Source organism: Streptomyces subrutilus (assembly GCF_008704535.1).
Taxonomy (GTDB): domain Bacteria; phylum Actinomycetota; class Actinomycetes; order Streptomycetales; family Streptomycetaceae; genus Streptomyces; species Streptomyces subrutilus.
Genome location: NZ_CP023701.1, coordinates 2,847,996 through 3,076,253 on the forward strand (window position 1 = coordinate 2,847,996; position 228,258 = coordinate 3,076,253).

Sequence of the window (228,258 nt, forward strand, 5' to 3'; positions counted from 1 at the left end):
TTCGCGGCCGGGATCCTGACCCGGTCCATCAGCTCGACGGCCCTGGCGCGGGAGTCCTTGCGGGACATGCCGCGGTGGACCTCGAACATCTCGCCGAGCTGGGCGCCCACGCTCAGCACGGGGTTGAGGGAGGACAGGGCGTCCTGGAAGATCATGGCCATCTCGGCGCCGCGGATCTTCCGGCGCTCCTCCTCCTTCATCTTCAGGAGGTCCTTGCCCTTGAAGAGGATCTCGCCGCCCGCGATGCGGCCGGGCGGCACGTCGAGGATGCCCATCACGGCCTGCGCGGTGACCGACTTGCCCGAGCCGGACTCGCCGAGCACGGCGAGGGTCTCGCCCTCGTCCACCGAGTAGTCGACGCCGTTGACCGCTTTGGCCACTCCGTCGCGCGTCGTGAATTCCACGTGCAGGTCGCGGACTTCGAGCAGCATGTGCGGGGCTCCTCAGCGCAGCTTGGGGTCGAGGGCGTCGCGCACCGCGTCGCCGAGCATGATGAAGGCGAGCACGGTCAGGCTGAGCGCACCGGCCGGGTAGAGCAGCATGTGCGGGGCGTTGCGGATCTGCGAGGCGGCGTTGGAGATGTCGATGCCCCAGGAGACGGTGGGCGGGCGCAGGCCGACGCCGAGGAAGGACAGGGTGGCCTCCAGGGCGATGTACGTGCCCAGGGCGATGGTGGCCACGACGATGACGGGGGCGACGGCGTTGGGCGCGACGTGCCGCAGCAGCAGGCGGCCGTTGCCGGCGCCCAGGGCGCGGGCGGCCTGGACGTAGTCGTGCTGTTTGGCGGTGATGACCGAACCGCGGGCGATGCGGGCGACCTGCGGCCAGCCGAGCAGCACGATGAAGCCGACGACGGGCCAGACGGTGTCGCTGGTGACGACGGACAGGAAGACCAGGCCGCCGAGGATGACGGGGATGCCGAAGAAGATGTCCGCGACCCGGGACAGCAGCGCGTCCCCCCAGCTGCCGAAGAACCCGGCGAGCCCGCCGAGCGCCGAGCCGAGCAGGGCGGCCCCGAGGGTGGCGCAGATGCCGACGGTGATGGAGGCGCGCGCGCCGTAGACGGTACGGGTGTACACGTCGCAGCCCTGGGTGTCGTAGCCGAAGGGGTGTCCGGGCGACGAGCCGTCCTGGGACTTGGACAGGTCGCACTGGAGCGGGTCGCCGCTCGCGATGAGCTGGGGCCAGATGGAGATGACGACCAGGAAGAGGATCACCAGGGAGGAGATGAGGAAGACGGGGTTGCGGCGCAGTTGGTGCCAGGCGTCGGACCACAGGGAGCGGGCCTTCTGCTGCGCTCCGGTGCCGGCCGCCGGCCCCGGGCCCGGGCCCTTGTCCAGGCTTTCGGCCTCTTCCAGGGCCAGGTCCATCGCGCCGCCCTGTCCGGTCGGGGAGATCGCCTCGCGGGGCCGGGGGCCGACCGGGTCGTAGGCGCCGTGGTCCTCGCGCTCGGGCTCAGGCATAACGGATCCTCGGGTCCAGGACCGCGTAGAGCAGGTCGACGAGCAGGTTCGCCAGCAGGAAGACGATGACGAGGATGGTGACGAAGCCGACGACGGTGGGGGCGTTGTTGCGCAGGATGCCCTGGTACAGCTGGTAGCCGACGCCGTGGATGTTGAAGATGCGCTCGGTGACGATGGCCCCGCCCATCAGGGCGCCGATGTCGGTGCCGATGAAGGTGACCACGGGGATCAGGGAGTTGCGCAGCAGGTGGCGGGTGGTGACCCGGCGGCGCGGCAGGCCCTTGGCCACGGCCGTGCGCACGTAGTCCGCCCTGACGTTCTCGGCGATCGAGGTGCGCGAGAGCCGGGTGACGTAGGCGAGCGAGACCAGGGCCAGCACGATGCCGGGGAGGATCAGCTCGTCGAAGGGGGCCTCCGGGGAGACGGTGGGGCGGACCCAGCCCCATTTGACGCCGAAGAGGTACTGGAGCAGGTAGCCGGTCACGAAGGTCGGCACCGAGATGACGATCAGGGTGAGGACCAGCACGCCGCTGTCGACGGCCTTGCCGCGGCGCAGCCCGCTGACGACGCCGAGGGTGATGCCGACGACGATCTCGATGACGATCGCGATGGCCGTCAGCCGCAGGGTGACGGGGAAGGCCGAGGCCATCAGCGAGGTGACGCTCTGGCCGTTGAAGGCGGTGCCGAAGTCGCCCTGGAAGATCTGGCCCATGTAGTGCAGGTACTGCTTCCACAGGGGCTGGTCGAGGTACAGGTCCTTGCGGATGCGCGCGGCGGTGGCGGGGTCGGGGGCCTTGTCTCCGAAGAGGGCCGCGACCGGGTCGCCGAGTGCGTACACCATGAAGAAGATCAGGAACGTGCTGCCGATGAACACCGGGATCATCTGGAGCAGCCGCCGGATCACATAACGTCCCATGGACTGCTCCAGGATCGATCCGTCGGGAGGTCAGCTGACCTTGATCTGGTCGTAGACCGGGACGCTGAACTGGTTGAGGGCCACGTCGGTGAGCCGCTCGGAGTAGCCGGCGCTGCCGTTCTGGTACCAGAGCGGGATGGACGGCATCTGCTCGGCGAGGATCTTCTCGGCGTCGCGGAAGGTCGCGGTCGCCTTGGCCGCGTCGGACTCCTGGTTGGCCTGGTCGACGAGCTTGTCGAACTCCGGGTTGCTGAACTTGCCGTAGTTCGAGGAGGCGCCCGTGTAGTACAGCGGCTCCAGGAAGTTCTGGATCAGCGGGTAGTCGGCCTGCCAGCCGGAGCGGAAGGGGCCGGTCAGCTTGAAGGCGCTCTGCTGGTTGCGGAAGTCGGCGAAGGTGCCGATGGGGTTGACCGTGCAGACCGGGCCCTCGCCGAGGGCGTTGTTGACGCTGTTGCAGACGGCGTCCATCCACTCGCGGTGCGAGCCGGTGTCCACGTTGGAGGTCAGGGTGACCTTGCCGCCGGGCAGTCCGCCGCCCTCCTGGACCAGCTTCTTGGCCTCGGCCGGGTCGAAGGCGCAGGCCTCGCCGCAGACGGTGGCGGAGAAGCCGCCCTTGTCGCCGAGGGCGGGCGAGGTCCAGTCCTTGGCGGGGGTGCGGGTGTCGCGGAAGATCTGCTTGGTGATCTCGTCGCGGTTGATGGCGCGCGAGATGCCCTGGCGGACCTTCTCCATGCCCGCCTTGCTCCACTGCGGGTCGTAGAGCGGGAAGGTGAGGGTCTGGATGATCAGGGCCGGCTGGTTGATGTAGCGGTCGCCGAGGTCGTTCTGGACGTTCTTCAGCTGCTGCGCCGGCACGTCGTCGACGAGGTCGAGGTTGCCGGAGATCAGGTCGGTGTAGGCGGTGTTGTTGTCGGTGTAGACCTTGAGGTCCACGCCGCCGTTCTGCGCCTTGTCCGCGCCGGGGTACCCGTCCCACTTGCGCAGCTTCATCCCGGTGCCCTTGGTGTAGGAGTCCACCGTGTACGGGCCGTTGCCGACGGGCTTGTTCAGCCAGCCGGAGTGGTCGGTGAAGAAGCTCTTGGGCAGGGGGGAGAAGGCCTGGTAGCCGAGGGTCTCGGGCCAGGTGGAGAACTTCCCCTTGAGGGCCACCGTGAAGGTCTTGGCGTCCTTGACGACCAGGCCGCTCATCGTCTTCGTCCTGGGGTCGCCGGTCTTGGGGTGCAGGGCGTCGTAGCCGACGATGTCCGAGAAGAACGGCGCGTTGTTCTGCTTGTTGCGGACGTCCGCCCCGTAGTTCCAGGCGTCCACGAAGGACTGGGCGGTGACGGGCTCGTCGTTGCTGAACTTCCAGCCGTCCTTCAGCGTGATCGTGAAGTTCTGGCTGTCCGTCGTCTCGATCTTCTCGGCGAGCATGTTGTTCGCCGCGCCGGTCTTCGGGTCGTAGCGCTTCAGACCGCGGAAGAGCATGTCGAGGACCTTGCCGCCCTGCACCTCGTTGGTGTTGGCCGGCTCCAGCGGGTTCTGCGGGTCGCCCCACGAGGAGCTGATGACGCCCGCGCCCTCGCCGCCGCCTCCGCCGCCGTCGCCGCCGCCGCAGGCCGTCGCCGCGAGGGCGACGGCCATCGCACATGCGGCCCACTTGGCGTGGGTGGCTCCGCGCATGGAGTGCCTCCTCTGGGTCCCGAAACTCGTTCAGGGGCCTATGTCACCCCATGAGCCGCCCGGCACACTCCCCGTTGGACCGATTGCACCCCCGCGTCACGCCCCTGTCACCCCTGCGGGTGCAAAGGCAGCTCCCAGGTGTCCACCGCGTAGTGCAGGCCCATGCCGTGCGCCTCGTAGAGCGCCAGCGCGCCGGTTTCGTTGCGGGTGTCCACGCCGAGGCCGACCGTGTCCCGGCCGCGGGCCGCGTGGACGGCGAAACCGTGGCGGAGCAGGAAGCCCCCGATGCCGCGGCCGCGCAGCCGCTCCCGCACGCCGAGGTGGCTGACCCAGGCCATGCTCGTACGGTCGTCCCGGGTGAGCAGCACGGCGGCGTCCCCCTCCCCCGGCAGGCTCGCGATCCACACGAGGGACCAGTCGAGCGCCCGGGCGTCCAGGTGGTCGAGCCAGGGCCCGTACGCGCGCTGTACGTGCCCGAAGTGCCCCGCGAAGGTCTCCTCCACCAGGGCGTGGGCGCGGCGGCGGTCGGCCTCGTCGCCGCCGCAGTGGCGCAGGACGAGGCCGGCGGGCGGGGCGGGCGGCAGGTCGACGGTCGGGGACAGGGCGCGGGTCATGACCTGGTGGCGGCGGACGGGCCGGTAGCCGCGCCCGGTGAGGAGGGCCGGGTCCAGGATGGGGACCACGTTGAGCTGGAGCCGCAGCGTGCCGCCCGGCGCCCCGGCGGCCAGCTTGCGGGCCCGCGCCTCCATGCGCTCCATCAGCAGCCGGGCGGCCGCGGGCCGGCCGGGCAGCACGTAGTGGTCCCCGTCGACGCGGCCGGGCCCGGAGTCGGCCCAGACCAGGGCGTACCCGATCAGCCGGCCCCCCTCGAAGGCGAGCCAGGTGTCGGTGGCGAGGTCGACGTCGGGGTGGCGCAGATCGGCCTCGACGGTGCCGAGGTCGGTCTCCGGGCGGCCGATCTCGATCATGTCGACGGCGTTGAGCAGGGCGCAGATGTCGGACGCGTCCCCGGGTCCGGCGGGCCGGACGGTCAGCATGGCGGTCATCGGCCCACTCTCGGCCCGGCCGCCCGGCGGGTGCAACCGCCCCGCCCGTACGGGGCGTACGCCGAAGCGCCCGGCACCGGAGGATTCCGGTACCGGGCGCCAGGGGTGCGTACGCCTGCGGGTCAGACGGCCAGGACGGCCCGCTCCTCCGCGAAGTGGCACGCGGACTCGTGCGCGGCGAAGGTGTCCTCGCCCTTGAAGCGCTCCGGGATCGCCAGCAGCGGCTCCTCGGTGGAGCACTTGTCCTGGGCCTTCCAGCAGCGGGTGCGGAAGCGGCAGCCCGACGGCGGGTTGGCCGGGGACGGGACGTCGCCGGTGAGGATGATCCGGTCGCGGTGCTCGCGGGCCTCGGGGTCCGGGACGGGGACCGCCGACAGCAGCGCCTGGGTGTAGGGGTGCGTCGGGTGGTCGTAGATCTGCTCGTCGGTGCCGATCTCGGCCATCTTGCCGAGGTACATGACGCCGACGCGGTCCGAGATGTGCCGGACGATCGACAGGTCGTGCGCGATGAAGATGTAGGAGAGGTTGAACTCGTCCTGGAGCTTCTCCATCAGGTTGATGACCTGCGCCTGCACCGACACGTCGAGCGCGGAGACCGGCTCGTCGCAGATGATGATCTCCGGGTTGAGCGCGAGGCCGCGGGCGATGCCGATGCGCTGGCGCTGGCCGCCGGAGAACTGGTGCGGGTAGCGGTTGATGTACTCGGGGTTGAGGCCCACGACGTCCAGGAGCTCCTGGACCTTCCGCCGCCGGTCGCCCTTGGGGGCCACCTCGGGGTGGATGTCGTACGTCTCGCCGATGATGTCGCCGACCGTCATGCGCGGGTTCAGCGAGGTGTACGGGTCCTGGAAGACCATCTGGATGTTGCGGCGGACGGCCTTCAGGGCGCGGCCGGACAGCTTGGTGATGTCCTGGCCCTTGTAGAAGACCTCGCCGGCGGTGGCCCGCTCCAGGTTCATCAGCAGCTTGGCGACGGTGGACTTGCCGCAGCCTGACTCGCCGACGATGCCCAGGGTCTCGCCCTGGTACAGGTCGAAGCTGATGCCGTCCACGGCCTTGACCGCGCCGACCTGCTTCTTGAACAGGATGCCCTGGGTCAGCGGGAAGTGCTTGACCAGGTTGCGGACCTGGAGGATCGGCTCGCGCTCGGGGGTGCTGTTCTTGGTGAGCTCAGCCATGGATCTGCTCCTTCCAGAAGTGGCACGCGCTGTGGCGGCCCGGCAGCTCGCTGCCGTCCTGCTCGCTGACCGCCTGGAGCACGGGGATCTCGGACCGGCAGATGTCCTGGGCCGCGATGCAGCGCGGGTTGAACGAACAGCCGTTCGGGAGCCGCAGGAGGTTGGGCGGCAGGCCCTTGATGGCGAAGAGCTCCTGGCCCTTCTGGTCGAGGCGCGGGATCGAGTCCAGCAGACCCCGCGTGTACGGGTGCGCCGGACGCTTGTAGATCTCGTGCACCGGGGCCGTCTCGACGATCCGGCCGGCGTACATGACCGCGATCTTGTCCGCGACGTCGGCGACGACGCCGAGGTCGTGGGTGATCAGGATCAGGCCCATGTTCAGCTCGCGCTGGAGCTCGGCCAGCAGGTCCATGACCTGGGCCTGGACCGTCACGTCGAGGGCCGTGGTCGGCTCGTCGGCGATGATCAGGTCCGGCTCCAGCGCGATCGCCATGGCGATCATGATGCGCTGGCGCATGCCGCCGGAGAAGTGGTGGGGGTAGTCGTCCACGCGCTGTGCGGCAGCGGGGATCTTCACCTTGTCCATCAGCTCGATGGACTTGAGCCGGGCTTCCTTCTTCGACGCGCCCTGGTGGACGCGGAACATCTCGCCCAGCTGGTAGCCGACGGTGAGCACGGGGTTCAGCGAGGACAGCGCGTCCTGGAAGATCATGGCGATCTTCCGGCCGCGCAGCTGCCGCCGCTCCTCGAAGCTCATCTTGAGCATGTCCTGGCCGCGGAAGAGGATCTCGCCCTGCGGGATCTTGCCGGGGGGCATGTCGAGGATGCCCATGATGGCCTGCGCCGTCACGGACTTGCCGGAGCCCGACTCGCCGAGCACGGCGAGGGTCTCGCCGGCGCTCACGCTGTAGTTGACGCCGTTGACGGCCTTGGCCACGCCGTCGCGGGTGTGGAACTCCACGTGCAGGTCACGCACTTCGAGGAGCGGCACCTGGGGGTCCCCGTCACGCGGGGAGGGAACACTGCTGGTCTTGTCCATGGTGATCACTTACGCCCTCCTCAGCGCAGCTTCGGGTCGAGGGCGTTGCGGACCGCTTCGCCGAGCATGATGAACGCGAGGACGGTGAGGCTGAGCATGATCGAGGGGTAGAACAGGATGTGCTCGGCCACCCGGATCTGCGCCGCACCGGCGGAGATGTCCACGCCCCACGAGATGGTCGGGGACGCGAGGCCCAGGCCCAGGTAGGACAGGGTCGCCTCGGCCGACACGTAGCCGCCCAGCGCGATCGTGGAGACCACGATCACCGGTGCCATGGCGTTCGGCAGGATGTGCCGGAACAGGATCCTCGGGGTGCCGGCGCCCAGCGCCTTCGCGGCGTGCACGTAGTCGGCCTGCTTCACGGTGATGACCGCGCCGCGCATGACGCGGTTGATCTGCGTCCAGCCGAGGAAGGCCAGGGCGAAGACGACCGTCCACACCGTGCGCTTGGTGAAGGCCTGGAGGACGACCATCGAGCCGAGCAGGAACGGGATGCCGAAGAAGATGTCCGTGAGGCGGGACATGATCGCGTCGGTGACGCCGCCGAAGTAGCCGGCGATCATGCCCGTGAGCGAGCCGATCACCGTGACGATCAGGGTCACGCAGACGGCGACGATGATCGAGGCGCGGGTGCCGTAGATGAGGCGGGCGTAGACGCTGCGCCCCTGGCCGTCGTAGCCGAGCCACTCGGGCGAACCGACCTTGGCCAGTTCCGGCTTGCTGAGGAAGTGGTTGACCAGGTCGCCCTTGGTGGGGTCGACGCTGGTGAACAGGCTCGGGAAGGCCGAGATCGTCAGCAGGATGAGGATCAGCACCGAGGAGACGACGAAGTACGGATTGCGCCGCAGGTCGGCCCAGGCGTCGCCCCAGAGGCTGCGCGCCTTCTCGGCGTTCTTCGGGTCCACCGGGGCGGCGGGCGCCACGGGGGCCTCGGCCGCCGGGGTTTCGGTCTTGGTCATGTCAGGCATACCGGATCCTCGGGTCCATGACCGCGTAGAGGAGGTCGACGAGCAGGCTGGCTATCAGGTAGACGACGACCAGGACGGTGACGACACCGACGACGGTCAGGCCTTCGCGACGGATGATCGATTCGTAGATCAGACCACCGACGCCCTTGACGTTGAAGATGCCCTCGGTGACGACGGCGCCGCCCATGAGGGCGCCGATGTCGGTGCCCAGGAAGGTCACGACGGGGATCATCGAGTTGCGCATGAGGTGCACGCCGATGACGCGGCGCTTGGGCAGGCCCTTGGCGACGGCGGTGCGCACGTAGTCGGCGCGCAGGTTCTCGGCCATCGAGGTACGGGTCAGGCGCGCCACGTAGGCGAGGGACAGCGACCCCAGCACGATGGCGGGTGCGATCAGTTCGCCCCATGTCTCGTCGTTGCTGACGTTGGGCGCGATCCAGCCGAGCTGGAAGGCGAACACCGTCTTGACGATGAAGCCGAGGACGAAGACCGGCACCGAGATGATCAGCAGGGTCAGGACCAGGATCAGGTTGTCGGCGAGCTTGCCGGCCTTCAGGCCGGCGACGATGCCGAGGGCCAGGCCCAGGACGATCTCGATGGTGAACGCCAGCAGGGCCAGCCGGAGCGTGACCGGGAAGGCGCTGCCGAGCACATCGGTGATCTCACGTCCGCTTCGGATCTGCTGGCCGAAGTCGAAGTGGAACAGGATGTTCGAGATGTAGTTCCAGTACTGCTGAAGGATCGGCAGGTCCAGCCCGTACTCGTGCCGGAGCTTGGCCAGCGTGGCAGGGTCGGTGCCCTTGTCACCGAAGAGTCCGGCCACGGGGTCGCCGGGCAGGCTGTAGACCATCATGAAGATGAGCAGGGTCGTCCCGAAGAAGACCGGGATCATCTGGAGCAGTCGTCGTGCGACATAGCGCCCCATCATGCCTCCGTAGAAGATGCGGCAGGCGCAGCCGGACGGGCCCTTTCGCCACGCACGCACGTGACGGTCTCGTCACTGCGTCGCGAAAGGGCCCCCCGGGCGCTGCGTATAGGCCCGGATGCGGGCCGGCTCCCCGCCGGCCCACACCCGTTTCGAGCGGAATTACGCGGTGGGACTTACTTCTTGACCTCGACACCTTCGATGATCGGGTCGCCGTCCTGGGCGTACTTCACGTTCTGGACCTTCTCCGAGTAGCCCGCGTTGACCTTGTAGTACCAGAGCGGGATGGAGGGCATGTAGTTGACCAGGTCCTTCTCGACGGCCTGGTACGCCTTCACGGACTCGTCCAGGGTCGCCGCGGTGTCGGCCGCGGCGATCTTGGCGTCGAGCTCGGGGCTGGAGAAGCCGCCCTGGTTGCCGCCGGCGCCCGTGCGGAACAGGTCGCTGATGAAGTTGGCGTTCACCGGGTAGTCGAGGACCCAGCCGGAGCGGTAGATCGACTTGACCTGCTTGGACTTGCGGGCCTGGAGGTCGGCCTGGAAGTCGGGCTTGGCGTCACCGGTGCACTTGACCGCGGTGGCCTGCGTGATGCTGTTGCAGACCGCCTCGACCCACTCCTTGTGACCGCCGTCCGAGTTGAACTGGATGGAGATCTCGTTGTTCGGAACGCCGCCGCCCTCGGCGATGAGCGCCTTGGCCTTCGCGGGGTCGTACTTGGTGACGTCACCGGTGGCGTTCGGCGTGTAGCCGAGGACGCCCTTGGCGACCCAGCCGGTGGCGGGCTCGCGGGTGCCCTGGAGCACGGTCTTGGTGATGGTGTCGCGGTCGATCGCCATCGACAGGCCCTGGATGACCTTCGGGTCGACCGGCTTCGGGGTCTTCCACTGGTCGGCGTAGAACGCGATGGCCAGCGTCTGGATCGCGGAGTACGCCTGGTCCACGGCGCGGTCGCCGAGGTCGTTGCGGTAGACCGGGAGGTCCTTCGGGCCGATCGTGCGGAGCACGTCGACGTTGCCCGACTTCAGGTCCTCGTAGGCGGTCTCGACGGTGGAGTAGTTCTTGAGGACCACACCGCCGTTCTTCGCCTTGTTCTCGCCCTTGTAGTCGTCGAAGCGGGTCAGCTCGATCTGCTTCTTGTGCTCCCAGGACTTGAACTTGTACGGGCCGTTGCCGACCGGCTTCTCACCGGCGGCCGCGGGGTCCTTGTAGAAGGACTCGGGCAGCGGGGAGAAGACCTCGTAGCCGAGCTTGTACGCGAAGTACGGCACCGCGTTGGCGAGCTCGATGGTGAAGGTGTTGTCGTCGACGACCTTCAGGCCTTCGAGCTCCGTGCCGGTGGGCTTGGCGCCCTCCGCCGCGGGGTGCAGGGCCTCGAAGCCCTTGATGTCGGCGAACCAGGACGCGTTGCCCTGCTTGTTGTCGATGTTCGCGGCCCAGTTCCACGCCTTGACGTAGGACTGCGCGTTGACGGTGGTGCCGTCGTGGAAGGTCCAGCCCGGCTTGAGCTTGACCGTCCAGAGCTTGCTGTCCTTGGACTCGACCGACTCGGCGTTGACCATGGTCAGCTTGCCGTCGGCGTCGTAGTCGACCAGCTGCGAGAACAGACCGGACAGGACGATCGAGCCGTTGGACTCCATCGTGTCGGCCGGCTGGAGGAGCTTCTCCGGCTCGCCCACCTCGATCGAGTAGATACCGTTCGGGTCAACCTCACCCTTGGCGGCATCGCCCTTGTCGCCACCGCCGCAGGCGGTCGCTGCCAGGGCGACGACAATCGCGCCCGCTACCCACTTGGCGCTCTTGGCACCGCGCATGGGTTTCCTCCTCATGAGTCCACTGTCTGATGTGAGGGGCACAGGTGTGTTTCGCCGACACCCCTGACGGCGAAAGGGACAGTGCCCCGAGTGTGCTCGTGAGTCGACGCTCCCCACGGCGTATGACCCATTGACCCGAGCTCAATGGAGCCATCCTCAAGGACGGTCAGGCCGTAAACCACACTTAAGTGGTCTCGTTTTCGCAACATCATCACATGGCGAAAACCCGAAATCCGGACAAACGGATAGGAGACAGACACGTGCGAAACGGACGGTTAGCTCATCTTCCGGAGTGTCACGGTCGGTATGCGGACATCAGAACGCAACAATCCGTTTGACAGACGCGAACAGCCCCTCCGATCACGGAGTCCGTGACGGGAGGGGCTGTAGGGTTTTGCGGGTGTTTCGCCCGCCCCCGGGACCGCTCGCGCGGCCCCGGTGCGACGCGGGTACTACTTCGCGGACTTGGCGCGCGACGCGGTGCGCGAGCGGTCCTTCTGGTCCAGGACGACCTTGCGGATGCGGACGGCCTCCGGGGTCACCTCGACGCACTCGTCGTCGCGGCAGAACTCCAGGGACTGCTCCAGGGAGAGCCTGCGCGGCGGCACCACGTTCTCGGTGTTGTCCGCGGAAGCCGCACGCATGTTGGTGAGCTTCTTCTCCTTGGTGATGTTCACGTCCATGTCGTCGGAGCGCGAGTTCTCGCCGACGATCATGCCCTCGTACACCTCGGTGCCGGGCTCGGTGAACAGGACGCCGCGCTCCTGGAGGTTGATCATCGCGAACGGCGTGACCGAACCCGCGCGGTCCGCGACCAGCGAGCCGTTGTTGCGGGTGACCAGCGGGCCGAACCACGGCTCCAGGCCCTCGTGGATGGAGTGCGCGATGCCGGTGCCGCGCGTACCGGTGAGGAACTCGGTGCGGAAGCCGATGAGGCCGCGCGACGGGACGACGAACTCCATGCGGACCCAGCCGGAGCCGTGGTTCGACATGTTGTCCATGCGGCCCTTGCGGACGCCCATGAGCTGCGTGACCGCGCCCATGTGCTCCTCGGGGACGTCGACCGTCATGCGCTCGACCGGCTCGTGCACCTTGCCGTCGATCTCCTGCGTGACCACCTGCGGCTTGCCGATGGTCAGCTCGAAGCCCTCGCGGCGCATCTGCTCGACCAGGATGGCGAGCGCGAGCTCACCGCGGCCCTGGACCTCCCAGGCGTCGGGGCGCTCGGTGTCCAGGACGCGGAGCGAGACGTTGCCGACGAGCTCGCGGTCGAGGCGGTCCTTGACCTGGCGGGCGGTGACCTTGCGGTCCTTGACCGCGGACTTGGCGTCCGCGCCCTTGCCGCTGCCGCCGCGGCCGACCATCGGGGAGGTGTTCGTGCCGATGGTCATGGAGATCGCCGGCTCGTCGACCGAGATCAGCGGCAGCGCGATCGGGTTCTCCGGGTCGGCCAGGGTCTCGCCGATCATGATGTCGGGGAAACCGGCGACCGCGCAGATGTCACCCGGGCCCGCCACCTCGGCCGGCTTGCGGGTGAGCGCCTCGGTCATCATCAGCTCGGTGATGCGGACGTTGGAGATGGTGCCGTCGCGCTTGATCCACGCGACGGTCTGGCCCTTGCGCAGCTCGCCCTGCTCGACGCGGACGAGCGCGATGCGGCCGAGGAAGTTGTCGGCGTCCAGGTTGGTGACGTGGGCCTGGAGGGGGGCCTCCTCGTCGAAGACCGGGGCCGGGACGTGCTCCAGGATGGTGGAGAAGAACGGCTCCAGGCTGTCGCTGTCCGCGGGGACCGTGCCGTCCTCCGGCTTGGTCAGCGAGGCGACGCCGTCACGGCCGCAGGCGTAGACGATCGGGAACTCGATCTGGTCCTCGTCCGCGTCCAGGTCGAGGAAGAGGTCGTACGTCTCGTTGACGACCTCGTCGATCCGGGAGTCCGGGCGGTCGGTCTTGTTGATGCACAGGATGACCGGCATCTTCGCCTGCAGGGCCTTGCGCAGGACGAACCGGGTCTGGGGCAGCGGACCCTCGGAGGCGTCCACCAGCAGCACGACCGCGTCCACCATCGACAGACCGCGCTCGACCTCACCACCGAAGTCGGCGTGGCCGGGGGTGTCGATGATGTTGATCGTGATGGGCGCCCCGCCGTCCTTGGGGTGGTACTTCACCGCCGTGTTCTTGGCGAGGATCGTGATGCCCTTCTCACGCTCCAGGTCGTTCGAGTCCATCATGCGGTCGTCGAGGTGCTGGTGGGCGGCGAAGGCACCGGCCTGCTTGAGCATGGCATCGACGATGGTCGTCTTGCCATGGTCGACGTGGGCGACGATGGCGACGTTACGGATGTCGTGGCGCGTGGGCACTTCGGCGCTTCTCCCGGGATCGTGGATGGCGTCGCGTACGGCCTGGCACGCGCGCCTCGACCGGGCGAAAACCTGCCACGGCCTTACCCCATGGTACGTCGCGCGGCGGGAACCGGCTGCCGGGGGGTCTGTCAAGAGGCCGGATGCATGAGGAGGACCGAGTGCGGGGTGGGGAGCCTCGGCCGCCGGTCCGGCCTGTGTTCCTGCGGGTCAACGGGTAGGAACGACCTTGCCCGCCGGAGATCCGGCGGGCAAGGGACTTGAGTCACATCTGAGCTAGCGGGGCCGCCGGTCCACCTCTCGGCAACCGGTTTGTCACCACTTCTTCTCCCTCTTCCGGCCCACGTCCCGGGCGCGTCGGGCGGGGTCCGGGCTACTTGTTCTTCTTGTCCTTGGCGGTCGGCGGCTTCTTCCAGCCGATGTCCTGGTACCGGGGGGCGCCGAGGCCGAAGGCTCCCGCGTTGGCCAGGCTCGGCTTGGTCGCCACCAGCTCGGGGCGCTGGTAGAGCGGGATGGAGCCGGCGGCGGCCCAGATCCGGGCGTCCGCCTTGCGCACGAGCTCGCGCGACTGCTTCTCGTCGAGCTCGCCCAGCGCCTGGTCGAACAGCTGGTCGATGTGGTCGGTGCCGACCCGGGTGTAGTTCTGTTCGACGAGGAGCGAGCCGTCGGCGGCCGGCTCCGGCTTGACGAAGATCGGCCGGGCGTCGGTCGCCGGGTAGGCGGTGGCCGGCCAGGAGTACAGGGCCAGGTCGTACAGGCCCGAGGCGACGTGGTCCTTGAAGAAGCTGTCGTCGGCCACCTTGGTGATCTCGGTGCTCACCCCGATCGTCCGCAGCATGCCGGAGATCCGCTCGCCGACCGCGCGCAGGGCCTCCGAGCCGGGTCCGGAGGGCAGGACGAACCGCAGGGCCAGCGGCTTGCCGTCCTTGGCGAGCATGGCGCCGGAGGTGCGCGCGGCCTGCTTGGCCGGGGAGGGGGAGGCCTTGTCGCCGTCGGCCGCGTCGTCGCGGGCCGGGCCGCGCTTGCCGTCGTCCTCCGCGCGGGCGGCGGCGGCGGCCGCACGGGCCGCGGCGGCCTGGGCCAGGAGCGAGGCGTGCTGGCCGGCCGCGAAGGGCTCGGGGGCCAGGACCGGGGAGGGCCGCTCGGGTCCGCCCCGCGCGAGGGCGCCGGCCTCGGCGTCCGCCGCGTCGGGGCCCCGGTCCGGGTCGTCGGCCAGGGCGCCGTCGCCGCTGTGGCCCTCGGCGTCCTCGGGGCGGCCGTCGGGGCCGTCCTCGTGCCCGTCCTCGTGGTCGTACGGGGCGCTGCCCGGGCGGTGCCCGCCGCCCCGGCCGTCGTCCTGGCCGACGATGTAGAGGCCGTCGTCGCCCGTGCCCGGGCCCGCCTGGGGCCGGGCGGCGGGGGTCTGAGCCGCCGGGGTCCGGCTCGACGGGGTCTTGGAGTCGTCCTGCTTGTCGCTCTCGGCGCCCGCCTTGGCGCCGGCCGGCTCGGTGATCCTGCCGCCCTTGCGCCAGCCGGCGTCGGCGAGCAGGGCCTGGGCCGCCCGGGTGTCCTGGCCGCCGAGGGCGCCGCTGTTGTCGGCGTAGGCCTGCTGCCCGGCCAGGGCGACGTGGCTGCCGACCGGCTCCGCGGGCAGGCCCAGCGGCTTCAGCACGACCTCGGCCAGGGCCTTGCGGTCCAGGGCGCGGGCCACGGCCCGGCGCACCCGCTCGTCCGCCAGCGGGCCGGAGGCGCCGTTCATCGCGAGCTGCGTGTAGACCGGCTCCAGGGACTTGCGGACGGTGAAGCCGCGCAGGGCCGTCTGCTCGGCCGCGTAGGTGCCGACCGCTTCGACGTGCTTCTGGCGGCGCTCCTGCTCCTCGGCCGCCTTGCCCTCGTCCGGGCCGTGGGCGACGGCCCACGACAGGGTGGCCTGGGCGGGGGTCAGGGAGGCGCCCGGGCCGTGGGCCGGGGCGCCGCCGGCGCCCGCCGCCGGGCCGCCCTTGCCGTCCCGGTGGGCCAGGGCGATGCGCTCGGCGCCGGCCCGGTCCACGTCGGCGAGGTCGACCTTCCCGGCGGCCAGCGCGGACGGGCGCTCGGCCCGCGGCACGGCCGTGAGCACCAGCGTGTCCAGCTTGGCGGGCTGTCCCCACCAGCGCGGGTTGCGGGTCAGGGCGACGGTGCCGGTCTTCTTGTCGACGGCGCCGAGGGCGAAGGGGCCCGCGGTGACCTTGAGCGCGCTGCGGGCGCCCTCGTTGAAGGCGTCCGGGGTGCCGGTGACCTGCTTGGGGTAGAGCGGGCTGAACAGGGAGCGCCAGTCGGTGTACGGCTTGGCGAAGGTGACCTTGACCTCCAGGTCGGTCTTGCCCCGCTCGATCTTCTCGATGCGGTCGTAGCCCGCGTTGCGGGCCGTCCAGTACGCGGTGTCCTTGCCGCTCAGCGCCCGCCACTGCGCGAGGAAGTCGGCGGCGCCGATCTCGCGGCCGTCGCTCCACACCGCCTGCTGGTTGAGCTTGTACAGGACCACCTGCTTCGGCTCGCGCTCGACGACCTCGGCCTTCTCCAGGTAGTCGGGATTGGCCACCGGCCGCCCCTTGCCGTCCAGGACGAACAGCTGGGGCAGCACGGCCCCGGCGATCCGGTTGGTGGCGGCGTCCGCGTCGGCCTGGAAGGTGTTCAGGGTCTCCGGGAGGGCGTCCACCGCCCAGCGCAGCACACCCCCGTCGGCGACCTTGTCACGGGCGGTCGTGGCGATGTCCTGGCCTGCGGCGGCCTGGCCGCCCTCGTCGTCACCCGCGCCGCAGCCCGTGAGCAGCGGCAGTGCGAGGACTCCCGAGGTCAGGAGCGCCAAGGACCTGCGCCTTCTCTGGGACATGGGTGGTACCTCCGGGGCGGGGCGTGGGGGGAAGCATGATCACGTTCGGCGGTATATGGAGCTGATCACACCGGTTGCCGAAACCCACTGAAATCGACCACCCCCCACGCCCCTCGCAGCCGCCCCGCGCCACGCCGCGAACCCCACCCGTGCGGACCAATCCGGCTTGCGGGCCGCGCGCCCGTTCCCCCGCCCGAGGGAGGGCGGAGGCTCACGGAAGGGGCGTGCGGTTACCGGCCGTGCGCCGGGCAATCGCTGCACGTGCCTTCACAACCGGGGACGGGAGGCGCGACACTCGCAGCCGCACCACGAGCGTCGCCACCGCACCCCTGCGGAAGTGAGGGCACATCATGTCCCTGCACGACGATCTGACGGCCGTACGACGCGACCTGGACCAGCTGACGCGCACGGTCGAGCGGCTGGAGCGGCAGGCCGGGCGGCCCCGCCCGGCGGCCCCGGCCGCCGAGTCCGACCCCTCACGGATGGTGGGCGTTCCGGACACCCCGTACGACAGCACGCTGTGGACGGACTCCGACGACGAGGGCCTGGGCGCCCGCGACCGCCGCGCCCCCTGACGTCCCGCGTCCGCAGCCTCCCGCCCCAGCCGACCCCTCACTCCACCCGGAGTCCCCCTTGGCCACAGGCACGGAACCACCCCGACAGCGGCCCTCCGGCGTCCACGGCGCCTCCCGGGCGGCGATGGCGGCCCGGCACCTGCGGACCGACCGGTGGTGGCTGGCGCCCGCCGGCACCGCGGCCGGGCTGTTCGCCTTCGTCGTCTACTCGACCTGGCGGGCCTTCGCCGGCGCCGACTACTACGCGGCCCCCTACGTCTCGCCGTTCTACTCGCCGTGCCTCGCGGAGAACTGCCGCGAGATGCGCGGCGGCCCCAACTGGGACCTGTTCGGCAGCTGGTGGGGCCTGTCCCCCGCCCTGCTGGTCCTGGTCTTCCCGCTCGGTTTCCGGCTGACCTGCTACTACTACCGCAAGGCCTACTACCGGGGCTTCTGGGCCTCCCCGCCCGCCTGCGCCGTCGCCGAGCCCCACGCGCGCTACACCGGCGAGACCCGCTTCCCGCTGGTCCTGCAGAACGCGCACCGGTACTTCTTCTACGCGGCCGTCCCCGTCGCCGGCATCCTCACGTACGACACCGTGCTGACCTTCCGCGACGCCCAGTACGCCTGGGGCCACATGGGCCTGGGGACGCTCCTGTTCCTCGTCAACATCACCCTGATCTGGGCGTACACCCTCTCGTGCCACTCCTGCCGGCACGTCATGGGCGGCCGGCTGCGGCATTTCTCCCGGCACCCCGTGCGCTACCGGCTGTGGGGCTGGGTCAGCCGTCTCAACGCCCGCCACATGCAGCTGGCCTGGGCCTCCCTGATCAGCGTCGCCGCCTGCGACTTCTACGTGTACCTGCTGGCCGGCGGCGCCTTCACCGACCCGAGGATCTTCTGAGATGGCTCACGTGGAACGGCAGCAGTGGGACGTGGTCGTGGTCGGCGCGGGCGGCGCCGGGCTGCGCGCCGCGATCGAGGCCCGCGAGCAGGGCGCCCGGACGGCGGTGATCTGCAAGTCGCTCTTCGGCAAGGCCCACACGGTGATGGCCGAAGGCGGGATCGCCGCCTCCCTGGGCAACGTCAACGAGGGCGACAACTGGCAGGTGCACTTCCGCGACACGATGCGCGGCGGCAAGTTCCTCAACCAGTGGCGGATGGCCGAGCTGCACGCCAAGGAGGCCCCGGACCGGGTCTGGGAGCTGGAGACCTGGGGCGCGCTCTTCGACCGGACGCCGGACGGACGGATATCCCAGCGCAACTTCGGCGGCCACGAGTACCCGCGCCTCGCCCACGTCGGGGACCGTACGGGCCTGGAGCTGATCCGCACCCTCCAGCAGAAGGTGGTCGCCCTCCAGCAGGAGGACTTCGCGCGGTACGGGGACCACGAGGCCCGGCTCAGGGTCTTCCAGGAGTGCACGGTCACCCGCGTGCTGAAGGACCGCGGCCCGGCGGGCGGGCAGCGGGTCTCGGGGACCTTCTGCTACGAGCGCGAGACCGGCCGCTTCTTCGTCCTGGAGGCCCCGGCGGTGGTGCTGGCCACGGGCGGGATCGGCAAGTCCTTCAAGACCACCTCCAACTCCTGGGAGTACACCGGCGACGGGCACGCGCTGGCCCTGCTCGCGGGCGCGCCGCTGCTCAACATGGAGTTCGTGCAGTTCCACCCGACCGGCATGGTCTGGCCGCCGTCGGTCAAGGGCATCCTCGTCACCGAGTCGGTGCGCGGGGACGGCGGGGTGCTGCGCAACAGCGAGGGCCGGCGGTTCATGTTCGACTACGTGCCGGACGTGTTCAAGGAGAAGTACGCCGAGTCCCAGGAGGAGGGCGACCGCTGGTACGAGGATCCCGACCACAACCGGCGCCCGCCCGAGCTGCTCCCCCGCGACGAGGTGGCGCGGGCCATCAACGCGGAGGTCAAGGCGGGCCGCGGCTCCCCGCACGGCGGGGTCTTCCTGGACGTGTCGACGCGGATGCCGGCGGAGCGGATCAGGCGGCGGCTGCCGTCCATGTACCACCAGTTCAAGGAGCTGGCGGACGTGGACATCACGGCGGAGCCGATGGAGGTCGGCCCGACCTGCCACTACGTGATGGGCGGCATCGCGGTGGACTCGGAGACCGCCGCCGCGGTCGGGGTGCCGGGGCTCTTCGCGGCCGGGGAGGTCGCCGGCGGGATGCACGGCTCGAACCGGCTCGGCGGGAACTCCCTGTCCGACCTGCTGGTCTTCGGCCGCCGGGCCGGTCTGCACGCGGCGCGGCACGCCGCCGCCCCCGGGACCCGCCCGGCGGTCTCCGGGCGGGAGGTGGACGCGGCTGCCGCGGAGGCGCTGGCCCCGTTCCACGCCGCCGAGGGCGCGGAGAACCCGTACACGCTCCACCAGGAGCTCCAGACGGCCATGAACGACCTGGTCGGCATCATCCGCCGCGGGGCCGAGATGGCCGAGGCGCTGGAGCGGCTCGCGGCGCTGCGCGTACGGGCCTCGCGGGCCGGGGTCGAGGGGCACCGCCAGTTCAACCCGGGCTGGCACCTGGCGCTGGACCTGCGCAACATGCTGCTGGTCGCCGAGTGCGTGGCCCGCGCGGCCCTGGAGCGCACCGAGAGCCGCGGCGGCCACACCCGCGAGGACTGCCCGGCGATGGAGCGCGACTGGCGGCCGGTGAACCTGCTGTGCCGGCCGGTGGACCCGGCGCCGGCCGATCCGGGCGCGGCCCGGATCGCCCTGGAACGCATCCGCACCGAACCCATCCGGCCCGACCTGCTCGCGCTGTTCGAGAAGGAAGAGCTGGCCAAGTACCTCGCCGAAGAGGAGCTCCACGGGTGACTGGCTACGACGCACGCTTCCGGATCTGGCGGGGCGACGCCGAGGGCGGCGAACTGCGGGACTTCACCGTCGAGGTGAACGAGGGCGAGGTGGTCCTCGACGTCGTGCACCGGATCCAGGCGACCCAGGCCGCGGACCTCGCGGTGCGCTGGAACTGCAAGGCGGGCAAGTGCGGCTCGTGCAGCGCGGAGGTCGACGGCCGGCCGCGGCTGATGTGCATGACGCGGATGTCCGTCTTCGACCCCCGGGAGACGGTGACGATCACCCCGCTGCGCGCGTTCCCCGTCATCCGCGACCTGGTGACGGACGTGTCCTTCAACTACGCGAAGGCGCGCGAGGTGCCCGCCTTCGTGCCGCCCGAGGGGGTGGCTCCGGGCGCGTACCGGATGCAGCAGGTGGACGTGGAGCGCTCGCAGGAGTTCCGCAAGTGCATCGAGTGCTTCCTGTGCCAGGACACCTGCCACGTGGTGCGCGACCACGAGGAGAACAAGGCCGCCTTCGCCGGTCCCCGGTTCCTGATGCGGGTGGCGGAGCTGGACATGCACCCGCTGGACGCGGCACGGGAGGCGGGGCTGGACCGCGGGCGGGCGGCGCAGGAGGAGCACGGGCTCGGGTACTGCAACATCACCAAGTGCTGCACCGAGGTCTGCCCCGAGGGCATCAGGATCACCGACAACGCGCTGATCCCGCTGAAGGAGCGGGTGGCGGACCGCAAGTACGACCCGCTGGTCTGGCTGGGCAGCCGGATCGGCCGGCGCTCGGGCGGCTCGTAGGACGGGACGTACGGCGGCTCCTGCCTCCGCATGCGGAGGCAGGAAACCGCCCATACCCTCCCAAGTGTGAACGCGCCGAGAAGCAGGAAGCACAGACGCACCACCGCGGGCACACCCCTGCGGGCCGCACTGGCCCTGGCCGCCGCCCTCCTGGCGGCCGGCGGCTGGACCGTGGCCGGCGCCCCGCCCGCGCGGGCGGACGATCCCGTCGCCCTCGCGCGGCAGGGGCAGATCACCGACCGGGTGGGCGCGCTGGGCGACCGCGGGGCGTCGGTCACGGCCGCGCTCGACCGGCTCTACGCCGACCGGCGGATCCAGCTCTTCGTGGCGTACGTGCGCGACTTCTCCGGGCGCTCCGCGCAGAGCTGGGCCGACGCGACGGCGGAGAAGAACGGCCTCGGCCAGGACGACGTCCTGCTGGCCGTCGCGACCGGCGCCCGGCAGTACGCCTATTCGGCCGACGCGCAGTCCGGTTTCACCCCGGAGCAGCTGGCGTCCGTGGCCCGCACCGCCATCGAGCCGGCCCTGAGGCAGAACGACTGGGCGGGCGCGGCGATCGGCGCGGCCGACGGCTACGACGCCGTCCTCGGCGGGCTGCCCGTCCCGGCGCCCTCGATCACCCCCGGCCCGGCCGATCCCGGCGGCGCGGCGGACGGCGGGGACGGGGCCGGGGACTACGTCCTCCCGGTGGTCGCGGTCGGCGCGGCCGGCGCCCTCGGGGCGTACGCGTACACCCGCCGCAGGCGCCGGGGCGGCGCCCCCGGGCGGGGCACGGCCGTCGGGCCGCGGTGGGGCGGCGGCGGCCCGGCGCCGCTCCCGCTGCCGGAACTGGACGCCAGGGCCAAGGCGCTGCTGGTGGAGACGGACGACGCGGTCCGCACCAGCACCGAGGAACTCGGCTTCGCCACCGCCCAGTTCGGCGACGAGGCGGTGGTGCCCTTCACGCAGGCCCTGGCGGACGCGAAGGCGGAGCTGACCCGCGCCTTCCGGCTGCGCCAGCAGGTGGACGACGCCTACCCGGAGGACGACGCGACCCGGCGCCGCATGCTGGAGGAGATCGTCGCCCGGTGCACCGGGGCCGGCCGGCGGCTGGACGCCGAGTCGGCCGGCTTCGACCGGCTGCGGGACCTGGAGAGGAACGCCCCGCAGGCCCTCGCCGCGGTGGAGGAGCGCTTCCGGGCGCTGAACGGACGCACCACGACGGCCACCGCGACGCTGACGGCGCTGGCGGGCCGGTACGCGGACTCCGCGTCGGCCCCGGTCGCCGCCAACCCGGAGCAGGCCGAGGACCGGCTGGTGTTCGCGACGACCCACCTGGAGGAGGCGCGCGGCGCGGTCGGTGCGGGCGACAACGGCCGGGCGGCCGTGCACGTGCGGGCGGCCGAGGGGGCGGTGGACCAGGCCGCGACCCTGGTGGACGCGGTGGAGCGGCGGGCGCAGGAACTGGCGGAGGCGGCCGGGAAGCTGCCGGGGGCCCTGACCGAGACGGACACGGACCTCGCGGACGCCCGCGGGCTGCTGACGGGTACGGCCGAGGGCACGTCGACGGCGGACCTGCGGGGCCGGATCGAGCGGGCGGCCGCGGTGCTGGCCGCCGTACGGCAGGAGGTGGCGGCGGGCCGCCACGACCCGATCGACTGCCTGCGCCGGGTGGAGGAGGCCGACGCGGCGCTGGACGAGGCGCTGGCCGGGACCCGCGAGCGGGAGTCGGGCCGGCAGCGGGCGGCGGCCCTGCTCGACCAGGCGATGCTGTCGGCCCGCAGCGCGATCGGCGCGGCCACGGACTACGTCACCACCAGCCGCGGCGCGGTCGGCAGCGGGGCCCGCACCCGGCTGGCGGAGGCCGGCCGGCACCTGGAGCGGGCGGCGGCGCTGGCGGCGCCGGACCCGGCGGGCGCGCTGGCCGAGGCCCAGCGCGCGGACGGGCTGGCCCGGCAGGCGCAGCAGCTCGCGGAGCAGGACGTACGGGGCTACCGGGACCCGTACGGCGGGCGCGGCGCGGGCGGCGGCCGGGGCGGTGCGGTGCTCGGCGGGATCATCCTCGGCGAGATCCTGCGCGGCGGGGGCGGCGGCTTCGGGGGCGGGGGCGGCGGGGGCTTCGGGGGCGGCGGCGGCCCGGGCTCCTTCGGCGGCGGCGGGACCCGCGGCCGGATGGGCGGCGGCGGCCGCTTCTGAACGTACGGCGCGCACGGACTGACCCCTCACCAGGAGAGACCCATGAGCAAGCAGACCATCCTCGGCCGCGTCACCCAGCTCGCGAAGGCCAACGTCAACGCCCTGCTGGACCAGGCCGAGGACCCGCAGAAGATGCTGGACCAGCTGATCCGCGACTACGGCAACAACATCTCGGAGGCCGAGCAGGCGGTCGCGACGACCATCGGCAACCTGCGGATGCTGGAGGCGGACCACGCGGAGGACGTGTCGGCGGCCGGCGAGTGGGGCGGCAAGGCCCTCGCGGCGAGCCGGAAGGCGGACGAGCTGCGGGCGGCCGGTTCGGCGGCGGACGCGGACACCTTCGACAACCTCGCGAAGGTGGCGCTGGGCCGCCAGCTCCGGTCGGAGAAGGAGGCGCGGACCGCGGAGCCGACGATCGCCGCGCAGACGGACGTGGTCGACAAGCTCACGTCGGGCCTGGCCTCGATGAAGGACAAGCTGACGGAGCTCCAGGCCAGGCGCGACGAGCTGGTGGCCCGGTCCAGGACCGCGCAGGCGCAGAACACGATGATGGACGCGGTGAAGGACATCGACGTCATGGACCCGACGAGCGACCTGCACCGCTTCGAGGAGAAGGTGCGGCGCCAGGAGGCCATGGCACTGGGCAGGCAGGAGCTGGCGGCGTCCTCCCTGGACGCCCAGTTCGAGTCCCTGGACGACCTGGGCAGGACCTCGGAGGTCGAGGCCCGCCTGGCCGCCCTGAAGGCGGGCGGGACGGCCTGACGCCGGGCCGGGCGGCCGCTGCGGGGCGCGGCCCGCGGCTGCGCCCGGTTCAGCCGTACATGTCCAGCAGTTGCTCCGCCGAGAGCTCGGTCGCGCCCTCGGACGCCGCGCCCGGCAGGGGCAGTTCGAACCACACGGTCTTGCCCCGGTGGGTGCGGCGGGTGCCCCAGCCGGCGGAGAGCAGGCCCACCAGCTGCAGGCCCCGCCCGCCCTCGTCGGTGTCGCGCGCCCGGCGCCGCCGGGGCTGGACCAGGTTTCCGTCCCAGACCTCGCACACGAGGGTGCGGTCGAGCAGCAGGCGCAGCCGGATCTCTCCTTCGCCGTACCGCAGGGCATTGGTGACCAGCTCGCTGACCAGCAGCTCCGTGGTGTCCAGCAGGCCTTCCAGGCCCCAGGCGGGCAGCTTGGCCCGGGCCAGTTCCCGGGCGCGACCCACCGAGCGGGCCTCGCGCGGCAGCTGCCAGTCCCCGACCGCGTCCAGGGGCAGGCCCTGGACCCGTGCCATCAGCAGGGCGATGTCGTCCTCCCCGTGCCGGGTGTCCAGCGTGTTCAGCACGTGGTCGCAGACGTCCTCCAGCGGCCGCACCGGGTCGGCCAGCGCCTCGCGCAGGCCGCGCAGCCCCTCCTCCAGCGGGTGGTCGCGGGACTCCACCAGCCCGTCGGTGTACAGCGCCAGCAGCGCACCCTCGGGCAGGTCGACCTCGACCTCCTCGAAGGGCTCCCCGCCCACGCCCAGCGGCATCCCCGGCGGCACCTCCAGCAACAGGGCGGGGCGCGCCGCGCCCTCCTCGTCGGGCGGCTCGACCAGCACGGGCGGCATGTGTCCGGCGTTGGCGATGGTGCAGCGCCGGGTGACCGGGTCGTAGACCGCGTAGACGCAGGTGGCCAGGTAGACCTCGGAGCGGTCGGCGTCGCGCGAGTGCAGGGCCGCCCGCGAGGCCTGCTGCGAGCCGCCGGGGGCGCCGAGCCCGCGGGCGACCTCGTCGAGGGCGGTGAGCACCTCGGCCGGTTCGAGGTCCAGCAGGGCCAGGGTGCGGACGGCGGTGCGCAGCTCGCCCATGGCGACGGCGGCCCGCAGCCCGCGGCCCATCACGTCGCCCACGACCAGGGCGGTGCGGTGGCCGGGCAGTTCGATGACGTCGAACCAGTCCCCGCCGACCTCGGTCGCCGCATTGCCCGGCAGGTACCGGCAGGCGATGTCCAGGCCGGCGGCCTCCGGGTCGCCGGGGGGCAGCAGGCTGCGCTGGAGGATCAGGGCCCGCTCGTGCTCGCGCCGGTAGAGGCGCGCGTTGTCGATGCAGACGGCGGCCCGGGCGGCGAGTTCCACGGCGACCGCCCGGTCGCGTTCGCCGAAGGGCTCGCTGCCCTTCGTACGGGAGAACTGGGCGAGCCCGACCACCGTGTCGTGGGCAACCATCGGCACGAGCAGCGTCGACTGGACCAGGTCCTCGGGTCCGCCGCCCTCGATCAGCCGCGTCCGCGCCGTCCGCAGGGCGAGGGCGCCCGGGGAGGCCGCCGGATAGCGGTGGATCTCCCCGACGGACACGGGTGCGCCGGGGCCGGAGAGCGGGGCGTCCGAGACCGCCGAGGCGAACGCCACCCGCCGCAGCGGCGCGGACGGGAGACGGGCGGTCCCCTGCCCGGGCAGCAGCGGCAGGCCGGGGCCCTGCGGCCGGGCGGGGCGGTCGTCGTCGCCGAGCAGCAGCCCCTGGTAGAGGTCGACGGCGGCCAGGTCGCAGAAGCCGGGGACGGTGACGTCGAGGAGTTCGCGGGCGGTGGTCTCCAGGTCGAGGGAGTTGCCGATGCGGTGCCCGGCCTCGTTGAGGAGGGCCAGGTTGCGGCGGACCCCGGCGGCCTCGCGGGCGGCGAGGTGGCGGCGGGTGACGTCGATGCCGATGCCGGCGACCCCGATGGGCAGGCCGGTGCCCCCGTGCACCCGGTAGAGGTTGACGGACCAGTGGCGCTTCTCCCGGCTGCCGGGGGCGGCGCCGGTCATCCGCAGGTCGGTGACCGAGGTGCCGGTGTCCAGCACCCGGCGCAGCGCGTCGGTCATCCGGTCGGCCTCGTGGGCCGGCAGGTAGTCGTGGACGGTCCTGCCGCGGTGCTCGTCGGCGCCGCCGCCGAAGACGGTGGCGAAGCGGCGGTTGGCCCGCTGCACCGTGAGGTCCGTACCGAAGAGCAGGAACCCGAAGGGGGATTGGCCGAATATCGCCTGCGAGGCGGCCAGATCGGATTCGATCCGGCGCAGCGCGCGCACGTCGACGACGACGCACAGCGCGGCGCGCTCGGCCCCGACCGTCTGGGTGGGCATCACGTAGATCTCGGCCACGCCGTGCGCGCCGTCCCCGCCGGGGATGCGGAACGGGATCAGGCCCGTCCACTCCTTGCCGTCGAGGATCTCCGCGACCCGGCGGTGTGCGTCCGCACGCAGATCGGCCGGCATGAACGCGTCGACCGGATCGCGCCCCACGGCCTGGGAGGCCGTCAGCCCGAACAGCTCCTCGGCGCGCAGGCTCCACTGGTCGATGAGGCCGTCGGGCCCGATCGAGAAGGAGGCGACCTTTATGTAGTCATATATCGAGCCAGGCGGACTGCTGTGCCACAGGGAGTCGTGCCACGTCTCCCGGGGCGCGCCGGACTCATGTGCCTGCGCAGGTATCTCGCTCACGCGACCGTCCCCTCCAGCTCACGCAACCGGACCGGCCTTGACCGAAGTATTCAGCACCACGGCCCCTCACGGCACGGCGTTCACGATCACAAAAAGGTCCCGTTGCTTTTGAGCCACGTGGTGTGATCGTCGGTCACCCTTCACCTTGTTACTCACCAGGAAGAGCCAACTCGAACCACACCGTCTTGCCCGACTTCCCGTGCCGGGTCCCCCAGCGCTGCGCCGAGACGGCGACCAGGTGCAGTCCCCGACCGCCCTCGTCGTCCGGTGTGGCGACCCTCTCACGGGGCGGATCCGGAAGCGGATCGGAAACTTCCACGAGGAGCGCGGAGCCGCCGCCGGCGTCCTCGACGGCTGGATGACGCCGTTCCAGCCGGACCCCGATGGGGCCCGACGCGTACCGCAGGGAGTTGGTGACGAGCTCACTGACCAGCAGGACGGTCACGTCGCCCACGGCGTCCAGGCCCCAGGCGAGCAGGGTGCCGCGCACGGCGTGGCGGGCGGTGCGGACGGCGCCGGGCTCGGCGGGGAAGGCCCACTCGGCGCACTCGCCGTCTGTGTCGATCACGCCGATCACTTCCCGGGCCAGCAGCGACCCCAGTCCGGTTCGTCGGGGGGACGAAAGGGGGACGAGATAGGGATTAATAGCGACATACCCGATATTCAGGGCGTCGTACCACTCGAATCCCACGCACCGGCGCACCGTGGCGCAGACGGCCTACAGCGTGCGCGTCACGCGCCCCCGCCAGCGCCCCCGGCCCGGGCGGGCGGCGCCGCCGGATCCCACCCCGCGCTCGGCCCCGTCCGCCTCGGCGCTCGGCCACGTCCGCCTCGGCGCTCCGGTACTCAGCCGATGCTCAGCCGGCGGCCGGCCTCGGCGACGGCCGGCCGGTCCTGGTCGAGCCAGTCCACCGAGTCCAGTTCCCCGGGCCCCAGCCAGCGCAGCTCGTCGTGGTCCTCCAGCGGGGCGGGCACGCCGGAGAGCAGCCGGGCGGTCCACACGTGCAGGACGAGGCCGGGCTTCAGGGGCCACTCCCCCGGGATGCGTTCGAGCGCCTCGGTCTCGACGCCGAGCTCCTCGCGCAGTTCGCGGACGAGGGCGTCGGGCACGGATTCACCCGGCTCGGTCTTCCCGCCGGGCAGCTCCCAGCGGCCGGCCAGCTCGGGCGGGGCACTGCGGCGGGCGGCCAGCAGGCGCCCCTCATGACAAAGGGCTCCGCCCACGACCACGCGTACCGTCATGGGGCGGAGCCTATGCCGGCGTCGCGGCCTGCCGCGACGCCGCTCAGTTCATCGTGGCGGTCTGACCGATCCGCTCGACCCAGTAGATCTGCTTGTGCCCCCGGTCGTCGAGACTGTCGGCGACCTTCTGGGCCTCGGCCCGGGTGGGATACCGGCCCACCCGGTAGCGGTTGCCGTTGTCGTCCTGCCGTATGACCAGCCACGGGAGCAGGGCACCGCTGTCGTTCATCGCGTTTCACCCTCCGCCGACGCACCCGCCCGGGAAACCGCATTGCGCATATGCCCGAGCTTACGCCCGACCTTCACTCAGCGGATACGGTTTTTCACGAAGAGGTACCTCACAGGCGTATGCATCCGGCCATGCGTACGAACGCGCCGTGCGCGCCGGCTCAAACGGCGCGCACGGAGGGCATCGGGAGAACGACCGCACCCTTGTGCGCCCCCTTGCGGCAGGCGTCCCCGCAGGTCGCGTCGAGGGAGCAGCAGAGCGAGCAGATCGGTCCGGACTGGACGGGACAGTCGGCGATGTCGGGCAGTTCGTACGCCGTTGCGCAGACCGAGCAGACGTGTGTGGCGGTGGTGTCCGCGACGGCGGCGCCGGGTCCGTTCACCTCGTTCGGCCGGGCCAGGTAGTACTTCCCCCTGGTCACCCAGGCGATCAACGGGCACAGCAACAGGGCCAGTCCGGCCGCGATGAAGGTGGAGAAGGCCTCCGCGTAGGTTCCGAAGAGCCCGGAGAAGGCGAGGATCGAGACGGTGGAGGCGATCACCATCGCGCCGAAACCCGCCGGGTTGACGGCGTGGAGGTAGGCGCGCTTGAACTCGATGTACGGCGGACTGAGTCCGAGCCGCTTGTTGATCACGAGGTCGGCGGCGACCGCGGCGATCCAGGCGATGCCGACGTTGGAGTAGAAGCCGAGCAGCGTGCCGAGCATGGCGAACATGTTCAGCTCCATCAGCGTCAGCGCGATGGCGAGGTTGAGGAAGATGTACCAGACCCGCCCGGGGTGCCGGTGGGTGAGGCGGGAGAAGAAGTTCGACCAGGACAGCGAGCCGCTGTACGCGTTGGTGACGTTGATCTTGACCTGCGAGACGATCACGAAGAGCGCGGCGGCGGGCAGCGCGAGACCGCCGAGCCACGGCCGCAGGGCCTCGATCTGCGGGGCGATCGGCTCCAGGGCGTGGGTGGTGCCCACCGCCTCCAGGGCCACGAACGCGAGGAAGGCGCCGCCGAGCTGCTTGGCCGCGCCGATGACCACCCAGCCGGGACCGGCCGCGAGCACGGCCAGGTTCCACCTCCGGCTGTTGGCCGGGGTCCTGGCGGGCATGAACCGCAGGTAGTCGGCCTGCTCGCCGATCTGCGCGATGAGCGAGAGGGCGATGCCCGTACCGAAGCCGAAGCCGATCCACGAGAAGCCGGAGCCGGCCCCCTCGGTGCCGCCGAACGAGGCGAACGCACCCCAGGACCCGGGCGCCTCGAAGGCCAGCACCAGGAAGGGCAGCACCAGCCCGATCAGCCACACGGGCTGGGTCCAGGCCTGCACCTTGGCCAGCGCCCCCATGCCCCGGAAGACGACGGGGATCACGATGAGGGTGGTGACCAGGTAGCCGATCTCGACCGGCAGGCCGAAGGCCTGGTGCATGGCCTGGGCCATGATCGAGCCTTCGAGGGCGAAGAAGATGAAGGTGAAGGACGCGTAGATCAGCGAGGTCAGCGTCGAGCCGAAGTAGCCGAAGCCGGCTCCCCGGGTGACCAGGTCCATGTCCAGGCCGTACGTGGCGCACGCGCGGGCGATGGGGATGCCGGTCAGGAAGATGATCACGGCGGCGGCGAGGATCGCGGCCGCGCCGCTGGTGAACCCGTAGGCGAAGACGATGGAGGCGCCGATGGCGAAGTCGGCGAGGTAGGCGATCCCGCCGAGGGCGGTGCCGGCGACGGTGCCGGGGCTCCAGCGGCGGAAGGAGTGGGGTGCGTAGCGCAGCGAGTAGTCCTCGCGGCTCTCGTCGGCGGCGAGCTCGGCGTAGCGGCGGGGTTCCGCCGGGGACGCGGGTGCGGTGGTGGCGGTGTCGGTCATAGAGCCGGAAGGTAGGCCCGGCTTGTGACGCGCCGTCACCCTGCGGCGTTGCCCGGCGGTTACGCCCCCGCCCGGCGCGTCACCACGGCGTTACGCCCCCCGCGCCGCCGCGTCCGCTCACCGGTACGGGCCCGGGCGGGTCCGGCGTCGGGGGCCGGGGCCGCAGGCCCGCCGCCGCATCCGTCACGGCGCCGCTCACCGCATCCGTCACCGCGCCGGTCACCGCACCGGCAGGTGGTAGGCCAGCCGGTAGCGGTCCGCCGGGACCACCACGTCGGCCGTCTCCACGGCACGGCCCGAGGCGAAGTAGGTGCGGCCGATCACCAGCACCACGTGCCCCGGGACCCCGCCGAGCAGCATGATCTCCTCCGCCAGGCCGGGGCGGGCCCCGACCTCCTCCACCACGTTGTCCACGACCACGTCGATCGCCGCCATCCGGTCCACCACCCCGGACCCGCCCAGCGGGCCCTCCTCGGGCAGCATCACCGGGGTCCGGCCGGTCACCGCGAGCGGTTCCCAGGAGGTCGACAGCATCATCGCCTCTCCCGCGTCCCGGAACACGTACCGCGTCCGCATCACCCGCTCGCCCGGCTCGATGCCGAGCCGCTTCGCGATCTCGGCGGGTGCGCCCGTCTGCTCGCTGCTCGACTCCCACGTGCCGCGCGCGCCCGCGTCCGCCTGCTCCTGGCGGAAGGGGGTGGACGTGCCGCCCGTGCGGTAGCCGGCGCGCGCGACGCGCCGCGGCACGGGCTGCTCCCGTACGTACGTGCCCGAACCGGACCGGCCCTCCACCAGGCCCTCGGCCATGAGGACCTTGCGCGCTTCCAGCGCCACGGTGTCGGAGACCCCGTACTCCTCACGGATGCGGGCCTGCGAGGGGAGCCGGGCGTGCGGGGGCAGGGAACCGTCGACGATCTTGCGTCGGAGATCCCCGGCCACGCGCAGGTAGGCCGGCTGCTCACCGAAGGTCACTGGCCACTCCCATCAGGTTGACAGACAGCAACACCCTGGCAACCGACGGTTGTACCCCGCAAGCAAAGGCCAAAGTTTCACCCGATGTGATGACGCCAGCTCACTCAAACCCGTTACCGCGCGTTACCCCGGCTGCCCGCGGCGCGCGCGTTCATGCCGACTCGCGCCCGGGTCCGCGCCCGGAACCCGAGCCGCCGGAGCCGGAGCTCCCGTCGCTGTCCTCCCCGCCCCCGTCGCCCGGCGCCTCCAGCCACTGCGGGACCCGCGTCGACAGCCCGTACGCGCCGCGCAGGGCCCGCTCGCCCTCGCGGGACAGGGCGGCCAGCGCCGCGTCCCACTGCCGCTCGAACTCCGCGGCCGTCCTCGCCCGGGCGGCGCGCTGCCAGGCCTCCCGGGCCCGCTGCAGCTCCCCCACCCAGGCCGCGACCGAGGGGCCCCGGCCGGGGTCGGCCCCCTGCCTCGCCAGGACCTCGGCCTCCCGGCCCAGCGCGCCGTGCACCTCGCGGGCCCACTCCTGGTACTCCGCCAGCGCCTGCCCGACGGGGGCGTCGGGGCCCCGGCCGATCGCGGCGTCCCGGGCGTTGGCCGCCTCCAGGAACTCGGCCTGGACGGCGGTCAGGGTGCTCCGGTCCCGGCGCAGGCTGCCGCGCCGCTCCTCCGGCACCGTGCCGAGCACGCACAGCAGCTCGCGGTCCCCGGCCGCCCAGGACCCGCGCGTGGGCGCGTAGTAGTACATCTCCGCGTCCGCGGGCAGGGCCCAGGTGTCCATCGCGTACGCGTCCTGCGCCCGCCAGCACTCGTCCTCGGCCTGCCGGTCCGCGGCGTCCGAACCGGCTCCGCCGGCCGGCGCGAACGGGGCGGCCGCGGTGACCTCCCCGAGGTGGGCCTCGGCGCAGTCCACCCGGTACATCGACGGCCGGCCGAACAGTTCGCCGGACGGCGTGGTGAAGCAGTCCCCGGGCGCCAGGTCGGCCGGGTCGGTGAGCTCGCCCTCCACGTCGCCGCCGATCTCGTGGAACGCGCCGAGCCGGTCGCCGACGGCCGTCACCACGCGCTCGGCCGCGACGGCCAGCAGTACGGTCATCACCACCGACGCGGCGAGACCGGCGAGCGCGAGCGGCCGGCCCCGCTGGCGCCCCCGCGCGATCTGCACGAGGGCCACGGCCCCGAAGACGATGCCGAGCGGCGGGAAGCACAGCAGCCCGACGAGGAGCGAGGCGAGCGCGAAGCCGTTGAGCGGCGGCGGGCCCGCGGCCCCGGGCGGCGGCCCCCAGGCCTGCGGCGGGGGCGGCGGGGGCCAGGTGTGACCCGGTCCGGGGGGCGGGCTCGGCGGGGTGCTCACGGGTCGGGTGGCTCCATCGGGCGGGGAGCGGTCGCGGCGCGGGCGCGACCGGGGCGGGGGCGGTCACGGCACGGGGCGCGGGACCGGGGCACGAACGGATGCGCGAATACTAAGCGGCGGGGGCGACCGCCCTGTGGTCGCCCCCGCCTGTTCATCGCGGCTCGTTCACCGCCCGTTCCCCGGGGTCCCTCAGAACTGCAGGGCCCAGGAGTCGATCTTGCCCGTGTCGGCGCTCGCGAGGTCGGCGACGCGGAGCTTCCAGACGCCGTTGGCCACCTCGGACGAGGCGTTCACGGTGAAGGTCTGGATGATGTTGTCCGCGCTGCCGCCGGTGCGGTTGCGCAGGTTGTAGACGGTGCCGTCGGGCGCGACCAGGTCGACCTTCAGGTCGCCGACGTACGTGTGCTTGATGTCGACCGGCACGCTCAGCGCGGCCGGGGCGTTGCCGGAGATCCCGCTGACGGTGATCGGCGACTCGACGGTGGCGTTGTCGGCGACGGCGTAGTCGGCCGGGTTCTCGAAGCGCGTGCCCGGGTTCGGCGGCGTGGTGCCGGCGCCGATGTAGAGCAGCCGGTTCGGGGAGCCGGTGCCGGGGCTGGTCACCACGTTCGGGGTGGCGGCGGCGACCAGGCCCGCGGAGACCTGGGCGGGGGTGCTGCCCGGGTTCTGCGCGAGGTAGACGGCGGCCGCGCCCGCGACGTGCGGCGAGGCCATCGACGTACCGGAGATGGTGTTGGTGGCGGTGTCGCCCGTGCCCCACGAGGAGGTGATCGAGGAGCCCGGCGCGAAGAGGTCCAGGATGGAACCGAAGTTCGAGTAGCTGGCCTTCGCGTCGGTGTTGGTGGTGGCGCCGACGGTGATGGCCTCGGCGACGCGCGCCGGGGACTTGGTGGAGGCGTCGGCCGTCTCGTTGCCCGCCGCGACCGCGTAGGTGATGCCGGAGGCGATGGAGTTGCGGACGGCGGTGTCGAGCGCGGGGTCCGCCCCGCCGCCGAGCGACATGTTGGCCACGGCCGGCTTGACGGCGTTCTGCGTCACCCAGTCGATGCCGGCGACGACCTGGGCCGTGGTGCCCGAGCCCTGGTTGTTGAGCACGCGGACGCCGACGATCTTGGCCTTCTTGGCCACGCCGTACGCCGTGCCGCCCACCGTGCCGGCGACGTGGGTGCCGTGGCCGTGGCCGTCCTGGGCGGTGTTGTCGTTGTCGATGGCGTCGTAGCCGTAGGAGGCCCGGCCGCCGAAGTCCTGGTGCGTGATCCGGACACCGGTGTCGATGACGTAGGCGGTGACGCCCTCGCCGGCCTGGTCCGGGTAGGTGTAGCTCTGGTTCAGCGGGAGCGCCCGCTGGTCGATGCGGTCCAGGCCCCAGGACGGCGGGTTGGGCTGGGTGGCGTCGACGGTGAAGGTCCGGTTCTGCACGACCGAGGCCACCGCGGGGTCGGCGGCGAGCTTTCTGGCCTGCGCCTCGGAGACCTCGACGGAGTAGCCGTTGAGGGCCGCGCTGTAGGTCCGGTCGATCTTCGCGCCGTACCGCTTGGCGACGGCCCTGCCGCTGTCCGCGGTGGAGCGGGCGGCGGAGTCCTTCAGGGTCACGATGTAGCTGCCGGGGACGGACCCGGCGGCGCCCGCGTTCTGGATGACGCCCTGCGCGCCGCCGTCGGCGGCCGAGGCGGGCAGGGCGGCGGCCGCTCCGAGCGCGAGGGCCGCGACGGCCATCGCGCTGATGCCGGTGATCTTCCGGCGGGTGTGACGCATCACGGACATGTGAGGTGGTCCTCCTGGTCGGTGGCGCATTGCGGGGGGTGGGGCGGAGCCGGGTGGGTGTTCCGCGGACGGGCAAGACCGGTAAAAGACATGCCCATGTCAAAGCAAACGGCCCAACGGGCTTCTGCCACCGAAAGGTTGACCCACCCCCGCGCCATCCCACAAGAGGCCCTCGAACGCGTAACATCCGTGCCATACGACGGCCATGATTGAGCAAAGGCTCTCCGCACATGACGCACGCACTGCCCGGCTACGTCTGCCCCGAGGACGGGACCCGCGCGGACGTGCGGACCGCGCCCTGGTGCTGCCCGGTGTGCGCCGGCCCGTGGGACCTCGATTTCGCGCCGGACCCGCAGGCCCCGCTGGAGCCGGCGTCCGGCCCGAACTCGCTCTGGCGGTACGCCTCCGCACTGCCGCTGCCGGGGGCGTTCTCCGTATCGCTGGCGGAGGGGCACACTCCGCTGGTGCCGCTGGCCGAACGGGTTCACGCCAAGCTGGACTTCCTGATGCCGACCCTGTCGTTCAAGGACCGGGGCGCCGTGATGCTCGCCGAACTGGCCCGGCGGCTGGCTCCGCAGCGGGTCGTGGCGGACAGCAGCGGCAACGCGGGGACGGCCTTCGCCGCCTACTGCGCGCGGGCCGGGCTGCAATGTGAAGTTTTCGTGCCCGCGGGCACCTCGCCGGGGAAGACGGACCGGATGCGGGCGCACGGAGCGGCCGTACGGGTGGTCCCGGGCGGCCGGGAGGCGGCCGCGGCGGCGGCCCGGGAGGCCGCGGACCTGCCGGGGGTGTTCTACGCGAGCCACGTCTTCAACCCCTACTTCCTGCACGGGACGAAGACGTACGCGTACGAGGTGTGGGAGGAGCTCGGCGGCCGGCTGCCGGAGGTCCTGGTCCTCCCCGTGGGCAACGGCACCCTGCTGCTGGGCGCGGCGCTCGCGGTGCGGGAACTGGCCCGGCGCGGGGTGCGGACGCCCGCGCTGATCGCCGTACAGGCGGAGGCGGTGGCCCCGTTGGCTGCGGCCTTCGCGGCGGGCGCGCGGGACGCGGCCCCGGTGCCGCAGCGGGCCACGTCGGCGGAGGGGATCGCGATCCCGGCGCCACCGCGCGCCCGCCAGGTCCTGGCGGCGGTGCGCGCGTCGGGCGGCACCTTCCTGACGGTGTCGGACGCCCGCCTGCACGAGGCCCGGCGCGACCTGGCCCGGCGCGGCCTCTTCGTGGAGCCGACCGCGGCGGCCTGCTGGGCGGCGGTCGGCCCGGGCGCCCCCGGCGACCCGCTGGCGGGCCGCACGGCGGTCCTGCCCCTCTGCGGCGCGGGCGCGCCGTCGGGCCCGACGGCGTAGGGCGGGCGCGCGGCACGCGTCCGGACGGGCCGCGAGGACGGTGCGGACGGTTCGCGGCGGAGCGGGCGGGCACTCCCGGCCCGCGGCCCCGGCCCGGCCGGCCGCGGGCACGGGCAGGGCCGACCCTGCGGACGCGGACACCCCGGCCCGGTCCCGGGCCCCGGCTCCGCGGGGGTGATGTCGGAAACCCGCGCGCCCCGCGGCGGCCGGTCTGGTGGAGTGGGCGCATGACCACGCACACCGAACTCGCCTCCCGCGCCGCCGCCTTCGCGGCCCTGCACACCCCCGCCGCCCCGCTCGCCCTCGCCAACGTCTGGGACGTGGCCGGGGCCCGGCTCGTCGAGGCCGCCGGCGCCGCGGCCGTCGCCACCACCAGCGCGGGCGTCGCCTGGTCCCTCGGCTCGCCCGACGGCGACGCGCTCGCCCGCGACCGGGCCCTGGACCTCGTCGCCCGCGTGGCCGCCGCCGTCTCGGTGCCCGTCACCGCCGACATCGAGGGCGGCTTCGGCGCCGATGCCGCCGCCGTCGGCGAGACCGTCGGCGGGGTGCTGGCCGCGGGTGCGGTCGGCATCAACATCGAGGACGGCCACCGCGCCCCCGCCGAGCACGCGGAGCGCCTGGCCGCCGCCCGCGCCGCCGCCGACTCCGTCGGGGTCCCGCTGTACGTCAACGCCCGCATCGACACGTTCCTCTTCGGGCTCGGCGACCCCGCGACCCGCCTCGACGAGACCCTGGCCCGCGCCGCCGCCTACCTGCGCGCCGGGGCCTCCGGCATCTTCGTGCCCGGCGTGGTCGATCCGGCCACCGTCGCGGAACTCGCACGGGGCATCGACGGCCCGCTCAACGTGCTCGTCGGCCCCGGCGCGCCCTCCGTGGCCGAGTTCGGCGCCCTCGGCGCGGCCCGGGTGAGCCTCGGCTCCCTGGTCGCCGAAGCCGCGTACGCGGTCGTCCGCCGGGCCGCCGAGGAACTGCTCGCCACCGGCACGTACGGCTCGCTCCGCGCCGCCCTGCCGTACGGGGAGCTGAACGCGCTGCTCAAGGGCTGAGAAATCCGCGGGCCGGCGGCCCCCGCCCGGGCCTACGATCCGCGCATGCGCACCTCGAAGCCGGCCGCCGGCGCCCCGGCCGCGGCCCCCGCGGGCACCCTGCGGCAGGCTCGGTGCTGTGGTCGCCGGGCTCGTTCTCGGCGTCGAAGCTGCGCCTGCCGGCCAACCCCTTCACCGGCAGCGCGTACCAGATGCCGGCGGGCGGGGCGGGCGGGATCGTCGTCGGCCCGGTGCGCGGCGAGCACCGCGGCCTCGACCCGGCGGCCTTCTCGGCGGCGTCGTGGGCGGCCCTCGGCTACCTGGTCCTCTTCGGCTCGCTGGTCGGGTTCACGACGTACGTGTGGCTGCTCCGGGCGGCGCCGCTGTCGCTGGTCTCCACGTACGCCTACGTCAATGAGGTGGTGGCGGTCGCACTCGGCTCGCTGATCCTCGGGGAGGCCCTGACCTGGCCGATCGTCCTCGGCGGGGTGATCGTGGTGGCGGCGGTGGGCGTGATCGTGAGCACCGAGCGCCGCCCGTAGCCGGGCCGCCGTCGGCCGAGCGGCCGGGCCCGGCCGGAGCCCCGCGCCTCCATGCCGCACGGCCCGGCCGGAGCCCCGCGCCCCCGTGCCGCACGGCCCGGCCGGCCGCGGGTCAGCCGCGCGCGGCGCGGTCGTACAGGGCCTTGGCCCGCTCGTCGAAGAGCGCGGCCGTGGAGTCGACGTCCGTGTTCCCGCCGCTCAGCACGCCGATCAGCCGTCCCGGATGACCGGGGCCGCCCCGGTCGGCGATCCAGGGGCTGCCGCTGGTGCCCGTCCAGAATCCGGCGCAGCTGATGTACAGCATGTCGGGGTCGTCCTCGTCGTGGCGGGTCTGCGTGGTGCAGGAGACGGGCTTGTTCTGCGGGTTGTGCTCGGACTCCGGATAGCCGATGACGGTGACGTCCCGGTCGTACCCGGAGGTCCAGTCGGGCAGCGGGGCCTCGCCGCGGCCCCCGACGGCCTGCTGGACGCTGCGGCCGTCGGAGTCCGGGGCGATGGTGAGGAAGGCGAAGTCGGCGGTGTCGTCGCCCCACTTCGTCCAGCGTTCGTCCACGTGCACGGAGCGGACCTTCCACACCCCCAGCGGCTGCGTCCCGGAGCCCTCTCCGGAGAAGGCGGGGGCGAAGGCGAGCTCGCCGATGGCGAGGCCGTCGTGGGCGACCTCGCCGGGCTGTCCGTCCTTGCCGGCCGGGGCGACGCAGTGCGCGGCGGTGGCGACGACGTTGCCCTCGGGGCTGTCGACGACGCTCGCCGTGCACCAGTGCTCCCCGTTGGCCATGAGCACGCCGACAGTGGGGAAGGCGTGCACCGGCGGGTCGCCCGGAACCTCCAGGAACGCGACGGCGAAGACCGCCGCGATCCCGGCCGCGGCGGCCACCGAGGCCCCCTTGGCCACGGTGCTCATCGCACGGCGGGGTCGGGTGTCGGTCCCGTCATCACCTTGCTGATCCACTCCAGGGAACCCTCCCTCATGCCGCGTACGTACGACTTTCCGTTGTGCTCACCATCCTGGATCACCTGGAGCGAGGTGTGCACGGGGCCCCTCCCGAACTCCTTCATGAACTTCTCGGCCTTGTCGCGGCCGGTCTCGGCCGTCCCGATCTGGAAATTGACGTACACGTCCGGCCCGCCCGCCGCGATCAGCTTCGCGGCGAGCTTCTCGGGGTTGTTCTCGTCCATGGCCTGCGTGTTCCCCTTCCACAGCGGGGAATCGGGGACGATGTCGACCCCGCTCGCGATGACGGCCTTGAACCGGTCGGGGTACTTCAGGACGTGCTTGAGGCCGCCGAAGCCGCCCGCCGAGGACCCCATGAAGGCCCAGCCGTCGCGGGAGGTGAAGGTGCGGAAATTGGCCTTCGCGAAATCCGGGATGTCATCGGCCATCCAGGTGCCCATCTTCGGCTCTCCGGGGATGTCCGACCCGTCGAAGTGGTGCTTGGTGTCGGCGTTGTGCACCGGCATGACGAGGATGAACGGCAGGCTGGTGCCGGCCTTCGCCCCGTCGCTCACGGCCTTCTGCAGGCCGAGGCCGGGCCCGGTGCCCCAGTAGTTCGTGGGGTAGCCGCGCCCGCCGGGCAGGGAGATCAGGACCGGGAAGGCGCTCTTGGCGTACTTCGGGTCGTCGTACTCCTTCGGCACCCACACCCACACGTCCCCCGTGAATCCGGACTTCGCGCCGGTCAGCGTGGTGCGGCCGATCTGGGTGCCGTCCGGCAGCCGGCTGGTGCGGACGAACGCGGCCTTCGGCCCGGTGGGCATCCGCACGCCGGGCCGCTCGTCGGCGGCCACGGTGCCGGTGGAGGCGGTCTGCTGCACCTTCTCGAAGGAGACCGGGTCCCCTATGTCCGAGAAGAGGCCGTACTTGTACGCCGCCGCGCCACCGGCGGCGAGGGTGAGCGCGAGCCCACCGCTGATCAGAAGCAGGCGCGAGCGCCTGGGGCGACGGCCGCCCCCGGTCGTGGGGCTGCCGTCGCCTTGCTGGTCATGCTGCACGGATTTGTCCCGTTCCTTCTCCGGCGCCCCTGCGGAGCGCGGGTCGGACCGATCGGTCCCCCCTTACACCCTTTACAGAGGTATGAACGACCGGATGGGTTGCCTGGGACGGCCGTGGCGCGGCGAGCACCATCCGGGCCCGCCGCGAGACCCGGCCCGCCGTGCGGGGAGGGTCAGCCGGCGGTGTCGGGCTTGGGCGCCTTGAGCACCTTGCTGATCCACTCCAGGGAGCCCTCCTTCATGCCCCGCACGTAGTGCCAGCCGTTGTGCTCGCCGTTCTGGATGTCGCGGACGGTCGTCTTGACCGGCCCCTTGCCGAACTGCTGCTGGAAGCGCACCATGCGGTCCTTGCCGCTCTCCTTGGTGCCGACCTGGAAGTTGATGTAGACCTCGGGGCCGCCGGAGCCGATCAGCTTCTGGGCGAGCTTCTCCGGGTTGTTGGCGTCCATCTCCGCCTGGTGGCCCTTCCAGAGCGGGGAGTCCGGGACGATCTCGCCGCCGCTGGCGATCACGGCCTTGAACTTGTCCGGGTGCTGGAGCACGGTCTTCATCCCGACGAAGGCGCCGGAGGACGAGCCCATGAAGGCCCAGCCGTCACGGGACTTGTAGGTGCGGAAGTTGGCCCGGGTGAAGTCGGGGACGTCCTCGGCGATCCAGGTGCCCATCTTGGCCTGGCCGGGGATGTCGGAGCCGTCGTAGTAGTACGTGTTGTCCGGGTTGAGCACCGGCATGATCACGATGAAGGGCAGGCTGGTGCCGGCCTGGACGCCCTCGGCGATGGCCTTCTGCAGGCCGAGGCTGCGGTCGGACCAGTAGTTGGACGGGAAGCCGTTGCCGCCGGGGAGCGCGATGAGCACCGGGAAGCCGCTCTTGGCGTACTTCGGGTCGTCGTACTCCTTCGGCGCCCACACCCACACGTCGCCCTCGAAGCCGGACTTGGCCCCCGCGAGGCGGGTCTTGGCGATGACCGTGCCGTCGTCCAACTTGGTGGTCTGCTTGAACCCGGACCGCGGGCCCGTCGGCATGAGCACGTCCGGGTCGCCGGAGGGCGCGGGCGGGGGCGTCGCCGGCGCGCCCGGGTCCGTCTTCCCCTCGGCGGGGGGCACCGGGTTCTTGCCGAAGCTCACGGCCTCGCCGTTGCCGGAGAACCAGTCGAGCTTCCGGGCCGCGAACCCGCCGCCGCCGAGCACGAGCGCGAGCACCACCACGGCACCGATCCACACCCCGCGCCGCCGGGGCCGCGGGGGCGGGGGCGTCCCGCCGTCCGGGGCTCCGCCGGGCGGCCCGTCTCCGTACGGGCCGCTGCCGTACGGGCCGCTGCCGTAGGGCCCGCTGCCGTAGGGCCCGCTGCCGTACGGGCCGTTCCCGGGCGGGGGCGGGTACCCCTGGTCAGGGCGGTCCCGGAGGTCCTGGTACCCGGGGCCGCCGCCGCGGGTCGGGTACTCCTCGTACGGCGGCCGGCCCTCGGGCCGCGGGCGCTGCGGGTACTCGTGCACGAACTTCGCTCCGAACGGTCATGGCTGCCCCCGAGGGCAGAGCGGCGGTACATCCCTCTAGTCCTGATGTACGAATCCCCCGCGCAGTTCCAAATCCGAGCAAAAAGATGAGGGGTGGCGCGACCCCGCTCAGCCCTGTCGGGCGGCGGCAACGGCATCCGAATCGTCGGAAGAAACAGGGGCGGGAACCGGGACGGAGCCGGGGACCGCCAGGCGGAGCTGCTCCTCCTCGACGATCCGGCGGGCCATGGCCGTGTCCGAGACGTCGACCGCGTCCGGCGTCGCCTCGGCGACCTCGCTGCGCCGGGCGTACGCGTCGAACAGCCGGTCCTTGTTCTCCAGCCGCGCCACCATCCGCTCGTCGACCACGCCGGTGGACAGCAGCCGGTGCACCCGGACCGGACGGACCTGCCCCATCCGGTGGGCCCGCGCCACCGCCTGGTGCTCGGCCGTCGGCTTGAGCTGCGGCTCGCAGATGACCACGACGGAGGCGGCCTGCAGGTTGAGCCCGACCCCCGCGGCCTCGATCTGCGCCACCAGCACCGCGTGTCCGGGCGCCGCCGCGAACCCGTCCACCAGCTGCTGCCTGCGCACGGGCGGCACGCTCCCGGACACCGGCCCGAAGACCGGCCCGAACACCGGGCCGGAGCCGTGCGCCCCCTCCAGTGACTCCTTCACGACCGCGAGGACGTCCCGGAAACCGGAGAACACCACCACCTTCAGCCCGTTCTCGGCGGCGTCCTGGACGATCTCGCGCAGCCGGCCGAGCTTGGCCGACTCGCCTGGGTGGGCGTAGGCCGCCCTGCGCATCGCCATGAAGTTGCCCGCGCGCACCGCCTCCCGGTAGGCGCTCTCGTCGGCCGCGCTCAGCTGCTCCCACTCGTCGGTGTGCTGGAGCGCGGGCAGTTCGGTCAGCACGTCCCGCTGGTTGCGCCGCAGGTAGACCGGTGCGACGGCCTTCCGGAAGGCCCGGGACCCGGCCGGCCCGGCCGGACCGCCGGCCCCGGCCGGACCGGCCGTGTCGCCCAGCTCGGCCGCCTCCGCGATCTCCGGCCGCAGGATCCGCACCAGGCTGCGGAACTCGGCGACCCGGTTCTCCATGGGCGTGCCGGTCATGAAGAGCACGTGCGCGCAGCGGCCCGCCCACGCGGTCACGGCCCGCGCGCGCAGGGTGCCGGGGTTCTTCACGTAGTGCGCCTCGTCCACCACCAGCATCCCGAGCTCGCCGTCGGCGGGCACCGGAAAACCGCGCAGGGCGTCGAAGGTGGTCACCGCGACGCCGCCCCGCTCCCGCCAGTCCGCGTACGCCTCCTGCCGGTCGGGGCCGTGCAGGGGCGCCGCCCGCAGCGTGCTGCGGGCGGCGATCTCGCGCGTCCAGTTGACCAGGACGCTGGCCGGGCAGACGACCATGAAACGGGTCTGCCCCTCGGCCGCGAGGTGGGCCATGGCCGCGACCGCCTGGATGGTCTTGCCCAGGCCCATCTCGTCCCCGAGGAGCGCCCTGCGCTGCGCCAGCGCGAAGCGCGCGCCGAAGGCCTGGTAGCCGCGCAGCGACACCCTGCGGTACGTGTCGTCCAGCGCCTGGCCGCGCACCCGCTCGGCGACCTCGTCGGGCAGGAACCCCTCGGCGGCCGCCCCGCCCGGGCCGCCGCCGGAGACCTCCGCCAGGAGGCCGTGGTACTCGGCGGACCGCAGCTCGAAGTCGACCCAGGCCGCCGCCTCGGACGCCGGCCCGCGCAGCAGGTCGACCGAGGCCTGGGCGAGCAGTTCCGGCACGCCGTCCCGCCCGGCCTCATCCGTCAGCCCGCGGACCTCGGCGACGGCCCCGAAAGCCCGCTCGCGCCCCTCCCGCCCCGCGAACACCATCCGCAGCCGCGCCCCGGCCGGCCGCGCCTCGGCCAGCAGCGGACCGAGCCGCTCCACGAGCACGCGGGCCACGTCGACGGCCCGCCGCGCCTCGGGGCCCGCTTCCACGAGGACGTGCAGGGCGGTGACGAGCGCGGTGGTCCGGGGCTCGGGGCGGTCCACCTCGATGAGGACGGCGACGGTCTCCCGCACCGCCTCGGCGATCTGCCGCGCCGCCCCGATGATCTGCTCGGCGGTCCGCTGCCCGATGCCGGGCACCTGCCGCAGCCGGTAGGCCCCGGCGTCGAGCACCTGCCGCACCGACCCCAGCCCGCTCTTCTCGACCTCGCCGAGCCGCAGCCGACCCTCGGTGACCTCCTGCAACCGCGCCACGGGAATCGCGTCGAGCGCCTCCCGCGACGCCGCCCCGAGGATCGGCTCCAGCGCCTCCCGCACCGCCCCGACGGCCCTCTCGTGGTCCGCGACCACCGCGAGCGCCGCCTCGTACAGCCGCACGCCCCCGTCCACGACCTCCCGCTCCCTGCGCCCCATCCCCGCCCCCCGCATCCGGTGTCCCCGCATCCTGCCACCGCCCACCCACAACCGGACCGCCGATCCCAACGGCCGGGGCCCCGCCGCTCGTCGAGCTCGGCCTCCGTGAACGAGGCCGGTCGCCCATGAGGCGTGGTCCCGGTCCCGACGGGCGTCGCCGTCGCGTCGCGGCCCGGAACGCGGCCGTCGTCGAGCAGACGAAAGCCGCCACGGAGACGACAGGCCGACCCGGACCGACGGTTCGCTCATGTCCGGTCACGGCACGGCACGTCGCGGAACATCCCCGGACCGGTGCCTGGACCTCGACAGGCCGACGCCGCCCCGAAGCCGCTGAACGGCCGCCACCACGTCGGCACGGCGGGAACGCGGAAGGGGTCGGACTCCTCGGAGTCCGACCCCTTCCGCGCTGCGCGCGCGACGAACCGGGCACGCGCAGCGATCAGGCGACCACACATCGAATCGGAACGCTCAACGCAGGGCTCCGAGCTGCGGAAACACGGCTCTGGAAGTGGGTATCCAGCACCCACCCAGCACGGTGCGACTTCATCCAGCACTTCGAGCATCTTGTGTACACATGGCACACTCGGTACGCTTGAGCGCATGACGCAGCCGCTGCCCATAGAGTCCATCCGCGACGTGCGCGCCCACCTGGCGGAAGTCGTGGAGCGTGCGGACCGCGACGACGTACCAACGGTCATCACCCGCCGGGGCAAGGAAGTCGCCGCCGTCGTCTCCATCGAGGTGCTGCGCAAGTACCAGGAGTGGGAAGAGCGCGAGATCAACCGGATCATCGACGAGCGCATGGCCAACCCGGCACCGGGCATCCCGATCGAGGACATCATGAGGGAGACGCTGGCGCGCGGTGAGTGAGTACCGAACCGCCTTCCGCCCCGAGGCGCAGGCCGAGCTTCGGAAGATCCCTCGCGACATGGCACTGCGCATCCTGGCCAAGCTGACCGAGCTGGAGACCGACCCCCTCGGCTTCAACACCACCGCACTCGTGTCCCAGCCCGAGCGGCGCCGTCTGCGCGTCGGCGACTACCGCGTCGTCTACACGATCGACAACGGGGAGCTGGTGGTCTGGGTCGTTCATGTGGGACACCGGTCCACCGGTTATGAGACCTGATCGCCACTGACCCACCGTCAGATTATCCAGCACCCATCCAGCACGGTGGCGACGAAGGGGGCTGACTCGAACAGAGTCCGCCCCCTCCTGACCTGCATGTTTGCCACGTCAGCGACGTGGTGTCACTTCATCCGCTCAGACGTTGAAGCGGAATTCGACCACGTCGCCGTCCTGCATGACGTACTCCTTGCCCTCCATGCGGGCCTTGCCCTTCGCGCGGGCTTCCGTGACCGATCCGCAGGCCACCAGGTCGGCGAAGGAGATGACCTCCGCCTTGATGAAGCCGCGCTGGAAGTCGGTGTGGATGACGCCGGCGGCCTCGGGGGCGGTGGCGCCCTTCTTGATGGTCCAGGCGCGGGTTTCCTTCGGGCCGGCCGTCAGGTAGGTCTGCAGGCCCAGGGTGGTGAAGCCGACGCGGCCCAGCGTGGCCATGCCCGGCTCTTCCTGGCCGACCGACTGGAGGAGTTCGAGGGCCTCCTCGTCGTCGAGCTCGATCAGCTCGGCCTCCAGCTTGGCGTTCAGGAAGATCGCCTCGGCCGGGGCGACCAGGGCGCTCTGCTCCGCCTTGAAGGCGTCGTCCGTCAGTTCGTCCTCGTCGACGTTGAAGACGTAGAGGAAGGGCTTGACGGTGAGCAGGTGCAGTTCGTGGAGGAGGTCGCCCTGCTCCGTGCCCTTGGCGATGCCCTGCGAGAAGAGGGTGTGGCCCTCTTCGAGGATCTTCTGCGCCTTCTCCACCGCGGCCAGGACCGCGACCTTCTCCTTCTGGAGGCGGGACTCCTTGGTCAGGCGCGGCACCGCCTTCTCGATCGACTGGAGGTCGGCGAGGATCAGCTCGGTGTTGATCGTCTCGATGTCGTCCTTGGGCGAGACCTTGCCGTCGACGTGGACGACGTTCTCGTCCTTGAAGGCGCGGATGACCTGGCAGATGGCGTCCGACTCGCGGATGTTCGCGAGGAACTTGTTGCCGAGGCCCTCGCCCTCCGAGGCGCCGCGCACGATGCCGGCGATGTCGACGAAGTCGACGGTGGCCGGCAGGACCTTCTGCGAGCCGAAGATGCCCGCGAGGACGGCCAGGCGCGGGTCCGGGACGCCGACGACGCCGACGTTCGGCTCGATCGTGGCGAACGGGTAGTTGGCCGCCAGCACGTCGTTCTTGGTCAGGGCGTTGAACAGGGTCGACTTGCCGACATTCGGCAGGCCGACGATTCCGATCGTGAGCGACACGTTGGCGACTTCCCGTAGCTGGAGGGGCGGCGGCCCGGGTGCGGGCCGTCCGACAGTTTACTTTCAGATGAGTGGCGGTGGATGTACGCGTGTCCGGGGCCCCTTAGGAGGGGCCTCCCGCCTAGTTTGGTGGGGTGGAGCAACACAGGACGCGACCGGCCCCTCACCCGCAGCGACCCCCGGCCCAGCGCCGGCGGCCGGGTGCCGCCGTGCCGCCGCCCGCCGTGCAGGGGCGGGGCCGGCCGGCGCTCGCGGCCGCGCGCCGGCTGCCGCGGCCCCGGCTGACCGGGCTGGGCGGCGGGCTGTTCGCGTGCGCCGCGATGGTGCTGCTGGCCGGGGTCGACTGGCTGCTCTTCGGCGCTTCCCTCTTCGTCTACGGGCTGCTCTTCCTGCCCGTGGCGGCAGCGACCGCCCTCTGGGTGCGCCCCGCCGACCTGATCACCGCGCCGGTCACCGCGCCCATCGCCTTCGCGGTCGGCGTGTGGCCCATCTCGGGGGGCTCCGGCGGCATCGGCGGCCAGCTGATGGGCCTGGTGTCCGCGCTGTCCCTGCACGCCGGCTGGCTGTACGCGGGCACGCTCGTGGCCGCGCTGGTCGTCGTCGTGCGCAAGGCCGTGCTGATCAGCAGGCGCCGGCTCCCCCGCAAGGACGCCTAGGTCGTCTCTTTCGGATCTTGCCGGCCGAGCCCGCGGCGTCTGGTGCCGTGCCTGGCCGCACTGCCGGGGCGCTCGCGTACTGGACGTACGTGGTCGCCTCGGCAGTGCGGCCAGGCACGGTGCCAGACGTCGCGGGCCCGGCAAGATCCGAAAGAGACGGCCTAGCCGGCCCGGACGCCCCGCCTGGGCCGGCGTCGGCGTCGGGCGTCGGGGTCAGTGCTTCGCCGCCATCGCCGCCCCGACGATGCCCGCGTTGTTCTGCAGCTTGGCCGGGACGATCTCGGCCCGCACGCCCTCGATCAGCGGCAGGAACTTCTCCGGCTTGCGGCTGACGCCGCCGCCCAGGATGAAGAGGTCCGGGGAGAAGAGCATCTCCACGTGGTGCAGGTACTTCTGCAGCCGCCGCGCCCAGTGCTCCCAGCTGAGGTCGCCGTCCTCCTTGGCCTTGACCGACGCCCGCGTCTCCGCGTCGTGCCCGTGGAGCTCCAGGTGGCCCAGCTCCGAGTTGGGGACCAGCCGGCCGTCCGTGAAGAGGGCGCTGCCGATGCCCGTACCGAGGGTGAGCAGGATGACCGTGCCGCCCCGCCCGCGCCCGGCCCCGTACGTCATCTCGGCGACGCCCGCCGCGTCCGCGTCGTTGAGGACCGTGACCGGCAGGCCGCCCAGCTCGCGCGAGAGGAGGGCCGCCGCGTCCACGCCCACCCAGGCCTTGTCCACGTTGGCCGCCGAGCGGGTGATGCCGTTGGTGACCACGCCCGGGAAGGTGACGCCCACCGGGCCCGTCCAGGAGAACGCGCGGACCACCTCCGCGACGCAGCCGGCCACCCCGTCGGGGGTCGCCGGCTGCGGGGTCAGTACCTTGTGGCGCTCCTGCGCCAGATCGCCGCGGTCCAGGTCCACGGGAGCACCCTTGATCCCGGAACCGCCGATGTCCACACCCATGATCTGCATGGACATACCGTACGAAACGATCTACTGGTCTGCGACCAGTTCCGCCGCTTCGGCGCGCAGGTCGCGGCGCAGCTCCTTCGGCAGCGAGAAGACGATCGACTCCTCGGCCGTCTTGACGATCTCCACGTCCGCGTAGCCGCGGGCGGTCAGCCACTCCAGGACCTCTTCGACGAGGACCTCGGGCACGGAGGCGCCCGAGGTCAGGCCGACCGTGGTGACGCCCTCCAGCCAGGCTTCGTCGATCTCGCTGGCGAAGTCGACGAGGTGCGCGGCGCGCGCGCCGGCGTCCAGGGCGACCTCGACGAGCCGGATGGAGTTCGAGGAGTTCTTGGAGCCGACCACGATGACCAGGTCGGAGTCGGCGCCCATCACCTTGACGGCGGCCTGCCGGTTCGAGGTGGCGTAGCAGATGTCGTCGCTCGGCGGCGAGACGAGGAGCGGGAACCGGGTCTTCAGCGCGTCGACCGTCTCCATCGTCTCGTCGACGGACAGCGTGGTCTGCGACAGCCAGACGACCTTCGACTCGTCGCGCACGTCCACGTTGGCCACGTCCTCGGGGCCGTCCACGATCGTGATGTGGTCCGGGGCCTCGCCCGAGGTGCCGATGACCTCCTCGTGGCCCTCGTGGCCGATGAGGAGGATGTCGAAGTCCTCGTTCGCGTAGCGGATCGCTTCCTTGTGCACCTTGGTGACCAGCGGGCAGGTCGCGTCGATCGTCGCGAGCTTGCCGCGCGCGGCCTCCTCGTGGACCACGGGCGCGACGCCGTGCGCCGAGAACATCACGATGGAGCCCTCGGGGACCTCCTCCGTCCGCTCGACGAAGATGGCGCCCTTCTTCTCCAGCGTCTGGACCACGTACTTGTTGTGGACGATCTCGTGGCGGACGTAGACCGGCGCACCGTACTGCTCAAGGGCTTTCTCGACGGCGATCACGGCTCGGTCGACGCCCGCGCAGTAGCCGCGGGGCGCGGCGAGCAGGACACGGCGGGAAGCGGCGGCGGGGGCGGGAGCAGTCATGTGCTCCATCGTACGGGGGTCTTCAGAAGGCCGTACGTCGCCCGTTCGGCAGAGACTGGACCGAAAGCGTGTCCCGCCTATCACCCGGAGGACGGATGGCGTCCGTTGCGGATCCCAGCAGGACGGCGCCGACCGCGCTGCGCCGGAGCCTCGGCTTCCGGGACCTGGTCGTGTACGGGCTGCTGTTCATCGCCCCGATGGCGCCGGTGGGCGTCTTCGGGACGCTGGACGCGAAGTCGCACGGCGCCGTGGCCCTCGTGTACCTGGTGGCGACCGTCGCGATGGCCTTCACGGCCTTCAGCTACGCGCAGATGGTGCGGGTCGCGCCGCAGGCCGGCTCGGTGTTCACGTACGCCCGCAAGGGCCTGGGCGAGGGGCCGGGGCTGATCGCGGGGTGGATGGCGATGCTCGACTACCTGCTGATCCCGGCGGTCGCGTACCTGTTCTCCGGCATCGCGATGAACGCGTTGGTCCCGGAGGTGTCGCGGTGGGTGTGGACGGCCCTGGCGGTGGTCGTCACCACCCTGCTGAACCTGTGGGGGGTACGGGCGGCGGCCCGGGTCGGTTTCGCGGTGCTGGCCCTGGAGATCGTCGTGCTGCTGGTCTTCCTGGTCGCGGCGGTCACCGCGCTGGTGGGGGGCGGGGCGCGGCGGGGCTGGCTGTCCCCGCTGACCGGGGACGGCTCGCTCGGCTTCTCGCTCGCGGCGGTGCTCGGCGCGGTGTCGGTGGCGGTCCTGTCGTACCTGGGCTTCGACGCCATCGCCTCGTTCGCCGAGGAGGTGACGGGCGGCAGCGCGAAGGTGGCGCGGGCGGTGCTGTTCTGCCTGGCGCTGACGGGGGTGCTGTTCGTGGCCCAGACGTACCTGGCCGCGCTGCTGACGCCGGTGTCCTCGGCGGAGCTGGCGGCGCGGCCGGCCGAGCAGGGGCCGGCGTTCTACGACACGGTGGAGTCGGCGACGGGGCCCTGGCTGCACGACCTGGTGGCGGCGAGCAAGGCGATCGGGGCGGCCTTCGCGGCGCTGGCCGGGCAGGCGGCGGCGGGTCGGCTGCTGTTCGCGATGGCCCGGGAGGGCCGGTTGCCGCGGGCGCTGGCCCGGACCTCGGGCGGCACGCCGCGGCCGGCGCTGCTGGTGGCGGCGGTGGTGACGCTGGTCGCGGCGGTGTGGGCGGCCCGCCGCGACGACGGGTTGGACCACCTGGTCTCGGTGGTGGACGTGGGGGCGCTGGTGGCGTTCACCCTGCTGCACGCGTCGGTGGTGGGCTGGTTCGTGGTCCGGCGGCGGGAGGGCGAGCCGAACTGGTTCAAGCACCTGGTGGTGCCGGTGCTGGGCGCGGCGGTGACGGTGACGGTGATCGTCGAGGCCTCGTGGGAGGCGCAGGTGGTCGGGGCGGTGTGGCTGGCGGTGGGCCTGTGCGTCCTGGTCGCCCAGCGCGGCCGCCGCGGCGGCCCCCCGGCCCCGGACCCGGGCCCGTACACCACGGCAGGACCGGGCGACGCCCCGGCGGCCCGTACGCCCTGACGGCCCGGTCCGGCCTTGCCCGGCCCGTACGGGCCGGGCCGGGCGAAACGGCCGTACGGGCCGGGACCCCTACGGCCGGAACCCGGGAACGGGCCGGAGAAGCCGGGGCGCCGTGTCACCGGGGCCGGATAGCCTGCGTGCATGGGTCTGAATACGTCGGCCGAGGCGCCGCTGCCGGTAGGCCAGGTGTCCCGGCTCATCGGGGGCTGGATCGACAAGCTCGGCCAGGTGTGGGTGGAGGGGCAGATCACGCAGCTCTCGCGTCGGCCGGGGGCGGGGGTGGTCTTCCTGACGCTGCGCGATCCCTCGCACGACGTCTCCGTCAGCGTGACCTGCTTCCGGCAGGTCTACGACGAGGTCGCGGACGCCGTCTCGGAGGGCGCGCGGGTCGTGGTGCTGGCCAAGCCCGAGTGGTACGCCCCGCGCGGGCAGCTGTCCCTGCGGGCGACGGAGATACGGCCGGTCGGCATCGGCGAACTGCTGGCGCGGCTGGAGCGGCTCAAGCGGTCCCTGGCGGCCGAGGGGCTGTTCGCGCTCGACCGCAAGAAGCCGCTCCCGTTCCTGCCCCAGCTGATCGGGCTGGTGGTCGGCCGGGCCTCGGCGGCCGAGCGGGACGTCCTGGAGAACGCCCGGCGCCGCTGGCCCGCGGTCCGCTTCGAGGTGCGCAACGTGGCCGTCCAGGGGGTGCACGCGGTCCCGCAGGTCATCGAGGCGGTGCGGGAGCTCGACGCCCTGCCCGGGGTGGACGTGATCATCGTGGCCCGGGGCGGCGGCAGCGTGGAGGACCTGCTGCCCTTCTCCGACGAGGAGGTCGTACGGACGGTCGCCGCGGCCCGCACCCCGGTGGTGTCGGCCATCGGCCACGAGCCGGACTCCCCGCTGCTGGACCTGGTCGCGGACCTGCGGGCCTCCACGCCCACGGACGCGGCGAAGAAGGTGGTCCCGGACGTGGGCGAGGAGCTGGAGCGGGTGCGCCAGCTCCAGGACCGCGCGCTGCGCGCCGTCCGCGGGCTGCTCGACCGGGAGGAGCGGGGCCTGGCGCACGCGCTCGCCCGTCCCGTCTTCGTCCATCCGCAGCGGATGACCGAGACCCGCCGGGACGAGCTCGACGCCCTGCTGGCGCGCAGCCGCCGCACCCTCGGCCACCTGCTGGACCGGGCCGATTCCGAGCTGTCGCACACGCTGGCCCGGGTGGTGGCGCTGTCGCCCGCGGCGACCCTGGAACGGGGCTACGCCGTACTGCAACGGGCCGACGGGCACGTGGTGCGCTCGCCGGAGGGGCTCGGGCCGGACGAGGTGCTGCGCGCGCGGGTCGCCGAGGGCGCCTTCTCGGTACGGGTCGCCGAATGACCGCACCTCGCCGAATGACCGCACCCGCCGCCCCGCCGACCGGACCCGAGCGGTCCGCACCCGGGCGGGCACCGCACGAGCGGGCCGGGCGCGCACCGACCGATGACATGCACACCGACGGCACGCACGCCGACTACACACAGGGTGGACACGGGAATGGCTGAGGCCGAAACGGCATTGGGGTACGAGCAGGCCCGCGACGAGCTCATCGAGGTCGTGCGCAAGCTGGAGGCGGGCGGCACCTCGCTGGAGGACTCGCTCGCGCTCTGGGAGCGCGGCGAGGAGCTGGCGGCGGTGTGCCGGCACTGGCTGGAGGGGGCCCGGGCCCGGCTGGACTCGGCGCTGGCGGCCCGCGAGGCGGCCGGCGGGGAGTGAGCCGCGGCCGGTCCGCCGCGGCGACCCGCCGGGCGGGCCGGGTGATCCCGGTCACTCGACGGCGGATTTAGTTGAAGCTTCACCTAATCTGGTCGTACAGTCGGGGCATCGCTTCACCACCGTATGGAAGTAGGCTTTCCGATGTCTCTCGTTCTTGACTCCGCCGCGCAGGACCTGCTCTTCCGCGAGGCCCGCACGGCCAACTCGTTCTCCGACGAGCCGGTCACCGAGGAGCAGGTCCAGGCGATCTACGACCTGGTGAAGTACGGCCCCACCGCCTTCAACCAGACGCCGCTGCGCATCACCCTGGTCCGCTCCCCCGAGGCCCGCGAGCGCCTCGTGAAGCTCATGGCCGAGGGCAACCAGGCCAAGACCGCCGCCGCGCCGCTGGTCGCGATCCTCTCCGCCGACAACGAGTTCCACGAGGAACTCCCGGCGCTGCTCCCGCACTTCCCGCAGGCCAAGGACCTCTTCTTCGCCGAGCGTCCGGTCCGCGAGCAGTCCGCGCTGGTCAACGCCTCGCTGCAGGCCGCCTACTTCATCGTCGGCGTCCGCGCCGCCGGCCTGGCCGCCGGCCCGATGACCGGCCTGGACTTCGCCGGTGTCCAGAAGGAGTTCCTGGACGCCGACCACACCCCGCTGATGGTCGTCAACATCGGCAAGCCGGGCGAGGACGCCGCCTTCGCGCGCTCCCCGCGCCTGGAGTTCGACCAGGTCGTCACCACCGTCTGAGCCGCCGGCCGGGCCGCCGTACGGGCTTCGGCCCGATGACCGGAGCCCGACGCGCACGCGAGACGGCGAAAGGGCCGCCGCCCCGGAATTCCGGGGCGTCGGCCCTTTTCCGCGTCCGGGGACGCGGCGCCGTCGGCCGCCCCGCGAAGGGACCGGTCGGTCACCCCGCGAGGGGCCCGCCGACCGCCCCCGCGAAGGGGCCCGCCGGGGCGGTCACCCCTGCGGGGTGTCCGCGCCCTGCTTGAACTCCAGGGCCTGGACCATGGCGCCGAGCTGCTCGAAGGAGGCCGTACCGGTCACCACCGTGACGTAGCCCTGCTCACGGCGGACCAGGGCGTCGTACTTCTCGCCGTCCCAGCGCTCCCAGGACGCGTCGCCCACCTGCTGCGCCTGCCCGGTCGACTTCGCCTGCCGGGTGACCCGGGCGACGTACTTGTCGGTGGTGTCGGTGGACTGCTCCACCGCCACGTACTCCTGTTTCGGGTCCAGGAAGCCCAGGTGCCACGCGCTCCCGTTCTTGCGCTCGTAGGTCACCGAGGTCGCGCGCCACTGCTCGGGCAGCCCCACCGGGACCGCGACCGGGTACGGCGCCGCGCGGCGGGCCGTGATCGTCTCCACCCGGTAGTCCACCGTCCGCGTCGGGTCGGCGTCCTCGTCGTGCGGGATGAAGAAATAGATCCCCGCGACCACGATGCCGATCACCGCCAGCGACCGGACCATGTCCCATACCGTCTGCTTGCCTTTCATACCTGCCACGGGACCATCGTCCCGCATCGCCGGGGGCGATCGGCGCCGGGGTGCCCCGCACCGGCGGCGCGGCGGCCGGGGCGGCGCCGCAAGACGACCGGTCAGGCCAATCGACTGACCGGTATGCCGCTCAAACGTGCCCCGCCCTGCTCAATATGTCGACGTGGGGATAGAGTTCCAGCACCCTCACATCCCGGCCGTCGTCGTACAGAAAGGTGCGCTCCGATGACCGAGCACAACCTGCCGCCCCAGCTCGAAGTCTCTCCCGAAGCCCCCGACCGCAACCTCGCCCTGGAGCTCGTCCGGGTCACCGAGGCCGCAGCCATGGCCGCGGGCCGGTGGGTCGGCCGCGGTGACAAGCTCGGCGCGGACGGCGCCGCGGTCAACGCCATGCGGACCCTGATCTCCACCGTCTCGATGAACGGCGTCGTCGTCATCGGCGAGGGGGAGAAGGACGAAGCCCCCATGCTCTTCAACGGCGAACGGGTCGGCGACGGCACCGGCGCCGAGGTCGACATCGCCGTCGACCCGATCGACGGCACCACCCTGAACGCCAAGGGCATGCCGAACGCCATCGCGGTCCTCGCCGCCGCCGACCGCGGGACCATGTTCGACCCGTCGGCCGTCTTCTACATGGAGAAGCTGGTCACGGGCCCGGAGGCGGCCGACTTCGTCGACATCAACGCCCCCGCCTCGGTCAACATCCGGCGCGTCGCCAAGGCCAAGAACATGGCCGTGGAGGACGTGACCGTCGTCATCCTGGACCGCCCCCGCCACGAGGGCATCGTCAAGGAGATCCGCGAGACCGGCGCGCGGATCAAGTTCATCTCGGACGGCGACGTCGCGGGCTCGGTCATGGCGGTGCGCGAGGGCACCGGCGTGGACCTGCTCCTCGGCATCGGCGGTACGCCCGAGGGCATCATCTCGGCCTGCGCCATAAAGTGCCTCGGCGGCACGATCCAGGGCAAGCTGTGGCCCAAGGACGAGGCCGAGCGGCAGAAGGCCATCGACGCGGGCCACGACCTGGACCGGGTCCTGCACACGGACGACCTGGTGTCCGGCGAGAACGTCTTCTTCGTCGCCACCGGCATCACCGACGGCGAGCTGCTGCGCGGCGTCCACTACCGCTCGGAGACCGCGACCACCTCGTCGCTGGTCATGCGCTCGAAGTCGGGCACGATCCGGCAGATCGACTCGACGCACCGGCTGTCCAAGCTGCGCGCGTACAGCGCGATCGACTTCGACCGGGCCAAGTAGGCCGGCCCGCCGGAAGCGGCACGGCGAGAGGGGCGGTCACCGCGTGCGGCGGTGACCGCCCCTCTCGGCGCGTACGGACGGATGCGCGCGCCGTGCGCGGCGGTCGGGAGCGCACGCGGGCGCGCGGCTCGCGCGGAGCCTGGATGCTGCGCGCTGCGCGGTGTGGGTGGCGTACGCGGTGTGGGTGGCGTACGCGGTGTGCGCGGTGTGGGTGGCGTACGCGCTTCAGCCGGCGGCGGCGATCGGGCCGGCCCCGGGGGCCTGGCGCAGTTCGGCGGAGCGGCGCCGCATCCGGGCCAGCACCACCCGGCGCTCGGCGGCGGTGAGGCCGCCCCAGACGCCGTACGGCTCGGGCTGGAGCAGGGCGTGCTCGCGGCAGGCGACCATCACGGGGCAGCGGGCGCAGACGCGCTTGGCCGCCTCCTCGCGGGAGAGCCGGGTCGCGGTCGGCTCCTTGGACGGGGCGAAGAACAGTCCCGCCTCGTCGCGGCGGCACACCGCGTCCGCGTGCCAGGGGCCGTCCTCCGCCGCCCTGGCCGGCACCCGCGGCTTCGGCACGGCGGCCGGACGCCCGTGCAGCGACTGGGCGGCGGCTACCTGCAGGGACTGATGCGGCGGATGCGGCACGGTCTACTCCTGACGACGTATACGCGAGCGAGAGACGATGCACCAGTCCCTACCCGCTGCACGCTGCCCTAAGCCCCGCGCGCCCCCGGCCGGCGGAGGTTCGTCCGAAACGCGATCCCGTCCAACACGGCCCGCGCACGGGCGTGTCGGAGCGCGACGGCGCGGCCGTCCGCGCCCGCGCCGCCCTGCCGCGCCGGGCGCCCGCGGGAGCTCCGGGCGCGCACGGCGCCGGTCCGCGCCCGGGGCGACCGGAGGCCGCGCGGCCGGATCTCGCCCCCGTGCACCGGGTACGACGGTCAGCCCTCCAGCCGCTTGCGGAACGCGGCCGCGAGGTCGACCAGGCGGGCGCCGCGCTTGGGGCGGGCCTCGATGTTGCCGAGGAGCGCGAAGCCCCGGACGATCACCACGGGCGCCTGCGGGTCGGTGGCTCCGCGGCCCTCTCCGCGCACCTCGAAGTTGCCGAGGACGCCGCTGCCGTAGCCGCGCAGCGTGACGTTCTCGGGGACCTTGACCTCCACGTTGCCCAGGATGCACGTCACGTTGATCTCGGTGACCTGCTGTTCGAAGACGGCCTGGGTGAGGTCGATGGAGATGTCGCCCATGATCGAGATCGCCCGGGTGTGCGCGCCGGGACGCCAGCGTCCCTTGCGCGCGGAGCTGCTGCACACGGCGACGACGGTCTCGTCGGCCGAACCGGGGGGCAGGGCGGGGGCCGCGGCCGCCGGAGCGCCGCCGGGCGCGGGCAGGTCGCGGACGAGTACGTCCAGCTCCCCCACCGTCTTGACGGCGTAGAGGGTGTCCAGGCGCTCGGCGTGCTCGTCGGCGGTGAGCCGGCCCTCGGCCACGGCGTCGCCGAGGATGTGCGCGATCCGGTCCCGGTCGGCGTCGGAGGCCCGCAGGCCTCCCGGCCCGGCCGACGCGGACGCGGAGACGGTCGGGGCGGCGGGCGCGGGTGCCGGAGCAGGTGCGGGTGCGGGTGCGGGTGCGGGGGCGTCGGAGTGCTTTTCCAGGTCCACGCCGATCAGCATAGCGAGACACGATAGATCGCGATACTGGCGAGTGAGCCCTACCTCACAAGCACGGGGCGGACGCGAGGTCCTACGCTGGAGGACTGCGCTGCCAATTGGTCGTCAGCGCTGTCTGCCGAGTGAGGAATGGCCCCCATGCCGGAGTTCGCGTACACCGACCTGCTGCCCTTGGGCGAGGACACCACCCCGTACCGGCTGGTGACCGCCGAGGGCGTGTCCACCTTCGAGGCGGACGGGCGTACGTTCCTCAGGGTCGAGCCGGAGGCGCTGCGCAAGCTCGCCGAAGAGGCCGTCCACGACATCCAGCACTTCCTGCGGCCCGCGCACCTCGCGCAGCTGCGCCGGATCATCGACGACCCGGAGGCGAGCGCGAACGACAAGTTCGTGGCGCTGGACCTGCTGAAGAACGCGAACATCGCCGCGGCCGGCGTGCTGCCGATGTGCCAGGACACCGGTACGGCGATCGTGATGGGCAAGCGCGGCCAGAACGTGCTGACCGAGGGCGGCGACGAGGAGGCGCTCTCGCGCGGCATCTTCGACGCGTACACCCGCCTGAACCTGCGCTACTCGCAGATGGCCCCGCTCACCATGTGGGAGGAGAAGAACACCGGCTCGAACCTGCCCGCGCAGATCGAGCTGTACGCGACGGACGGCGGCGCGTACAAGTTCCTCTTCATGGCCAAGGGCGGCGGCAGCGCGAACAAGTCCTTCCTCTACCAGGAGACCAAGGCCGTCCTGAACGAGGCCTCCATGATGAAGTTCCTGGAGGAGAAGATCCGCTCGCTCGGCACGGCGGCCTGCCCGCCCTACCACCTGGCGATCGTGGTGGGCGGCACCTCGGCCGAGCACGCGCTGAAGACCGCCAAGTACGCCTCCGCCCACTACCTGGACGAGCTGCCGCGCGAGGGCTCGCCGCTGGGCCACGGCTTCCGCGACGAGGCGCTGGAGCAGCAGGTCTTCGAGCTGACGCAGCGGATCGGCATCGGCGCGCAGTTCGGCGGCAAGTACTTCTGCCACGACGTGCGCGTGGTGCGGCTGCCGCGCCACGGCGCCTCGCTGCCGGTGGCCATCGCCGTGTCCTGCTCGGCCGACCGCCAGGCCACCGCGAAGATCACCGCCGAGGGCGTCTTCCTGGAGCGGCTGGAGACGGATCCGGCGCGGTTCCTGCCCGAGACCACCGACGAGCACCTGGCGGAGGAGGACTCGGCGGACGTGGTGTCGATCGACCTGAACCGGCCGATGGACGAGATCCTGGCGACGCTGACCCGCCACCCGGTCAAGACGCGCCTGTCGCTGACCGGCCCGCTGGTCGTGGCGCGCGACATCGCGCACGCCAAGATCAAGGAACTGCTGGACACGGGCGCCCCGATGCCGCAGTACCTGAAGGACCACCCGGTCTACTACGCCGGCCCGGCCAAGACCCCCGAGGGCTACGCGTCCGGTTCGTTCGGCCCGACCACGGCCGGCCGGATGGACAGCTACGTCGAGCAGTTCCAGGCGGCGGGCGGCTCCAAGGTCATGCTGGCCAAGGGCAACCGCTCGCAGCAGGTGACGGACGCGTGCGGCGCGCACGGCGGCTTCTACCTGGGTTCGATCGGCGGCCCGGCGGCGCGGCTCGCACAGGACTGCATCAAGAAGGTCGAGGTCCTGGAGTACGAGGAGCTCGGCATGGAGGCGGTCTGGCGGATCGAGGTGGAGGACTTCCCGGCCTTCATCGTCGTGGACGACAAGGGCAACGACTTCTTCCAGAACCCGGCCCCGGAGCCCACGTTCACCCACATCCCGGTCCGCGGCCCCGGCCTCTAGCCCCGCCGCTCCCCCGGTCCCGAGGGGCCCCGCCGCCGTCCGGCGCGGGGCCCCTCGGGCGCGGTGCGAGCGCCGGGACGGGCGGGCGGGCGGACGGCGGGTTAACGTCGGGGACACGGCGGCGCAGCTGCCCGTTCACCCCGGTTTGCAAGGATTTCCGTATGACTGCGATCCGCACCGCCCGCGCCGTCCGGGTGGTCGCCCACCGCGGGGCCTCGCACGAGCACCCCGAGCACACCCTGGCCGCCTACCGGCAGGCCGTGGCGGACGGGGCCGACGCGCTGGAGTGCGACGTGCGGCTGACCGCCGACCGGCGGCTGGTGTGCGTGCACGACCGGCGCGTGGAGCGGACCTCCGACGGGCGGGGCGCGGTGTCGGCGATGACCTACGAGGAGCTCGCGGCGCTGGACTTCGGCGCCTGGAAGGGCGCCGGGCACGCCGGGAGCCGGGTGCTGCTCTTCGAGGACCTGCTCCGGGAGGCGCTGGCCGCGCCCCGGCCGGTCGGGCTGGCCGTCGAGACCAAGCACCCGACGCGCGCCGGCGGGCTGCTGGAGTCCGAGCTGGTGCGGCTGCTGGCGCGGTACGGGCTGGCCGACGGCGGCAGCGGGCGGGTCGAGGTGATGAGCTTCTCCCGCACCGCGCTGACCCGGCTGCACCGGCTCGCGCCGGGCCTGCCCGCCGTGTACCTGATGGAGCGGCGGCTGCGCCCGCCCCGCCCCCCGTACGCGACCCACGCGGGTCCGGGGATCGAGCTCGTCCGGCGGGATCCGGGGCTGGTGGGGCGGCTGAAGGCCAAGGGGCTGACGGTGCGGGTGTGGACGGTCGACCAGCCGGCCGACGTGGAGCTGTGCGTACGGCTCGGCGTGGACACCCTCATCACCAACCGGCCGCGGGACGTGCGCAAGCTGCTGCGGGACCTGTGACACCCGGCCGGGGTGCGCCGGCCGGGTGGGGGGACGGGAGCGGGCGTGCGGTGCCCCGTCGCCGTGGTGCGGACGCGCCCTACGCGAAGCGCTGGGCCGCCGAGCCGTTGCAGGTCTGCAGGCGCAGCGGGTCGTGGCCGGCGGCCACGGTCAGGCACAGGTTCGCGGCGGCGGCGGGGCGCAGGGTGGCGCCGTCGCGGACGAACTGCTGGTTGGCGCCGCCGTGGCAGTTCCACAGCACCAGGCCGGTGCCCGCGGCGTACTTGGCCCCGGGGACGTCGAGGCAGCGGTCGTGGGTGAGTTCGGTGTGGAGGGACGTGCGGGCGGTGTCGTACCACCAGCCCTGGTTGCGGCCGCCGTGGCAGTCCCAGCCGACCACCTTGGTGTCGTTGGCGCTGGAACCGCCGAAGACGTCGAGGCAGTTGCCGGTCGCCTCGTTCCTCAGGGGCCGGTAGACGTCGTCCCAGGCGCCCGCCTGGAGGACGGGGGTGCCGGTGCTGGCCGGGTCGGCGCAGGAGGCCTCGCGCAGGCCGGAGGCGTAGAGCTGGGTGAGGCAGGACGCGAACGCGCCGTGGCCCTTGTAGTTGGGGTGGAAGGACTGGCGGGCGGTGTTCTCGTCCCACGGGAAGTGGTCGCCGAGGTCCAGGTAGAGGCCGCGGGCCCAGGTGTCCTCCATGCACACCTCGTGGCCGTGGAAGAGCCGGGAGTTGTCGAGGTAGACGGCGCCGGAGGCGCGGGCGGCCTCGCGCATGCCCTTCTCGAAGGCGGGCACGGCCTGGTTGCGGCCCCAGGCGGCGTCGGAGTCGTAGCCGGCGCAGCCGCCGGGGAGCTTGCCGGGGAAGTTCGGGTTGTCGTTGAAGTCGGGGCCGATGGGGCTGGGGTAGCCCATCACGACGAGCTTGTAGTCGCCGTCGGCGTAGCCGGCGTCGCGCATGACGGTCTTGAGGTCCCCGACCGTGGCCTCGACCTTGGGCCGCAGTCCGTCGACTCGGGCCTGCCAGCCCGGGGCGTACTTGGGCTCGCAGGTGCCCTGGCTGAGCACCCAGCGGGTGACGCAGTCGGTCATGACCGGGCCGAACTGGAGGTCGTCGTTGGCGCCGGCGACCAGCAGGACCATCTTGATGCGGGTGTTGCGTGCTTTGATGGCCAGGCTGTCGCTCTGCACCAGCTCGTCGGCGTACTGCTTGCTGCCGCCGATCCTGATGTTGCCGGTGTAGCCGCCGGAGCAGGCGACGTTGAAGGTGAGGTCGGCCGGGATGCCGGTGCGGTGGATCGCCGAGTCGGGCGAGCGGTGGCACTGGTTGTTCGGCGTGTTCGTGGCGGGGTCGTAGTTTCCGACGCCCTCGCCCGAGATCTCGCTGTCGCCCAGCGAGATCAGACCGGTCTTGCGCTCGGCCAGGGGGCGGACGGCCGCGTCGCCGTAGATCTTGACGGCCTCGGCGGCCCGGATCGCCTCCAGCTCGGGCGGCAGGGGGGTGGCCGCGGCGGCCGGAGCGGCCTGGGCGGCGGGGGCGGCCGCCTGGGCCAGGGGGGTGACGGCTGTCACGCCCCCGAGGGCGGCCGCGAGCACCGCGACTGCGACGACGGTAGATCTGAGCCTGGCTTTCGTACCTGCACGTGCCATGAACGCCTCCCCGGAAGTCAGTGTTACCCACGGTATTTACTGGCCGGTAGGGGAGTTGGGAACACTTCGAACAAGACAATTGCTCAACTTTCTGAGGAGGCCCCGAACATGACCGAAGACCAGCAGGCCGAAGCGTTCCGGACCGAGCACGACTCCATGGGCGACGTCCAGGTGCCCCGGGACGCCAAATGGCGGGCCCAGACGCAGCGCGCGGTGGAGAACTTCCCCATCTCGGGCCAACGGCTGGAGCCGTCCCACATCGAGGCGCTCGCCCGGATCAAGGCCGCGGCCGCCGTGGTGAACGCCCGGCTCGGCGTGGTGGACGGGGAGATCGCGGAGGCGATCCGGTCCGCCGCCGAGGAGGTCGCCGAAGGCCGGTGGAACGACGAGTTCCCCGTGGACGTCTTCCAGACCGGCTCCGGCACCTCGTCCAACATGAACGCGAACGAGGTGATCGCCACCCTGGCCACCGAGCGGCTCGGCCGCGAGGTCCACCCCAACGACCACGTCAACGCCTCCCAGAGCTCGAACGACGTCTTCCCCTCCTCCCTCCACATCGCCGCCACCGCCGCCGTCACCGGCGTGCTGATCCCGGCCCTGGAGCACCTCGCCGCCGCGATGGAGCGCAAGGCCGCCGAGTTCGAACAAGTCGTCAAGGCCGGGCGCACCCACCTGATGGACGCCACCCCCGTCACCCTGGGCCAGGAGTTCGGCGGGTACGCGACCCAGATCCGCTACGGCGTCGAACGGCTCTACGCGGCCCTGCCCCGCCTGGCCGAGCTGCCCCTGGGCGGCACCGCGGTGGGCACCGGGATCAACACCCCGCCCGGCTTCTCGGCCGCCGTGATCGCCGAGGTGGCCGCGGCCACCGGGCTGCCGCTGACCGAGGCCCGCAACCACTTCGAGGCCCAGGGGGCGCGGGACGCGCTGGTGGAGACCTCGGGGATGCTCCGCACGATCGCGGTCTCGCTCACCAAGATCTCCAACGACCTGCGCTGGATGGCTTCCGGGCCGCGCACCGGATTGGCCGAAATCAATCTCCCGGATCTCCAGCCCGGCTCCTCGATCATGCCCGGGAAGGTCAATCCGGTCGTACCGGAGGCCGTCCTGATGGTCGCCGCCCAGGTGATGGGGAACGACGCCGCCGTCGCCGTGGCGGGCGCGGCCGGCAACTTCGAGCTCAACGTGATGCTCCCGGTGATGGCCCGCAACCTCCTCGAATCGATCCGCCTGCTCGGCAGCGCGAGCCGCCTGCTGGCCGACCGCACCATCGACGGGATCACCGCCAACACCGCCCGGGCCAGGGAGTACGCCGAGTCCTCGCCCTCCGTGGTGACCCCGCTCAACCGCTACATCGGCTACGAGGAGGCCGCCAAGGTGGCGAAGAAGGCCCTCGCGGAGCGCAGGACGATCCGCGAGGTCGTCCTGGAGTCCGGGTACGTGGAGCGGGGCCTGCTCACCCTGGAGCAGTTGGACGAGGCGCTCGACGTGCTGCGCATGACCCGCCCCTGATCCGCCCCGGCACCCCGCACCGCCCCCGCGCCGAGGGTCCGGATCCGGTCGATTCCCTTCCTCGATCACCTCCGTGACCTGCACCGCAGCGGGGGCCCGGGGTGCCGCCCTAAGATCTGCGCATGACAGGTACTTTCCGCCCGGGAGGCGGTGCGGCCCGCGACGGCTCGCTCCCCGCGCGCTGGGCGCCCGGGGAGCAGATCCTCTGGCGCTACCGCGACAACGCCCCGGGGCGGGGCGGCGGGGTGCACATCTGCCGCCCCGTCACCGTGGTGCGGGACACCGACGAGCTGCTGGCCGTCTGGATGGCCCCCGGCACCGAATGCGTCAAGCCGGTCCTCGCCGACGGCACCGCCGTGCACGCGGAGCCCCTCGCCACCCGCTACACCGCGCCGCGCACCACCGTGCGGTCGCGCTGGTTCGGCACCGGCGTGCTGAAGCTGGCCCGGCCGCGGGACCCGTGGTCGGTGTGGCTGTTCTGGGAGCGCGGCTGGCGGTTCAAGAACTGGTACGTGAACCTGGAGGAGCCCCGCGCCCGGTGGGCCGGCGGGGTCGACTCCGAGGACCACTTCCTCGACATCGCCGTGCACCCGGACCGCAGCTGGACGTGGCTGGACGAGGACGAGTTCGCGCAGGCCCAGCGGGCCGGGCTGATGGACCGTGAGCAGGCCCGGCGGGTGCGCGCGGCCGGGCGGGCCGCGGTGGAGCTGATCGCGGCCTGGGGGCCGCCGTTCTCGGAGGGCTGGCAGGACTGGCGTCCGGATCCCGCCTGGACGGTGCCGGCGCTGCCGGAGGACTGGGACCGCACTCCGGCGCACATGAGCTCATGAGACCCTTGATGCGCCCCCGGAGCACAACCGTAGGATCGTCCTCCGCAAGGTCGCGCGGACGGGCCGGCCGGACCGGGGCGCGGGTCCGCGAGTACCGTTCCGTACACGGAAGTTGACCGGAGGCCGGGGCAGGGCGAGAGCGAGCGACGACGGAGCGGGGTCCCACCGGACGCAGGGTGCCGGGGGTCCCCCCGGACGAAGTCTGGGGGAGGATGTCCGGGGCGATGGTGCCCCGGCCGCTGAGCGGGTATACCGCGACTGACCGAGTTGAGTGCAGCGCACATCCAGCGCAAACGGACGGAATTCCACGCGTGACGGAGTACCCCACCTCTCAGGAGGGCCCGCAGCCTGCCGCGGCCACCGCGACACCGGTCCCGGGCGGCTCCGCCGTGCCCTTCGCCTCCGGCGCGGCGGCGGTCCCCGCGCCCGGCGCACCCGCCGGGGCCGGCCCCGACCAGCCCGGCCGCCGCGCGGTCCCGGTGGCCGCGCCGCTGGTCGCCGCCGCCGCCACCGGCGGCGGGACCGACGAGCCCGGCCACGGCAAGGCCGCCGTACCGGCCGTGGAGGCCACCCGCCCCGGCATCCCGCCGGCCCGTGACCCGGACGGCGGCGCCGCGCGCAACGCCGCCGGCGCGGCGGACACGGCCGCGGGCCCGGGTGCCTTCCCCGCCGCCATGCCGGACCCGTACGGGACCGCGGGCTCCGCGGGCGACGGCGGGCCGGCGGGCGGGCAGCCGGCCGGGGACACCGCGGCCCGCCGCGAGGGCGACCGGCTGCGGTTCGTCGGCGCCGCCACCCGGCGCATCGCCCGCGGCATCGACCTCGACGAGATCGTGCTGGGCCTGTGCCGCGCGACCGTGCCGACCTTCTCCGACGCCATCCTGGTGTACCTGCGCGACCCGCTGCCGGTCGGCGACGAGCGGCCCGTGGGGCCCGTCGTCCTGAGGCTGCGGCGCACCGACCGGCTCCGGCCGATCGACGACCTCACGGACCTGGGCACGATCGGGGCGGGAATGGACCTCGCCGGGGCCGCGGGGGCCACCGGCGAGCTCGACTTCAGCCAGCTGCCGCTGCTCGGTCCGCAGGGCGACCTGCCCGCGGCGGAGCTGTGCGAGATCCGGCCCGGCGGCGCGCTCGCGGAGGTGCTGCGCGGCGTACGGCCGGTCTTCGGGTCCTCCGCCGCCGCCAAGGCCGCGCTGCCGGAGCTGCTCGGGGTGGACCATCCGCTGCCGCGCGGCAACCGGGCCGTGCTCGCGCCGCTGCGCGGCCGCCGCCGGGTGATCGGCGCCGCGGTGTTCCTGCGCAGCCCCGAGCGTCCCGCGTTCGAGCAGAACGACCTGCTGGTCGCCGCGCAGCTGGCCACCCACACGGCCCTCGGCATCGACAAGGCGGTGCTGTACGGCCGCGAGGCGTACATCGCCGACGAGCTCCAGCGCACGATGCTGCCCGACAGCCTGCCCCAGCCCACCGGGGTGCGACTCGCCTCGCGCTACCTGCCGGCCGCCGAGACGGCCCGGGTCGGCGGCGACTGGTACGACGCCATACCGCTGCCCGGGAGCCGGGTCGCGCTGGTCGTCGGCGACGTCATGGGGCACTCCATGACCTCCGCCGCGATCATGGGCCAGCTGCGCACCACCGCGCAGACCCTGGCCCAGCTCGACCTGCCGCCCGCCGAGGTCCTCCACCATCTGGACGAGCAGGCCCAGCGGCTCGGCTCGGACCGGATGGCCACCTGCCTGTACGCGGTCTACGACCCCGTCTCGCACCGGATCACCATCGCCAACGCCGGCCACCCGCCGCCCGTCCTGCTGCACCTGGGCGGCCGGGCCGAGGTGCTGCGCGTACCGCCCGGCGCCCCGATCGGGGTGGGCGGCGTGGACTTCGAGGCCGTGGAGCTGGACGCGCCCGCCGGGGCCACCCTGCTGCTGTACACCGACGGCCTGGTGGAGTCCCGGCTGCGGGACGTGTGGACGGGTATCGAACAGTTGCGCGAGCGGCTCGCGACGACCGCCCAACTGACCGGCCTGGACCACCCGCCGCCGCTGGAGGCCCTGTGCGACGACGTCCTGGACATGCTCGGGCCGGGCGACCGGGACGACGACATCGCGCTGCTCGCCGCCCGCTTCGACGGGATCGCGCCCAGTGACGTGGCGTACTGGTTCCTGGACCCGGAGGAGACCGCTCCGGGCCGGGCCCGTCGGTTCGCCCGCCGCGCCCTCACCCGTTGGGGCCTGGAGGAGCTGAGCGATTCGCTGGAGCTGCTGGTCAGCGAGGTGGTCACCAATGCCGTGCGGTACGCCGAGCGGCCGGTGACCCTGCGCCTGCTGCGGACGGACGTGCTGCGGTGCGAGGTGGGCGACGACTCGCCGCAGCTGCCCCGCCAGCGCCGGGCGCGGGACACCGACGAGGGCGGCCGCGGCCTGTTCCTGGTCAACCGGTTGACCCGCCGCTGGGGTGCCACCCGGCTGAGCAGCGGAAAGGTGGTCTGGTTCGAGCTCGCGTTGCCGGGTGCGCATGAGCGGCGTTGACTGGGCAGGCGGGGGGGTACCCCAGTGTTGGGCTGGGGCAGGAGATCCACCCCTACCGGAGGACACTCGTGAGCCAGGACGCGCAGAAGGTCCCGTACACCACCAACAACGCCGGGATCCCGGTGGAGAGCGACGAGCACTCGCTCACCGTGAGTCCGGACGGCCCGATCCTGCTCCAGGACCACTACCTGATCGAGAAGATGGCCCAGTTCAACCGGGAGCGGGTCCCCGAACGGGTGGTGCACGCCAAGGGAGCGGGCGCCTACGGCGTCTTCCAGGTGACGAACGACGTCAGCCAGTTCACCAAGGCCGACCTCTTCCAGCCGGGCCGCCGGACCGAGATGCTGGCCCGCTTCTCGACGGTCGCCGGTGAGCAGGGCTCCCCGGACACCTGGCGGGACCCGCGCGGTTTCGCCCTGAAGTTCTACACCGAGCACGGCAACTACGACATGGTCGGCAACAACACCCCGGTCTTCTTCGTCCGGGACCCGATCAAGTTCCAGGACTTCATCCGCTCGCAGAAGCGCCGCCTGGACAACGGGCTGCGCGACCACGACATGCAGTGGGACTTCTGGACGCTCTCCCCCGAGTCCGCGCACCAGGTGACCATCCTGATGGGCGACCGCGGCATCCCGAAGAACTACCGCACGATGGACGGCTTCAGCTCGCACACCTACCTGTGGGTGAACGCGGGCGGGGAGCGGTTCTGGGTGAAGTACCACTTCAAGACGGACCAGGGCAACGCGTTCCTGACGCAGGAGGAGGCGGACCGGATCGCGGGCGAGGACCCGGACTACCACCGGCGCGACCTGTTCGACGCGATCGCGGGCGGTCAGGCGCCGACCTGGACGATGCACGTCCAGGTGATGCCGTTCGATGACGCCCCGGACTACCGGTTCAACCCGTTCGACCTGACGAAGGTGTGGCCGCACGCGGACTACCCGCTGATCGAGGTCGGTCGGATGACGCTGGACAAGAACCCGGAGGACTACTTCATCCACATCGAGCAGGCCGCCTTCGAGCCGTCGAACCTGGTGCCGGGCATCGGCCCGTCGCCGGACAAGATGCTGCTCGGCCGGCTGTTCTCGTATCCGGACACGCACCGCTACCGGATCGGGGCGAACTACGCCCAGCTCCCGCCGAACCGCTCCCGCTCGCTGGTCTCCTCGTACGCGAAGGACGGCGCGATGCGTTTCGACGCGGCGGCCGTGGCCCGGCCGTACGCCCCCAACTCGTACGGCGGGCCGGCGGCGGACACGGCGCGCTTCGGCGAGCCGGCCGGCTGGGCGAGCTCGGGCGAGATGGTGCGCGAGGCGTACACGCTGCGCAGCCAGGACGACGACTGGGGCCAGCCGGGCACGATGGTCCGCGAGGTCTTCGACGACGCCGCGCGCGAGCGGCTGGTGTCGAACGTGGCGGGTCACCTGAAGGACGGGGTCAGCGCCCCGGTGCTGGCGCGCGCCCTCCAGTACTGGCGCAACGTGGACAAGGCGGTGGGCGACCGGATCGCCTCCGCCGTCTCGGGCGGCTGAGGGCGGGCCCCGGGCTGCCGGGGCCCCCGGACGGCACGACGCCGCCCCGCAGCCTTCGGGCTGCGGGGCGGCGTCGTGGTCTCACCGTTCGTTCGACTGCGGGAACAGCGGCGGGTCCGGGGGCTTCTGCGTCGGGTCGGGCGACTTGGTGGTGCTCTTCGTCGGATCCGGCGACTTGGTGGTGCTCTTGGTCGGGTCGGGCGACTTGGTGGTGCTCTTCGTCGGGTCCGGGCTGTTCGGCGGCGGGCCGCTGGTGGTCGCCGGGGGCGGGGCCGAGGACGTGGTGGGCGGGGGCGTCGGGGAGGTGGTGCGGGACGGCGCCTGGGAGGCACCCATCTCCGCGTCCGAGGTGTCGAACTCGGCGGTGTCCACGCCCTTGAGCGCGGCCAGGGTGTACGTCTTCCAGATCTCGGCGGGGAAGCTGGAGCCGCCCGCGCGGCCGCCGCCGGCGGTGCCGGTGAGGGTGACCTGGCGGTGGCTGCCGGGCTCCTCGCCGAACATGGCGACGACGGTGACGAGCTCCGGGGTGTAGCCGGTGAACCAGCCCGCGACGTTGGACTCGGTGGTGCCGGTCTTGCCGGCCGCCTCGTAGGCGGAGCTCTTGACCTTGCTGCCGGAGCCGTCGTTGACGACGCCGGTGAGCACCTTGGTCACGGTGTCGGCGGTCTGCCGGCTGATGGCCTGGCTGCCGACGGCCGGTTCGGGCGCGTACTCGCGGTCCTTGTGCTCGGCGCTCTTGACGATGGTCGGCGTGACCTTCTTGCCGTGGTTGTCGAGGGTGGCGTAGACGGCGGCCATCTCGACGGTGTTCGCGCTCATGGTGCCGAGCGACATGGCCGGCTTGTCCTCGGGCCAGCCGTCGCGGTCCTTCATGCCGAGGGCGAGCGCCGTCTTCTTCACGTTCTGCGGTTTGACGTCCACGATCATCTGCGCGTAGACGGAGTTCACCGAGTAGTTGGTGGCCTCCTGGACGGTGATCTCCTTGCCGAAGTCCTTGTCGTCCTGGTTCTGCGGGTTGAACGGGATCTTGCTGCCGACCACGGGGCGCTTGCTGGTGCCGTCGTAGAGGGCGTTCGGGGTGATCGGCTTGCCGCCCTGGGTGGTGGCGCCGGTCTCCAGTGCGGAGGCGAGCACGATCGGCTTGAAGGTCGAGCCCGGCTGGTAGTCGGTGCGCAGGGCGTTGCTCGCGGCCTTCTCGGCCAGGCCCTGGCCGCCGTACATCGCGACGATCTGGCCGGTCTTGGCGTCCACGGAGGTGGCGCCGGCCTGCACGCTCTGGTCCTGGGGGCGTTCCTTGGTGTTCTTGCGGTCGAGCTTGGACTCCAGCTCGTCCTGGACGGCCTGCTCCAGCGCCGCCTGCTTCTTCTTGTCGATGTTGAGCGTGATGTCCCAGCCGCCGGCCGCGATCTCGGCGTCCGTGACGTGCTGCCGGTTCATCTCGTCGTTGGCGGCCTGGACGAGGTAGCCCTTCTGGCCGTCCATGCCGGGGGTCGGCTTGGGCTTGACGGGCTCCTCGAACTTCAGTTCCTTGCGCTTGGCCGCGTCCAGCTTGCCCATCTCGACCATGTTGTCGAGGACGGCGTTGAAGCGGACCATGACCAGCGCCTTGCCGTTGGGGCCGGCGGTCGCCCAGTCGTACTGGCTGGGGGCCTGGATGACGGCGGCCAGGTAGGCGCCCTGCACCAGGGTCAGCTTGTCGGCGTCGACGCCGTAGTAGGCCTGGGCGGCGGCCTGGATGCCGTAGGCGTTGCGGCCGTAGAAGTTCGTGTTCAGGTAGCCGGCGAGGATGTCGTTCTTCTCCATGCGCTGGTCGACCTTGAGGGAGATGACGAGCTCCCGGATCTTGCGCGTCGGCGACTGGTCCTGCGTCAGGTAGTAGTTCTTGACGTACTGCTGGGTGATGGTCGATCCGCCGGCGGTGCCCTTGCCGCGCACCGTGTTGAACAGGCCGCGGGCCACGCCGACCACGTCGATGCCGCGGTCCTTGTAGAACGACTTGTTCTCGATGGCGATGAACGCGGTCCGGACGTCCTCGGGGATCTTGTCGATCGGCACGATGGACCGGTTCGTCTCGCCGACGCGGGCCATGACGGTGCCGTCGGACCACTTGTAGGTGTTGCTCTGCTGCGTGGCCAGCTTGTTGGGGTCGGAGGGCTCGTCCACGGAGAAGTAGAGAACGACCGCGGCGGCCATCAGGAGCAGGATCCCCCCGAGGAACGTGCCCAGGACCTTCTTCCAGGTGAAGAAGCGGCGTATGCCGGTGCGCTTGCCGGCGCCGCCCCCCTTGCCCTTGGCGCGTCCGCTCGGCGCCCGCCGCGCACCGCGCTGCTGCTGCGCCTTACGCGCTTCTGCTCGGCCCATCGCTCCCGCTCCGCTCGATTACCCCCCCGACGTCAGCTCAGAAAGCTAACACCGCAGGCTGTGACAAAGGTTGGCCAACCATGGCCAATACCGGCCAATTCGGACGTGAGAATCAGCACCCGCGTCAGTGGAACCGACGCGCGTGAGGCCGGAAGGGTTGCCGTGCGCAGAAAAAGTGATATCACTTTGCTAAGCAGCCCGACGGGCCGCCATCCAACGAAACGGGGCAGACCATGACGAAGACGGACGCCGCACCAGCCGACGTACGCGAATTCCCCGCGCACAGCGTGGGCGGCGGGCTGGCCCTGCTGCTCGGTCTGGCGGGCACGGCCGCGGGTACGAGCGCCATCGCGATCGGGGCCGTGACGGACCCGGGGGCCCTCAAGGGCGCGCTGATAGCCGCCGGCGTCCTGCTGGTCGTGGTCGCGTTCATCGGCACGCTGGGGCTGAACACGGTGGCCCCGGGCGAGGCCCGGGTGGTCCAGCTCTTCGGCCGCTACCGCGGCACGATCCGCACGGACGGCCTGCGCTGGGTCAACCCGTTCACCTCCCGCCGGAAGATCTCCACCCGGGCGCGCAACCACGAGACGGCCGTCCTGAAGGTCAACGACGCCTACGGCAACCCGATCGAGCTCGCGGCGGTCGTGGTGTGGCGCGTGCAGGACACCGCGCGGGCCGTCTTCGAGGTCGACGACTTCACCGAGTTCGTCGAGACGCAGACCGAGGCCGCCGTCCGGCACATCGCGATCGAGTACCCGTACGACGCCCACGAGGAGGGCGGCCTGTCGCTGCGCGGGAACGCCGAGGAGATCACCGAGAAGCTGGCGGTGGAACTGCACGCCCGGGTCGACGCGGCCGGTGTGCAGATCATCGAGTCCCGCTTCACCCACCTCGCGTACGCTCCGGAGATCGCCTCGGCGATGCTCCAGCGCCAGCAGGCGGGGGCCGTGGTGGCCGCGCGCAAGCAGATCGTCGAAGGCGCGGTGGGCATGGTCGAGCTCGCCCTGACCCGCCTCCAGGAGGAGGACATCGTGGACCTGGACCCGGAACGCAAGGCCGCCATGGTCTCGAACCTGATGGTCGTCCTGTGCGGGGACCGCGCCGCCCAGCCGGTGCTCAACACGGGCACCCTCTACCAGTGACCCCGCCCGGCAGCACGCCGCCACCGGCCGGCCCGGTCCCCGGGCCCGGCTCCGACCCGGGGCCCGACCCGGGACCCGAGCCGGGACGGCCGCCCGCGGGCCGGCAGGCGCGCAAGCAGGTGCTGCTGCGCCTCGACCCCCAGGTGTACGAGGCGCTGGCCCGCTGGGCCGGCGACGAACTGCGCAGCGCGAACGCCCAGATCGAGTTCCTGCTGCGCCGCGCCCTCGCCGAGAGCGGCCGGCTGCCCCCGGCGCCCGCCCCCATCGCGCGCCGCGGCAGGCCGCCGAAACCGGCGGAGTGACGGCCGCCCCCGGTCCCCGGGGGCGGCCGCCGTGCGTCGCGCCGAGCTCCGTTCGGAATCGTGACAACCCGCTCCGGCCTGCGGAAAGGGGCGCCACGGAGCTCGGTATACACCCTGCGTATACAGCGAGGGTATACACCCGGTGTACAGTCCTCGGCATGTCCATCGGTCACACTCTGCTCGGCCTCCTGGAGGCCGGCCCGCGCCACGGCTACGACCTCAAGCGCGCCTTCGACGAGAAGTTCGGCCACGACCGGCCCCTCGCCTACGGACAGGTCTACTCGACCATGTCCCGCCTCCTGAAGAACGGCTTCGTGGAGGTCGAGGGCATAGAGAGCGGCGGCGGCCCGGACCGCAAGCGGTACGCCATCACCGACGCCGGCGTCACCGACGTCGACACGTGGCTCTCGCAGCCCGAGAAGCCCGAGCCGTACCTCCACTCGACCCTCTACACCAAGGTCGTCCTCGCCCTGCTCACCGGCCGCGGCGCGGCCGAGCTGCTGGACACCCAGCGCGCCGAGCACCTGCGCCTGATGCGCCTGCTCACCCAGCGCAAGCGCAAGGGCGACCTCGCCGACCAGCTCGTCTGCGACCACGCCCTGTTCCACCTCGAAGCGGACCTGCGGTGGCTCGAACTCACCGCCGCCCGCCTCGACCAGCTCGCCCGGGAGGTACGCCGATGACCCCCGCCGGCACCCTGCTCGCCGCCACCGACCTGCGCAAGGCGTACGGGCCCACCAGCGCCCTCGACGGCGCGGAGTTCTCCATCCACCCCGGCGAGGTCGTCGCCGTCATGGGCCCCTCCGGCTCGGGCAAGTCCACCCTGCTGCACTGCCTCGCCGGCATCGTCCCGCCCGACTCCGGCACCATCACGTACGCGGGCCGCGAACTGTCCGCGATGAACGACGCCCAGCGCAGCGCGCTGCGCCGCGGCGAGTTCGGCTTCGTCTTCCAGTTCGGCCAGCTCGTACCGGAGCTGACCTGCGTGGAGAACGTCGCCCTCCCGCTGCGCCTGGCCGGCGTCAAGCGCAAGGAGGCCGAGCGGACCGCGCTGGAGTGGATGGAGCGGCTGCGGGTCGAGGACCTCGGCCGCAAGCGCCCGGGCGAGATATCCGGCGGCCAGGGCCAGCGCGTGGCCATCGCCCGCGCCCTCGTCACCCGGCCCCGGGTCGTCTTCGCCGACGAGCCCACCGGAGCCCTGGACTCCCTCAACGGCGAACTCGTGATGCAACTGCTCACCGAGGCCGCCCGCTCCACCAACGCGGCCGTCGTGCTGGTCACCCACGAGACCCGCGTGGCCGCCTACTCCGACCGCGAGATCGTCGTGCGCGACGGCAGGTCCCGCGACATGGAGCGGATCGTATGAGCGCCCTGCGCACCTGGGCCCGCGACCTCGCCATGGGTGCCCGCTTCGCCTTCGGCGGCGGCCGCGAGGGCTGGACCCGCACCGTGCTCACCGGCGTCGGCGTCGGCCTCGGCGTCGCCCTGCTGCTGATCAGCACCGCGGTCCCCGGCGCCCTCGCCGCCCGCAACGAGCGCGGCGAGGCCCGCCTCCCGGTGACCGCGGAGGGCGACACGGGCCCCGGGCGCGACACGCTGCTCGTCGCCGACGCCAACCAGACGTACAAGAAGCGGGACGTCGACGGCAGGTTCCTGCGGGCCGAGGGCCCCGACGCGCCCGTGCCGCCCGGCCTGACCTCCGTCCCCGCCCCCGGGGAGATGGCCCTCTCCCCCGCCCTGAAGCGGCTGCTCGACTCCGAGGACGGCGCCCTGCTGCGCGAGCGGCTCGACGCGTGGAAGCCGACCCAGACCATCGGCGACTCCGGCCTGACCGGCCCCGGCGACCTCTACTTCTACGCCGGCAAGGGCGACCTCGCGCTCACCGGCCCCGGGGAGTACCGGGTCCAGCGCGTCACCGCGTTCGACCGGGCCGTCGAGCCTTCCCGGCTCGATCCGGTCCTCATGCTCCTGGTCGTGCTGACCTTCGTGGCGCTCCTGACGCCCGTCGCCGTCTTCATCGCCGCCGCCGTCCGCTTCGGCGGGGAGCGGCGCGACCGCCGGCTCGCCGCGCTGCGCCTGGTCGGCGCCGACGGCCGCATGGTCCGCCGGATCGCGGCCGGTGAGGCACTGGGCGGCTCCCTGGTCGGCCTCGCGCTGGGCGTCGGCTTCTTCTTCGGCGGCCGCGCGCTGGTCGGCGGCCTCACCCTCCAGCAGCGCAGCGTCTTCCCCGCGGACCTCAACCCCTCCGTGGCGCTGGCCGTCCTGGTGGCCCTCGCGGTGCCCGCCGCGGCGGTGGCCGTGACCCTGTTCGCGCTCCGCGGCGTCGTCATCGAACCGCTGGGCGTCGTACGCCAGAGCCGGCCGCGCAAGCGCCGCGTCTGGTGGCGGCTGCTGCTGCCGCTCGGCGGACTCGGGCTGCTCGCCCCCATGGCGGGCCGGGGCACGGAGCACGGTTACTTCAACCAGTGGCAGGTCAGCGCCGGCGTGGTGCTGCTGCTGGTCGGGATCACGGCGCTGCTGCCCTGGCTGCTGGAGCGCTTCGTCGGCCGGATGTCGGGCGGTCCGGTCTCCTGGCAGCTCGCCGTGCGCCGCCTCCAGGTCAACAGCGGCGCCGCCGCCCGTCTGGTCAACGGCATCGCGGTCGCGGTCGCCGGGGCCATCGCCCTCCAGATGCTCTTCGCGGGCATCGAGGGCGTCTACAGCAAGGACACGGGTCAGGACCCGGGCCGCGCCGGTGTCTCGATCCTGCTGCCCACCGGCACCGAGTCCCGGGTGGACGCCCTGGCCCGCGAGATCTCCGGCGGCAAGGGCATCTCCAAGACCGTCCCCCTCGCATCCGCCGACGCCTCCCCGCAGCCCTCCGCGGACGGCGAGTCGGTGCTGCTGACCATCGGCACCTGCGACGCGCTGCGCGAGGTCGCGGTCCTGCCCTCCTGCACGGAGGGCGACGCCTTCGTGCTCGCCGACGGCCCCGTCACCGCCAACACCGCCTACGGGGCCACGGCCGAGGCCGGCCAGCGGCTCTTCGTCGGCGACGTCCACGCCGCCGCGCGCGGGACGGTCACCGAGAAGCCCGTCCCGTGGACCGTTCCGGCGTCCGCCCGCACCGTCCCCGCCCGCCCCGACCCCACCGGCAACCTGCGCAACGGCCTGCTGCTCACCCCCTCGGCCACCCCCGCGGGCCTGGGCGAGGCCCGGTCCGCGCAGATCTACGTCCAGCTCGACGACACGGTGCCGGAGGCGATGGACCGGGTGCGCACGGCCGCCTTCAAGGCCGACCCGTTCGCCACCGCGATGACCCTGAAGGCCACCACCCGGGACTCCGGCCTCTCCTCGATCCGCACCGGCCTGTTCTTCGGCGCCACCGCCGTCCTGCTCCTGATCGGCGGGAGCCTGCTGGTCTCCCAGCTGGAGCAGCTGCGCGAGCGCAGGAAGCTGCTGTCGGCGCTGGTCGCCTTCGGGACCAGGCGGTCCACGCTCAGCATGTCGGTGCTGTGGCAGACGGCCCTGCCGATCGGCCTGGGTCTGGGCCTCGCGGCCGTCATCGGCATCGCCCTCGGCTCGGTCCTGCTGCGGCTGAGCGCGCGCCCCGTCCGGATCGACTGGACCTCGGTCGCCGCGATGACCGGCATCGGCGCGGGCGTGGTCGCCGTGGTGACCCTGCTCAGCCTGCCGCCGCTGCTGCGGCTGATGCGTCCGGACGGCCTGCGCACGGAGTGACCCCGCGCGCCGCGCGCACCCGTACGCCCGCTCACCCGGTGCGCCCGCTCAGTCGGTCGGCCAGACGGGGAGCGGGCGCACGGCTTCGCGCAGCGCGGCGGCGATGGTCCGGAACTCCTCCTGCCGTGCGGTCCCGGTCCGCATGGCCAGCGCGATCCGCCGCGAGGGCGCGGGCTCGGCGAAGTATCCGGTGGCCAGGTACTCGTTGCGGGCGGTCTCCAGCCGCAGCGCGGTCCGCGGCAACAGCGTCACGCCCAGTCCCCCGGCGACCAGCTGTACGAGGGTGGACAGTCCGGCGGCGGTGGTCGTGACGTCCGCGCCCGCCGTGCGGCCCGCCTCGCGGCAGATGTCCAGGGCCTGGTCGCGCAGGCAGTGGCCTTCGTCGAGCAACAGCAGCTGGAGGCCGCGCAGTTCCTCGCGCGGGATGTCGCGGCGCCCGGCCAGCGGGTGTTCGCGGGGGGCGAGGAGGACGAAGTCCTCGTCGAAGAGCGGCAGTTCGGTGACTCCGGGCACCCCGAGCGGCACCGCCAGCAGCAGCAGGTCGAGCCGCCCCCCGGCCAGCCCCTCCAGCAGCGGGGCGGTCTGCTCCTCGTGGACCTGGAGGTCCATGCCCGGGTAGCGCCGGTGGAAGAGCCCGAGCACGGTCGGCAGCAGGTAGGGGGCCACGGTCGGGATCACCCCGAGCCGCAGCACCCCGGTGAAGGGGGCCCGTACCGCCTCGGCCTCCTCCAGCAGCCCGCCCACCGCGTCGAGGACCGCGCCGGCCCGGGCCGCGATGCGCTCGCCGGCCGGGGAGAGCAGCACCTTGCGGGTGGTGCGCTCCAGCAGCCGCACGCCGAGGGCCTCCTCCAGCGCGGAGACGGCGCCGGACAGCGCGGGCTGACTCATGCCGATGGCCGCGGCGGCGTCCCGGAAGTGCAGGTGCTCGGCCACGGCCGCGAAGGCGCGCAGCTGCGCCAGGGTGGGCTGCTTCAGTCCCCTGTTACCGACAGCCACTGATAGGCACCTCCGATCACTCGACACAAGAGTAGCTATTTCCGTAATCAATGCAGCTGTGCCAGCATGTGAGATCCGTCCAAGCCCCTCGGAAAGCGCCCAAAAGGCTCACTTTCCCGTCCGCAAGGAGAGCACGTGCTCACTGTCGGCGACAAGTTCCCCACCTACGATCTGACCGCTTGCGTCTCGCTCGAAGCCGGCAGCGAGTTCGCCCAGATCGACCACAAGACCTACGAGGGCAAGTGGCGCGTGGTGTTCTTCTGGCCGAAGGACTTCACCTTCGTCTGCCCGACCGAGATCGCCGCGTTCGGCAAGCTGAACGAGGAGTTCCAGGACCGCGACGCCCAGGTCCTCGGCGTCTCCGGCGACTCCGAGTTCGTCCACCACGCCTGGCGCAAGGACCACGCCGACCTGCGTGACCTGCCCTTCCCGATGCTGGCCGACTCCAAGCACGAGCTCATGCAGGCCTGTGGCGTGCAGGGCGAGGACGGGTTCGCGCAGCGCGCGGTCTTCATCGTCGACCAGAACAACGAGATCCAGTTCACGATGGTGACCGCCGGGTCCGTGGGCCGCAACCCCAAGGAGGTCCTGCGGGTCCTCGACGCCCTGCAGACCGACGAGCTCTGCCCCTGCAACTGGAACAAGGGCGAGGGCACCCTGGACGCCGGCTCGCTGCTGGCCGGTGAGTGACGGATGTCCCTCGACTCCCTCAAGTCCGCCGTTCCGGACTTCGCCAAGGACCTGAAGCTGAACCTCGGTTCGGTCATCGGCAACAGCGGCCTGCCGCAGCAGCAGCTGTGGGGCACCGTCCTCGCCTGCGCGATCGCCGCCCGCTCCCCGCGCGTCCTGCGCGAGCTGGAGCCGGAGGCGAAGGAGAACCTGTCGGCCGAGGCCTACACCGCCGCCAAGTCCGCCGCCGCGATCATGGCGATGAACAACGTCTTCTACCGGACGCGCCACCTGCTCTCCGACCCGGAGTACGGCACCCTGCGCGCGGGCCTGCGGATGAACGTCATCGGCAACCCGGGCGTGGAGAAGGTCGACTTCGAGCTGTGGTCGCTCGCCGTCTCCGCGATCAACGGCTGCGGCCAGTGCCTGGACTCGCACGAGCAGGTGCTGCGCAAGGCCGGCGTCGACCGCGAGACGGTCCAGGAGGCCTTCAAGATCGCCTCGGTGATCCAGGCCGTCGCCGTCACCCTCGACGCCGAGGCCGCCCTGGCCACCGCCGCCGAGTAACGGCGCCTCTCGTACGCGTGCGGGGCCCCGCGGCCGGTTTTCCGGCCGCGGGGCCCCGCGCGCTAGCGCTTGAGCGCGGCCATCACCGCGCGCAGGTCCTCGACCGCCGCCGCCTTGAGGGCCGCCTCGTCGGCCTCGGTCTCCTCGTCGCCGCCGAACCACCGGACGGTGAGCGTGAAGACCGTGCCGCCGTCGAGCACCTGCAGCCGCGGACTGCCCACCCGGCCGTCGAACCGGGCCCGTCGGCCCAGTCCCGGGATCGGCTCCGGTTCGCCCGCCACGAGCATGTCCGAGTCCAGCCCCGGCCCGGCGCCGAACTCCGGCCCGGGGTCGGTGCGCTTGTGCCGTTCGACCAGCAGCTGGGCCTCGTAGGAGATCCGGCCCTCGGTCCAGTCCGTGCCGTACACGCAGAACGACCAGTCCAGCGCCGGGCCTTCGCGGTGCCGGGGCATGCCCGGCTCGAACCCTCCGGTCAGCGAGCCGAGCGCCCGCAGCGGCGCCTCCTCGCAGAGGTTCTCCGCCTGCCGGTACGCGTTCTGCGGCGACCCGCCGAACCGGTCCTGCACGGCCAGGGCGCCGCCCCACACCGCCGAGGCGAGCACGGCTCCGCCCAGCGCCCACCACCACGGCCCGCGGGGCGCGCGCGCCCCGCCGGTCCGCTCCGGTGTGCGCACCTCCTCGGGCGGCCCGGCCGCCTCCCAGGCCCCGTCGAGCTCCGGTTCGCCGATCATGCCCCGCCCCCCTCGCGCCGGTTACGCCGTGCCGGACCCCGCGCCCCGCCCCGTCCCGCCGTCCGCAGGGTCCTGCGGTCCGGCGCCCAGGGCCGTCGCCCCGTGCGGGGCCGGCCCGACCGTGGCCGCGCCGGGGTGCAGCTGCTCGCGCGAGTACGCCTTCAGGTATCCGACCACGGTGTTGGTGACCGCGACCAGGGGTACGGCCACCACCGCGCCGCCGATCCCCGCGACCATCCCGCCGGCGGCCACCGAGAGCACCACGGCGAGCGGGTGGACGCGCACGGCCCGGCCCAGGATGAACGGCTGGAGCACGTGCCCCTCGATCTGCTGCACCGCCAGCACCACGAGCAGCACCATCAGCGCGGTGAACACCCCCTGCGTCACCAGGGCCACGACCACCGCGAGGGCTCCCGAGACCACCGCGCCGACCAGCGGGATGAAGGCGAACAGGAAGATGAAGACGGCGAGCGGCACGGCCATGGTGACGTCGAGGAAGTACAGGCCGAGGCCGATGAAGAGGGCGTCGATGAGCGCCACGAGGACCGTGCCCCGCACGTACGCGGTCAGCGTGCGCCACGCGCGCGGTCCGGCTCCCGCCACCCCGGGGCGGGCGGCGGCGGGCACCAGGCCGAGGGTCCAGGTCCAGATGCGCTTGCCGTCGTAGAGCAGGAAGAGCGTCGAGAACATCGCGAGGAGCATGCCCGTCAGGACCTCGACGAGGACGGTGACGCCCTGGAGTCCGGCGGAGGTGATCTGCTCGGTGTTGGTGCCGATGGTCTCGCTGAGGTTCTTGGCGATGTCGTTGATCTGCTTCTCGGTCACGTGGAACGGACTGTCCAGTGCCCACAGCTTCAGCTCGTTGATGCCGTCGCGGACCCGGTCGGAGAGGTCGTCGAGGTTCTCCATGACCTGCCAGACCACGAACCAGCCGACGAGCCCGATGACCACGAAGCCGAGGATCGCGGTGACGGCGGTGGCCGGGCCGCGCGGCATGCCCAGTCGGCGCAGCCGGACGACGAAGGGCTGCAGCAGCGCGGTCACCAGCAGGGCGGCGGCGAAGGCGAGGACCACCAGGCGGACTTCGCTGATCACCTTCATCAGCACCCAGAGCATTCCGGCGAGCAGCAGCAGCCGCCAGCTGACCTCCGCGGCGACCCGCATGCCCCACGGGACGACGCTCACCGGGTCGGGGCGCACGCGCGCGGGCCGGACGGCGGTGCGGGCGGCGCCGGTCTCGGGGTCCGGGCCCCGCTCGGGCGCGGCGGGCCGCGCCAGGTCGTCGCCCCGGCCTTCGGCCTCGACTTCGGCGCGGCGCTCGTGGAGCCGCTCCTCCATCCGGTTCAGTCCGCTGCCGAGCCGGCCCAGCCAGCCTGCACTCTTCGCCATGTCGTTCCCTTACCCCGCCCCACCGGTCGATCCTCGCAAGACCGTACACGCGCAAAGCCCCGCACCGGAGGACGGTGCGGGGCTCCCGGCGGTCGAGCGGGTGCGGCGGGCTAGTACCAGCCGTTGGCCTGGTGGAAGCTCCAGGCTCCGCACGGGCTGCCGTACCGGTCTTCCATGTAGTTCAGGCCCCACTTGATCTGCGTGGCGGGGTTGGTGCGCCAGTCGGCTCCGGCGGAGGCCATCTTCGAGCCCGGGAGCGCCTGGACCAGACCGTAGGCTCCCGAGGAGGAGTTGACGGCCTTGTAGTTCCAGGTGGATTCCTGGTTGATGATCTTCGAGAAGCACTGGAACTGGCCGGCCGGGACCATCTGCTGCGCGATGGCCTTGACCTGGGCGACGGTGTAGGAGCCCTGGACCTCGAAGTCCCCGGCGTCGCGGGCGGCGGAGCGGCTGGCGACCTGCTCCTTCTCCTCGCGTTCCTTCTTGGCCTTGGCATCGGCCTCGGCCTTCTTGTCGGCCTCCGCCTTCTCCGCTTCGGCCTTCTTGGCCTTCGCGGTCTCGGCGGCCTGGAGGCGGGCCGACTCCTCGGCCGTGCGCTTGGCGTCGGCGTCGGCGGCGTGGACGATGGCGTCGGCCTGCTGCGTCAGGGACGCGCTCTGAACCTGCGCCTGGTCGCCGACCGGGATGTCAGTGAGGAGAGTCGCACCGGACGCGGTGGTCTCGATATCGTTCGAGGAGGGGTCGCCGGCGGCGACTCCGACGACTGCGCCGACGGTGGTGACCGCGGTGGCCGAAGCCACTGCGAACCCCCGGACCGAAATCCGGCTCACACGGTGTCCTTCCAGCAGCGTCCGCAGTGACCGGGCGGGCGCACGAGTGCCCCTCGACACTGGTCTCCGTGGTACGGCGGTCGCTGGAGACGCGGGCCCGTGGGCAACTCCCTCGCGGGGGCTGCCTCGTGAAGATCCGGGCGGCATACGGCCATCGGTTGTGGAGTTGTGGTGCTGCGCGTACCTCACGGGAGGTACAGGTGTGCCGTATGCGGGGCCTGACGGAAAACAGACTCTGCCGGACCTGGACGCCGCAAGGCAATTATCCGTTGCGTGGGAAAGGTCACACCGGCCGCGTCCCCGCCTGTTTCGGCAAAGGGCTGTGCGGCACGGCGCCGCCCGGCTAGGCTCCTGGGCCCTGCCGGGCGGCGCCAACTCGCCTTCCCGCTACGGGGTTCTCGACCTCTTCGGTCTTCCTTCCGGGGTCAGATGGTCTCCAGCATCTCGGTGACCAGGGCCGCGATCGGGGAGCGCTCCGAGCGCGTCAGCGTGATGTGCGCGAAGAGCGGATGCCCCTTCAGCTTCTCGACCACGGCGACCACTCCGTCGTACCGGCCGACCCTGAGGTTGTCCCGCTGGGCGACGTCGTGGGTGAGGACCACCCGCGAGTTGGCCCCGATCCGGGACAGGACGGTCAGCAGGACGTTGCGCTCCAGCGACTGCGCCTCGTCCACGATCACGAAGGCGTCGTGCAGCGAGCGGCCGCGGATGTGCGTGAGCGGCAGGACCTCCAGCATCCCGCGGTTGAGCACCTCCTCGATGACCTCGCGCCCGGCGACCGCCGAGAGGGTGTCGAAGACCGCCTGCGCCCAGGGGCTCATCTTCTCGGAGGCGTCCCCGGGCAGGTAGCCGAGCTCCTGGCCGCCCACCGCGTACAGCGGCCGGAAGACCATCACCTTCTGGTGCTGGCGCCGCTCCAGTACGGCTTCCAGGCCCGCGCACAGGGCGAGCGCGGACTTTCCGGTGCCGGCCCGGCCGCCCATCGAGAGGATGCCGATCTCCGGGTCCAGCAGGAGGTCGAGCGCGATGCGCTGCTCGGCGCTGCGGCCGTGCAGCCCGAAGGCCTCGCGGTCGCCGCGCACGAGCTTCACGTTGCCGTCCGCCGTGACCCGGCCCAGGGCCTTGCCGCGCTCGGACTGGAGCACCAGCCCGGTGTGCACGGGCAGTTCGGCGGCCTCCGGGACGTAGAGGCGCTCCTCGGAGAAGAGGAGGTCCACCTGCTCCCCGGAGAGGGCGATCTCGCTCATGCCGGTCCAGCCGGCATCGGTGATGGCGAGTTCCGCGCGGTACTCCTCGGCGATGAGGCCCACGGAGGAGGCCTTGATGCGCAGCGGGAGGTCCTTCGACACGACCGTGACGTCGAACCCCTCGGCCTGGAGGTTGCGGGCGACGGCGAGGATGCGCGAGTCGTTGTCCCCCAACCGGAAGCCGGCGGGCAGGACGCTGGGGTCGGAGTGGTTGAGTTCGACGCGCAGCGTGCCACCCAGATCGCCCAGCGGGATGGGGGCGTCGAGACGTCCGTACCGGACCCGGAAGTCGTCGAGCAGGCGCAGGGCCTGGCGCGCGAAGTAGCCGAGTTCGGGATGGTGCCTCTTTGCCTCCAGCTCGGTGATCACCACGATCGGGAGCACGACCTCGTGCTCGTCGAAGCGGGAGATCGCGTTGGGGTCTGCCAGCAGGACGCTGGTGTCGAGGACGTAGGTCCGCCTGTCGGGCAGGCGGCGCTTTGTGCTGGTCACCACGGAAGGACGTACCCCCTCGGAAGAGGTCGGGCCATGAAGACCGGACCGGTCATCGGCACCCATGCCAGGGCCGACTTCCGGCCCTCCACTCCGTCCGTGCGAACCGCACGTGCGTCCTGGTGCAAAGGGCCTCCCGGGCGGACGACCCCATGCCGTCCGCTGAGACTCGACACCCGTGGATCGGGCATCGACCTGAAAGTGATATTCCCCGATCAGGCCAGGCCATGCCATGGCATATGACGGACGCTCGGTGAATCCCTGGTGAAGGGTTCCCCGGGAGGGCGCGTCGCTGCGGGGGCGCGCCGCGAAAGCGTGCTGCGCCCCCCGCGCGGAATCAGCTGCCGTACCGCCGGTGACGTGCGGCGTAGTCGCGCAGGGCGCGCAGGAAGTCGACCTTGCGGAAGGCCGGCCAGAAGACCTCGCAGAAGTAGTACTCCGAATGGGCGCTCTGCCAGAGCATGAATCCGGACAGCCGCTGTTCGCCGCTGGTGCGGATCACGAGGTCGGGGTCGGGCTGGCCGCGCGTGTAGAGGTGCTCGGCGATGTGGTCGATGTCCAGGATCTCGGCGAGCTCCTCGAAGGAGGTGCCCTTGCGGGCGTGCTCCAGCAGCAGCGAGCGGACCGCGTCGGCGATCTCCTGGCGGCCCCCGTAGCCGACGGCGACGTTGACCAGTATCCCGTCGACGTCGTGGGTGGCCTCCTCGGCCTCCTTGAGCACCGTCTGCGTGCCGGCGGGCAGGATGTCGAGGTTGCCGACGTGGTGGACGCGCCAGCGGCCGTCCGCGGCGAGCCCCCGCACGGTGTTCTCGATGATGTTGAGCAGCGGCCGGAGCTCGACCTCCGGCCGGTCCAGGTTGTCCGTGGAGAGCATCCACAGGGTGACGACCTCGACGTCCGTCTCCGTGCACCAGCCCAGCATCTCGGAGATCTTGTCGGCCCCGGCCTGGTGGCCCTGCTCCGTCGTGCCTCCGGACGCCTTCGCCCAGCGCCTGTTCCCGTCCAGGATGACGCCGATGTGCTTCGGCGCCGCGTCGTGGTCGAGTCGGCCTTCCACCCGGCGTGCGTAGAGCCTGTACACCAGGTCGCGCAGCTTCACGATCTTCCAGCCCCTCCGTGCAATGCCCCCGTGCGAATTGCGGTCCCCCGAGTCGGCCACATTACTGCGCACGGGGAGGGGGGACCCAACTCGGTCTGTCACAACTCCGTGATAGGGAGGACAACGTGACTGATACCAATCCCTATCGGGCAGAGCCCTCGCGCTACGACTCCATGGAGTACCGGCGCACCGGCGACAGCGGCCTCAAGCTCCCCGCCATCTCCCTCGGACTGTGGCACAACTTCGGCGACGACACCTCCCTGGAGTCCCAGCGCGCGATCCTGCGCCGGGCCTTCGACCTCGGCGTCACCCACTTCGACCTGGCGAACAACTACGGCCCGCCCCCCGGCTCGGCCGAGCTGAACTTCGGCAAGCTCTTCGCCCAGGACTTCGCCACCCACCGCGAGGAGCTGGTCCTCTCCACCAAGGCCGGCTACTTCATGCATCCGGGTCCGTACGGGGAGTGGGGCAGCCGCAAGTACCTGCTCGGCTCGCTCGACGCCTCGCTGAAGCGGATGGGCGTGGACTACGTCGACATCTTCTACTCGCACCGCTTCGACCCGCACACCCCGCTGGAGGAGACCATGGGCGCCCTCGCGTCCGCGGTGCAGCAGGGCAAGGCGCTGTACGTCGGCGTCTCCTCCTACACCGCGGAGCAGACGGCCGAGGCCGCCCGCATCCTGCGCGGGATGGGGGTGCGGCCGCTGATCCACCAGCCCTCGTACTCCATGATCAACCGTTGGACGGAGGAGGACGGGCTGCTGGACACCCTGGCCGCGGCCGGCATGGGCTGCATCTCCTTCGCCCCGCTCGCCCAGGGGCTGCTGACCGGCAAGTACCTCAAGGGGATCCCGGAGGGCTCGCGCGCCTCCCAGGGCAAGTCCCTCGACCCGGGGCTGCTGTCGGACGACGTGCTCCGCCGGCTGAAGGGGCTGAACGAGGTCGCCGCGCGGCGCGGCCAGTCGCTGGCGCAGCTGGCGCTGACGTGGGTGCTGCGCGACGAGCGGATGACGTCGGCGCTGATCGGCGCCTCCAGCGTGAAGCAGCTGGAGGAGAACGTCGCCGCGCTGGCCGGAACACCGCTCTCGGAGGCCGAGCTGAAGGAGATCGACGCCCTCGCGGTCTCGACCCCCGGCACCAACATCTGGGCCCAGCGGGGCTGACCTGCACCTTTGCCGCGGACCGGGGGCCGCGGCGGGGAGAACGAAAAACGGGCCGGTCCGTGGGGGGGATACGGACCGGCCCGAGGGGGGGGTTCCACCATAACCCTTCGTAAAGCAGGAAGCGTGCACGGGCGCGCCGCGATTACGCTCCGAAACCGCCCAGCAGCACTCCGGTGAAGGCTCCGGCCGCCATGAAGGGGCCGAAGGCGAACCCCTGGTCACGGGTGGCGGAGCCGCGCAGGACCAGCGCGAGGCCGTACAGGGCCCCGTAGAGGAGGCCCAGGAAGGCTCCCGTGACCCATACCCCCCACCCGTACCACCCAAGAGCGACCCCCAGCGAGAGCGCCAGCTTGACGTCGCCGAAGCCCATGCCCGCCGGGTTGACGAGGTGGAGCACCAGGTACGCCCCGCCGAGCGCGGCCCCGCCGAGCAGGGCGAGCCGCCAGGAGCCCGCGGCGCCGGGCGCGAGGGCGGCGGCGCCGAGCAGGGCGCAGGCGGCCGCGGCGAGCGGCAGGGTCAGCGGGTCGGGCAGCCGGTGCACGGCCCGGTCGACGAGGGCGAGCAGGACGAGCACCGGGGCGAGCCCCACGTACGCGACGGCCTCGGGCCGCGCCCCGGCGGCCGCCCCGAGCGCACCGCAGACGGCGCCGGTCAGCAGGGCCGGCGGCAGCGCGCGCCGCCCGTACGCGTGCGGGACCGGACCCGTCCGGCAGCGGGCCGGCCCGAGCGGTGCGCCCAGCGGGTGCCCCTGCGGACAGCGCGCGCGCCAGGGCTCGCCCGGCTCGACGGAGAACCGGTACGCGGCGGCCGGCAGCAGCACCCCGGCGGCCACCCCGTACAGGGCGGCGAGCCCGCTCACGACCACGAAGACCCCCACCCCCCGCACGCTAGGCCCCCACCCCCACTCCCCACCACCCCCACCCGCCCACGCCCGCCGACGCCCGAGGCCCGCGCCCGCCCCCGCCCGCGCCGAGCCGCACCCCGTCCGGCCCCGCCGGCGCGTGAGGCGCGGGGGTCCGGGGGCGGGCCCCCGGCAGCGGCGCCGCGCGCACCGGCTCGGGCGCGGCCCGCGGGGGTCCGGGGGCGGGACGGCCCGTCGGGGGACGGCCTAGGGTGGCCGCATGGCGACTTGGCACGACGGCCCGGCCACCCTGACGATCGGCCCGCTGGCGGTCCCCCTGGAGATCGCCGCCTCCTACCGCGCCCGCACCCGCGGCCTGCTCGGGCGGGACGGGATCCGGGGGGCGCTGCTGCTGACCCCGGCGGGGAGCGTGCACACGTTCCGGATGCGGTTCGCGATCGACGTGGCCTACCTCGACCGCCGGCTGCGGGTCCTGACGGTCGTCACGATGGCCCCGGGCCGCCTCGGCCTCCCCCGGCCTCGTTCGCGGCACGTGCTGGAGGCGGAGGCGGGTGCGATGGCGGGCTGGGGGCTGGTGGCCGGTACCGCCGTGGAGGTGGACGTACCCGGGCGTCTCACGCGCGGCTAGGCGAGGCTCCGCCCCGGGGGTAGGTTGGGGCGGTTGAGCTGGGGCGTAGGGGAGCGGCATGACGGAGAACGCGCGCATCAAGGCGCTGGAGCAGATCATGCCGGCGACGCACGGCGCCGACGAGGACATCGACTGGCGGGCGGCCGAGACGACCTGGGGGACCGGGTTCCCGGCCGACTTCGTCGCCTTCATGGGCCGTTTCGGTGCGGGTTCCATCAACGGCGAGGCCAGCATCCTGCTGCCGCTGCCCAAGCCCGGGCTCCAGTGGGACCCGGCACAGATGTCCGAGGAGACCGCCAACGCGCGGCAGGCGTGGCAGGCGCAGGGCGGCCGGTCGGCCTTCGACGTGGATCCGGAGGCCATCATCGCCTGGGGCGTCACCGGCGGCTCCGACATCCTGTGCTGGCTCACCTCCGACCCCGATCCGGACCGCTGGCCCGTTCTGGTGTGCGGGCGGCACACGGCCGACGCCTTCGCCGTGTACCCGTACGGCATGGCCGAGTTCCTCTACCGGCTGTGCTCCGACGAGTTCGACGTGAGTCCGGTCAGCATCACCTTCTGGGACGGCGGCCACCTGAGCTTCGTGCACTGGCGCAAGGCCCAGCGGCGCTGGCAGGAGGGCCGCAACCCGGAGACGGGCGAGCCCGACCCGTACGCGGGCGAGTTCGCCGACTGACGGCACGTCGACCCGCGCCACCCCGCCGAGCCCGCCGAGCCCGCTCCGTTGCCGGAGACGGGCTCTTCGGCATGTCCGGGGGTCTACGCGCGTCGGAATTGTTGATCACATATCGGAAAACACCATCCGGAAAACCCGCAGTTGGAGCATTGCCCACAACTACACCCCCAAGGGAATCAACCACCCCTCTTACAGGAGAGAATTCCGGCCAACGGGCCAAGGAGGGGCACCCCGGCTCGGAGCGACCCATGAGCACTATCCGTATGCAAAAGAAATTCAGGGGAACACACCCGTGCGACGAAGAATATTCGGCGCGGCCGCCACCACGGTCGTACTCGGACTGCTGATGCCACTCGCCGGATGCGGCAGCTCCGGCGACGACGCGGGCGGGGACGGCACGCTGCACCTCGTGGCGGCCGAATACGGCGACACTCCGGCCACCAGCTCCAAGGCCTTCTGGGACAAGGTGACGGCCGATTTCACGGCCGCCCACCCCGGCATCGAGGTCGACGTGAAGCTCCTGCCGTGGAGCGACGTCGACCGCGAGGTCTCCCGCATGGTGAAGGAGGGCAAGGCCCCCGACATGGCCCTGATGGGCTCGTACTCGGACTTCGCGGCCCAGGGCAGGCTGTACGCGGCCGACGAGCTCCTGTCGGTCACCGCCGAGGCCAACTTCCTCCAGCCGCTCGCCGAGGCCGGCTCGGTCGGCAGCACCCTCTACGGGCTGCCGTTCGTGGCCAGCAGCCGCCTGCTCTTCTACAACGAGGCGCTCTTCACCAAGGCCGGCGTCAGCGCACCCAAGACCTGGTCCGACCTCAAGTCCGCGGCCAAGGCGCTGAAGGACAAGGGCGTGAAGTACCCGTACGCGCTGCCCCTCGGGCCCGAGGAGGCGCACGCGGAGGCGATGATCTGGGAGTTGAGCAACGGCGGCGGCTACGCCGACAACAGCGGCAACTACAGCCTGGCCTCCGACCTGAACATCCAGACCTGGCGCTGGGTCAAGGACAACCTGGTGACGCCCGGCCTGGTCGGTCCCACTCCGCCCGCGCAGCTCAACCGCGCCGACGCCTTCGCCGCCTTCCTGCGGGGCGAGGTCGGCATGGTCAACGGCTACCCGTCGCTCGCCTACGAGGCCCGCGACAAGGGCATCGGCGTCGGCACCGTCCCGATGCCGGTCTCGGACACCCTGGGCGCCGGCGAGAGCACCCCGGCCGTGGGCGTCGCGGACTGGATGACGGCGTTCAAGCAGAACGGCCACCGGGCGGAGATCGGTGCCTTCCTGGACTTCCTCTACCAGGACAAGAACCTGTCGGACTTCGCCGGCCGCTACCACCTGCTGCCGTCCACCGTCTCCGCGTCCCGCACCCCGGCCGGCGGCGGGCTGGACAAGAAGGACGAGCAGTTCCTCACCGCCCTGCGCGGGGCGCAGCTCTACCCGGTGAACGACCCGTCCTGGGTGACGGTCAGCGACATCATCAAGCGGAACATCGGGCGGGCCGTCGAGCCGAACGGCGACCCCAAGGCCGTCCTGGAGGAGATCGCCGCCCAGGCGAAAGAGGCGGACAAGAAGCACTGAACGGCCCGCCGGACGGGGACTTCCGGCCCGTGCCGCACTCCGACCCCGTGCGGCAGGACGGTGGGTGCGGCACTCGATCCGAGACCGCCCGCCGTCGCCCGCCGCACCCACGAGGTGCGCGGGGCGACCGGCCCCGCCGCGCACGGCGGCCGGCCCGGCCCCTCCCGGCCGCCCCGTGGCCGCCCCGTGGCCGCCCCGTGGCCGCCGGGCCGTCGTCGGGACCGGCCTCAGCCCTGCTTGCCGTGGTCGACGGAGAACGCCGTACGGTGCTGCTCGCAGCTGGAGTTCCAGCGCAGCGAGCCCTTGAGCGTCCCGTAGTGCGTGCGGGTGACCGACCACTCCACCGTGTACTCGCCGGTGTCGCACGCGATCCGCTTGCCGCCCGCGATCTTCTCCCGGCCCGTCGCCGGCTTCCCCGTCAGCTCCCGGTGCACCTCGGCGGCCTTGGCGCCCTTGGGGGTGCGCAGGACGGCGTGCACGACGATCGGGTGCGTGCCCTCCTTGGTCGTGATGGCCTTCTTCACCAGCGTCGAGTCGGACACGGACCAGGCGAACTCGTACGACGGCTCCCAGGCGAGCGTGTTCGGGTCCGGCGCCTCGCGCTCGAACTCCGGCGCCGCGGGCGGGCCGGGACGGGTGACCGTCTCGTACCGGATGCCGGGGTGGAAGCGGAACTGCGCCTCCACCTTGTGCATGTCGTCCTTGGTCCACATCGACTTCATGGTCTTGTCGCCACCGGCCGGGTCCTGGAGGAAGGCCCCTCCCCCCTCCGCTGCGGTGGCCGCCTGGCCGAGGGCGGGGGCGAGGGCCGCGGTGGCGGCGGCGAGGGCGAGAGCGGCGATGCGGGTGCGCTTCATGCCCGGCCCAACGGGCCCGCGCGGCGGGCCGGAACGACGCCGCGCCCGCTTTCACCCGTACGGGAGCGCCGCGCACGGCGCCGTGGACGGCCGCGCGGAGCGGCCCGGACGGCCTGCCGACGGCCCGTCGGGACGGGCGGGCGAGCGGGGCGGGGGCGGGGCGCGGGCGGGGCGCGGGCGGGGTCGTCGGCTCAGGCCTGGCCGGTCTCGAAGCGGCCGATCTGCCCGTCGGGGGTGACGGTGAACCGCCAGGCAGTGCGCATCTGCCCCCAGGTGTCGTTGCGGTAGTCGACGACGAGGGCTCGGCCGTCGTCGGACTGCGACGCGACGGCCATGTGGCCGCCGGAGGAGAAGATCTCCGCGTCGGCCCACCGGGCCGTGTCGCGCTCGGTGCCGTCGTCGGACATGGTGGCGCCGGGCGCGAGGACCGCGCCGAAGGCGTCCCGGTCGCCCGCGTTGACGGCGGTGACGAAGGCACGGACGGCGGGGTCGGCGAGCTGGTCCGGATCGATCACGGGGGCCTCCTGGGGCGGGCGCGGGCGGTGCGGCGGTCGGGTGCGCGACCAGGGAACACCGGGCGGCCCACGGGGGTGGAGACCGTCACCCGTTCGCCCGCCGACGGCGTGTCAGGAGGCTCCGGCCGGGGCGCCGGGCTCGGCGTGCGCGGCGGCGCCGGCCGCTTCGGGGGCGGTGCGGACGGGGAAGCCGGTGGGGCGGCCCTGGTCGCGCAGCCAGGCCAGGACCCGGCCGAGGGCGTCGACGGTCTGGGCGCGGTTGCCGCCGCCGTCGTGGAAGAGGACGGTCGGGCCGTTGCCGAGCCCGCGCTTGACGGCGTCGGCGATGGCGGCGGCGCCCGGCTTGTCGAAGTCCTTCGTGTCGACGTTCCAGCCGAGCGGGCGCATGCCCTGCGCGGCGGCGATGCGTCGGCTGTCGGGGGTGAACGCGCCGCCGGGGGCCCGGTAGTACTCCACCTTCGCGCCGCCGGCGGCGTCCTCGATCAGCTTCTTCGCGTCCAGGATCTGGCGTTCCTGGTAGGCGGCGGGCTTCTTGTCCATGGCGGTGTCGTGGTCCATCGTGTGGTCGCAGAGCCGGTGCCCTTCCGCGACGACCCGCTTGACGAGGTCCGGGTGGGCCTTGGCCTGCGGCCCGATCATGCAGAAGGTCGCCTTCACGTCGTACCGCTCCAGTACGTCGAGCACCTTCGGGGTCCAGCGGGGGTCGGGGCCGTCGTCGATGGTGATGTTGACGGCGTTCGCGCCGCCCTCCGACGCGTGGGCTATGCCCTCGGGTATGCCGGACGCCCCCTTGCCGTCACCGCCCGGGTGCGCGGGGCCGCCCGACTCGTGCGACGCGCTGCGGGCGGGCGTGTGGCCCGGGTCGACGAGGACGGTCACCCCCCAGACGGTCGCGGCCACCGCGAGCGCGGAGGCCGCGACGGCGGCCCGCGCTCCGAGACCGCGTCCCGGGCCGCGTCCCGGGCCGTGTGCCGGGCCGTGTGCCGGGCCGTGTGCCGGGCCGTGTGCCGTGCGGTGCCCTGCCGTTCGCGCCTTGAAGCCCATGTGCCGTCCACTCCCCATCCGCCGTGTGAGCGTTCTGTGGATCAGGACGTACGCCGCCGAGGAGGGGTTCCAGGTGATTGCCCCTTACGTGATGCGTCGGGAGGTTTACGGGACGTTGGTCCTTGATCGTCCCGAATTCCTGCCCAGGTGAAACCGGGCGAAACGGTGACCGAGCCCACCCTGTGGCGCGGGGCGGGGTGCGGGCACGGGAACGGCCCGGCCCCGGTGGACCGTTCGTCCACCGGGGCCGGGCCGTGCTGTCCGTAGTCGTTTCCTACGGTGTTGTACCGCGTGCTGCGTGGGGTGGGGTGTGCGGGTCGCTCAGTGCACGGGAGCGGTCTGCAGGGCCGCCGCCTCGTCGTCCGAGCCGGAGGCCGCCGCGGCGGGTCCGGCGCCGCGCAGCGGCACCTCCTTGACGAACCAGGCCGCGGCGAAGCCCAGTACGGCGATGACCGCGCCGAGCAGGAACGCCGAGTGCGTGCCGGCGGCCACCGCGTGCTGGTACGCGTCGCGCACCGCCTCCGGCAGCTTGGCCAGACTCGCGGCGTCGAGCTGGGCGGAGCCGGCGGCCGTCGCGGCGTCGGGGCCCAGTCGCTCGGACATGGTGTCGGTGACCCGGCTGGTGAAGAGGGAGCCCATCAGGGCCACGCCGAAGGAGCCGCCGAGCGTACGGAAGAGGGTGGCCGAGGAGGACGCGACGCCCATGTCCTTCATGTCGACGCTGTTCTGCGCGACCAGCATGGTGATCTGCATCAGGAAGCCGAGGCCGGCGCCGAGGACGGCCATGTAGACGCCGGACATCAGGCGGGTGGTGCCGGTGTCCATCGTCGCGAGCAGGAAGAGCCCGACGACCATCAGGGCGCCGCCGACGATCGGGAAGACCTTGTACTTGCCGCTGTTGGTGGTGATGCGGCCCGCGATCAGCGAGACGACCATCATCGAGAGCAGCATGGGCAGGAGCAGCAGGCCGGAGTTGGTGGCGGAGGCGCCCTGGACCGACTGCTGGAAGAGCGGGAGGTAGAGGACGCCGCCGAACATCGCGAAGCCGACCAGGAAGCCGATCACCGACATGAGGGTGAAGTTGCGGCTGCGGAAGATGTGCAGCGGCATGACGGGCTCGGCGGCCTTGGTCTCGGCGTAGAGGAACGCGGCGATGGAGACGACGCCGACGGCGATCAGGCCGATGATCTCGGCGGAGCCCCAGGCGTACTCGGTGCCGCCCCAGGTCGTGACGAGCACGGTGGAGGTGATCGCGACGGTCAGCAGGGCCGCGCCGAGGTAGTCGATCTTGGGCCGGGTGCCCTGTCCGGTCTTCTTGGGCAGGTGCAGCACGGCGGTGACCATGGCGAGGGCCACGGCGCCGAGCGGCAGGTTGATGTAGAAGGACCAGCGCCAGCCCATGTGGTCGGTGATGGTGCCGCCGACCAGCGGGCCGCCGATCATGGCGAGGGCCATGACGCCGGCCATCATGCCCTGGTACTTGCCGCGCTCACGGGGCGGGATCAGGTCGCCGATGATCGCCATGACGCCGACCATCAGGCCGCCGGCGCCGAGGCCCTGGATGGCCCGGAAGCCGATGAGCTGGCCCATGTCCTGGGCCATGCCGCTGAGGGCGGAACCGATCAGGAAGATGACGATCGAGACGAGGAAGGAGCCCTTCCGCCCGTACATGTCGCCGATCTTGCCCCAGATGGGGGTGGAGGCCGCGGTGGCCAGGGTGTAGGCGGTGACCACCCAGGACAGGTGCTCCAGGCCGCCGAGCTCGCCGACGATCGTGGGCATCGCGGTCCCGATGATCATGTTGTCGAGCATGGCCAGCAGCATCGCGATCATGAGCGCCATCAGGACGACCCGTACGCTGCGCGGTTTCACCTCCTTCGAGGTGTCCGCCGTCTTGACCGTCTCGCCGCTCATGTCCACTCCCCAGCACTTCTTGCCGCACCGGGAACTTACTTGTCGCCCGGCTAGTTCACTACACTGGTGAAGGTAGACCGGCCACTAGCCGGGCGTCAAGTAAGTAAATCGTCACGAGGAGAGCCATGCCCACCAGCTCCAGCAGCGGTCCGCAGCACCGGCGCGGGAACACGCGCCAGCGCATCCAGGACATCGCACTGGAGCTCTTCGCCGAACAGGGATACGAGAAGACCTCCCTGCGCGAGATCGCGGAGCGGCTCGACGTCACGAAGGCGGCGCTGTACTACCACTTCAAGACCAAGGAAGACATCATCATCAGCCTCTTCGAGGACGTGACCCGTCCCATAGACGAGCTGATCGCCTGGGCCGACGCCCAGCCCCGCACCCTGGAGACCAAGCGGGAGGTGCTGCGCCGCTACAGCGAGGCGATGGCGGCGGGCGCGCCGCTGTACCGCTTCATGCAGGAGAACCAGGCGACGACGCGCGAGCTGAGCATCGGCCACACGGTCAAGACGCGGCTGTTCCACCTGGTGGAACTGCTCCGCACGCAGGACGGGGCACTGGCGGACCAGGTGCGCTGCGTCAGCGCGCTGTTCACGCTGCACGCCGGGATGATGTTCCTCCAGCACATCGACGGCGACCCGGAGGAGACCCGCAGGGCCGCCCTGGAAGTGGCGACGGACCTGATCACGCAGGCGCACCACGACGCGTGAGGGGGCGGCGGGGGCGGACCGGGGTGCGGGCCACAGGGCCCGGGCCGGGGACCCAGGGCCTGGGGGCTCAGGGCTCGGGCCGGGGACCCAGGGCTCGGGGCTCAGGGCTCAGGGCTCGGGCCGGACCCGGCCGCCGGCGCCTCCCGTCCCGGGCCGCTCCCCGTCCCTAGCCGCTGCTGCGCGGGAAGGTGATCTCGACGCGGCGGTTCTTCTTGCGGCCTTCCTCGGTGCCGTTGTCGGCGATCGGATAGTCCTCGCTGTACCCGCGCACGTCGAAGACGACGTTCGGATCGGTCACGGTCTTGCCGAGCTCCGCCTGGACGGCGTCCGCGCGCTTCTTGGACAGCTCCTTGCCGTGCTCGTAGCTGCCCTGGTCGTCGGTGAAGCCGAAGACGCGGATGCGGGTGGCCTTCTGCTGGTTGATCTCGTTGCCGATGGCCTGGATGCGGGCGGCGGCCTGCGCGTTGAAGACGGCGCTGTCCTCGGGGAAGAGCACCTCGGACTGGAGCGCCATCATGACGGTCTGATTGGTCTCCTGCCGCCGCTGCTCCCCCCCGAGGTCCTCGACGACCTCGACCATGTCGAGCACCTTGGGCGCCGCGAGCGTCCCGCCTTGCGGCAGCTTGAGTCCGGAGGCGGAGGAGTCGATCGTCACGGGTGCCGATGCGGAGGGCTCGGTGCCCGGCGGCACGGAGGGCACGACGTCGTCGGCGTGGGCACTGGTCGCTCCGATCACCTGCGCGCCGGCCATGGCGAGGCCGGCGGCGAGGGTCGCGGCGTAGAGGCGGCGGTGTGTGGTCATGGCGTCACCCGGAAATCTTCAACGTGACCGAGGCGAAGGTGGGGAAGCTGAACTCCACCTCGCTGGTGGTCGCCGGTGGTGCGGGGAACTGGGCGAAGAACGGAACCGACTGGCCTGCTTCGATGATGACGACACCCGTGGTGCACAGGCACCTGCCGTCCGTGTCCCGAAGGACGTAGTACCGCTTCTTACCGGCCTTGTCGACCAGCGTGACGCCCGCCATGGAGACGCCGCTCGCCTTGAGTTCGTTCCCACGCCATGGCGCCGTGTTGCCGAACGGCTTGTCCCCGGTGTTCTTGATCTGGCCGCTCACCGTGACGAATCCCGCGGTGTCCCTGGCGGTGGAGTAGACGTCCAGGACGATGCCCGCTTCGCCCTTGCTGGTGGCGACCACCGTGGGCGGCTCGGACGACTGGGCACCGGACGGCTTGGGCTGAGCGGAGGGCGCGCTCGACGCTCCGTTCTTCGCGGCCGGAGTGCTCGGGGAGGACTTGGGGGTGCCGGCGTCGCCGCATCCGGTCAAGGCGACGAGCAACGCCGCCGACATCACAACGACCGCTCCCCCACGCAGTTTCACCTTGTACCGCACGCCCATCGAAGTCGCTTCCTTATCTCTCAGCATGGTCAGCCGGCCAAACGCACGTCGAAGAGGCTCCGTGCCAGCGTTCTCCAGCGACCCGGATCCAGGGGGTCGAACCTCACCGTCTCGCCACGGCAGTCGATGACCACGGGTCCGGGCGGGGGCGAGGGGCCGGGTGAGGGTGTTCCGGTCGGTGCACCCGAAGGCGTCGGAAGCGAGCCCAGCGTGCAGCGCGGAATGATCTCCGCCACGGCCTTGGCCCGGGCGTGCATGCCCCCGGTCCCGGGGACGACCGAGTCGCCGACCGTGCGGTCGGTCGTCGCCTCCACCGTGAAGCGGAGCGCCGCACGCGTGCAGGCCGCACCGGCATCGTTCCGCCGCGCGAACTCCTCGGCGGCCGCGCAGGCCCTCGGCCAGTCGAAGGACCGGCCCTCCAGGATCGCCTCCCAATCCCGGGGCTGAAGTTCGGCGAGATCCAGGGCCGGGTTCAGGTGGTCCCGGGCCTCACGCGCGGCCGCCAAGGCCGCGGCGTCCGCCGCGCCCTGGGCGTCGCTGCGCACCACTGCCGCCTGCCCGAAGACGAAGAAGGCGAGCACGGCGAACACCATGCCGACCACGACGACCGCGTACAGCGGAAAGACCTGTCCCCTGTCGTCGGGCTCGCCCGGCGTCACGAACCGGCAGTGAGGCTTGCGATCGCAGTCTGGATGCGGCCCACGATCGCCGTTCCGATGCCTGTGCCCACCATGGCCCCGATGATCACGACGATGACCAGGATGATCCCGAGGTATTCGAACGCGGTCTGGCCTCGGTCCTTCGCGCGGTGGGTGACGTACCACGCCGACATCCTCGCCAGGGTCTTCTGCAGCATGAGGGGTCCCTCCCGGGCCGGTACCGCTGTTGGTTTGCGGACCGTACGCTGCGTCACCGCGAATAACCAAGGGTCCCGGGGCCCAATTACGGACCCACTGCGCACTCCGTCTACCCATGGCCGGTCACTCCTGGACGGGCGGTTCCCAGCCAGAGGGCCATGGCTTCGCTGCGCGTGGTGATGCGGAGCTTGGCGAAGATGCGGTTGATGTGGTTCTTGACCGTCTTCTCGCTGATGAAGCAGGCGGCCGCGATCTGCTGGTTGCTCATCCCGGACGCGATCAAATCCATGATCTCCACCTCCCGGGAACTCAGCCCGAAGACAACGGAATTGGATACCCGCTCACCAGACTGTGCCACATTTCGTTGCGGATGCGAAGAGGCTCGGAGTTCCGCCAGGAGCGCGCTCGCCGCCGTCGTCGTGAACTGCGGGCGGCCCTCGCGGACGTCGCGGACGGCTCGGACCAGGTCGTCGGCCGTGAACTCGCCGTGGACCAGGTAGCCGCCCGCACCCAGCAGCAGCGCCTCCCGCACGATGTCGGCTTCCCGGCTGTACGTCAGCATCAGCACCGGGGCCATCCGCACCAGGTGCGGCAGCGCCGAGATGCCGTCCACCCCCGGCATGCGCACGTCCAGCAGCACCACGTCGGGTCCGTGACGGCGGGTCAGGCTCAGGGCCTCGCGGCCGTCCGCCGCCTGGGCGGTGGTCTCGATGTCCCCGGCGGTGGCCAGGAGCGCGGCGAGGCCGGCCCGGACGACGGGGTTGTCGTCGGCTATCAGGACGCGGATCGGGGCCGCGCTCACGGGGTCGCCTCCGGAACGGTGCCGAGGGTCGTCAGCGGCAGTTCCAGGCGGACCCGGGTGCCCGGGCCCGAGGGGCGGGCGCCGACCTCCAGGCGGGCGCCGACGGCCGCCGCGCGCTCCGCCATGCCGAGAAGGCCGAAGCGGCCCCGGCCGCTCAGCGCCGGGAGGTCGACGGGGGCCGCGAGGCCCCGGCCGTCGTCGTCGACGGTGAGGGTGAGGCGGGAGTCGTCGGCGGCGGCCTCGACCCGTACGCGCCCGGCGTGCGCGTGGCGCCGGGTGTTCTCCAGCGCCTCCGCGGCCACCGCCGCGAGCTGCCGGGCCACGGCGTGCGGCAGCGCCGGCAGGGGCGCGGCGAGGCGGAGCTCGGTGCCGGCCGGTGCCACCCGGCGCAGTGCGTCCGCCAGCGCGTCCGCCAGCGCGTCCGTCGGCGGGACTGCCGGCGGCAACGGGTCCCCCGGTCCGTCCGCGGCGCCCCGCAGGCCGGTCAGCAGGTCGCGGCACTCGGCTTCCGCGCGGCGCGCCGCGGTGGCGAGGAGGTCGGCCTGCCGGTGGAGCTCGGCCGGGTCCGTGGTCCGGGAGAGGGCGTCCGCGGTGAGGGCCAGTCCGTGCAGGGTCTTCGCGACAGAGTCGTGCATCTCCCGTGCCAGTCGGTCCCGTTCGCCGCGGACCGCCCCGGCCGCGGCCCGCCGGACCGCGGCCCGCGTCACGGTCCGGCCCGCCGCACCGACGCGGTGGAGCAGGTCGCGCAGGCAGGCACCGGCGGCTCCCGCCAGGAGGCAGAGCGCGGCCAGGGCCGGGGAGCCCGTCGCGAGGGCCGCGACGGCCGCTTGGAGAGCCGCGTAGGCCGCCGCCCCGCGCACGCCGTGCACCAGCCCGGCCAGCAGCGGGGTGAAGGCGCAGACGAGCCAGAGCGGGAGCAGGAGCGGCGACGCGGTCGTCGGCGTGGCCGTGGCCGTGGCCGCGAGCAGCAGGAGCGAGCCGAGGGCCAGGTCCGGTGCCAACAGCAGGCGGTGGCGCGGCAGCAGCGGCCCGAACCGCCCGCCGTCCCGGAAGAGTGCGCAGGACAGGAGCAGGGCGAGCAGGGCGGCCCCGGCGAGGAGGTACGCCTCACCTCCCGGCGCGGTCCGCCACAGCGCGAACGGCGTGCCAGCGGCGATCAGCGCCATGCGGACCGCGAGCACCCGCCGGCACAGCGCGCGCAGCGCGTTGACCGACAGCACGTCGCCCGACAGCGCGTCGGCCCGCGGCGCGTCGGCCCGCGGCCGGTTGCCCGGCCCGGCGTCGCCGTCGGGTGGCGCGGCCCGCGGCCCGTCACCCGCGTGCGTCCCGGCCGCCGGACCCTCGCTCCGGAGCGTGCCGGCATGCGGCGCCTCGGTCGTCGCCGGGGCCCCGCCCCGCGGTGCGGCGGGCGCGTTGCGTGCGGTTCGTCCGGCCGGCGTCATCATCCGCCCCCGAACAGCGCGTCGAAGTCGACGTTCGCCCCGTAGACGAAGCCGCAGACCAGGAGGATCAGGGTGCCCGGCAGCATGAACATGGTCACCGCGAAGGTGGCCTTGGGGACGGCGCGGGCCGCCCTGCGCCGGGCGTTCTGCGCGTCCGTGCGGCGCATGTCCTCGGCGATGGCGATGAGCGTGTCGACGATCGGTGAGCCGAGTTCCTCGCCCTGCTGGAGCGCCGTGACGAACTGGGCGACCTGCTCGGAGTCGTTGCGCCGGCGCAGTTCGTCGAAGGCGTGGCGGCGGCTCACTCCCATGTCCATCTGCTGGAGGGTGATGCGGATCTCGTCGGACCACGGCCCCTCGTATTTGCCCGCCACCCGCTCCAGGGCCTGCCGGAAGCCGAGGCCGGCGCTCACGACGACGGCGAGGACGTCGAGGAAGTCCGGCAGGGTGCGTTCGATGTGGTCGCGACGGACCCGGATCGCCGACCAGAGGCCCACCTCGATCCAGAACAGGCCGAAGGCCACCATCAGCAGGGCCGGTACGAGTTGGCCGTTGAGCAGCATGGAGAAGGCGCCGAGCGCGCCGAGGAGGCCGTAGACGGCGCGGCGCGCCGCGTAGCGGTCGATGGTCAGGCCGGCCGGATTGCCCGCGAGGTCGATCTGGCGGCGCTTGCGGGCCACCCGCTGGGGGCCCATCAGGCGCAGGACGAGCGGCGCCCAGCGGATGCCCATGCGGTCGACGGCCGAGCCGACCGCCGTGGTGCGGGTGGCGCCGACCTCCAGGGCCAGGGCCAGGTCGGTCGGCAGTTTGGTGTCGGCGCGGTAGAGGCGGATGCCGTGGAAGACGCCGAAGACGGAGATGCCCACGAGCACGGCCAGGAGCAGAGCGGTCACGACGGCCCCCTCATACGTCGATCTTGGACAGGCGGCGGATGAGGACGAAGCCGAGCGTGAAGAGGCCGAGGGAGACGAGGACGGCCGTCTGCCCCAGCAGCGCGCCCGTCATCCGGTCCAGTGCCCCGGGCATCATCATGTCGACCAGCAGCAGTGATCCGAGGCCGATCGCGGGGACCAGGTACGCGGTCACCGTCACCTGGGAGAGCTGGGTGCGGATCTCGCGCCGGGTCTCCTTGCGCTGCTCCAGGGTCACCGTCAGGTTGCGCAGGCTGTCGACGATCGCGCCGCCGGCCCGGGCCGACAGGACCAGGGTGGAGACCAGGACGACCAGTTCCCGCGAGGGGAGGCGCTCGGTGAGCTCGCCGAGGGACTCCTCGATGGAGTGCCCCACGGCGAGCCGGTCGGCGACGCGGCCGAGCTCCTCGCCGGCCGGCGCCTCCAGCTCCTCGGCCGCCATGCCGATGGCCGTGCGCAGGGCGAGGCCGGCCTGGGTGGCGTTGGCGAGGATGCGGGCCAGGTCCGGGAGCTGGCCGACGAACCGTTCCGTGCGCCGGGCCCGGTGCCAGTTGAGGAAGGCGTTGGCGGCCCAGAGGCCGATCAGGCCGACGACGGGGCCGAAGAAGGGTGCCAGGAAGCTCGCGGCGACGAGCCAGAGCCCCGCCACGCAGACGAACCCGTACGCGACGAACTCGCCCGGTGTGATCTCCAGGCCGGTGGTGGCCAGCTTCTGTTCGATCCGCCGTCCCGTCCGCGTCCGCCGCAGCCTGCGGTCCAGCCGGCGGAAGCGGCGCCCGCGGCCCGCCGGGGCGGGGGCGCCGGTGGCGGAGAGCCGCTCGATGAGCGCGGCGCGCTGGGCGCGGCCCGCGGCGTAGGTGTGCACGCCCCAGACGACGAGTACGGCGGCCAGCAGGGTGGCGCCGAGGGTGAGGGTGATCAGTGGGTTCACGGGGCGGTCCGGGTGACGCGTGCGGTGAGGGGGTCGTCGGGCAGGGCGACGCCGAAGGCCTGCGGGATCGGCTGGTTGCTCATGTACAGGCGGTCGGCGACGGCCCGCGGCAGCGGGTGGTACGCGAAGTAGCCGTGGACACGGCCGTCGCCGCCCATGGGCTGGGCCGCGAACCGGCACACGGTGGTGATCCGGAAGGGTTCGCGGCCGTGTGATTCCAGGACGGAGATCTCGGTGATGCGGCGCGAGCCGTCGCCGAAGCGGGTGAGCTGGACGACCACGTTGACGGCGCTGTTGATCTGGTCCTGGAGGGCCTCGAAGGGGATCTCCACCTCCGACATGGAGGCGAGGGTCTGCAGGCGCATCAGGGCGTCGGTGGAGCTGTTGGCGTGCACGGTGGCCAGGGAGCCGTCGTGGCCGGTGGACATGGCCTGGAGCATGTCGAGGGTCTCGCCGCCGCGGACCTCGCCGACGATGATGCGGTCGGGCCGCATGCGCAGGGAGTTGCGGACGAGGTCGCGGATGGTGATCTGGCCCTTGCCCTCGACGTTGGCCGGGCGGGATTCGAGGCGGATGACGTGGGCCTGCTGGAGCTGGAGTTCGGCCGAGTCCTCGATGGTGATGATGCGCTCGCCCTCGGGGATCAGGCCGGAGAGGGCGTTGAGCAGGGTGGTCTTGCCGGTGCCGGTGGCGCCCGAGACGATGACGTTCATCTTGGCCTGGACGAGGCCGGACAGGAGCAGCAGCATCTGCTCGTCCAGCGACCCCAGCGCGATCATCTCGTGGAGGGTGAAGGCGCGCGGGAAGCGGCGGATGGTGAGGGTGGCGCCGGTGAGGGAGAGCGGCGGGATGATGACGTTGACGCGCTCGCCGCTGGGCAGGCGGGCGTCGACCATCGGGTTGGCCTCGTCCACGCGCCGGTTGACGGTGGAGACGATGCGCTCGATGGTCTGCATGAGCTGTTCGTGCGAGGCGAAGCGCAGCGGGAGCTGCTCCACGCGGCCGGCCCGCTCGACGAAGATCTGGTCGGGGCCGTTGACCATGATCTCGGAGATGGAGGGGTCTTCGAGGAGCGGTTCGAGCACGCCGAGGCCGAGGGCCTCGTCGACGACCCGGCGGATCAGCTGGGCGCGTTCGACGGTGGACAGGACCGGGCCCTCGCGGCTGATGATGTGGCCCAGTACGCGTTCCAGGCGGGCCCGGCGCTCGGCGGGTGCGAGCGCCGACATCTCGGCGAGGTCGATCTCCTCCAGCAGTTTGGCCCGGTAGGACGAGACCAGCCGGCCGTCCTCGCGGGGGCCCTGCCGGTCGTCGGGGGTGTTGACCCGGGAACGCAGGCTCATGGTCCGGACACCTCGGGGTCGTCGTTGGGCATGACGGCGGTGGCCACCGCGTCTTCGAGGCTGAGCCCCGGCACGATGGAGTTGATCTTTATGCGGGCCACCGCGGTCACGGCGTCGGTGTCCTTGGTGACGTCGATCCGGGCGCCGAGGCCGGAGCCGACGGCCGCGGCGCCCGCCGCCGCGCCGCCGCTGCCCTTGCGGGCCTCGACGCGGGCGGCCGTACGGGCGGCCGTGTCGGCCTGCTCGTGGACGTAGGCGACCCAGCCGAGCTGGATGCCGCACAGGGCGACGAACAGCAGGATCGGCACGAAGCCGAGGTATTCGATGGCCACTTGGCCCCGGTCGCGGTGCACGCGCCGTTCCACGTCACTCGACCCCCTTCTCCATGGCCGCGCCGCCGGTGCCGGTGATCGCACCGAAGTTGAGCGAGGGGTGCAGGACGGGGATGCGGAGCGTGACGGTGACCTTGTAGATGTCGCCGGACCGGCCGCACGCCGTGCTGACGCCCCAGGCCCCCCCGATGTGCTCCCGCGCCGCCGCGTCGCACGACGCCGCGTCCCCGTGGACCGCTCCCGCGCGGGCCGCCTCGTCGGCCGCGTTGCCCGCCAGGGAGAACGCGTACCCGATCAGGACGCACTCCCACACCGCCGCGACGAGCAGCAGGATCAGCGGCACCGTGCCGAGGAACTCGATCGCCACCTGGCCCCGGTCCCGGACCCGCCCCCGGTGCACGACCCCGGCGGCGCCCCGGACCCGGCCGCGGTCGCTCCCGGTCCCCGCGCCGGCCCGCCCCCGGCGCCCGAGCCCGTGCCGGTGCGCGCGGTCCGTGTGTCCGTCCCCGGCCATTCCTCAGCCCTCCCGCCCGCGCCGCAGCCGGGCCACCGGGCCCGTGCCGCGGACCGCCAGGGCGGCGCCCGGGGGGGTGGGGGCGGCCGGGTCGTCGGGGGTGGCGAGGAGGCCGAGTTCGCCGGCCAGGGTCCACAGGGCCTGCTTGACGGTGGAGCGGTTGTCGAGGTCCTGGACGCGGCCGGCGTCCACCACCGCCTGGAGTTCCTTGAAGGCCGCCGGGACCGGGGTGCGGGTGGCGCGGGTCTTGGTGATCTTGCAGATGAGGGCGGGCTGGATCTCGGTGTGCCGGGTCCAGCGGTTGACGACGAGGGCGGTGTCCTCGGCCTTGCGCACCTGGAGCCGCTCCCACATCCGCACCATCCGCTTGGCGGCCCGTACGGCGACCACGTCCGGGGTGGTGACCAGGACCGCCACGTCCGCGCTCTCCACGGCGGCGGCGTTGGCGCCCGTGACCTGGGTCCCGCAGTCGATGACGACGAGCTCGTAGCGGCCGCGCAGGGCGGCGATGACGTGCCGGGCGGCCCGTTCGTCGACCTCCTCGCCGCGTTCGCCGTCGGCCGGGGCCAGCAGCAGCGCGAGGCCGGTGCGGTCCTCGTAGACGGCGTCCTGGAGCACTCGGGGCGAGATGTCCTGGATGCCGGCCAGGTCGGCGATGGAGCGGCGGAACTGCACGTCGAGGTACGAGCCCACGTCCCCGGCCTGGAGGTCCAGGTCGACCAGGGCCGTGCGGCGCCCCGACGCGGCCGCCGCCAGGGCGAACTGCACGGCGGTGAAGGTGGCGCCGACGCCGCCCTTGGCGCCGGTGACGGTGACCACCCGTCCGCCGGGTCCGGTCGGGGTGTCGGGGCCCCGGCCCAGGTGGCGGCGTACGCCCACGGACCACTGGGCGGCGGCCTGGACGCGGGCGGCGAGTTCCTCGTAGGCGAGCGGCAGTCCGGCCAGGCCCCGCGCACCGGAGTCCATGGCGGCGGAGAAGAGGCCGGGGCCGGTGTCGGAGGAGATCAGGACGACGCCCACCGCGGGGAAGCGCAGGGCGACGTCGCGGATGAGCTCCAGGGCGGGCTGCGGGCCGATCCGCTCGTGGACGAGGACGACCTCGGGCAGTTCGTCGATGGACTCGGCGGCGAGCCGGGCCAGGGTGTCCAGGAGGGTGGTGGAGTCGGGGACGGGGGCGGCCGGCTCGGCGGCGGGGAGCTGGCCGAGCAGGGTGGCGACGGCGCGCGCGGCGTCCGGGTCGCCGACCGCGGGGAGGATTCGGGTGGTCATCCGGGCCTCACTTGTCCCCGTCGAGGGTGTACGTGCGGTCGCCGGCGCTCGGCGCGGAGTCGGTGCCGGGGGCCACCAGGGCCAGGCGGACGTGTTCCGCGAAGGACTCGGCGTACGCGACGCGCTGGGTGTCCTTGGTGTTGAGGGCGAAGGTGATCGGGACGGCCTCGGCCGGACCCCGTTTGTCGCTGTCCTTGTCCAGGGCGGTCAGCTTGCCGACGCCCAGCACGCGGGCGTTGGCGACGATGATGACCGAGCGGGACGGGTCGGTGTCCTTGGCGCCCTTGAAGGTGGCGATGATGTTGACCTTCGCGCCCGAGGTGATCTTGCCGGCGACGCCGGTGGCCGCGTCGATCATGATGGCGATCTCCTGCTCGCCGGGCTGGAGCTGGGGCCGGTCGACGAACATGTCGGACTGGAGCAGCGAGCCCTTCTTCAGGGTGGTGAGCGCGATCTTGTTGTCGAGGGCGCCGAGGTCGGTGACGGCGGTCGCCGAGAGCCACCGCTTCGGGATGCTGACCTGTTCGAACTGGCCTGCGGTCAGCGGGCTGTACGGCGCTATGTCGCCCTTGGCGCGGTAGGCGACGACCTCGGCCCCGACCTTGGAGTTGACGTCGCCGATGACGACGAGGACCCCGGCGAAGGCCCCCAGCGCGCAGAGGACCGACAGGAGCAGCAGGATGACGCCGCGGCGCTGGCGTGAGTTCATGGGCCGTACTACCTCGCCGTTCTTCGTTCGTTCGTGTGGTCGGGTCGGTCAGCGTCTGGAACGGGCGGTGCTCGCCGGGCCGGCCTGCGGCGGCGGTGCGGTGAGCGGGGCGGCGCAGAAGCCGCACCGGTCGCCGATGAGTTCGAGGCCGCACCAGCGGCACTCCTCGCGGCGGACCGAGGCGACCAGTTGGTAGAGGACGGAGACGTCGGGGATGCCGGCGGCGAACTCGACCAGTTTGGGGGTGCCCCACCAGCCCGCCGAGTCGGCCGGCAGCGGGTTCTCCAGGACGCCCTGCACCTGCCAGGCGGGGGCCAGTTCGGCGGCGACCCAGTCGGAGGCGAGCTGGCCGCGGGCGAAGGTGAGGTGGGTGGCGAACTCGGGGCCGGGCGGCAGGTCGCCCGGGGTGCCCGCGCCCTTGGAGTGGCCGCCGCGGGAGCCGGAGCGGCCCCCGCCCGACGCGGTGGCGCCGAGCCGGGCCAGGTGCGGGGCGGGGTGGGCGAGGACGGCGAACTGGGCGCCGGGGGACCAGGAGCGGGCGTGCGCCTTGAGGCCGACGGGGACCCGGTCGAGCTTGGCCACGGAGCCGAGGAGGGCGCCCGCGTAGACGTAGTGGGAGAGCAGCCGGGCGGCGGAGGCGATGACTCCGGGGCTGAAGTCGCAGACGGTGAGCTGACGGAGCTGACGGACCAGCAGGGCGGTGGCCAGCGGGGGCAGGTCGGTGTCGAGCAGGGCGATCCGGTCGGTTTCCAGGATGGCCCGTACGGTGTGCAGCCGCTGGACGGTGGTGCGGGGCAGCCAGGACGGCACGACGGCCACGAGGTGGCCGTGGCGCTCCAGCAGGGCGCCGGTCTCGGCGACGGCGTCGTCCAGGCCGAGGGTCTGGGGCGGGTGGAGCAGCGCGGCCCCGGGCGTGTGCCGGTCGGGGGCCGGGAGCACCAGATCGGCGCTGGTGACAGCGATGGCGGTCGGCACGCGAATCCCCCTGTTCACCCCGTGCTGCGCGGACGTTCCCGCGTCCGTCGCGCGCGCGGGTCCCGCTCGTGGCCCGTGCGCTCGCCCTGCGCGACCGCGAACGATCGCCGGGCTTCCCCCTTGCCCCAGCACCATATCCGCGTCACCGCTGGCGGGGCAGGGCCTTGGGGATTCCCGTGGTCGGGCCGCGGGTGACAGGTGGCCGGATATCCGGACAACAGGGATCGTCGGGCCGTCCGTTTCAAGCCAGTCGGTGCAGACCCTTGACACGAGGATTGGTCTGGACCAACTTGGCTCCGCGGGCCCTCAGTTGCTCCTCCCCCACCGGGCCCGCACCCGCCCCACCCCATTCCTCCCCCCACCGGAGCCCTCGTGAACCGCATACGCTCCCTCGCCCTGCTGGGCGCCGCCACGCTCACCGTGGGCGGCCTGACCGCCCTCGCCACCGGAACCGCGCAAGCCGCGGACATCAACGTCGCCCGCAACGGGGGCTTCGAGTCCGGCCTCGCCAACTGGACCTGTGCCGGCGGCAGCGGCGCCGTCGTCTCCTCCCCGGTGTACGCCGGGGCCGGCGCGCTGAAGGCCACTCCGGCCGGGTCGGACAACGCCCGCTGCAGCCAGACCGTCACGGTCAAGCCGAACTCGACGTACACGCTGAGCACCCAGGTCCAGGGCAGCTACGTCTACCTCGGCGCGACCGGCACCGGCACCCAGGACGTCTCCACCTGGACCCCCGGCTCGGGCAGCGGCTGGCAGAAGCTCTCCACCACCTTCTCCACCGGCCCGAACACCACCCAGGTCACCGTGTACACGCACGGCTGGTACGGCCAGCCCGGCTACGTCGTCGACGAGTTCAGCGTCTTCGGCCCGGACGGCGGCGGCGGCACCGACCCGGGTCCGGGCATCCCGGGCGCGCCGGCCGGTACGGCCGTTTCCGGACAGAGCGCGAGCGGTCTCACCCTCGCGTGGAACGCGGTGGGCTCGGCCACCGGCTACTACGTCTACCAGGACGGGGTCCGCGTCCGCACCGTGACCGCCCCCAGCGCCCAGATCACCGGCCTGGCCGCCGGCACCTCGTACGCCTTCCAGGTGAGCGCCTACAACGCGGCGGGCGAGGGCCCGAAGTCGGCCCCGGTCACCGGCACCACCACGGGCGGCGACGGCCCGGGCCCCGGCCCGAACCCCGCGGTGCCCAAGCACGCGCTGACCGGCTACTGGCAGAACTTCAACAACGGCGCGACCGTCCAGAAGATCTCCGACGTCTCGGCGCAGTACGACATCATCGCCGTCTCCTTCGCCGACGCCACGACCACGCCCGGCGCCATCACCTTCAACCTGGACTCGGCCGGCCTGAACGGCTACACCGTCGCCCAGTTCAAGGCGGACATCGCCGCGAAGAAGGCGGCCGGGAAGTCGGTCATCCTCTCGATCGGCGGCGAGAAGGGCACCATCTCGGTCAACGACTCGGCCTCCGCGACCAACCTGGCGAACTCGGCCTGGGCACTGATGCAGGAGTACGGCTTCACCGGCATCGACATCGACCTGGAGAACGGGCTCAACCCGACCTACATGACGCAGGCGCTGCGCTCGCTGTCGCAGAAGGCCGGCCCCTCGCTCGTGCTCACCATGGCCCCGCAGACCATCGACATGCAGTCGACGCAGGGCGGCTACTTCAAGACGGCGCTGAACGTGAAGGACATCCTCACGGTCGTCAACATGCAGTACTACAACAGCGGCGCGATGAACGGCTGCGACGGCAAGGTCTACTCCCAGGGTTCGGTCGACTTCCTCACCGCGCTCGCCTGCATCCAGCTGGAGGGCGGGCTCGACCCCTCCCAGGTGGGCATCGGCGTCCCGGCCTCGCCGAGCGGCGCGGGCAGCGGCTACGTCTCCCCGACCGTCGTGAACAACGCCCTGGACTGCCTGGCCCGGGGCACGAACTGCGGGTCGTTCAAGCCGTCGAAGACCTACCCGGGGCTGCGCGGCGCGATGACCTGGTCCACCAACTGGGACGCCAAGGCCGGGAGCGCCTGGTCCAACGCGGTGGGTCCCAAGGTCCACGCCCTGCCGTAGGCGGTAGGTGTGGGGGTGGCCGGTTCGGGCCGCCGGACGCGAGGGCGTTCTTGACCCGGACATGCCAGCAGAGGACGCTGTGCGCGTCCGCACGGCTACCCCCACACTCCCCACCCAGGAGAACGCATGCGGCTCCACACCCGCCGGAGGGCCGCCGTCACGGCGGCCCTGCTGGCGCTCGCGCTCGGCGCACCCGCCTACGGCATGAGCGCCACGGCGTCCCCACCGCCCACCCCGTCCACCGCCACCCGGGACGAGGCGGTCACCCAGTACGAGATCCACGGCCCGTCCACGCCCGCCGACCGGACCGCCCTGCTGCGCACCGGGGTCTCGATCGACGAGGCGGACGAGCACGCGGTCGTCGTCAGCGCCGACCCGGACCAGGCCGAGGCGCTGCGCAGGAGCGGCTACCGGCTCACCCCCCTGCCCGGGCCGCCCGACCGCTCGCTGCCGGGGATCGCGGCCGGCACGATGGACTTCCCGTCGGCGGACTCGCGCTACCACAACTACGCCGAGGCCACCGCGGAGATCGACCAGCGCATCGCCCAGTACCCGTCGATCATGAGCAAGCGGGTCATCGGCAAGTCCTACGAGGGCCGCGACCTCTTCGCCATCAAGATCAGCGACAACGTCGGGACCGACGAGGCCGAGCCCGAGGTGCTCTTCACCGCGCACCAGCACGCCCGCGAGCACCTGACCGTCGAGATGGCCCTGTACCTGCTCAAGGAGCTCGGCTCGAAGTACGGCTCCGAGTCGCGGGTGACCAACGCGGTCGACGGCCGCGAGATCTGGATCATCCCGGACCTGAACCCGGACGGCGGCGAGTACGACATCGCCTCCGGCTCCTACCGGTCCTGGCGCAAGAACCGCCAGCCCAACGCCGGCTCCTCGTACGTCGGCACCGACCTGAACCGGAACTGGGACTACAAGTGGGGCTGCTGCGGCGGCTCCAGCACCAGCAAGAGCTCCGAGACCTACCGGGGCGCCTCCGCCGCGTCCGCGCCCGAGGTGAAGGTGGTCTCCGACTTCGTCCGCAGCCGGGTGGTCGGCGGCAAGCAGCAGATCAAGGCGTCCATCGACTTCCACACCTACAGCCAGCTGGTGCTCTGGCCCTTCGGCTGGACGTACAACGACACCGCTCCCGGTCTGACCGCCGACGACCTCGCCGTGTTCAAGAAGATCGGCACGAGCATGGCCGCGAGCAACGGCTACACGCCGGAGCAGTCGAGCGACCTGTACATCACGGACGGGACGATCGACGACTGGCTGTGGGGCAGCCAGAAGGTCTTCGCGTACACCTTCGAGATGTACCCCTCCAGCGCGGGCGCGGGCGGTTTCTACCCGCCCGACGAGGTGATCGACCGCGAGACCTCCCGCAACAAGGAGGCCGTGCTCCAGCTGCTGGAGAACGCGGACTGCATGTACCGCTCGATCGGCAAGGAGGCGCAGTACTGCGCCTAGGCCGCGCACGCCGCCGGGGGCGCCCCACCGCCAGGGGGGCGCCCCCGGCCCGTCGCGTACCGGGCCCGTCGCGGGCCGCCGGGTTCAGCCCAGGACGGCCAGCGCGTCGATCTCGATCAGCAGCCCGGCCGGCAGGCCCACGTAGACCGTGGTGCGGGCGGCGGGGGCCTCCTTCAGGCCCTGCTCGTCGAAGTAGGCGTTGTACAGCTCGTTCATCTCGGCGAAGTGGCCGGTGTCCGTCAGGTAGACGCGGATCATCAGCACGTCGTCCCAGCCCGCCCCGCCCGCCTCCAGGACCGAGCGGACGTTCTCCAGCGTCTGCAGGGTCTGCTCGCGCAGCGTGGGCCCGGCCGGGGTCGGCGCCTGCCCCTCCACGTGCGGGAGGAAGCCGACCTGGCCGGCGACCTGGAGGATGTTGCCCTTGCGCACGCCGTGCGAGAAGCGGGCGGGCGGGGTGGTGTGGGTGGCGGGGGTGACGGCGGTCTTCTCGGTCATGGAGCGTCCTTACTCTGCGGGGCCGGTGCCGGAGCCTGAGTACTCGCGGCTGATGGTGTCGGCGGTACGGAGGACCAGGGGCAGCAGTTCGAGGAGCCCCTCGGCGGCGACGACCACACCGGGCGCGGAGACCGACAGCGCGGCGACGACCCGCCCGCCCGGCCCGTGCACGGGCGCGCCCAGGCAGTTGATGGCCTCCTCGTGGCCCCCGAGGTCGGTGGCCCAGCCCTGTTCCCGTACGAGGTCCAGTTCGCGCAGGAAGGCCTGCGCGTCGGGGGTGGAGCGGGCGGTGTAGCGGGGGTACTCGATCCGGTGGGCCAGGGCCCGGCGCTCGGCCTCGGGGAGGTCGGCGAGGAGCAGCTTGGCCACGGCGGCGACGGTGAGGGCGACGGGCTTGCCGATGCGCGAGTACATCCGGACCGGGTAGCGGCTGTCGACCTTGTCGATGTAGACCACCTCGTCGTCCTGGTGCAGGGCGAGGTGGACGGTGTGCCCGGTGGCCCGGTTCAGCTCGACCAGGTGGGGGTGGGCGATCTCGCGGACGTCCACGTTCTCGATGGCCTCGGCGGCGAGCGCGAAGAGCTGGGCGCCGAGGCGGTAGCGCCCGTCGGGCTGGCGGTAGACGAAGCCGCCCTCGTGCAGGGTGCGCAGCAGCCGCAGCGCGGTGCTCTTGTGCACGGACAGGGCCTCGGCCACCGTGCCCAGCCCCGCGGGGCCGCGGGCGAGCAGGGGCAGGATCGCCAGTGCCCGTTCCACCGACTGGCTCATCCGGTCTCCCTGGGTGTCGTCCTGCGTGCGGTCGTCGGGTGCGTTTCGCCGGGTGCGGTGGCCGTATCCGGTCGCCGTGTGCGGGGCCCCGGCCGGGCGGCCGGACGTTGACCCGTCGTCATGCGGGATGTTAGACAGCATGCAGCGGTATCCGCAACGACAGTTGCGTCCGATGCAACACGACCCGGGAGGCATCCGCATGGCCAGCGCCAGCGACCCCGTCAAGGACCTCGCCGACGAGCCGGTGGACCACCGGTTCAAGGGCCTGCCCCCGGACGCCCAGGCCGCGGGCCTCACCGTGGGCGCGCTCGCCGCGCAGCGCCGCGACCTGTACTCGGGCGGTTTCACCACCCCGGTCCTGACCCTCGACGCCGGGGCGCTGGAGCACAACCTCGCCGCGCTCGGCGCCTACGCGGCGCGGCACGGCCTGGCCTTCGCGCCCCACGGCAAGACCTGCATGTCCCCGCAGCTCTTCCGCCGCCAGCTGGAGCACGGCGCCTGGGGCATCACCGCGGCCGTCCCGCACCAGGCCCGCGTCTACCGCGCCTTCGGCATCGGGCGGATCTTCCTCGCCAACGAGCTCGTCGACCCGGCCGCGCTGCGCTGGGTCGCCGCCGAGCTCGCCGCCGACCCCGGCTTCCGCTTCGTCTGCTACGTCGACTCGGTGCGCGGGGTCCGGCTGATGGACCGCGCGCTGCGGGACCAGCCGGCCGTGGTCGACGTGGTCGTGGAGCTCGGCGCGGGCGAGGGGGCCCGTACCGGCGCCCGGACCGAGGAGGAGTGCCGCGCCGTCGCCGACGCGGTGGCGGCCGCCGGCACCCTGCGGCTCGTCGGCGTCGCCGGCTACGAGGCCGAGGTCCCGGACGCCGACACCGCCTCCGTCACCGCCTACCTGCGCCGCCTCACCGGGCTGGCGGCCGAGTTCGACGCCGCCGGCCGCTTCCCGGCCGGCCTCGACGAGATCGTGGTCAGCGCCGGCGGCTCGGCCTGGTTCGACGCCGTCGCCGAGGTCTTCGCCGAGCTCCCCGAGCTCTCCCGGCCCGCCCTGCGGCTGCTGCGCTCCGGCGCCTACGTCTCGCACGACCACGGCTGGTACACCCGGCTGACCCCCTTCAACCGGCATCCGGACGAGGGCGGCCTGCGGCCCGCGTTCCGGCTGTGGACGCAGGTGGTCTCCCGGCCCTCCCCCACCCAGGCCTTCGTCAACGCGGGCAAGCGCGACGCCGCCTACGACCTGGGCCTGCCCGAGGCCGAGCTGGTCCGCGACGCCCTCGACGGCACCGAGCGGCCCGCCACCGGGGTCCGCGTGGTCAAGCTGTCCGACCAGCACGCCTGGCTGGAGACCGACGGGGCCGGCGACCTGGACGTGGGCGACTGGGTGGCCCTGGGCATGTCCCACCCGTGCACGATCTTCGAGAAGTGGCCGCTGATCCCGGTGGTGGAGGCGGACGGCGCCGTCACCGACTACGTCCGCACCTTCTTCTAAGCCGCGGCCCGATGGACCTGGTCATCCGCGGGGCCCGCGTCGTCGACGGCTCGGGCGGGCCCTCGTACACCGCCGACGTCGCCGTCCGCGACGGCCGGATCGCCGAGATCGCCACCCGGATCGCGGGCGGCGGCCGGCGGGTCCTGGACGCGGGGGGCCTCGCCCTGGCGCCCGGCTTCGTCGACATGCACGCCCACAGCGACCTCGCGCTGCTCCGCGACCCGGACCACGGCGCGAAGGCCGCCCAGGGCGTGACCCTCGAAGTCCTGGGCCAGGACGGCCTGTCCTACGCGCCCGCCGACGACCACACCCTGACCGCGGTCCGCTCCGCCATCGCCGGCTGGAACGGGCCGGGGGACGACGTCGACATCGACTGGCGCACCGTCGGCGGCTACCTGGACCGGCTCGACGGCGCCCACGGCGGCCGGGGCATCGCCGTCAACGCCGCCTACCTCGTGCCCCAGGGCACGGTGCGCGCCCACGCCGTCGGCTGGGACGACCGCCCCGCCACCCCCGCCGAGCTGGAGCGGATGCGGCGGCTGGTCGCGCAGGGGCTCGCGGAGGGCGCGGTCGGCATGTCCTCCGGGCTGACCTACACCCCCGGCATGTACGCCTCCGGCGCCGAACTGACCGAGCTGTGCCGGGTGGTGGCCCGCTACGGCGGCTACTACTGCCCGCACCACCGAAGTTACGGCCGCGACGCGCTCGGCGCCTACGCCGAGATGATCGCCCTGACCCGGGAGGCCGGCTGCGCGCTGCACCTCGCGCACGCCACCATGAACTTCGGCGAGAACCAGGGCCGGGCCCCCGAACTGCTGGCCCTCCTCGACCGGGCCCTGGCCGACGGCTGCGACATCACGCTCGACAGCTACCCGTACACCCCCGGCTGCACCACCCTGGCGGCCCTGCTGCCGAGCTGGGCGAACGAGGGCGGCCCGGAGGCGGTCCTGGCCCGGCTGCGCGACGACGCGACCGCCGAACGCGTCCGCCACGCCCTGGAGGTGGAGGGGGCGGACGGCTGCCACGGGGTGCCGGTCGACTGGTCGACGATCGAGGTCTCCGGGGTCGGCGACCCCGCCCTCGCGGCGCACGTCGGCACCCGCGTCGACGGCTGGGAGAGCGCCCGGCGGCTGCTGCTGGCCGACCGGCTCGCGCCGACGATCCTCCAGCACGTGGGCCACGAGGAGAACGTCCGGGCGATCATGCGCCACCGCGTGCACACGGGCGGCTCCGACGGCATCCTCCAGGGCGCGAAGCCGCACCCGCGCGCCTACGGCACCTTCCCGCACTACCTCGGCCGCTACGTCCGCGAGCTCGGCGTCCTGTCCCTGGAGGAGTGCGTCGCGCACCTCTCCGGCCGCCCCGCGGCCCGGCTGCGCCTGCCCGACCGCGGCCTGGTCCGCCCGGGCTTCCGCGCCGACCTGGTGCTCTTCGACCCGGGGACGGTCGCGGCCGGGTCCACGTACGAGCGGCCGCGCGCGCTGCCGACGGGCATCCCGTACGTCCTGATCGACGGCCGGTTCGTGATCCGCGACGGGGTGCGCACGGACGTCCTGGCGGGCCGGTCGGTGCGCCGCACCCCGCACGGCGCCGCGGGGCCCCGGCCGCGGGCGCGCTGAGCGGCCGGTCCGGAGGCGCGCGGGCGGCCGGTCCGGGGCCGCGGGCGGTCCGGGAGGCGGCCGCGGCTCCGTACGATGGCCGGTATGGCCGCCTTCGCCCTCACCGCCGTGCTGTTCGCGGCCTTCTGTCTCAGTGCCCGCAACGACCGCCGCCGGTTCCGCAACGCCGTCCTGCTCGGTCTGACCCTGATCTCCTTCTCGGGCGCCCTGCTCGTGCAGGCGGACCGGCTGCCCGGCTGGGCGGTCCCGTTCGTGCTGCTCGTCGTCTTCGGCCTGCCCGCCCTCGGCGTCCTGGCGATCGGGGTGTTCCTCGTCGCCAACGGCGTGACCATGGTCCGCCGGGAGGGCGCCTACCTCCCCAACCTGCTCTCGCTGCTGGCGGGGCTGGGGATCTTCGCGGTGATCGCGCTGGTGGTCGCGGCGGGGACGTTCGACTCGACGGCCGTCACGGGCGTCGCGGCGACGGTGACCGCGGTGGTCACCTACGTCTCGTTCATCTTCCTGTGCTTCCTCGGCTACGCCTTCCTCTACGGCCGGATCAAGGTCCGCGGGGACGTCGACCACGTGGTGATGCTCGGCTCGGGCCTGGTGGGCGGGGACCAGGTGCCGCCGCTGCTGGCCTCGCGGCTGCGCAAGGGCCAGCAGATCTACGCGGCCCAGGTGGCGCGCGGCGGGCGGCCGCCGGTGCTGCTGACCTCGGGCGGCAAGGGCACCGACGAGAAGGTGGCCGAGGCCCGGGCGATGGCGGACTGGCTGATCGCGCGGGGCGTCCCGGCGGAGCACGTGCGGGTGGAGGACCGGTCGACGACGACCGAGGAGAACATGCTGTTCAGCAAGGAGATCATGCGGGCGGACGATCCCGGCTACCGGTGCGTGGTCGTCACCAACAACTTCCACGCGTTCCGGGCCGCGATGATGGCCCGCAAGGCCGGGGTGAACGGACAGGTGGTGGGCTCGCCCACGGCGAAGTACTTCTGGCCGAGCGCGACCCTGCGCGAGTTCGTCGCCGTCTTCTGGGAGCACCGCACCGTGAACCTGGGGATCTGCGGGCTGCTCGCCGCCCTCGGGGTGGCGGCGGCGTTCGTCGGCTGACCCGGGAGCGGGGCGGGCGGTCGCGGGCGGGGACGCCGTGACTCCCCCCTTGGCAGTCACGGCGCCCCCTGTCCCCGGGCCGTCGGCGCGGGCGGGCCCGCGCACCGGTGTCAGAGGCGCTGCCAGAGCGCCGGCACGTTCGGCGGCTCCCAGCCCGGCTGGGCCTGGTGGCCCTGGAGGCAGCGGTAGTTCGCGCCGCCGTACGTCGCGGTGGCGCCGGCCGCGTAGACCGTGCCGGCCCGCCAGGTGCCGCCCGGCTCGGGCTCGCCGGGGCCCGGGCCGGGTCCCGGGTCGCCGCCGGTGGTCTTGAGGGTGAGTCCGTACGCGGACAGGATCGGGTTCAGCGGCTGGAAGAAGGTGGTGCCGCCGGCCGAGCAGTTGCCGGAGCCGCCCGAGGTGACGCCCTGCGCCTGGCTGCCGGAGAGGTAGGAGCCGCCCGAGTCTCCGGGCTCGGCGCAGACCGTCGTGCGGGTCACGCCCGAGATGGTGCCCTCGGGGTAGGTGACGCTGGTGTCGTGCTGCTGGATCGTCCCGCAGTGCCAGCCGGTGGTCGATCCGGAACGGCACACCGAGGCCCCGACGGGTTGCAACACCGAGCCGGTGACCTGCACGTTCGCCCCGCCGCTGCCCTTGACGTACGGGGTGGAGGCCCACTGCGCGTTCGCGGCGACCCAGGCCATGTCGTTGCCGGGGAAGACGGAGGCCTGGAAGGTGCCCTGGGCGACCTGGTTGAAGCCGCTGGTGGTGGTCCCGGCGCGGCCGCAGTGGCCGGCGGTGGCGAAGCCCTGGGTGGCGCCCCGGGTCACGGGGAAGCCGACCGAGCAGCGGCCGCCGTTCATGTAGTACGCGTCCCCGCCGCGCAGGTCGTACAGCGGGCGCGGGGCCTCGGCGGTGCGGACCACCCGGACGAGCGCCGGGTCGGTGCGGGTGGCGGCCAGCAGCCGGGCGGCCGCGCCCGGCGCCGTCTCCTCGACGACCACGGCATTGGTGCGCGGGTCGGCGTACCGGACGGGGGTGGTGGAGTCGGCCGCCCGGTCCAGGGCGGCCCGGGCGGTCTCCAGGCCGGCCAGGGTCCGGGGGACGACGGCGGCCCGGGCCCCGGCGCCGCGGATCGCGGCGGCGTCGGCGGGCCGGGTGGTGGCCACGGTGAGGGTGGCGGAGTCGGCTCCGTCCACCCAGGCCCCGGCGAAGGCGGCCCCGAGCCGGTCCCGCAGCCGGGCTGCGGTGGCCCCGGCCTCCGCTTCGTGGGCGAGACGCGCTTCGGCCTGCGTGGGGGTCAGGCCGAGGTCGCGGCCCAGGGCGGCGAGCAGCTCGGGGGGTGCGTCGGCGGTGCGCAGGGTGGCGGCGGCGGAGGGCGGCGGTGCGGCCGTCGCGGGGGCGCCGGCGGCGCCGCCCGCGACGGCCAGCAGCAGCCCGGCGGCCGCCAGGGCGGTACAGGCCGCGCGGGCCTGTCGCTGGAGCATGGGGGGTCTCCTCGGTTCGGTGGGGGTGAGCGACACCGTAGGAAGCCGAACCGCCGTGCGGGAGAGCCCGGTTGGCCCCTCCCCCGGCGTTATGCCCGCGCCCGGGGGCGGGCGCGGGGCGGGCCGGGGGCGGCGGCGGGGCCGCCCGAGGTGCGTTCACGGGGCGGGCACCGGAGGATGGGGGCCAGGGGGCATCGGAGGAGGTACGCGATGGACAGTGAATCGGACCAGCGGCCCACCCGGCCGGACCGGCTCTTCACGGGCGGTGAACGGCCGTACGACCCCGAGGACCTCGTGATGGCGACCGGCCACGACCCGACTCCGGAGCGGATCGAGCGGGCCCGCGCGCTCATGGAGGAGGAGGGCCCCCAGGTCATCGAGCGCTACCTCCCGTAGCCCCGCCCGCACCCCGGCCCCGGGCCGTCCCGCCCGGGGCGCCCCCTGAGGGCCTACGCCGGCTCCACCGCGGGCGCGGCCCCCTCCGGCCGCCCGTCCCGTGCGGCCGCGCGGGACGCCGACGCGGCCTGGGCCCGGGCGTGGGCGGTGCGGGCGTGCTCCAGCACCTCGGCGGCCCGGTCCGCGGCCGGGGCGGCCGGGTGCCAGCCCAGCAGGTGGCGCCAGACCAGCGGGGCCGCGGCCAGCGGCCGGACGGCCACCCCCGGGGTCACCGGGAAGGTGGCCCGGCACAGGCCGACGGCCCGCCCCACCTGCACCAGGTGCACGCAGGAGGCGGTGTCGGTCTCGTAGACGCAGGCGGGCGTGAACCCGGCCCGCACGCACGCCGCGGCGAAGCAGTCCCCGAAGCAGCCGTCGCCCGGCACGTCCGTCCAGGCCTCGGCGGCCAGCGCCGCCAGCTCGACCTCCCGGCGGCCGACCAGCGGATGGTCCTCGGCGAGCATCACGCACACCGGGTCGCGGGCCACCTCGCTCCAGGCGAGGCGCCCCGGTCCGGGCGGGGCGCTCTCCCCGCAGACCCCGACGAGCGCGAAGTCCAGCCGCCCGTCGGCGACGCCCGCGGCGATCTCGCGCTCGGACCAGGAGGTGTGGGTGGTCACCGGCACCCCCGGCTCCCGGCGGGCGAGGCGGTCCACGAGAGCGCCGAGCAGCGGCCCGTGCGTCCCGCCGAGCCGGTAGCCCTCCGCACCCTGCCGGGCGAACCGCACGGCCTCCTCCTGGAGTTCGCAGACGGCGGGCAGCAGCACGCGGGCCCGGTCCAGCACCAGTTCGCCGAGCGCCGTGGCCCGCACGCCCTCGCGGCCCCGGACGAACAGCGCCCCGCCGAGCGCCCGCTCGATCCGTTTCAGCTGGGCACTGAGGGCGGGCTGCGCGAGCCCGAGCGCGGTCGCGGCCCGGGTCAGGCTGCCGGCGTCCGCCACGGCCCTGACGATCTTGAGGTGCCTCAGCTCCAGGTCCATGCGACGAGCTTGGTCCAGACCTCCGCCGTGCGCTACGGGTCGGCCGCAACCAGAATTCTTAACGCTCGTTAACCTCCCGGGGGCCGCGACCCTAAGGACTGGTGAATGCACGCACTCGACGTCGACTGGGACCACCCCGCGGACCCGGGGCCCGGCCCCCGGCTGGACCACGTCCGCGCGTACGTCGCCTCCGCCGGCGTCGACGGGCACCTCTGGCACGGGGTCCGCACCCTCCTGCTGACCACGGTGGACCGCGCCACCGGCCGCACCGTCCGCACCCCGCTGATCTACGGCGAGGACGCGGACCGCGTGCTCCTGGTGGCCTCCGGCCACGGCGCCCCGGAGCACCCCCGCTGGTACCGCAACCTCACGACCCACCCCGAGGTCCGCTTCCAGGCGGGCGCCGCCGTCCACAAGGCCGCGGCCCGGACGGCCACACCGCAGGAGCGGGACGCGTACTGGCCCCTGATGACCGCCCTGTGGCCGCCGTACGACGACGACCAGGCGGGCACGGACCGGGAGATCCCCCTGGTCGTCCTGGAGCCCTGACGGCGGGTGGGCGACGGTCCCGGACGGCCGCGGCCTACGCGGCCGGCCGCCACTCCCGGGCGAGGAGGCCGAGCAGCACCTCGTCGAGGAACTCGCCCATCACCCAGGCCGAGGAGCGCAGCACGCCCTCGCGGACGAAGCCGTTGCGCTCGGCGGCGCGCAGCATGGCGGCGTTGTCCGACAGCGTCTCGATCTGCAGCCGGTGCAGGCCGCGCACCACGAACCCGTAGTGGCACAGGGTGGCCACCACGTCACCGGCGTAGCCCTTGCCGCGGGCGGCGGGCAGCAGGCCGAGCCCGATGTGCGCGGACCGGCTGTGGTCGTCGATGCCCCACAGCGTCGCGGTGCCGACCAGCGTGCCGCCGTCCAGCTCCACCACGGAGAACGGGACGTGGCCCTGCTCGGCGTCGTCCACCGCGAACTGCGATTGCTTCGAGCCGGGCGTGAGCGGCCGCCACGGCCGGCCCTGGGCCCGCGACGCGGTGACCACGTCGCCGTGCAGCTCGTCCTCCAGGATCGGTATGTCGTCCTCGTGCCGGGCCCTGAGCCCGACCAATGCGCCTCTCATCATGCGGGCTTCCTATCCGACCCGGCCCGCAGCGGGCAAACCGTTGTGGGCGCCCGCACGCGCCGCCCGGCACGGGTCCGGGGCGGCGCGCGCACCTCTACCGCGGGCGAGGGCGGCCCGGTCCGGGACTAGCCGCGGTCGGTGTGGAACCGCACCGAGCGGACCTGGAGGTCGTCACGGGCCGGCTTGCCCTTGGCCCGCAGCGTCCACTCGGGGCCCGAGCAGCCGACGCCGAGGTAGACCGTGACGGCGGCGTCGGTGTCGTTGTGCGGGCCGTAGCCGGGCTCTTCGTCGTCGTCGCCGACGCCGTACAGGTTGATGCACTTGCCGCTGTGCGGGTCGTGCAGGGTGATGTGCTGCTCCTGTCCGAAGCCGTCCACGAACTTGTAGTGGAAGTAGCCCTGGGCGGCGAAGGCCGAGGCGGGCAGCGACAGGACGAGCGCGAAGGCCGCGAGGGCGGCGCCGGCGGTGTTGCGGAGCTTCATGAGCGGGGTGGTTCCCTTCCGGGGGCGGGCGGGTGTGCGGAACCGACCCTAGGAAGGCCCCGGCGGGCGAATCGATCCTCCGGAATCGGTCGGCGTGGCGAGCTCGAACCAGACCGCCTTCCCGATCCCGCACTCCCGCGGGTACGCCCCCCAGCTCCCCGCCAGCGCCGCCACGATCGCCAGCCCCCGCCCCGACTCGGCCAGCGGCCGAGGCTCCCGCACGACGGGCATCTCGCGCCCGGCGTCGAGCACCTCCACCCGCAGCCGCTCCCCGTCGAGCAGGCACCGCACCCACACCTCCCGGCCGGGGACCCGGACGTGCCGGCAGGCGTTGGCCATGAGCTCGCCGAGCAGCAGTACCGCGGTCTCGGCGGTGTCCTCGGGCAGCTTCCACGCGCGGGCCTGCGCGGCGAGTCGTGCACGGGCGCGGGGGACGCTGATGGGCGCGCGGGGGTAGCGCCACTCGATGGGGTGATCCATGGTCCCCACGGTGGCGCGCGGGGTAGGGGCCGGGCGAGTAACAGCGCGTAGACGGGGATCGTTTGTACACGCGCGGTATCCGGACGGGGAGGGAGGGAGCACCGATGACGGAGGCATGGCGGTACGGCGGCAACCAGGTCAGGTTGTGGCGTACGGAGGCCGGGAAGTCCCGGGAGGAGCTCGGGGCCGAGTCGAACTACGACGCGGAGACGGTCAAGTCGATGGAACTGGGCCGCAGACGGCCCACGATGCAGTTGCTGCGGGCGGCGGACCAGATGTTCGGGGCGGCCGGGAAACTGCTGGCGGTGGCCGAGTACATGAAGCCGGAGCCGTTCCCGAAGCGGTCGGAGGAGTTCATGGCGGCGGAGGCGGAGTGCGTCGCCTTCAACAACTACGAGCCGCTGTTGATCCCGGGGCTGCTCCAGAGCCAGGAGTACATGGAGGCTCTGATGGGCGACAGCTCGCCTCCGGTGGACGCGGAGACGATCGCGGAACGCGTGGGAAGGCGCCTTACGCGCCAGGAAGCCATGGAGCGCCGAATCAAGACGGTCTACAGCTTCATCATCGGTGAAGCCGCCATGCGTACGGAGGTGGGAGGCAAAGAGGTCATGCGACGGCAGTTGCACCACCTCCTGAAACTCAGCGGTCTACGCAACGTCTTCATCCAAATTCTGCCCACCGGGCGAGCATGTGGCGCGGCTCTACGAGGGCCCCTCGTCCTCATGGAGACACCCGATCACCAACTGTGGGCCTGGGCGGATGGACAGAAGACGACGGCCATGTACTCGCACCGAGACAAGGTCAGCTCGCTCACCCAGACGCATGGCATGATCCGGATGAACGCCCTCGGCGCTGCGGAGTCGGCGGAATTCATCAAGAGGCTCGCGGAGGAGCTATGAGCAGCCGTCTTACCTGGTTCAAGTCCAGTTACAGCGACGCACAAGGCAGCGACTGCATCGAAGTCGCCCTGGACTGGCGGAAGTCCACGTACAGCGACGACGAAGGTGCCAACTGCGTCGAGGTGGCCGCGTGCCCCGACACCGTGCACGTCCGGGACTCCAAGCTCGGGGAGGCCGGGCCGCGGTTCTCCGTCCCGGCGGGGGTCTGGGGCGTGTTCCTCGGCGGGGTCGCCGCCCGTTGCGCCGACTGACCGTTCAGGCCGCCGCACCCCCGCTCGCGGCGGGGGCGGCGACGGCGGTGTAGGTGCGGCCGGCGGCCTCGTAGTCGCCGAGCGGGGTCATGCCGAAGGCGTCGACGTGCACGCGCCGCGACGGCTCGTTGCCCGCTTCGATGAAGGCGACCAGGGCCTCCGCGCGCCCCGCCGCCTCCGCGACGGCCCTCGCGTACAGCCCGCGGGCCACCCCGTGCCCGCGGAAGGCGGCGTCCACGACCACGGGCCCGTACAGCAGCCAGCGCACGTCCCTGAGCGGACGGCCCCGCCAGTGCAGAGCGTCCTGGGCGGCGAGGAGCGCGCGGACCGGCGGGGGCGGGTGCGGGAGGTCCGCGGCCACCGAGAGGGCGAGGAGGCCGGCGAGCCTCGACCCGTCCTCGGCGAGCAGCAGTTCACCGCCGTCCGCCATCGCGCGCAGCGCGTCCTCGCCGAAGGCGCCCTGGACGAACCCCTGCGCCCGGCGCCGGTCCGGGGTGAGGGCGTCGTGGTGGTTGGCGGCGAAGAGTGCGGCCATGGCGGGGGCGTCGGCCCCGGTCGCGTAGCGGTAGCGCATGGGGGCATCCTGCCCTCCCCACCTGATGTGCTGAAACGTCACACCGCACACTCCGGCCCACCGGCTCGGCTCTTCGACCGGCCCGTCCGCGTCCACAACGGCTTCTCGGGCCGCCCGGCCGGGGCGTCCTCAGGCGTGGTCGTAGACGGTGACCTGTACGTCCCGCGCGCCGAGCGCATCGTCGATCAGCGGCTCGACGCGCGTCCACGTGCCGCCGGCCAGCCCGGTGCCTATGCGCGGCATGTGCACGGTGGCGCCGAGCTCCAGGGCCCGGTCGCCCAGTGCGGCCAGGCAGTCGGCCAGGGCCTCGTAGCGGATCGGCGGGCCCGCGCTGCCGGTCCGCATGCCGCGCTGGCCGATCATGTTGGCCACCCACACGTCGGGCCGCACCCGCACCACTTGGACGGCGCCGAGCCCGAAGTCGTTGCCGCTGCGGCCGCGGTGCCAGGCGCGGTAGGCGGCCTCCGGTTCGGGCCAGCGGCGCGAGACGGCGACGACGAATCCCTTGCCCCAGCCGCCGAGGTCGTTGCAGACGTGCGCGATGACTTTGGGCCCTTCGGCCCGGGGGCTCGTCGCGTCCCCCGGGATGATCCTGATCGGCTTCACCCCGCCACGCTAAAGCGTCCCTCCGACAGCCCCGGGGTGACGAGCGCAACACCCGGCGCGGCCCGCTCCCCCCGCCCCACCCATTCCGCAGGCCCCGGCAGCGGCAGGGCCCCGGTTTCCAAGGGTGGGGCGCGCCGCGACCCACGCATTGCCCGAAACGGTACATTTCACCCGCCGGACTTCCGCTCGAATGCCCGGGACAGGGCCGCCGGGGGCCCGTAAGCTCCCGTCATGCAGGTGATCCAGTCAACGAAACTCGCCAATGTCTGCTACGAGATCCGCGGACCCGTCCTCGAAGAGGCGATGCGGCTCGAAGCGGCAGGTCATCGCATCCTCAAGCTCAACACCGGCAACCCCGCGGCCTTCGGCTTCGAGTGCCCGCCGGAGATCCTTGAGGACATGCTCCGCAACCTGGGCACGGCCCACGGGTACGGGGACGCGAAGGGGCTGCTCTCCGCGCGCCGCGCGGTCATGCAGCACTACCAGACCAAGGGCATCGCACTGGACGTCGAGGACATCTACCTCGGCAACGGCGTCTCCGAGCTGATCCAGATGTCGATGCAGGCGCTGCTCGACGACGGCGACGAGGTGCTGGTCCCGGCGCCGGACTACCCGCTGTGGACGGCCTCGGTCAGCCTGGCCGGCGGCACCGCCGTGCACTACCGCTGCGACGAGCAGTCCGACTGGATGCCGGACCTCGCGGACGTCGAGCGCAAGATCACCGACCGCACCCGCGCGATCGTGATCATCAATCCGAACAACCCCACCGGCGCCGTCTACGACGACGAGATGCTGCGCGGGCTGACGGACATCGCCCGGCGCCACGACCTGATCGTCTGCTCGGACGAGATCTACGACCGCATCCTGTACGACGGCGCCACGCACACCAACACCGCCGTCATCGCGCCGGACCTGCTGACGCTGACCTTCAACGGGCTCTCGAAGAACTACCGCGTCGCGGGCTACCGGGCCGGCTGGATGGCGGTCTGCGGCCCCAAGAAGCACGCCTCCTCCTACATCGAGGGGCTGACGATCCTGGCGAACATGCGGCTGTGCGCGAACATGCCGTCGCAGCACGCGGTGGCCACCGCGCTCGGCGGGCGGCAGTCGATCGAGGACCTTGTCCTGCCGGGCGGGCGCATCCTGGAGCAGCGCAACGTCGCCTACGACCTGCTGACCCGCATCCCCGGCGTCACCTGCGTGAAGCCCAAGGGCGCGCTGTACGCCTTCCCGCGCCTCGACCCGTCCGTCTACAAGATCAAGGACGACCGGCAGATGGTCCTGGACCTGCTGCGCGCCGAGAAGATCATGGTCGTGCACGGGACGGGCTTCAACTGGCCCGAGCCCGACCACTTCCGGATCGTGACGCTGCCGAACGCCAAGGACCTGGCCGACGCGGTGACCCGGATCGGGAACTTCCTGGAGGGCTACGGCCAGCACTGACAACGGGCCCGCGGGGGCGCCGGCCGGACCCGCTCGAAGAAGAATCGATCCAGCTCAACTTTAGACGCATTCCAATGTAAGATGGTCTCCTGACCCCGCAGGAGGCCACCTCATGTACGAGCCGAGCCGCAGCAAGTCGGTCGTCCACCGGACGGGCGGCCACCCGGACGACTACCCCCACAGCAGCCGTGCCGAGGCGCTGGACATCCAGCTCGCCGGGCACCTGTCCGCACTGCTCGCCGTGACCGACGAGCTCGGGCTGGCCGACGCGGCCACCGGGATCGCCGTCCAGGTGACGCGGCTGCGCGGAGCCGCGCCCGTACGGGCCGCTCAGGGCGGGCCCGGCGCCGACGGGGCCGCCCCGCTGCACCAGCGGGCGCACGACCTCGCCGCCCGCGCGCTGCTCGTCGCCGCGTCCCGCGCCGACACCACCGTCGCGATCCTCGCCGCCGAGCGCATGGACGCCCACGCCGCCGCCCTGGACTCCCTGGACCTGGCCGGCGCCCACTGACGGCCCCGGTCCGGGGCCGCGGAGGCTCCGGACCGGGCGCCACACTCCCCCGCGCGGGCGCGGGCCCCTCTCGCCCCTGCCCCCGGCGGTCCTCAGCGCCGCGGCTGCGGCGAGAGCGGCGTGAACGCCGCCGCCTCGGCCCCGCACCACGGGACCGTCGCCACCGGCCACACCGGACCCAGCGCCTCGGCCGACTCGGTCACCCCCACCGCCACCCCGGGGATGCGGACCAGCGACTGGGCGGTGCGCCCGCCCGGCTCCGCCCGCGCGGAGTCGCGGAACTCCACCGTCACCACGTAGGCGCCCGGCCCCTCGGGCCGCCCCGCCGCCTCCACCGTGGCCACCACCCGCCTGCTCGCCGGATCGATCCGGCACCCGGTGACCCGTACGCCCTCCAGCGCCGGCCGCGGCGCCGCAGCCGCGTCGGCGCCCCCGGCGCCGCCGCTGGCCCACACGTACAGCCCCAGCGGGGCGAACACCAGCAGGCCGGCCAGCGCCACCAGCCCGACCACCCAGCCCCGCCACTTCAACGCGCTCACGCCCATCCCCCGATCCTCCCCGGCCGCCGCTCCCGTCACCAGCACCAGCGGGCCCACACAGCATTTCGAAGTGGGACCGGCCGGACACCCGGCGTTCACGCGACTCCGCGCGGAATGTGGGTTTCCGCGAGCACGCTGCACCCGTGAGACGCATCCTGGGCATCCTCCTGGGCCTCCTCCTGATCGGCGGCGCGGCAGCCGTCGTCCTCCTCGGGGGGCAGAGCCCGCACACCACGGCAACGAAGACCGTGCGCGGCGTCATCGGTTCGGAGAAGTACGAGTTCTTCCGGGACCCCGACGTCGTCAAAGCCCTCGCCACGCGGGGCTACACCGTGAAGGCCGAGACGTCGGGCTCCTGGGCGATGGACCGACTCGCCCTGAAGGACTACGACTTCGCCTTTCCCGGCAGCAGCGAACCGGCCAAGGAGATCGAGGCCGCGGCCGGGGTGAAGGGCGCGCAGGAGACCAGGCCCTTCTACTCGCCGCTCGTCGTCATCGCCCGGACCAACGCCGCCGAGGTGCTCGCCGCCAACGGCCTCGCGAAGAAGGGCGGACCGCACACCGGAACCCTCCTCATGGGCCCGTTCCTGAAGGCCGCCGCCGACGACCGCACCTGGCAGCAGCTGTCCGGCGCGGCCGCGCACGGCGAACTGACCGGCACCGTGTTCGTCAAGACCACCGACCCGGCGACCTCCAACTCCGGCGCCCTCTTCCTGGCCGCCGCCTCCAACGTGGCGAACGGCGGCACGGTCGTCGCCGACGACGCCGCCCTCGCCCGCACCGCGCCCCTGATGCGCAAGCTCATCTCCGTCCAGGGCGCCCTGGAGCCCAGCAGCGACGACCCGTTCCGGGCGTTCATCAGCGGCGGCGGCGAACCGCTCATCCTGGTCTACGAGTCCCAGGTGGCCTCCCTCCTGCTCCAGCAGCAGGGCGGCGGCGACCTCGACAACATGGTGGTGCTCTACCCGGACACCACCGTCAACACCGCTCACACCTTCGTGCCGCTCACCGACGGGGCCCGGGAGCTCGGCACCCTCCTCGCCACCGACCCCGTCCTGCGCGACCTCGTCCTGCGGCACGGCTTCCGCCCGCAGGACGGCGTGCCCGCGTTCACCGCCGCCACCGCCCCGCACTCCGCCTACCTCAACCCGGCGCTGGCCGGCATCCGCCAGGTCGGCACGCCGACCGTCAAGAACCTGATGGCGCTGGCCGCCCGCGCCAAGGGCCAGGGGGACACACCGTGACACCGACACCTCCCGGGGACGACACCTTCGTCCTCACCGCACCCGAACCCGTCCCCCCGGTCCGCCGGGACCGGGCCGCGGGCCTCGTACCGCTCCAGGACGGCGTCCGCGACGAGATGGCCCGCCGGGCCGCCGAGTACGTCGGCTCGCTCGCCGGGACCGACGCCCGCTCCCCCGAGTTCGCCCGGCGCATCGACGAGATCACCGGGCTCGGCGCGGCCGACGTCCGCTCCGCCGCCCAGCAGTCCAACCGCATGCTGGAGCGGGCCGTACGGTCCCTCGGCGCGGACGGCGGCGGAGCGGCCCAGGCCCGGGTGGCCGGCTCCCTGGTCGAACTGCGGCGGACCGTACGGGACCTCGACCCCCGGGACACGCCCGCCCGCGGCGCCCGCAGGCTGCTCTCGCGGCTGCCGGGCGGCAACCGGCTGCGCGACCACGTGGCCCGCTACGCCTCCGCGCAGGCGACGCTCGACTCCCTCGTGGGCGCGCTCCGCGGCGGCCAGGACGAACTGCGCCGCGACAACGCCGCCCTGCACACCGAACGGGCCGGGCTGTGGGAGACCATGGGCCGGCTCCAGGAACACGCGGTCCTCACCGAGGCCCTGGACGCGGCCGTCGGACAGCGCGTCGCCGAGACGGAGGGCGCCGACCCGCGGCAGGCCGACGCCCTGCGCGCGGACGTGCTCTTCCCCGTCCGGCAGAAGCACCAGGACCTGCTGACCCAGCTGGCCGTCTGCGCCCAGGGCTACCTGGCGATGGACGTGGTCCGGCGCACCAACGACGAGCTGATCAAGGGCGTCGACCGGGCGGCCAGCACCACCGTCTCGGCGCTGCGGATCGCCGTGATGCTGGCCTCGGCCCTCGACCACCAGCGCCGGGTCGTCGCGCAGGTCGACGCCCTCAAGGGCACCACCGAGGAGCTGATCCGGGGCAACGCGCAGATGCTGGGCACGCAGAGCGGCGAGATCCAACGGCTCGCCGCCGACCCGGCGGTCGGCACGGAGACGCTGCGCACGGCCTTCGAGCAGATCCACCGCACCCTCGACGCGATCGACACGTTCAAGGCGCGGGCCACCGAGAACATGGCGGCCACCGTGGAGTCCCTGAGCGGCGAACTGCGCACCGCCTCGGCCTACCTGGAGCGCACCCGCACCGCCGGCGCGCCCGACGGGGAGACCCGGTGAGCGCGGCCCGCCGCACCCCGCGACCCGACGCGCCCGACGCGCCCGCGCGCTCGCGGGGGACGCGCCGCACCCCGCTCGCCGTGCTCGCCCTGTGCCTCGGCGTGCTGGCCGCGGCCACCGCCTGCACCGGCTCCTCCGCCGCCCCGGACCCGGCGAAGCCCACCGCCTACCGGGAGGGCACCCTGCGCGTCCTGGCCTCCAGCGAGCTCGCCGACATGGAGCCGGTGCTGGAGGCCGCCCGGGCCGCGACCGGGGTCACGGTGCGACTGACCTGGACCGGCACCCTCGACGCCGCCGAGCAGGTCGCCTCCGGGAAGGCGGACGGGGCGTACGACGCGATCTGGCTCTCCTCCGACGACTACCTGCGGCTGCGGCCCGGGGCGGCCGCGAAGCTCGCCGACGCGACCCCCGTGATGTCCTCTCCGGTCGCCCTCGGCGTACGGCCGCAGGCCCTGGCGCGGCTCGGCTGGAAGCCCGATGAGGTGACCTGGTCGGCGGTGCACGAGGCGGTGGCCGGCGGCCGGCTGACGTACGGGATGACCGATCCGGTGCGTTCCAACTCCGGTTTCTCCGCGCTGGTCTCGGTGGCCTCGGGGCTGTCGGGCGCGCAGTCGGCGCTCACCGACGCGGACGTGCGGACGGCGGCGCCCCGGCTGAAGGAGTTCTTCGCCGGGCAGAAGCTGACCTCGGGCTCCTCGGGCTGGCTGGCCGACGCGTACGCCCAGCGCGGGGACGTGGACGCGCTGGTCAACTACGAGTCCGTCCTGCTGTCGATGAACCGGGACGCGAAGAGCGGCCTGACGGTGGTCCGGCCGCGCGACGGCGTGGTGACGGCCCACTACCCGCTGACCCTGCTGACCTCGGCTCCGGCCGGGGCCCGCGAGTCGGGGCGCGTGCTGACCGACTGGCTGCGCGGCCCGGAGGCGCAGCGGTCGATCACCGAACGGACCTTCCGGCGGCCGGTCGCGGCCGGGGTCGCGCCGGCGGCCGGGCTGGAGGCCACGGTCCGCCGCGAGCTGCCCTTCCCGGGGTCGCTGTCGGTGGCCGACGGGCTGCTGGCCTCGTACGAGAACGAGCTGCGCAGGCCCTCGCGGACGGTGTACGTCCTGGACACCTCGGGCTCGATGGGCGAGGAGGACCGCATCGGACGGCTCAAGTCCGCGCTCACCGACCTCACGGGCAGCGGGGGTTCGGGCACCGGACGGCGCTTCCGCGACCGCGAGGAGGTGACGCTGCTGCCCTTCGGCGACCGGGTGAAGAAGGTGCTGACGCACGTGGTCGATCCGGGCGCCCCGGGGCCGGCCCTCGACGCGATCCGGCGGGACGTGGGCGCGCTGGAGCCGGCCGGGGGCACGGCCGTGTACGGCAGTCTGAAGGCGGCCTACCAGCACCTCGGGCGGGGTGGCGCGGACGCGTTCACGTCGATCGTGCTGATGACGGACGGACAGAGCGGGGACAAGGTGCAGGACTTCGACTCCTTCTACGCGGCGCTGCCGGAGGGTCAGCGGCACACCCCGGTCTTCGCGGTGCTGTTCGGCGACTCGGACCGCAGGGAGCTCACCCACATCACCGAACTGACCGGCGGACGGCTCTTCGACGCCACCGGCGGCAGCGGTGCGCTCGACGGGGCGTTCGAGGAGATCCGTGGCTACCAGTAGGGTCCTCGGCTACCTGGAGTCGAAGAAGAACCTGGCCGGCTCGGCCTGCGGGGTGGCCGGGGTGGCCCTCGCCCTGGCCGGGTCGGCGGGCCCGTACTGGCCGGCGGTGGTGGCCGGGCTGTACGGCGCGGGCGCGCTGATCGCCCCGCCGGAGCGGGTGGCGCCGCCGCGCTACCCGGACGCCGCCGAGCGGCTGGGCGCCGTACGGGAGGACCTCGGCCGGCTGCGCGCGTACGTGGCCCGGGCCGAGCTGCCGCCGACGGCGGCCGGGACGCTGGCCGGGCTGCTGGAGCGGTACGCGGCGCTGCTCGATCCGGGGTGGGCGGCCGACGTGCTGGGCGCCGAACCGGAGGCGGTGCACGTGCTGTCGCGGGCGATCCGCGCGGACGTGCCGGAGTGCGTGGACGCCTACCACCGGACGCGCTGGTGGACCCGGATCACCCCGGGCGGCGCATCGCCGGAACGCGAACTGGAGCGGCAGTTGGCGGCGCTGTACGAGGAGGCGGAGGGGGTGGCGGCGGCGCTGCGCGAGGCGGAGGCGCGCCGGCAGCGGACGCACACGACGTACCTGGAGGACCGGGGCCGCTCCTGACCGCGGCCCTGCTGCCGCGAAGGCACGGGGCCGCGGACCCGGCCGCGGCTCCGGCTGCCGCTTCGGCTTCGGAAGTGCCCGATGGCGGGCTCCCGTTCGCGCGGGGGCCCGCCATCGGCGGTCGCACGCGGTCCGTCCGGCGGGCGAGGACGCGCCTGCCGGGGGACCGGTGCTGCGGTGGGAACCGCTTGGTCGGGGGCTCCCACGTTCTCGGGCCCCGGTGACCGGGGCGGGCGGGTCAGCCCAGGCGCTCGACGAGCGCGTGGTACTGGTCCCACAGTTCCTTGGGCGTGTGGTCGCCGTAGGTGTTCAGGTGCTCGGGGACCAGGGCGGCCTCCTCGCGCCAGACCTCCTTGTCGACGGTGAGGAGGAAGTCGAGGTCGGCGGCGGACAGGTCCAGGCCGTCGGTGTCGAGGGACTCCGCGGTCGGCAGGACGCCGATGGGGGTCTCGACGCCGTCGGCGGTGCCGTCGAGGCGGCCGACGACCCACTTCAGGACGCGGCTGTTCTCGCCGAAGCCGGGCCACACGAACGCGCCCGCGTCGTTCTTGCGGAACCAGTTCACGTAGTAGATCTTCGGGAGCCTGGACTGGTCCTTGCCCTTGGCCACGTCGACCCAGTGGCCCATGTAGTCGCCCATGTTGTAGCCGCAGAACGGCAGCATGGCGAACGGGTCGCGGCGCAGCTCGCCGACCTTGCCCTCGGCGGCGGCGGTCTTCTCGGAGGCGATGTTCGAGCCGATGAAGACGCCGTGGTTCCAGTCGAAGGACTCGGTGACCAGGGGCACGGCGGAGGCGCGGCGGCCGCCGAAGAGGATCGCGGAGATCGGGACGCCCTCGGGGTCCTCCCACTCGGGGGCGATCGTCGGGCACTGCGAGGCCGGGACGGCGAAGCGGGCGTTCGGGTGGGCGGCCGGGGTGCCGGACTCCGGCGTCCAGTCGTTGCCCTTCCAGTCGGTGAGGTGGGCGGGCGACTGCTCGGTCATGCCCTCCCACCACACGTCGCCGTCGTCGGTGAGCGCGACGTTGGTGAAGACGGTGTTCGCGTACATCGTCTTCATGGCGTTGGCGTTGGTGTGCTCGCCGGTGCCGGGGGCGACGCCGAAGAAGCCGGCCTCGGGGTTGATCGCGTAGAGGCGGCCGTCCTCGCCGAAGCGCATCCAGGCGATGTCGTCACCGACGGTCTCGACGGTCCAGCCGGGGATGGTGGGCTCCAGCATCGCCAGGTTGGTCTTGCCGCAGGCGCTCGGGAACGCGGCGGCGATGTACCGGGCCTCGCCGGTGGGCGGGGTGAGCTTGAGGATCAGCATGTGCTCGGCGAGCCAGCCCTCGTCGCGGGCCATGACGGACGCGATGCGCAGGGCGTAGCACTTCTTGCCGAGCAGGGCGTTGCCGCCGTAGCCGGAACCGTAGGACCAGATCTCGCGGGTCTCGGGGAAGTGCGAGATGTACTTGGTGGTGTTGCAGGGCCACGGGACGTCGGCCTGGCCGTCGGCGAGCGGGGCGCCGAGGGTGTGGACGGCCTTGACGAAGAACCCGTCGGTGCCGAGTTCGTCGAGGACGGCCTTGCCCATGCGGGTCATGGTGCGCATGGCGACGGCGACGTAGGCGGAGTCGGTGATCTCGACGCCGATCGCGGAGAGCTCGGAGCCGAGGGGGCCCATGCAGAAGGGGACGACGTACATCGTCCGGCCCTTCATGGAGCCGCGGAAGATGCCGCCCTCCGCGCCCTTGCCGGCGAAGAGCTCCTTCATCTCGGCCGGGGCCTTCCAGTGGTTGGTCGGGCCCGCGTCCTCCTCCTTCTCGGAGCAGATGAAGGTCCGGTCCTCGACGCGCGCGACGTCGGAGGGGTCGGAGGCGGCGTAGTACGAGTTCGGGCGCTTGGTCTCGTCGAGCTTCCTGAACGTGCCCTGGGTGACGAGCTCCTCGCACAGGCGCTCGTACTCGGCCTCGGATCCGTCGCACCAGACGACGCGGTCGGGCTGGGTCAGGGCGGCGATCTCGTCCACCCAGGTGATCAGTTCCCGGTGGGTCGTCGGAATGGTGGGAGCCGCGTTGTCGCGCGCCACGATTGCTCCTTGTTGAGGGGTTTGTTTGGTGTTTGCCCCGTGGGGGCTGCGACCCGGACGCTTCGCGCTCCGCTCATCCGGTGCCGACCGCACTCATCTGATCATCCGGTGGATGTGCGCATATGTCCAGAGGGCCTCTCACGTGAGCATCGCCACGTCCGTCAATCTTCCGTAAAGAGGACTGACGGAAACCTACGGACCCGTAGGTAGCATGTGGGCCATGACTTCAGACGCTGCCGCCCGGGCCTCCGCGGCCGCCGAATCGGTCGCCGGGTCGGTGGCCCGGCCCGTCGCCGAGGCGGCGGAGGCCGTCGAGTCCGCTTTGGAGGCCAAACCGCTCCTGCGCGGCTGGCTCCACCTCGGCATGTTCCCGGCCGTGCTCGTCGCGGGCCTGGTCCTCATGGCCTTCACCGACTCGACCCGGGCGCGCGTGGCCTGCGGGGTCTACATCCTCACGGCCTGCCTGCTCTTCGGCGTGAGCGCGGTCTACCACCGCGGCACCTGGGGCCCGCGCGGCGAGGCCGTGCTGCGGCGGCTCGACCACGCCAACATCTTCCTGATCATCGCGGGCACGTACACCCCGCTGACCGTCCTGCTGCTCCCGCCGTCCACCGGGCGCACCCTGCTGTGGGCGGTGTGGATCGCCGCCGGGGCCGGCATCGCCTTCCGCGTCTTCTGGGTCGGCGCGCCGCGCTGGCTCTACACCCCCTGCTACATCGCCATGGGCTGGGCGGCGGTCTTCTTCCTGCCCGACTTCCTGCGCGCGGGCGGCATCGCCGTCCTCGTCCTGGTCGTCGTCGGCGGACTGCTCTACAGCGTGGGCGGGGTCGTCTACGGCATGAAGCGGCCCAACCCCTCCCCCCGCTTCTTCGGCTTCCACGAGGTCTTCCACTCGCTGACGCTGGCGGCCTTCGTGGCCCACTACGTCGGCATCTCGCTGGCCGCCTACTCCCACTGACCCCGGCCCGGCAGACCCGGGCCGAGAGAGCGCGGGCCTGCCGGGCGGGAGCTGCGCGGGCCCGGGTCGTCAGGGCCGGGGCCGGGCGGTCAAAGCTCGGGCCGCCGGGCGGGAGCTGCGCGGGCCCGGGTCGTCAGGGCCGGGGCCGGGCGGTCAAAGCTCGGGCCGCCGGGCGGGAGCTGTGCGGGCCCGGGTCGTCAGGGCCGGGTCGTCAGGCTCGGGTCGTGCCCACCTGCTCCGCCAGCTCGGCCGGGTCCGTCGTGGGCCGCGCGCACACGAAGTGCCGGCACACGTACGCCGTCGCCGCCCCGTCCACGAGCGTCCGCCCGGCCAGCAGCGGGAACTCGCCGCCGCTGCCGTCCTCGGCGCGCGGCATCCCCGCCGCGACCACCGCCCCGGGAGCCGTCCCGAGCAGCGCCACCCGGTGCAGCGCCGCCAGCTCCGGATCCTGCGGCGCGCCGACCACCGCGACCTCGCGCGGCCCGTCGAGCAGCGCCTCGGCCGCCGCCAGCCCGTGCCCGATGAACCGCGGGGCGCGCGGCCCCAGCGCCTGCACCACGCCGAGCGCCCGCTCCGCCGCCGTCCGGTGCGCCTCCGAGCCGGTGTGCGCCGCGTACGACAGCAGCGCTCCGGCCGCGGCCGTCCAGCCGGACGGCGCCGCCGTGTCGGTGGGGTCCTGCGGCCGCCTGATCAGCTGCTCCGCATCGTGCGCGGTGTCGTACAGGGAGCCGTCCGGTGCGGCGAACCGGTCCAGGACCAGGTCCAGGAGGAAGCCGGCGAACTCCAGCCAGACGCCCTCGCCCGTCACGGACGCCAGCGCGAGGAAGCCCTCCGCGACGTCGCCGTAGTCCTCCAACACCCCGGCGTTCGCGCCGACCTGCCCGTCCCGGCTGGTCCGCGCCAGGCGGGCCCGCCCGTCCATGTGCACCCGTACCAGCAAGTCCGCGGCCTCGGTCGCCCGTTCCACCAGGTCGGGGCGGTCGAAGTACGCCCCGCACTCGGCGAGCGCGGCGACGGCCAGCCCGTTCCAGGCCGCCACGACCTTGTCGTCCCGCCCGGGCGCGGGCCGTTCGGCGCGCGCGGCGAGCAGCCGCTCCCGGACGGACGCGATCCGTGCGGCGTCCGCCGCCGGCCCCTCCTGGGGCAGCTGGAGCACGGACTTCCCGTGCTCGAAGGTCCCCTCCTCGGTCACCCCGAAGTAGGCGACGGCCAGGTCTCCGTCCTCGTCCCCCAGCACCTCCCGCAGCTGCGCCGGGGTCCACGCGTAGTACGCGCCCTCCACGTGCGCGCCGGTGTCCGGGTCCGCGCTGTCGGCGTCGAGCGCGGAGGCGAAGCCGCCCTGGTCGGTGCGCAGTTCGCGGACGATGAAGTCGGCGGTCTCCAAGGCCACCCGGCGGGCGAGGTCGGAGCCGGTGGCCCGCCACAGGTGCGCGTAGACCCGGCAGAGCAGCGCGTTGTCGTACAGCATCTTCTCGAAGTGCGGGACCACCCAGGCGCGGTCCACGGCGTACCGGGCGAACCCGCCGCCGAGCTGGTCGTAGATGCCGCCGCGCGCCATGGCCTCGCAGGTGTCGGCGGCCATCTGCAGGGCGCCCTCGGAGCCGGTGCGCGCGTGGTGGCGCAGCAGGAACTCCAGCACCATGGACGGCGGGAACTTGGGCGCGCCGCCGAACCCGCCGTGCACGGAGTCGTACTCGCGGGTCAGCCCCAGCAGCGCCTGCGCCAGCTCCTCGGCGCCGGGCTCGCCGGCCTTGCCGTAGTCGAGCGTCCGCCCGGACAGGTCCCGTACGATCCGCCGCGCGACCTCGGCGACCTCCTCGGGACGGCCCACCCAGGCGGTCCGCACGCCTTCGAGGACCTGCATGAAGGAGGGCATGCCGTGCCGGGGCTCGGGCGGGAAGTAGGTCCCGAAGTAGAACGGCTCGGCCTCGGCGTTCAGGAACACCGTCATCGGCCAGCCGCCCTGGCCGGTGGCGGCCTGCACGGCCTCCATGTAGACGGCGTCGACGTCGGGCCTCTCCTCGCGGTCCACCTTGATGTTGACGAAGTGCTCGTTCATGTAGGCGGCGCACAGCTCGTCCTCGAAGGACTCGTGCGCCATCACGTGGCACCAGTGGCACGCCGAGTAGCCGACCGACAGCAGCACGGGCACCTTGCGCCGCCGCGCCTCCTCGAAGGCCTCCGGCGACCAGGGCCACCAGTCGACGGGGTTGTCGGCGTGCTGCTGGAGGTACGGGGAGGTCTCGTTCACAAGGCGGTTCGGCATGGGCCCATCCTCGCGCACGAGGGCGACGGGGCCCGCCTACGGCACAGACGAGCCGGTCCGGGCAGGACCGGGACCGCCCAGGAAGGCCGTCCCCCTCATTCCCCGGCGCCACGGGAGGATCTCTGTGATGATCGGACCCTTCTGGGGTGGGAACGGTTTGGAGGGGGAGCCATCAATGACGGATTCCACGGTGGACGACGGTGCGGAGGATTCCTCCGGGCGGGCCTCCTACTTGTTCGGGGGACGACGGGTACGGATCTCGGACCTGATCGACGCGGGACTGCTGGCACCAGAGTCTCCGCTCATCTTCCGGCGCAAGCGGTCGGGGCATCAACATCACGCCCGGGTGACTGCGGACGGCAGGATTGCACTGAGCAACGGGCGACAGTTCAGGACCCCTTCCCAGGCTGCCGCCGCGGCAACGGGACGGGGACCCTTCGACGGGTGGACCGCCTGGGAATTGGCCGACGGCACCCCGCTGGACGAGTTGCGCCAGAACCTGCTGGACACGGTCGCGGAGCAGCCGTCCTCCGGCGACTCGACGGCGGACGCCTCGGCTGGTCGGCACGACCGCCTGAAGGACGCTCGGAGGCAGGCCGACGCGGGCACTCCAGTCACCGTCACCGTTCGTGACCTGTTGGGCTGGTGGGGAGCGGCCAGGCGCGGCTACTTGGTCAGTGCGCGGGTCGCTGCCGAGCTGGCCAACCACGGTCTCTCGACGCTGCCCGACTTCGCGGACGTGGGTTTCGACGATCGGGTGACCCTGACTGGGCCGACCGTGGACGCCGAGGAAGAGCAGGGGGCGCCCACCGAGCCAGAGCCGGAGAGCGCGCAAGAAGCAGCGACGCGGGAACCGGAGGGCTCGTTGCCCACCGAGATGCGACTGACCGGCGCACCGCCGCCTGTCCTCGACGGCGAAGGGGACGAGGAAGAGGACGAGGACGACGAGCCGGTCCAGCGGCAGACGGTGGGCAATCTGCCCTCGGCACTCAAGGGGGTGGAGTCGCTCACCTCCTCGGCGAGCTTCGAAGAGGCATTCACCAAGATGCAGCTCAACGGGTTCTCCCAACTGCCGGTGCTGGATGGGCCGCGTAATCTCCGCGGGGCCGTCACCTGGGAGTCCATCGCGCTTGCCCGCCACACCGATCCCCACGCCCCCTTCTCGAAGGCCGTCGTCAAAGCGCACGCCGTCAGCTATGCCGACCACCTGATCGACGCCCTGCCCTTGCTCGAACAGTTCGGGTTTCTCCTGGTCAAGGATCAGACGAACAAGATCGCTGGAATCATCACCGTCGCCGACGTTGCCGCCGAATACGGTGCCACGGCCAGGCCGTTCCTCCTCATCGGCGATCTCGACCGGCAGCTGCGTCGGATCATCGCGCGGGAGCTGAACCTGGCAGAGGTGATCGCTCTCTGTGACCCGGACGGACGACGCAAGCTCACCTCCTACGACCAACTGGGTTACGGCGACTACCAGACGGTGCTGAGCAATCAGCAGCAGTGGGACCGGCTGGGCTGGCCGCTCGACCGCAAGTCCTTCGCGGCCCACCTCAACGGACTCCGCGAGATCCGCAACGAACTGATGCACTTCAACGACAAGGACAAGGCCGGCGACGCGGCGATACCGCTGATCCGCAACATGGTGGACCTGCTGCGCCAGTACGGAAGCTGAGTACGGGAGAGCCACGGCCCGGCGGTGCCGAGGGAGGGCGCTCTCCGGGCCTCCGGACCGACCGGCTGCCCGGTGAACTGCTCCCGCCTGCCACGGAGCCCCCGCTCGTGGAAGCCGCGTCACTGCGGCGTCTACCCTGCACACAGGCAGTCCACGACCCGTGTCACGGCCAGCAGCACGGCGCGCTCACATAGCAGGGGATCGACGCCAGTCGTCGGGAACTGCTCGGAGAAAGAGAACGCCCTGTACACCGAACGGGACTCTGTCGAAAGGAACAGCCGGTCCGCTCCTGGTGCTCGACTTCCCCGTGATCTACCTGATCCTGGCCTGGACCTACCTGGTCAACGACGAGAAGATCTCGTCGATCGGCTGCTACGTTCGCGACCAACTGGGACCACGCCTGGGGGAACTCGTCTGGATCCACAGCATGGTGGTCTCCTGGGAGGTCTGCCAGCGCAACGTCCCGGGCCGCACCATGCGCAAGCAGCTCCGGACCACGGTGGACCTGATCACGTACCTGGTTCTGCCAATGGTCGGCACGACCGCGTCCTGGTGCTCTCCGACCGTTCAGTCCCTGTTCGCGCTTGCCTCTCTGACACAGACGCTAGCCCTGGGCGTACTGAGCTGGCAGTTCCTGCGCCATGCGGGGCGTGGGGAACCCGCCGGAGCCGTTCCACGCGCGTAAGACGCCTTCGATGAGCCGAGGCACGTGCCGGGCTCAGCTATTCGGTCAGCGGACGTCCGTCTCAGGCCGGGGCAGCTCGTCCAGGTCGAGGGTGTAGGTCCGCCCGTCGGCCAGCTCGACGGGAAGCTTGCCCGAGCCGTACTTGTGCGTATGGGCGGCGATGTAGCCGGAGCCGGTGGGCTGGGTGTGGACGACGACCTCAGCGGCGTATGGGTCGACCACCACGTAGACCGGGATGCCGTAGCGGCCGTACTTCGCGGTGCAGTCGTCGTAGTCCTTGCGCGCGGAGGAAACCGACACCACCTCAGCGATCAACAGCACGTCCTCGAAGCCGTAGCGCTTGCCCTGCCGCTGCGCGTCCTCCCGCAGGATCGCGAAGTCCGGGGCCGAGTTCTCGTCGGCCGGGAAGTCCAGCTACACCTCAGAGGCAGTCTTCGCATGTCGGCCGAGCGAGAGCGAGTCGATCTGCATCGACTTGATCGTGCTGGAGTGCTCAAAGCTCTGCGGAGTCATGATCACCTTTCGGTCAGTACCGAAGAAGACCACGTACCCGGCGGGGAACTCGGTGTGCATGACCGCATCGACGCTCATCAACGGCTCCTTCCTGTCGCATCTCAGGATATGGGCCACGGTCCCGCACGGGCCCACTGCGAGAGTGCCGACTCGGCAAATGCGGCGGGGGGTGCACTGATCTTCGGTCCCAGCGTTGACGCCTTGCCCGGCCGTACACCATACGCATCCACGTCAGTGCTCTCCGGAAAAACCCCAGGTCAGGACTGTCTGGTTGTGTTAAGTCATTGGCACCAGTGGCACGCCGAGTGGCCGACCGACAGCAGCACGGGCACCTCGCGCCGCCGCGCCTCCTCGAAGGCCTCCGGCGACCGGGGCCACCAGTCGACGGGGTTGTCGGCATGCTGAAGCAGATACGGCGAGGTCACACCAGCCAACCGGTTCGTGCGGCCCAGCCTCTCACAGCGTCCGGCGCGACCGGCGGAACCTCACAGGGCCGCCGCTCGACTGAACCGCCCGTGCGGGCCCGCACGTGGTGGGGGCCCTTCTCCGAAGAGTTGGCATCACCCCCTTCCCGACGCTTCCGCGGGGTCGGGCGGCCCCGCACCTCTAAACAGTAGGCTGGGCCCAGCAGCGCCGGACCTGCCGATGCCTCTCGAAGGAGGTACACCATGACCGCCGAGATGGTGGCGCCCGCGTGGATGCATGCGCAGATCAGCGCGGAGCAGTACGACTCCTGGTCCGAGGAGCAGTGCGCCGGCATCGAGATCGTGGACGGGATGGTCGTCGTGAGCCCGAGTGCCTCCAAGCGGCACAACCGGCTGGCTCGGCTCTTGGCCAACGCCCTGGACGCCGCTGCGGGCCCGGACTGGAACGCCGACACGGACTTCGACGTCCGCCTGCAGGACCTTCCGCTCACCAACCGCCGTCCGGACGTCACCGTCTACCGGGCGGAGACCATCGACCTCACGCCCACCCGTCCCGAGCACGTGCTCCTGGTCGTCGAGGTCGTGTCGCCCGGTTCGGAGACCACGGACCGGATCGTGAAGGTGGACCAGTACGCCAAGGCCGGCATCGCCTTCTACTGGCGGGTCGAGCAGGCCGCCACCGGTGTCCCGATCGTCTACACCCACGTCCTCGACCCCGCCACCAGGGCCTACCGGGACGGCGAGACGTTCACCGGCACGGTGAAGGCCGTCGCGCCCTTCTCCGTCACGGTGGACCTCGGGGTCCTGTAGGGACCTGAGAAGTCACCCCGCCGGGCGGCCTTCGGCAAGCACGGCCGCGGCCGCGGCGCCGGCCGGACCGGGGCGGAGCCGTGGTTCCGGGGGTGCTCAGCGGCGGAGCAGCGGGGTCATGGCCTGGGTCCAGGTCGTGCGGGTGTGGGTCCAGGCGGCCGTGCAGGGGGCGCGGGACGGGGTCGCGAGGTCGGGGTGGCGGTCGGGAGCGGCGGCGAGGACCGCGCAGCGGTGGGCTTCGGCCCGGGCGGCGGGCGGGGCGTGCTCGTCGGCGGGGTCGGGGGCGCCGTCCTCGGCGGCGGTCAGTTCGTGGGCGCGGGCCGCCGTCAGGAGGGCGGCCTCGCCCCGGGGGCCGGCGCGGAGCAGCATGAGCCGGGCGAAGTCGTCGGCGGAGTCCTCCTCGGCGCGGTCGCCCCCGGCCGGGAGGCCCAGGGCGTCGAGGAGGGCGTGGCCGGCTTCGTGGTGGACCGTTTCGCCGACCACGTCGGCGAGCGCGCCGTCCGGGTCCGGATGGCCGGTGCGGACGAACGGGTCGCGTTCCTCGGGGAGGTCGTCGTAGCAGAGCTCGATGCGGCGGGTCCGCGGGTCGTAGCCGCTGCCTTCGCCGGCGCAGGAGCGGGCGACGACGGCGACCTCGTACGGGAGGGAGAGGAGGGCGTCGAGTTCGGCGAGGGCGTGTTCGGCGGTCCGCCGGTCGCGCAGGAAGCGGTGGCTCGCGCGGTCGGGGGCGGCGGGCCGCTCGTAGCGCAGGGTGAACCCGGCGGCCGGCCGCGGGACCGGTGCGGTGCACGCGGTCAGTGCCGCGGCGGTCGTCGCGACCAGGGTCGCGATCAGTGCCGCGACCAGCGGTGCGGCCCGTGCCGCGGCGCGCGGCGTGGCGGCCGGAGCGGAGGGCGCCTGCGGTCGGCTCATGGGGGCAGCCTAGGTCGTCTCTTTCGGATCTTGTCGGCCGAGCCCGCGGCGTCTGGTGCCGTGGCTGGGCGTGCTGCCGGGGCGCTCGCGTACTGCACGTACGTGATCGCCTCGGCAGTGCGGCCAGGCACGGTGCCAGGCGTCGCGGGCCCGGCACGATCCGAAAGAGACGGCCTAGGCGTCGGGTGGTCGGGCGGCGCGGCCAACGGGCTTGGTGCGGGGTCCGGTTGGCTCTGAACTTGCTCAGATTTCGCGCGTCTGTGTTCCGTGCGCACGACACGGGGAATCCACTCCACCGGAACTCTCTGAGGGGGACACCGATGCGGGACAGCCATCGTGTGGAAGCCGAAAGGCTGTGGGAGCGGGCCGTGGACGAGGAGGTCCGGCGGGGCTCGGGGTCGGCGGGCGGGGCGCCGGCCGACCGGGCGGCCCTGCTGGCGCGGGGCCGGGAGGCGCTGGACGGGCTGGCCGCGAGCGCGGCGGCGGAGTACGGGGCGTACGTACGGGCGTTGGACGAGGCGGCGGCCGGGGGCGAGTCGCTGGGCGAGGCCTTCCGCCGGGGCAACACGTCGACGGCGCTGCTGGTGACGGCGGTCGGGGCGGCGGCGGCGCTGGGAGCGGACCTGGCGCTCGGGGTCGCGGCCGGTACGGCGCTGGCCGCGGGAGCGGTGGTGGGGGTCGCGGGCGCCGCGACGACGGTGGCGAAGGTGACGGCGCTGCACCTGCCGGCCGCGAACCGGCGGGCGGGCGAGCTGGGCCGGCCGGGCGGTGTGGAGCAGCTGCGGTTGCAGTGGCTGACGGCGCTGGAGGTGCGCGGGGTACGCCCTTACCTGGAGCAGCAGCGCGCCGTGGCCGCGGCGGCCCGGGCGGCGCGGCCCGCGGCCCGGCCGGTGGCGGCGCCGCTGCGCGGGACGGACCGCAGCGCGGAGGCCCGGCGGCGCAGTGTGCTGGAGCAGTCCTTCGGGCAACTCCCGGAATCGGGCGGCTTCTTCACCGGGCGGCAGGCGGAGCTGACGCGGGTCGCCCGGTGGGTGCGGGCGGCGCGGGCCAGCACGGAGACCCGCCCGGTGGTCGTGGTGCTGCACGGCGAGCCGGGGGTGGGGCGTACGGCGCTGGCGCTGCGGGCGGCGCACGCGCTGCGGGACCAGTTCCGGGGCGCGTGCGTGGTGGACCTGCGGGGCGGGGGCGCGGGGGCTCCGCTGTCGACGCGGGAGGCGCTGCTGCACCTGCTGAACCGGCTGGGCGCTCCGCGCGAGCAGTTGCTGTTCCGCGAGGGGGCCTCGGCCGAGCAGCAGGTACGGCGGCTCGGCGAGCTGTACCACCAGCACCTGCGGGGGCTGCCGGTGACGGTGGTGCTGGACGACGCGGTGGACCCGGAGCAGGTGCGGCTGCTGGTGCCGGAGCGGTCGGACAGCCTGGTCCTGGTGACGGCGCGCGGGCCGCTGGAGCTGCCGGAGCCGTCGGCGGCCTGGGTGTACCAGTTGCCGGTGGAGCCGCTGGCGGACGCGGAGGCGGCGGAACTCCTGCGCCGGGCCGCTCCCGCGCAGCCGCAGCCCCCGGGCACGGCGGGTACGGCCGGGTCGGCGGGTACGGCCCGTACGACCCACGCGGCCGACCCGGCCGACCCGGCCTCGGCCGCCGCCGCGGTCCGGCTGGGCGGCGGTCTGCCGCTGGCCCTGCGCATGCTGGCCCCCCTGGCCCGCGCGGGCGCGGTCCCGCCCGACGGGGCGTACGGCCCCGGCCCCGGCCGGGACCCGGGCGACGGCCCGGGCACGGCCCCGACCCCGGAAACCGCGACGGGCACGGGGCCGGACCGTACGGCGGGCACGAGCGCCGGGTCGCGCCACACGGCGGGCACGGGCACGGAGCCCGATCCCACGACGGGCACGGGCCCGGAGCCCGGCCGCGCGGTCGGCACCGGCGGTCCGGACCGCACGACGGGCACCGGCACCGGCACAGACACAGGCGCGGGCACCGGCACCGGCACGGACACAGGCGCGGGCACCGGCACCGGCACCGGCACCGGCACGACCACGGACACAAGCACCGGCACCCGCACCGGACGCCCGGTGGGCGGCGGCGGGCCGGGTGGCGGGCATGCCGTGGAGCGGGCGGTGCGGGCCGCCGAGGCGGGGCTCGCGGAGCCGGCCCGGGAGTTGCTGCGGCTGCTGCCGCTGGCCGGGCGGGCCTCGCTCGGCGGGGCCGCGGCGGCGGCGCTGGCGGACGTACCGGAGCAGGCGGCGCTGCGCACGCTGGAGGAGCTGTGGGAGGCGGGGCTCGTGGAGCGGGTGCGCGGGCAGCGGTTCCGGATGCACGACGCGGTGCGCGCCCACCAGGCGTCCCGGCCCGCGTCGGAGGAGGACCGGGCGCGGGCCGCGGCCGCGCAGGAGCGGCTGATCCGCGACTACGCGCAGCTCGCGGACGCGGTGATCCGCATGGTCGACGGGAAGATGTCCACCCGGGCGAACCACTTCGGCGGCCACGGCTTCACCTCGCTGGACGCGGCCCTGCGCTGGCTGGACGACGAGTCGAGCGTGATCACGGCCGCGCTGCGGCACACGGAGGGCGTGGACCAGCGGGCGGTGCTGGACCTGCTGGGCGCGCTGTGCGACTTCTGCCTGCTGCGCGGTGACCTCTACCGGCTCGGGGAGATCGACGAGCTGTCCCGGGCGGTGGCGGCCCGGCAGCCGGGGGACGGCGGGGGCCAGCCGGGGCGGCTGGTGCGGTCGGTGCAGTGGCGCACCGGTATCGCGGCCCGCCAGCTGGGCGAGCTCGACAGGGCGCGGACCACGCTGACCTCGGTGGTGGACCAGTACATGGAGGCCCGGCAGGAGGCGGGCGCGGCGATGGCGCTGGTCTCGCTCGGGATCACCCTGCACCACCAGGGGAACCTGCCGGAGGCGGCGGTGCGGCTGCGGGAGGCGCTGGTGCTCCAGGAGCCCGCCGAGCTGGCGGGGGACCGGGCGTGGGGGCTGCACGCGCTGGCGGCGGTGGAGCGGGACCGGGCGCACCTGGGCGAGGCGATGGCGCTGTTGGAGCGGTCGCTCGCGCTGCACCGGGAGAGCGAGAGCGTGCACGGGGAGGCGTGGGCCCACCTCCAGCTGGGCCAGGTGTTCCTGCGCCTGGGCGAGGTGCCGCGGGCGGAGGAGGAGCTGCGGTCGGCCCTCGACCTGTACGGGCGCACCCGCGACGACCGCGGCGAGGCGTGGGCGCTGACCCAGCTGGGCCGGGCCCGGGTGGTGGCCGGAGATCCGGATCGGGCGGTGGAGCGGCTGGGCGAGGCCCTGGCCCGGCACCGGGACGCGGAGGACGCGCGCGGCGAGGCCTGGACGCTGTACTACCTGGGGCAGGCGCTGGAGGGGGCCGGCGAGCGGGACCGGGCGGTGCGGGAGCTGGAGCGGGCCCGGACGATGTTCTCGCGGATGCGGGACGTGTACGGGCTGGCGCACGCCCGGCACCACTCGGGGCGGGTGACGCGCGACCAGCGGGCGGCCCGGACGGGCAACCTGCGCAATTCCGGCTTCGCCCGGCAGCTGCTGGTGGACGCGCGGGCCGACTTCCGGCGGATCGGGCTGGAGCACGGGGAGGCGTGGACCTGCCTGGAGCTGGCGGTGGTGGACGCGGGCAACGGTCGGCTCGCGCAGGCGCTGGGGCTGTGCGAGGAGGCGGTGCGGCTGTTCATCGCGTACGGGGACCGGCGCGGGGAGGACTGGGCCCGTTTCCTGCGGTGCACGATGCTGCCGTACGCGGTGCCGGGCGCCCCGGAGGAGGCGGGGGCGGAGCTGGACCGGCTCTCGGCGGCCCCGCACCCGGCGCGGGACGGCCGGCTGGCCGACTTCCTGGAGACGTACGCGGTGGTCTTGGGCCGGGGCGCCGATCCCGCGGAGGGCTGGCAGGGGTGGCGGCTCGGCATGGTGCCGGACCTGCACGCGCGGGAGGTCATGGGCGTCCCGCTGACCGCGCCCCCGGCGTAGTCCCGGGCGCGCGCGGGCGCCGCCGCCCGGCCTGGGGTGCGCGGGGGCGGCGGATCAGGTGCGGGGGATCAGCCGGTCCGCTCCGGTGCGGGCGCCGCCTTCGCCGCGCCCGTGCCGGCCGGCTCGGGGGCCTCCTGGAAGTCGACCCGGCCCATGTGCCGGCTCATCGACTTCATCAGGCCCCACACCCCGAGGGCGAGGGCCGCGAACACGATGAACCCCAGGATTCCGGGGGTCACCTTGTTCTTGTCGAAGGTGTCCCCCGCCAGCGGAAGGAGCTCGTTCAGTGCTGCCTGCGTAGCGCTCATAGCTACGCATTCTCCCGGATGCCCGCGAAGAGGTCGGACTCGGGGAGGGTGGTGTCCACGAGCGACTTCGCCAGCTCGTACTCCTCGGTCGGCCAGACCTCCTTCTGGAGGTCCATCGGGACGCGGAACCAGCCGCCGTCCGGATCGATCTGCGTGGCGTGCGCGATGAGGGCCTTGTCACGGATCTCGAAGAAGTCCGCGCAGGGCACGTGCGTGGTCAGGTTCCGCTCGGTGCGCTCGAACTCCTTCCAGCGCTCCAGCCACTCCCCGTACGGGGACTCCATGCCGCGCGCGAGCAGCGCCTCGTGCAGGGCGACGGTGCGCGGCTTGTTGAAGCCCTGGTTGTAGTAGAGCTTCTGCGGCTGGTAGGCCGGGCCGAACTCGGCCTCCGGGTACTTCTCGGTGTCGGCCGCGCCCTCGAAGGCCACCATGGAGATCGTGTGGGTCATGATGTGGTCGGGGTGCGGGTAGCCGCCGTTCTCGTCGTAGGTCGTGACGACCTGCGGACGGAAGGAACGGATCTTCTTCACCAGGCGTCCGGCCGCCTCGTCCACGTCCTCCAGGGCGAAGCAGCCCTCGGGGAGCGGGGGCAGCGGGTCGCCCTCGGGGAGCCCGGAGTCGACGTAGCCGAGCCACTCCTGCTCGATGCCGAGGATCTCGCGCGCCTCGTCCATCTCCTTGGCGCGCACCTCGTGGATGTTCTCCTCGATGTACTTGTCGCCCTGGAGCTTGGGGTTCAGGACGGAGCCGCGCTCGCCTCCGGTGCAGGTCACCACCAGCACGGGCACCCCCTCGGACACGTACTTGGCCATGGTGGCCGCGCCCTTGCTCGACTCGTCGTCGGGGTGGGCGTGAACGGCCATCAGTCGAAGCTGCTCGGTCAAGACGGGATCCTCTGCGATTCGGCGCGACGGGCGACTCCTATAGTGACCGAATCGGGGGACGGAAAATTCCGGGGGTGGGTCCGCACGGGCCCGGCCCCGCCCTGTCGGAAGGAACGACCGATGAGTACGGTGCGCGAAGGGCTGCCCGAGGGCCGGTACGGCCGCTCGGCGGACGAGCGGGCGGACCGGAAGCTCAAGATCGTCGGTTCGGCGCTGGGCGTCGTGCTGCTCGGCGTGGTCGGCTGGCTCGGCTGGGGCTACATCGCGGGCAAGAGCGTCAGCGCCGAGGTGATCAAGTTCCAGGTGGTGTCCGCCTCCGAGGTGAAGGTGCACCTGGAGGTGCGCAAGGACGCCTCGGTCACCGGGGTGTGCACCCTGAGCTCGCAGGACGAGAGCCACGGCGAGGTGGGCCGCGCCGACTTCGCCTTCGCCCAGCAGCAGTCGCGGGTGGACGAGGTGGTGTCGCTGAAGACGACCGGCCGCGCCACGATGATCGAGCTGATCGGCTGCCAGCCGGCGGCCGGGGCCTCCGGGCACTGACGCGCGGGCCCCTCGGGCCGGCGTCCGGCGCGCCCGGGCGGCGGCCGGAGAGGTTTTCCGGCGGACCGGGGCGGCGGGGGCGGGCGGCCCGTTTGGACAGGCCCCGCGCGGGCAATGAGCCTCGGAGGTCCTCCCCCTTTTCTTCCCGAATTGTTAGGCTCGTGGTTTCGTCCGCCGCTGGCGGCTTTGTAGTCCCCTGTACCGACGAGGAGCACCCGTGACCCAGACGAGCGAAAGCGTCACCTGGCTGACCCAGGCGGCGTACGACCAGCTGAAGGCGGAGCTGGACTACCTCTCTGGTCCCGCCCGCACGGAGATCGCGACGAAGATCGCAGCCGCCCGCGAGGAGGGCGACCTGCGCGAGAACGGCGGTTACCACGCGGCCAAGGAGGAGCAGGGCAAGCAGGAGCTGCGCGTGCGCCAGCTGACCCAGCTCCTGGAGAACGCCAAGGTCGGCACCGCTCCCGCCTCGGACGGCGTGGTCGCCCCCGGCACCCTCGTCAAGATCGCCTTCGACGGCGACGAGAGCGACACCATGGAGTTCCTGCTGGCCTCGCGCGAGTACGCGTCCGGGGACTTCGAGACGTACTCCCCGCAGTCCCCGCTGGGCACCGGTGTGATGGGCAAGGGCATCGGCGACGACGCCCAGTACGAGCTGCCGAACGGCAAGAAGGCCTCGGTGAAGATCCTCGACGTCAAGCCGTTCACGGGCTGACCTGCCCCACGCCCCACCTCGTGCGCGCGCACGCGCGTGACTGCGACGATGCCCGGCCGGTCCTCCCGGCCGGGCATCGTCGGGTACGGGACCGGCCCGCCGCGGGGGTTACGCGGTCGCCGAGCGGTACTTGCGGACCGCGAGGGTCCGGAAGACCAGGATGATCAGCACCGACCAGAGCACGGACGCGAGCACCGGGTGCTGCATCGGCCAGGCCGCCGGCGCCTCGTACCCGGGAGGGAAGTTGCCGAACAGCTCGCGGGAGGCCTGGACGGTGGCGCTGAAGGGGTTCCACTCCGCGATGTGCCGCAGGAAGGTCGGCATGTTGTCGGAGGGGACGAAGGCGTTCGAGATGAACGTCAGCGGGAAGAGCCAGATCAGCCCGCCCGAGGTGGCCGCCTCCGGGGTGCGCACGGACAGCCCGATCAGGGCGCCGATCCAGGAGAAGGCGTAGCCGAGCAGGAGCAGCAGGGCGAAGCCGCCGAGGACCTCGGCGATGTTGGTGTGGGTGCGCCAGCCGACGAGCAGCGCGACCACCGCCAGGACGATCAGGGTGAGCGTGGTCTGGACGAGGTCGGCGAGGGTCCGGCCGGTCAGCACCGCGCCGCGGGCCATGGGCAGCGAGCGGAACCGGTCGATCAGGCCCTTGTGCATGTCGTCCGCGATGCCCGCGCCGGCTCCGGCGGTGGCGAAGGTGACGGTCTGGGCGAAGATGCCGGCCATCAGGAACTCGCGGTAGGCGGCGGGCGAGGTGTTGCCGCCGACGCTGATCGAGCCGCCGAAGACGTAGCTGAACAGGACGACGAACATCACCGGCTGGATCACGCCGAAGATGATCATCTCGGGTATCCGGGCCATGCGGATGAGGTTGCGCTTGGCTATGACCAGGGAGTCGTTGACGCCCTGGACGATCCCGCCGCGCGGGCGCGGCGCGGCCAGTTCCGGGGTCGGGGAGGTGAGGGTCACCGGGCCGTCTCCTTCCGTGCCGCCTCGCGGCCCTCGGCGGCGCGGGAGCGTGCCGCTGCGGCGCCCGCGTGCCCGCCGTCGCCGTCGTGCGGCGCCGCGTCCTGCTCGGCGTCCCGCTCCGCGCCGTGGCCGGTCAGGGAGATGAACACGTCGTCGAGGGTGGGGCGGCGCAGTCCGATGTCGTCGATCTCGATGCCCCGGCCGTCCAGCTCGCGGATGACCTCGGCGAGCAGTTTGGCGCCGCCGGAGACCGGCACGGTCAGCTTGCGGGTGTGCTCCTCCACGCTGGTCTCGCCCTTGCCGAAGCCTGCCAGGACCTCGCGGGCGCTCGCGATGCGGTCCCGCTCGTGGACCACGACCTCCACGCGCTCGCCGCCGGTACGGGCCTTGAGCTGGTCGGAGGTGCCGCGCGCGATGACCTTGCCGTGGTCGACGACCGCGATGTCGTGGGCGAGGTGGTCGGCCTCCTCCAGGTACTGGGTGGTGAGCAGCAGGGTCGTGCCGCCCGCCACCAGCTCCTGGATGATCCCCCACAGCTGCTGGCGGTTGCGCGGGTCGAGCCCGGTGGTCGGCTCGTCCATGAACATCACGGGCGGGCTGACGACGAGCGCGGCCGCGAGGTCGAGGCGCCTGCGCATGCCGCCCGAGTAGGTCTTGGCGGGGCGGTCGGCGGCGTCGGCGAGGTTGAAGCGTTCGAGGAGTTCGGCGGTGCGGGCCTTCGCGGCCCTGGCCTTCATCTGGTAGAGCCGGCCGACCATCTGGAGGTTCTCGCGGCCGGTGAGGTACTCGTCGACGGCGGCGAACTGGCCGGAGAGGCCGATGGAGCGCCGGACCTCGTTGGGGTGCTTGAGCACGTCGATGCCCGCGACGACGGCGCGGCCGCGGTCGGGCTGGAGGAGGGTGGTCAGGACGCGCACGGTCGTGGTCTTGCCCGCGCCGTTGGGGCCGAGCAGGCCCAGTACGGTGCCTTCGGGGACATCGAGGTCCACGCCGTCCAGTGCCCGTACGTCGCCGAAGGTCTTGACCAGACCTTCGGCGTAGATGGCGCCTGGCATAGGGATTCTCCCAGTGCGGTTCGGAAGTTCGAGATCGAGGTGTTTCCGGGTGCTCACGGGTGTTTCCTAGGCAAAGCCTAGGGTCGCCGGGCAGGGTGCGCCCGGCCGGGCGGGGGGGTGCGCGGCGGCCTGTGGAGGCTTCCGCGGGCCACCGCCCCGGCGCACACTATCGCGTTATATCGCGTGGGGCCATACGTTTTCCCTCCACCGCTCCCGAGCCGCCCCGGGCCGCTCCCACGCCGGCTCCGTGCGGGTCCCGGCCGCGGGCCGCCGTCAGCCGATCACCGTGTACCCGGCGCCGTGCAGCCACCGGGCCACCTCGGCGCAGTGCTCCGGGCCCTTCGTCTCCAGGTGCAGCTCGACCTCGACCTCGGTGAGCCCGAGCCGCGGGTCGGTCCGCACGTGACTGACGTCGAGCACGTTCGCGTCGACCTCCGTCAGCACCCCCAGCAGCCCGGCCAGGGCCCCGGGCCGGTCGGTCACGCGCAGCCGCAGCGACAGGTAGCGGCCGGCCGCCACCATGCCGTGGCGCAGGATCCGCTGGAGCAGCAGCGGATCGACGTTCCCGCCGGACAGCACGGCCACCACCGGTCCGCCGCCGTACAGTTCGGGCTCGCCGAGCAGGGCCGCGACCGGGCTGCACCCGGCCGGCTCCACCACGAGCTTGGCCCGCTCCAGGCAGAGCAGCAGCGCGCTGGAGAGCGCGTCCTCGGAGACCGTGCGCACGTCGTCGAGGAGCTCGCCGATGATGCGGAAGGGCACGTCGCCGGGGCGGCCGACCTTGATGCCGTCGGCCATCGTGCTCGGGTTGTCGATCGACACCGGGTGCCCGGCCTTCAGCGACGGCGGGTAGGCGGCCGCGCCCGCCGCCTGCACCCCGACGACCCGCACGTCGGGCCGCAGCGCCTTCACCGCGACCGCGATCCCGGCCGCGAGCCCGCCGCCGCCGATGCCGACGAGGATCGTGCGCACCTCGGGGCACTGCTCCAGGATCTCCAGCCCGACCGTGCCCTGGCCGGCGATGATGTCGCGGTGGTCGAAGGGGTGGATGAACACCGCCCCGGTGCGGTCCGCGTGCTCCTGGGCCGCGGCGAGCGTCTCGTCGACCACCTGCCCGTGCATCCGCACCTCGGCCCCGTACTCCTGCGTCGCGGCCACCTTCGGCAGCGGCGCCCCGACCGGCATGAACACGGTGGAGCGGACCCCGAGGAGGGACGACGCCAGGGCCACGCCCTGCGCGTGGTTGCCGGCGCTGGCCGCCACCACGCCCGCCGCCCGCTGCTCGGGGCGCAGTCCCGCGATGCGCACGTACGCGCCGCGCAGCTTGAAGGAGCCGGTGCGCTGGAGGTTCTCGCACTTGAGGTGCACCGGGGAGCCGGTGAGCGCGGACAGGTGCCGGCTGCCTTCCATCGCGGTGACCCGGGAGACGCCGGAGAGCATCTTCTGGGCCCCCCGGACGTCGTCGAGGATGACCTGCGGGACGGGCTGGGGCACGCGGTAGTTCATGCCGCCAGTCTCGCAGCCCGCGCGCGGTGCGGCGCAGGACGAGCCCTCCGTCCCCCGCGGGTGCCGGCCGGGCCCCGGTCGGCACCCGCGGGGGCGAAATCGCGCCATCCGCGGCGGGTGCGGGGCCGGGCCGCGGACGGCCCGTATCAGTTCTCGTACGCGGCGTACGAGCCGCGGCACGGCCGCGTACTCTGTCCCCCAACCTTGTCGGACCACGCGAAGAGAGCCCACGGCCATGCCCTCCACCCCGGCCAATTCCGACCTGCCCGCGGCGGCCGAAGCGCCTGCCGGAGCCGGTCTCCTCGACGCGCTCCAGCACCAGGTGGCGGTCTTCGCCCGCCGCGCCGAGCAGACCCGCCTGGGCGGGGTCGGGCAGGCGCGCAACTCGATGGACCGCGCCGCGTACCTGCTGCTGAACCGGCTCGACCTGGAGGGGCCGATGGGCGTGAAGGCGCTCGCCGGCGGCATGGGCATCGACTCCTCGACGGTCACCCGGCAGGTCGCGCCGCTGGTCGACAGCGGTCTGGTCAAGCGGACCTCGCACCCCGAGGACGGCCGGGCCGTGGTCCTCGCGCTGTCCCCGCGCGGGCTGGCGCGGCTGGAGGAGGTCCGCTCCTCGCGGCGCGAGCTGATGGCACGGGTGACGGAGGACTGGACCGAGGAGGAGCGCGAGTCCTTCACCGGGCTGCTGACCCGCTTCAACCTGTCGCTGTCGGAGCTGATGGCCGCCGTCGCCGAGGCCGGCCCGGCCTCCTGAGCCCGATCCGCCCGGCCGCTTCGGCCCCCGCCCGACCCCTTGACCGGGGTGGTCCCGGTGGCCGCACCATGGGCCCATGCGGTCGGCGGACCAACGGGGGGACCCCTACGCGGAGTTCGAGGCCTTCGTCGCGGGCGCGGCGGGGCGGCTGCTCCATGCCGCGACCCTGCTGACGGGCGATCCGCAGACGGCCCGGCGGCTGCTGGCGGGCGCGCTGGCCCGCACGTACGCGGACTGGCGCCGGCTGCGCGGGGACGACCCGTACGACTTCACCCGCCAGGAGCTGTGCGCGGCCTTCGCGCGCACGGCCTGGCGCCACCACGGCGGCACCGGCCTGCTGGCCCGGCTGACCCCGTTGCAGCGGCTGGTGCTGGTGCTGCGGCTGTACGAGGGGGTCGCGGAGGAGGTCGCGGCGGCGCAGCTGGGGCTGCCGGCGGAGCGGGTGCGGGTGCTGTGCGACCGGGCGGTGGCCGCGATGTGGACCCGGGAGGCGGAGTGAGCGCGATCCCCGGCCGCCGCGAGGCCGAGGTGCGACGGGCCATGGACGGCCCGTACCCGGTGGTCCCGGCGGACCTGGCGGCGGCCGCGGCGGCCCGCGGGGCCCGGCTGCTGCGCCGCAGGCGGACGCTGCGCCGGCTCGGCTGGGTCCTGCTCCTGGCCGCGGCGGCGGCCTTCACCGTCTGGGCCGCCCTGACCCGCCCCTGGGCCGCCCCGCCGAGCGGCGTCTCCCCGCCGCTGGAGGTCTGGTGACCCGGTGACGGGCGCCGTGCGCCGCCGGGCGGAGGGTGCCGGCGGGGACGGCGGGGACGGCGGGGTGGTGCGGGACGCCGGGGCGCGGTGGGGCGGGACGCGGTGACGCCGCGTGCGTCACCGCGCCTTCCGCGTCACCGCGCCCGGGCGTCCGCGCCCTTCGCGTCCTAGCCGAGTGCCTGGGCCAGGTCGGCCACGAGGTCGTCGGCGTTCTCGATGCCCACCGACAGCCGCACCAGGTCCGCCGGGACCTCCAGCGCCGACCCGACCACCGACGCGTGCGTCATCCGGCCCGGGTGCTCGATCAGGGACTCGACGCCGCCCAGGGACTCGCCCAGGGTGAACAGCTTGGCGCGGTTGCAGACCTCGACCGCCGCCTCCTCGCCGCCCGCGACCCGGAAGGAGACCATGCCGCCGAAGTTGCGCATCTGCTTCGCGGCGACCTCGTGGCCCGGGTGCTCGGGCAGGCCCGGGTAGAGGACCTGGGTGACCTTGGGGTGGCGGGTCAGGAGCTCGACGACCTTCGCCGCGTTCTCCGCGTGCCGGTCCATGCGCACGGCCAGCGTCTTGATGCCGCGCAGCACGATCCACGAGTCGAACGGCCCGGCCACCGCGCCCATGGCGTTCTGGTGGTAGGCCAGCTCCTCGCCCAGCGCCGCGTCGGCGGTGACCAGGGCCCCGCCGACCACGTCGGAGTGGCCGCCCATGTACTTGGTCAGCGAGTGCAGGACCACGTCGGCGCCCAGCGCCAGCGGCTGCTGGAGGTAGGGCGAGGCGAAGGTGTTGTCCACGACCAGCCGGGCGCCGGCCGACCGCGCGATGTCGGCGACGACGGCGATGTCGGTGATGCCGAGCAGCGGGTTGGAGGGGGTCTCGACCCAGATGGCCTTGGTCTTCGGGGTCAGCGCCGCCCGCACCGAGGCCGGGTCGGAGGTGTCGGCCACCGACCATTCGACGCCCCAGCGGGAGACGACCTTCGCGAAGAGGCGGAAGGTGCCGCCGTACGCGTCGTTCGGAATGACCACGTGGTCGCCCGGGGAGAGCAGCGTACGGAGCAGGCAGTCCTCGGCGGCGAGCCCGGACGCGAAGGCGAGGCCGCGCCGGCCGCCCTCCAGCGCCGCGAGGTTCTCCTCCAGCGCGGTGCGGGTCGGATTGGCGCTGCGGCTGTACTCGTATCCGCCGCGCAGTCCGCCCACGCCGTCCTGCTTGTACGTGGACACCTGGTAGATCGGGGGCACGACCGCGCCGGTCAGGGGGTCCGCCGTGTTGCCCGCGTGGATGGCACGGGTCTCGAAGCTCTGGTGCTCGTGGCTGTCGTCACTCATGGGCCGATGCTATGCCCCGCGCGGGCCCCGCCCCTATTGGCCCGTTCGGCCGCGCGTCTGGTTCGCTTGAGGCATGGAGATTCTGTGGTTCCTGTTCGCGATCGGCCTGCTGGCGGCCGTCATCGCCCCGTACGTACGGCGCCGGCGCGGCGGCATCCGGCAGGTGGCGCCGGGCAGCCCGGACGCCGCCGACCCCGAGAACTACGGGTTCGCCCGGCAGGAGCTGCTCGACATCCGCCTGCCCGGGCCGGACCAGGACCTGCTGGACGCCCTCGGCAACGTGCAGCGCAGCGGGACCTGGCAGGCCGCGTCGGGTCTGCTGGCCGGCACCCCGCGGGAGGGCGAGCGGCGCTGGCAGCGCGTGCAGGCCTTCGGCGGGGCGGCGGCGCTGGAGCTCGTCCGGCAGCCGGGCGCGGGCGCGCAGTGGCTGAAGGCGTGGCGCCTGGAGGCGGAGAAGGACGCGGGCGGTGCGCAGGTCCACGCGGAGCTGCTGGTGCAGCAGGCGTGGCGGCACTCGGGCGGGGTCGGCTCCGACGACCACCGGATCATCCTGGAGGAGGCGCGGGAGGCCTGCCGCAGGGCCGCGCTGCTGGCGCCGGGCGACCCGGTCCCGTACATCACGGAGCTGGCGATCGGGCGCGGGCTGGCCTACTCGGAGGCGGAGTTCGACGCGCTGTGGGCGAAGGTCATCGACCGGGCGCCGGAGCACATGGGCGCGCACATCGCGGCGCTGCACTACTGGGGCGAGAAGTGGCACGGCTCGCGGGAGAAGGCCGACGCGTTCTCCCACGCGGCGGCCGCGCGCGCCCCGCACGGCTCGCTGCTGGCGGCGCTGCCGCTGTTCGCGCTGTACGAGAACCTGCCGGACGTGGTGCTGGTGGGCAGCTTCTACCGGAGCGCGGTCGTGACGCGGGCGGTGGAGGGCGCGCTGTACGCGGTGCACACGGCGCGGCCGGACGACCCGGTGCTGGCGCACGTACGGCACCTGCTGCTGCTGTTCCTGGTGAACATGGAGCGCTGGGCGGAGGCGATGGAACAGGTCCGGCACGTGGACGGCTACGTGGGCGCCCTGCCGTGGTCGGCGTCGGGGGACCCGGCGGCGACGTACGCGGTGCACCGGGCGCTGGCGGTGGCGGGCTACGAGGCGAACGGCGGCTCGCCGGCGACGCTCCCGCGCTGACGGCGGACCGGGGGTACGCACGGCGCGGTGCGGGCGGGGCGGGCGGGGGGAATCCCGGCCCGCCCCCGCCCGTTGTACCGGGTACCCAAGGAGGGAATCCATGTTCTCGTACCGCCGCACGCCCGAGCTCCCCACCCGCGAGGAGGCCCTGACGGGCCGCGCCGAGCCGCTCTTCTCCGTACCCGAGCGCCACACGGTCCTCGGCCGTCCGCTCACCGGCCCGTACCCGGACGGCCTGGAGGTCGCCGACTTCGCGCTGGGCTGCTTCTGGGGCGCGGAGCGCACGTTCTGGCAGACCGAGGGGGTGTGGACGACCCTGGTCGGCTACCAGGGCGGCTTCACGCAGAATCCGACGTACGAAGAGGTCTGCTCGGGCCGGACCGGCCACACGGAGGCCGTCCGCGTGGTCTTCGACCCGTCGGTGGTCTCCTACGCCGCCCTGCTGAAGCGGTTCTGGGAGTCCCACGACCCCACCCAGGGCTTCCGCCAGGGCAACGACGTCGGGACCCAGTACCGCTCCGCGCTCTACACCCACTCCCCCGCCCACCAGGCGGCGGCCGAGGCCTCCCGCGCCGGCTACCAGCGGGTCCTGACGGCCTCGGGCCACGGCGAGATCACCACGACGGTCCTCCCGGCCGCGGACCGGCCGTTCTGGCCGGCCGAGGCCCACCACCAGCAGTACCTGGACAAGAACCCGGGCGGCTACTGCGGCATCGGCGGCACGGGCGTCTCCTGCCCGATCGGCGTGGCGGCGGCCCCGGGCGAATGACGGCCCCCGGGCCCGGTGACCCGGCCCGGTGACCCCGCCGGGGGCCGGGCCCTCAGACCACGGTGACGCGGGCGCGGGCCCAGGAGGTGTGGTCGAAGGAGGTGGTGGCGTTGGCGTCCTGGACCACCAGGTGCAGGAGGCGGACGCCGCGCACGTCGAGGTCGACGGCGACCGGGCCCCCGGCCGCCGTCAGCACCGGGGTGGTGAGCAGGGTGCGGCCGTCGGCGCGGACGACGGCGCGGGTCGCGCCGGCCGCGGACTGGTTCTTCGAGAAGTCGTCGATGCCCACCAGCGCCGTGAACCGGTCCGCGCGCCCGCCCAGGTGGTAGACGACCTCCGACGGGGCGTGGACGCCCAGGCCCTTGGGGTACGTGACGCCGCCGAAGGAGATCGGCGTGCCGTCGCCCGCCTCCTTGCGGCCGTTGGAGCGGTCGATCTCCACGGGGCCCCAGCCGTTGGCCGCCGACACCCACGGCAGGTCGCTGAGCCAGCCGTCGCGGGCGGGCGGCGCCGGCAGCGGGGTCAGCCGCAGCGGGGCCGTGAACCGGTACGCGGAGGTCGTGGCGGCGGCCGTCAACAGGGTGGCGGCGGGCGCCGGCGACGGCGCGGTCACCTTCCAGGTGGTGGTCAGGGCCGCGCCCGGGGCCAGTGAGGCGGTGGCCGCGGGGCCCGCCGGGGTCGCCGTCCAGCCGGCCGGGACCGGGAGGGTGACGCGGGCGTCCGGCCAGGCACGGGCGGTGCCGTTGGCCAGCCGGGTGGTGACGGTCGTCGCGTCGGCGGAGACGGCCGCGGTCAGGCCCCACGGGCGGCGCGGGTAGGTGTCCGCCCAGGACGCCCGCAGCCGGGCCGTCAGGTCGGCGACCACGGCCGGGTTGGCGGCGGCCAGGTCGCGCTGCTCGCCGGGGTCCGCGGCCAGGTCGTAGAGCTCGAACCGCCACTGCGCGTCGGGGGCCGTGCGGTCGCGCGCCGGGGCGAACCGCACCGCCTTCCAGCGGTCCTTGCGGACCGCCTCCGCGACCCGCTTGGCGCGCCCGCCGTCGGCCGCGTCGGCGCGGCCGGTGACGCCCTGCTCGTCCCGGTACCAGTACAGGTGGTCGTGGAGCGGGGCGAGGGCGGCGGCGCCGCCCAGCACGGCCGCGGCCGAGAGGCCGTCCACGTCGGCGGGCGCCGGGGCCCCGGCCAGTTCGGCGAGGGTGGGCAGGACGTCGTAGAGGGGGGTGGGGCGGGTGCTGGTGGTGCCGGGGGCGATGCGGCCGGGGGCCCAGGCGATCAACGGGACGCGGACGCCGCCCTCGTAGAGGTTGCGCTTGTAGCCGCGCAGCGGGCCGTTGGCGTCGAAGAGGTCCGGGTTGACCCCGCCCTCCTCGTGCGGGCCGTTGTCGGAGGCGAACAGGACGACGGTGCGCTCCGCGACGCCGTGCGCGGCCAGCCGGTCCACCACCGCGCCCACCTGGGCGTCGAGGAGGCTGATCTGCGCGGCGTGCGCCTTGTTCGCCTGCGTCCAGGACGTCGAGGCGTACGCGCCGACGTCGGGGACCTCGCTCGGCGCGTGCGGCAGGGTCGGGGTCAGGAAGAGGAGGAACGGGTCCGGGCCGGCCGCGTGCGCGTCGATGAACCCGAGGGCGCGCCGCACGATCTCGTCGGGGGCGAAGGTGCCCGCGGCCACGGGTTCCCTGGCGCCGTTGTGCCACAGGTAGGCCGGGTAGTACTGGTGGGCGTGGCCGTGGTCGATGTACCCGTAGAACTCCTCGAAGCCGCGCGCGCCCGGGTGGCTCGGCTGGTCCCCGGCCTCGGGGCCGAAGCCCCACTTGCCGAACAGGCCCGTACGGTAGCCGCGCGCCCGGAGCACCTCGGCGAAGGTGGTGTCCCCGGCGCCGAGACCGCCCTGGCCGCCGCTGTCCGGGTTGGCGCGGACGGCCGCGTGGCCGGTGTGCAGGCCGGTCAGCAGGGCGGCGCGGGACGGGGCGCAGACGGCGGCGGCCGCGTAGGCGTCGGTGAAGCGCAGGCCCTCGGCGGCCAGCCGGTCCAGGCGCGGGGTGGTGATCTGCTTCTGGCCGTACGCGCCGAGGTCGCCGTAGCCGAGGTCGTCGGCCAGGATCACCACCAGGTGGGGCGGCCCGGCCGGGGCGGCCGCGGCGGGACCGTTCGCGCCGGCCGCCGCCGCCGGGGGCTGCGGCACGGCTGCGGCCAGGCCGGCGGCGGCCGCGGCCGATCCGGCGAGGAAGTGACGGCGGCTGGGCATCGCGGACTCCTGGGCTGCGGCGGCGGGCGGACGATGTGCAGATCATCCGCGCCGTGTCCGGGCCGAAGCCATGCACGGGGCATGAAGAACACGTGACAGCGGGTCCGGGGCCGTCGAGGCCCCGGACCCGCTGTCACGGCCGCGCGGCGCCGGGCCCGCCGGGTCCGGTGCGCGCCGCTCGGGTCAGATCGTCGCGGTGTCGATCACGAAGCGGTAGCGCACGTCGCTGGAGAGCACCCGCTCGTAGGCCTCGTTGATCTGCCCGGCGTCGATCAGCTCGATCTCCGCGCCCAGGCCGTGCTCGGCGCAGAAGTCCAGCATCTCCTGCGTCTCCGGGATGCCGCCGATGGACGATCCGGCGAGCGTCTTGCGGCCGGCTATGACGGAGAAGAGGTTCAGCGAGACCGGCTCCTCGGGGGCGCCGACGTTGACGAAGGCCCCGTCCACCTTCAGCAGCGACAGGTAGGCGTCCAGCGGCAGCGGGGCCGACACGGTCGAGACGATCAGGTCGAAGGTGCCGGCCAGCTTCTCGAAGGTGGTCTCGTCGTTGGTGGCGTAGTAGTGGGAGGCGCCCAGCTTCAGGCCGTCCTCCTTCTTGCGCAGGGACTGCGACAGCACGGTGACCTCGGCGCCCAGCGCGGCGGCGATCTTCACGCCCATGTGGCCGAGGCCGCCGAGGCCGACGATGGCGACCTTCTTGCCCGGGCCGGCCTCCCAGTGCTTCAGCGGCGAGTACAGGGTGATGCCCGCGCACAGCAGCGGGGCCGCGATGTCGAGGGCGAGGCCCTCGGGGATGCGGACGGCGTAGTTCTCGTCGACGACGACGTGCGTGGAGTAGCCGCCGTAGGTGGGCTCGCCCTCCTTGTCGCGGCCGTTGTAGGTGGGGGTCATGCCCTTGACGCAGTACTGCTCCTGGCCGCGCCGGCAGTACTCGCAAGCGCGGCAGGAGTCGACGAAGCAGCCGACGCCCACCCGGTCGCCGACCGCGTACCTGGTGACGCCGGGGCCGACCTCGGCGACGACGCCCGCGATCTCGTGGCCCGGGACCATCGGGAAGATGCCCTCGCCCCAGCCGTCGCGGGCCTGGTGGATGTCGGAGTGGCAGATGCCGGCGTACTTGATGTCGATGAGGACGTCGTGCTCGCCGACCGGGCGGCGCGGGACGGTGGTGCGCTCCAGCGGGGCCTTCGCGGCGGGGGCGGCGTAGGCGGCGACCTGGGTGACGGACATGGGGGATGCTCCTCGGCGGTACGCGGTCGGAAGGTGTGCGGTGGGCGGCGCGCTCCGCACCGCGCGGAGGCGGGGTGCGGGACCGTCGGCGACGGTGCTGCACCCTCCGTGGCGGTGCGACACCGTACGTGACGGTGCTGACGTGACGCCCGAGGTACCTGTGGCACATGGGGCTCGTGCCGTACACCTCCACCCTGCCCCGCTCAGCCGTTCCCACCCAGCCCCCTGTCCTGCCTAGGACTGCCGGACCTACCCTTGTCGGGGTCAGGCTGGGCCCGGCGCCGCACACGGGCGGCCGGAGATACTTGCGGTATGGACCAGCTTGATCAGCGAGCCGAACTGGGCGAGTTCCTGCGCTCCCGCCGGGCGCGGCTGCGCCCCGAGGACGTGGGCCTGCCCGACTACGGGCGCCACCGCAGGGTGCCCGGGCTGCGCCGGGAGGAGCTGGCGCAGCTGGCGGGGGTGTCCGTCGCGTACTACACCCGGCTGGAACAGGGCAACGGCCACAACGTCTCGGCGGAGGTGCTGGACGCCATCGCCCGGGCCCTGCGGCTGGACGACACGGAGTGCACCCACCTCACGCACCTGGCCCGGCCCCGCACCCGCAAGCAGCGCAGCCGCCCGCACCGTCCGCAGCAGGTGCGGCCGGCGCTGCGGACGCTGATGGACGCGATGGACGGCGTACCGGCGTACCTCGTGGGGCACCGGCAGGACGTGATCGGCTGGAACCGGCTGGCGGCGGCCGTCTTCGGGGACTTCGGGGCGCTGCCGGCCTCCGAGCGGAACCTGGTGCGGCTGGTGTTCCTGGACCCGGCGACGGCGGAGCTGTACCAGGACTGGGAGTGCCGGGCGTGCGAGGTGGTCAGCAACCTGCGGATGTACGCGGGCGAGCACCCGGAGGACGAGCAGCTGTCCGCGCTGGTCGGTGAGCTGTCGGTGAAGAACGAGGAGTTCCGGCAGCTGTGGGCGGCGCACACCGTGGCGGACAAGACGCACGGCGTGAAGCGGCTGCGGCACCCGCTGGTGGGCGAGCTGAGCCTGGCGTTCGAGACCCTGCGGCTGCCGGACGACGGGGAACAGGCGCTGGTGGTCTTCCACGCGGCCCCCGGCTCGCCGTCCTCCGACGCCCTCGCCCTGCTGTCGTCGTGGTCCACGCCCGCGGATCCGGCGGCCGGGGCGGCGGGCGGGACGGGACCGGAGCCGGAGACCGCGTCGGCGCCGGCCCCGAAGCCCTCCTAGGCCGGCTCCGCGCGCGGCCCCGGGGCGGCGGGGCCGCCCCCCGCCTCAGGGGTCCTCCGTCACGGGTTCTCGGTCACGGTGACCTTGCCCCGCCGGATGGTCGCCACCCTCGGCGCCCGCTTCGCCAGGGCGCTGTCGTGGGTGACCATGACGAAGGTCAGGCCGTGCTCCTTCCACAGCCCCTCCAGCAGCTCCATGACCTCGTCCCGCATGGACTCGTCGAGGTTGCCGGTCGGCTCGTCGGCCAGCAGCACCTTCGGCCGCTTCACCAGCGCCCGGGCGATGGCGACGCGCTGCTGCTGGCCCCCGGACATCTCGCCCGGCACGTGCCCCATCCGTTCGGCCAGACCCACCGACTCCAGGGCTTCGGCGGCCCGTTCGCGCCGCTCGCGGGCCTTGAGGCCGAGCGGGACCAGGGCCGTCTCGACGTTCTCCCGGGCCGTCAGGGTGGGGATCAGGTTGAAGGACTGGAAGACGAAGCCGATGTTCTCGGCGCGGACCCGGGTGAGGCGGGCCTCGGAGACCGTGGCCAGGTCCAGGCCGTCGAGGACGACCTGGCCGGCGGTGGGCCGGTCCAGCGCGCCCAGCATCTGGAGCAGGGTGGACTTGCCGCCGCCCGTGGGGCCCTGGATGACGAGCCGGCCGCCGTCCTCGATGGTCAGGTCGACGCCGGCGAGCGCGTCGATGGTCTCCTTGCCGCGCCGGTAGCGCTTGGTGACCGCGGTGAGTTGGTACATCTCGTTCCTCGCTTGCTCGGATCGGTACGTGCGGACGCGCGTGCGGGCGTACGCGGGCTGCGGGGCCCGCGGGGCCTACTCGACCCGGCGCAGGGCGTCGGCCGGCCGCAGCCGGGAGGCCCGCCAGCCGCCGAAGCCGCCCGCGACCAGGCCGCCCAGCACGGCGAGGCCGACGGCCAGGCCGATGGTGGCGAGCGAGACGGGCGCGGTGAGGGCCACGTCCAGGGCCTTGCCGGCGGACTCGCGGGCACCGCGGCCGAACCCGGCCCCGCCGCGCCCGGCCGCGCGCATCGCGCCGCCGCCCCCGCCGGCCAGGTGGGCGGTGAGGGTGGGGCTGATCGCGGTGATCAGCCGGGCCGCCGCAAGGCCCAGCGCGATGCCGAGGGCGCCGCCGATCAGGCCGTTGACCAGGGCTTCGCCGGCGACCTGGCGGGTGACGCGACCGCTCTTCCAGCCGAGGGCCTTGAGCGTGCCGAACTCGCGGACGCGCCGGCTGACGGCCGCGGAGGTGAGGAGCCCGGCGACGAGGAAGGCGGCGGCGAGCACGGCGTACGAGAGCCAGGTGCCGACGGTGTCGGCGAGCGAGGCGGCCGTGGACAGCGAGCCGGAGACGGTGTCGGCCAGGTCGGCGGAGGTGGTGACGGTGGTGTCGGGGACGTTCTTCTGGATGGCCTGCTTGACCGGGCCGATGTTCTGCGAGTCCGCGGCCCGCACGTACACCGTGGTGATCTTGTCGGGGGTCCCGGCGAGGGTCTGGGCCTGCTTCAGGGGGAGGTAGACGTTGGCCGCGGCGTCCCCGCTGTCGGCGGTGGCGATGCCGACGACCTTGAACTTGGCGCCCTTGACGGTGAGTTCGGAGTCCACGGCCAGCTTGTTCTGCCGTGCGTAGGCGCTGTCGACGACGGCGACGGCCGTGTCGGCGTCGGCGGCCGCGAAGCCGCGCCCCGAGGTGATCTTCGAGGTGGTGAGCGGGCCGAGGCCGGCCCGGGTGACGTCCGCGCCGTAGACGGAGAAGGAGTTGACGTCGAAGTCGGCCCCGCCGCCCTCGACCGTGCCGGCCGCCGGGCCCCCGCCACCGCCGCCGGTGGCGCCCGGTTTGGCCGCGCCGCCGCCCTCGGCCCGCCGGAACTCACCGCGCTTGAACTGGCCGTTCACCTTCATCACCTGGAGGCTGAGGCCGCCGGCCGCCTGGGCGACGCCGTCCTGGCCGGCCACCTGGCTGACGGTGGCCGCGTCCAGGGTCTGGAAGCCCTGCGGCATCACGAGGTCGCTGCTCTGCTCGGGCGCGGCCGTCCCGTCGGCGCCCTCCCCCTCGGGCTTGGCGTCGAACCTGAAGCGCGGGCGGGCCGCGGCGCCGCCCTCCCCCGGCGGGGCCTGGGCCTTGGTGACGGTCATGTCCGTGCCCAGCCCGTAGAGCGACTGGAGGACGGTGCCCTGCGCCCGTGTCATGCCCGCGGAGACGGAGGTGACGACGATGACCAGGGCGATGCCCAGGGCGAGCCCGGAGGCGACCACGAGCGCCGCCTTGCGGCGGCGGCGCAACTCGCGCCGGAGGTAGGTGAAGAACATGCGGCCGAAGCTAGGCGGCACCCCTGATCGCGGGATAAGGCCCGGGTGAGAGTCCCATGAAAAGGACGAGGGCGGGGGACCCTTCCGGGTCCCCCGCCCTCGTCCGCCTTCGTCCGTGCGGGTCGTGCGGGTCGTGCGTGCTACGCGGCCGTACGGGGCGTCAGGACGCCGCGCCGGCCTTCCACTCGGCCCAGCTCATGTTCCAGCCGTTGAGCCCGTTGTCCGGCTTGATGGTCTTGTCCGGGGAGTTCACCACGGTGACCACGTCGCCGATCAGCGAGTTGTCGAAGAACCACGCGCCGGGCTGGTTCGGGTCGCCGGCGCCCTTGGCGTCGTTCAGGCCGACACAGCCGTGGCTGGTGTTGACGCTGCCGAAGATCGAGTCGGAGCCCCAGTAGTTGCCGTGGATGAAGGTGCCGGAGTTCGACAGCCGCATCGCGTGGGGCACGTCCTTGATGTCGTACTCGCCCTTGCCGTCGTCGTCGGTGAAGCCGACGGTGGCGCCGTTCATCCGGGTCTCCTTGAACTTCTCGGAGATCACCATCTGGCCGTTGTACGTCGGGTTCTCCGGGGAGCCCGCCGAGATCGGGATGGTCTTGAGGACCGCGCCGTCCCGGGTGACCGTCATCTTCTTCGTCTTCGCGTCGACCGTGGAGACCTGGCTGCGGCCCACCTTGAAGGTGACGGTCTTGCTCTGGACGCCCTGGACGCCCGGGGCCCCCTGCACGCCCTCCAGCTCCAGCTTCAGCGTGACGGTGGAGTTCGCCTGCCAGTACTGCTCGGGGCGGAAGTCCAGCCGCTGCGAGCCGAACCAGTGGCCGACGACCTCCTGGCCGCTGCTGGACGAGACGTTGATGGCCGCCTGCACGGCCTTCTGGTCCTTGATCGGCTTGTTGAAGGTGATCGAGACCGGCATGCCCACGCCGACCGTCTGTCCCTGGTCCGGGATGAACGAGCCGACGAAGCTGTTCTCCGGGGAGACGGTGGTGAAGGAGGCGTTCTCGTGCGCCTCGCGGCCGTCGGCGTCCTTCGCCGTCGCCGAGACCGCGTACTTGGTGGAGCGCTTCAGCGCGGTGTCGGGCTTCCAGCTCTTGCCGTCGGCGGCTATCTTGCCCGCCACGACGGTTCCCTCGGAGGACTTGAGCTCCACCTGGGTGAGCGTGCCGTCACTGACCGCGACGTTGGCCGAGTCGTTGAGGCCGACGTTGCCGGCCCCGTCCTTCGGGGTGATGGCTATTTTGGCCTTGGAGGTGTCCTTGGCCGCCGCGGCGTCGACGTCCGCCTGGGACTTGCTGGCCTCGCCGTTGCCCTTCGGCGAACCGCCGCCCCCGTCGCTGCACGCCGAGAGCACCAGTACGCCGCCGAGCACGGCGGATATGGCCGTCAAAGACCTTCTCCGCCGCTTGCTGTCCGTCCTCACACGCCACTCCATCGTTGCCGGATAACGCCGGGGCTGCCGTCCCGGGGTCGGGCCGGGCAGGGGGACAGACCCCCTGCCTGGTCCTGACAACGCGTTAACGCCGGGGTTCGGTTCCACATCCCGTTCGGATGTGGGCCACCCCACGGTCAGGCGTTGTCGTCTTCTTGGTCGAAGTCCCCATCTTCCTCGTCGAGGTCCCACTCCATCGACTCGGGGTCGTATTCCACGGGCTCGCTGCTCCACGAGGCCTGCGCCAGCTCGACCCCCGGGATGTCGACGACCAGGTCAGTGGGGTCGACGAGGTAGGCGAGGGCCTCCGACTCGTCCTCGCGGACGGCGGCCTCCGCGTGCCCGCGCTCCTCGTCGGGCATGAACTCGTCGGCCTTGATGTGGGCGAGCGCGGCTCCGGTGAGTGCATCCGGATCGGGTACCTCCAGTACCAAATCGACCCGAAGCCGTACGTAACGTGATGTCTCAGAGGGGTTCATACGACGGAGCGTAAGCCCGCGGGAACCCCCGACTTTCCCACGACCCGCCCCTTTCCGTAGCATCACCGCACACGGCCAATTCGCTGCTGCCACAAGGGGGATCGCACCGTGTCCGCACGTCGACCGCTGCTCACCGCTCTCGGAGCGACCACCCTCCTCGGCGCCCTGTGGTTCGTGCCCTCCGCGGGCGCCACCGCTCCGGGCGCCGGTCCGGGGGATTCCGGCGTACCCGCCCCCGCGAACCACGCGGTCCGCGCGAACGCCGCCGCGGCGGCCTCCACGACCGTCACCACCACGCGGACGGCCGGGCAGCCGCCCGCCCCGCTCCTGCTCGCCGACACGGGCTCCGTGGACACCGCCCCCTACCTGCTGGGCGGTGCGCTCTGCCTGGGCGTCGGGGCCGGCTTCGTGACCTTCTCGGTGCGCCGCTCCCGCACCCCCTGAGGGCGGCGCGGCGCGGCGCGCCGAAGGGGCCGCCCCGAAGACCGGGGCGGCCCCTTCGGCGGGTCCGCGGGGCGCCGTGGAGCGGGCCGTCAGGCCAGCGGGCCCGTGACCGGCTCCACCGCGGCGACGAGGCCGCCACTGCGGACGAACGCGTCGGCGGCGGCCAGGTCGGGGGCGAGGAAACGATCCGGCCCGGGGCCCTGCACGCCGGCCGCGCGGGCGGCGGCGATGGCGGCCCGGCTGGCCGGGGCCGGGGTCAGGCCGTGCCGCAGCTCGATGGCGCGGGTGGCCGCGTACAGCTCGATCGCGATGATCCGGGTCAGGTTGTCGACCGCGGTACGGAGCTTGCGCGCCGCCGACCACCCCATGGAGACGTGGTCCTCCTGCATGGCTGAGGAGGGGATCGAGTCGGCGGAGGCCGGTACGGCGAGCCGCTTCATCTCGCTGACCAGGGCGGCCTGCGTGTACTGGGCGATCATGAGACCGGAGTCCACGCCGGCGTCGTCCGCGAGGAACGGCGGCAGGCCGTGGCTGCGGTTCTTGTCGAGCAGCCGGTCGGTGCGGCGCTCGGCGATGGAGCCGAGGTCGGCGGCGGCGACGGCCAGGAAGTCCAGCACGTAGGCGACCGGGGCGCCGTGGAAGTTGCCGTTGGACTCGACCCGGCCGTCGGGCAGCACCACGGGGTTGTCGACGGCCGCGGCCAGCTCGCGGGAGGCCACCAGGGCGGCGTGCGCCATGGTGTCGCGGCCGGCGCCCGCCACCTGCGGGGCGCAGCGCACCGAGTAGGCGTCCTGCACGCGCGGGGCGGACTCCTCCTGGAAGTGCCCGGTGAGCCCGGAGCCGCGGAGCACGGCGGCCATGTTGGCGGCGGAGGCGCTCTGGCCGGGGTGCGGGCGGATGGCGTGCAGCTCGGGCTGGAGGACCTTCTCGGTGCCGAGCAGGGCCTCCAGGGTGAGGGCGGCGGTGATGTCGGCGGAGGTGTAGAGCCGGCCGAGGTCGGCGAGCGCCATGACCAGCATGCCGAGCATGCCGTCGGTGCCGTTGAGGAGGGCCAGGCCCTCCTTCTCGCGGAGCTCCACCGGCTCGATCCCGGCCTCGGCGAGCAGTTCGCCGGCGGGCCGGACGGTCCCGTCGGGGCCCTCGGCGTCGCCCTCGCCCATCAGCGCGAGCGCGCAGTGGGACAGCGGTGCGAGGTCGCCGGAGCAGCCGAGGGAGCCGTACTCGTGGACGACGGGGGTGATCCCGGCGTTGAGCACGTCGGCCATGGTCTGCGCGACGGAGGGCCGTACGCCGGTGTGGCCGGAGGCGACGGTCTTGAGCCGCAGGAACATCAGCGCGCGGACGACCTCCCGCTCGACGCGCGGGCCCATGCCGGCGGCGTGCGAGCGGACGATGTTGCGCTGGAGCTGGGCGCGCAGCTCGGGGCTGATGTGGCGGGAGGCAAGGGCGCCGAAGCCGGTGGACACCCCGTAGACGGGCTCGGGCTTGGCGGCGAGCGCGTCGACGATCCGGCGGGCGCGGGCGAGCGCGTCGAGCGCCTCGCCGGACAGCTCGACCCGGGCGTTGCCGCGGGCGACGGCGATGACGTCCTCGGCGGTGACCCCGGACGTCCCCACCACGACAGTGTGCATATCCATATTCAGCACCCTACGGATTGAATCCCTTCATGTCACTAGCGGGACGGGCACGGACCCCTTGCCGACCGCGGCGCCGTACGGGCCCCGTGCGGGCCCCCGTACGGGCCGACCGGGACGCGGCGCGACCGGCCCGGCGGCCCGGCGGCCCGGCCGCCGGGGCCCGTCCATCGCGGCCCGTCCTGAGCGGCCGTCATTCCCGGCCGCGGAAGCGGCGGCGGTCGCCCGGGGCCTGCGGCGGAGCGTCCGCGAGGCGGACCACGGCGGTGTCCCGGCCCGCGACCACCGGCTTCGCCGAGCGCGCCGCCTTCGCCTTGTACTGGGCCGCGTCCGCGAGCCGGAACAGCCGCCGCGAGGACTGCACCGGCCCGATCGGGTCCCCGGTGGAGGCCACCCCGCAGGCCACCCCCTCGCCCAGTTCCAGTCCGGCGGCGCGCGCGCACAGCTCCTCGGTGACCCGCACCACCTCGTCCGCCGTGGGACCGGAGGTCACCAGGCAGAACTCGTCCCCGCCCAGCCGCGCCACGAGCGCGCCCGGCAGCATGGCGCCGCACAGGCTCAGGACCGACCCGAACCGCTCCAGCAGCCGGTCGCCCATCGCGTGGCCCAGGGTGTCGTTGACCCGCTTCAGCCCGTTGAGGTCGCAGACCACCAGGCTCACCACCGCCCCGGCCCGCCGGTGCTCCTCCAGCGCCTCGTCGAGCCGCATGTCCACGGCCCGGCGGTTGGCGAGGCCGGTCAGCGGGTCGGTGAAGGCGAGCCGCCGGGCTTCCTCCAGCCGCTCGTTCTGGGCGAGGCCGGCCGCGACCACGGCCGCCAGGACGGTCGCGAACTCCGCGTCGTCCTCGTCGAAGTCCGCGAGCCCCTCGTCCCGGGCCACGTACAGCTCGCCCCACGCCCGCCCGCTGAGCACGATCGGCGCCACCACGCAGCTCCCGCGCCCGCGCCGGCGCAGGGACTCCCCGCGCCGCCCCGGGCGGCTGCCCAGCGCGCTCTCGACCCAGGCGTGCGGCCCGCCGCCGCCGGCCCACCGCTCGTGCAGGAACTCGGTGATCTCCGGGAAGTCGTGCACCGGGTACGACTCGTCCTCGGGGAACTCCTCCTCCCCCGACCTCCGCTCCCCCTCGTTCACCAGCACCCGCAGCCGCCCCCGCTCCCGCTCCCACGCGGAGATGGCGGCGAAGGACCCGTCCAGCGCGACCCGCGCCCCCCGCGCGGCCGCCTTGACACTGTCCCGAGGCGCGCACGCCGCGGCCATCGCCTGCGCGAGTCCCACCACGGCCCGGAGCCGCCCGTCCAATCCCATCGCCCCAGATTAGGCGTTTTGTCCCATTCGGCAGGCCGGGCGCGTCCTTCGGTGGCCGGGCGGGGCGGCGGCCCGCGACCGCGCTACCGGCCCGGCCAGTTCGGCCTGCGCTTCTCGTTGAAGGCCGCCACGCCCTCCGCGCGGTCCCCGGAGAAGGCCACCGTCCGCCAGGCCGCGTCCTCGATCTCCAGCCCCGCCGCCAGGTCCATCCCGTGCCCCAGCCGCAGCGCCCGCTTGGCCGCCCGCAGGCCGACCGGCGAGTTCGCCGCCATCCGGGCCGCCAGCGCCAGCGCCTCGGCCGTGTCCGTGCCCGCCGGGACCAGCGAGTCCACCAGGCCCAGGGAGAGCGCCTCGGCCGCCTCCACCCGCCGCGCCGTGAAGATCAGCTCGGCCGCCCGGGCCGCGCCCACCCGGCGCGGCAGCAGCTGCGTGCCCCCGCCGCCCGGGATCACGCCCACCGAGACCTCCGGCAGCCCGACCACGGCCGTCTCGTCGGCCACGATCACGTCGCAGGCCAGCGCCAGCTCGAAGCCGCCGCCCAGGGCGAACCCGTGCACCGCCGCGATCGTGGGCACCGGCAGCTCCAGCACGCCCCCGTAGGCCCCGCGCGTGGTCGGCCGCTGCCGCACCAGCTCGGCGTCGGAGAGGGTGTTGCGCTCCTTGAGATCGGCCCCGACGCAGAAGGCCCGCTCGGCGGCGGAGGAGACCACGACCACGCGCACGGAGGGGTCGGCCGCCAGCGCGGCGCACGCGGTCCCGATGGCGCGGGCCATCGCGGTGGACACGGCGTTCATGGCCCCGGGCCGGTCCAGGACCAGCTCCACGACCCCGTCGTCGCCGTGCCGGCGCACCGTGACGAACTCCGACTCCGACTCCGACTGCGACTTCGACTCCGGCTCGACTGCCGACGACTCGACTGGCACAGGACCCTCCCGGTTAACGGACGTTATCCGGGGATCTTAAGCTTCCGCCTCGTCAGCGACCAGGGCTCCACGACCCCCAGCCCGCGCACCGGCCGCTGCCACATCGGCTGGAGCGCGAAGCGGTACCCGCCGCCGCCCTCCTCCGCCTCGGCCTCCTTCTCGGAGACCGGCGCGGCCCCGGTGCGGCCCAGCTCCTGCGCCATCGCGCCGTCGACCAGCACCGCGTCCTTGGGCGCTATCGACGTCAGCCGACTGGCCAGGTTCACCGTGGTCCCGAAGACGTCGCCCATCCGGGTCGTCACGGTGCCGAAGGCGATCCCGACGCGCAGCTCGGGCATCTGCGGGTCCGCCTCCATGGTCTCGATGAGCCGCAGCGCGATCTCCGCCGCGGTCGCCGCGTCGTCGGCGCAGTAGAGCACCTCGTCGCCGAGGGTCTTGATCAGCCGGCCGCCGTGCGCGGCCACCAGGTCCGCCGCCGTCGTCTCGAAGGCCTCGACCAGCTCGCCGAGCTCCTCCTCCTCCAGCCGCCGCGTCAGCCGCGTGAAGCCCACCAGGTCGGCGAAGCCGACCGCCAGGCGCCGGTCGACCATCTCCTCGTCGTCCGCCACCTGCACCACGCGTCCGGTCGCGGCCGCCAGCTGGCGCCGCCACACGTAGACGAGGAACTCCTCCAGCTCCGGCAGCAGCAGCTCCACCAGGGGGTACGTGACCTCGGTACGGGTCATGCCCGGCTCCGGCGGCTCCGTCAGCCCCTCCAGGAAGGAATCGATCTGCCACTCGGCCAGCCGCGCCGTGGTCTGCCCGGTGGACCGGGCCACCTGCACCGCCATCGGCTCGGACAGCAGGCCGGCCTCCACCAGGCCGGCGAGGCGGCGCAGCGCGAGCACGTCGGCCTCGGTCAGGGCCTTGGCCTGGCCGATGTCGGCGAAGCCCATGGCCCGCCAGAAGCGCGAGGCCAGCTCCATCGAGACGCCGGCGCTCCGGGCGGCCTGGAAGGGGGTGTAGCGGCGCTCGGCGCCCAGGATCAGCTGCTCCAGCCGGATGGCGAGCGGATCCGCCGTCGGCTGGGCCGTGTGGTCGACCTCGTGGTGGGGCGTGTGCTGGTCCCGCCCGATCGGGGTCGCGGGACCGCTGCCGCCGCTGCCGCCGCTGCCGGCGCCGCCGCCGGACCCGTGGGACGCGGACGCGCCGGACGCAGAGTCGTCGACGGTCAAGGGCCGCCTCCTGTCCATTTCCGTGCGCAATGCCCTGCGAACCGGTGGATCACCACGAGCACCGGGATCGCCTAAACCATACGGCAGGTGTGCCGTAGCTCACTCCCCCTCCCCGGCATCGGGGGCCCGGTCCGCCCGCGGCCCGGGCTGGGCCGAACGGGGGACGGCGCGAGCACCCGGCAGCGGCTGCGCCTGCCCCGTCCGCGCGGCGGGAAACCGCGCCGGGGCCGCGGGTCAGTGGACGGAGCGCAGGTGCACGACGTCGCCGGCGCCCACCGCCTCGTGCTCGCCCGCGGGCGTGCGCACGAGCAGCCGGCCCTCGGCGTCGACCGCTTCGGCCGTTCCGGTGAGGGTGCGCCCGCCCGGGAGCTCCGCGCGGACGTGCCGGCCCAGGGTGGCGCAGCCGGCCGCGTAGGTCTCCTGCAGGCCGCTGGCCGCGGGGTCGCCGCCGGCCGCGCGCCAGTTCCCGTACCACTGCTCCAGGGAGCGCAGGACGGCCTTGAGCACCGGGTCCCGGTCGGTGACGGAGGCCCCGGCCAGGGCGAGGGAGCCGGCGGTGGGCACGGGCAGCTCGTCCTCGGTCAGGGTGACGTTGAGCCCGATGCCGAGGACCACCCCGTCGGCGACCCGCTCGGCGAGGATGCCGCCGGTCTTGCGCTCGTCGCCGTCGACGCCGACCAGCAGGTCGTTGGGCCACTTCAGAGCGGTGTCCACGCCCGCCCCCCGGGACAGGCCGGTCGCGGCGGCCACCCCGGCGAGCAGCGTCAGCCATCCCCAGCGCTCCTGGGGCACCGCGTCGCCGGGCTTGAGGAGGACGGAGAAGAACAGCCCCGACCGGGCCGGCGCCACCCAGCTGCGGTCGAGCCGGCCGCGCCCGGCGGTCTGCTCCTCGGCGACGAGCACCGCCCCTTCGGGCAGCCGTGCGGCCCGGGCGGCGAGGTCGCTGTTGGTGGAGCCGGTGGCGGCCACCACCTCCAGGGAGGTCCACAGGCCGTCGCCGGTGACCAGGGCCCGGCGCAGGGCGTTGGCGTTCAGGGGCGGGCGGTCCAGGTTCGACCAGCGGCCGGCGGAAGCACCTGCTGAGGGATGTGAGGGCGTCATGCAACCCACAGTAGGTGTGGCAAACGCCGCACTGCCGAGCGCCATGCCCGCCGTTACGCTACGCACCAGTAGCCAGCAGTAGCCAGTGAATTGACCAGGCCGTTGACACCACGCAGGGAGCCGCGACCCCGATGTCACAACCGTCAGAGCCGATCGACACGCACACCACCGCGGGCAAGATCGCGGACCTGCAGCGCCGCGTCGAGGAGGCCACCCACGCCGGATCCGCGCGGGCCGTGGAGAAGCAGCACGCCAAGGGCAAGCTGACGGCGCGTGAGCGGGTGGCCCTCCTCCTGGACGAGGGGTCGTTCGTCGAGCTCGACGAGTTCGCCCGGCACCGCTCCACCAACTTCGGGCTGGAGAGGACCCGCCCCTACGGCGACGGCGTCGTGACGGGCTACGGCACCGTCGACGGCCGGCCGGTCGCCGTCTTCTCGCAGGACTTCACGGTCTTCGGCGGAGCCCTCGGCGAGGTCTACGGCCAGAAGATCATGAAGGTGATGGACTTCGCGCTGAAGACGGGCTGCCCGCTCGTCGGCATCAACGACTCCGGCGGCGCCCGCATCCAGGAGGGGGTCAGCGCGCTGGGCATGTACGGCGAGATCTTCCGCCGCAACGTGCACGCCTCGGGCGTGATCCCGCAGATCTCGCTGGTCGTCGGGCCCTGCGCGGGCGGCGCCGTCTACTCGCCCGCCATCACCGACTTCACGGTGATGGTCGACCAGACCTCGCACATGTTCATCACCGGCCCCGACGTCATCAAGACGGTCACCGGCGAGGACGTCGGCTTCGAGGAGCTGGGCGGCGCCCGGACGCACAACGCGACCTCCGGCGTGGCCCACCACATGGCCGGGGACGAGAAGGACGCGATCGAGTACGTCAAGTCGCTGCTGTCGTTCCTGCCGTCGAACAACCTCTCCGAGCCCCCCGCGTTCCCGGAGGAGGCGGACACGGAGGTCTCCGACGCCGACCGCGAGCTCGACGTCCTGATCCCGGACAGCGCGAACCAGCCGTACGACATGCACACGGTGATCGAGCACGTGCTGGACGACGCCGAGTTCCTGGAGACGCAGTCCCTCTTCGCGCCGAACATCCTCACCGGCTTCGGCCGCGTCGAGGGCCACCCGGTCGGCATCGTCGCCAACCAGCCGATGCAGTTCGCCGGCTGCCTGGACATCGACGCCTCGGAGAAGGCCGCGCGGTTCGTCCGCACCTGCGACGCCTTCAACGTGCCGGTGCTGACCTTCGTCGACGTACCCGGCTTCCTGCCGGGCACCGACCAGGAGTACAACGGGATCATCCGGCGCGGCGCCAAGCTGATCTACGCCTACGCCGAGGCCACCGTCCCGCTGATCACCGTCATCACCCGCAAGGCCTTCGGCGGCGCGTACGACGTCATGGGCTCCAAGCACCTCGGCGCGGACCTCAACCTCGCCTGGCCCACCGCCCAGATCGCCGTCATGGGCGCGCAGGGGGCGGTGAACATCCTGCACCGGCGGACGATCGCCGAGGCGGAGGCCGCCGGCGAGGGCGAGGCGACCCGGGCGCGGCTGATCGCCGAGTACGAGGACGCGCTGCTCAACCCGTACACGGCGGCCGAGCGCGGCTACGTCGACGCGGTGGTGATGCCCTCCGACACGCGGGCGCACGTGGTCAAGGGGCTGCGGCAGCTGCGCACCAAGCGGGAGTCCCTGCCGCCGAAGAAGCACGGGAACATCCCCCTCTAGCCCCGAGGAGCTCGCAGTGGTGATCAAGGTCGTCAAGGGCAATCCCACCCCCGAGGAGCTGGCCGCAGCCCTGGCCGTGGTCCGGGCGCGCGCGGCCGCGGCCGCGGCCGCCCCGCCGTCGGCCGCGCCCCGGGCGCCCGCCGCCTGGTCGGCGCCGTCCCGGGTGGCGGCGCGCCGGCTCCCGCGGCCGGGGCCGGGCGCGTGGGGGCGTACGTACTGGCCCGGCTAGACCGGGGCTCCGAAGATGGGGCCGGACGAGGGCGGCGCCTGAGTACGGGTACTCAGGCGCCCCACCCGCCCCGGCGTCAGGATCGGAGCATGCTCTGGTCCGATCCGAAGAACGAGCCGCCCCGGGAGCTGCGCGACGCGCAGGCGATGATCCGGCGGCTGACCGTGGTGCTCGCGCTGGCCATGCTGGTCGTGGTGTACGTCCTGGGCGTGGGCTTCTAGCGCCCCTCCAGCGGCTCCGGCCCACCGCCCTCGGTAAGTCGCGGCGGCGCCCCTACGATGGCGGGCATGACTGTCGAACCCCGCCCGCTCGTCCTCGCCTCCGCCTCGCCCGCCCGGCTGAACCTGCTGCGGCAGGCCGGGCTCGCCCCGCACGTGATCGTCAGCGGTTTCGACGAGGACGCGCTGCGGGCGGACTCCCCGGCCGAGCTGGCGCTGGCCCTGGCCGAGGCGAAGGCGGGCGTGGTGGCGGCCCTGGACGAGGCCGCGGGCGCGCTGGTGATCGGCTGCGACTCCGTACTGGAGCTGGACGGCGAGGCCCTGGGCAAGCCCGCGGACGCGGAGGAGGCCACGGCGCGCTGGAAGGCGATGCGGGGGCGGGCGGGCGTACTGCGCACCGGGCACTGCGTGATCGACACGGTGAGCGGCCGTCAGGTTTCGGCGACGGCGTCCACGACGGTGCGGTTCGGCGAGCCGACCGACGCGGAGGTGGCGCGCTACGTGGCCAGCGGCGAGCCGCTGCACGTGGCGGGGGCGTTCACGCTGGACGGGCTGTCGGCGCCGTTCGTCGACGGCATCGACGGGGACCCGGGGAACGTGATCGGACTGTCGCTGCCGCTGCTGCGCTCCCTGCTGGGGGAACTGGGCGTGTCCATCACGGATTTGTGGGCGTGAGCCCTCCGCGCGGCGGAGCCGGCGGGGCGTCCCGGACAGCGGGGTGCTCCCCGGACCCCTCGGGGCCGGTGGGACCGGCCGGGGCCGCGGGCTCCGCGGCGTAGAGCGTCAGGGTCAGCACGAGCAGGCACAGGATCAGCATCATCGTCGCGAAGGCGGCCCAGCCGACCACGGCGACGGCGAGGATGCCCAGGACGGCGTGGACGGCGGCGGCGGTGACGAGGACGATGCGGGCGAAGCGGCCGGGCGGCCGGTCGCGCAGGGCGACGAGGGCGATGAGGACGGCGCACAGCAGGAGGAACGCCCCCGTGCCGGCGCCCAGTCCGTACGTCGCCCTGGACATGACGTCCGGGTCGCTGCCCGCGATGGACATCGACTGGTTCGCCGTGGTCGCGCCGAGCACGAGGTGGACGAGGACGAGCACCGCCGCCTCCGCCACGAGCACGACCGCGGCCACAGCGGCCACGAGCCTGCGCAGCACGACCCCACCCCCCACACGTCACAAGCGTGTTCGACGCCTGGAGGCTACTAACGGGTAAACGTGCGGACAAGGGGTCCGGGCCGCTTCGTTACGGGCGGTCGCCGTCGCGGCCGTCACGCAAAGAATGCGTGGGCCGTTCGTAGGGAGTCCACAAAGAATCACCCGGGGCCGCTGACCCGCCGAACAGAGACCCGAGCCGCGTGCCGGGGTTACTGTGCAGTCGGGGATCCCCCTGACCTGGGGCGCCACAAGGGTTTCCCAGTCGGACGGGCCGCGCTTCACACTCCGTGTGGGCAAGGTCACCACTGGGGAAGGGTCGAAAGGCCGTGTGGGCTGTCCCTAAACTCAGCTTGTTTTCAAGGAGGGAGCCATCGTGCGCAAGGTGCTCATCGCCAACCGTGGCGAAATCGCTGTCCGCGTTGCTCGGGCCTGCCGGGACGCCGGAATCGCGAGCGTAGCCGTCTACGCCGATCCGGACCGGGACGCCCTGCACGTCCGCGCGGCCGACGAGGCGTTCGCGTTGGGCGGTGACACGCCGGCGACCAGCTACCTGGACATCGGCAAGGTCCTCCAGGCCGCGGCCGACTCGGGCGCGGACGCCATCCACCCCGGGTACGGCTTCCTCTCCGAGAACGCCGACTTCGCCCAGGCCGTCCTGGACGCCGGTCTGACCTGGATCGGTCCCCCGCCGCAGGCGATCCGCGACCTCGGCGACAAGGTCGCCGCCCGCCACATCGCGCAGCGCGCCGGAGCGCCCCTGGTCGCGGGCACCCCCGACCCGGTCTCCGGGGCGGACGAGGTCGTCGACTTCGCCCGGGAGCACGGCCTGCCCATCGCCATCAAGGCGGCCTTCGGCGGCGGCGGCCGCGGCCTCAAGGTCGCCCGCACCCTCGAAGAGGTCCCGGAGCTCTACGAGTCGGCCGTCCGCGAGGCCGTCGCCGCCTTCGGCCGCGGCGAGTGCTTCGTCGAGCGCTACCTCGACAAGCCGCGGCACGTCGAGACCCAGTGCCTGGCCGACACCCACGGCAACGTCGTGGTCGTCTCCACCCGTGACTGCTCGCTCCAGCGCCGCCACCAGAAGCTGGTCGAGGAGGCCCCGGCGCCGTTCCTGAGCGACGCCCAGAACGCCGAGCTCTACGCCGCCTCCAAGGCCATCCTCAAGGAGGCCGGCTACGTCGGCGCGGGCACCGTCGAGTTCCTCGTCTCCGCCGACGGCCTGATCTCCTTCCTGGAGGTCAACACCCGCCTCCAGGTCGAGCACCCGGTCACCGAAGAGGTCTCCGGCATCGACCTGGTCCGCGAGATGTTCCGCATCGCCGACGGCGAGGAGCTCGGCTACGGCGACCCCGTCCTGCGCGGGCACTCCTTCGAGTTCCGCATCAACGGCGAGGACCCGGGCCGCGGCTTCCTGCCCGCCCCCGGCACCGTGACCCGCTTCGCGCCGCCGACCGGCCCGGGCGTCCGGCTCGACGCGGGCGTCGAGTCCGGCTCCGTCATCGGCCCCGCCTGGGACTCCCTGCTGGCCAAGCTCATCGTCACGGGTGCCACGCGCGAGCAGGCCCTGCAGCGGGCGGCGCGCGCGCTGGCCGAGTTCGAGGTGGAGGGCATGGCCACGGCCATCCCGTTCCACCGCGCGGTCGTCGCCGACCCCGCCTTCACCGCCGACCCGTTCACGATCCACACCCGCTGGATCGAGACCGAGTTCGCCAACGAGATCCCGGCCTTCGTCGCCCCGGCCGCCGAGGACGTGGAGGACGAGCCGGGCCGCGAGACCGTGGTCGTCGAGGTCGGCGGCAAGCGCCTGGAGGTCTCGCTGCCCTCCTCGCTGGGCATGACCCTGGCCCGCACGGCCGCCGCCGGCGGCGCCAAGCCGAAGCGCCGCGCCGCCAAGAAGTCCGGCCCGGCCGCCTCCGGCGACACCCTGGCCTCCCCGATGCAGGGCACGATCGTCAAGGTCGCGGTCGAGGAGGGCCAGCGCGTCGAGGAGGGCGAGCTCATCGTGGTCCTGGAGGCCATGAAGATGGAGCAGCCGCTGAACGCGCACCGCGCCGGCACCATCGTCGGCCTGACCGCCGAGGTCGGCGCCTCGCTCACCTCCGGCGCCACCATCTGCGAGATCAAGGACTGATCCGCGGGGCCGCCGGCCGCGGCACTGATCGGCCCCCGGGACCCGAACGGGTCCCGGGGGCCGACGTCTTGTCGCGTGCGGGCCGAACGTCCGGCTACCAGGTGCCGGCCGGCGCCTGCCAGCTCTTCAGGGGGCTGTCGAACCCGCCGTCCGCGCGCGACCTGAAGGTGTGCGCCATGCTGGATCCGGCAGCGTGGTTGTACACGACGGCGAGGTCGTCGCGGCCGTCCCTGTCCGTGTCGCCGGACACCGGCCTCCCGAGCGAGCCGGCGTACCACTGGCCCTCCTGGGCCTCCCAGCCCCTGACGTCCTCGGCGCTCCCGCCGTCGGGCTTGCCGGCCAGGGTGAACAGGGCCGAGGTCTGGCCGCCGTAGTCGTAGACGGTGGCCAGGTCGGCCCGGCCGTCGCCGTTGAAGTCGCCCGCCAGCTCGGTGCGCAGGTGGGCGGTGCCGTCGGTCGGCCTGCGGCTGTGCCGGATGTAGCCGCCCGAGAAGTCCTCGCGGGGGCCGCCCGCGACGTCGTCCTCGTCCGACTGCGGATAGCCGAGGCAGCTCCTCTCGGCTCCGAGCTCGAACCACTTCTGCCGGATGCCGTCAGGACCGTCCGGGCACCGGTGCTCGGGTGCAAGTGGATGCCGGTGCCGATGGCCGTCGTCCGGACGGCCGGGGAGCGATCCGTCCGTCCTTCAGCTTCCGCAGGCCGGTGTCGACCGGGACGGGCATGCCGCCCCGGCGGACGCGCGTGGTCTCACTGACTGAGTCCTCGGGGTCGGGTCCGGCGGCTCCCGGGGAGCCGCCGGAATCGGTGGGGACGCCCTGCCGATGAGCCAATTTTTGGCCATTCTTGACGAGAGATCGACGGTGTTCGAATCATTTCTAGCAGCCCCTACGACAAAAGGGCCAAGGGGAGCCTCTTTCGACACGCCGCGAGGGCTGTGTGCGCCGTGCGATATGGAATGCAATATTCCGAATAAATCATTCCGCTGAGCGCCCTGACCTGCCCTGATACCGAACCTCCCCCGACATCCGGAACCTCCTCTCCGATCTTTCCTGGACCCGCACTTCCACTGTTAGGTTCAGCCCGATCGCCCTTAGCGCAGGAATCTGTGAACCTGCGCGTCCAGACTGGAGTGTTCGAATTTTGAGACGATCCCAGGCGCACGGCATGCGTGCGCCTTCGAGGCGTGTCTGGCGGTGGCCGATACCCGTTCTGGCCCTCGCCCTGATGACCACGGGCCTGACGGCCCTCGACTCGGCGGCGGCCTCCGGACCCGCCCTGCCCGGCAAGCAGAAACTGACCAAGGTCACCGGTGAGCCCGTCACGGGCAAGCCGGCACCCGGACCCGCCGAATCCCAGACGAAGGCGTGGAAGAGCGCGCCGCGGATCGCGTGGCCCGCGGCCGGCTCGGCCGAGATCACGCTGCCGGACACCGCGACGGCCGCGTCGCCCGGCCCCGCTTCACCCGCTTCACCCGCTCCGGCCGCATCATCCGCATCATCCGCTTCGGGGAAGCGGGCCGCCGCGGGCGCCTTCGCGCTCCCGGCGGACGCGGCCGGCGCCCCCGGCCGGTCCGTCAAGGCCGGCAGGCTCCCCGTGTCGGTCGCGGCCGCGGGCCGCGCGGACGCGGCCGCGGGCGCCGCCCGGCAGTCCGCACCCGCGACCGCGGCGGCCGCCGCGGACCCGACCGGTGTCAAGCTGCAGGTCGCCCTGCAGGACAAGGCCACGGCCGAGCGCGCCGGACTGGCCAACAGCCTGCTCCTGTCGGTCAACCGCACCGACACGGGCACCGCGGCCGCTCCCGTCTCGGTGGAGCTGGACTACGCGGCCTTCAAGAACGCCTACGGCGGCGGCTGGGGCTCCCGCCTGCGCTTCACCGCGATCCCGACCTGCGCGCTGACCACCCCGGACCGCCCGGAGTGCCGGGGCAGCACCCCGGTCACCACGGTGAACGACCCGCGCAGCGGCAAGCTCGTCGCCACCTTCGACGCCGCGCCCGCGTCCGCCCCCGCCAGGGCCGCGGGCAGCGGTTTCCTGCGCGCCCCGGCGACCGGGCCGGCCGCCGCGCCCGCGGCCGGCAGCGCCGTGACGCTGGCCGCCTCCGCCGGCGCCGACGGCGCGAACGGCACGTACAAGGCCACCTCGCTGAACCCCTCGGGTTCCTGGCAGGCCGGCGGCTCGGCGGGCGACTTCTCCTGGTCGTACCCGCTGGACATCCCCGCCTCCCTGGGCGGTCCGAGCCCGTCGCTGTCGCTGGGCTACTCCAGCGCGCAGATCGACGGCCGTACCTCGGCCTCCGCGCAGCAGACCTCCTGGGTCGGCGACGGCTGGGACCTGGCCTCGAACTTCATCGAGCGGTCCTACGTCCCCTGCAGCCAGGACAAGCGCAAGGGCTCCGGGTTCAACAACCCGAAGGACGACACCGGCGACCTGTGCCACGGCGCCCCGATGGTCACCCTGTCGCTCAACGGCGGCTCGACGCAGCTGGTCCTGGACGACACCACCGGGAAGTGGCGTCCGGCCAAGGACGACGGCTCCCGCGTCGAGCTGCTCCAGGGCGCCCAGAACGGCGACAAGGAGGGCGACCACTGGAGGTTCACCAACCCCCAGGGCATCCAGTTCTACTTCGGCCTGAACAAGCTCTCCGGCTGGACCGACGGCAAACCCGTCACCCACTCGGCCTGGACCGTCCCGGTCTACGCCAACCACCCGGGCGAGCCCTGCTACACCGCGGTGTTCGCCGACGCGGTCTGCGACCAGGCGTACCGCTGGAACCTCGACTACGTCGTGGACCCGCGCGGCAACGCGATGACCTACTGGTACGACAAGGAGGTCAACCACTACGGCTCGAACTACAAGATCGCCGGTGGTTCGACCGCCCGCTCGTACGACCGCTCCGGCTGGCTCGACCACATCTCGTACGGCCTGCGCAGCGACAACCTGTTCGCCAGTGCCCCGGCCCAGGTCGACTTCACCGTCGCCGAGCGCTGCCTGACGACGAAGGACTTCGACTGCGCCGAGGCCAAGCTCAAGCCCGAGGTCGACTGGAACATCGCCAAGATGTGGCCGGACACCCCCGGTGACCAGCTCTGCGCCGCGGGCGAGGAGTGCAAGGCCCGCTTCACGCCGACCTTCTTCTCCCGCAAGCGCCTGACCGAGGTCACCACCAAGGTCTGGAACGGCACCAAGCACACCCCGGTCGACACCTGGAAGCTGACCCAGGACTTCCCGCAGACCGGTGACGGCACCGACTACCCGCTGTGGCTCTCCGCGATCGAGCACACCGGCCGCAACGGCGACGCGGTGACGCTGCCGCCCGTGAAGTTCCGCGGCAAGCAGCTCCCCAACCGCGTCGACGGCATGGGCGACGGCAAGCCGCCCTACCTGCGCTACCGCATCGAGGCCATCGACACCGAGACCGGCTCCACGATCCTGGCGCACTACAAGGACCCGGAGTGCCGCGCGGCCGACCCGCGCGTCATGCCGGCCTCGCCGGAGTCGAACACGCTGCGCTGCTACCCGGTGGTCTCCGAGATCCCGGACCCCTCCGACCCCAAGCGCGAGAAGAAGCTCTACGTCACGGACTGGTTCCACAAGCACGTCGTGGACTGGGTCCAGGAGGAGGACCGCAACGGCAACTCGCCGACGCGGCGCACCGAGTACGAGTTCGTCGGCAGCCCCGCGTGGGCGTTCGACGACGAGACCGAGATGATGCGTCCCAAGACGCGCACCTGGTCCCAGTGGCGCGGCTACGAACGGGTCCGCACCCGTATCGGCTCGGCGCCGGACAAGCGCTCGAAGACGGAGACGCTGTTCTTCCGCGGCCTCGACGGCGACCGGGCGGGCCCCTCCGGGGGCACCCGGTCCGTCAAGGTCAGGGACTCCGAGGGCAACGAGATCGCCGACCACCGCCTCTACGCCGGCCAGACCCGCGAGGTCCTGGCGTACAACGGCGAGGCCGGCGCCCTGGAGGCGGCCACCACCTACACCCCGTGGCTGCACGGCCCGACCGCGACCCGGCTGCGCAAGGGCGAGGTGCCCGAGGAGGACATCGAGCCGCAGCAGGCCTACGTGCAGCAGACCACGGGGGTCGACTCCCGCATCCTGCTGTCGGACGGCCGCGGCTGGCGGCGGACGGCGATGGCCACCACCTACGACGCCCGCGGCTTCGCCCAATCGGTGTCGAACCGCGGTGACGTGGCCGATCCGACGGACGACAGCTGCACCCGCTACGAGTACGACGCGGACGAGACCCGCTGGATCATCGCCCGCCAGAAGCGGGTGGAGACGGTCGCCAAGGCCTGCGACGCCACCGGCGTCCAGCGTCCGGCGGACGTGACCTCGGACTCGCGGATGTCCTACGACGCGGCGGGCAACCTCAAGTCGACCGAATCGCTCTCGGGTTATTCCGGCGGCACGCCGGTCTACCAGACGGACGGCAGCGCGACCTTCGACGCCTACGGCCGGATGAAGACCAGCACCGACGTGTTCGGCCAGGTCTCCAGGGTCGACTACACGCCCGCTTCGGGTCAGATCGTCACGAAGGTGGTGACCACCAACTCCGCCGGCCACACCGAGACCACGGAGACCGACCAGGGCCGCGGCTCGGTGCTGGCGAAACAGGACACCAACGGCCGACGCCAGGTGCTCCGGTACGACGGCCTCGGCCGGCTGCTGAAGGTCTGGTCCCCGGACCGCGATCCGCTCAGCCACTCGCCCGACGGCGAGTTCGCCTACGACGTCCGCACCGACGGCCCCGTCGTCATCACCAACAAGAGCCTGCTGGACGACGGCACCTACCGCACCAGCTACGACCTGTACGACAGCAGCCTGCGCATCCGCCAGACCCAGATGGAGGCGCTCGGCGGCGGCCGGGTCATCAGCGACACCTTCTACAACAGCCTCGGCCAGGTGTGGAAGAGCAACGGCGCCTACTACACGGGCGGCGCTCCCTCGAAGGTCCAGTGGGCCCCGAAGGACAACGAGGTCCCGTCGTCGACGATGACCGAGTACGACGGCTCCGGTCGCTCGGTCGCGCAGATCTCGCGGAAGTTCGGCGAGGAGACCTCCCGTACGACCACCTCGTACGGCGGCGACAACATCACCGTCGACCCGCCCAAGGGCGAGACCCCGACCCGGGCCTTCCTGGACGGTCAGGGACGCAAGACCGAGCTGCGGTTCTTCCGCTCCGATTCGCCGACCGGTGCCTACGACAAGACCACGTACGCGTACAACCGGCGCGGCCGGCTGGAGTCCGTCGTCAGCCAGGCGGGCGACAGGTGGGCCTTCGAGTACGACATCCGAGGCCGCCAGATCAAGCAGACGGACCCCGACAAGGGCACGTCGACCATGGCGTACGGCCAGGGTGACCGGATGGCGACCGTCACGGACGCCCGAGGCAAGGTCATCGCTCCCGAGTACGACGCCCTGGGCCGGGTCGTCGCCACCCACGAGGGCTCGGTGACGGGCCCGAAGCTGACCTCGACCACCTTCGACACCCTGCCGGGTGCGATCGGCCTTCCGGTCGCCTCGACGCGGTACGTGGACGGCAATGCCTACACGCAGGAGGTGACCGGCTACGACAGCGAGTACCGGCCGACCGGGACGAAGACCACCATCCCGGCGTCGGAAGGCGATCTGGCCGGGACGTACTCCTTCTCCACCGGGTACCGGCCCAACACCGGGCTGACGGCGTGGACGAACCTGCCCGCGGCGGGCGGCCTGCCCGCCGAGCGCACCACCCTGGCGTACAACCACTACGAGCTGCCCACCCTCATGGGTGTCCAGGGCAAGACCTTCGTCGGCAAGGTCGACTACTCGCCCATGGGCGACGTGCTCCGCACCGAGACCGGCGCGGCCGGCTCCCAGGTCTACGCGACGCACTTCTACGACGAGCAGACGCGCAGGCTCACGCGCACGGTCAACGACCGGGAAAGGTCGCCCGGCCGGATCAACGACACGTCGTTCGACTACGACGCCGTCGGCAACGTCCTGAAGGTCACCGACAAGGAGGGGCCCGACGCGCTCACCGACGTCCAGTGCTTCGCCTACGACTACCTGCGCCGCATGAACGACGCCTGGACCGCGACGGACGACTGCGCGGCCCAGCCGGGCGCGGCGGGCCCCGACGCGAAGCCCCGGGTCGGCGGACCGAACGCGTACTGGAGCTCGTACAGCTTCGACGCGGCCGGCAACCGGACCAAGGAGGTCCAGCACTCCCCGACCGGTGACCTCACCAAGGACGTCACCCGCAGCTACACCTACGGGACGCCGGGCCAGGCCGCCGCCAACAGGCTCCAGAAGGTCGACACCGCCGGTCCCGGCGGCTCCCGCACCGAGTCGTACACGTACGACGAGACGGGCAACACCAAGACCCGCACGCTCCAGGGCGACACCCAGACCCTGGACTGGGACGCCTCGGGCCGGCTGACGAAGGTCAGCAAGGGCGCCGAGACGACCGGGTTCGTCTACGACTCCGGCGGCAAGCGCCTCATCAAGCGGGATCCGTCCGGCACCACGCTGTACCTGCCGGGTACCGAGATCAAGCTCACGGCCGCCGGAAAGGTCGAGGGCACGCGCTACTACGCCCACCCGGCTGGTCCGATGATGGTCAAGACGGCCAAGGACGGCGTGATCTCCACGTCGTACCTGATGGGCGACAAGAACGGCACCTCGTCCACCGCCGTGGACGCCGCCACGTCGGCGATCACCCGCAGGAAGTTCACCCCCTACGGTGACGCGCGCGGGCCGGCGCCGACCGTGTGGCCCGGCAAGAAGGGCTTCGTCGGCGGAGAGATCGACGAGTCCATCGGCACGGTCCACCTGGGGGCGCGGGAGTACGACCCCACGACGGGCCGGTTCCTGTCGGTCGACCCGGTGGTCGACTACAACGAGCCCAGGCAGATGAACCCGTACGCCTACGCGAACAATTCGCCGGTGACGTACAGCGATCCGAGCGGCCTGTCGATCGCGCCCCCCACGATGCCGATCAAGGACTTCTCGGACGCCGAGGCCGCCTGGGCCAACATGATCCAGGGCAAGAGCGCCTTGGACATCGCCCTCGAAGTCGCCATGGGCATCCTGAAGGACGCCTCGGGCTACAACGACATCCGCGACTGCCTCGGCGGATCGTGGGGCGCCTGCGCAGGTCTGGCCCTGGACGCGGCACTGCCCTTCGCGGGCCGTGCCAAGCGCATCCTGAAGGCCCTGGACCGTGCGTGGGACGCCTTCAACAGCTGGTCGCACAAGCTCGCCCTGGCACGGGACATCCTCGCGCGCGTCGAACGCTTCCAGCAGGCGATGGCCAAGTACGCCGAGGACCTGGCCGAGTGGAAACGGCAGATAGAGGAGGCCGCCGAACGGGCGAGAAAGCTGGAGGAGGAAGCGGCCGCGGCCCGGAGAGCCGCCCAGGAGGCGGCCGCCGCGGCCGCCAAGAAGGCCGACGAGGCCAAGGCGACGGCGGCGCGGCAGGGCAAGTCCTCGGCGACCAAGGCCAAGAAGGCCGACGGCGACGGCAAGGCGTCCAAGTCCGCGGAGACGAAGAAGTCCGACGGCCCGAAGAAGTCCACGGCGAAGGACAGCGACGGCGGCAGCCCGGGCTGCGAGACCGGCAACAGCTTCGTCCCGGGCACCAAGGTGCTGATGGCCGACGGTTCGTCCAAGCCGATCGAGGAGGTCGAGCTCGGTGACGAGGTCGTGGCCACGAACGCCGAGTCCGGGGCCACCTCCGCCCAGCCCGTCGCCGCGAAGATTGTCGGCGAGGGCGAGAAGCACCTCGTCGAGATCACCATCGACACCGACGGTGGCGCCGGCGATGTCTCGCAGACGCTGACCGCGACCGACGGCCACCCCTTCTGGGTCCCGTCGCTGGGCACCTGGCTGAAGGCCACGGGTCTGACGGCCGGCCAGTGGCTCCAGACCTCGGGGGGCACCTGGGTCCAGGTCACCGAGGTCAAGCGGTGGACCCAGCAGAAGCGGGTCCACAACCTCACGGTGGCCAACGAGCACACCTACCACGTGCTCGCGGGCGCCGCCCCGGTCCTGGTCCACAACTGCGGTGTCGCTCTGGGTTACCAGAAGAGCGGTACGGCCAAGTGGGCCGACGGCAAGAAGCTCACGCACTACATGAAGGAAGAGTTCCAGGAAAGCTGGAGCATGCACGTGCGCAACGCCATCGACGACCCCAACAAGGCCATCCACGTGTACACCGAGGAATTCGACGGTGGATTCGAGGGAATGGCGACGGCGGGTCTGAAGGGCGGCGCAGGTGTCCACGCGACGCAGCAGGAGATGGCCTGGCTCGCCCGGTCCGTCATCGGCGGTCGGAGATCTTGGGATACGATCACGTTCTATGACAAGAACGGCCTGGTAGACATTCCGGAACCGAAGTGGCAAGAAGGCAAGTGGTATACCGCTTGGACCTTCGAGTGGGCTCCGTAGTTCCAATCCACCGGTGGGCGGGCTCCTGTCAGGGGCCCGCCCACCGGGCTGTCCGCACCGAGGAGATCTCGATGAACCCTTCCGTCCCCCCCGGACCGGCCGACGACCCGCGCACCGCCCCCTACCCGGACCTCGTCGCCTCGGGTGGGCTGCGGCCGGCCCTCGCTTCGACCGCCCGCGAGCTGCACGTCGACCTCGGCCTCGCCGGGGACGGCTCCGAGTCGGATGCGCAGGACTGGTCAACGGCCCGCATCGCCTCGCCGCGCGGCGAGGTCCGGGTGAACCTCGGACTCGGGGTGCGCCGGTTCTCCCTCACGATGGATAGCGGCCGCGGGTACGTCTGGGCCTCCGGAAGCACCACGGAACTATCCGAGGCGGTCGGTGCGATCGCCTTCTGGAGGGAGGGCGCCACCTTGGTCGAACTCGGCGCGCGTTTCCCCTTCATGGAATTCAGCAGGATGAGCCGGGCATACGAGGACGGGAACCCGATCGAAACCCAGTGGGCCATCCTCATGGAAAGCGATGAATTCCCGGCGTACCGGGAATTGCTGCCGGCGCTGCACGCCGACCCCGGCCTGCGCCGGCTCTTTCCGTTCTTCTCCCACTGGACCTTGAGGATGACGGCGGACCACCCCGACGCGGGCGCGGGCGAGATCGTGGTCCGTCGGCGCGCGGGCGAGGACTACGTCCTGTGGTCCTCCGCCGCCCCCGATCGGAAGGTCGGGTTCCGACGGGTGGAGGACGTGGTGCGCGCCGCGGCGGCCCTTCGCCCCACCCCGTAGCCCCCCGCCCTCACCGCCGCCGCATGTCCGCCACCCTCGCGCGTTCCCGCTCCCCCGTCTCCGGCAGCATGCCCGCGCTGCGCAGCTGCGCCGTCGGGCCGCCGCGGCGCTGGACCGGGAGGGGGGACTCGCGGCGCTGACGGCGGCCCTGCATGCCGTCCACCTGGCCGCCGCCCGGGGCGGCCGAGCCCGCCACCGTGATCTGGACGCCCTGGTCGGCCAGGGCCTGGAGCTCCGTCGCCGCCCGGTCGTCGTGTGCCGGGGGCTCGTCGGTCACCAGTCGGGTCATCACGTCCGCGGGGACGGTCTGGAACATGGTGTCGGTGCCGATCTTCGTGTGGTCGGCCAGCACCACCACCTCCGCGGCCGCCTGCACCAGTGCCCGGTCCACGCTCGCGGAGAGCATGTTGGAGGTGGACAGGCCGCGCTCGGCGGTCAGGCCGCTGCCCGAGATGAAGGCCCGGGAGACCCGCAGCCCCTGGAGGGACTGCTCGGCCCCGCTGCCGACCAGCGCGTAGTTGGAGCCGCGCAGGGTGCCGCCGGTCATGACGACCTCGACCCGGTTGGCGTGGGCCAGCGCCTGGGCGACGAGCAGCGAGTTGGTGACGACGGTCAGTCCGGGCACCCGGGCGAGCCGGCGGGCCAGCTCCTGGGTCGTGGTGCCCGCGCCGACGACGATGGCCTCGCCCTCTTCCACGAGGGAGGCCGCGACATCGGCGATGGCGGTCTTCTCCGCCGTCGCGAGATGGGACTTTTGCGGAAAGCCGGACTCCCGCGTGAAACCGCCCGGCAGTACCGCACCGCCGTGCCGGCGGTCGAGGAGTCCTTCTGCCTCCAGCGCCCGCACGTCCCGCCGTACGGTCACTTCGGAGGTCTGGACGACGCGGGCGAGCTCCCGGAGCGATACCGCTCCGTTGGCCCGCACCATTTCGAGGATCAATTGGCGACGTTCTGCAGCGAACACGAAACTGACAGTAACCCCAGCGACCGTCTGCGTTCAGCTCCTTGCGCCGGAATACCGAAGTTGTCCGTATGGCGGGGCGACGAGTGGTATACGCGGCCCGAGGCGCGGGGGGACCTTGGGCACCACCCCGGCGCCCCGCCTCAAAGCCCTTACGGTGCGGGGCGGTTGGGGCGGATCAGACCTCTCCGGCGGCCTTGCGGGTGTGCAGCTGCCGTGCCACTTCGGCGATCGATCCCGACAGGGAGGGGTACACGGTGAACGCGTTTGCGATCTGCTCGACCGTCAGGTTGTTGTCGACCGCGATCGAGATCGGGTGGATGAGCTCGCTGGCGCGCGGCGAGACCACCACGCCGCCGACCACGATGCCCGTGCCCGGACGGCAGAACATCTTCACGAAGCCGTCCCGGATGCCCTGCATCTTGGCGCGCGGGTTGCGCAGCAGCGGCAGCTTCACCACGCGGGCGTCGATCTTCCCCGAGTCCACGTCGGCCTGGGTGTAGCCGACGGTCGCGATCTCCGGGTCGGTGAAGACGTTCGAGGAGACCGTCTTGAGGTTCAGCGGGGCCACCGCGTCGCCGAGGAAGTGGTACATCGCGATGCGGCCCTGCATGGCGGCCACCGAGGCCAGCGCGAAGACGCCGGTCACGTCGCCGGCCGCGTAGACGCCCGGCGAGGAGGTGCGCGAGACCTTGTCGGTCCAGATGTGGCCCGAGTCCTTGAGCCGGACCCCGGACTCCTCCAGGTTCATGTGCGAGGTGTTGGGGACCGCGCCGACCGCCATCAGGCAGTGCGAGCCGGTCAGCACGCGGCCGTCGGAGAGGGTGACCTCGACCCGGTCGCCGACGCGCTTGACGGACTCGGCGCGCGAGCGCCCCACCACGTTCATGCCGCGGCGGCGGAAGACGTCCTCCAGCACGGCGGCCGCGTCCGGGTCCTCGCCCGGCAGCACCCGGTCGCGCGAGGAGACCAGCGTCACCCGGGAGCCGAGGGCCTGGTACGCACCGGCGAACTCGGCGCCGGTGACGCCGGAGCCGACCACGATGAGCTCCTCGGGGAGCTCCTCCAGGTCGTAGACCTGGGTCCAGTTCAGGATGCGCTCCCCGTCGGGCATCGCGTCCGGGATCTCGCGCGGGGTGCCGCCGGTCGCGATCAGGACGGCGTCGGCGGTCAGGATCGTCTCCGTGCCGTCGGCGGCCGTGACGATGACGTCCCGGGTGCCGTCGATGCCCTGCGGCCCGCCGAGCTTGCCGCGGCCGCGCACCACGCGGGCACCGGCCCGGGTGACGGAGGCGGTGATGTCGTGGGACTGGGCGAGCGCGAGGCGCTTGACGCGCCGGTTCACCTTGCCGAGGTCCACGCCGACGACGCGCGCGGCCTGCTCTATGTGCGGGGTGTCGTCCGCGACGACGATGCCGAGCTCCTCGTACGACGAGTCGAAGGTCGTCATGACCTCGGCGGTCGCGATGAGGGTCTTCGAGGGGACGCAGTCGGTGAGCACCGACGCCCCGCCCAGACCGTCGCAGTCGACGACGGTCACCTCCGCGCCGAGCTGCGCCCCCACCAGGGCCGCCTCATAGCCGCCGGGTCCACCGCCGATGATCACGATCCGGGTCACGAAAAGTCCACCTCACGTCTACCCGGTCGGCTGCGCCCCGGCCGGTGTTCCGGGGGGTCTCCCCGGGGGATGCATTCCGTGCCCCATTGTCCCGCACGCATCAAGGTGCTTCGCGCCCGGTCCCGCCATCCGGGCACGCGGCCACCGCCGCCCCTCCCGTACCCTCGACCTCATGTCGCTCTACGCCGCGTACGCCGGCAACCTCGACCCGCGGCTGATGACGCGCCGCGCCCCCCATTCGCCGCTGCGCGGCACGGGCTGGATCAACGACTGGCGGCTGACCTTCGGCGGCGAGCAGATGGGCTGGGAGGGCGCGCTGGCCACGGTCGTCGAAGCCCCGCGCCACCAGGTCTTCGTCGCCCTGTACGACATCGCGCCGCTGGACGAGGACTCGATGGACCGGTGGGAGGGCGTCGGGCTCGACATCTACCGCCGCATGCGGGTGCGCGTGCACACCCTGGACGGCGAGGAGGCCGCCTGGGTGTACGTGCTCAACGGCTACGAGGGCGGCCTGCCCTCCGCCCGCTACCTGGGCGAGCTCGCCGACGCGGCCGAGTCGGCCGGCGCCCCGCACGACTACGTGATGGAACTGCGCAAGCGCCCCTGCTGACGCCGCCTCCCGGCGCCCCGCCCGCAGCCTCCCGGGGCGTGCGCGGAGCCGACCGGCCCGTTCGGCGGAAACGACAAGACAACGATCCGAACACCGTGAGCTGCGCCATCTACGCGCGTAGGGATCGAGCGGTTACGCTCGTCCGCGTGAACGCATCTGTAACCGACCCCTTCGCCGCCGCCGACGCCGCAGCCGCCCGTCTGCGCGAGCTGACCGGCGCCGAGACCCACGATGTCGCCCTCGTGATGGGCTCCGGCTGGGCCCCCGCCGCAGAGGCGCTGGGCGCCCCCGAGGCCGAATTCCCGGTCACCGAGCTCCCCGGCTTCCCGCCCCCCGCCGTCGAGGGCCACGGCGGCAAGATCCGCTCGTACAAGATCGGCGACAAGCGCGCGCTGCTCTTCCTCGGCCGGACCCACTACTACGAGGGCCGCGGCGTCGCCGCCGTCGCCCACGGCGTCCGCACCGCCGTCGCCGCCGGCTGCAAGACCGTCGTCCTGACCAACGGCTGCGGCGGCCTGCGCGAGGGCATGAAGCCCGGCCAGCCGGTCCTGATCAGCGACCACCTGAACCTCACCGCCACCTCGCCGATCGTCGGCGCGAACTTCGTGGACCTCACCGACCTCTACTCGCCGCGCCTGCGCGCGCTGTGCAAGGAGATCGACGAGACCCTCGAAGAGGGCGTCTACGTGCAGTTCCCCGGCCCGCACTACGAGACCCCGGCCGAGATCAACATGATCCGCGTCCTGGGCGCCGACCTGGTCGGCATGTCCACCGTGCTGGAGGCCATCGCGGCCCGCGAGGCCGGCGCCGAGGTCCTCGGCATCTCCCTGGTCACGAACCTGGCGGCGGGCCTGTCCGGCGAGCCGCTCAACCACGAAGAGGTGCTCCAGGCCGGCCGCGACTCGGCCGCGCGCATGGGCACGCTGCTGACCCGGGTCCTCGACCGCATCTGAGCGGCCCGAGCGATCGCAGGCGAGGCACCAGAGGTACGAGAGACAAGGCGGAATCAGTGGCGGAAGCAGTGCAGGAACAGGACGACCTGATCACCCGGGCCGAGGCCTGGCTGGCGGAGGACCCGGACCCGGAGACCGCGGCCGAGCTGCGCGCCCTCCTCGCGTCCGGGGACACCGCGGAGCTCGCGGACCGTTTCTCCGGCACCCTCCAGTTCGGCACCGCCGGACTGCGCGGCGAGCTGGGCGCGGGCCCGATGCGGATGAACCGCGGCGTGGTCATCCGGGCCGCGGCGGGCCTCGCGGCCTACCTGAAGGCCCAGGGCCACGCGGGCGGCCTGGTCGTCGTCGGCTACGACGCGCGCTACAAGTCCGCGGACTTCGCCCGCGACACCGCGGCCGTGATGACCGGCGCCGGGCTGCGCGCGGCCGTCCTGCCCCGCCCGCTGCCGACGCCGGTGCTGGCCTTCGCCATACGGCACCTGGGCGCCGTCGCCGGCGTCGAGGTGACCGCGAGCCACAACCCGCCCCGGGACAACGGCTACAAGGTCTACCTCGGCGACGGCTCGCAGATCGTCTCCCCGGCGGACACCGGGATCGCGGCGGAGATCGCGGCCGTGGCCTCCCTCGCCTCCGTCCCCCGCCCGGAGTCCGGCTGGGAGGACCTCGGCGACGAGGTCCTGGCGGCCTACCTGGCGCGTACGGACGCCGTCCTGACCCCCGGGTCCCCCCGGAGCGTACGGACCGTCTACACGGCCATGCACGGCGTCGGCAAGGACGTCGTGACGGCGGCCTTCGCCCGGCACGGCTTCCCCGAGCCGGTCCTGGTCGCCGAGCAGGCCGAGCCCGACCCGGCCTTCCCGACCGTGGCCTTCCCCAACCCGGAGGAGCCCGGCGCCATGGACCTGGCCTTCGCGAAGGCCGCCGAGGTCCGCCCCGACATCGTGATCGCCAACGACCCGGACGCCGACCGCTGCGCGGTGGCCGTCCCGGACGCCTCCGCCGCGGCGGGCTGGCGGATGCTGCGCGGCGACGAGGTCGGCGCGCTGCTGGCCGCCCACCTGGTGGCCAAGGGCGCGACGGGCGTCTTCGCCGAGTCCATCGTCTCCTCCAGCCTCCTGGGCCGGATCGCGGAGGCGGCGGGCGTCGGCTACGAGGAGACCCTGACGGGCTTCAAGTGGATCGCCCGCGTCGAGGGCCTGCGCTACGGCTACGAGGAGGCGCTCGGCTACTGCGTGGACCCCGAGGGGGTCCGCGACAAGGACGGCGTGACGGCGGCGCTGCTGGTCGCCGAGCTGGCCTCGGAGCTGAAGGAGCAGGGCCGCGGCCTGACCGACCTGCTGGACGACCTGGCGCTGGCCCACGGGCTGCACGCCACCGACCAGCTGTCGGTCCGCGTCTCGGACCTGTCGGTGATCGCCTCGGCGATGGCCGCCCTGCGGGCCGAGCCGCCGGTGTCGCTGGCTGGGCTGCGGGTCGTCTCGGCGGAGGACCTGGCGCAGGGCACGGACGCCCTCCCGCCCACCGACGGCCTGCGCTACCACCTGGACGGCGCCCACCAGGCCCGCGTGATCGTCCGCCCGTCCGGCACCGAGCCCAAGCTGAAGTGCTACCTGGAGGTGGTGGTCCCGGTGGCGGGCGCCGCCGACCTCGCCCCGGCCCGCGGCCGCGGCCAGGAGGTCCTGGACGCGATCAAGAAGGACCTGTCGGCCGCGGCCGGCATCTGACCCTTCCGGCGCCACCCCCGCGTCCCGGCCCGCCGGCCCGTCCGGCCCGGCCCGGCCGGGACCCCGCCACCGACGGCCCCCCGAGCTCCGGCCCGGGGGGCCGTCGGCGTGCGGGGGCCGCGGGCCCGCCTCGCGCCCCCGCTCAGGAGCGGGACGGCGAGGGGGCCGGGGTCGCCGAGGGGCGGACCAGTTCGCCCAGGGTCGGGACCGACTCCGGGCGCGAGCGCACGGCGTCCGTGCACTCCCAGGCCCGCGGCGGGTCGGCGTCCGGGCCGCCCAGCACCACCGGGCCGGGGCCCGCGGAGACGGCCTCGCTGCCCGCGAGCGTGCACACGATCTGCGACAGGGCCACCGGCGGCAGGTCCTCCGGCTTGCGGCTCAGGCGCACCGCCCCCGCCGGGTCGCCGGGGCGCGGCGCGCCCGCGGTCAGCCCGGCCGGAACGCCCGTGCTGAAGCCGGCGTCCCGCTCCTCCCCGGCTGGCGCCTTCTGCAGGGCCTCCAGCAGCGCCTGCGCGACCAGGGCGACGGGATCGCGCAGGGCCCGCTTCTCGGGGACGGGGACCAGCCGCTCGACCCCCACCAGCTGCGATCCGCAGACCAGTTCCACGGTGGCCCTGAAGCCCTGGACCCCGCTCTGCGCCGGCTGGTCCGGGGTGTCGCACGACACCCGCGAGGGCGCCGGGCCCACGTCGACGGGCACCGTCGTCGCCCGGATGCCGCACCCGGACACCAGCAGCACCGCCAGGCACGGCAGCACCGCCAGCGCGGCCCGGTGCGTCCGGTGCGCCCGGTGTCGGGGCCTACGCGTCGCCATCCTCGATCACCCTCCCCACGTCCACCGGCAGCCGCAGCGTGAACAGCGCGCCGCCGTCGGCCCCGTTGGCGGCGGTGATGTCACCGCCGTGGATGTGCGCGTTCTCCATCGCGATCGACAGGCCCAGGCCGCTGCCGTCGGACTTGGGCCGGGAGGCGCTCGCCTTGTAGAAGCGGTCGAAGACGTGCGGGAGCACCTCCTGCGGGATGCCGGGCCCGTTGTCGCGGACCACGATCACCAGCCACTCGCCGTCCACGGAGACCGAGACCCGCACCGGCGAGCCGCCGTGCTTGAGCGCGTTGCCGATCAGGTTCGCCAGGATCACGTCCAGGCGGCGCGGGTCGAGGCGCGCCACGATCCCGCGCTCCGCGTCGAGTTCGACCGCGTCGAGCCAGGCCCGGGCGTCGATGCAGGCGGTGACCTGGTCGGCGACGTTCACGTCGTCCAGCACCAGACGGGCCGTGCCCGCGTCGAAGCGGGTGACCTCCATGAGGTTCTCCACCAGGTCGTTGAGCCGCCGCGTCTCGCTGACGACCAGCGCCACCGCCGGTGCGATCATCGGGTCGAGGTCGTCGACCTCCTCCTCCAGCACCTCGGCCACCGCCGTCAGCGCGGTCAGCGGCGTGCGCAGCTCGTGCGACATGTCCGCGACGAAGCGACGGCTGGACTCCTCCCGCGCGCTCATGTCGGCGACCTTCTTCTCCAGCGCCTCGGCCGTCTTGTTGAACGTGTGCGACAGGTCGGCGAGTTCGTCCGTGCCCGACACCGCGAGCCGGTGGTCGAGCTCGCCCTCGCCGAGCCGCCGCGCCGCCTCGCCCAGCCGCTGCACGGGCCGGAGCACCGTGCGGGCCGCGGCCTGCGCCAGCAGCGCGGACCCGAGCAGCGCGAGCCCGGTCGCGATGGTCAGCGACCAGCCCAGCGCGTTCAGGTCGTCGCGCTCCTGCGCCAGCGACTTGTACATGTAGCCCGTCGGCCCGCCGCCCACGATCCGCGTCCCGCCGACCAGGTACGGATTGCCGTGCGGCTTCGTCCGCTGCCAGTACACGTGGTACTCGGAGTCGTTGGCGGAGGTCGTCTTCTGCCGGTCGTCCACCGCGTGCTGGAGGGACTGCGGTACGTCGTGCAGCCCGAAGGCGTCGGGCCCCGCGGCGCCGAAGACCCGGCCGTCCTTGCCGTCGCGCACCAGCAGCACGCTGTAGCCGGGGCTGCTGCCCGCCATCAGCTCGGCGGTGCGCTGCATCTCCTGCGCCGTCGGGTCCGTGGGCAGCGCGGCGGCACGGTTCTGCATCTCCTGCCGGAAGTCGCCGAGGGCGGCGTCCTGGGTGCGGGTGAGCACGGCCTCGCGGTTGAGCCAGTACGCGATGCCCGACGCGGAGACGGCGGCGGTCAGCGCGACCAGCGCGAAGACGACGATGAGTCGCAGCCGCAGGCTGGTCCAGCGCCGGCCCGCGAGCAGCGACGGGATCACAGGGGGGAGTCCAGGCGGTAGCCGACGCCCCGGACGGTGCGGATCAGGGTGGGCGAGGACGGGACGTCCTCCACCTTGGCCCGCAGCCGCTGCACGCAGGCGTCGACGAGCCGGGAGTCGCCGAGGTAGTCGTGCTCCCAGACCAGGCGCAGCAACTGCTGGCGGGAGAGGGCCTGGCCGGGCCGGCGGCTCAGTTCGAGGAGCAGCCGCAGCTCGGTCGGGGTCAGCTGGAGGTCCTCGCCGTTCTTCGTGACCGTCATGGCGGCGCGGTCGATGACCAGCGTGCCGAAGGCGGCCGAGTCGCTGGACTCGCGCTCGCCGCGGCGCAGCACGGCCCGGATGCGGGCGTCGAGGACCCGGCCCTGGACGGGCTTGACCACGTAGTCGTCGGCACCGGACTCCAGGCCGACGACCACGTCGATGTCGTCGTTGCGCGCGGTGAGCAGGATGATCGGCAACTGGTCGGTGCGGCGGATGCGGCGGCACACTTCGAAGCCGTCGATCCCGGGCAGCATCACGTCCAGCACGATCAGGTCGGGCCGCTGCTCGCGCAGCAGTTTCAGGCCGTCCTCGCCCGTCGCCGCGGTGGCCACTCGGTGGCCCTGGCGTGACAGGGAGAGTTCGAGGGCCGTGCGGATGGCGTCGTCGTCCTCGATCAGCAACAGGAAAGGCACGGCCTCATTCTGTCCCATGCTCCGTCGGTAGTTCGACCGCCGGGGCTCACGGAATCGCGGTGCGGGCGGCTGTGACAGGCCTGTGACAGTCGAAGGACACCCCGGTTATGTCGGCCCGGCAGGCTTCACTCATCGAACGGAGCACGGACCCAGGCAGACTCCACGACGGGGGGCGCGAGATGAACACGCTGCACAGCACCACGAAGAGCACGGTCGTCACGCGGCTGCACGATGTGAACCGTCGGGTGGGTGTCCGTACGGTCGCGGTCCCCCGGACCCGGCCGGCGCACGTGACGGCCATCGACGCGAACACCTACCGGTCCTCGGCGGTCGCCCCGGCGCTGCCGGCGGCTCCGTCCAGCGCCTCGGAGGCGGAGTTCACGGCGTACGTCCGGGAGCGGCGCGCCGCCCTGTACGCGACGGCCTTCCACCTCACCGGCGACCGGCACGAGGCCGAGGACCTGCTGCAGAGCGCGCTGTTCTCCACGTACCGCGCCTGGGACCGGATCAGCGACAAGGCGGCCGTCGGCGGCTACCTGCGGCGCACGATGACGAACCTGCACATCAGCGCGTGGCGGCGGCGCAAGCTCAGCGAGTACCCGACGGAGGAGCTGCCGGAGACGGCCTCGGACACGGACGCGATGCGCGGCACCGAGCTGCGCGCGGTCCTGTGGCAGGCGCTGTCCCGGATCCCGGAGCCGCAGCGCACGATGCTGGTGCTGCGGTACTACGAGGGCCGTACGGACCCGGAGATCGCGGAGATCCTCGGGATCAGCGTCGGCACGGTGAAGTCGAGCATCTGGCGCTCGCTGCGGCGGATGCGCGACGACGAGGCGCTGAGCTTCGGCACCGACGAGGCCGAGTCCTTCGAGGAGCTGGTGGCGTAACGCGCCGCCCACGAACCATCGGGCCGGGGGGCCCGTCCTACGGGGGTGGGACGGGGGTCACGGGGGGAAAAGGCGGGATCATGCGGCCGGGGGTCCGCACGGTCCCGCCTTTTCGCGTGCCCCGGTCCGGCGCCCCCGGGCGTACCGTGCGCGGCGTGGGCGCTACGCGGGGGCGGCGGTGCGGTGGCGGCCCGCGGCCGCGGCGGCCAGCCGGCCGAGCGCCTCGTCGCGGCCGCAGGGGTGCGCGCCGAGGGCGCAGTGGCGGGCCACGATGCCGCGCTCGGCCCGCATCAGCCGCCAGCCCCTGCGCAGCAGGAACGGCACGGACTTGCGCCCCTCGCGCAGGTCGCGGGCGAGCCGGCGGCGGAAGGTGGTCGCGGGGCGCCCGCGCAGGCACAGGGCGTCCGCGAGGACGCCGCGCTCCTGGCAGCGGGCCACGATGTCGGCGGCGAAGATGCCCTCCGCGATGAACAGCGGCGTCCGCGGGGAGCGGGCGATGTCCAGGGTCTCGCTCCCGGTGCGCGAGCTGGTAGCGATGTCGTAGACGGGCACCTCGGTCCGGCCCGCCGCGCACAGTTCGGCGATCGCGGCGACGGCCGCGTCGGCGTCCCAGGACAGCGGGGAGTCCCAGTCGATGTCGGAACTGCCGTCGACGAGCGGGAGGCCGGGGTCGCCGGCCTCCTTGTAGAAGTCGTCGAGGCGCAGCACGGGCAGGCCCGAACGGGCGGCCAGCACGGATTTTCCGGAGCCCGACGGACCGGTCAGCAGGACGACGCGGGTCGGCGAAGGAGAGGAGCAGCTCACGGGACACCAGTGTGAACCATTCCCCCGGGTAGGGGACCCTCCCGGTGGCCGGTTGGTATCCAGGATCACACCTCCACTACGCTGCGTGCGCACGCGACTACGACCACAGGCGGGAATCCCATGGCACGTCACGCAGCCCCCTCCACCCCCGGCCGGCTCCGCGCGGCGGGCCTGACGGTCTCGATGGCCGGCGCCGCCTTGGCGATGGCCGCCGGGGGCGCCCAGGCCGGCGAGCTGTCCGTGCCGGCGGCCCTGGCCGGGGTGGCCGACCCGGTGGCGAACCTGAAGGTGAACCCGCTGGCGCACACGGGCGTTGACCCGCTGGACAACGGCGTCGCCACGAAGATCGCGGACTTCCCGCCGGTCGGCACCGGGATGGTCACCGGCGTGCTGACGCAGGGCCCCTCGGTCGGCGAACTGCCCACGGCCGCCGTCTCCTCGCTGCTCGGCCCGGCACTGCCCCGGACGTAGCCGTACAGCCCGTACGGGCCCCGCGCACGCGAAGGCCCCGGCAGCGCGGGGGACGCTGCCGGGGCCGGTCTCGGTGGGGAGCTCGCGTACGGACTAGTACGAGGAGCCGCCCGCGCCCAGCGAACCCGTCGGGTGCCAGACGGTCTTGGTCTCCAGGAACGGCGTCAGGCGCGCCGTGCCCGGGTCGGCGCTCCAGTCGTCCACAGGCTGTGGACGCAGGACGCGCTTGAGGTTGTCGGCCGCGGCGATCTCCAGCTCCCTGGCGAGGGCCGCGTCGGCGCCCGCCAGGTCGATCGCGTTGACGTCCTGGTGGGACGCGAGGTGCGGGCCCATCTCGGCCGCCTTGCCGGACAGGATGTTGACCACGCCGCCGGGCAGGTCGGAGGTGGCCAGCACCTCGCCCAGGGAGAGGGCGGGCAGCGGGGACGCCTCCGAGGCGATGACCACGGCGGTGTTGCCGGTCGCGATGACCGGGGCGATCACCGAGACCAGGCCCAGGAAGGACGAGTCCTGCGGGGCCACGACCGCGACCACGCCGGTCGGCTCGGGGGTGGAGAGGTTGAAGTACGGGCCCGCGACCGGGTTGGCCCCGCCCACGATCTGGCCGATCTTGTCGGTCCAGCCCGCGTACCAGACCCAGCGGTCGACGGCCGCGTCCACGACGGCAGCCGCCTTGGACTTGGACAGGCCCTCGGCCTCGCCGACCTCGCGGACGAACTGCTCGCGGCGGCCCTCCAGCATCTCGGCGACGCGGTAGAGGATCTGGCCGCGGTTGTAGGCGGTCGCGCCGGACCAGCCGCCGAAGGCCTTGCGGGCCGCGACGACCGCGTCACGGGCGTCCTTGCGGGACGACAGCGGGGCGTTGGCCAGCCACTTTCCCTTGGCGTCAGTCACCTCGTACACCCGGCCGCTCTCGGAACGCGGGAACTTCCCGCCCACGTACAGCTTGTAGGTCTTGAAGACGCTCAGCCGCGTCACGGAAGACTCAGACATCGAGGTAACCCTCCAGGCCATGGCGGCCGCCTTCGCGCCCGAAGCCCGACTCCTTGTAGCCGCCGAACGGCGAGGTCGGGTCGAACTTGTTGAACGTGTTGGCCCACACCACGCCCGCGCGGAGCTTGCCCGCGACCGCGAGGATGCGGGAGCCCTTCTCGGTCCAGATGCCGGCGGACAGGCCGTACTGGCTGTTGTTGGCCTTCGCGACGGCCTCGTCGGGCGTACGGAAGGTCAGCACGGACAGCACCGGTCCGAAGATCTCGTCGCGGGCGACGGTGTGCGCCTGGGTGACGTTCGTGAAGAGCGTCGGCGCGAACCAGTAGCCGACCGACGGCAGCTCGCACGCCGGGGACCAGCGCTCGGCGCCCTCGGCCTCGCCGGTCTCGGCGAGCGCGGTGATCCGGGCCAGCTGGGCGGCGGAGTTGATCGCACCGATGTCGGTGTTCTTGTCGAGCGGGTCGCCCAGGCGCAGCGTGGACAGGCGGCGCTTGAGGGAGTCCAGCAGCTCGTCGTGGATCGACTCCTGGACCAGCAGGCGCGAGCCCGCGCAGCAGACCTGGCCCTGGTTGAAGAAGACGCCGTTGACGATGCCCTCGACGGCCTGGTCGATCGGGGCGTCGTCGAAGACGATGTTGGCGCCCTTGCCGCCCAGCTCCAGGGTGACCTTCTTGTCCGTACCGGCGATCTGGCGGGCGATGGCCTTGCCGACCGCGGTCGAACCGGTGAAGGCGACCTTGTTCACGTCCGGGTGCTCGACGAGGGCGGCGCCCGCGTCGCCGTGCCCGGTGAGGATGTTGACGACGCCCTTGGGCAGGCCCGCCTGACGGCAGATGTCCGCGAAGAACAGCGCCGACAGCGGCGTGGTCTCGGCGGGCTTGAGGACGACCGTGTTGCCGGTGGCGAGCGCCGGGGCGATCTTCCACGCGAGCATCAGGAGCGGGAAGTTCCACGGGATGACCTGGCCGGCCACGCCGAGCGGGCGCGGGTTCGCGCCGTAGCCCGCGTGGTCGAGCTTGTCGGCCCAGCCCGCGTAGTAGAAGAAGTGCGCGGCGACCAGCGGGAGGTCCGCGTCGCGGGTCTCCTTGATCGGCTTGCCGTTGTCCAGGGTCTCCAGGACGGCCAGCTCGCGGCTGCGCTCCTGGATGATCCGGGCGATGCGGAAGAGGTACTTGGCGCGCTCGGAGCCCGGCAGCGCGGACCACTTCTCGAAGGCCTTGCGGGCGGCCTTCACGGCGCGGTCCACGTCGGCGGCGCCGGCCCGGGCGACCTCGGCCAGGACCTCCTCGGAGGACGGCAAGAGCGTCTTGAAGACCTTGCCGTCGGCGGCCTCGGTGAACTCGCCGTCGATGAAGAGCCCGTAGGACGGCGCGATGTCGACGACGGACCGCGACTCGGGAGCGGGTGCGTACTCGAAAAGGGATGCCATGGTGATCAGTCCACCGTCACGTAGTCGGGACCGGAGTAACGGCCGGTGCTCAGCTTCTGCCGCTGCATCAGCAGGTCGTTGAGCAGGCTGGAGGCGCCGAAGCGGAACCAGTGGTTGCTCAGCCAGTCCTCGCCCACGGTCTCGTTGACCAGGACCAGGAACTTGATCGCGTCCTTGGTGGTGCGGATGCCGCCGGCCGGCTTCACGCCGATCTGGACACCGGTCTGCGCGCGGAAGTCGCGGACGGCTTCGAGCATGAGCAGGGTGTTGGCCGGAGTGGCGTTCACCCCGACCTTGCCGGTCGACGTCTTGATGAAGTCGGCGCCGGCCATCATGCCGATCCAGGAGGCGCGGCGGATGTTGTCGTACGTCGACAGCTCGCCGGTCTCGAAGATGACCTTGAGCCGGGCCGAGGTGCCGTCCTCGCGGACGCACGCCTCCTTGACGGCCGTGATCAGTTCGAAGGTGTCGAGGTAGCGGCCGGCGAGGAAGGCGCCACGGTCGATGACCATGTCGATCTCGTCGGCGCCGGCGGCGACGGCGTCACGGGTGTCGGCGAGCTTGACCGGCAGGGCCGCACGACCTGCCGGGAAGGCCGTGGCCACGGAGGCGATCTTGACGTCGGCGCCGTTCAGGGCGGCCTTCGCGGTGGCCACCATGTCGGGATAGACGCAGACCGCGGCCGTGGTGGGGGTCGTACGGTCGGTCGGGTCGGGGTGGACGGCCTTCGCGGAGAGCGCCCGGACCTTGCCCGGGGTGTCCGCACCCTCGAGCGTCGTCAGGTCGATCATCGAGATGGCCAGGTCGATGGCGTACGCCTTGGCCGTCGTCTTGATCGAGCGGGTGCCGAGCGCGGCCGCGCGCGCCTCCAGGCCCACGGCGTCGACGCCGGGGAGCCCGTGGAGGAAGCGGCGCAGCGCGCTGTCGGACGTCGTCACGTCAGCGAATGCGGGGAGGGTGATGGGCATGGTCACCAGATGAGCATATCTACGCGCGTAGCGACATGTCACCCCCCTCCCTCGTTCCGGTGCGGAATCGACACCTCCGCTCACTGTCGCGCGGATGCGGACTCCGGCGGCCGGCGTGGACGCCCCGCGGACGGGCACCGGGGACGGGACCACCGTCACCCCGGGTGGACGGCGCCGCCGCGGTCCTCCGCATCGCGAGCCGGAGCAGGTCGACAGGGCCCGCCTCCCCACCGCCGAGGTCCGCGGGGACACGGCCCGCCCCGAGCCGCGCGCCGTCGCCTGCGGCGGCGAGACCACCGCGGGCCGCCGGCCCGGCGGCGCCCTCCTGTACGCCGATCTCGTGGGCCGGGACGGCGTGGGGCAGAATCGACCGCATGAGCAGCCAGCAGCAGCCGACCGACGAGCCTGTCTACGCCGACCGGACCTACCGGTCCTCCATGGCCGTCGTGACCGGCGTACTGCTCCTCGCGCTCACCGCCTGGCTGTGCGGGGACGCCGTGGTGCGGGGTTCGGGCAGCACGCCGTGGATCGCGCTGGCCGTCGCGCTGTGCGCGGCGCCCCTGATCGTCGCCTTCACCCTCCGCCCGGCCGTCTTCGCCAACGACGACCGGCTGCGCGTACGGAACCCGTTCCGTCTGATCGAGCTGCCCTGGGGGGCCGTGGACGCGGTGCGCGCCCGCTACTCGGCCGAGGTGCTGGCCGGCGGGAAGACGTACCAGCTGTGGTCCGTGCCCGTCTCCCTGCGCGAGCGCAAGAAGGCCACCCGGCCGCAGGGTGGCCGCTTCGGCGGCCTGATGGGCCGCGGCACGGCCGCGCCCGTGGCGCGGGGCCCCGCCGCGAAGCCCGCCGCGCGGCCGCGGGCCGCCGCCGACCAGGTGGTGGACGAGCTGCGCGACCTCGCCGAGCGCGGTGCCGCGCGGCCGGGCGCGCAGGGCGGCGTGCACGTGCGGTGGGCGTACGAGGTCGTCGTCCCCGCCGTCGCCGGCGTGGTGCTGCTGGTCGCCCTGCTCGCCGCCGGCTGACGGCCGCAGCGGCCCGGCCCGGCCGTGGTCCGCGCCACACCTCGGGCCCGGCGGAACCGGTGCTACCGGCCGACGCGTCCTCGCAGGTGTGCAGCGCCTTGAGGCCGGCGACACCGCCGCCACCGCCATCCGATTCCGGCTCCGACTCGCGTCCGGGGCCGTCCTCGCCGCCCACCTCCTGCTCGTCGGCTGGCTGACCCTGCGGCCCCTGGACGTGCCCTGGGCCGCGGCCGCGAATCTGAGCCCGCTCGCGGGCATCAGGGCCGACCTCGCCGCCGGGCCGCTGGAGGCCGCCCGGCGGATCGGGGAGGGGCTGGCGCTGCTGGCTCCGCTCGGCGTGCTGCTGCCGCTGGCCGGCGGGCGGCTCGCGCCGTCGCGGCTGTCCGCGTGGTCCTCACTGGCCCGGACGGCGGCCGCGGGCGCGCTGGTCTCCGTGTGCATCGAGATGCTCCAGACCGCGGTCCCCGGCCAGGTGGTCGACGTGGACTCGGTCCTGCTGAACACGGTGGGCGTCCTGCTCGCGCACCTGGCCGTCGTACCGGTGCTGCGCGCGCGGCTGCGCCGTTCGCGGGCCGTCTGTCAGGGGGCTACCCCGAGAATTACCAGGGTCGGACTCGGCCCCTGGACCGAGGTCCTGTCGGCCGTCCAGCGGGAGTATTGAGGCATCGCACGAAGCCGATCCCGACGAAGGAGAAACCATGAGCGCCCTGGCCCGCCCCCGTGACGGACGATGGATCGGCGGAGTCTGCGCCGGTCTGGCGCGGCGTTTCGGAACGTCCGCGAACACGATGCGCGTCATCTTCGTCGTCTCGTGCCTGCTGCCCGGGCCCCAGTTCCTGGTCTACCTGGCGCTGTGGCTGCTCCTGCCGAACGACAAGCCCGCCACCGGCGCCTGGTAGCCGCCGGCGCGCCCGCGGCGCGCCCGCACGCACGGCCGCCGGGCGGGTCAGCCGGCCGCGCGGACCTTCTCCAGCTGCTTGTCCGCCACTTCCTGCGGCACCTGCGCCTTCTGCTGGGCCGCGGTCACGTTCAGGGCCATCAGCCGCACGATGGTGTCGCCCTGGCGCACGACGACCAGGTGGACTTCGGCCGAGACGCCCTGGGCGGCCGCGGTGGTGGTCCAGCTGACGCTCTCGTCGCCGGTGGTCCGGTACGCCGTGGCCCGTACCTCGCGGTAGCTGCCGCTCTGCTTCTGGACGGTGGCGGTGAAGCCGGTGCCGCAGGCGGCGACGGCGGTCCTGAGGCGGGCGACGAGGGCCTTGGCGTCGCTCTCGGCGTACGAGCTGACGGAGGCGGAGACGGCGAGTCCGACCTGCTTCTGGGAGCCGACGCCCCGGTTGACGGTCTCGCGCGCGGCCGGGTCGGGCTTGTCGCCCATGACGTCGGCCAGCGGCTGGCAGGCCGTGCGGTCGGCCTGGGGCTGCCCGTCGGGGGCGTTGGGGTTCTTGCCCTGCGCGGAGATCTGGTAGCCGGTCAGGTCGCCCTGTTCGAGCGCGGACCGCTCCAGCCTGCTGCCGCCGGTCTTCGGTGCGGCGCCCGGGGCGGAGGAGGCGGCGGACGGGGCCGGGGCGCCGGGCGCGCCGGAGGCGGCGCCGGGGGACCCCTTGGGGTCGGGGCCCTTGCCCGTCGCGGTGCCCGCGCCGCTGCAACCGACCGCCGCGCAGAGCAGGGCCGGGAGCAGGGCGACCAACGTCGTTCGTGCCTTCATGCGCATGACCGGAACCTCATACCCCGTGAGTCGGCGGGCAGTTGGTGGTGATCGTGGCACACGGCACGGCGGGGCACACACCCCTTCGAAGGGGCGTGCGCCCGCCGCACACGCGTACGCGTCGCGGCAGGATCAGCCGCCGAGGCCGTTCAGGCCGCCGGTGAGCGGGTTCAGCAGGCCGGTGACCTGGGAGGTGGGGTCGCTGGACTGGTGGCCTTCCTCCGCGCCGACCTGCTGCTGGCTGGTGACGCCCTGGAGGGCGCCGGTGGCGCTGCCGAGCGCGTCGGTGAGACCGACGGCGGGGACGGCGGCCGAGGCGGTACCGGCGGCGACGACGGCGAAGGCGGCACCGAGAGCGGCGGCACCGATGGTCTGGGCTGCTGACTTCTTCATGAAAGATCGTCCTTGCGACGGGGAATTGAGCGGCTCCGCAAACTAGTCACTTCAAACCCGGTCCCGCAAACATCCTTAAATACGAGAAAGCGCCCGGGAATTGCTCCTCCCGGGCGCTTTCGGTCCGTCATGCCGTGGCCTAGGCCGAGACGGAACCCCTGGTGGAAGCGGTCTGCTGGAACAGCCATTCCGACTTCAGCTCCGCGTAACCGGGCTTGATGACCTCGTTGATCATGGCCAGTCGTTCATCGAAAGGAATGAACGCGGACTTCATCGCATTGACGGTGAACCACTGCATGTCGTCCAGCGTGTAGCCGAAGGTGTCGACCAGGTGCTCGAACTCGCGGCTCATGCTGGTGCCGCTCATCAGCCGGTTGTCGGTGTTGACGGTGAGCCTGAAGTGCAGCTTCCGCAGCAGTCCGATCGGGTGCTCGGCGTAGGAGGCGGCCGCGGCCGTCTGCAGGTTCGAGGTCGGGCACATCTCCAGGGGGATGCGCTTGTCCCGTACGTACGAGGCCAGGCGGCCCAGCGTGACGGTGCCGTCCTCGGCGACCTCGATGTCGTCGATGATCTTCACACCGTGGCCGAGGCGGTCCGCGCCGCACCACTGCAGGGCCTGCCAGATCGACGGCAGGCCGAAGGCCTCGCCCGCGTGGATGGTGAAGTGGTTGTTCTCGCGCTTGAGGTACTCGAAGGCGTCGAGGTGGCGGGTGGGGGGGAACCCGGCCTCGGCGCCGGCGATGTCGAAACCGACCACGCCGTTGTCGCGGTAGCGGTTGGCCAGCTCGGCGATCTCCAGCGCGCGGGCCGCGTGGCGCATCGCCGTCAGCAGGGCGCCGACGCGGATGCGGTGGCCGGCGGCCCTGGCGCGGCGCTCGCCCTCGCGGAAGCCGTCGTTCACGGCCTCGACGACCTCTTCGAGGGTCAGGCCGGCTTCCAGGTGCTGCTCGGGGGCGTACCGGATCTCGGCGTACACGACGCCGTCCTCGGCCAGGTCCTCGGCGCACTCGGCGGCGACCCGGAAGAGGGCCTCCTTCGTCTGCATGACCGCGCAGGTGTGCGCGAAGGTCTCCAGGTAGCGCGGGAGGGAGCCGGAGTCGGCGGCTTCCCGGAACCAGACGCCGAGCTTGTCGGCGTCGGTCTCGGGGAGGTTCTCGTAGCCGGCCTCGCGGGCCAGCTCGATGATGGTCCCGGGGCGCAGGCCACCGTCGAGGTGATCGTGCAGGAGCACCTTCGGGGCGCGGCGGATCTGGTCCGGGGTCGGCAGGTTGAGGGTCTCGCTCGTCATCTGCGCACTCTAGCTCCTACGCGCGTAGAGCGGTGCCCCGGCGGCCTGCCTTGATATGTAACAGTGACCGTGCGGACGGGTTGCGTACACCTCGGGGTCTGAGACTGTTCCGCCATGGCACAGCATGCGCCGCCGGCGCGCGGGGCCCGCCTGGGGCGGGCGGCCGGCGCGAACGGCCCGGCAGAGACGGTCAGTGGTGTGGTGCTCCTGCTTCCCGGGGCCTCCCGCTTCTCCCCCGGTCCGCTGCGTCCGCTGGCCCGGGCCCTGGCCCGGGCGGGCGGCCCGCAGGGGCTGGTCGCGCACCCGGTCCTGCACGGCGGGGGCTCACCGCGCGAGGAGCAGGCGCGGTGGTCGGCGGACGAGGTGGTCCGGCGCTACGGCGACGTGCCGGTGTGCCTGGCCGGCTACGGCGCGGGGGGCCGGGCGGCGCTGCTGGCGGCCGGGCACGAGGCGGTGGGCTCCGTGCTGGCGCTGGCGCCCTGCCTGCCGGAGGGGCCGGCCGCGGCGGACGCGCCGGACCCGGTGAAACAGCTGTCGGGCCGGCAGGTGCTGATCGTGCACGGCACGAACGACGCGCGCAGCGACCCGGAGGCCTCGTTCCTCCTGGCGGCGCGGGCCAAGAAGGCGAACCGCTCGACCTGCCGGTTCGAGGTGCACTCGGACGGCCACGGGCTGCGCGAGCACCAGGCGGAAGTGGTGGCGCTGGCGGTGGACTTCGTCCTGGGCTCGGTGTTCTCGGGCCGGTACGCGCGCCCGCTGACCGACGCCCTGGCGGCGCCGCCGCCGCTGGGCCTGCGCATGCCGCTGGCCTCCGGCTTCGGCCGCCCCCCGCGCCGCTGAGCGCGCCGCGGCCCGGCGCCCTACGCCTCCGGCCGGGCCTGCCCGAGCAGTCCGGTGGCCCGGTCCAGGGTGCGGGTCAGGGAGCCGGGGGTGGGGGCGGTGGCCAGGACGTACGCGTGGTGCAGCGCGCCCGTCGGGGCGCTGCGGACGGTGGAGCCCGGCGGTACCTCCAGCTGGACCCGGACCACGCCCGGCACGGCGCGGGCGGCGGCGACGGCGGGCCGGACGCCGTCGAGGCGGCGGCCGGGCGGGAAGTCGACGTAGCGCAGGCCGGCGTAGGCGGTGCGCGGCCGGCGCACGGGCTCGGGCAGGCCCAGGCCGGCGGCGAGCGCGAGGCCCAGCACGTCGGTGCCGTGGGCGAGCCGGAGCAGCCGGGCGAACTCCTCGCCGCCCGGGCGGGCGTGGCACTCGACGAGGCGGGGGCCGCGCGGGGTGAGGATGACCTCGGTGTGGGAGGGGCCGTCGCGGTGGCCGGCGAGGTCGAGGACGCCGCGGACCAGGGCCCGTACGGCCGCGGCGGTCTCGGCGGGCAGGGCCACGGGCAGTTCGTGGCCGGCGGCGGTCAGCTCCGGACCCCGGCGTCTGCGGGCCCAGCCGAGGACGCGGTGGCGGCCGGCGCGGGAGAGGGCCTCGACGGCGAGCTCGGGGCCTTCGAGGAACTCCTCGACGAGCAGGTCGGTGACCTCGGGGTAGGCGCGGGCGGCGGCCCGGGCCCCGTGCGCGTCGCGGACGAGGCGCAGGCCTTCGCCGTCGGCTCCGGCGCGGGGCTTGACGACGCAGGGGTAGCCGATGAGGGCGGCGAGGAAGGGGAGGGTCGCCGCGCGTCCGCAGCGGGCGAAGGATACGGGCCGGCCGGGGTGCAGGGCGTTGGAGCGGGCGCGCAGGGCGGCCTTGTCCATGAGGGCCCCGACGGCGGCCGCGGGAGTGCCGGGCAGGCCGAGTTCCTCGTTGGCCCGGGCGGCGGACAGGGCTCCGGCGGCGTCGAAGCCGAAGACGGCGGCCCGGCCCCGGCGGACCTCTTCCATCCGGGCGACGGCCCCGACGAGACGGCGGTGGTCGCGCCAGTCCGTCCGTACCTGCCGCTCCGCCCCCTCACGGTCGGATGACACCGATGGATCCGGCGCGACCACCACGATGCGCGCGCCCGCGCGGCGGGCGGCCGCCACCACGGCGGGTCGCGGGCTCAGCAGCACGGCCACGGGCCCACGCGCCTCCACGGGTGTCCCCTGCCGCATCCCGCGCTCCCCCCTCACGCCGTGCTGCCACTGTGCCGGTTCGGCATATGCCGAGGGCCGCGGGGCAGGCATCGTCTTGCCGCCTTGCGGGAACACGAGGGGTTTACGAACAGACACAGTCCGGGACGAATACGCCTATGCCAGCCGATCACCGCACCGGAGAATCCGCCGAGCTCAGCCCGGCGGCCAGGCGCCTGTACGCGTACGCCGTCGAGCGGCACTCCTTCGACGCGGGCGAGGCCACCGGCGCCCTGGGGGTCCGTGCGGCCGCCGCGATCACCGAGCTGTCCGCCGCGCACCTGCTCCAGCGGGCGCCGGGCGGCGGGCCGGACCGGTGGAGCGCCGTCGCGCCGCGGGCGGCGGCGGCGCGGGCGCTGGCTCCGCTGGCCCTGCTCGTCCGGGAGACGCACGACGAGATGGACCGGCTGCGGGGGCGGCTGGAGGAGCTGGTCCCGGCGTACGAGGCGGGGACGGCGCACCGGGACCTGAGCGGGTCGGGCCGCCTGGAGCTGGTCACGGACCTGGGCGCGGTACGGGGGCTGATCGCGCAGCTGGTCGCGTCCTGCGAGCGGGAGCTGCTGACCTCGCAGCCGGGCGGGGGCCGGCCGCTGGAGACGCTGGAGGAGTCGATCGGCCGCGACGAGTCGCTGCTGGCGCGCGGGGTCCGGATGCGGACGATCTACCAGCACACGGCGCGCTACTCGCGGCCCACGGCGGCGTACGTGGAGCGGGTGACGGCGCTGGGGGCGCAGGTGCGGACACTGGGCGACGGGCTGATGCGGATGCTGGTCTTCGACGAGCACACGGGGCTGATGGCGGTGCCGGACCGCAGCGGGGCGGCGCTGGTGGTGCGGGAGCCGAGCGTCGTGCACTTCATGACGTCGGCGTTCGAGCGGTCCTGGCTCGGGGCGCGGCCGTTCCCGTTGACGGTGAGTCCGGACGCGGCCCGGTCGATCTCGGACGAGCTGCGGCAGACGATCGTGCGGCTGCTGTCGGAGGGGCTGGAGGACAAGGTGATCGCGCGCCGGCTGGGCATGTCGGAGCGGACCTGCCAGCGCCACATCGCGGAGATCATGCGGGCGGTGGGTGCCAAGTCCCGCTTCCAGGCCGGGTTCCTGCTGTCCTCGTATCCGGCGCCCGGGTCCCCGTAGGCCGCTCAGCCCTGCGGCTCCAGTTCGGGGATGAGGCGGCCGCGGCGGGAGAGCAGGAAGCGCTTGAACTCGGCGACGGGCGGGGTGTCGGGGTGGCCGTCGAGCCAGGCGACGCCGATCTCGCGCACGGCGCGCGGGGCGGTGACGGTCAGCTCGACCACGCCGGGCCGGGCCACGGCCGGGGGCGGCAGCAGGGCCACCCCGAGCCCGGCGGCGACCAGGCCGCGCAGGGTCTCGGCCTCTTCTCCCTCGAAGGCGACGCGGGGGGTGAATCCGGCCTCCGCGCACAGGTCGTCGGTGATGCGGCGCAGGCCGTAGCCCGGTTCCAGGGTGACGAAGGTTTCGTCGGCGGCTTCGGCGAGGCGGATCCGCTTGCGGCCGGCGAGGCGGTGGTCGTCCGGGACGACCAGGCGCAGCCGCTGTTCGTCGAGCCGGCGGGCCACGAGGTCGGGGGCGTCGGGCAGCGGCGAGGTCAGGCAGAGGTCGAGCTCGCCGGCGCGCAGCCGCTCCAGCATGGCCTCGCCGTAGTTCTGGACGAGGGAGAAGCGGATGCGGGGGTGGTCGGCGCGGAAGGCGCGGATGAGGCCGGGCACGGTTTCGGAGCCGAGGGTGTGCAGGAAGCCGAAGGCGACCTTGCCGGCGGCGGGGTCGGCGTCCTGCTGGACGGATTCGGCGGCGCGGGCGATCTCGGTGAGGGCCCGCTCGGTGGAGGCGAGGAAGGCGTGGCCCGCCGTGGTGAGGGCGACGGTGCGGCCCTTGCGGGCGAACAGCGTGACGCCGAGGTCCTGTTCGAGCCGGACCATGGCGCGGGAGAGGGTGGACTGCGGGACCCCCAGCTCGTGCGCGGCGCGGGTGACGTGCTCGTGCCGGGCCACGGCCGCGAAGTACGCGAGGCGCGGGGCCAGCAGACGTGTCACCGCCATGTCTTCTTCGTAACGGTTCATCGACATGCACCCTCTTGAGCTGTACTGATGCGCGAGTGGATCGATTATTGCGAATCCGTGCATTGGACGCATGAAAAAGACGTGCCTACCGTCGACGTATGCCTCCCGCTCATACCGGGGCGCCCGTCATCGCGGGTGCCTCCACCTCGCCGTTCCCGGACCCGACCCGGGTCCCGTCCTCCCCCGGCACTTCCGCGGCCCCCGCGGCCCCCGAGGCCCGCGAGCCCGGCCGTCCCGGTTACCGCCGCATGAGCCTCGCGCTCTTCGCCGCCGGCCTCGCGACCTTCGCCCTCCTCTACTCCACGCAGGCACTGCTGCCCGCGATCTCCGACGGGTTCGGCGTGACGGCCGGTCAGGCCAGCTGGACGGTGTCGGCGGCCACGGGTGCGCTCGCGCTGTTCGTGCTGCCGCTGAGCGCGCTGTCCGAGCGGTTCGGGCGCACCCGGATGATGACCTGGTCGATGGCGGTGGCCGTGGGCGTCTCCCTGCTGGTGCCGTTCGCTCCGAGCCTGGAGTGGCTGGTGGTGCTGCGGGCCGTCCAGGGCGCGGCGATCGCCGGCATCCCGGCCTCCGCGATGGCGTACCTCGCGGAAGAGGTGAAGCCGAAGGCGCTGATCGGGGCGATCGGCCTGTTCGTGGCGGGCAACTCCATCGGCGGCATGAGCGGCCGGCTGGTCACGGGCTGGGCGGCGCAGCTGGGCGGCTGGCGGGTGGGCCTGCTGACCGTGGGGCTGATGTCGCTGGTGTGCGCGGTGGCCTTCCTGGCGCTGCTGCCCCGGGCCCGCTTCTTCCGGCCGGCGTCGCTCAACCCGCGCGCGGTGGGCCGTACCGTCGCCGGTCACCTGCGCGATCCGCTGCTGCTGCGGCTGTACGGGATCGGCGCGCTGTTCATGACGGTGTTCGGCGCCGTGTACACGGTGATCGGCTACCGCCTGGTGGACGAGCCGTTCTCGCTGGGGCAGGGCGTGGTCGGCTCGATCTTCCTGGTCTACCTGGTCGGTACGGTCTCCTCCGCGGCGGCGGGCCGGCTGGTGGGCAGGACCGGGCGCCGGGGCGCGCTGTACCTGGCGGTGACCACGACGGCGCTGGGCCTGCTGTGCTCGCTGGCCGACTCGCTGCCGCTGATCCTGGCGGGGCTGGTCCTGATCACCGCGGGCTTCTTCGCGGGGCACGCGGTGGCCTCGGCCGCCGTGAGCCGCACCGCGCGCACCGGCCGGGCGCAGGCCTCCGCGCTCTACCAGTCCGCCTACTACCTCGGCTCCAGCGCCGGCGGCACGCTGGGCGCGCTCGCCTACCACGCGGCGGGGTGGGAGGCGACGGTGGGCATCGCGCTGCTGGCGGTCCTCGGCGTCGTGTCGATCACCCTGTACGGCTCGCACGCGGCCCGCGCCGAGCGGCGCACGGGGGTCCCGGCGGCCGTGGCGCGCTGACCCGGCGGGGGGCGGTCGGCAGTCGCGCCGGCCGGCGTTCGCGTCGGCCGGGGTTCGCGTCGGCCGGCGTTCGCCCCGGCCGGCGTTCGTGCAGGTCGGCGACCGTCACCGGTGCTTCCGGCTGCCGTTGTCAGAGCCCTCGGGTAGGTTCCCAAGGAGTAGGAACTTACCTGGGGGCGACAGCCATGAGTGACCTCGCGACGACGCCGGCGGACCTGGACCTGGACGCGGCGATGGACCGGTACCGGACGGAGCTGACCGGCTACTGCTACCGGATGCTCGGCTCCGCCTTCGACGCCGAGGACGCGGTGCAGGACACCTACATCCGCGCCTGGCGCAGCCACTCCGCGTTCGAGGGGCGCTCCTCGCTGCGCTCGTGGCTGTACCGGATCGCCACCAACGTCTGCCTGGACCTGCTGAAGGCCGGGAACCGGCGCGCACGGCCCATGGACCTCACCGCTCCGCAGCACCAGGCCTCCGCCGTGCTCAACGAGCGGTCCGAGGTGACCTGGCTGGAGCCGGTGCCGGACGGCCGGGTGCTCCCGCAGCACGCGGACCCCGCCGAGACGGCGCTGGCGAAGGAGTCGGTGCGGCTGGCGTTCGTCGCGGCGCTGCAGCACCTGCCCGCGAAGCAGCGGGCGGTGCTGATCCTGCGCGAGGTGCTGGCCTGGAAGGCGGACGAGGTCGCGAAGCTGCTCGACACCACGGTGGCGTCGGTGAACAGCGCGCTCCAGCGGGCCCGGGCGACCATGGCCGGCCAGGCGCTGCGCGAGAGCGACCCGGCGGACCCGCTGGACGCGGAACAGGCGAAGCTGCTGGAGCAGTACCTGGCCGCCTTCGAGGCGTACGACATCTCCCGGCTCACCACGCTGCTGCACGAGGACGCGGTGCTGTCGATGCCGCCGTTCGACCTGTGGCTCCGGGGGCACGAGGACATCGCCGCCTGGCACCTGAACCAGGGCATCGGCTGCAAGGGTTCGCGGCTGGTCCCGACCACGGCGAACGGGATGCCGGCCTTCGGGCAGTACCGGCCGCGCGAGGACGGGACGCCCGGTCACACGCCGTGGGCGCTCCAGGTGCTGGAGGTGTCAGGGGGGAAGATCGTCGGCCTCAACGCCTTCCTGGACACGGCCCGGTGGTTCCCGCTCTTCGGCCTCCCCGAGCAGCTCGACGAGTCCGACGAGGTGCAGCAGACCGCGTAGGGCGGGCCCGGCCCCGGTGACGGTGAGGGTCCCGCGGCCGTGCGCGGCCAGCCGGAGCCGGGCCAGGGCCTGTACGGCGCCCAGGTCGGGCGCGGTGACGGCGGCGGCGTCGCACACCACCGCGCCCGCACCGCCGTCGTACAGCCGGGCCAGGCGTGCGCAGAGCCGGGCCGCGTCCAGGGCGGTGGGGGTCGGTCCGGGCAGGACGAGTCGCGTGATCTCCACGTGGGGGTGACTCCCCCGGCGGCCCGAACTCATCGACGGGCGGGCCGGGGCGTCGGATCGACGGGAACGCCGAGGTGTCGGTGGTGATGTCGAAGGGCGGGGGAAGCCGGAACGCGTCGCCGAACCTGCCCGCTGCCGGAGCCCGGTGGACGCCTCGGCGCGGTTCGCCGTAGAGCGTCGGCGTCGGTCCACCGGGCGCGTGCGCGTCGATGAGCAGGTACGGCGGAACGCCCGCCTGCGCATATCCCGCCGCCTTCGCCATGCGGTCGTGCGAAGCGTTCGACGGGGACGTGACCTCGGCGACCAGCTCGCCCGCCGCGGCGGGCACGTGACTGCCGCGTCCTCCCGCACGTCGCCGGCGAGGACCAGCAGGTCCGGCATCCCGGCGTGCCGAACGGGACCGGTGGGCGTCCACCGGTCCCGTTCGGCCGTACGAGGGAGCGCGCGGTCCTAGGCGATGCGGTCCAGCACGATCGGCGTCGCGGAGAAGGCCGTGCCGGCCGGGGCGACGTCGTAGGAGCCCTCCAGCGCGGACAGGGCGTAGTCGAACTTCTCCGGGGTGTCCGTGTGCAGGGTCATCAGCGGCTGGCCGGCCGTGACGGTGTCGCCCGGCTTGGCGTGCAGCTCGATGCCCGCGCCCGCCTGCACCGGGTCCTCCTTGCGGGCGCGGCCCGCGCCCAGGCGCCATGCGCCGACGCCCACCGCGTACGCGTCGAGGCGGGTCAGCACGCCCGAGGCGGGGGCGGTGACGACGTGGTGCTCGCGGGCCACGGGCAGGGCCGCGTCCGGGTCGCCGCCCTGGGCCGCGATCATCCGGCGCCACACGTCCATCGCGGAGCCGTCGGCCAGCGCCTTCGCCGGGTCGGCGTCCTTGATGCCCGCCGCGTCCAGCATCTCCCGGGCCAGGGCCAGGGTCAGCTCCACGACGTCGGAGGGGCCGCCGCCGGCCAGGACCTCGACGGACTCGCGGATCTCCAGCGCGTTGCCGGCAGTGAGGCCGAGCGGGGTGGACATGTCGGTGAGCAGCGCGATCGTCTTGACGCCGCTGTCGGTGCCGAGGGCGACCATGGTCGAGGCGAGCTCGCGGGCGTCCTCGATGTTCTTCATGAAGGCGCCGGTGCCGACCTTGACGTCGAGCACCAGGGAGCCCGTGCCCTCGGCGATCTTCTTCGACATGATCGAGGAGGCGATCAGCGGGATGGCCTCGACGGTGCCGGTGACGTCGCGCAGCGCGTAGAGCTTCTTGTCCGCGGGGGCGAGGCCGTCGCCCGCCGCGCAGATGACCGCGCCGGTGGTGTCCAGGACGTGCAGCATCTCCTCGTTGGAGAGCAGCGCGCGCCAGCCCGGGATGGACTCCAGCTTGTCGAGGGTGCCGCCGGTGTGGCCCAGTCCCCGGCCGGACAGCTGCGGGACGGCCGCGCCGCAGGCCGCGACGAGCGGGGCCAGCGGCAGGGTGATCTTGTCGCCGACGCCGCCGGTGGAGTGCTTGTCGGCGGTGGGGCGGGAGAGGGAGTCGAAGTTCATGCGCTCGCCGGAGGCGATCATCGCGGCGGTCCAGCGGGCGATCTCGGTGCGGTTCATCCCGTTCAGCAGGATGGCCATCGCCAGCGCCGACATCTGCTCGTCGGCGACGACACCGCGCGTGTACGCGTCGATGACCCAGTCGATCTGCTCGGGGCTCAGCTCACCGCGGTCCCGCTTGGTCCGGATGACGGAGATGACGTCCATGAGGTGACTTCCTTCTACGCGCATAGAGAGAGGGGTGTACGGAAGGGGGAGGAGGAGGGAAGACGACGGCCCTCCGCCCGGGAGGGGGCGGAGGGCCGTCGGCACGGCTATCTCAGGTGGTCGGGCCCGAAGGCCTGGGGCAGCATCGCGCTCAGCGGGACGATGCCCTCCGGCGTGTCCACCTGGAGCTCCGGGCCGCCGAACTCGTACAGCAGCTGGCGGCAGCGCCCGCACGGGACGAGGGCGCCGCCCTTGCCGTCCACGCAGGTGAAGTGCGTGAGCCGGCCGCCGCCGGTGGCCTGGAGCGAGGAGACCAGCCCGCACTCGGCGCACAGGCCCAGGCCGTAGCTCGCGTTCTCGACGTTGCAGCCGGTCACGACCCGGCCGTCGTCCACGCGGGCGGCGACCCCGACCGGGAAGCCCGAGTACGGGGCGTACGCGCGGGACATGGCGTCCCGGGCCGCGGCCCGCAGGGCCTCCCAGTCGACGGCGGCCTGGGCCGGTACCGGCGCCGGGCTCGTCACTTGCCCTGGCCCTTGCGGTACGGCAGTCCGTCCGCCTTGGGCATGCGCAGCCGCTGCGCCGACAGTGCGAGCACCAGCAGGGTGGTGACGTACGGGGCCGCGTCCACGAACTGGCTCGGCACCGAGTCGGTCAGCGCGTACCAGACGAAGAGCAGCACGCCGAAGAGGGCGGAGACGCCGGCCTGGACGTACTTCTTCTTGTACAGCTGCCAGGCGCAGACGAGCAGCAGCAGGATCGCGATCAGCAGCAGCAGCGCGTGGACGTTGGTGGCGCCGCCGCGCAGCTTGAGGCTGTCGATGAAGCCGAACAGGCCCGCGCCCATCGCCATGCCGCCCGGCATCCAGTTGCCGAAGATCATCGCGGCGAGGCCGATGTAGCCGCGGCCGCCGGTCTGGCCCTCCTGGTAGATCGGGCTGGCGACGATCGACAGGAACGCGCCGCCGAGGCCGGCCAGGGCGCCCGAGACGATCACGGCGATGTACTTGTACTTGTAGACGTTGACGCCGAGGGACTCGGCGGCGGTCGGGTTCTCCCCGCAGGAGCGCAGGCGCAGGCCGAAGGTGGTGCGCCACAGCACCCACCAGGTGCCGGGGATCAGCAGCAGGGCGACGACGGTCAGCAGCGACAGCTCGGTGACCAGGCCGCCGATGACGCCGGCCAGGTCCGAGACGAAGAACCAGTGCCTGCCCTGGAGGTCGGCCATCCAGTCGGACAACCCCGGCACGGTGATCTTGTAGATCGGTTCGACCTGCGGCGACTGCTTGGAGGAGCCGCCGGGGGCGTCGGCGAAGGTGAAGTTCGACAGGTACTGGGTGAAGCCCAGCGCCAGGATGTTGATGGCCACACCGGAGACGATGTGGTTGACGTTGAAGGTCACCGTGATGATCGCGTGCAGCAGGCCGCCGATGGCGCCGCCGATGAGACCGGCCATGACGCCCGTCCACGGGCCCCACTGGTAGCCGGCCCAGGCACCGAACCAGGTGCCGAGGATCATCATGCCTTCGAGGCCGATGTTGACGACGCCCGCGCGCTCGGCCCACAGGCCGCCGAGGCCGGCGAGGCCGATCGGGACGGCGAGCGACAGCGCGCCGGATACCTGGCCGACGGAGGTCAGGTCGTCCGCGCCGCTGATCACGCGGACCAGCGAGACCAGCGCGAGGCCGCCCGCGATGATCAGCATGATCCACGGCAGGGTGAGCTTGTTGCGGCCGGCCTTCTTGGGGGCGGCGGCCGTCGCGGAAACGGTGCTGGTGCTCACGCCGCGACCTCCTTGTCGGTCTTGATGGCGTGCCCGGCGGCCAGCTCCTCGCCGACCTTCTGCTGCTGGCGTCGGATGCCGTAGCGGCGGACGAGTTCGTACGAGACGACGACCGCGATCACGATCAGGCCCTTCATGATCGTGCCGATCTCCTTCGCGTACCCGGCCTGGTCGAGCGAGGCCGAGGCCTTGTCGATGAAGGCCATCAGGAAGGCGGCGAAGAGGATGCCGACCGGGCTGTTGCGGCCGAGCAGCGCGATGGTGATGCCGGTGAAGCCGACGCCGACCGGGAAGGCCAGGTTGTAGGTGTGCGTCTCGCCGAGCAGCTGCGGCATGCCGGCGAGGCCGGCGACCGCGCCGGAGATGAGCATCGAGGTGACGATCATCTTCTTGGCGTCGACGCCCGAGGCCTGGGCGGCGGACTCGCTGGCGCCGGTGGCGCGCAGGTCGAAGCCGAAGCGGGTGCGGTTGAGGGTGAACCAGTAGACGACGCCGAGGGCGAAGGCCACGAAGGTGAACCCGTAGATCTCCAGCCCGTCGCCGAGGGAGACGGCCGGGAACCAGCCCGACGCCGGGATGTCGCCGGTGGTGAGGTCGTTGGAGCCCTCCACCTGGACGCCGAGGTTCTTCGTCAGCATCAGCCAGGCGATCAGGCTGGTCGCGATGGCGTTCAGCATGATCGTCGAGACGACCTCGCTGACTCCGCGCCGGGCCTTGAGGACACCGGCGATGCCGGACCAGAAGGCACCGACGAGCATGGCGACGAGGACGATCAGCAGCAGGTGCAGCGGGCCGGGCAGGGCCACGGCCGCACCGACCACGGCGGAGAGCATCGCCGCGAGGCGGTACTGGCCGTCGACGCCGATGTTGAAGAGGTTCATCCGGAAGCCGATGGCCACGGCCAGGGCTGCCAGGTAGTACGTGCCGGCCTGGTTCACGATGAGGACCTGGACGTCCTCGTAGCCGGCGTTCTCGACCATGAGGCGCAGCGGCTCGATCGGGTCGATGCCCGTCGCCGCCAGCACGATCATGGTCAGCAGGAAGGCGCTGACCAGTGCGAGCACCGGCCCGGCGAAGCCGAGGAGCAGCCGGTCCTTGTCGATTTTCTTCATCGGACCTCGTCCTCCGTGGAGCCGGTACCGGCGTCGGTACCGTCGGCGGAGTGGTTGTCGGTGGCGTCCAGGTGCCCGGAGGCGGCGCCCGTCATGGCGGTGCCGAGCTCCTCGGGGGTGACGGTCGCGGGGTCGGCGTCCGCGACGAGGCGGCCGCGGTAGATGACGCGCAGGGTGTCGGACAGGCCGATGAGCTCGTCCAGGTCGGCCGAGATCAGGAGCACGGCCAGGCCCTCGCGGCGGGCCTCGCGGATCGCGTCCCAGATCTGCGCCTGCGCGCCGACGTCCACACCGCGGGTGGGGTGGGCGGCGATCAGGAACTTGGGGTTGTGGCTCATCTCGCGGCCGACGATCAGCTTCTGCTGGTTGCCGCCGGAGAGCGAGGACGCGGTGACCTCGATGCCGGGCGTGCGGACGTCGTACTCGCGCACGATCCGCTCGGTGTCCTTGCGGGCCGCCTTCGGGTCGAGGATGCCGCGCTTGGAGTTGGGCGCCTCGGTGACGTGGCCCAGGATGCGGTTCTCCCACAGCGGGGACTCCAGCAGCAGGCCGTGCCGGTGGCGGTCCTCGGGGATGTACCCGATGCCGCCCTCGCGGCGCTTGCGCACCGGGGCCTTGGTGATGTCCAGGCCGTCCAGCGTGATCACGCCCGTGTCGGCGGGGTTCATGCCCATGAGGGCTTCGATCAGCTCGGTCTGGCCGTTGCCCTCGACGCCCGCGATGCCGAGGATCTCGCCCTTGTGGATGGTGAAGGTGACGTCGTCGAGCAGCAGTCGGCCGGCTTCGGCCTTCCGGTGCACCGGGGAGTCCTCCAGCGCGGCGTGCGCCAGGACCTCCGGCTCGGCGGTGACGGCGCCGGCGGCGGCGAGGGTCAGGCCCTTGACCGCCAGCATCGGGACGTCCGTCACGGTCGACTCGCGGGTCTCCGGCGAGGGCAGCTCCGCGCCGACCATCAGCTCGGCGAGCTGCTTGGTGGTGGCGGTCTTCGGGTCGGCGGTGCCGACCGTGGTGCCGCGGCGGATGACGGTGATGTCGTCGGCGACCTTCAGCACCTCGCCGAGCTTGTGCGAGATGAAGATGACGGTGAGGCCCTCGGCCTTGAGCTCGCGCAGGTTGTCGAAGAGGGCGTCCACCTCCTGCGGCACGAGCACGGCGGTCGGCTCGTCGAGGATGAGGATCTTCGCACCGCGGTAGAGGACCTTGAGGATCTCCACGCGCTGCCGGTCGGCGACGCCGAGGTCCTCGACCAGGGCGTCGGGGCGGACCCCGAGGCCGTACGCGTCCGAGATCTCCTTGATCTTCCGGCGGGCCTTGGCACCGATGCCGTACAGCTTCTCGCCGCCGAGGACCACGTTCTCCAGGACGGTGAGGTTGTCGGCGAGCATGAAGTGCTGGTGCACCATGCCGATGCCGCGGACGATCGCTTCGCCGGGGCTGCTGAAGGAGACCTGCTCGCCGTCGATGGCGATGGTGCCCTCGTCCGGCTTCTGCATGCCGTAGAGGATCTTCATCAGGGTCGACTTGCCGGCGCCGTTCTCGCCGATCAAGGCATGGACCGTGCCCTTGCGGACGGTGATCGCGATGTCCTTGTTGGCGACGACGCCGGGGAAGCGCTTGGTGATGCCGTGCAGTTCTACGGCGGGGGGCGGGCTGGACGCGTTGATGACGCACTCTCCTTGGCGCGGAAGGAGCGGAAGGCAGGGGAGGACAGGGCGGGGAGAGAAAGTATCGCGTCCACGATGCTTCTACGCGCGTAGCACTGTCGGAAGTGAAATCTGGTGACCATCAGGCCACTTGGGTCACGGACCGCTGGTACGGGATGCGGCGCGGGGCCCGGGAGCGGCAGAGACCGCTTCCCGAACCCCGGAGACCGCGACTACATGTCAGAGACTGCCTTACGGGGCGGTCTTGACCGTGATCTTCTTGGCGATGATCTCGGCCTTGGCCTTGTCCACCGCGGCGATGACGTCGGTCATCTTCTTGTACTCGGGGTTGGAGTCGGCCAGGCCGACGCCGTCCTTGTCCAGGCCGTAACGGATCTCACCGGTGGTCGGCTTGCCGTCCTTGACCGACTTGATCAGGTCGAAGACGGAGTCCGAGACGTCCTTGGTGACCGAGGTCAGGATGTGGTCCTTGTACTTGACCAGACCCGCCTGGTTGTACTGGTCGGAGTCGACGCCGATGGCCCACTTGCCCTTGGTCGAGGCGGCCTCGATGGCGCCCGAACCGGCCAGACCGGCGGCCGCGTAGATCACGTCGGCACCCTGGTCGAGCTGGCCCTGCGCGGCGGCCTTGCCGAGGTCGGGCTTGGCGAAGCCGTCGAAGTTCGGCGGCTGGGTCAGGTACTGGGTGAGCACCGTGGCGTTCGGGTTGGTGTCCTTGACGCCCTGGGCGAAGCCCGCCTCGAACTTCTTGATCAGCGGGACCTCGACACCGCCGATGAAGCCGACCTTGCCGGTCTTGGACACCTTGGCGGCGGCGACGCCGGCCAGGTAGGAGCCCTGCTCCTCGTTGAAGACGAGGTTGGCGATGTTCGGGCCGGTGACCGAGGTGTCGTCGATGATGCCGAACGTGGTGTCCGGGAACTTCGGCGCGACCTTCTTGATGGCCGGGGCGTAGGCGAAACCGACGCCGATGACCGGGTTGTTGCCCTTGCGGGCCAGCTCGGTGAGGCGCTGGACCTTGTCGGCCTCGCCCTCGCCGTCCGTGGGCTCCGCCTCGGCGCCCTTGATCTTGAGGTCGGACTCGGCCTTCTGGAGACCGGCGTAGGCGGCGTCGTTGAACGACTGGTCGCCGCGGCCACCGATGTCGTACGCGATGGCGGCGCCGGCCTCCTTCTTCGAGTCCGATCCGGTGTCCGACGACTGCTTTCCGCCACAGGCGGTGGCCGAGAGGGCCAGCGCCGCGGACGCGATGCCCACGGTGGCGATCCTGGTGATCCGGCGCAAGGGGAGGCTCCTTCAAAACCTGACCGAAGCGCCACGACCGGCGCTGGTTTCGCGGCGATCGTAACGCGCGTAGATGTCAGTTAAAGGCCCGTTCATGAGTCGTTATCGGATCGTCGCGAACCGGACAGTGACCGATCGGTAACTGGTTCTGTGCCCAGCCCTTGCGTACCAAGGGCTGGGCACCTCCTTCGGAGACCGGGCGTACGGAAAAGGGTGCGCGGCCGGGAGGTCCTACGGGGCGGGCTCGCCGCGTACGGCGTCGAGCAGGGCCGCGGCCGTGAAGAACTCCACGCCGACCCCGATCGCGGCCTCGTCCACGTCGAAGTCGCCCCGGTGCAGGTCCCGCTTGGCGGTGTCGCCGGGAGCCCGGACGCCCAGGCGGGCCATGGCGCCGGGCACGTGCTCCAGGTACCAGGAGAAGTCCTCCCCGCCCAGGCTCTGCTCGGTGTCCTCGACGGAGTCGGCGCCGCGGCGGGCCGCCATCGCCTCGCGGAGCAGTTCGGTGACCACCGGGTCGTTGACCACGGGCGGCACCCCGCGGACCTGGTTGACCTCGAACTTGGCCCCGTGCAGGGTGGCGACCTCGTCGACGGCCGCGTGGATCATGTCGGGCGCCTCGTGCCAGGCCCTGAGGTCCAGGCAGCGAACGGTTCCGGACAGTTCGGCGTGCATCGGGATCACGTTGCAGGCGTGCCCGGACTCGATCCGGCCCCAGGTCACGGACATTCCCGAGCGGGCGTCCATCCGGCGGGCCAGGAGCGCCGGAACGTCGACGGCCACCCGGGCCGCCGCCGTCACCAGGTCGGTGGTCAGGTGCGGCCGCGCGGTGTGCCCGCCGGCGCCGGAGAGGGTGACTTCCAGCCGGTCGCAGGCCGAGGTGATGGCGCCGGCCCGCAGCCCGATCCGCCCCGCGTCGACCCGGGGGTCGCAGTGCACCGCGATGATCTTTCCGACCCCGTCCAGCACCCCGGAGTCGATGGCCTCGGTGGCGCCGCCCGGCAGCACCTCCTCGGCGGGCTGGAACAGCAGCCTGACCGGCCGGGGCAGCAGGCCCTGCCGGTCGAGCTCGGCCAGGACCAGGCCGGCGCCCAGGACCACGGTGGTGTGGACGTCGTGGCCGCAGGCGTGCGCCCGGTCGGGGAACGTCGAGCGGTAGGCGACGTGCGTCTTGGCGTCCGGGATGGGCAGGGCGTCGATGTCCGCGCGCAGGGCCAGCATCGGCCGGCCACCGTCCCGGGTGCCCACGTCGCAGATCAGCCCCGTACCGGACTTCAGCACCCGTGGTCGCAGGCCGGCCTTCTCCAGCCGGGCCTTGATCGCGGCCGTGGTGCGGAACTCCTGGTGCCCGAGCTCGGGATGCATGTGCAAGTCCCGGCGGAAGGCGATCAGTTCGGCACGCAGGTCGTCCGGCAGCTTGCCGGGCAGCTCGGACCGGGCGGACGCGGCGGGCTGGGCGGTCTGGGACTCGCGGGACATCAACTGGTTCACCCGTTCAAGGGTAGGCGTACGCACCGCCCAACTGGCCGGGGATCACGAAAAGTTCATGCCGTTAGGGGAAAGAAACCCGGCCTCTGGACGCATGACCGCTTGCGCCCGGGGGTAAACTCGCGCGCTCATCCGGCCGCCGGAGCCGTCTGGGCTGGGAGTCTGTGCACATCACGGGCGCTGTCGGTGACCCCGGCGAGGAAGCCGCGGGCCCGGGGCGAGGCGGTCCCGGTCAGCCAGGCGGGATCGACGTCGCATACGGCCACGGTCACCCCGGTGCCGGCCAGGGCGTACGGCAGGGTGTGCACGACCGTGGAGGGGAAGCTCACGATCGTGCGGCCCACCGGACCGCGCCGGGCGATCAGCTCCAGCGGCAGGTCCGGGCGGACGATCTCCAGACCCGTGGTCTCGCTCAGCAGCCGCAGCTTCTCCGGGGACTCCCGGCGGTGCGCGAAGTAGCGGGTGGCCCCGTGGTCCAGGGTCAGGGCGCGGACCGCGTCCAGGTAGCGGTCCGGATCGACCACCCCGGTCTCCACCAGGGAGGTGCCGACGAGGTCGGTGCCCCGGGTCGGGCGGGGCGGGCCGAAGCGGGCGCGGGTCCAGGCGAAGTCGTTGACCCGCAGCGTCGTCCCGCCGTGGACGGTGACCGGCATGGAGCTGAACACCTCGACCGCGCGGCCCCGGCCCGCGTCGGGGGTGAAGCGGCGCCGCGCGGTCGCCGAGACCGGCGCGTAGGCCAGCTCGCGCAACCGGCCGGCCGGTCCCCCGCCGCCGACCCGGTGCCAGCGCACGAGGCGCTCGCCGCGGGCGGTCTGGGCGACGAACTCCATGGTCGCGGTGCCGTCGTCGACCACCACCAGCCGCTCGGCCCGGACCAGGGTGAGCAGCAGTTGCACGTAGCGGGAGAAGGGGTCGCCGACGACGACGGTCCGGGCCGCGCGGACGTCCCGGGCCAGTGCGGCGAGGGCCTTGAGCGGGGCCAGCCGGCCGCCGCGCGCCTCCTGCCAGCGCACCTCGTGGCCCTCGTCCCGCGCCAGCCCGGCCATCCGGCGCAGCTGGCCCCGGGACATGGGGTCGGTCGGGGGCAGGACGACGATCCGCAGGAGCGGGGCCCCGTCGGCCGCGTACCCGTCGCCCGGCGGGACGGGGGCGGCGGGCGCGTCCGGTGCGGCGCCGGGCGGGCGGCCGGGGCCGCGGCCCTGGGCCGGGATGCCGTCGAGCAGCGGGCCGCGGGCGGCCGGGGCGGGCGCGTGCGCGTACGCCCATTCCAGGACGTTCAGGAGCTGGACCGGGCTCTCGACGAACGCCAGGGTGGGGACGGAGGGGACAGAAGGGGACACCACGTACTCCTCGTCGGGGGGCGGGACGCGTGCGCGCCGGACCTCGGGTCAGACGGCTACCGGCTCGCCCTGCACGCGGCGGAGCTTCTTCATGGGGCCGAGCTCGGAGGCGTAGACGCGCTTGACGCCGTCGCCGAGCGCGGTCTCGATGGTGCGGATGTCGCGGACCAGCCGGGTCAGGCCGCCGGGCTCGACGGACGCGGCCTGGTCGGAGCCCCACATGGCGCGGTCGAGGGTGATGTGGCGCTCGACGAAGGATGCGCCGAGGGCGACGGCGGCGAGGGTGGTCTGCAGGCCCGTCTCGTGGCCGGAGTAGCCGATCGGGACGTTGGGGTACTCCTCCCGGAGGGTGTTGATCACCCGCAGGTTGAGCTCCTCGGCCTTGGCCGGGTACGTGGAGGTGGCGTGGCAGAGCAGGATGTTCGCGCTGCCGAGCACCTCCACCGCGTGCCGGATCTGCTGCGGGGTGGACATGCCGGTGGACAGGACGACGGTGCGGCCGGTGGCGCGCAGGGCGCGCAGCAGTTCGTCGTCGGTGAGGGAGGCGGAGGCCACCTTGTGGGCGGGTACGTCGAACTCCTCCAGGAAGGCGACGGCCTCGGTGTCCCACGGGGAGGCGAACCAGTCGATGCCGCGCTGGGCGCAGTGCGCGTCGATGGCGCGGTACTCCCGCTCGCCGAACTCGACGCGGTGGCGGTAGTCGATGTAGGTCATCCGGCCCCAGGGGGTGTCGCGCTCGACGTCCCACTGGTCGCGGGGGGTGCAGATCTCCGGGGTGCGCTTCTGGAACTTCACGGCGTCGCAGCCGGCCTCGGCCGCGGCGTCGATCAGGGCGAGGGCGGTGGCGAGGTCGCCGTTGTGGTTGATGCCGATCTCGCCGACGACGTAGACGGGGCGGCCGGGTCCGGCGGTGCGCGAGCCGAAGGTGCGCAGGCGGTCGTCGGCGTGCGGGGTGGCGGTCATGGCGGGGGACGTCCTTCGCGTGGGTGCGTGCGGTGCGTGCGGTGCGGGGTCCGGGGCCGGTGCGGGGCCGGTGGCCGGTGCGGGGCCGGGGCCGGCCGGGGGTGCGGGCCGGGCGGGGGCCGGGTCCAGCAGCGGGGCCAGCAGGCGGGCCCGGGCCAGGTCGTGCGGGTCGTCGACCTCCAGGACCCGGGCGGGGTCGGTGGTGACGGGCAGGGTCCGGCCGAAGAAGCGGTGCCGGGCGGCGCGGAAGCCGGCGGCGTCCATGGCGTAGGCGGCGCCGGTCTCCAGCAGGTCCCGGGGGCGGTCTTGGCGCCGGGGGCGGTGCGCGGTGTGGTGGTTGACGCCCGCGCCGGAGCCGTCGGGCGCCTCCCGCCAGAGGAAGCCGTGGAACGGGGCCACGGTCAGCGCGGCGTCGGCGGCGCCGGACGCGACGGCGGCGGCCACCGATTCCACGTCGGAGGCGGACAGGAAGGGGCTGGTGCACTGGACGAGGAGGACCACGTCCACGGAGCGGGCGCCGTCCTCCTCGGCGGCGTCGAGCGCGTGCAGGACGGCGGCTTCGCTGGAGGCGGTGTCGCCGGAGAGGGCCGCGGGCCGGGCGACGACGTCCGCGCCCGCCGCGCGGGCGGCGGCGGCGATCTCGCCGGAGTCGGTGGAGACGACCACGTCGGTCACGGTGGGCGCGGCGCGGCAGGCCCGTACGGCGCGGGCGACCAGCGGGGTCCCCGCGACCTCGGCGAGGTTCTTGCCCGGGACCCCCTTGGAGCCGCCGCGGGCCGGGATCACGGCGAGGACCCTCACAGCTCCCCCAGCCTGCGGATCACCGGGGCCACGCGCTGCACCCCGTGCCGGTACGCCCCGCGGGCGGCCTCGCGCAGGTGGCCGCGCAGCCGCCGGCGCAGCCGGGACCCCTCCTCGGGGGCGCGGTCGGCGCCGGGGAGCGGGGTGCCGTCGGGGGCCAGGCGCTGGCGGGCGAGGATGCCGGGGAGGTAGCCGGGGGCGGTGGTGAGCGTGTAGTAGGGCGCGGGGGCGGGCAGTTCGGGTGCGGCCAGCAGGGCGGCGACCTTGGCCCGGGCGGCGGCGTAGGCATCGGCCCCGCCGGGCGCGACGGCGGCGGCCGGGGCGGGCACGCCGTCGAGGCGGGTGGCCGGTGCCCGGGCGGCCGGGCGGACGCCCTGGGCCGCGAGCCAGCGGGGGTCGGCCCGCGGGATGAGCCCGGCGTCGAGCTGGTCCCAGGAGGCCAGGCAGCCCGAGCCGAGGAAGTGGTGGTTGCCGAGTGCTTCGCGGATGCCGAGGTCGGTGAGGACCGCCGTGGGGATGGAGCGGTGCAGCGACTCCAGCGCGGCCGTGGACGAGACGGTGACCAGCAGGTCGGTGCCGTCGAGGATCTCGCCCATGTTCCCGTACACCAGACGGCAGTTGGACGGCAGTCCGCCCGGGATGCGCTCGGCGAGCCGCTGGTACGGCTGCTCCTCCAGGTGCGTGGTGTGCTCCCCCGGCCGGCTGCGCAGCTTGACCAGCACCTGCCGCCCGGGGTGCAGCCGGGCGTGCCCGGCCGCCCGCTCCAGCAGGTAGGCCCGGTCGGCGCGGCCGTCGGGGACGGAGGGCTGGACGGCGAAGACGACGGTCGGGGCCCCGCCCCCGGTGGGTTCGTACGGCGCCCCGCCCAGGAAGGGCAGCGCGGTCTCGGTGACGGCGCCCGCGTCGGCGCCCACCCCCTCGTAGACGGCGCGGAACCGCTCGGCGTCGTGGCGGGAGTTGGCGAGGACGAGGTCGGCCCCGTGCCGCAGCAGCAGCCCGTCGGCGAGCTTCTCGTACACGACGCCCACGTAGCCGGTGACGAGCACGGGCCGCTCGGAGGGGACGGGCCACAGGGCGCGGGCCCCGTGCAGGACGGCCTGGACGGCCCCGCCGACGAGCGCGAGGACGACCACGTCGTAGCGCTCGCGCTCCAGCTCCGCGAGGAACCGCGCGCAGGTCACCTCGGTGAGCCGGTCGGCGTCGACGCCCACCTCGCCGAGTTGGCGGGCGGTGGGCGTGGCGCGGCCGCGCAACAGGTGGCCGGTGAGCTGGTGGTGGTCGGGCACGAGACGGCGGGCGGTGAGTGCGCCCCATTTCCATCGCGTATCGGAATCGGCGAGCACGGCGACGCGCAGCTTGCGTTCTGGCACGCCGCAGAAACTATGGGGCCATTCCGGTGAACGGCCCAACGACCGCACAACAGCGGGTTAACAAGCCGTCGACGAAATGCGAAAGCGCACGGGTTAACGCGGCCGCCCCGCGCCGTTCACATGAAATCCCCGCACGGGACACGGTGAATGCCGGGCGGCGCCCTAATGTCACGCGGGTGCTCAAGCTCTCTGTTGTCGTGCCGTTCTACAACGTGCAGACCTACGCGCCGGACGCCCTGCGGAGCCTGCGGCTCAACGCCCGGGACGACTTCGAGTTCCTGCTCGTCGACGACTGCTCGACGGACGGGACCCCCGACCTGCTGGAACGGGCCGCGCGCGAGCTGCCCGGGGCGGTGCACCTCAGACACGGGCGCAACGGCGGACTGGCCACCGCGCGCAACACCGGGCTGGACGCGGCCCGCGGCGAGTACCTCGCCTTCCTGGACGGGGACGACTGGCTGGCGCCGGGTCACCTGGCGCGGGTCTTGGCCGCCATCGAGGCTCTGAACTGCGACTTCGTCCGGACCGACCATGTCCGGTGCACCGGTCGGACGCGGAGCGTGGAGCGGGTGCCCTACGGGCCGCAGGCGGTCGTCGGCGATCCGCGCGGCGCGATCCTGCCCGTCGACCGGGCGAGTGCGGTCGACTATCCGTACGCCTGGGCCGGGATGTACCACCGCAGGCTGCTGGACAGCGGGGTGCTGCGCTTCACGGACGGGCTGCGGACGGCGGAGGACCGGCCGTGGATCTGGCGGCTGCACCGGGAGGCGCGGTCCTTCGCGGCGGTCGCGATGCCCGGAATCTTCTACCGTCGCGGGATTTCCACCTCGTTGACGCAAATCGGTGACGAACGGCAGCTCGATTTCATTCGCGCATTTGATCAGGTACTCGCCGACACGGCGGCCGACCCGGAATCGGACCGATTGCTGCCGAAAGCGGTGCGCACGTATTGCGCGATCATCGCGCATCATTTCGGCTCGATCGAAAGGTACGAACCTGCCGTGGCCAGGAAACTCCGTTCGATGGGCGCGGACGCGCTCGGGCGCATGCCGCAGGACGTGTTGGACGGCGCCCTCGACGCGATGGACCTGGAGCGCGCCACTCTGCTGCGCCGAATCCGCCGCCGCGGCTCCGGCCGCCGCGTCCTGTCGGGAGCGGGTGCCTGATGACCACGAGCAGGAGTGCGAGCACGAGCACGGGCGCGCATGCGGCCGCGGGCACGGCCGCGACCGCCGCCCCGCCCACGCAGGTCTTCCTGGTCTCCACCCTCTACGGCGCGGCCTCGCTGGCCGCCGGTGTCGACGCCGGGCTCTTCCCGCCGGCCCGCCGCCGCATCCTGCTGACCAGCAACCACGCCGTCACCGCCGAAGTCGCCCCCGGAGTGGCGCGGGTGCCCGGCTTCGCGGCCCTGCGCACCAGGTTCGACGAGGTGCTCGACTGGAACGCCGTCATCGCCCCGCAGCACCCGAGCACCTGGGCCCCGCGCGCGGAGGACGTCCCGCTCTGGGAACGGCAGTTGCGCACCCTGTGGGGCCTCGGCGAGGACCGCGTCGAGCTGGTCGTGGAGTCCCTCCAGGTGCCCCCGGCCCAGAGCCTGTGCCGGCTCTTCCCCGGCGCCGCCGTGGACGTCTACGCGGACGGGCTGATGAGCTACGGACCCACCCGCTTCCGCCTCGACCCGCAGCTCGGGATGCGGGTGCGCCGGGTGCTCCACCCGGACCTGGTGCCGGGTCTGGAGCCGCTGCTGCTGACCGAGTTCGGCGTACGGGCCGAGGTGCTGCCGGCGGAGGCCCTGCTGAAGGTCTTCGCCGAACTGGCCGACCTGGCCGATCCGGCCGAGCTCGCGGAGCTCCCCGGACGCGCGGAGCTCCCCGAGCCCGGCGCGGGCGAAGGGCCCGCCCTGCTGCTCGGCCAGTACCTCTCGGCGCTGGACCTGATGACCCCCGAGGAGGAGGAGCGGCTGCACGTCTCGATGGTCCGCGGGGCCCACGCGCTGGGCCACCGGGAACTGGTCTTCAAACCGCACCCCGGCGCCCCGCTCGTCTCCTCGCGCCGCGCCGAGCTGGAGGCCGAGCGGCTCGGCGCCCGGCTGACCGTGGTGGCCGCACCGGTGCCGGCCGAGACGCTGTACCGGCGGCTGCGCCCGGCGCTCGTCGTCGGCTGCTTCTCCACCGGCCTGCTGACCGCCGCCACCCTGTACGGGCTCCCCGTGGCCCGGACCGGCACGGAGGCGGTGCTGGCCCGCCTGACCCCGTACCCGAACAGCAACCGGGTGCCGCTGGCCCTGGTCGACGCCCTGCTCCCGGACCTGGCGGACGCGGACGCGGTCCGCGCCTGGCGCGCCCCGGGCCCCGAGCGGGTCCGGGCCGAACTGGCCGGCCTGCTCACCGCGGTCGGCTACACCATGCAGCCGCGGATCCTGGCGGCCCACCGGGACCGGGCCGAGGCCTACCTGGCGGCCCTCCCGGCGCCGGGGGTCTGGCCGTACGCGACCCGCCGCCGGCTGACCGCGCTGGGCCTGCCCGGCGGCGTCCCGGCCCGGCTGGCGTTCCTGCCCCGGAGCCGGAGCGTGCGGCGGGCGGTGCGCCGGCTCGGGCGGCTGCGGCGTTCGCTCAGCTGACGGCGAGCTTGGCGGCGAAGCCCAGGAACAGCACGCCCGCCGCCGTGGTGGCCCCGGCCGAGAGCCGCTTGCGGCGCCGGAAGGCCGCGGACAGCCGGGTTCCGGTGAGGATCAGCATCGACAGGTAGAGGCAGCTGACCAGTTGGGAGAGCGTGCCGAGCAGCAGGAACGACAGCGCGGGGTAGGCGTACCCGGGGTCGACGAACTGCACGAAGAAGGACAGCAGGAACAGGATGGCCTTCGGGTTGAACAGGCTGACCAGCAGCGCCCGCCGGTAGGGCCGCTCGGCGCCGCCCTCCGGTTCCGCGCCGGTCAGCAGCGCCTCCTTGTGCGCCGTGCGGTCGCGCCACAGGGCGACGGCCGCCCGCATCATGCCCACGGCCAGCCACGCCAGGTAGCCGGCGCCGAGGAACTTCACCACGGTGAACAGCAGCGGGCTCCCCTGGAGCAGCGCGCCCGCGCCGACCGCCGTGAGCAGCATCAGCACCGCGTCGCCGGTGAACACTCCGGCGGCGGCCTTGTAGCCCTCCGCGACGCCGTTGCGGGCGGCGACGGAGAGCACGTAGAGGGAGTTGGGCCCGGGGAGCAGCACGATGAGCACCAGGCCGGCGAGGTAGGTAGGAAGGTCTGTCACACCCAGCATGGGCAGGAGTGTCCCACAGGGACGCACCTGTCCCGCCAGCCGTTTCCGGGGTGACGACGGTCACCCGTCCGGGCGAACCTCCGCACGCCCCCGCGCACGCCCTTCACCCGTCCGCGTCGACCGGCCGGTACGTCCCCCAGACCTCGCGCAGCACCCCGCACACCTCGCCCACCGTCGCCCGGGCGCGCAGGGCCTCCTTCATCGGCGGCAGCACGTCGGCCGTCCCGGCCGCGGCCCGCCGCAGCCCGCCGAGCGCCGCCGCGACCGCGGCCCCGTCGCGCTCCGCCCGCCGCCGGACCAGCGCCGCGCGCTGGCGGGCCTCGGTCTCCGGGTCCACGCGCAGCGGCGCGTACGGCTCCTCCCGTTCCAGGGCGAAGCGGTTGACCCCGACCACCACCCGCTCGCCGGAGTCGGTCTCGCGCGCGATGCGGTAGGCGTTGCGTTCGATCTCGGCCTTCTGGAACCCGGCCTCGATCGCGGCGACCGCCCCGCCCCGGTCCTCGACCCGCCGCATCAGCTCCAGCGCCGCGGCCTCCAGGTCGTCCGTCATCCGCTCCACCGCGTACGAACCGGCGAAGGGGTCCACGGTGTGCGGCACGTCCGTCTCGTGGGCCAGCACCTGCTGGGTGCGCAGCGCGAGCCGGGCCGCCTTCTCCGTGGGCAGCGCGATGGCCTCGTCGAAGGAGTTGGTGTGCAGCGACTGCGTGCCGCCCAGTACGGCGGCGAGCGCCTGCACGGTCACCCGTACCAGATTGAGCTCGGGCTGCTGCGCCGTCAGCTGGACCCCGGCGGTCTGGGTGTGGAAGCGCAGCATCAGGGACCTGGGGTCGCGCGCCCCGAACTCCTCGCGCATGGTCCGGGCCCAGATCCGCCGGGCCGCGCGGAACTTCGCGACCTCCTCCAGCAGCGTGGTGCGGGCGACGAAGAAGAACGAGAGCCGGGGTCCGAACGCGTCCGCGTCCAGGCCCGCGGCCAGGGCGGTGCGGACGTAGGCGACGGCGTTGGCCAGGGTGAAGGCCACCTCCTGCACGGGCGAGGCCCCCGCCTCGGCCATGTGGTAGCCGGAGACGGAGATGGCGTTGAAGCGGGGCAGTTCGCTCCGGCAGTGGCGGAGGGTCTCCGCCGTCAGCCGCAGGGAGGGTGCGGGCGGAAAGATGTAGGTGCCGCGCGCGATGTACTCCTTCAGGACGTCGTTCTGCACGGTCCCGGTCAGCAGCGCGCCGGGGACGCCCCGCTCCTCGGCGACGAGCTGGTAGAGCAGCAGGAGCACGGCGGCGGGCGCGTTGATGGTCATCGAGGTGGAGACCCGGTCGAGCGGGATGCCGTCGAAGAGGGCCCGCACGTCCTCGATGGAGTCGACGGCGACGCCGACCCGGCCGACCTCGCCGCGCGCGAGCGGTGCGTCGGAGTCGTGGCCCATCTGGGTGGGCAGGTCGAAGGCGACGGACAGGCCGGTGCCGCCGGCCGCGATGAGCTGCCGGTAGCGGGCGTTGGACTCGGCGGCCGAGCCGAAGCCGGCGTACTGCCGCACGGTCCACGGGCGGGAGGTGTACATACCGGGGTGGATCCCCCGGGTGTACGGGAAACCGCCCGGCTCGCCGAGCGCGACGGCCGGGTCCCACCCCGTCAGGTCCCCCGGCCCGTAGACCGGTTCGATCGGGATTCCGCTCTCGGTGCGCGACATCGACCAATCCTCCGTAGAGCGAACGGGCCCCGGGCTGATACAACCGTCCCCGCGCACGCCGGTGAACGGCGGCGGGCGGCCCCTGGTCACAATGGCGCAACATCCGGGGTCCCCGTGCAACTCTCCGCGAGCGACAGGCATCACCTACATACACGACGCAGAAATCGGGGGACAGCAATGCAACGCCAGAGAGCCATAATCCGCACGCTCGGGGTGGTCACCGCCGTCGCGCTCGCCGCGACCGCCTGCGGTCCGCAGAAGTCGGAGTCCGCCGGCCCCGCTTCCCCGGTCTCCGCCTCGCCCACGGCGGGCACCTCCCCCGAAGCCTCCCCGACCACCGACGACAAGCCGGGCGGGGCCTCCCCCTCGCCTTCGGCGTCGGCCTCCGCGTCGGCCTCCCCGTCCGCCTCCGCCTCGCCCTCTCCGACGGTGAAGCAGATCATGGCGAACGGCGACGACTCCGACCAGGTGCGCGAGCTCCAGGCGCGCCTGAAGCAGCTCAAGCTGATGTCGGTGGCGCCGACCGGCTTCTACGGTTCGAAGACGACCGCCGCGGTCAAGTCCTTCCAGTCGAAGAACGGGCTGCCCGGCACCGGTTCGGTCGACGCGGCCACCTGGAAGAAGATCCAGGGCGCCAGCAAGAAGCCCACCGCCGACGAGCTGCGTCCGCCGGAGGTCATCGAGGCCGACGCGCCGGACCCGCGCTGCATGCAGGGCCGGGTCATGTGCATCAGCAAGGAGAGCCGCACGCTCGCCTGGATGATCGACGGCAAGACGGTCTCCACGATGGACGTGCGCTTCGGCTCGGAGAACACCCCGACCCGCGAGGGCGTCTTCAACGTGGGGTGGAAGGCCAAGGACTGGACGTCGACGATCTACCACACGCCCATGCCGTACGCGATGTTCTTCAGCGGCGGCCAGGCGGTGCACTACTCGGCCGACTTCGCGGCCCGCGGCTACGCCGGCGCCTCGCACGGCTGCGTCAACGTGCGGGACAAGGGCAAGCTGTCGGCCCTGTTCGACCAGGTGCAGGTCGGCGACAAGGTCGTCGTCTACTGGTAGGCCGCGGTCCGGGGGCCGCGGGTGCGCGGCGTCCGGCAGGGACCGGAGCGGCGGGCCGGAGGGTGAGGGGCGCGGGCAGGGCCGGGGGAACGTGCCCCGCCCGCGCCGGTTGCGCAGAGCCCAGGGGTACGGGGGGAACCCCGGCTCATGCGCGGCCGATGACCAGTCGGCTCGATATGTACTGCGCCGTGGATTCGAAAAGTGTTACAGGCGGGTCAGCGGATGTTCGAGGGCGGCTTCGGGAGGCGTCAGCCGCGGCCCGTCAGCGCCGGGCCGCCCGGTCGCGCCGGGCCGAGCGTGGGCGCCTTGAGCAGGTCGCGGCCGCCGAAGCCGCCCGCGGACGCGCCGGAGCGGGGCGGTGCTCCGGGCGGGCCGGGTGAGCCCGGCCTGTCGCCGTCGCCGCGCTGGCCGGCGACCGCGCCGGCCAGCAGGGCGTCGCAGTAGCGTTTGATGCGGTTGAGACCGCTGGCCAGGTGCGTGAGCTTCTCCCGGCGGTCCTCGTCGAGCCGGCCCTCGCGGTAGGCCCGGCACAGCTCCGGGGCCCGCTGCCGGGCCTCCCGGTCGCGGTCCCGGTCCTTGGCGCCGCCGTTGGCGAAGGTGTCCCGGTTGCCCTCCGTGCCGCCGCCCGCGTCGTCCGCGCCGCCGCCCTCCGTGGCGCCCTGCCGCTCGCGGTCCGGGCCGCCGCCGTCCGTCCCGCCCGCGGAGACCCCGCCGAGGATGCCGTCCCCGGTGCCGCCGTCGGGCCGGGCGGGTGCGTACGGGTCCGGGGCGCGGGTCGCCCCGCCCGGGCCCGGCGAGGGGGCCGGGTCACCGCGCTGCGGGGTGGGCCGCGGCTGCGGGTCGAGGGTGGCGGGGCCGGCGTCCGGGGAGTCGTTCCCGTCGGCGCTGACCGACGCGGCCGGCGCCGGACCCGCGCCGTCGTACCGGTCCCCGTCCAGCAGCCCGGCCCCGGCCGCGGCGGCCAGACCGCCCACGGCGACGCTGGCGAGGGCGGCCGCGAGCCCGAAGCGCACCGGCCGGCGGGAGCGGGAGCGCGAGGGGGCGACCGGCGTCAGCCGGCCGAGGTCGAGCAGGGTGACGCCGGGCTCGGCTCCGGGCCCGGACCCCGCGGCGCGGGCCGCACCGGCGCTCCGTACCGCACCGGCGGGCTTCGCGCCGCGCGCCGCGCGGGCCACCCGGAAGGCGGCCAGGGCCGCGGCCTCGCCGGGGAGTTCATCGGGGGCGGGGGGCCGCGGGGCCAGTGCGTCGAGGGCGGCGCGCAGTCGGGCGGCTTCGGCCGGGGCGCGGGTACCGGCGACCGGACCCACCGGCTCCGCGGGTTCTCCGCGCAGCAGTCGGTCCGCGGCGGCTTCGTCCAGCCACCTGTCGCGCTCGTCGGCCATCACATGTCCTTCTGCGTCCGCCAACGTGAATGCGTCACACCGGTTTGTTCTACGAGGCCCCCGCCGTGGCCGCGCTGCGCGGGTACGGCGTCGAGATCCCTCCCGCCCCCGCCGTCCCATGCCTGGCCACCGGCATTATGGCCGACCCCGGCCCGCACGACCGAGTCCGTTTCGGCCCCCGCCGCCCGGCCCGGCCCGAAGTCGCCGCTCACGCCTTCGGCGCCCAGCAGCTCCGCCAGCTTCTTCAGGCCGCGGTGCGCGGCGGTGCGCACCGCGCCGGGGCGCTTGCCGAGGGTCTCGGCGGCGCTC

At 73.0% G+C, this 228,258-nt stretch carries 205 protein-coding genes and 5 pseudogenes (2 of these 210 running past the window's edge); 86 read left to right on the forward strand and 124 right to left on the reverse strand.

All coding sequences use genetic code 11. The features are described from left to right. The 12 genes from CP968_RS12150 to CP968_RS12205 form a co-directional block, all read right to left on the reverse strand. Positions 1-431: the start of an ABC transporter ATP-binding protein gene (locus CP968_RS12150; RefSeq protein WP_150518027.1), read on the reverse strand. The gene continues 544 nt to the left of window position 1, outside the view; only the first 431 of its 975 coding nucleotides appear in the window; the start codon lies at positions 429-431; its stop codon lies beyond the left edge, outside the window. Between the two features lie 12 nt (positions 432-443). Continuing rightward, positions 444-1,463, reverse strand: a complete 1,020-nt coding sequence (locus tag CP968_RS12155; RefSeq protein WP_150518028.1) for an ABC transporter permease — start codon at positions 1,461-1,463, stop codon at positions 444-446. Then, a complete protein-coding gene (locus CP968_RS12160) occupies positions 1,456-2,379 on the reverse strand; it encodes an ABC transporter permease (RefSeq protein WP_150518029.1) in 924 nt (307 codons plus the stop codon). The genes CP968_RS12155 and CP968_RS12160 overlap by 8 nt, the downstream gene beginning before the upstream one ends. A gap of 30 nt (positions 2,380-2,409) precedes the next feature. After that, entirely contained in the window at positions 2,410-4,041 is a 1,632-nt protein-coding gene (locus tag CP968_RS12165) for a peptide ABC transporter substrate-binding protein (RefSeq protein ID WP_150518030.1), read from the reverse strand. Positions 4,042-4,148: 107 nt separating this feature from the next. Beyond that, entirely contained in the window at positions 4,149-5,087 is a 939-nt protein-coding gene (locus tag CP968_RS12170; RefSeq protein WP_150518031.1) for a GNAT family N-acetyltransferase, read from the reverse strand. 122 nt (positions 5,088-5,209) lie between these two features. Further along, positions 5,210-6,265, reverse strand: a complete 1,056-nt coding sequence (locus CP968_RS12175) for an ABC transporter ATP-binding protein (RefSeq protein ID WP_150518032.1) — start codon at positions 6,263-6,265, stop codon at positions 5,210-5,212. After that, on the reverse strand, positions 6,258-7,313 hold the full coding sequence (locus CP968_RS12180; RefSeq protein ID WP_150518033.1) for an ABC transporter ATP-binding protein: 1,056 nt from the start codon (positions 7,311-7,313) through the stop codon (positions 6,258-6,260). Before CP968_RS12180 ends, CP968_RS12175 begins: the two co-directional genes overlap by 8 nt. Before the next feature lie 11 nt (positions 7,314-7,324). After that, on the reverse strand, positions 7,325-8,272 hold the full coding sequence (locus CP968_RS12185; RefSeq protein ID WP_150518034.1) for an ABC transporter permease: 948 nt from the start codon (positions 8,270-8,272) through the stop codon (positions 7,325-7,327). Further along, positions 8,265-9,197 (reverse strand): ABC transporter permease, encoded by a 933-nt coding sequence (locus CP968_RS12190; RefSeq protein ID WP_150518035.1) that lies wholly within the window; start codon positions 9,195-9,197, stop codon positions 8,265-8,267. The genes CP968_RS12185 and CP968_RS12190 overlap by 8 nt, the downstream gene beginning before the upstream one ends. A 176-nt stretch (positions 9,198-9,373) precedes the next feature. After that, positions 9,374-11,008 carry a peptide ABC transporter substrate-binding protein gene (locus CP968_RS12195; RefSeq protein ID WP_150518036.1) on the reverse strand — a complete coding sequence of 545 codons (1,635 nt, stop codon included), beginning with the start codon at positions 11,006-11,008 and terminating at the stop codon, positions 9,374-9,376. A gap of 452 nt (positions 11,009-11,460) precedes the next feature. Continuing rightward, positions 11,461-13,365 (reverse strand): translational GTPase TypA, encoded by a 1,905-nt coding sequence (gene typA, locus CP968_RS12200; RefSeq protein ID WP_150518037.1) that lies wholly within the window; start codon positions 13,363-13,365, stop codon positions 11,461-11,463. Between the two features lie 373 nt (positions 13,366-13,738). After that, positions 13,739-16,216: an ABC transporter substrate-binding protein gene (locus CP968_RS12205; RefSeq protein WP_150518038.1), complete on the reverse strand. Its 2,478-nt coding sequence runs from the start codon at positions 16,214-16,216 to the stop codon at positions 13,739-13,741. Between the two features lie 350 nt (positions 16,217-16,566). On the opposite strand from CP968_RS12205, the gene CP968_RS12210 reads away from it, so the two are divergent. From CP968_RS12210 to CP968_RS12235, 6 genes are all read left to right on the forward strand, one after another. Beyond that, the gene (locus CP968_RS12210) at positions 16,567-16,791 is read left to right on the forward strand and encodes a hypothetical protein (protein ID WP_150518039.1); all 225 of its coding nucleotides are present in this window, start codon (positions 16,567-16,569) and stop codon (positions 16,789-16,791) included. Positions 16,792-16,849: 58 nt separating this feature from the next. Beyond that, positions 16,850-17,674: a hypothetical protein gene (locus tag CP968_RS12215; protein WP_150518040.1), complete on the forward strand. Its 825-nt coding sequence runs from the start codon at positions 16,850-16,852 to the stop codon at positions 17,672-17,674. A 1-nt stretch (position 17,675) separates the two neighbouring features. Continuing rightward, positions 17,676-19,592, forward strand: coding sequence for a fumarate reductase/succinate dehydrogenase flavoprotein subunit (locus CP968_RS12220; protein ID WP_150518041.1), 1,917 nt, complete (start codon positions 17,676-17,678; stop codon positions 19,590-19,592). Continuing rightward, the gene (locus CP968_RS12225; protein WP_150518042.1) at positions 19,589-20,365 is read left to right on the forward strand and encodes a succinate dehydrogenase/fumarate reductase iron-sulfur subunit; all 777 of its coding nucleotides are present in this window, start codon (positions 19,589-19,591) and stop codon (positions 20,363-20,365) included. Before CP968_RS12220 ends, CP968_RS12225 begins: the two co-directional genes overlap by 4 nt. Before the next feature lie 117 nt (positions 20,366-20,482). Continuing rightward, positions 20,483-22,540 (forward strand): TPM domain-containing protein, encoded by a 2,058-nt coding sequence (locus CP968_RS12230; protein ID WP_373304089.1) that lies wholly within the window; start codon positions 20,483-20,485, stop codon positions 22,538-22,540. A 42-nt stretch (positions 22,541-22,582) separates the two neighbouring features. Then, positions 22,583-23,302 carry a PspA/IM30 family protein gene (locus tag CP968_RS12235; protein ID WP_150518044.1) on the forward strand — a complete coding sequence of 240 codons (720 nt, stop codon included), beginning with the start codon at positions 22,583-22,585 and terminating at the stop codon, positions 23,300-23,302. A 49-nt stretch (positions 23,303-23,351) separates the two neighbouring features. On the opposite strand, the gene CP968_RS12240 is transcribed toward CP968_RS12235, so the two are convergent. From CP968_RS12240 to CP968_RS12275, 8 genes are all read right to left on the reverse strand, one after another. Continuing rightward, complete coding sequence (locus tag CP968_RS12240; protein WP_373304088.1) at positions 23,352-25,970, reverse strand: SpoIIE family protein phosphatase; 2,619 nt, start codon at positions 25,968-25,970, stop codon at positions 23,352-23,354. 148 nt (positions 25,971-26,118) lie between these two features. Continuing rightward, entirely contained in the window at positions 26,119-26,547 is a 429-nt protein-coding gene (locus tag CP968_RS12245) for an ATP-binding protein (protein WP_150518045.1), read from the reverse strand. 269 nt (positions 26,548-26,816) lie between these two features. Next, entirely contained in the window at positions 26,817-27,212 is a 396-nt protein-coding gene (locus CP968_RS12250) for a (deoxy)nucleoside triphosphate pyrophosphohydrolase (RefSeq protein ID WP_150518046.1), read from the reverse strand. A 43-nt stretch (positions 27,213-27,255) separates the two neighbouring features. Next, positions 27,256-27,441 (reverse strand): SPOR domain-containing protein, encoded by a 186-nt coding sequence (locus CP968_RS12255; RefSeq protein ID WP_150518047.1) that lies wholly within the window; start codon positions 27,439-27,441, stop codon positions 27,256-27,258. Between the two features lie 160 nt (positions 27,442-27,601). After that, a complete protein-coding gene (locus tag CP968_RS12260) occupies positions 27,602-29,287 on the reverse strand; it encodes a purine-cytosine permease family protein (protein WP_150518048.1) in 1,686 nt (561 codons plus the stop codon). A 219-nt stretch (positions 29,288-29,506) separates the two neighbouring features. Beyond that, complete coding sequence (locus CP968_RS12265; protein ID WP_150518049.1) at positions 29,507-30,259, reverse strand: GntR family transcriptional regulator; 753 nt, start codon at positions 30,257-30,259, stop codon at positions 29,507-29,509. A 151-nt stretch (positions 30,260-30,410) separates the two neighbouring features. Then, entirely contained in the window at positions 30,411-31,601 is a 1,191-nt protein-coding gene (locus tag CP968_RS12270) for a DUF4190 domain-containing protein (protein ID WP_150518050.1), read from the reverse strand. Positions 31,602-31,790: 189 nt separating this feature from the next. Continuing rightward, positions 31,791-33,365 (reverse strand): S8 family peptidase, encoded by a 1,575-nt coding sequence (locus tag CP968_RS12275; protein WP_150518051.1) that lies wholly within the window; start codon positions 33,363-33,365, stop codon positions 31,791-31,793. 230 nt (positions 33,366-33,595) lie between these two features. On the opposite strand from CP968_RS12275, the gene CP968_RS12280 reads away from it, so the two are divergent. From CP968_RS12280 to CP968_RS12290, 3 genes are all read left to right on the forward strand, one after another. Continuing rightward, the gene (locus CP968_RS12280) at positions 33,596-34,708 is read left to right on the forward strand and encodes a pyridoxal-phosphate dependent enzyme (RefSeq protein ID WP_150518052.1); all 1,113 of its coding nucleotides are present in this window, start codon (positions 33,596-33,598) and stop codon (positions 34,706-34,708) included. 227 nt (positions 34,709-34,935) lie between these two features. After that, the gene (locus CP968_RS12285) at positions 34,936-35,754 is read left to right on the forward strand and encodes an isocitrate lyase/phosphoenolpyruvate mutase family protein (protein ID WP_150518053.1); all 819 of its coding nucleotides are present in this window, start codon (positions 34,936-34,938) and stop codon (positions 35,752-35,754) included. Positions 35,755-35,867: 113 nt separating this feature from the next. After that, positions 35,868-36,275 (forward strand): EamA family transporter, encoded by a 408-nt coding sequence (locus CP968_RS12290; RefSeq protein WP_306419913.1) that lies wholly within the window; start codon positions 35,868-35,870, stop codon positions 36,273-36,275. 112 nt (positions 36,276-36,387) lie between these two features. Here CP968_RS12290 and CP968_RS12295 read toward each other — a convergent pair whose 3' ends face one another. The 4 genes from CP968_RS12295 to CP968_RS12310 all read right to left on the reverse strand — a co-directional run bounded on the left by CP968_RS12295 (position 36,388) and on the right by CP968_RS12310 (position 42,160). Beyond that, positions 36,388-37,179 carry a trypsin-like serine peptidase gene (locus CP968_RS12295; RefSeq protein WP_150518054.1) on the reverse strand — a complete coding sequence of 264 codons (792 nt, stop codon included), beginning with the start codon at positions 37,177-37,179 and terminating at the stop codon, positions 36,388-36,390. Continuing rightward, a complete protein-coding gene (locus CP968_RS12300) occupies positions 37,176-38,267 on the reverse strand; it encodes an alpha/beta hydrolase (RefSeq protein WP_150518055.1) in 1,092 nt (363 codons plus the stop codon). Before CP968_RS12300 ends, CP968_RS12295 begins: the two co-directional genes overlap by 4 nt. A gap of 173 nt (positions 38,268-38,440) precedes the next feature. Then, positions 38,441-39,472, reverse strand: a complete 1,032-nt coding sequence (locus CP968_RS12305; RefSeq protein ID WP_229886655.1) for an alpha/beta hydrolase — start codon at positions 39,470-39,472, stop codon at positions 38,441-38,443. A 420-nt stretch (positions 39,473-39,892) separates the two neighbouring features. After that, positions 39,893-42,160, reverse strand: coding sequence for a DEAD/DEAH box helicase (locus CP968_RS12310; RefSeq protein ID WP_150518056.1), 2,268 nt, complete (start codon positions 42,158-42,160; stop codon positions 39,893-39,895). Between the two features lie 600 nt (positions 42,161-42,760). On the opposite strand from CP968_RS12310, the gene CP968_RS12315 reads away from it, so the two are divergent. Then, on the forward strand, positions 42,761-43,030 hold the full coding sequence (locus tag CP968_RS12315; RefSeq protein WP_019434848.1) for a type II toxin-antitoxin system Phd/YefM family antitoxin: 270 nt from the start codon (positions 42,761-42,763) through the stop codon (positions 43,028-43,030). Next, positions 43,023-43,286, forward strand: a complete 264-nt coding sequence (locus CP968_RS12320) for a type II toxin-antitoxin system RelE family toxin (protein WP_150518057.1) — start codon at positions 43,023-43,025, stop codon at positions 43,284-43,286. Before CP968_RS12315 ends, CP968_RS12320 begins: the two co-directional genes overlap by 8 nt. A 135-nt stretch (positions 43,287-43,421) precedes the next feature. On the opposite strand, the gene ychF is transcribed toward CP968_RS12320, so the two are convergent. Then, the gene (gene ychF, locus CP968_RS12325) at positions 43,422-44,510 is read right to left on the reverse strand and encodes a redox-regulated ATPase YchF (protein ID WP_150518058.1); all 1,089 of its coding nucleotides are present in this window, start codon (positions 44,508-44,510) and stop codon (positions 43,422-43,424) included. A 134-nt stretch (positions 44,511-44,644) separates the two neighbouring features. Between ychF and CP968_RS12330 the strand changes: the two genes are divergently transcribed. After that, positions 44,645-45,166, forward strand: a complete 522-nt coding sequence (locus CP968_RS12330; RefSeq protein WP_373304087.1) for a DUF6542 domain-containing protein — start codon at positions 44,645-44,647, stop codon at positions 45,164-45,166. Between the two features lie 213 nt (positions 45,167-45,379). Here CP968_RS12330 and ppgK read toward each other — a convergent pair whose 3' ends face one another. Both ppgK and CP968_RS12340 read right to left on the reverse strand, forming a co-directional pair. Continuing rightward, positions 45,380-46,117, reverse strand: a complete 738-nt coding sequence (ppgK, locus tag CP968_RS12335; protein ID WP_150518059.1) for a polyphosphate--glucose phosphotransferase — start codon at positions 46,115-46,117, stop codon at positions 45,380-45,382. 21 nt (positions 46,118-46,138) lie between these two features. Then, entirely contained in the window at positions 46,139-47,143 is a 1,005-nt protein-coding gene (locus CP968_RS12340) for a 4-hydroxy-3-methylbut-2-enyl diphosphate reductase (RefSeq protein ID WP_189828955.1), read from the reverse strand. A gap of 86 nt (positions 47,144-47,229) precedes the next feature. Between CP968_RS12340 and CP968_RS12345 the strand changes: the two genes are divergently transcribed. From CP968_RS12345 to CP968_RS12360, 4 genes are all read left to right on the forward strand, one after another. Next, the gene (locus tag CP968_RS12345) at positions 47,230-48,654 is read left to right on the forward strand and encodes an APC family permease (protein ID WP_150518061.1); all 1,425 of its coding nucleotides are present in this window, start codon (positions 47,230-47,232) and stop codon (positions 48,652-48,654) included. Between the two features lie 141 nt (positions 48,655-48,795). Beyond that, positions 48,796-50,004, forward strand: coding sequence for an exodeoxyribonuclease VII large subunit (gene xseA, locus CP968_RS12350; protein WP_150518062.1), 1,209 nt, complete (start codon positions 48,796-48,798; stop codon positions 50,002-50,004). A gap of 156 nt (positions 50,005-50,160) precedes the next feature. Then, entirely contained in the window at positions 50,161-50,379 is a 219-nt protein-coding gene (locus CP968_RS12355) for an exodeoxyribonuclease VII small subunit (RefSeq protein WP_150518063.1), read from the forward strand. 141 nt (positions 50,380-50,520) lie between these two features. Then, on the forward strand, positions 50,521-51,111 hold the full coding sequence (locus tag CP968_RS12360) for a malonic semialdehyde reductase (RefSeq protein ID WP_150518064.1): 591 nt from the start codon (positions 50,521-50,523) through the stop codon (positions 51,109-51,111). Positions 51,112-51,324: 213 nt separating this feature from the next. Here the strand turns inward: CP968_RS12360 and CP968_RS12365 are convergent, their stop codons facing one another. After that, positions 51,325-51,858, reverse strand: a complete 534-nt coding sequence (locus tag CP968_RS12365; protein WP_229886654.1) for a DUF4245 domain-containing protein — start codon at positions 51,856-51,858, stop codon at positions 51,325-51,327. 225 nt (positions 51,859-52,083) lie between these two features. Between CP968_RS12365 and glpX the strand changes: the two genes are divergently transcribed. Then, positions 52,084-53,115 (forward strand): class II fructose-bisphosphatase, encoded by a 1,032-nt coding sequence (glpX, locus tag CP968_RS12370; protein WP_150518066.1) that lies wholly within the window; start codon positions 52,084-52,086, stop codon positions 53,113-53,115. A 225-nt stretch (positions 53,116-53,340) separates the two neighbouring features. Here glpX and CP968_RS12375 read toward each other — a convergent pair whose 3' ends face one another. Beyond that, a complete protein-coding gene (locus tag CP968_RS12375; RefSeq protein WP_373304086.1) occupies positions 53,341-53,742 on the reverse strand; it encodes a WhiB family transcriptional regulator in 402 nt (133 codons plus the stop codon). A gap of 296 nt (positions 53,743-54,038) precedes the next feature. Continuing rightward, the gene (locus CP968_RS12380; RefSeq protein ID WP_229886643.1) at positions 54,039-54,758 is read right to left on the reverse strand and encodes a DUF1707 SHOCT-like domain-containing protein; all 720 of its coding nucleotides are present in this window, start codon (positions 54,756-54,758) and stop codon (positions 54,039-54,041) included. Between the two features lie 138 nt (positions 54,759-54,896). Here CP968_RS12380 and CP968_RS12385 point away from each other — a divergent pair, with 138 nt between their 5' ends. Then, positions 54,897-56,576: a fumarate hydratase gene (locus tag CP968_RS12385; protein ID WP_150518068.1), complete on the forward strand. Its 1,680-nt coding sequence runs from the start codon at positions 54,897-54,899 to the stop codon at positions 56,574-56,576. A gap of 161 nt (positions 56,577-56,737) precedes the next feature. Further along, positions 56,738-57,499: a glycerophosphodiester phosphodiesterase gene (locus CP968_RS12390; RefSeq protein WP_150518069.1), complete on the forward strand. Its 762-nt coding sequence runs from the start codon at positions 56,738-56,740 to the stop codon at positions 57,497-57,499. A 79-nt stretch (positions 57,500-57,578) separates the two neighbouring features. Here the strand turns inward: CP968_RS12390 and CP968_RS12395 are convergent, their stop codons facing one another. Further along, positions 57,579-59,123: a ricin-type beta-trefoil lectin domain protein gene (locus tag CP968_RS12395; protein WP_150518070.1), complete on the reverse strand. Its 1,545-nt coding sequence runs from the start codon at positions 59,121-59,123 to the stop codon at positions 57,579-57,581. Positions 59,124-59,231: 108 nt separating this feature from the next. Between CP968_RS12395 and CP968_RS12400 the strand changes: the two genes are divergently transcribed. The 4 genes from CP968_RS12400 (at position 59,232) to CP968_RS12415 (ending at position 65,525) form a co-directional block, all read left to right on the forward strand. Then, positions 59,232-60,635 carry a class II fumarate hydratase gene (locus tag CP968_RS12400; RefSeq protein ID WP_150518071.1) on the forward strand — a complete coding sequence of 468 codons (1,404 nt, stop codon included), beginning with the start codon at positions 59,232-59,234 and terminating at the stop codon, positions 60,633-60,635. A gap of 122 nt (positions 60,636-60,757) precedes the next feature. Next, complete coding sequence (gene fomD, locus CP968_RS12405) at positions 60,758-61,465, forward strand: cytidylyl-2-hydroxypropylphosphonate hydrolase (RefSeq protein ID WP_150518072.1); 708 nt, start codon at positions 60,758-60,760, stop codon at positions 61,463-61,465. A gap of 311 nt (positions 61,466-61,776) precedes the next feature. Further along, the gene (locus CP968_RS12410; RefSeq protein WP_150518073.1) at positions 61,777-63,993 is read left to right on the forward strand and encodes a SpoIIE family protein phosphatase; all 2,217 of its coding nucleotides are present in this window, start codon (positions 61,777-61,779) and stop codon (positions 63,991-63,993) included. Positions 63,994-64,061: 68 nt separating this feature from the next. Continuing rightward, positions 64,062-65,525 carry a catalase gene (locus tag CP968_RS12415; RefSeq protein ID WP_150518074.1) on the forward strand — a complete coding sequence of 488 codons (1,464 nt, stop codon included), beginning with the start codon at positions 64,062-64,064 and terminating at the stop codon, positions 65,523-65,525. An 81-nt stretch (positions 65,526-65,606) separates the two neighbouring features. On the opposite strand, the gene CP968_RS12420 is transcribed toward CP968_RS12415, so the two are convergent. After that, complete coding sequence (locus CP968_RS12420) at positions 65,607-67,886, reverse strand: transglycosylase domain-containing protein (protein ID WP_150518075.1); 2,280 nt, start codon at positions 67,884-67,886, stop codon at positions 65,607-65,609. A gap of 233 nt (positions 67,887-68,119) precedes the next feature. Here CP968_RS12420 and CP968_RS12425 point away from each other — a divergent pair, with 233 nt between their 5' ends. The 5 genes from CP968_RS12425 to CP968_RS12445 all read left to right on the forward strand — a co-directional run bounded on the left by CP968_RS12425 (position 68,120) and on the right by CP968_RS12445 (position 73,050). Next, the gene (locus CP968_RS12425) at positions 68,120-69,028 is read left to right on the forward strand and encodes an SPFH domain-containing protein (protein ID WP_150518076.1); all 909 of its coding nucleotides are present in this window, start codon (positions 68,120-68,122) and stop codon (positions 69,026-69,028) included. After that, positions 69,025-69,330 (forward strand): type II toxin-antitoxin system antitoxin, encoded by a 306-nt coding sequence (locus tag CP968_RS12430; protein ID WP_229886641.1) that lies wholly within the window; start codon positions 69,025-69,027, stop codon positions 69,328-69,330. The genes CP968_RS12425 and CP968_RS12430 overlap by 4 nt, the downstream gene beginning before the upstream one ends. 158 nt (positions 69,331-69,488) lie before the next feature. Beyond that, positions 69,489-70,013 carry a PadR family transcriptional regulator gene (locus CP968_RS12435; RefSeq protein ID WP_150518078.1) on the forward strand — a complete coding sequence of 175 codons (525 nt, stop codon included), beginning with the start codon at positions 69,489-69,491 and terminating at the stop codon, positions 70,011-70,013. Continuing rightward, complete coding sequence (locus tag CP968_RS12440; protein ID WP_150518079.1) at positions 70,010-70,696, forward strand: ABC transporter ATP-binding protein; 687 nt, start codon at positions 70,010-70,012, stop codon at positions 70,694-70,696. The genes CP968_RS12435 and CP968_RS12440 overlap by 4 nt, the downstream gene beginning before the upstream one ends. Then, the gene (locus CP968_RS12445) at positions 70,693-73,050 is read left to right on the forward strand and encodes an ABC transporter permease (protein WP_150518080.1); all 2,358 of its coding nucleotides are present in this window, start codon (positions 70,693-70,695) and stop codon (positions 73,048-73,050) included. The genes CP968_RS12440 and CP968_RS12445 overlap by 4 nt, the downstream gene beginning before the upstream one ends. 48 nt (positions 73,051-73,098) lie before the next feature. Here the strand turns inward: CP968_RS12445 and CP968_RS12450 are convergent, their stop codons facing one another. Next, on the reverse strand, positions 73,099-74,046 hold the full coding sequence (locus CP968_RS12450; protein WP_150518081.1) for a hydrogen peroxide-inducible genes activator: 948 nt from the start codon (positions 74,044-74,046) through the stop codon (positions 73,099-73,101). Between the two features lie 135 nt (positions 74,047-74,181). Here CP968_RS12450 and CP968_RS12455 point away from each other — a divergent pair, with 135 nt between their 5' ends. Beyond that, the gene (locus CP968_RS12455) at positions 74,182-74,736 is read left to right on the forward strand and encodes a peroxiredoxin (RefSeq protein ID WP_150518082.1); all 555 of its coding nucleotides are present in this window, start codon (positions 74,182-74,184) and stop codon (positions 74,734-74,736) included. A 3-nt stretch (positions 74,737-74,739) separates the two neighbouring features. Beyond that, complete coding sequence (locus tag CP968_RS12460) at positions 74,740-75,282, forward strand: alkyl hydroperoxide reductase (protein WP_150518083.1); 543 nt, start codon at positions 74,740-74,742, stop codon at positions 75,280-75,282. Between the two features lie 62 nt (positions 75,283-75,344). On the opposite strand, the gene CP968_RS12465 is transcribed toward CP968_RS12460, so the two are convergent. From CP968_RS12465 to CP968_RS12485, 5 genes are all read right to left on the reverse strand, one after another. Further along, positions 75,345-76,013 (reverse strand): hypothetical protein, encoded by a 669-nt coding sequence (locus tag CP968_RS12465; RefSeq protein WP_150518084.1) that lies wholly within the window; start codon positions 76,011-76,013, stop codon positions 75,345-75,347. Between the two features lie 21 nt (positions 76,014-76,034). After that, positions 76,035-77,402, reverse strand: a complete 1,368-nt coding sequence (locus CP968_RS12470; RefSeq protein WP_150518085.1) for an AI-2E family transporter — start codon at positions 77,400-77,402, stop codon at positions 76,035-76,037. 110 nt (positions 77,403-77,512) lie between these two features. After that, positions 77,513-78,232: an aggregation-promoting factor C-terminal-like domain-containing protein gene (locus CP968_RS12475; protein ID WP_229886639.1), complete on the reverse strand. Its 720-nt coding sequence runs from the start codon at positions 78,230-78,232 to the stop codon at positions 77,513-77,515. A gap of 425 nt (positions 78,233-78,657) precedes the next feature. After that, on the reverse strand, positions 78,658-79,974 hold the full coding sequence (gene phoH2, locus CP968_RS12480) for an RNA 5'-3' helicase PhoH2 (protein ID WP_150518087.1): 1,317 nt from the start codon (positions 79,972-79,974) through the stop codon (positions 78,658-78,660). 334 nt (positions 79,975-80,308) lie between these two features. After that, the gene (locus CP968_RS12485) at positions 80,309-81,070 is read right to left on the reverse strand and encodes an isoprenyl transferase (RefSeq protein WP_150518088.1); all 762 of its coding nucleotides are present in this window, start codon (positions 81,068-81,070) and stop codon (positions 80,309-80,311) included. A 125-nt stretch (positions 81,071-81,195) separates the two neighbouring features. Here CP968_RS12485 and mgrA point away from each other — a divergent pair, with 125 nt between their 5' ends. Continuing rightward, the gene (gene mgrA, locus CP968_RS12490) at positions 81,196-82,233 is read left to right on the forward strand and encodes an L-glyceraldehyde 3-phosphate reductase (RefSeq protein ID WP_150518089.1); all 1,038 of its coding nucleotides are present in this window, start codon (positions 81,196-81,198) and stop codon (positions 82,231-82,233) included. 142 nt (positions 82,234-82,375) lie between these two features. On the opposite strand, the gene CP968_RS12495 is transcribed toward mgrA, so the two are convergent. Beyond that, the gene (locus CP968_RS12495; protein WP_150518090.1) at positions 82,376-83,110 is read right to left on the reverse strand and encodes a prepilin peptidase; all 735 of its coding nucleotides are present in this window, start codon (positions 83,108-83,110) and stop codon (positions 82,376-82,378) included. A 244-nt stretch (positions 83,111-83,354) separates the two neighbouring features. On the opposite strand from CP968_RS12495, the gene CP968_RS12500 reads away from it, so the two are divergent. The 3 genes from CP968_RS12500 (at position 83,355) to CP968_RS12510 (ending at position 85,975) form a co-directional block, all read left to right on the forward strand. After that, the gene (locus CP968_RS12500; protein ID WP_150518091.1) at positions 83,355-83,723 is read left to right on the forward strand and encodes a DUF192 domain-containing protein; all 369 of its coding nucleotides are present in this window, start codon (positions 83,355-83,357) and stop codon (positions 83,721-83,723) included. 58 nt (positions 83,724-83,781) lie between these two features. Then, positions 83,782-84,399 (forward strand): SMI1/KNR4 family protein, encoded by a 618-nt coding sequence (locus CP968_RS12505; protein ID WP_150518092.1) that lies wholly within the window; start codon positions 83,782-83,784, stop codon positions 84,397-84,399. 292 nt (positions 84,400-84,691) lie between these two features. After that, on the forward strand, positions 84,692-85,975 hold the full coding sequence (locus CP968_RS12510; protein ID WP_444545997.1) for an extracellular solute-binding protein: 1,284 nt from the start codon (positions 84,692-84,694) through the stop codon (positions 85,973-85,975). 227 nt (positions 85,976-86,202) lie between these two features. On the opposite strand, the gene CP968_RS12515 is transcribed toward CP968_RS12510, so the two are convergent. The 4 genes from CP968_RS12515 to CP968_RS12530 form a co-directional block, all read right to left on the reverse strand. Then, complete coding sequence (locus CP968_RS12515) at positions 86,203-86,832, reverse strand: hypothetical protein (protein WP_150518093.1); 630 nt, start codon at positions 86,830-86,832, stop codon at positions 86,203-86,205. 191 nt (positions 86,833-87,023) lie between these two features. Next, entirely contained in the window at positions 87,024-87,347 is a 324-nt protein-coding gene (locus tag CP968_RS12520; RefSeq protein ID WP_150518094.1) for a nuclear transport factor 2 family protein, read from the reverse strand. A gap of 111 nt (positions 87,348-87,458) precedes the next feature. Beyond that, positions 87,459-88,226, reverse strand: coding sequence for a polysaccharide deacetylase family protein (locus CP968_RS12525; protein ID WP_229886637.1), 768 nt, complete (start codon positions 88,224-88,226; stop codon positions 87,459-87,461). 486 nt (positions 88,227-88,712) lie between these two features. Then, a complete protein-coding gene (locus tag CP968_RS12530; RefSeq protein WP_150518096.1) occupies positions 88,713-90,305 on the reverse strand; it encodes an MDR family MFS transporter in 1,593 nt (530 codons plus the stop codon). Positions 90,306-90,430: 125 nt separating this feature from the next. Between CP968_RS12530 and CP968_RS12535 the strand changes: the two genes are divergently transcribed. Continuing rightward, the gene (locus CP968_RS12535; protein ID WP_150518097.1) at positions 90,431-91,018 is read left to right on the forward strand and encodes a TetR/AcrR family transcriptional regulator; all 588 of its coding nucleotides are present in this window, start codon (positions 90,431-90,433) and stop codon (positions 91,016-91,018) included. 166 nt (positions 91,019-91,184) lie between these two features. Here the strand turns inward: CP968_RS12535 and CP968_RS12540 are convergent, their stop codons facing one another. From CP968_RS12540 to CP968_RS12605, 14 genes are all read right to left on the reverse strand, one after another. Then, the gene (locus CP968_RS12540; protein ID WP_150518098.1) at positions 91,185-91,820 is read right to left on the reverse strand and encodes an OmpA family protein; all 636 of its coding nucleotides are present in this window, start codon (positions 91,818-91,820) and stop codon (positions 91,185-91,187) included. 4 nt (positions 91,821-91,824) lie between these two features. Then, positions 91,825-92,367 carry a hypothetical protein gene (locus CP968_RS12545; RefSeq protein WP_229886636.1) on the reverse strand — a complete coding sequence of 181 codons (543 nt, stop codon included), beginning with the start codon at positions 92,365-92,367 and terminating at the stop codon, positions 91,825-91,827. A gap of 77 nt (positions 92,368-92,444) precedes the next feature. After that, positions 92,445-93,074 carry a pilus assembly protein TadG-related protein gene (locus CP968_RS12550; RefSeq protein ID WP_229886634.1) on the reverse strand — a complete coding sequence of 210 codons (630 nt, stop codon included), beginning with the start codon at positions 93,072-93,074 and terminating at the stop codon, positions 92,445-92,447. Beyond that, complete coding sequence (locus CP968_RS12555; RefSeq protein WP_150518100.1) at positions 93,071-93,271, reverse strand: hypothetical protein; 201 nt, start codon at positions 93,269-93,271, stop codon at positions 93,071-93,073. Before CP968_RS12555 ends, CP968_RS12550 begins: the two co-directional genes overlap by 4 nt. Positions 93,272-93,381: 110 nt before the next feature. Continuing rightward, positions 93,382-94,074, reverse strand: coding sequence for a response regulator (locus CP968_RS12560; protein ID WP_150518101.1), 693 nt, complete (start codon positions 94,072-94,074; stop codon positions 93,382-93,384). Continuing rightward, positions 94,071-95,516, reverse strand: coding sequence for a sensor histidine kinase (locus CP968_RS12565; RefSeq protein ID WP_229886632.1), 1,446 nt, complete (start codon positions 95,514-95,516; stop codon positions 94,071-94,073). The genes CP968_RS12560 and CP968_RS12565 overlap by 4 nt, the downstream gene beginning before the upstream one ends. Beyond that, complete coding sequence (locus tag CP968_RS12570) at positions 95,516-96,409, reverse strand: DUF5936 domain-containing protein (protein ID WP_150518102.1); 894 nt, start codon at positions 96,407-96,409, stop codon at positions 95,516-95,518. Before CP968_RS12570 ends, CP968_RS12565 begins: the two co-directional genes overlap by 1 nt. Before the next feature lie 10 nt (positions 96,410-96,419). Then, entirely contained in the window at positions 96,420-97,358 is a 939-nt protein-coding gene (locus CP968_RS12575) for a type II secretion system F family protein (RefSeq protein ID WP_150518103.1), read from the reverse strand. Then, on the reverse strand, positions 97,355-98,701 hold the full coding sequence (locus CP968_RS12580) for a TadA family conjugal transfer-associated ATPase (protein ID WP_150518104.1): 1,347 nt from the start codon (positions 98,699-98,701) through the stop codon (positions 97,355-97,357). The genes CP968_RS12575 and CP968_RS12580 overlap by 4 nt, the downstream gene beginning before the upstream one ends. Then, positions 98,698-99,066, reverse strand: coding sequence for a TadE/TadG family type IV pilus assembly protein (locus tag CP968_RS12585; RefSeq protein ID WP_167536797.1), 369 nt, complete (start codon positions 99,064-99,066; stop codon positions 98,698-98,700). The genes CP968_RS12580 and CP968_RS12585 overlap by 4 nt, the downstream gene beginning before the upstream one ends. A 1-nt stretch (position 99,067) precedes the next feature. Next, entirely contained in the window at positions 99,068-99,547 is a 480-nt protein-coding gene (locus CP968_RS12590; protein ID WP_150518106.1) for a TadE/TadG family type IV pilus assembly protein, read from the reverse strand. Positions 99,548-99,550: 3 nt separating this feature from the next. Beyond that, on the reverse strand, positions 99,551-100,816 hold the full coding sequence (locus CP968_RS12595; RefSeq protein ID WP_150518107.1) for a CpaE/TadZ family protein: 1,266 nt from the start codon (positions 100,814-100,816) through the stop codon (positions 99,551-99,553). Between the two features lie 7 nt (positions 100,817-100,823). Then, positions 100,824-101,525 carry a Flp pilus assembly protein CpaB gene (gene cpaB / locus CP968_RS12600; protein ID WP_150518108.1) on the reverse strand — a complete coding sequence of 234 codons (702 nt, stop codon included), beginning with the start codon at positions 101,523-101,525 and terminating at the stop codon, positions 100,824-100,826. Between the two features lie 48 nt (positions 101,526-101,573). Continuing rightward, a complete protein-coding gene (locus CP968_RS12605; protein WP_229886630.1) occupies positions 101,574-102,500 on the reverse strand; it encodes a hypothetical protein in 927 nt (308 codons plus the stop codon). 372 nt (positions 102,501-102,872) lie between these two features. Between CP968_RS12605 and CP968_RS12610 the strand changes: the two genes are divergently transcribed. Next, positions 102,873-104,573: a chitinase gene (locus tag CP968_RS12610; protein WP_150518110.1), complete on the forward strand. Its 1,701-nt coding sequence runs from the start codon at positions 102,873-102,875 to the stop codon at positions 104,571-104,573. Between the two features lie 126 nt (positions 104,574-104,699). Then, complete coding sequence (locus tag CP968_RS12615; protein WP_150518111.1) at positions 104,700-106,034, forward strand: M14 family metallopeptidase; 1,335 nt, start codon at positions 104,700-104,702, stop codon at positions 106,032-106,034. An 84-nt stretch (positions 106,035-106,118) separates the two neighbouring features. On the opposite strand, the gene CP968_RS12620 is transcribed toward CP968_RS12615, so the two are convergent. Both CP968_RS12620 and CP968_RS12625 read right to left on the reverse strand, forming a co-directional pair. Then, positions 106,119-106,529 (reverse strand): RidA family protein, encoded by a 411-nt coding sequence (locus CP968_RS12620; protein ID WP_150518112.1) that lies wholly within the window; start codon positions 106,527-106,529, stop codon positions 106,119-106,121. A 9-nt stretch (positions 106,530-106,538) separates the two neighbouring features. Further along, complete coding sequence (locus tag CP968_RS12625; RefSeq protein ID WP_150518113.1) at positions 106,539-107,297, reverse strand: IclR family transcriptional regulator; 759 nt, start codon at positions 107,295-107,297, stop codon at positions 106,539-106,541. Between the two features lie 199 nt (positions 107,298-107,496). Here CP968_RS12625 and CP968_RS12630 point away from each other — a divergent pair, with 199 nt between their 5' ends. The 3 genes from CP968_RS12630 to CP968_RS12640 all read left to right on the forward strand — a co-directional run bounded on the left by CP968_RS12630 (position 107,497) and on the right by CP968_RS12640 (position 111,494). Continuing rightward, a complete protein-coding gene (locus CP968_RS12630) occupies positions 107,497-108,783 on the forward strand; it encodes an alanine racemase (RefSeq protein WP_150518114.1) in 1,287 nt (428 codons plus the stop codon). Positions 108,784-108,794: 11 nt separating this feature from the next. Then, positions 108,795-110,402 (forward strand): N-acyl-D-amino-acid deacylase family protein, encoded by a 1,608-nt coding sequence (locus tag CP968_RS12635; RefSeq protein ID WP_150518115.1) that lies wholly within the window; start codon positions 108,795-108,797, stop codon positions 110,400-110,402. An 84-nt stretch (positions 110,403-110,486) separates the two neighbouring features. Beyond that, positions 110,487-111,494, forward strand: coding sequence for a YdcF family protein (locus CP968_RS12640; RefSeq protein ID WP_150518116.1), 1,008 nt, complete (start codon positions 110,487-110,489; stop codon positions 111,492-111,494). Positions 111,495-111,604: 110 nt separating this feature from the next. On the opposite strand, the gene CP968_RS12645 is transcribed toward CP968_RS12640, so the two are convergent. Then, on the reverse strand, positions 111,605-112,957 hold the full coding sequence (locus CP968_RS12645) for a carbohydrate-binding protein (RefSeq protein WP_150518117.1): 1,353 nt from the start codon (positions 112,955-112,957) through the stop codon (positions 111,605-111,607). A gap of 210 nt (positions 112,958-113,167) precedes the next feature. Here CP968_RS12645 and CP968_RS12650 point away from each other — a divergent pair, with 210 nt between their 5' ends. Then, complete coding sequence (locus CP968_RS12650) at positions 113,168-113,353, forward strand: hypothetical protein (protein ID WP_150518118.1); 186 nt, start codon at positions 113,168-113,170, stop codon at positions 113,351-113,353. A 53-nt stretch (positions 113,354-113,406) separates the two neighbouring features. On the opposite strand, the gene CP968_RS12655 is transcribed toward CP968_RS12650, so the two are convergent. Beyond that, positions 113,407-114,372 carry a LysR family transcriptional regulator gene (locus CP968_RS12655; RefSeq protein ID WP_150518119.1) on the reverse strand — a complete coding sequence of 322 codons (966 nt, stop codon included), beginning with the start codon at positions 114,370-114,372 and terminating at the stop codon, positions 113,407-113,409. A gap of 105 nt (positions 114,373-114,477) precedes the next feature. On the opposite strand from CP968_RS12655, the gene CP968_RS12660 reads away from it, so the two are divergent. Continuing rightward, complete coding sequence (locus CP968_RS12660; RefSeq protein WP_150518120.1) at positions 114,478-114,921, forward strand: nitroreductase family deazaflavin-dependent oxidoreductase; 444 nt, start codon at positions 114,478-114,480, stop codon at positions 114,919-114,921. Positions 114,922-114,955: 34 nt separating this feature from the next. On the opposite strand, the gene CP968_RS12665 is transcribed toward CP968_RS12660, so the two are convergent. The 3 genes from CP968_RS12665 to CP968_RS12675 all read right to left on the reverse strand — a co-directional run bounded on the left by CP968_RS12665 (position 114,956) and on the right by CP968_RS12675 (position 116,454). Next, a complete protein-coding gene (locus CP968_RS12665) occupies positions 114,956-115,492 on the reverse strand; it encodes a GNAT family N-acetyltransferase (RefSeq protein WP_150518121.1) in 537 nt (178 codons plus the stop codon). A 125-nt stretch (positions 115,493-115,617) separates the two neighbouring features. Continuing rightward, positions 115,618-115,974, reverse strand: a complete 357-nt coding sequence (locus tag CP968_RS12670) for a hypothetical protein (protein ID WP_150518122.1) — start codon at positions 115,972-115,974, stop codon at positions 115,618-115,620. A gap of 48 nt (positions 115,975-116,022) precedes the next feature. Continuing rightward, positions 116,023-116,454, reverse strand: coding sequence for an ATP-binding protein (locus CP968_RS12675; RefSeq protein WP_150518123.1), 432 nt, complete (start codon positions 116,452-116,454; stop codon positions 116,023-116,025). 104 nt (positions 116,455-116,558) lie between these two features. Between CP968_RS12675 and CP968_RS12680 the strand changes: the two genes are divergently transcribed. Beyond that, positions 116,559-117,353, forward strand: a complete 795-nt coding sequence (locus CP968_RS12680; RefSeq protein ID WP_150518124.1) for a helix-turn-helix domain-containing protein — start codon at positions 116,559-116,561, stop codon at positions 117,351-117,353. After that, positions 117,350-117,604, forward strand: a complete 255-nt coding sequence (locus CP968_RS12685) for a DUF397 domain-containing protein (protein ID WP_150518125.1) — start codon at positions 117,350-117,352, stop codon at positions 117,602-117,604. The genes CP968_RS12680 and CP968_RS12685 overlap by 4 nt, the downstream gene beginning before the upstream one ends. Before the next feature lie 4 nt (positions 117,605-117,608). Here the strand turns inward: CP968_RS12685 and CP968_RS12690 are convergent, their stop codons facing one another. Further along, positions 117,609-118,178 carry a GNAT family N-acetyltransferase gene (locus CP968_RS12690; protein ID WP_150518126.1) on the reverse strand — a complete coding sequence of 190 codons (570 nt, stop codon included), beginning with the start codon at positions 118,176-118,178 and terminating at the stop codon, positions 117,609-117,611. A 129-nt stretch (positions 118,179-118,307) separates the two neighbouring features. Next, on the reverse strand, positions 118,308-118,784 hold the full coding sequence (locus CP968_RS12695) for a macro domain-containing protein (protein ID WP_150518127.1): 477 nt from the start codon (positions 118,782-118,784) through the stop codon (positions 118,308-118,310). 231 nt (positions 118,785-119,015) lie between these two features. On the opposite strand from CP968_RS12695, the gene CP968_RS12700 reads away from it, so the two are divergent. Both CP968_RS12700 and CP968_RS12705 read left to right on the forward strand, forming a co-directional pair. After that, positions 119,016-120,227, forward strand: coding sequence for a pyridoxal phosphate-dependent aminotransferase (locus CP968_RS12700; RefSeq protein ID WP_150518128.1), 1,212 nt, complete (start codon positions 119,016-119,018; stop codon positions 120,225-120,227). Between the two features lie 112 nt (positions 120,228-120,339). Continuing rightward, complete coding sequence (locus tag CP968_RS12705) at positions 120,340-120,738, forward strand: SCO4983 family protein (protein WP_150518129.1); 399 nt, start codon at positions 120,340-120,342, stop codon at positions 120,736-120,738. A 92-nt stretch (positions 120,739-120,830) separates the two neighbouring features. On the opposite strand, the gene CP968_RS12710 is transcribed toward CP968_RS12705, so the two are convergent. After that, the gene (locus tag CP968_RS12710; protein WP_150518130.1) at positions 120,831-121,277 is read right to left on the reverse strand and encodes a hypothetical protein; all 447 of its coding nucleotides are present in this window, start codon (positions 121,275-121,277) and stop codon (positions 120,831-120,833) included. Between the two features lie 143 nt (positions 121,278-121,420). Here CP968_RS12710 and CP968_RS12715 point away from each other — a divergent pair, with 143 nt between their 5' ends. From CP968_RS12715 to CP968_RS12730, 4 genes are all read left to right on the forward strand, one after another. Beyond that, the gene (locus CP968_RS12715) at positions 121,421-122,521 is read left to right on the forward strand and encodes a substrate-binding domain-containing protein (RefSeq protein ID WP_229886629.1); all 1,101 of its coding nucleotides are present in this window, start codon (positions 121,421-121,423) and stop codon (positions 122,519-122,521) included. Further along, positions 122,518-123,705, forward strand: coding sequence for a toxic anion resistance protein (locus tag CP968_RS12720; protein ID WP_150518131.1), 1,188 nt, complete (start codon positions 122,518-122,520; stop codon positions 123,703-123,705). The genes CP968_RS12715 and CP968_RS12720 overlap by 4 nt, the downstream gene beginning before the upstream one ends. 80 nt (positions 123,706-123,785) lie before the next feature. Beyond that, positions 123,786-125,363: a substrate-binding and vWA domain-containing protein gene (locus CP968_RS12725; RefSeq protein WP_150521885.1), complete on the forward strand. Its 1,578-nt coding sequence runs from the start codon at positions 123,786-123,788 to the stop codon at positions 125,361-125,363. Next, positions 125,350-125,955 (forward strand): hypothetical protein, encoded by a 606-nt coding sequence (locus CP968_RS12730; RefSeq protein WP_150518132.1) that lies wholly within the window; start codon positions 125,350-125,352, stop codon positions 125,953-125,955. Before CP968_RS12725 ends, CP968_RS12730 begins: the two co-directional genes overlap by 14 nt. Positions 125,956-126,193: 238 nt before the next feature. Here the strand turns inward: CP968_RS12730 and CP968_RS12735 are convergent, their stop codons facing one another. Beyond that, on the reverse strand, positions 126,194-128,023 hold the full coding sequence (locus CP968_RS12735) for a phosphoenolpyruvate carboxykinase (GTP) (protein WP_150518133.1): 1,830 nt from the start codon (positions 128,021-128,023) through the stop codon (positions 126,194-126,196). A gap of 220 nt (positions 128,024-128,243) precedes the next feature. Between CP968_RS12735 and trhA the strand changes: the two genes are divergently transcribed. Continuing rightward, positions 128,244-128,981 (forward strand): PAQR family membrane homeostasis protein TrhA, encoded by a 738-nt coding sequence (gene trhA / locus CP968_RS12740; protein WP_229886627.1) that lies wholly within the window; start codon positions 128,244-128,246, stop codon positions 128,979-128,981. A 211-nt stretch (positions 128,982-129,192) separates the two neighbouring features. On the opposite strand, the gene CP968_RS12745 is transcribed toward trhA, so the two are convergent. Continuing rightward, on the reverse strand, positions 129,193-131,247 hold the full coding sequence (locus tag CP968_RS12745; RefSeq protein WP_167536798.1) for a thioredoxin domain-containing protein: 2,055 nt from the start codon (positions 131,245-131,247) through the stop codon (positions 129,193-129,195). A 175-nt stretch (positions 131,248-131,422) separates the two neighbouring features. Here CP968_RS12745 and CP968_RS12750 point away from each other — a divergent pair, with 175 nt between their 5' ends. Continuing rightward, the gene (locus CP968_RS12750; protein WP_150518135.1) at positions 131,423-132,919 is read left to right on the forward strand and encodes a restriction system modified-DNA reader domain-containing protein; all 1,497 of its coding nucleotides are present in this window, start codon (positions 131,423-131,425) and stop codon (positions 132,917-132,919) included. Positions 132,920-133,208: 289 nt separating this feature from the next. Beyond that, positions 133,209-133,604: pseudogene (locus CP968_RS12755) on the forward strand (hypothetical protein); the annotation flags it as partial. A 45-nt stretch (positions 133,605-133,649) separates the two neighbouring features. On the opposite strand, the gene CP968_RS34785 reads toward CP968_RS12755, so the two are convergent. From CP968_RS34785 to CP968_RS12765, 3 genes and pseudogenes are all read right to left on the reverse strand, one after another. Further along, the gene (locus CP968_RS34785; protein ID WP_268253291.1) at positions 133,650-134,018 is read right to left on the reverse strand and encodes a Uma2 family endonuclease; all 369 of its coding nucleotides are present in this window, start codon (positions 134,016-134,018) and stop codon (positions 133,650-133,652) included. Continuing rightward, on the reverse strand, positions 134,019-134,195 hold the full coding sequence (locus CP968_RS34790) for a hypothetical protein (RefSeq protein ID WP_229886625.1): 177 nt from the start codon (positions 134,193-134,195) through the stop codon (positions 134,019-134,021). It abuts the gene before it with no gap. Positions 134,196-134,404: 209 nt separating this feature from the next. Further along, positions 134,405-134,569 (reverse strand): annotated as a pseudogene (locus tag CP968_RS12765) (DUF255 domain-containing protein); the annotation flags it as partial. A 216-nt stretch (positions 134,570-134,785) separates the two neighbouring features. Between CP968_RS12765 and CP968_RS12770 the strand changes: the two are divergent. Beyond that, positions 134,786-135,352, forward strand: coding sequence for a Uma2 family endonuclease (locus CP968_RS12770; protein ID WP_150518137.1), 567 nt, complete (start codon positions 134,786-134,788; stop codon positions 135,350-135,352). 96 nt (positions 135,353-135,448) lie between these two features. On the opposite strand, the gene CP968_RS12775 is transcribed toward CP968_RS12770, so the two are convergent. Then, entirely contained in the window at positions 135,449-136,264 is an 816-nt protein-coding gene (locus CP968_RS12775) for a DUF4344 domain-containing metallopeptidase (RefSeq protein WP_150518138.1), read from the reverse strand. 320 nt (positions 136,265-136,584) lie between these two features. Between CP968_RS12775 and CP968_RS12780 the strand changes: the two genes are divergently transcribed. Further along, a complete protein-coding gene (locus tag CP968_RS12780) occupies positions 136,585-140,238 on the forward strand; it encodes a tetratricopeptide repeat protein (protein ID WP_150518139.1) in 3,654 nt (1,217 codons plus the stop codon). A 68-nt stretch (positions 140,239-140,306) separates the two neighbouring features. Here CP968_RS12780 and CP968_RS12785 read toward each other — a convergent pair whose 3' ends face one another. Both CP968_RS12785 and mca read right to left on the reverse strand, forming a co-directional pair. Further along, the gene (locus CP968_RS12785; protein ID WP_150518140.1) at positions 140,307-140,546 is read right to left on the reverse strand and encodes a hypothetical protein; all 240 of its coding nucleotides are present in this window, start codon (positions 140,544-140,546) and stop codon (positions 140,307-140,309) included. A 2-nt stretch (positions 140,547-140,548) separates the two neighbouring features. Continuing rightward, positions 140,549-141,430 carry a mycothiol conjugate amidase Mca gene (mca, locus tag CP968_RS12790; protein ID WP_150518141.1) on the reverse strand — a complete coding sequence of 294 codons (882 nt, stop codon included), beginning with the start codon at positions 141,428-141,430 and terminating at the stop codon, positions 140,549-140,551. Positions 141,431-141,550: 120 nt separating this feature from the next. On the opposite strand from mca, the gene CP968_RS12795 reads away from it, so the two are divergent. Both CP968_RS12795 and greA read left to right on the forward strand, forming a co-directional pair. Continuing rightward, complete coding sequence (locus CP968_RS12795; protein ID WP_150518142.1) at positions 141,551-141,970, forward strand: DUF4307 domain-containing protein; 420 nt, start codon at positions 141,551-141,553, stop codon at positions 141,968-141,970. Positions 141,971-142,187: 217 nt separating this feature from the next. Then, positions 142,188-142,685, forward strand: a complete 498-nt coding sequence (gene greA / locus CP968_RS12800) for a transcription elongation factor GreA (RefSeq protein ID WP_150518143.1) — start codon at positions 142,188-142,190, stop codon at positions 142,683-142,685. Positions 142,686-142,793: 108 nt separating this feature from the next. On the opposite strand, the gene CP968_RS12805 is transcribed toward greA, so the two are convergent. The 3 genes from CP968_RS12805 to ilvA all read right to left on the reverse strand — a co-directional run bounded on the left by CP968_RS12805 (position 142,794) and on the right by ilvA (position 146,212). Beyond that, entirely contained in the window at positions 142,794-143,651 is an 858-nt protein-coding gene (locus tag CP968_RS12805) for an ABC transporter permease (protein WP_150518144.1), read from the reverse strand. Next, positions 143,648-144,706, reverse strand: coding sequence for an ATP-binding cassette domain-containing protein (locus tag CP968_RS12810; RefSeq protein WP_150518145.1), 1,059 nt, complete (start codon positions 144,704-144,706; stop codon positions 143,648-143,650). Before CP968_RS12810 ends, CP968_RS12805 begins: the two co-directional genes overlap by 4 nt. A 273-nt stretch (positions 144,707-144,979) precedes the next feature. Further along, the gene (ilvA, locus tag CP968_RS12815) at positions 144,980-146,212 is read right to left on the reverse strand and encodes a threonine ammonia-lyase (RefSeq protein WP_150518146.1); all 1,233 of its coding nucleotides are present in this window, start codon (positions 146,210-146,212) and stop codon (positions 144,980-144,982) included. 235 nt (positions 146,213-146,447) lie between these two features. On the opposite strand from ilvA, the gene CP968_RS12820 reads away from it, so the two are divergent. From CP968_RS12820 to CP968_RS12830, 3 genes are all read left to right on the forward strand, one after another. Beyond that, positions 146,448-146,969: a MarR family winged helix-turn-helix transcriptional regulator gene (locus tag CP968_RS12820; protein WP_150518147.1), complete on the forward strand. Its 522-nt coding sequence runs from the start codon at positions 146,448-146,450 to the stop codon at positions 146,967-146,969. Between the two features lie 76 nt (positions 146,970-147,045). Next, entirely contained in the window at positions 147,046-147,468 is a 423-nt protein-coding gene (locus CP968_RS12825) for a sigma factor-like helix-turn-helix DNA-binding protein (RefSeq protein WP_150518148.1), read from the forward strand. Next, positions 147,465-147,719 (forward strand): hypothetical protein, encoded by a 255-nt coding sequence (locus tag CP968_RS12830; RefSeq protein WP_306419911.1) that lies wholly within the window; start codon positions 147,465-147,467, stop codon positions 147,717-147,719. The genes CP968_RS12825 and CP968_RS12830 overlap by 4 nt, the downstream gene beginning before the upstream one ends. A 167-nt stretch (positions 147,720-147,886) precedes the next feature. Here the strand turns inward: CP968_RS12830 and CP968_RS12835 are convergent, their stop codons facing one another. Next, positions 147,887-149,044 (reverse strand): cystathionine gamma-synthase, encoded by a 1,158-nt coding sequence (locus tag CP968_RS12835; RefSeq protein ID WP_150518149.1) that lies wholly within the window; start codon positions 149,042-149,044, stop codon positions 147,887-147,889. A gap of 73 nt (positions 149,045-149,117) precedes the next feature. On the opposite strand from CP968_RS12835, the gene CP968_RS12840 reads away from it, so the two are divergent. Continuing rightward, the gene (locus CP968_RS12840; protein ID WP_150518150.1) at positions 149,118-150,224 is read left to right on the forward strand and encodes a hypothetical protein; all 1,107 of its coding nucleotides are present in this window, start codon (positions 149,118-149,120) and stop codon (positions 150,222-150,224) included. A 100-nt stretch (positions 150,225-150,324) separates the two neighbouring features. After that, the gene (gene msrA, locus CP968_RS12845; RefSeq protein WP_150518151.1) at positions 150,325-150,993 is read left to right on the forward strand and encodes a peptide-methionine (S)-S-oxide reductase MsrA; all 669 of its coding nucleotides are present in this window, start codon (positions 150,325-150,327) and stop codon (positions 150,991-150,993) included. A 52-nt stretch (positions 150,994-151,045) separates the two neighbouring features. Here msrA and CP968_RS12850 read toward each other — a convergent pair whose 3' ends face one another. Both CP968_RS12850 and CP968_RS12855 read right to left on the reverse strand, forming a co-directional pair. Beyond that, positions 151,046-153,235 carry a sulfatase family protein gene (locus tag CP968_RS12850; RefSeq protein ID WP_150518152.1) on the reverse strand — a complete coding sequence of 730 codons (2,190 nt, stop codon included), beginning with the start codon at positions 153,233-153,235 and terminating at the stop codon, positions 151,046-151,048. 183 nt (positions 153,236-153,418) lie between these two features. After that, positions 153,419-154,465 carry an NAD(P)-dependent alcohol dehydrogenase gene (locus tag CP968_RS12855; protein WP_150518153.1) on the reverse strand — a complete coding sequence of 349 codons (1,047 nt, stop codon included), beginning with the start codon at positions 154,463-154,465 and terminating at the stop codon, positions 153,419-153,421. Positions 154,466-154,777: 312 nt separating this feature from the next. Here CP968_RS12855 and CP968_RS12860 point away from each other — a divergent pair, with 312 nt between their 5' ends. Beyond that, the gene (locus tag CP968_RS12860) at positions 154,778-155,704 is read left to right on the forward strand and encodes a helix-turn-helix domain-containing protein (RefSeq protein ID WP_150518154.1); all 927 of its coding nucleotides are present in this window, start codon (positions 154,778-154,780) and stop codon (positions 155,702-155,704) included. Positions 155,705-155,763: 59 nt separating this feature from the next. Here the strand turns inward: CP968_RS12860 and CP968_RS12865 are convergent, their stop codons facing one another. The 4 genes from CP968_RS12865 to CP968_RS12880 all read right to left on the reverse strand — a co-directional run bounded on the left by CP968_RS12865 (position 155,764) and on the right by CP968_RS12880 (position 159,918). After that, complete coding sequence (locus CP968_RS12865; protein ID WP_150518155.1) at positions 155,764-156,441, reverse strand: ABC transporter ATP-binding protein; 678 nt, start codon at positions 156,439-156,441, stop codon at positions 155,764-155,766. Positions 156,442-156,516: 75 nt separating this feature from the next. Further along, positions 156,517-158,010, reverse strand: a complete 1,494-nt coding sequence (locus CP968_RS12870) for an ABC transporter permease (RefSeq protein WP_150518156.1) — start codon at positions 158,008-158,010, stop codon at positions 156,517-156,519. Positions 158,011-158,170: 160 nt separating this feature from the next. Further along, positions 158,171-159,442, reverse strand: coding sequence for a L,D-transpeptidase (locus tag CP968_RS12875; RefSeq protein WP_150518157.1), 1,272 nt, complete (start codon positions 159,440-159,442; stop codon positions 158,171-158,173). Positions 159,443-159,576: 134 nt separating this feature from the next. Continuing rightward, positions 159,577-159,918 carry a hypothetical protein gene (locus tag CP968_RS12880; RefSeq protein ID WP_150518158.1) on the reverse strand — a complete coding sequence of 114 codons (342 nt, stop codon included), beginning with the start codon at positions 159,916-159,918 and terminating at the stop codon, positions 159,577-159,579. Between the two features lie 108 nt (positions 159,919-160,026). Here CP968_RS12880 and CP968_RS12885 point away from each other — a divergent pair, with 108 nt between their 5' ends. Then, positions 160,027-160,362, forward strand: coding sequence for a hypothetical protein (locus tag CP968_RS12885; RefSeq protein ID WP_150518159.1), 336 nt, complete (start codon positions 160,027-160,029; stop codon positions 160,360-160,362). 89 nt (positions 160,363-160,451) lie between these two features. Here the strand turns inward: CP968_RS12885 and hutH are convergent, their stop codons facing one another. The 5 genes from hutH to CP968_RS12910 form a co-directional block, all read right to left on the reverse strand. Beyond that, positions 160,452-161,993 carry a histidine ammonia-lyase gene (hutH, locus tag CP968_RS12890; protein WP_150521889.1) on the reverse strand — a complete coding sequence of 514 codons (1,542 nt, stop codon included), beginning with the start codon at positions 161,991-161,993 and terminating at the stop codon, positions 160,452-160,454. Between the two features lie 196 nt (positions 161,994-162,189). Next, a complete protein-coding gene (locus CP968_RS12895; protein ID WP_150518160.1) occupies positions 162,190-163,302 on the reverse strand; it encodes a GGDEF domain-containing protein in 1,113 nt (370 codons plus the stop codon). Positions 163,303-163,385: 83 nt separating this feature from the next. Continuing rightward, positions 163,386-164,225, reverse strand: coding sequence for an enoyl-CoA hydratase/isomerase family protein (locus CP968_RS12900; RefSeq protein WP_150518161.1), 840 nt, complete (start codon positions 164,223-164,225; stop codon positions 163,386-163,388). A 23-nt stretch (positions 164,226-164,248) separates the two neighbouring features. After that, positions 164,249-165,439, reverse strand: a complete 1,191-nt coding sequence (locus tag CP968_RS12905; RefSeq protein ID WP_150518162.1) for an adenylate/guanylate cyclase domain-containing protein — start codon at positions 165,437-165,439, stop codon at positions 164,249-164,251. Positions 165,440-165,673: 234 nt separating this feature from the next. Beyond that, on the reverse strand, positions 165,674-166,540 hold the full coding sequence (locus CP968_RS12910; protein WP_229886620.1) for a biotin--[acetyl-CoA-carboxylase] ligase: 867 nt from the start codon (positions 166,538-166,540) through the stop codon (positions 165,674-165,676). A gap of 131 nt (positions 166,541-166,671) precedes the next feature. On the opposite strand from CP968_RS12910, the gene CP968_RS12915 reads away from it, so the two are divergent. The 4 genes from CP968_RS12915 to CP968_RS12925 all read left to right on the forward strand — a co-directional run bounded on the left by CP968_RS12915 (position 166,672) and on the right by CP968_RS12925 (position 169,389). Next, entirely contained in the window at positions 166,672-168,267 is a 1,596-nt protein-coding gene (locus tag CP968_RS12915; RefSeq protein ID WP_150518164.1) for an acyl-CoA carboxylase subunit beta, read from the forward strand. Between the two features lie 16 nt (positions 168,268-168,283). Further along, the gene (locus CP968_RS12920; RefSeq protein ID WP_150518165.1) at positions 168,284-168,496 is read left to right on the forward strand and encodes an acyl-CoA carboxylase epsilon subunit; all 213 of its coding nucleotides are present in this window, start codon (positions 168,284-168,286) and stop codon (positions 168,494-168,496) included. An 89-nt stretch (positions 168,497-168,585) separates the two neighbouring features. Then, entirely contained in the window at positions 168,586-168,717 is a 132-nt protein-coding gene (mmpB, locus tag CP968_RS35350; RefSeq protein ID WP_268253288.1) for a morphogenic membrane protein MmpB, read from the forward strand. A gap of 66 nt (positions 168,718-168,783) precedes the next feature. Further along, entirely contained in the window at positions 168,784-169,389 is a 606-nt protein-coding gene (locus tag CP968_RS12925) for a nucleoside triphosphate pyrophosphatase (RefSeq protein ID WP_150518166.1), read from the forward strand. Here the strand turns inward: CP968_RS12925 and CP968_RS12930 are convergent. Then, on the reverse strand, positions 169,370-169,870 hold the full coding sequence (locus tag CP968_RS12930; RefSeq protein ID WP_229886618.1) for a hypothetical protein: 501 nt from the start codon (positions 169,868-169,870) through the stop codon (positions 169,370-169,372). The genes CP968_RS12925 and CP968_RS12930 overlap by 20 nt on opposite strands. Positions 169,871-170,243: 373 nt before the next feature. Here CP968_RS12930 and CP968_RS12935 point away from each other — a divergent pair, with 373 nt between their 5' ends. Next, complete coding sequence (locus CP968_RS12935; RefSeq protein ID WP_150518167.1) at positions 170,244-171,998, forward strand: acetyl/propionyl/methylcrotonyl-CoA carboxylase subunit alpha; 1,755 nt, start codon at positions 170,244-170,246, stop codon at positions 171,996-171,998. Between the two features lie 94 nt (positions 171,999-172,092). Here the strand turns inward: CP968_RS12935 and CP968_RS35560 are convergent, their stop codons facing one another. After that, positions 172,093-172,248, reverse strand: a complete 156-nt coding sequence (locus tag CP968_RS35560) for a hypothetical protein (RefSeq protein ID WP_229886616.1) — start codon at positions 172,246-172,248, stop codon at positions 172,093-172,095. Between the two features lie 117 nt (positions 172,249-172,365). After that, positions 172,366-172,587 (reverse strand): annotated as a pseudogene (locus tag CP968_RS35695) (LGFP repeat-containing protein); the annotation flags it as partial. 635 nt (positions 172,588-173,222) lie between these two features. Between CP968_RS35695 and CP968_RS12945 the strand changes: the two are divergent. Both CP968_RS12945 and CP968_RS12950 read left to right on the forward strand, forming a co-directional pair. Beyond that, positions 173,223-180,434 carry a polymorphic toxin-type HINT domain-containing protein gene (locus CP968_RS12945; RefSeq protein ID WP_150518169.1) on the forward strand — a complete coding sequence of 2,404 codons (7,212 nt, stop codon included), beginning with the start codon at positions 173,223-173,225 and terminating at the stop codon, positions 180,432-180,434. Between the two features lie 71 nt (positions 180,435-180,505). Next, positions 180,506-181,216: a DUF6193 family natural product biosynthesis protein gene (locus CP968_RS12950; RefSeq protein WP_150518170.1), complete on the forward strand. Its 711-nt coding sequence runs from the start codon at positions 180,506-180,508 to the stop codon at positions 181,214-181,216. 10 nt (positions 181,217-181,226) lie between these two features. Here CP968_RS12950 and CP968_RS12955 read toward each other — a convergent pair whose 3' ends face one another. Together CP968_RS12955 and CP968_RS12960 are read right to left on the reverse strand one after the other, a co-directional pair. Continuing rightward, complete coding sequence (locus CP968_RS12955) at positions 181,227-182,180, reverse strand: DeoR/GlpR family DNA-binding transcription regulator (RefSeq protein WP_150518171.1); 954 nt, start codon at positions 182,178-182,180, stop codon at positions 181,227-181,229. A gap of 175 nt (positions 182,181-182,355) precedes the next feature. Continuing rightward, entirely contained in the window at positions 182,356-183,795 is a 1,440-nt protein-coding gene (locus CP968_RS12960; RefSeq protein WP_150518172.1) for an NAD(P)H-quinone dehydrogenase, read from the reverse strand. 172 nt (positions 183,796-183,967) lie between these two features. Here CP968_RS12960 and CP968_RS12965 point away from each other — a divergent pair, with 172 nt between their 5' ends. The 3 genes from CP968_RS12965 to CP968_RS12975 all read left to right on the forward strand — a co-directional run bounded on the left by CP968_RS12965 (position 183,968) and on the right by CP968_RS12975 (position 187,082). Then, complete coding sequence (locus CP968_RS12965; RefSeq protein WP_150518173.1) at positions 183,968-184,405, forward strand: gamma-glutamylcyclotransferase family protein; 438 nt, start codon at positions 183,968-183,970, stop codon at positions 184,403-184,405. 146 nt (positions 184,406-184,551) lie between these two features. Next, entirely contained in the window at positions 184,552-185,358 is an 807-nt protein-coding gene (locus tag CP968_RS12970) for a purine-nucleoside phosphorylase (protein WP_150518174.1), read from the forward strand. A gap of 68 nt (positions 185,359-185,426) precedes the next feature. Next, positions 185,427-187,082: a phospho-sugar mutase gene (locus tag CP968_RS12975; protein ID WP_150521890.1), complete on the forward strand. Its 1,656-nt coding sequence runs from the start codon at positions 185,427-185,429 to the stop codon at positions 187,080-187,082. Positions 187,083-187,224: 142 nt separating this feature from the next. On the opposite strand, the gene CP968_RS12980 is transcribed toward CP968_RS12975, so the two are convergent. Genes CP968_RS12980 through afsQ1 form a run of 3 tightly spaced genes read right to left on the reverse strand, consistent with a single transcriptional unit; the run spans position 187,225 to position 190,038 of the window. After that, entirely contained in the window at positions 187,225-187,896 is a 672-nt protein-coding gene (locus tag CP968_RS12980; protein WP_229885982.1) for a hypothetical protein, read from the reverse strand. After that, complete coding sequence (locus CP968_RS12985; protein ID WP_150518175.1) at positions 187,883-189,364, reverse strand: sensor histidine kinase; 1,482 nt, start codon at positions 189,362-189,364, stop codon at positions 187,883-187,885. Before CP968_RS12985 ends, CP968_RS12980 begins: the two co-directional genes overlap by 14 nt. Continuing rightward, entirely contained in the window at positions 189,361-190,038 is a 678-nt protein-coding gene (afsQ1, locus tag CP968_RS12990; RefSeq protein WP_189828836.1) for a two-component system response regulator AfsQ1, read from the reverse strand. Before afsQ1 ends, CP968_RS12985 begins: the two co-directional genes overlap by 4 nt. A 179-nt stretch (positions 190,039-190,217) precedes the next feature. Here afsQ1 and CP968_RS12995 point away from each other — a divergent pair, with 179 nt between their 5' ends. Further along, positions 190,218-190,925 carry a SigE family RNA polymerase sigma factor gene (locus tag CP968_RS12995; protein ID WP_150518177.1) on the forward strand — a complete coding sequence of 236 codons (708 nt, stop codon included), beginning with the start codon at positions 190,218-190,220 and terminating at the stop codon, positions 190,923-190,925. A gap of 162 nt (positions 190,926-191,087) precedes the next feature. Here CP968_RS12995 and CP968_RS13000 read toward each other — a convergent pair whose 3' ends face one another. Beyond that, positions 191,088-191,795, reverse strand: a complete 708-nt coding sequence (locus tag CP968_RS13000; RefSeq protein ID WP_150521892.1) for a uridine kinase family protein — start codon at positions 191,793-191,795, stop codon at positions 191,088-191,090. Between the two features lie 54 nt (positions 191,796-191,849). Between CP968_RS13000 and CP968_RS13005 the strand changes: the two genes are divergently transcribed. Further along, positions 191,850-192,200: a hypothetical protein gene (locus CP968_RS13005; protein ID WP_150518178.1), complete on the forward strand. Its 351-nt coding sequence runs from the start codon at positions 191,850-191,852 to the stop codon at positions 192,198-192,200. A 93-nt stretch (positions 192,201-192,293) separates the two neighbouring features. On the opposite strand, the gene CP968_RS13010 is transcribed toward CP968_RS13005, so the two are convergent. From CP968_RS13010 to deoC, 3 genes are read right to left on the reverse strand one after another with little or no spacing between them, the layout of a single operon-like run. Further along, on the reverse strand, positions 192,294-193,193 hold the full coding sequence (locus CP968_RS13010) for an aldehyde dehydrogenase family protein (protein WP_150518179.1): 900 nt from the start codon (positions 193,191-193,193) through the stop codon (positions 192,294-192,296). Further along, positions 193,186-194,622 (reverse strand): aldehyde dehydrogenase family protein, encoded by a 1,437-nt coding sequence (locus CP968_RS13015; protein WP_150518180.1) that lies wholly within the window; start codon positions 194,620-194,622, stop codon positions 193,186-193,188. The genes CP968_RS13010 and CP968_RS13015 overlap by 8 nt, the downstream gene beginning before the upstream one ends. A 5-nt stretch (positions 194,623-194,627) precedes the next feature. Beyond that, on the reverse strand, positions 194,628-195,590 hold the full coding sequence (gene deoC / locus CP968_RS13020; RefSeq protein WP_150521893.1) for a deoxyribose-phosphate aldolase: 963 nt from the start codon (positions 195,588-195,590) through the stop codon (positions 194,628-194,630). Between the two features lie 374 nt (positions 195,591-195,964). Between deoC and CP968_RS13025 the strand changes: the two genes are divergently transcribed. From CP968_RS13025 to CP968_RS13035, 3 genes are all read left to right on the forward strand, one after another. Beyond that, on the forward strand, positions 195,965-196,612 hold the full coding sequence (locus tag CP968_RS13025) for a PH domain-containing protein (RefSeq protein WP_150518181.1): 648 nt from the start codon (positions 195,965-195,967) through the stop codon (positions 196,610-196,612). Positions 196,613-196,700: 88 nt separating this feature from the next. Next, positions 196,701-197,273, forward strand: coding sequence for a VanZ family protein (locus CP968_RS13030; protein WP_150518182.1), 573 nt, complete (start codon positions 196,701-196,703; stop codon positions 197,271-197,273). A gap of 37 nt (positions 197,274-197,310) precedes the next feature. After that, complete coding sequence (locus CP968_RS13035; RefSeq protein ID WP_150518183.1) at positions 197,311-197,511, forward strand: PspC domain-containing protein; 201 nt, start codon at positions 197,311-197,313, stop codon at positions 197,509-197,511. Positions 197,512-197,558: 47 nt separating this feature from the next. On the opposite strand, the gene CP968_RS13040 is transcribed toward CP968_RS13035, so the two are convergent. The 3 genes from CP968_RS13040 to CP968_RS13050 all read right to left on the reverse strand — a co-directional run bounded on the left by CP968_RS13040 (position 197,559) and on the right by CP968_RS13050 (position 200,001). Then, the gene (locus CP968_RS13040; RefSeq protein WP_150518184.1) at positions 197,559-198,320 is read right to left on the reverse strand and encodes a hypothetical protein; all 762 of its coding nucleotides are present in this window, start codon (positions 198,318-198,320) and stop codon (positions 197,559-197,561) included. Between the two features lie 132 nt (positions 198,321-198,452). Continuing rightward, positions 198,453-198,713: a hypothetical protein gene (locus CP968_RS13045; RefSeq protein WP_150518185.1), complete on the reverse strand. Its 261-nt coding sequence runs from the start codon at positions 198,711-198,713 to the stop codon at positions 198,453-198,455. 139 nt (positions 198,714-198,852) lie between these two features. Then, entirely contained in the window at positions 198,853-200,001 is a 1,149-nt protein-coding gene (locus tag CP968_RS13050; RefSeq protein WP_150518186.1) for an adenosine deaminase, read from the reverse strand. A gap of 114 nt (positions 200,002-200,115) precedes the next feature. On the opposite strand from CP968_RS13050, the gene CP968_RS13055 reads away from it, so the two are divergent. Then, complete coding sequence (locus CP968_RS13055; protein WP_150518187.1) at positions 200,116-200,841, forward strand: alpha/beta hydrolase; 726 nt, start codon at positions 200,116-200,118, stop codon at positions 200,839-200,841. 20 nt (positions 200,842-200,861) lie between these two features. On the opposite strand, the gene CP968_RS13060 is transcribed toward CP968_RS13055, so the two are convergent. Continuing rightward, on the reverse strand, positions 200,862-202,040 hold the full coding sequence (locus CP968_RS13060) for an ATP-grasp domain-containing protein (protein ID WP_167536799.1): 1,179 nt from the start codon (positions 202,038-202,040) through the stop codon (positions 200,862-200,864). A 173-nt stretch (positions 202,041-202,213) separates the two neighbouring features. Between CP968_RS13060 and CP968_RS13065 the strand changes: the two genes are divergently transcribed. Then, complete coding sequence (locus CP968_RS13065; RefSeq protein ID WP_150518189.1) at positions 202,214-203,227, forward strand: helix-turn-helix transcriptional regulator; 1,014 nt, start codon at positions 202,214-202,216, stop codon at positions 203,225-203,227. 5 nt (positions 203,228-203,232) lie between these two features. Here CP968_RS13065 and CP968_RS13070 read toward each other — a convergent pair whose 3' ends face one another. After that, positions 203,233-204,171, reverse strand: a complete 939-nt coding sequence (locus CP968_RS13070) for a LysR family transcriptional regulator (protein ID WP_150518190.1) — start codon at positions 204,169-204,171, stop codon at positions 203,233-203,235. Between the two features lie 98 nt (positions 204,172-204,269). Here CP968_RS13070 and CP968_RS13075 point away from each other — a divergent pair, with 98 nt between their 5' ends. Together CP968_RS13075 and CP968_RS13080 are read left to right on the forward strand one after the other, a co-directional pair. Continuing rightward, positions 204,270-205,601, forward strand: coding sequence for an MFS transporter (locus CP968_RS13075; protein WP_150518191.1), 1,332 nt, complete (start codon positions 204,270-204,272; stop codon positions 205,599-205,601). A 185-nt stretch (positions 205,602-205,786) separates the two neighbouring features. Next, on the forward strand, positions 205,787-206,803 hold the full coding sequence (locus CP968_RS13080) for a sigma-70 family RNA polymerase sigma factor (protein WP_150518192.1): 1,017 nt from the start codon (positions 205,787-205,789) through the stop codon (positions 206,801-206,803). Here the strand turns inward: CP968_RS13080 and CP968_RS13085 are convergent. The 13 genes and pseudogenes from CP968_RS13085 to CP968_RS13140 form a co-directional block, all read right to left on the reverse strand. Then, a complete protein-coding gene (locus CP968_RS13085; protein ID WP_229885985.1) occupies positions 206,690-207,028 on the reverse strand; it encodes an STAS domain-containing protein in 339 nt (112 codons plus the stop codon). The genes CP968_RS13080 and CP968_RS13085 overlap by 114 nt on opposite strands. 163 nt (positions 207,029-207,191) lie before the next feature. Continuing rightward, positions 207,192-207,443, reverse strand: a pseudogene (locus CP968_RS13090) (Uma2 family endonuclease); the annotation flags it as partial. A 35-nt stretch (positions 207,444-207,478) separates the two neighbouring features. Then, a complete protein-coding gene (locus tag CP968_RS13095) occupies positions 207,479-208,756 on the reverse strand; it encodes a thymidine phosphorylase (RefSeq protein ID WP_150518194.1) in 1,278 nt (425 codons plus the stop codon). 107 nt (positions 208,757-208,863) lie between these two features. After that, on the reverse strand, positions 208,864-209,280 hold the full coding sequence (locus tag CP968_RS13100) for a cytidine deaminase (protein WP_150518195.1): 417 nt from the start codon (positions 209,278-209,280) through the stop codon (positions 208,864-208,866). Continuing rightward, a complete protein-coding gene (locus tag CP968_RS13105; protein WP_150518196.1) occupies positions 209,277-210,539 on the reverse strand; it encodes an ABC transporter permease in 1,263 nt (420 codons plus the stop codon). Before CP968_RS13105 ends, CP968_RS13100 begins: the two co-directional genes overlap by 4 nt. Next, on the reverse strand, positions 210,536-211,651 hold the full coding sequence (locus CP968_RS13110; protein ID WP_150518197.1) for an ABC transporter permease: 1,116 nt from the start codon (positions 211,649-211,651) through the stop codon (positions 210,536-210,538). Before CP968_RS13110 ends, CP968_RS13105 begins: the two co-directional genes overlap by 4 nt. Then, positions 211,648-213,315, reverse strand: coding sequence for an ABC transporter ATP-binding protein (locus tag CP968_RS13115; protein ID WP_150518198.1), 1,668 nt, complete (start codon positions 213,313-213,315; stop codon positions 211,648-211,650). Before CP968_RS13115 ends, CP968_RS13110 begins: the two co-directional genes overlap by 4 nt. A 231-nt stretch (positions 213,316-213,546) precedes the next feature. Next, positions 213,547-214,599, reverse strand: coding sequence for a BMP family lipoprotein (locus CP968_RS13120; protein ID WP_150518199.1), 1,053 nt, complete (start codon positions 214,597-214,599; stop codon positions 213,547-213,549). A gap of 231 nt (positions 214,600-214,830) precedes the next feature. Next, entirely contained in the window at positions 214,831-216,075 is a 1,245-nt protein-coding gene (locus tag CP968_RS13125) for an amidohydrolase (protein WP_150521894.1), read from the reverse strand. A 137-nt stretch (positions 216,076-216,212) separates the two neighbouring features. Then, on the reverse strand, positions 216,213-217,424 hold the full coding sequence (locus tag CP968_RS13130) for a hypothetical protein (protein WP_373303998.1): 1,212 nt from the start codon (positions 217,422-217,424) through the stop codon (positions 216,213-216,215). A 48-nt stretch (positions 217,425-217,472) separates the two neighbouring features. Next, on the reverse strand, positions 217,473-218,387 hold the full coding sequence (locus CP968_RS34800) for an N-acetylneuraminate synthase family protein (RefSeq protein ID WP_229886031.1): 915 nt from the start codon (positions 218,385-218,387) through the stop codon (positions 217,473-217,475). Positions 218,388-218,819: 432 nt separating this feature from the next. Further along, positions 218,820-219,188, reverse strand: a pseudogene (locus CP968_RS34805) (acylneuraminate cytidylyltransferase family protein); the annotation flags it as partial. Further along, the gene (locus CP968_RS13140; RefSeq protein ID WP_373303999.1) at positions 219,185-220,558 is read right to left on the reverse strand and encodes a DUF6716 putative glycosyltransferase; all 1,374 of its coding nucleotides are present in this window, start codon (positions 220,556-220,558) and stop codon (positions 219,185-219,187) included. The pseudogene CP968_RS34805 and the gene CP968_RS13140, both read right to left, overlap by 4 nt. 176 nt (positions 220,559-220,734) lie before the next feature. Between CP968_RS13140 and CP968_RS13145 the strand changes: the two genes are divergently transcribed. Next, positions 220,735-221,724, forward strand: coding sequence for a glycosyltransferase family 2 protein (locus tag CP968_RS13145; RefSeq protein ID WP_150521896.1), 990 nt, complete (start codon positions 220,735-220,737; stop codon positions 221,722-221,724). Beyond that, positions 221,724-223,178: an alpha-2,8-polysialyltransferase family protein gene (locus CP968_RS13150; protein ID WP_229885988.1), complete on the forward strand. Its 1,455-nt coding sequence runs from the start codon at positions 221,724-221,726 to the stop codon at positions 223,176-223,178. Before CP968_RS13145 ends, CP968_RS13150 begins: the two co-directional genes overlap by 1 nt. On the opposite strand, the gene leuE is transcribed toward CP968_RS13150, so the two are convergent. Both leuE and CP968_RS13160 read right to left on the reverse strand, forming a co-directional pair. Beyond that, entirely contained in the window at positions 223,171-223,821 is a 651-nt protein-coding gene (gene leuE, locus CP968_RS13155; RefSeq protein ID WP_150518202.1) for a leucine efflux protein LeuE, read from the reverse strand. The two genes, CP968_RS13150 and leuE, sit on opposite strands and share 8 nt — an antisense overlap. Positions 223,822-223,924: 103 nt before the next feature. Beyond that, the gene (locus tag CP968_RS13160; RefSeq protein WP_150518203.1) at positions 223,925-225,505 is read right to left on the reverse strand and encodes an acyl-CoA mutase large subunit family protein; all 1,581 of its coding nucleotides are present in this window, start codon (positions 225,503-225,505) and stop codon (positions 223,925-223,927) included. Positions 225,506-225,682: 177 nt separating this feature from the next. On the opposite strand from CP968_RS13160, the gene CP968_RS13165 reads away from it, so the two are divergent. Then, on the forward strand, positions 225,683-226,567 hold the full coding sequence (locus CP968_RS13165; RefSeq protein WP_150518204.1) for a L,D-transpeptidase family protein: 885 nt from the start codon (positions 225,683-225,685) through the stop codon (positions 226,565-226,567). 248 nt (positions 226,568-226,815) lie between these two features. Here CP968_RS13165 and CP968_RS13170 read toward each other — a convergent pair whose 3' ends face one another. Both CP968_RS13170 and CP968_RS13175 read right to left on the reverse strand, forming a co-directional pair. Beyond that, entirely contained in the window at positions 226,816-227,949 is a 1,134-nt protein-coding gene (locus tag CP968_RS13170; protein ID WP_150518205.1) for a hypothetical protein, read from the reverse strand. After that, positions 227,949-228,258, reverse strand: partial view of an RNA polymerase sigma factor gene (locus CP968_RS13175; RefSeq protein WP_150521898.1) — the 3' end only. It continues 455 nt past the right edge of the window; 310 of the gene's 765 nt are visible here — the last part of the coding sequence; its start codon lies beyond the right edge, outside the window — the gene reads right to left on this strand; the stop codon is at positions 227,949-227,951. The genes CP968_RS13170 and CP968_RS13175 overlap by 1 nt, the downstream gene beginning before the upstream one ends.

Bases quoted from the DNA above. Each gene is read 5' to 3' on its own strand.
- CP968_RS34790 (WP_229886625.1), bottom strand. From the start codon at position 134,195: ATGAGCGTCGATGCGGTCATGCACACCGAGTTCCCCGCCGGGTACGTG.
- CP968_RS12195 (WP_150518036.1), bottom strand. From the start codon at position 11,008: ATGCGCGGTGCCAAGAGCGCCAAGTGGGTAGCGGGCGCGATTGTCGTC.
- CP968_RS12700 (WP_150518128.1), top strand. From the start codon at position 119,016: ATGCAGGTGATCCAGTCAACGAAACTCGCCAATGTCTGCTACGAGATC.
- CP968_RS12435 (WP_150518078.1), top strand. From the start codon at position 69,489: ATGTCCATCGGTCACACTCTGCTCGGCCTCCTGGAGGCCGGCCCGCGC.
- CP968_RS12925 (WP_150518166.1), top strand. From the start codon at position 168,784: ATGACTGTCGAACCCCGCCCGCTCGTCCTCGCCTCCGCCTCGCCCGCC.
- CP968_RS13110 (WP_150518197.1), bottom strand. From the start codon at position 211,651: ATGAAGAAAATCGACAAGGACCGGCTGCTCCTCGGCTTCGCCGGGCCG.
- CP968_RS13025 (WP_150518181.1), top strand. From the start codon at position 195,965: ATGAGCAGCCAGCAGCAGCCGACCGACGAGCCTGTCTACGCCGACCGG.
- deoC (WP_150521893.1), bottom strand. From the start codon at position 195,590: ATGCCCATCACCCTCCCCGCATTCGCTGACGTGACGACGTCCGACAGC.
- CP968_RS12820 (WP_150518147.1), top strand. From the start codon at position 146,448: ATGCCCTCCACCCCGGCCAATTCCGACCTGCCCGCGGCGGCCGAAGCG.
- CP968_RS13045 (WP_150518185.1), bottom strand. From the start codon at position 198,713: ATGAAGAAGTCAGCAGCCCAGACCATCGGTGCCGCCGCTCTCGGTGCC.
- CP968_RS12795 (WP_150518142.1), top strand. From the start codon at position 141,551: ATGAGTACGGTGCGCGAAGGGCTGCCCGAGGGCCGGTACGGCCGCTCG.
- CP968_RS12915 (WP_150518164.1), top strand. From the start codon at position 166,672: ATGTCACAACCGTCAGAGCCGATCGACACGCACACCACCGCGGGCAAG.
- CP968_RS12385 (WP_150518068.1), top strand. From the start codon at position 54,897: ATGGCCCCCATGCCGGAGTTCGCGTACACCGACCTGCTGCCCTTGGGC.
- CP968_RS12160 (WP_150518029.1), bottom strand. From the start codon at position 2,379: ATGGGACGTTATGTGATCCGGCGGCTGCTCCAGATGATCCCGGTGTTC.
- CP968_RS12750 (WP_150518135.1), top strand. From the start codon at position 131,423: ATGACGGATTCCACGGTGGACGACGGTGCGGAGGATTCCTCCGGGCGG.
- CP968_RS12275 (WP_150518051.1), bottom strand. From the start codon at position 33,365: ATGTCCGTGATGCGTCACACCCGCCGGAAGATCACCGGCATCAGCGCG.
- CP968_RS12870 (WP_150518156.1), bottom strand. From the start codon at position 158,010: ATGTTCTTCACCTACCTCCGGCGCGAGTTGCGCCGCCGCCGCAAGGCG.
- CP968_RS12345 (WP_150518061.1), top strand. From the start codon at position 47,230: ATGGCGTCCGTTGCGGATCCCAGCAGGACGGCGCCGACCGCGCTGCGC.
- CP968_RS12315 (WP_019434848.1), top strand. From the start codon at position 42,761: ATGACGCAGCCGCTGCCCATAGAGTCCATCCGCGACGTGCGCGCCCAC.
- CP968_RS12785 (WP_150518140.1), bottom strand. From the start codon at position 140,546: ATGAGCGCTACGCAGGCAGCACTGAACGAGCTCCTTCCGCTGGCGGGG.
- xseA (WP_150518062.1), top strand. From the start codon at position 48,796: ATGGGTCTGAATACGTCGGCCGAGGCGCCGCTGCCGGTAGGCCAGGTG.
- CP968_RS12175 (WP_150518032.1), bottom strand. From the start codon at position 6,265: ATGGCTGAGCTCACCAAGAACAGCACCCCCGAGCGCGAGCCGATCCTC.
- cpaB (WP_150518108.1), bottom strand. From the start codon at position 101,525: ATGAACTCACGCCAGCGCCGCGGCGTCATCCTGCTGCTCCTGTCGGTC.
- CP968_RS12780 (WP_150518139.1), top strand. From the start codon at position 136,585: ATGCGGGACAGCCATCGTGTGGAAGCCGAAAGGCTGTGGGAGCGGGCC.
- CP968_RS13095 (WP_150518194.1), bottom strand. From the start codon at position 208,756: ATGGACGTCATCTCCGTCATCCGGACCAAGCGGGACCGCGGTGAGCTG.
- CP968_RS12395 (WP_150518070.1), bottom strand. From the start codon at position 59,123: ATGGCACGTGCAGGTACGAAAGCCAGGCTCAGATCTACCGTCGTCGCA.
- CP968_RS12705 (WP_150518129.1), top strand. From the start codon at position 120,340: ATGTACGAGCCGAGCCGCAGCAAGTCGGTCGTCCACCGGACGGGCGGC.
- CP968_RS12660 (WP_150518120.1), top strand. From the start codon at position 114,478: ATGCACGCACTCGACGTCGACTGGGACCACCCCGCGGACCCGGGGCCC.
- CP968_RS12670 (WP_150518122.1), bottom strand. From the start codon at position 115,974: ATGAAGCTCCGCAACACCGCCGGCGCCGCCCTCGCGGCCTTCGCGCTC.
- CP968_RS12910 (WP_229886620.1), bottom strand. From the start codon at position 166,540: ATGACGCCCTCACATCCCTCAGCAGGTGCTTCCGCCGGCCGCTGGTCG.
- CP968_RS12190 (WP_150518035.1), bottom strand. From the start codon at position 9,197: ATGGGGCGCTATGTCGCACGACGACTGCTCCAGATGATCCCGGTCTTC.
- CP968_RS12945 (WP_150518169.1), top strand. From the start codon at position 173,223: ATGACCACGGGCCTGACGGCCCTCGACTCGGCGGCGGCCTCCGGACCC.
- CP968_RS13125 (WP_150521894.1), bottom strand. From the start codon at position 216,075: ATGTCCCGCGAGTCCCAGACCGCCCAGCCCGCCGCGTCCGCCCGGTCC.
- CP968_RS12580 (WP_150518104.1), bottom strand. From the start codon at position 98,701: ATGAGCCTGCGTTCCCGGGTCAACACCCCCGACGACCGGCAGGGCCCC.
- CP968_RS12355 (WP_150518063.1), top strand. From the start codon at position 50,161: ATGGCTGAGGCCGAAACGGCATTGGGGTACGAGCAGGCCCGCGACGAG.
- CP968_RS12280 (WP_150518052.1), top strand. From the start codon at position 33,596: ATGACGCACGCACTGCCCGGCTACGTCTGCCCCGAGGACGGGACCCGC.
- CP968_RS12645 (WP_150518117.1), bottom strand. From the start codon at position 112,957: ATGCTCCAGCGACAGGCCCGCGCGGCCTGTACCGCCCTGGCGGCCGCC.
- mmpB (WP_268253288.1), top strand. From the start codon at position 168,586: ATGCTCTGGTCCGATCCGAAGAACGAGCCGCCCCGGGAGCTGCGCGAC.
- trhA (WP_229886627.1), top strand. From the start codon at position 128,244: ATGACTTCAGACGCTGCCGCCCGGGCCTCCGCGGCCGCCGAATCGGTC.
- CP968_RS12460 (WP_150518083.1), top strand. From the start codon at position 74,740: ATGTCCCTCGACTCCCTCAAGTCCGCCGTTCCGGACTTCGCCAAGGAC.
- CP968_RS13005 (WP_150518178.1), top strand. From the start codon at position 191,850: ATGGCACGTCACGCAGCCCCCTCCACCCCCGGCCGGCTCCGCGCGGCG.
- CP968_RS12675 (WP_150518123.1), bottom strand. From the start codon at position 116,454: ATGGATCACCCCATCGAGTGGCGCTACCCCCGCGCGCCCATCAGCGTC.
- CP968_RS12470 (WP_150518085.1), bottom strand. From the start codon at position 77,402: ATGGCGAAGAGTGCAGGCTGGCTGGGCCGGCTCGGCAGCGGACTGAAC.
- CP968_RS12865 (WP_150518155.1), bottom strand. From the start codon at position 156,441: ATGTACCAACTCACCGCGGTCACCAAGCGCTACCGGCGCGGCAAGGAG.
- CP968_RS12620 (WP_150518112.1), bottom strand. From the start codon at position 106,529: ATGACCGAGAAGACCGCCGTCACCCCCGCCACCCACACCACCCCGCCC.
- CP968_RS12505 (WP_150518092.1), top strand. From the start codon at position 83,782: ATGACGGAGAACGCGCGCATCAAGGCGCTGGAGCAGATCATGCCGGCG.
- CP968_RS12400 (WP_150518071.1), top strand. From the start codon at position 59,232: ATGACCGAAGACCAGCAGGCCGAAGCGTTCCGGACCGAGCACGACTCC.
- CP968_RS12500 (WP_150518091.1), top strand. From the start codon at position 83,355: ATGGCGACTTGGCACGACGGCCCGGCCACCCTGACGATCGGCCCGCTG.
- CP968_RS12895 (WP_150518160.1), bottom strand. From the start codon at position 163,302: ATGGGATTGGACGGGCGGCTCCGGGCCGTGGTGGGACTCGCGCAGGCG.
- CP968_RS12205 (WP_150518038.1), bottom strand. From the start codon at position 16,216: ATGTCCCAGAGAAGGCGCAGGTCCTTGGCGCTCCTGACCTCGGGAGTC.
- CP968_RS12635 (WP_150518115.1), top strand. From the start codon at position 108,795: ATGGACCTGGTCATCCGCGGGGCCCGCGTCGTCGACGGCTCGGGCGGG.
- CP968_RS13070 (WP_150518190.1), bottom strand. From the start codon at position 204,171: ATGAACCGTTACGAAGAAGACATGGCGGTGACACGTCTGCTGGCCCCG.
- CP968_RS12170 (WP_150518031.1), bottom strand. From the start codon at position 5,087: ATGACCGCCATGCTGACCGTCCGGCCCGCCGGACCCGGGGACGCGTCC.
- CP968_RS12535 (WP_150518097.1), top strand. From the start codon at position 90,431: ATGCCCACCAGCTCCAGCAGCGGTCCGCAGCACCGGCGCGGGAACACG.
- CP968_RS12855 (WP_150518153.1), bottom strand. From the start codon at position 154,465: ATGTCCGTCACCCAGGTCGCCGCCTACGCCGCCCCCGCCGCGAAGGCC.
- CP968_RS12825 (WP_150518148.1), top strand. From the start codon at position 147,046: ATGCGGTCGGCGGACCAACGGGGGGACCCCTACGCGGAGTTCGAGGCC.
- CP968_RS12630 (WP_150518114.1), top strand. From the start codon at position 107,497: ATGGCCAGCGCCAGCGACCCCGTCAAGGACCTCGCCGACGAGCCGGTG.
- hutH (WP_150521889.1), bottom strand. From the start codon at position 161,993: ATGCACACTGTCGTGGTGGGGACGTCCGGGGTCACCGCCGAGGACGTC.
- CP968_RS12390 (WP_150518069.1), top strand. From the start codon at position 56,738: ATGACTGCGATCCGCACCGCCCGCGCCGTCCGGGTGGTCGCCCACCGC.
- CP968_RS12425 (WP_150518076.1), top strand. From the start codon at position 68,120: ATGACGAAGACGGACGCCGCACCAGCCGACGTACGCGAATTCCCCGCG.
- CP968_RS12445 (WP_150518080.1), top strand. From the start codon at position 70,693: ATGAGCGCCCTGCGCACCTGGGCCCGCGACCTCGCCATGGGTGCCCGC.
- CP968_RS13165 (WP_150518204.1), top strand. From the start codon at position 225,683: ATGCAACGCCAGAGAGCCATAATCCGCACGCTCGGGGTGGTCACCGCC.
- CP968_RS12555 (WP_150518100.1), bottom strand. From the start codon at position 93,271: ATGCTGCAGAAGACCCTGGCGAGGATGTCGGCGTGGTACGTCACCCAC.
- CP968_RS12770 (WP_150518137.1), top strand. From the start codon at position 134,786: ATGACCGCCGAGATGGTGGCGCCCGCGTGGATGCATGCGCAGATCAGC.
- CP968_RS12625 (WP_150518113.1), bottom strand. From the start codon at position 107,297: ATGAGCCAGTCGGTGGAACGGGCACTGGCGATCCTGCCCCTGCTCGCC.
- CP968_RS12680 (WP_150518124.1), top strand. From the start codon at position 116,559: ATGACGGAGGCATGGCGGTACGGCGGCAACCAGGTCAGGTTGTGGCGT.
- CP968_RS12185 (WP_150518034.1), bottom strand. From the start codon at position 8,272: ATGCCTGACATGACCAAGACCGAAACCCCGGCGGCCGAGGCCCCCGTG.
- CP968_RS12950 (WP_150518170.1), top strand. From the start codon at position 180,506: ATGAACCCTTCCGTCCCCCCCGGACCGGCCGACGACCCGCGCACCGCC.
- CP968_RS12515 (WP_150518093.1), bottom strand. From the start codon at position 86,832: ATGAAGCGCACCCGCATCGCCGCTCTCGCCCTCGCCGCCGCCACCGCG.
- fomD (WP_150518072.1), top strand. From the start codon at position 60,758: ATGACAGGTACTTTCCGCCCGGGAGGCGGTGCGGCCCGCGACGGCTCG.
- CP968_RS12365 (WP_229886654.1), bottom strand. From the start codon at position 51,858: ATGAAAGGCAAGCAGACGGTATGGGACATGGTCCGGTCGCTGGCGGTG.
- CP968_RS13160 (WP_150518203.1), bottom strand. From the start codon at position 225,505: ATGTCGCGCACCGAGAGCGGAATCCCGATCGAACCGGTCTACGGGCCG.
- CP968_RS12650 (WP_150518118.1), top strand. From the start codon at position 113,168: ATGGACAGTGAATCGGACCAGCGGCCCACCCGGCCGGACCGGCTCTTC.
- CP968_RS12235 (WP_150518044.1), top strand. From the start codon at position 22,583: ATGAGCAAGCAGACCATCCTCGGCCGCGTCACCCAGCTCGCGAAGGCC.
- CP968_RS13065 (WP_150518189.1), top strand. From the start codon at position 202,214: ATGCCAGCCGATCACCGCACCGGAGAATCCGCCGAGCTCAGCCCGGCG.
- CP968_RS12615 (WP_150518111.1), top strand. From the start codon at position 104,700: ATGCGGCTCCACACCCGCCGGAGGGCCGCCGTCACGGCGGCCCTGCTG.
- ppgK (WP_150518059.1), bottom strand. From the start codon at position 46,117: ATGCAGATCATGGGTGTGGACATCGGCGGTTCCGGGATCAAGGGTGCT.
- CP968_RS12540 (WP_150518098.1), bottom strand. From the start codon at position 91,820: ATGACCACACACCGCCGCCTCTACGCCGCGACCCTCGCCGCCGGCCTC.
- CP968_RS13150 (WP_229885988.1), top strand. From the start codon at position 221,724: ATGACCACGAGCAGGAGTGCGAGCACGAGCACGGGCGCGCATGCGGCC.
- CP968_RS12840 (WP_150518150.1), top strand. From the start codon at position 149,118: ATGGAGATTCTGTGGTTCCTGTTCGCGATCGGCCTGCTGGCGGCCGTC.
- CP968_RS12965 (WP_150518173.1), top strand. From the start codon at position 183,968: ATGTCGCTCTACGCCGCGTACGCCGGCAACCTCGACCCGCGGCTGATG.
- CP968_RS12745 (WP_167536798.1), bottom strand. From the start codon at position 131,247: ATGCCGAACCGCCTTGTGAACGAGACCTCCCCGTACCTCCAGCAGCAC.
- CP968_RS12260 (WP_150518048.1), bottom strand. From the start codon at position 29,287: ATGACCGACACCGCCACCACCGCACCCGCGTCCCCGGCGGAACCCCGC.
- CP968_RS12545 (WP_229886636.1), bottom strand. From the start codon at position 92,367: ATGTCGGCGGCGTTGCTCGTCGCCTTGACCGGATGCGGCGACGCCGGC.
- CP968_RS13040 (WP_150518184.1), bottom strand. From the start codon at position 198,320: ATGAAGGCACGAACGACGTTGGTCGCCCTGCTCCCGGCCCTGCTCTGC.
- CP968_RS12980 (WP_229885982.1), bottom strand. From the start codon at position 187,896: ATGGCGACGCGTAGGCCCCGACACCGGGCGCACCGGACGCACCGGGCC.
- CP968_RS13015 (WP_150518180.1), bottom strand. From the start codon at position 194,622: ATGGCATCCCTTTTCGAGTACGCACCCGCTCCCGAGTCGCGGTCCGTC.
- CP968_RS12640 (WP_150518116.1), top strand. From the start codon at position 110,487: ATGGCCGCCTTCGCCCTCACCGCCGTGCTGTTCGCGGCCTTCTGTCTC.
- CP968_RS12775 (WP_150518138.1), bottom strand. From the start codon at position 136,264: ATGAGCCGACCGCAGGCGCCCTCCGCTCCGGCCGCCACGCCGCGCGCC.
- CP968_RS12880 (WP_150518158.1), bottom strand. From the start codon at position 159,918: ATGAACCCCTCTGAGACATCACGTTACGTACGGCTTCGGGTCGATTTG.
- CP968_RS12295 (WP_150518054.1), bottom strand. From the start codon at position 37,179: ATGAGCACCGTGGCCAAGGGGGCCTCGGTGGCCGCCGCGGCCGGGATC.
- CP968_RS12860 (WP_150518154.1), top strand. From the start codon at position 154,778: ATGGACCAGCTTGATCAGCGAGCCGAACTGGGCGAGTTCCTGCGCTCC.
- CP968_RS12165 (WP_150518030.1), bottom strand. From the start codon at position 4,041: ATGCGCGGAGCCACCCACGCCAAGTGGGCCGCATGTGCGATGGCCGTC.
- CP968_RS12285 (WP_150518053.1), top strand. From the start codon at position 34,936: ATGACCACGCACACCGAACTCGCCTCCCGCGCCGCCGCCTTCGCGGCC.
- CP968_RS12875 (WP_150518157.1), bottom strand. From the start codon at position 159,442: ATGGAGTGGCGTGTGAGGACGGACAGCAAGCGGCGGAGAAGGTCTTTG.
- CP968_RS12440 (WP_150518079.1), top strand. From the start codon at position 70,010: ATGACCCCCGCCGGCACCCTGCTCGCCGCCACCGACCTGCGCAAGGCG.
- CP968_RS12685 (WP_150518125.1), top strand. From the start codon at position 117,350: ATGAGCAGCCGTCTTACCTGGTTCAAGTCCAGTTACAGCGACGCACAA.
- CP968_RS12465 (WP_150518084.1), bottom strand. From the start codon at position 76,013: ATGATCGGCGAACCGGAGCTCGACGGGGCCTGGGAGGCGGCCGGGCCG.
- glpX (WP_150518066.1), top strand. From the start codon at position 52,084: ATGACCGAGCACAACCTGCCGCCCCAGCTCGAAGTCTCTCCCGAAGCC.
- CP968_RS12810 (WP_150518145.1), bottom strand. From the start codon at position 144,706: ATGCCAGGCGCCATCTACGCCGAAGGTCTGGTCAAGACCTTCGGCGAC.
- CP968_RS12360 (WP_150518064.1), top strand. From the start codon at position 50,521: ATGTCTCTCGTTCTTGACTCCGCCGCGCAGGACCTGCTCTTCCGCGAG.
- CP968_RS12690 (WP_150518126.1), bottom strand. From the start codon at position 118,178: ATGCGCTACCGCTACGCGACCGGGGCCGACGCCCCCGCCATGGCCGCA.
- CP968_RS13035 (WP_150518183.1), top strand. From the start codon at position 197,311: ATGAGCGCCCTGGCCCGCCCCCGTGACGGACGATGGATCGGCGGAGTC.
- CP968_RS12210 (WP_150518039.1), top strand. From the start codon at position 16,567: ATGTCCCTGCACGACGATCTGACGGCCGTACGACGCGACCTGGACCAG.
- CP968_RS13010 (WP_150518179.1), bottom strand. From the start codon at position 193,193: ATGTCTGAGTCTTCCGTGACGCGGCTGAGCGTCTTCAAGACCTACAAG.
- CP968_RS12155 (WP_150518028.1), bottom strand. From the start codon at position 1,463: ATGCCTGAGCCCGAGCGCGAGGACCACGGCGCCTACGACCCGGTCGGC.
- CP968_RS13050 (WP_150518186.1), bottom strand. From the start codon at position 200,001: ATGACGAGCGAGACCCTCAACCTGCCGACCCCGGACCAGATCCGCCGC.
- CP968_RS34800 (WP_229886031.1), bottom strand. From the start codon at position 218,387: ATGACCGCCACCCCGCACGCCGACGACCGCCTGCGCACCTTCGGCTCG.
- CP968_RS13055 (WP_150518187.1), top strand. From the start codon at position 200,116: ATGGCACAGCATGCGCCGCCGGCGCGCGGGGCCCGCCTGGGGCGGGCG.
- CP968_RS12665 (WP_150518121.1), bottom strand. From the start codon at position 115,492: ATGATGAGAGGCGCATTGGTCGGGCTCAGGGCCCGGCACGAGGACGAC.
- CP968_RS12835 (WP_150518149.1), bottom strand. From the start codon at position 149,044: ATGAGTGACGACAGCCACGAGCACCAGAGCTTCGAGACCCGTGCCATC.
- CP968_RS12340 (WP_189828955.1), bottom strand. From the start codon at position 47,143: ATGGAGCACATGACTGCTCCCGCCCCCGCCGCCGCTTCCCGCCGTGTC.
- CP968_RS12995 (WP_150518177.1), top strand. From the start codon at position 190,218: ATGAACACGCTGCACAGCACCACGAAGAGCACGGTCGTCACGCGGCTG.
- CP968_RS12595 (WP_150518107.1), bottom strand. From the start codon at position 100,816: ATGACCACCCGAATCCTCCCCGCGGTCGGCGACCCGGACGCCGCGCGC.
- ilvA (WP_150518146.1), bottom strand. From the start codon at position 146,212: ATGAACTACCGCGTGCCCCAGCCCGTCCCGCAGGTCATCCTCGACGAC.
- msrA (WP_150518151.1), top strand. From the start codon at position 150,325: ATGTTCTCGTACCGCCGCACGCCCGAGCTCCCCACCCGCGAGGAGGCC.
- CP968_RS12850 (WP_150518152.1), bottom strand. From the start codon at position 153,235: ATGCCCAGCCGCCGTCACTTCCTCGCCGGATCGGCCGCGGCCGCCGCC.
- leuE (WP_150518202.1), bottom strand. From the start codon at position 223,821: ATGCTGGGTGTGACAGACCTTCCTACCTACCTCGCCGGCCTGGTGCTC.
- CP968_RS12250 (WP_150518046.1), bottom strand. From the start codon at position 27,212: ATGACGGTACGCGTGGTCGTGGGCGGAGCCCTTTGTCATGAGGGGCGC.
- CP968_RS12420 (WP_150518075.1), bottom strand. From the start codon at position 67,886: ATGGGCCGAGCAGAAGCGCGTAAGGCGCAGCAGCAGCGCGGTGCGCGG.
- CP968_RS12220 (WP_150518041.1), top strand. From the start codon at position 17,676: ATGGCTCACGTGGAACGGCAGCAGTGGGACGTGGTCGTGGTCGGCGCG.
- CP968_RS12565 (WP_229886632.1), bottom strand. From the start codon at position 95,516: ATGACGCCGGCCGGACGAACCGCACGCAACGCGCCCGCCGCACCGCGG.
- CP968_RS13170 (WP_150518205.1), bottom strand. From the start codon at position 227,949: ATGGCCGACGAGCGCGACAGGTGGCTGGACGAAGCCGCCGCGGACCGA.
- CP968_RS13080 (WP_150518192.1), top strand. From the start codon at position 205,787: ATGAGTGACCTCGCGACGACGCCGGCGGACCTGGACCTGGACGCGGCG.
- CP968_RS12530 (WP_150518096.1), bottom strand. From the start codon at position 90,305: ATGAGCGGCGAGACGGTCAAGACGGCGGACACCTCGAAGGAGGTGAAA.
- CP968_RS12655 (WP_150518119.1), bottom strand. From the start codon at position 114,372: ATGGACCTGGAGCTGAGGCACCTCAAGATCGTCAGGGCCGTGGCGGAC.
- CP968_RS13075 (WP_150518191.1), top strand. From the start codon at position 204,270: ATGCCTCCCGCTCATACCGGGGCGCCCGTCATCGCGGGTGCCTCCACC.
- CP968_RS12255 (WP_150518047.1), bottom strand. From the start codon at position 27,441: ATGAACGACAGCGGTGCCCTGCTCCCGTGGCTGGTCATACGGCAGGAC.
- CP968_RS12310 (WP_150518056.1), bottom strand. From the start codon at position 42,160: ATGGGGCGCAGGGAGCGGGAGGTCGTGGACGGGGGCGTGCGGCTGTAC.
- CP968_RS12590 (WP_150518106.1), bottom strand. From the start codon at position 99,547: ATGGCCGGGGACGGACACACGGACCGCGCGCACCGGCACGGGCTCGGG.